Annotated in this window: 185 protein-coding genes, 24 tRNA genes, 13 rRNA genes, 5 pseudogenes, 1 riboswitch and 2 other annotated features (1 of these 230 cut by a window edge); of the genes and pseudogenes, 146 read left to right on the top strand and 81 right to left on the bottom strand. The window is 39.3% G+C overall.

The window, feature by feature from the left end; translation table 11 throughout:
- Positions 1-78: 78 nt before the first annotated feature.
- The 10 genes from codY to rnpA all read right to left on the bottom strand — a co-directional run bounded on the left by codY (position 79) and on the right by rnpA (position 7,397).
- Positions 79-870 carry a GTP-sensing pleiotropic transcriptional regulator CodY gene (gene codY / locus VNN39_RS03110; RefSeq protein ID WP_003133634.1) on the bottom strand — a complete coding sequence of 264 codons (792 nt, stop codon included), beginning with the start codon at positions 868-870 and terminating at the stop codon, positions 79-81.
- A gap of 136 nt (positions 871-1,006) precedes the next feature.
- Positions 1,007-2,614 (bottom strand): glycosyltransferase, encoded by a 1,608-nt coding sequence (locus VNN39_RS03115; RefSeq protein WP_338997845.1) that lies wholly within the window; start codon positions 2,612-2,614, stop codon positions 1,007-1,009.
- Positions 2,615-2,753: 139 nt separating this feature from the next.
- Positions 2,754-3,077 carry a DUF1292 domain-containing protein gene (locus VNN39_RS03120; protein ID WP_213432759.1) on the bottom strand — a complete coding sequence of 108 codons (324 nt, stop codon included), beginning with the start codon at positions 3,075-3,077 and terminating at the stop codon, positions 2,754-2,756.
- 14 nt (positions 3,078-3,091) lie between these two features.
- On the bottom strand, positions 3,092-3,520 hold the full coding sequence (gene ruvX / locus VNN39_RS03125) for a Holliday junction resolvase RuvX (RefSeq protein ID WP_017368693.1): 429 nt from the start codon (positions 3,518-3,520) through the stop codon (positions 3,092-3,094).
- Positions 3,520-3,786: an IreB family regulatory phosphoprotein gene (locus tag VNN39_RS03130; protein ID WP_003133629.1), complete on the bottom strand. Its 267-nt coding sequence runs from the start codon at positions 3,784-3,786 to the stop codon at positions 3,520-3,522. The genes ruvX and VNN39_RS03130 overlap by 1 nt, the downstream gene beginning before the upstream one ends.
- A gap of 178 nt (positions 3,787-3,964) precedes the next feature.
- Entirely contained in the window at positions 3,965-4,876 is a 912-nt protein-coding gene (locus tag VNN39_RS03135) for an aldo/keto reductase (RefSeq protein ID WP_338997846.1), read from the bottom strand.
- A 149-nt stretch (positions 4,877-5,025) separates the two neighbouring features.
- Positions 5,026-5,160, bottom strand: a complete 135-nt coding sequence (gene rpmH / locus VNN39_RS03140) for a 50S ribosomal protein L34 (RefSeq protein ID WP_003135255.1) — start codon at positions 5,158-5,160, stop codon at positions 5,026-5,028.
- 120 nt (positions 5,161-5,280) lie between these two features.
- The gene (gene jag, locus VNN39_RS03145; protein ID WP_096368845.1) at positions 5,281-6,192 is read right to left on the bottom strand and encodes an RNA-binding cell elongation regulator Jag/EloR; all 912 of its coding nucleotides are present in this window, start codon (positions 6,190-6,192) and stop codon (positions 5,281-5,283) included.
- 24 nt (positions 6,193-6,216) lie between these two features.
- Positions 6,217-7,032: a YidC/Oxa1 family membrane protein insertase gene (locus VNN39_RS03150; protein WP_003133626.1), complete on the bottom strand. Its 816-nt coding sequence runs from the start codon at positions 7,030-7,032 to the stop codon at positions 6,217-6,219.
- Positions 7,029-7,397: a ribonuclease P protein component gene (rnpA, locus tag VNN39_RS03155; RefSeq protein ID WP_019291921.1), complete on the bottom strand. Its 369-nt coding sequence runs from the start codon at positions 7,395-7,397 to the stop codon at positions 7,029-7,031. The genes VNN39_RS03150 and rnpA overlap by 4 nt, the downstream gene beginning before the upstream one ends.
- A gap of 374 nt (positions 7,398-7,771) precedes the next feature.
- On the opposite strand from rnpA, the gene VNN39_RS03160 reads away from it, so the two are divergent.
- The 3 genes from VNN39_RS03160 to VNN39_RS03170 all read left to right on the top strand — a co-directional run bounded on the left by VNN39_RS03160 (position 7,772) and on the right by VNN39_RS03170 (position 9,327).
- Entirely contained in the window at positions 7,772-8,707 is a 936-nt protein-coding gene (locus VNN39_RS03160) for an alpha/beta hydrolase (RefSeq protein WP_338997847.1), read from the top strand.
- An 83-nt stretch (positions 8,708-8,790) separates the two neighbouring features.
- Positions 8,791-8,876, top strand: a tRNA-Leu gene (locus tag VNN39_RS03165).
- A gap of 151 nt (positions 8,877-9,027) precedes the next feature.
- On the top strand, positions 9,028-9,327 hold the full coding sequence (locus VNN39_RS03170) for a YbaB/EbfC family nucleoid-associated protein (protein WP_096368848.1): 300 nt from the start codon (positions 9,028-9,030) through the stop codon (positions 9,325-9,327).
- Between the two features lie 120 nt (positions 9,328-9,447).
- Here the strand turns inward: VNN39_RS03170 and ptsP are convergent, their stop codons facing one another.
- From ptsP to VNN39_RS03225, 12 genes and pseudogenes are all read right to left on the bottom strand, one after another.
- Entirely contained in the window at positions 9,448-11,175 is a 1,728-nt protein-coding gene (gene ptsP, locus VNN39_RS03175) for a phosphoenolpyruvate--protein phosphotransferase (RefSeq protein WP_003133622.1), read from the bottom strand.
- Positions 11,175-11,441, bottom strand: coding sequence for a phosphocarrier protein HPr (locus VNN39_RS03180; protein ID WP_003133620.1), 267 nt, complete (start codon positions 11,439-11,441; stop codon positions 11,175-11,177). The genes ptsP and VNN39_RS03180 overlap by 1 nt, the downstream gene beginning before the upstream one ends.
- Positions 11,442-11,597: 156 nt before the next feature.
- Positions 11,598-12,626, bottom strand: a complete 1,029-nt coding sequence (locus VNN39_RS03185; RefSeq protein ID WP_165711740.1) for a 3-deoxy-7-phosphoheptulonate synthase — start codon at positions 12,624-12,626, stop codon at positions 11,598-11,600.
- A 99-nt stretch (positions 12,627-12,725) separates the two neighbouring features.
- Positions 12,726-12,818, bottom strand: a pseudogene (locus VNN39_RS10090) (SEC-C metal-binding domain-containing protein); the annotation flags it as partial.
- Positions 12,819-12,907: 89 nt separating this feature from the next.
- A pseudogene (gene secA, locus VNN39_RS03190) lies at positions 12,908-15,299 on the bottom strand (preprotein translocase subunit SecA); the annotation flags it as partial.
- Positions 15,300-15,399: 100 nt separating this feature from the next.
- Complete coding sequence (locus VNN39_RS03195) at positions 15,400-16,020, bottom strand: lysophospholipid acyltransferase family protein (protein ID WP_014024120.1); 621 nt, start codon at positions 16,018-16,020, stop codon at positions 15,400-15,402.
- Positions 16,021-16,133: 113 nt separating this feature from the next.
- Positions 16,134-16,742: an HAD family phosphatase gene (locus VNN39_RS03200; protein WP_338997849.1), complete on the bottom strand. Its 609-nt coding sequence runs from the start codon at positions 16,740-16,742 to the stop codon at positions 16,134-16,136.
- Positions 16,743-16,759: 17 nt separating this feature from the next.
- A complete protein-coding gene (gene dtd / locus VNN39_RS03205; protein ID WP_338997850.1) occupies positions 16,760-17,209 on the bottom strand; it encodes a D-aminoacyl-tRNA deacylase in 450 nt (149 codons plus the stop codon).
- A gap of 56 nt (positions 17,210-17,265) precedes the next feature.
- Positions 17,266-19,491 carry a RelA/SpoT family protein gene (locus tag VNN39_RS03210; protein ID WP_017368681.1) on the bottom strand — a complete coding sequence of 742 codons (2,226 nt, stop codon included), beginning with the start codon at positions 19,489-19,491 and terminating at the stop codon, positions 17,266-17,268.
- 125 nt (positions 19,492-19,616) lie between these two features.
- Positions 19,617-20,372 (bottom strand): 16S rRNA (uracil(1498)-N(3))-methyltransferase, encoded by a 756-nt coding sequence (locus tag VNN39_RS03215; protein WP_338997851.1) that lies wholly within the window; start codon positions 20,370-20,372, stop codon positions 19,617-19,619.
- Between the two features lie 3 nt (positions 20,373-20,375).
- Positions 20,376-21,329, bottom strand: a complete 954-nt coding sequence (gene prmA / locus VNN39_RS03220) for a 50S ribosomal protein L11 methyltransferase (RefSeq protein WP_338997852.1) — start codon at positions 21,327-21,329, stop codon at positions 20,376-20,378.
- A gap of 24 nt (positions 21,330-21,353) precedes the next feature.
- Positions 21,354-21,818, bottom strand: a complete 465-nt coding sequence (locus tag VNN39_RS03225; RefSeq protein ID WP_338997853.1) for a DUF3013 family protein — start codon at positions 21,816-21,818, stop codon at positions 21,354-21,356.
- A gap of 137 nt (positions 21,819-21,955) precedes the next feature.
- On the opposite strand from VNN39_RS03225, the gene VNN39_RS03230 reads away from it, so the two are divergent.
- Together VNN39_RS03230 and VNN39_RS03235 are read left to right on the top strand one after the other, a co-directional pair.
- Positions 21,956-22,429, top strand: a complete 474-nt coding sequence (locus VNN39_RS03230; RefSeq protein ID WP_096368856.1) for a GNAT family N-acetyltransferase — start codon at positions 21,956-21,958, stop codon at positions 22,427-22,429.
- Between the two features lie 22 nt (positions 22,430-22,451).
- On the top strand, positions 22,452-23,720 hold the full coding sequence (locus VNN39_RS03235; RefSeq protein WP_270264623.1) for a replication-associated recombination protein A: 1,269 nt from the start codon (positions 22,452-22,454) through the stop codon (positions 23,718-23,720).
- 11 nt (positions 23,721-23,731) lie between these two features.
- On the opposite strand, the gene VNN39_RS03240 is transcribed toward VNN39_RS03235, so the two are convergent.
- Positions 23,732-25,525 (bottom strand): heavy metal translocating P-type ATPase, encoded by a 1,794-nt coding sequence (locus tag VNN39_RS03240; RefSeq protein ID WP_165711734.1) that lies wholly within the window; start codon positions 25,523-25,525, stop codon positions 23,732-23,734.
- Between the two features lie 374 nt (positions 25,526-25,899).
- On the opposite strand from VNN39_RS03240, the gene rpmF reads away from it, so the two are divergent.
- The 5 genes from rpmF to VNN39_RS03265 all read left to right on the top strand — a co-directional run bounded on the left by rpmF (position 25,900) and on the right by VNN39_RS03265 (position 29,730).
- Positions 25,900-26,073, top strand: coding sequence for a 50S ribosomal protein L32 (gene rpmF, locus VNN39_RS03245; protein ID WP_003135292.1), 174 nt, complete (start codon positions 25,900-25,902; stop codon positions 26,071-26,073).
- Between the two features lie 30 nt (positions 26,074-26,103).
- Positions 26,104-26,253: a 50S ribosomal protein L33 gene (rpmG, locus tag VNN39_RS03250; RefSeq protein ID WP_338997854.1), complete on the top strand. Its 150-nt coding sequence runs from the start codon at positions 26,104-26,106 to the stop codon at positions 26,251-26,253.
- A gap of 269 nt (positions 26,254-26,522) precedes the next feature.
- On the top strand, positions 26,523-27,527 hold the full coding sequence (locus VNN39_RS03255) for a DNA (cytosine-5-)-methyltransferase (protein ID WP_338997855.1): 1,005 nt from the start codon (positions 26,523-26,525) through the stop codon (positions 27,525-27,527).
- Positions 27,520-28,527, top strand: coding sequence for a DNA adenine methylase (locus tag VNN39_RS03260; RefSeq protein ID WP_338997856.1), 1,008 nt, complete (start codon positions 27,520-27,522; stop codon positions 28,525-28,527). The genes VNN39_RS03255 and VNN39_RS03260 overlap by 8 nt, the downstream gene beginning before the upstream one ends.
- Before the next feature lie 9 nt (positions 28,528-28,536).
- The gene (locus tag VNN39_RS03265) at positions 28,537-29,730 is read left to right on the top strand and encodes a hypothetical protein (protein ID WP_338997857.1); all 1,194 of its coding nucleotides are present in this window, start codon (positions 28,537-28,539) and stop codon (positions 29,728-29,730) included.
- Between the two features lie 132 nt (positions 29,731-29,862).
- On the opposite strand, the gene VNN39_RS03270 is transcribed toward VNN39_RS03265, so the two are convergent.
- On the bottom strand, positions 29,863-31,083 hold the full coding sequence (locus tag VNN39_RS03270) for an MFS transporter (protein WP_338997858.1): 1,221 nt from the start codon (positions 31,081-31,083) through the stop codon (positions 29,863-29,865).
- A gap of 234 nt (positions 31,084-31,317) precedes the next feature.
- Between VNN39_RS03270 and VNN39_RS03275 the strand changes: the two genes are divergently transcribed.
- The 4 genes from VNN39_RS03275 to VNN39_RS03290 all read left to right on the top strand — a co-directional run bounded on the left by VNN39_RS03275 (position 31,318) and on the right by VNN39_RS03290 (position 36,550).
- A complete protein-coding gene (locus VNN39_RS03275) occupies positions 31,318-32,211 on the top strand; it encodes a choloylglycine hydrolase family protein (protein ID WP_096368860.1) in 894 nt (297 codons plus the stop codon).
- A 226-nt stretch (positions 32,212-32,437) separates the two neighbouring features.
- Complete coding sequence (locus tag VNN39_RS03280) at positions 32,438-32,968, top strand: TetR/AcrR family transcriptional regulator (protein WP_338997859.1); 531 nt, start codon at positions 32,438-32,440, stop codon at positions 32,966-32,968.
- A 45-nt stretch (positions 32,969-33,013) separates the two neighbouring features.
- Complete coding sequence (locus tag VNN39_RS03285) at positions 33,014-35,710, top strand: YhgE/Pip domain-containing protein (protein ID WP_338997860.1); 2,697 nt, start codon at positions 33,014-33,016, stop codon at positions 35,708-35,710.
- A 102-nt stretch (positions 35,711-35,812) separates the two neighbouring features.
- Positions 35,813-36,550 (top strand): MerR family transcriptional regulator, encoded by a 738-nt coding sequence (locus VNN39_RS03290; protein ID WP_165713323.1) that lies wholly within the window; start codon positions 35,813-35,815, stop codon positions 36,548-36,550.
- An 18-nt stretch (positions 36,551-36,568) separates the two neighbouring features.
- Here VNN39_RS03290 and VNN39_RS03295 read toward each other — a convergent pair whose 3' ends face one another.
- Both VNN39_RS03295 and VNN39_RS03300 read right to left on the bottom strand, forming a co-directional pair.
- Positions 36,569-37,054: a YkgJ family cysteine cluster protein gene (locus VNN39_RS03295; RefSeq protein ID WP_096368863.1), complete on the bottom strand. Its 486-nt coding sequence runs from the start codon at positions 37,052-37,054 to the stop codon at positions 36,569-36,571.
- A 214-nt stretch (positions 37,055-37,268) separates the two neighbouring features.
- Complete coding sequence (locus VNN39_RS03300) at positions 37,269-38,111, bottom strand: AraC family transcriptional regulator (protein WP_339007228.1); 843 nt, start codon at positions 38,109-38,111, stop codon at positions 37,269-37,271.
- 240 nt (positions 38,112-38,351) lie between these two features.
- Between VNN39_RS03300 and VNN39_RS03305 the strand changes: the two genes are divergently transcribed.
- The 3 genes from VNN39_RS03305 to plsX all read left to right on the top strand — a co-directional run bounded on the left by VNN39_RS03305 (position 38,352) and on the right by plsX (position 41,972).
- Positions 38,352-39,980 carry an ATP-binding cassette domain-containing protein gene (locus VNN39_RS03305; RefSeq protein WP_096368864.1) on the top strand — a complete coding sequence of 543 codons (1,629 nt, stop codon included), beginning with the start codon at positions 38,352-38,354 and terminating at the stop codon, positions 39,978-39,980.
- Positions 39,981-40,055: 75 nt separating this feature from the next.
- Positions 40,056-40,865 carry a Cof-type HAD-IIB family hydrolase gene (locus VNN39_RS03310; RefSeq protein WP_165711730.1) on the top strand — a complete coding sequence of 270 codons (810 nt, stop codon included), beginning with the start codon at positions 40,056-40,058 and terminating at the stop codon, positions 40,863-40,865.
- Positions 40,866-40,979: 114 nt separating this feature from the next.
- Complete coding sequence (gene plsX / locus VNN39_RS03315; RefSeq protein WP_017368655.1) at positions 40,980-41,972, top strand: phosphate acyltransferase PlsX; 993 nt, start codon at positions 40,980-40,982, stop codon at positions 41,970-41,972.
- Positions 41,973-42,007: 35 nt separating this feature from the next.
- Here the strand turns inward: plsX and mgtA are convergent, their stop codons facing one another.
- Positions 42,008-44,605 (bottom strand): magnesium-translocating P-type ATPase, encoded by a 2,598-nt coding sequence (gene mgtA / locus VNN39_RS03320; RefSeq protein ID WP_339007230.1) that lies wholly within the window; start codon positions 44,603-44,605, stop codon positions 42,008-42,010.
- Positions 44,606-44,955: 350 nt separating this feature from the next.
- Positions 44,956-45,396, bottom strand: coding sequence for an OsmC family protein (locus VNN39_RS03325; RefSeq protein ID WP_017370383.1), 441 nt, complete (start codon positions 45,394-45,396; stop codon positions 44,956-44,958).
- A 125-nt stretch (positions 45,397-45,521) separates the two neighbouring features.
- Positions 45,522-45,746, top strand: a binding site (T-box leader).
- Between the two features lie 68 nt (positions 45,747-45,814).
- Here VNN39_RS03325 and trpS point away from each other — a divergent pair.
- The 8 genes from trpS (at position 45,815) to lpdA (ending at position 54,639) form a co-directional block, all read left to right on the top strand.
- Positions 45,815-46,846, top strand: a complete 1,032-nt coding sequence (trpS, locus tag VNN39_RS03330; protein ID WP_096368867.1) for a tryptophan--tRNA ligase — start codon at positions 45,815-45,817, stop codon at positions 46,844-46,846.
- A gap of 17 nt (positions 46,847-46,863) precedes the next feature.
- Complete coding sequence (locus VNN39_RS03335; RefSeq protein WP_338997862.1) at positions 46,864-47,502, top strand: HD domain-containing protein; 639 nt, start codon at positions 46,864-46,866, stop codon at positions 47,500-47,502.
- Positions 47,503-47,513: 11 nt separating this feature from the next.
- Complete coding sequence (locus VNN39_RS03340) at positions 47,514-48,284, top strand: glycerophosphodiester phosphodiesterase (protein ID WP_165711727.1); 771 nt, start codon at positions 47,514-47,516, stop codon at positions 48,282-48,284.
- Positions 48,285-48,479: 195 nt separating this feature from the next.
- A complete protein-coding gene (locus tag VNN39_RS03345) occupies positions 48,480-49,475 on the top strand; it encodes a lipoate--protein ligase (protein WP_339007232.1) in 996 nt (331 codons plus the stop codon).
- Positions 49,476-49,507: 32 nt separating this feature from the next.
- Positions 49,508-50,632, top strand: coding sequence for a thiamine pyrophosphate-dependent dehydrogenase E1 component subunit alpha (locus tag VNN39_RS03350; protein WP_003133590.1), 1,125 nt, complete (start codon positions 49,508-49,510; stop codon positions 50,630-50,632).
- A 2-nt stretch (positions 50,633-50,634) separates the two neighbouring features.
- Positions 50,635-51,615, top strand: coding sequence for an alpha-ketoacid dehydrogenase subunit beta (locus VNN39_RS03355; protein ID WP_096368871.1), 981 nt, complete (start codon positions 50,635-50,637; stop codon positions 51,613-51,615).
- Positions 51,608-53,194, top strand: coding sequence for a 2-oxo acid dehydrogenase subunit E2 (locus VNN39_RS03360; RefSeq protein ID WP_017370378.1), 1,587 nt, complete (start codon positions 51,608-51,610; stop codon positions 53,192-53,194). Before VNN39_RS03355 ends, VNN39_RS03360 begins: the two co-directional genes overlap by 8 nt.
- A gap of 23 nt (positions 53,195-53,217) precedes the next feature.
- Positions 53,218-54,639 (top strand): dihydrolipoyl dehydrogenase, encoded by a 1,422-nt coding sequence (gene lpdA, locus VNN39_RS03365; RefSeq protein ID WP_339007235.1) that lies wholly within the window; start codon positions 53,218-53,220, stop codon positions 54,637-54,639.
- Positions 54,640-54,673: 34 nt separating this feature from the next.
- On the opposite strand, the gene recO is transcribed toward lpdA, so the two are convergent.
- From recO to VNN39_RS03500, 27 genes are all read right to left on the bottom strand, one after another.
- Positions 54,674-55,432 carry a DNA repair protein RecO gene (recO, locus tag VNN39_RS03370; protein WP_338997865.1) on the bottom strand — a complete coding sequence of 253 codons (759 nt, stop codon included), beginning with the start codon at positions 55,430-55,432 and terminating at the stop codon, positions 54,674-54,676.
- Between the two features lie 186 nt (positions 55,433-55,618).
- Positions 55,619-55,691: transfer RNA gene (locus VNN39_RS03375), tRNA-Lys, on the bottom strand.
- Positions 55,692-56,239: 548 nt separating this feature from the next.
- A tRNA-Asn gene (locus VNN39_RS03380) sits at positions 56,240-56,313 on the bottom strand.
- 2 nt (positions 56,314-56,315) lie between these two features.
- Positions 56,316-56,431, bottom strand: a 5S ribosomal RNA gene (gene rrf / locus VNN39_RS03385).
- A 2-nt stretch (positions 56,432-56,433) separates the two neighbouring features.
- A tRNA-Ile gene (locus VNN39_RS03390) sits at positions 56,434-56,507 on the bottom strand.
- Between the two features lie 40 nt (positions 56,508-56,547).
- Positions 56,548-56,618, bottom strand: a tRNA-Gly gene (locus VNN39_RS03395).
- Between the two features lie 3 nt (positions 56,619-56,621).
- A tRNA-Phe gene (locus tag VNN39_RS03400) sits at positions 56,622-56,694 on the bottom strand.
- Between the two features lie 22 nt (positions 56,695-56,716).
- Positions 56,717-56,790, bottom strand: a tRNA-Met gene (locus tag VNN39_RS03405).
- Between the two features lie 9 nt (positions 56,791-56,799).
- Positions 56,800-56,889: transfer RNA gene (locus VNN39_RS03410), tRNA-Ser, on the bottom strand.
- A 5-nt stretch (positions 56,890-56,894) separates the two neighbouring features.
- Positions 56,895-56,966: transfer RNA gene (locus VNN39_RS03415), tRNA-Glu, on the bottom strand.
- Positions 56,967-57,191: 225 nt separating this feature from the next.
- Positions 57,192-59,237 (bottom strand): ATP-dependent zinc metalloprotease FtsH, encoded by a 2,046-nt coding sequence (gene ftsH, locus VNN39_RS03420; RefSeq protein ID WP_017370102.1) that lies wholly within the window; start codon positions 59,235-59,237, stop codon positions 57,192-57,194.
- Positions 59,238-59,348: 111 nt separating this feature from the next.
- Entirely contained in the window at positions 59,349-59,888 is a 540-nt protein-coding gene (gene hpt / locus VNN39_RS03425) for a hypoxanthine phosphoribosyltransferase (RefSeq protein ID WP_017370101.1), read from the bottom strand.
- Positions 59,881-61,131, bottom strand: coding sequence for a tRNA lysidine(34) synthetase TilS (gene tilS / locus VNN39_RS03430; protein ID WP_165713306.1), 1,251 nt, complete (start codon positions 61,129-61,131; stop codon positions 59,881-59,883). Before tilS ends, hpt begins: the two co-directional genes overlap by 8 nt.
- Positions 61,128-62,429: a serine hydrolase gene (locus VNN39_RS03435; RefSeq protein ID WP_165713305.1), complete on the bottom strand. Its 1,302-nt coding sequence runs from the start codon at positions 62,427-62,429 to the stop codon at positions 61,128-61,130. Before VNN39_RS03435 ends, tilS begins: the two co-directional genes overlap by 4 nt.
- Positions 62,410-63,846: a 4-hydroxyphenylacetate 3-hydroxylase N-terminal domain-containing protein gene (locus tag VNN39_RS03440; RefSeq protein ID WP_338997866.1), complete on the bottom strand. Its 1,437-nt coding sequence runs from the start codon at positions 63,844-63,846 to the stop codon at positions 62,410-62,412. Before VNN39_RS03440 ends, VNN39_RS03435 begins: the two co-directional genes overlap by 20 nt.
- Positions 63,843-64,124: a S1 RNA-binding domain-containing protein gene (locus tag VNN39_RS03445; protein WP_017370097.1), complete on the bottom strand. Its 282-nt coding sequence runs from the start codon at positions 64,122-64,124 to the stop codon at positions 63,843-63,845. Before VNN39_RS03445 ends, VNN39_RS03440 begins: the two co-directional genes overlap by 4 nt.
- The gene (locus tag VNN39_RS03450) at positions 64,121-64,492 is read right to left on the bottom strand and encodes an FtsB family cell division protein (RefSeq protein ID WP_017370096.1); all 372 of its coding nucleotides are present in this window, start codon (positions 64,490-64,492) and stop codon (positions 64,121-64,123) included. The genes VNN39_RS03445 and VNN39_RS03450 overlap by 4 nt, the downstream gene beginning before the upstream one ends.
- Before the next feature lie 26 nt (positions 64,493-64,518).
- A complete protein-coding gene (locus tag VNN39_RS03455; RefSeq protein WP_017370095.1) occupies positions 64,519-64,791 on the bottom strand; it encodes an RNA-binding S4 domain-containing protein in 273 nt (90 codons plus the stop codon).
- 118 nt (positions 64,792-64,909) lie between these two features.
- The gene (gene mfd, locus VNN39_RS03460; RefSeq protein WP_338997867.1) at positions 64,910-68,395 is read right to left on the bottom strand and encodes a transcription-repair coupling factor; all 3,486 of its coding nucleotides are present in this window, start codon (positions 68,393-68,395) and stop codon (positions 64,910-64,912) included.
- Positions 68,392-68,964 (bottom strand): aminoacyl-tRNA hydrolase, encoded by a 573-nt coding sequence (gene pth, locus VNN39_RS03465; RefSeq protein ID WP_165713302.1) that lies wholly within the window; start codon positions 68,962-68,964, stop codon positions 68,392-68,394. The genes mfd and pth overlap by 4 nt, the downstream gene beginning before the upstream one ends.
- Before the next feature lie 110 nt (positions 68,965-69,074).
- Positions 69,075-70,190 carry a redox-regulated ATPase YchF gene (gene ychF, locus VNN39_RS03470; RefSeq protein WP_017370092.1) on the bottom strand — a complete coding sequence of 372 codons (1,116 nt, stop codon included), beginning with the start codon at positions 70,188-70,190 and terminating at the stop codon, positions 69,075-69,077.
- A 113-nt stretch (positions 70,191-70,303) separates the two neighbouring features.
- Positions 70,304-70,507, bottom strand: a complete 204-nt coding sequence (locus tag VNN39_RS03475) for a DUF951 domain-containing protein (RefSeq protein ID WP_017370091.1) — start codon at positions 70,505-70,507, stop codon at positions 70,304-70,306.
- A 1-nt stretch (position 70,508) separates the two neighbouring features.
- On the bottom strand, positions 70,509-74,072 hold the full coding sequence (gene addA / locus VNN39_RS03480) for a helicase-exonuclease AddAB subunit AddA (protein ID WP_338997868.1): 3,564 nt from the start codon (positions 74,070-74,072) through the stop codon (positions 70,509-70,511).
- On the bottom strand, positions 74,065-77,388 hold the full coding sequence (gene rexB, locus VNN39_RS03485) for an ATP-dependent nuclease subunit B (protein WP_339007237.1): 3,324 nt from the start codon (positions 77,386-77,388) through the stop codon (positions 74,065-74,067). Before rexB ends, addA begins: the two co-directional genes overlap by 8 nt.
- A 44-nt stretch (positions 77,389-77,432) precedes the next feature.
- Positions 77,433-78,575: a DNA polymerase III subunit beta gene (dnaN, locus tag VNN39_RS03490; protein WP_338997870.1), complete on the bottom strand. Its 1,143-nt coding sequence runs from the start codon at positions 78,573-78,575 to the stop codon at positions 77,433-77,435.
- A 163-nt stretch (positions 78,576-78,738) separates the two neighbouring features.
- Complete coding sequence (gene dnaA / locus VNN39_RS03495; protein ID WP_017370087.1) at positions 78,739-80,097, bottom strand: chromosomal replication initiator protein DnaA; 1,359 nt, start codon at positions 80,095-80,097, stop codon at positions 78,739-78,741.
- A 255-nt stretch (positions 80,098-80,352) separates the two neighbouring features.
- Entirely contained in the window at positions 80,353-81,141 is a 789-nt protein-coding gene (locus VNN39_RS03500) for a ParB/RepB/Spo0J family partition protein (RefSeq protein ID WP_338997871.1), read from the bottom strand.
- A gap of 317 nt (positions 81,142-81,458) precedes the next feature.
- On the opposite strand from VNN39_RS03500, the gene VNN39_RS03505 reads away from it, so the two are divergent.
- The 10 genes from VNN39_RS03505 to VNN39_RS03550 all read left to right on the top strand — a co-directional run bounded on the left by VNN39_RS03505 (position 81,459) and on the right by VNN39_RS03550 (position 90,799).
- A 16S ribosomal RNA gene (locus tag VNN39_RS03505) occupies positions 81,459-83,007 on the top strand.
- Between the two features lie 108 nt (positions 83,008-83,115).
- Positions 83,116-83,188 (top strand) — tRNA-Ala (locus tag VNN39_RS03510).
- 167 nt (positions 83,189-83,355) lie between these two features.
- A 23S ribosomal RNA gene (locus VNN39_RS03515) occupies positions 83,356-86,255 on the top strand.
- An 84-nt stretch (positions 86,256-86,339) separates the two neighbouring features.
- A 5S ribosomal RNA gene (gene rrf / locus VNN39_RS03520) occupies positions 86,340-86,455 on the top strand.
- A 6-nt stretch (positions 86,456-86,461) separates the two neighbouring features.
- Positions 86,462-86,533: transfer RNA gene (locus tag VNN39_RS03525), tRNA-Glu, on the top strand.
- Positions 86,534-86,571: 38 nt separating this feature from the next.
- Positions 86,572-86,644: transfer RNA gene (locus VNN39_RS03530), tRNA-Asn, on the top strand.
- Positions 86,645-86,714: 70 nt separating this feature from the next.
- The gene (locus VNN39_RS03535) at positions 86,715-87,659 is read left to right on the top strand and encodes a TIGR01212 family radical SAM protein (RefSeq protein ID WP_017370002.1); all 945 of its coding nucleotides are present in this window, start codon (positions 86,715-86,717) and stop codon (positions 87,657-87,659) included.
- The gene (locus tag VNN39_RS03540; RefSeq protein ID WP_338997872.1) at positions 87,652-88,191 is read left to right on the top strand and encodes a class I SAM-dependent methyltransferase; all 540 of its coding nucleotides are present in this window, start codon (positions 87,652-87,654) and stop codon (positions 88,189-88,191) included. Before VNN39_RS03535 ends, VNN39_RS03540 begins: the two co-directional genes overlap by 8 nt.
- Positions 88,192-88,472: 281 nt before the next feature.
- On the top strand, positions 88,473-89,369 hold the full coding sequence (locus tag VNN39_RS03545; RefSeq protein ID WP_096369382.1) for a GRP family sugar transporter: 897 nt from the start codon (positions 88,473-88,475) through the stop codon (positions 89,367-89,369).
- A gap of 41 nt (positions 89,370-89,410) precedes the next feature.
- Positions 89,411-90,799 carry an APC family permease gene (locus VNN39_RS03550; protein WP_165714195.1) on the top strand — a complete coding sequence of 463 codons (1,389 nt, stop codon included), beginning with the start codon at positions 89,411-89,413 and terminating at the stop codon, positions 90,797-90,799.
- A 36-nt stretch (positions 90,800-90,835) separates the two neighbouring features.
- Here the strand turns inward: VNN39_RS03550 and VNN39_RS03555 are convergent, their stop codons facing one another.
- Positions 90,836-92,122, bottom strand: coding sequence for a serine hydrolase (locus VNN39_RS03555; RefSeq protein ID WP_165712895.1), 1,287 nt, complete (start codon positions 92,120-92,122; stop codon positions 90,836-90,838).
- Between the two features lie 837 nt (positions 92,123-92,959).
- Between VNN39_RS03555 and rpsL the strand changes: the two genes are divergently transcribed.
- The 6 genes from rpsL to purR all read left to right on the top strand — a co-directional run bounded on the left by rpsL (position 92,960) and on the right by purR (position 99,635).
- Positions 92,960-93,373, top strand: a complete 414-nt coding sequence (gene rpsL, locus VNN39_RS03560; RefSeq protein ID WP_003133552.1) for a 30S ribosomal protein S12 — start codon at positions 92,960-92,962, stop codon at positions 93,371-93,373.
- A 19-nt stretch (positions 93,374-93,392) separates the two neighbouring features.
- A complete protein-coding gene (gene rpsG, locus VNN39_RS03565) occupies positions 93,393-93,860 on the top strand; it encodes a 30S ribosomal protein S7 (protein WP_003133550.1) in 468 nt (155 codons plus the stop codon).
- Positions 93,861-94,074: 214 nt separating this feature from the next.
- Positions 94,075-96,015: an OPT/YSL family transporter gene (locus VNN39_RS03570; RefSeq protein ID WP_096368909.1), complete on the top strand. Its 1,941-nt coding sequence runs from the start codon at positions 94,075-94,077 to the stop codon at positions 96,013-96,015.
- The gene (locus tag VNN39_RS03575; RefSeq protein ID WP_338997873.1) at positions 96,008-96,379 is read left to right on the top strand and encodes a PqqD family protein; all 372 of its coding nucleotides are present in this window, start codon (positions 96,008-96,010) and stop codon (positions 96,377-96,379) included. The genes VNN39_RS03570 and VNN39_RS03575 overlap by 8 nt, the downstream gene beginning before the upstream one ends.
- Before the next feature lie 169 nt (positions 96,380-96,548).
- A complete protein-coding gene (gene fusA, locus VNN39_RS03580; RefSeq protein WP_338997874.1) occupies positions 96,549-98,639 on the top strand; it encodes an elongation factor G in 2,091 nt (696 codons plus the stop codon).
- Between the two features lie 180 nt (positions 98,640-98,819).
- On the top strand, positions 98,820-99,635 hold the full coding sequence (purR, locus tag VNN39_RS03585) for a pur operon repressor (protein WP_338997875.1): 816 nt from the start codon (positions 98,820-98,822) through the stop codon (positions 99,633-99,635).
- 462 nt (positions 99,636-100,097) lie between these two features.
- Here the strand turns inward: purR and lepB are convergent, their stop codons facing one another.
- Both lepB and rnhC read right to left on the bottom strand, forming a co-directional pair.
- Positions 100,098-100,772, bottom strand: coding sequence for a signal peptidase I (gene lepB, locus VNN39_RS03590; RefSeq protein WP_017370010.1), 675 nt, complete (start codon positions 100,770-100,772; stop codon positions 100,098-100,100).
- A gap of 10 nt (positions 100,773-100,782) precedes the next feature.
- A complete protein-coding gene (gene rnhC, locus VNN39_RS03595) occupies positions 100,783-101,661 on the bottom strand; it encodes a ribonuclease HIII (protein WP_096368911.1) in 879 nt (292 codons plus the stop codon).
- A gap of 180 nt (positions 101,662-101,841) precedes the next feature.
- Between rnhC and rplM the strand changes: the two genes are divergently transcribed.
- Positions 101,842-102,288 carry a 50S ribosomal protein L13 gene (rplM, locus tag VNN39_RS03600; protein ID WP_338997876.1) on the top strand — a complete coding sequence of 149 codons (447 nt, stop codon included), beginning with the start codon at positions 101,842-101,844 and terminating at the stop codon, positions 102,286-102,288.
- Between the two features lie 16 nt (positions 102,289-102,304).
- On the top strand, positions 102,305-102,697 hold the full coding sequence (gene rpsI, locus VNN39_RS03605) for a 30S ribosomal protein S9 (RefSeq protein ID WP_003133537.1): 393 nt from the start codon (positions 102,305-102,307) through the stop codon (positions 102,695-102,697).
- Between the two features lie 211 nt (positions 102,698-102,908).
- Here rpsI and VNN39_RS03610 read toward each other — a convergent pair whose 3' ends face one another.
- Positions 102,909-103,580: an MgtC/SapB family protein gene (locus VNN39_RS03610; RefSeq protein WP_096368912.1), complete on the bottom strand. Its 672-nt coding sequence runs from the start codon at positions 103,578-103,580 to the stop codon at positions 102,909-102,911.
- Positions 103,581-103,840: 260 nt separating this feature from the next.
- On the opposite strand from VNN39_RS03610, the gene cls reads away from it, so the two are divergent.
- The 11 genes from cls to VNN39_RS03665 all read left to right on the top strand — a co-directional run bounded on the left by cls (position 103,841) and on the right by VNN39_RS03665 (position 111,139).
- Positions 103,841-105,289 (top strand): cardiolipin synthase, encoded by a 1,449-nt coding sequence (cls, locus tag VNN39_RS03615; protein WP_165712901.1) that lies wholly within the window; start codon positions 103,841-103,843, stop codon positions 105,287-105,289.
- 300 nt (positions 105,290-105,589) lie between these two features.
- Positions 105,590-107,138: ribosomal RNA gene (locus tag VNN39_RS03620) — 16S ribosomal RNA — on the top strand.
- A 108-nt stretch (positions 107,139-107,246) separates the two neighbouring features.
- Positions 107,247-107,319, top strand: a tRNA-Ala gene (locus tag VNN39_RS03625).
- A 167-nt stretch (positions 107,320-107,486) separates the two neighbouring features.
- A 23S ribosomal RNA gene (locus VNN39_RS03630) occupies positions 107,487-110,386 on the top strand.
- An 84-nt stretch (positions 110,387-110,470) separates the two neighbouring features.
- A 5S ribosomal RNA gene (gene rrf, locus VNN39_RS03635) occupies positions 110,471-110,586 on the top strand.
- Between the two features lie 4 nt (positions 110,587-110,590).
- A tRNA-Val gene (locus VNN39_RS03640) sits at positions 110,591-110,663 on the top strand.
- Positions 110,664-110,702: 39 nt separating this feature from the next.
- Positions 110,703-110,783: transfer RNA gene (locus VNN39_RS03645), tRNA-Tyr, on the top strand.
- 7 nt (positions 110,784-110,790) lie between these two features.
- Positions 110,791-110,861, top strand: a tRNA-Trp gene (locus VNN39_RS03650).
- Positions 110,862-110,872: 11 nt separating this feature from the next.
- Positions 110,873-110,945: transfer RNA gene (locus tag VNN39_RS03655), tRNA-His, on the top strand.
- Positions 110,946-110,952: 7 nt separating this feature from the next.
- A tRNA-Gln gene (locus VNN39_RS03660) sits at positions 110,953-111,024 on the top strand.
- A gap of 31 nt (positions 111,025-111,055) precedes the next feature.
- Positions 111,056-111,139, top strand: a tRNA-Leu gene (locus tag VNN39_RS03665).
- A gap of 89 nt (positions 111,140-111,228) precedes the next feature.
- On the opposite strand, the gene VNN39_RS03670 is transcribed toward VNN39_RS03665, so the two are convergent.
- Positions 111,229-113,835, bottom strand: a complete 2,607-nt coding sequence (locus VNN39_RS03670) for a cation-translocating P-type ATPase (protein ID WP_338997877.1) — start codon at positions 113,833-113,835, stop codon at positions 111,229-111,231.
- A gap of 128 nt (positions 113,836-113,963) precedes the next feature.
- Here VNN39_RS03670 and VNN39_RS03675 point away from each other — a divergent pair, with 128 nt between their 5' ends.
- From VNN39_RS03675 to VNN39_RS03695, 5 genes are all read left to right on the top strand, one after another.
- On the top strand, positions 113,964-114,443 hold the full coding sequence (locus tag VNN39_RS03675) for a DUF536 domain-containing protein (protein ID WP_017369561.1): 480 nt from the start codon (positions 113,964-113,966) through the stop codon (positions 114,441-114,443).
- A gap of 214 nt (positions 114,444-114,657) precedes the next feature.
- Entirely contained in the window at positions 114,658-115,668 is a 1,011-nt protein-coding gene (gene gap, locus VNN39_RS03680) for a type I glyceraldehyde-3-phosphate dehydrogenase (RefSeq protein ID WP_003133076.1), read from the top strand.
- 154 nt (positions 115,669-115,822) lie between these two features.
- Positions 115,823-116,164, top strand: a complete 342-nt coding sequence (locus VNN39_RS03685; protein ID WP_338997878.1) for a zinc ribbon domain-containing protein YjdM — start codon at positions 115,823-115,825, stop codon at positions 116,162-116,164.
- A gap of 81 nt (positions 116,165-116,245) precedes the next feature.
- Positions 116,246-118,252 (top strand): ATP-dependent DNA helicase RecG, encoded by a 2,007-nt coding sequence (gene recG, locus VNN39_RS03690; RefSeq protein ID WP_213496999.1) that lies wholly within the window; start codon positions 116,246-116,248, stop codon positions 118,250-118,252.
- 34 nt (positions 118,253-118,286) lie between these two features.
- Positions 118,287-118,541, top strand: coding sequence for a hypothetical protein (locus VNN39_RS03695; RefSeq protein WP_096369384.1), 255 nt, complete (start codon positions 118,287-118,289; stop codon positions 118,539-118,541).
- Positions 118,542-118,579: 38 nt separating this feature from the next.
- Here VNN39_RS03695 and mnmE read toward each other — a convergent pair whose 3' ends face one another.
- Entirely contained in the window at positions 118,580-119,944 is a 1,365-nt protein-coding gene (gene mnmE / locus VNN39_RS03700; protein WP_017369557.1) for a tRNA uridine-5-carboxymethylaminomethyl(34) synthesis GTPase MnmE, read from the bottom strand.
- 129 nt (positions 119,945-120,073) lie between these two features.
- On the opposite strand from mnmE, the gene VNN39_RS03705 reads away from it, so the two are divergent.
- Both VNN39_RS03705 and rpiA read left to right on the top strand, forming a co-directional pair.
- Positions 120,074-120,784: a pseudouridine synthase gene (locus VNN39_RS03705; RefSeq protein ID WP_213496995.1), complete on the top strand. Its 711-nt coding sequence runs from the start codon at positions 120,074-120,076 to the stop codon at positions 120,782-120,784.
- A gap of 158 nt (positions 120,785-120,942) precedes the next feature.
- A complete protein-coding gene (gene rpiA / locus VNN39_RS03710) occupies positions 120,943-121,614 on the top strand; it encodes a ribose-5-phosphate isomerase RpiA (protein ID WP_061414897.1) in 672 nt (223 codons plus the stop codon).
- A gap of 27 nt (positions 121,615-121,641) precedes the next feature.
- On the opposite strand, the gene VNN39_RS03715 is transcribed toward rpiA, so the two are convergent.
- A complete protein-coding gene (locus VNN39_RS03715) occupies positions 121,642-122,091 on the bottom strand; it encodes an NUDIX domain-containing protein (protein WP_213496993.1) in 450 nt (149 codons plus the stop codon).
- Between the two features lie 118 nt (positions 122,092-122,209).
- On the opposite strand from VNN39_RS03715, the gene mreC reads away from it, so the two are divergent.
- The 6 genes from mreC (at position 122,210) to VNN39_RS03745 (ending at position 128,429) form a co-directional block, all read left to right on the top strand.
- Positions 122,210-123,067 carry a rod shape-determining protein MreC gene (gene mreC, locus VNN39_RS03720; RefSeq protein ID WP_165713972.1) on the top strand — a complete coding sequence of 286 codons (858 nt, stop codon included), beginning with the start codon at positions 122,210-122,212 and terminating at the stop codon, positions 123,065-123,067.
- A 2-nt stretch (positions 123,068-123,069) separates the two neighbouring features.
- A complete protein-coding gene (mreD, locus tag VNN39_RS03725) occupies positions 123,070-123,576 on the top strand; it encodes a rod shape-determining protein MreD (RefSeq protein WP_165712332.1) in 507 nt (168 codons plus the stop codon).
- Positions 123,577-123,717: 141 nt separating this feature from the next.
- Complete coding sequence (locus tag VNN39_RS03730) at positions 123,718-125,079, top strand: CHAP domain-containing protein (RefSeq protein ID WP_338997879.1); 1,362 nt, start codon at positions 123,718-123,720, stop codon at positions 125,077-125,079.
- Between the two features lie 181 nt (positions 125,080-125,260).
- Entirely contained in the window at positions 125,261-126,487 is a 1,227-nt protein-coding gene (locus VNN39_RS03735) for a coiled-coil domain-containing protein (RefSeq protein ID WP_338997880.1), read from the top strand.
- A gap of 212 nt (positions 126,488-126,699) precedes the next feature.
- On the top strand, positions 126,700-127,830 hold the full coding sequence (gene dnaJ / locus VNN39_RS03740; RefSeq protein WP_017369549.1) for a molecular chaperone DnaJ: 1,131 nt from the start codon (positions 126,700-126,702) through the stop codon (positions 127,828-127,830).
- Positions 127,831-127,901: 71 nt separating this feature from the next.
- Complete coding sequence (locus VNN39_RS03745) at positions 127,902-128,429, top strand: YqeG family HAD IIIA-type phosphatase (protein ID WP_096368923.1); 528 nt, start codon at positions 127,902-127,904, stop codon at positions 128,427-128,429.
- 172 nt (positions 128,430-128,601) lie between these two features.
- On the opposite strand, the gene zwf is transcribed toward VNN39_RS03745, so the two are convergent.
- On the bottom strand, positions 128,602-130,089 hold the full coding sequence (gene zwf / locus VNN39_RS03750; RefSeq protein WP_165712327.1) for a glucose-6-phosphate dehydrogenase: 1,488 nt from the start codon (positions 130,087-130,089) through the stop codon (positions 128,602-128,604).
- Between the two features lie 23 nt (positions 130,090-130,112).
- Positions 130,113-130,292: a hypothetical protein gene (locus VNN39_RS03755; protein WP_165712325.1), complete on the bottom strand. Its 180-nt coding sequence runs from the start codon at positions 130,290-130,292 to the stop codon at positions 130,113-130,115.
- 109 nt (positions 130,293-130,401) lie between these two features.
- Between VNN39_RS03755 and VNN39_RS03760 the strand changes: the two genes are divergently transcribed.
- The 5 genes from VNN39_RS03760 to VNN39_RS03780 all read left to right on the top strand — a co-directional run bounded on the left by VNN39_RS03760 (position 130,402) and on the right by VNN39_RS03780 (position 132,897).
- A complete protein-coding gene (locus tag VNN39_RS03760) occupies positions 130,402-131,247 on the top strand; it encodes a sulfite exporter TauE/SafE family protein (protein WP_165712323.1) in 846 nt (281 codons plus the stop codon).
- Positions 131,244-131,612, top strand: a complete 369-nt coding sequence (locus tag VNN39_RS03765; protein WP_096368927.1) for a DUF1634 domain-containing protein — start codon at positions 131,244-131,246, stop codon at positions 131,610-131,612. Before VNN39_RS03760 ends, VNN39_RS03765 begins: the two co-directional genes overlap by 4 nt.
- A gap of 47 nt (positions 131,613-131,659) precedes the next feature.
- Positions 131,660-131,742: transfer RNA gene (locus VNN39_RS03770), tRNA-Leu, on the top strand.
- 53 nt (positions 131,743-131,795) lie between these two features.
- Entirely contained in the window at positions 131,796-132,002 is a 207-nt protein-coding gene (locus tag VNN39_RS03775) for a hypothetical protein (protein ID WP_165713981.1), read from the top strand.
- A 10-nt stretch (positions 132,003-132,012) separates the two neighbouring features.
- Positions 132,013-132,897 carry an NAD(P)-dependent oxidoreductase gene (locus VNN39_RS03780; protein WP_165713983.1) on the top strand — a complete coding sequence of 295 codons (885 nt, stop codon included), beginning with the start codon at positions 132,013-132,015 and terminating at the stop codon, positions 132,895-132,897.
- A gap of 61 nt (positions 132,898-132,958) precedes the next feature.
- On the opposite strand, the gene VNN39_RS03785 is transcribed toward VNN39_RS03780, so the two are convergent.
- The 3 genes from VNN39_RS03785 to argS all read right to left on the bottom strand — a co-directional run bounded on the left by VNN39_RS03785 (position 132,959) and on the right by argS (position 135,629).
- Positions 132,959-133,243: a hypothetical protein gene (locus VNN39_RS03785; protein WP_165712318.1), complete on the bottom strand. Its 285-nt coding sequence runs from the start codon at positions 133,241-133,243 to the stop codon at positions 132,959-132,961.
- 183 nt (positions 133,244-133,426) lie between these two features.
- Complete coding sequence (locus tag VNN39_RS10095) at positions 133,427-133,627, bottom strand: TFIIB-type zinc finger domain-containing protein (protein ID WP_422393572.1); 201 nt, start codon at positions 133,625-133,627, stop codon at positions 133,427-133,429.
- Positions 133,628-133,940: 313 nt separating this feature from the next.
- Positions 133,941-135,629, bottom strand: coding sequence for an arginine--tRNA ligase (argS, locus tag VNN39_RS03790; protein ID WP_165712317.1), 1,689 nt, complete (start codon positions 135,627-135,629; stop codon positions 133,941-133,943).
- A 374-nt stretch (positions 135,630-136,003) separates the two neighbouring features.
- On the opposite strand from argS, the gene argR reads away from it, so the two are divergent.
- From argR to VNN39_RS03850, 12 genes and pseudogenes are all read left to right on the top strand, one after another.
- Entirely contained in the window at positions 136,004-136,450 is a 447-nt protein-coding gene (gene argR, locus VNN39_RS03795) for an arginine repressor (protein WP_017369538.1), read from the top strand.
- Positions 136,440-136,787 (top strand): YlbF family regulator, encoded by a 348-nt coding sequence (locus tag VNN39_RS03800; RefSeq protein WP_017369537.1) that lies wholly within the window; start codon positions 136,440-136,442, stop codon positions 136,785-136,787. The genes argR and VNN39_RS03800 overlap by 11 nt, the downstream gene beginning before the upstream one ends.
- A gap of 103 nt (positions 136,788-136,890) precedes the next feature.
- Positions 136,891-139,398 (top strand): DNA mismatch repair protein MutS, encoded by a 2,508-nt coding sequence (gene mutS / locus VNN39_RS03805; RefSeq protein ID WP_339007242.1) that lies wholly within the window; start codon positions 136,891-136,893, stop codon positions 139,396-139,398.
- 69 nt (positions 139,399-139,467) lie between these two features.
- A complete protein-coding gene (locus VNN39_RS03810) occupies positions 139,468-140,124 on the top strand; it encodes a hypothetical protein (protein WP_338997884.1) in 657 nt (218 codons plus the stop codon).
- A gap of 170 nt (positions 140,125-140,294) precedes the next feature.
- Positions 140,295-142,181 (top strand): DNA mismatch repair endonuclease MutL, encoded by a 1,887-nt coding sequence (mutL, locus tag VNN39_RS03815; protein ID WP_338997885.1) that lies wholly within the window; start codon positions 140,295-140,297, stop codon positions 142,179-142,181.
- A gap of 20 nt (positions 142,182-142,201) precedes the next feature.
- Positions 142,202-143,164 carry a glycosyltransferase gene (locus tag VNN39_RS03820; RefSeq protein WP_338997886.1) on the top strand — a complete coding sequence of 321 codons (963 nt, stop codon included), beginning with the start codon at positions 142,202-142,204 and terminating at the stop codon, positions 143,162-143,164.
- A complete protein-coding gene (gene ruvA / locus VNN39_RS03825; RefSeq protein ID WP_338997887.1) occupies positions 143,164-143,754 on the top strand; it encodes a Holliday junction branch migration protein RuvA in 591 nt (196 codons plus the stop codon). Before VNN39_RS03820 ends, ruvA begins: the two co-directional genes overlap by 1 nt.
- A gap of 37 nt (positions 143,755-143,791) precedes the next feature.
- On the top strand, positions 143,792-144,790 hold the full coding sequence (ruvB, locus tag VNN39_RS03830; RefSeq protein ID WP_017369531.1) for a Holliday junction branch migration DNA helicase RuvB: 999 nt from the start codon (positions 143,792-143,794) through the stop codon (positions 144,788-144,790).
- Positions 144,791-144,895: 105 nt separating this feature from the next.
- Positions 144,896-145,330 carry a low molecular weight protein-tyrosine-phosphatase gene (locus VNN39_RS03835; protein WP_165713992.1) on the top strand — a complete coding sequence of 145 codons (435 nt, stop codon included), beginning with the start codon at positions 144,896-144,898 and terminating at the stop codon, positions 145,328-145,330.
- Positions 145,331-145,416: 86 nt separating this feature from the next.
- The gene (locus VNN39_RS03840; RefSeq protein WP_003133119.1) at positions 145,417-145,782 is read left to right on the top strand and encodes a MerR family transcriptional regulator; all 366 of its coding nucleotides are present in this window, start codon (positions 145,417-145,419) and stop codon (positions 145,780-145,782) included.
- A gap of 56 nt (positions 145,783-145,838) precedes the next feature.
- Positions 145,839-147,179: pseudogene (glnA, locus tag VNN39_RS03845) on the top strand (type I glutamate--ammonia ligase).
- A gap of 64 nt (positions 147,180-147,243) precedes the next feature.
- Positions 147,244-147,675 carry a hypothetical protein gene (locus VNN39_RS03850; RefSeq protein WP_213496963.1) on the top strand — a complete coding sequence of 144 codons (432 nt, stop codon included), beginning with the start codon at positions 147,244-147,246 and terminating at the stop codon, positions 147,673-147,675.
- On the opposite strand, the gene VNN39_RS03855 is transcribed toward VNN39_RS03850, so the two are convergent.
- A complete protein-coding gene (locus VNN39_RS03855) occupies positions 147,668-147,937 on the bottom strand; it encodes a chorismate mutase (RefSeq protein WP_165712297.1) in 270 nt (89 codons plus the stop codon). The genes VNN39_RS03850 and VNN39_RS03855 overlap by 8 nt on opposite strands.
- A 149-nt stretch (positions 147,938-148,086) precedes the next feature.
- On the opposite strand from VNN39_RS03855, the gene VNN39_RS03860 reads away from it, so the two are divergent.
- From VNN39_RS03860 to dnaX, 3 genes are read left to right on the top strand one after another with little or no spacing between them, the layout of a single operon-like run.
- Complete coding sequence (locus tag VNN39_RS03860) at positions 148,087-148,566, top strand: GAF domain-containing protein (protein WP_096368941.1); 480 nt, start codon at positions 148,087-148,089, stop codon at positions 148,564-148,566.
- 12 nt (positions 148,567-148,578) lie between these two features.
- Positions 148,579-149,199 carry a hypothetical protein gene (locus tag VNN39_RS03865; protein WP_338997890.1) on the top strand — a complete coding sequence of 207 codons (621 nt, stop codon included), beginning with the start codon at positions 148,579-148,581 and terminating at the stop codon, positions 149,197-149,199.
- Between the two features lie 12 nt (positions 149,200-149,211).
- The gene (gene dnaX, locus VNN39_RS03870; protein WP_338997891.1) at positions 149,212-150,876 is read left to right on the top strand and encodes a DNA polymerase III subunit gamma/tau; all 1,665 of its coding nucleotides are present in this window, start codon (positions 149,212-149,214) and stop codon (positions 150,874-150,876) included.
- Between the two features lie 26 nt (positions 150,877-150,902).
- Here the strand turns inward: dnaX and VNN39_RS03875 are convergent, their stop codons facing one another.
- Positions 150,903-152,366, bottom strand: a complete 1,464-nt coding sequence (locus VNN39_RS03875; RefSeq protein WP_339007244.1) for an amino acid permease — start codon at positions 152,364-152,366, stop codon at positions 150,903-150,905.
- Between the two features lie 76 nt (positions 152,367-152,442).
- Positions 152,443-152,619: riboswitch (Lysine riboswitch) on the bottom strand.
- Between the two features lie 619 nt (positions 152,620-153,238).
- Here VNN39_RS03875 and rpsF point away from each other — a divergent pair.
- The 4 genes from rpsF (at position 153,239) to VNN39_RS03895 (ending at position 155,305) form a co-directional block, all read left to right on the top strand.
- Positions 153,239-153,532 carry a 30S ribosomal protein S6 gene (gene rpsF / locus VNN39_RS03880; protein WP_003133129.1) on the top strand — a complete coding sequence of 98 codons (294 nt, stop codon included), beginning with the start codon at positions 153,239-153,241 and terminating at the stop codon, positions 153,530-153,532.
- 37 nt (positions 153,533-153,569) lie between these two features.
- A complete protein-coding gene (gene ssb, locus VNN39_RS03885) occupies positions 153,570-154,064 on the top strand; it encodes a single-stranded DNA-binding protein (protein ID WP_165712290.1) in 495 nt (164 codons plus the stop codon).
- Positions 154,065-154,183: 119 nt separating this feature from the next.
- Entirely contained in the window at positions 154,184-154,429 is a 246-nt protein-coding gene (gene rpsR, locus VNN39_RS03890; protein WP_003133134.1) for a 30S ribosomal protein S18, read from the top strand.
- 108 nt (positions 154,430-154,537) lie between these two features.
- Positions 154,538-155,305, top strand: a complete 768-nt coding sequence (locus tag VNN39_RS03895) for a metallophosphoesterase (protein WP_338997892.1) — start codon at positions 154,538-154,540, stop codon at positions 155,303-155,305.
- A 33-nt stretch (positions 155,306-155,338) separates the two neighbouring features.
- Here the strand turns inward: VNN39_RS03895 and VNN39_RS03900 are convergent, their stop codons facing one another.
- The 5 genes from VNN39_RS03900 to VNN39_RS03920 all read right to left on the bottom strand — a co-directional run bounded on the left by VNN39_RS03900 (position 155,339) and on the right by VNN39_RS03920 (position 159,565).
- Positions 155,339-155,647, bottom strand: coding sequence for a DUF960 domain-containing protein (locus VNN39_RS03900; protein WP_096368946.1), 309 nt, complete (start codon positions 155,645-155,647; stop codon positions 155,339-155,341).
- Between the two features lie 31 nt (positions 155,648-155,678).
- On the bottom strand, positions 155,679-156,527 hold the full coding sequence (locus tag VNN39_RS03905; protein WP_017369518.1) for a MurR/RpiR family transcriptional regulator: 849 nt from the start codon (positions 156,525-156,527) through the stop codon (positions 155,679-155,681).
- A gap of 83 nt (positions 156,528-156,610) precedes the next feature.
- Positions 156,611-157,444 (bottom strand): recombination regulator RecX, encoded by an 834-nt coding sequence (gene recX / locus VNN39_RS03910; RefSeq protein WP_165712284.1) that lies wholly within the window; start codon positions 157,442-157,444, stop codon positions 156,611-156,613.
- A gap of 93 nt (positions 157,445-157,537) precedes the next feature.
- The gene (locus VNN39_RS03915; protein WP_338997893.1) at positions 157,538-158,731 is read right to left on the bottom strand and encodes an MFS transporter; all 1,194 of its coding nucleotides are present in this window, start codon (positions 158,729-158,731) and stop codon (positions 157,538-157,540) included.
- Positions 158,732-158,746: 15 nt separating this feature from the next.
- On the bottom strand, positions 158,747-159,565 hold the full coding sequence (locus tag VNN39_RS03920; RefSeq protein ID WP_270265252.1) for an aldo/keto reductase: 819 nt from the start codon (positions 159,563-159,565) through the stop codon (positions 158,747-158,749).
- A gap of 141 nt (positions 159,566-159,706) precedes the next feature.
- Between VNN39_RS03920 and VNN39_RS03925 the strand changes: the two genes are divergently transcribed.
- The 12 genes from VNN39_RS03925 (at position 159,707) to VNN39_RS03980 (ending at position 170,565) form a co-directional block, all read left to right on the top strand.
- Entirely contained in the window at positions 159,707-160,072 is a 366-nt protein-coding gene (locus VNN39_RS03925) for a helix-turn-helix domain-containing protein (protein ID WP_339007246.1), read from the top strand.
- 25 nt (positions 160,073-160,097) lie between these two features.
- Positions 160,098-160,490: a VOC family protein gene (locus tag VNN39_RS03930; protein WP_165714008.1), complete on the top strand. Its 393-nt coding sequence runs from the start codon at positions 160,098-160,100 to the stop codon at positions 160,488-160,490.
- Between the two features lie 100 nt (positions 160,491-160,590).
- Positions 160,591-162,096: a 23S rRNA (uracil(1939)-C(5))-methyltransferase RlmD gene (gene rlmD / locus VNN39_RS03935; RefSeq protein ID WP_339007248.1), complete on the top strand. Its 1,506-nt coding sequence runs from the start codon at positions 160,591-160,593 to the stop codon at positions 162,094-162,096.
- A gap of 34 nt (positions 162,097-162,130) precedes the next feature.
- On the top strand, positions 162,131-162,640 hold the full coding sequence (locus tag VNN39_RS03940) for a GNAT family N-acetyltransferase (protein WP_338997896.1): 510 nt from the start codon (positions 162,131-162,133) through the stop codon (positions 162,638-162,640).
- A gap of 1 nt (position 162,641) precedes the next feature.
- Entirely contained in the window at positions 162,642-162,989 is a 348-nt protein-coding gene (locus VNN39_RS03945; protein WP_165712276.1) for an MmcQ/YjbR family DNA-binding protein, read from the top strand.
- Positions 162,990-162,991: 2 nt separating this feature from the next.
- Positions 162,992-163,240, top strand: a complete 249-nt coding sequence (locus tag VNN39_RS03950; RefSeq protein ID WP_096368954.1) for a DUF1912 family protein — start codon at positions 162,992-162,994, stop codon at positions 163,238-163,240.
- Positions 163,241-163,364: 124 nt separating this feature from the next.
- On the top strand, positions 163,365-163,979 hold the full coding sequence (locus VNN39_RS03955) for a FusB/FusC family EF-G-binding protein (protein ID WP_338997899.1): 615 nt from the start codon (positions 163,365-163,367) through the stop codon (positions 163,977-163,979).
- Positions 163,980-164,012: 33 nt separating this feature from the next.
- Positions 164,013-164,181: a binding site (T-box leader), on the top strand.
- A 91-nt stretch (positions 164,182-164,272) separates the two neighbouring features.
- Entirely contained in the window at positions 164,273-166,915 is a 2,643-nt protein-coding gene (locus VNN39_RS03960; RefSeq protein ID WP_338997901.1) for a valine--tRNA ligase, read from the top strand.
- 148 nt (positions 166,916-167,063) lie between these two features.
- The gene (locus VNN39_RS03965) at positions 167,064-168,410 is read left to right on the top strand and encodes a glucose-6-phosphate isomerase (RefSeq protein ID WP_003133148.1); all 1,347 of its coding nucleotides are present in this window, start codon (positions 167,064-167,066) and stop codon (positions 168,408-168,410) included.
- Positions 168,411-168,505: 95 nt separating this feature from the next.
- Positions 168,506-169,045, top strand: a complete 540-nt coding sequence (gene rsmD / locus VNN39_RS03970; protein ID WP_165714011.1) for a 16S rRNA (guanine(966)-N(2))-methyltransferase RsmD — start codon at positions 168,506-168,508, stop codon at positions 169,043-169,045.
- Entirely contained in the window at positions 169,035-169,532 is a 498-nt protein-coding gene (gene coaD, locus VNN39_RS03975) for a pantetheine-phosphate adenylyltransferase (RefSeq protein WP_165714012.1), read from the top strand. Before rsmD ends, coaD begins: the two co-directional genes overlap by 11 nt.
- The gene (locus tag VNN39_RS03980) at positions 169,522-170,565 is read left to right on the top strand and encodes a SepM family pheromone-processing serine protease (protein WP_338997904.1); all 1,044 of its coding nucleotides are present in this window, start codon (positions 169,522-169,524) and stop codon (positions 170,563-170,565) included. The genes coaD and VNN39_RS03980 overlap by 11 nt, the downstream gene beginning before the upstream one ends.
- Positions 170,566-170,596: 31 nt before the next feature.
- Here VNN39_RS03980 and adhE read toward each other — a convergent pair whose 3' ends face one another.
- Entirely contained in the window at positions 170,597-173,290 is a 2,694-nt protein-coding gene (gene adhE / locus VNN39_RS03985; protein ID WP_096368961.1) for a bifunctional acetaldehyde-CoA/alcohol dehydrogenase, read from the bottom strand.
- A gap of 154 nt (positions 173,291-173,444) precedes the next feature.
- Complete coding sequence (locus tag VNN39_RS03990) at positions 173,445-174,485, bottom strand: lactonase family protein (protein ID WP_338997906.1); 1,041 nt, start codon at positions 174,483-174,485, stop codon at positions 173,445-173,447.
- Between the two features lie 274 nt (positions 174,486-174,759).
- Between VNN39_RS03990 and rpsB the strand changes: the two genes are divergently transcribed.
- From rpsB to VNN39_RS04080, 18 genes are all read left to right on the top strand, one after another.
- Complete coding sequence (rpsB, locus tag VNN39_RS03995; RefSeq protein ID WP_338997908.1) at positions 174,760-175,533, top strand: 30S ribosomal protein S2; 774 nt, start codon at positions 174,760-174,762, stop codon at positions 175,531-175,533.
- A 76-nt stretch (positions 175,534-175,609) separates the two neighbouring features.
- On the top strand, positions 175,610-176,638 hold the full coding sequence (gene tsf, locus VNN39_RS04000; protein WP_017369502.1) for a translation elongation factor Ts: 1,029 nt from the start codon (positions 175,610-175,612) through the stop codon (positions 176,636-176,638).
- A gap of 214 nt (positions 176,639-176,852) precedes the next feature.
- On the top strand, positions 176,853-178,583 hold the full coding sequence (gene ezrA / locus VNN39_RS04005) for a septation ring formation regulator EzrA (protein WP_017369501.1): 1,731 nt from the start codon (positions 176,853-176,855) through the stop codon (positions 178,581-178,583).
- A gap of 146 nt (positions 178,584-178,729) precedes the next feature.
- Positions 178,730-179,836 carry a ribosome biogenesis GTPase YqeH gene (yqeH, locus tag VNN39_RS04010; protein ID WP_165712703.1) on the top strand — a complete coding sequence of 369 codons (1,107 nt, stop codon included), beginning with the start codon at positions 178,730-178,732 and terminating at the stop codon, positions 179,834-179,836.
- A 2-nt stretch (positions 179,837-179,838) separates the two neighbouring features.
- Entirely contained in the window at positions 179,839-181,074 is a 1,236-nt protein-coding gene (gene hflX / locus VNN39_RS04015) for a GTPase HflX (protein ID WP_270265259.1), read from the top strand.
- A gap of 14 nt (positions 181,075-181,088) precedes the next feature.
- Positions 181,089-181,397 (top strand): ribosome assembly RNA-binding protein YhbY, encoded by a 309-nt coding sequence (gene yhbY / locus VNN39_RS04020; RefSeq protein WP_017369498.1) that lies wholly within the window; start codon positions 181,089-181,091, stop codon positions 181,395-181,397.
- A gap of 3 nt (positions 181,398-181,400) precedes the next feature.
- A complete protein-coding gene (locus VNN39_RS04025) occupies positions 181,401-181,994 on the top strand; it encodes a nicotinate-nicotinamide nucleotide adenylyltransferase (RefSeq protein WP_096368966.1) in 594 nt (197 codons plus the stop codon).
- Positions 181,987-182,580, top strand: coding sequence for a bis(5'-nucleosyl)-tetraphosphatase (symmetrical) YqeK (gene yqeK, locus VNN39_RS04030; protein ID WP_096368967.1), 594 nt, complete (start codon positions 181,987-181,989; stop codon positions 182,578-182,580). The genes VNN39_RS04025 and yqeK overlap by 8 nt, the downstream gene beginning before the upstream one ends.
- A gap of 25 nt (positions 182,581-182,605) precedes the next feature.
- Positions 182,606-182,965 (top strand): ribosome silencing factor, encoded by a 360-nt coding sequence (gene rsfS / locus VNN39_RS04035; protein WP_003133173.1) that lies wholly within the window; start codon positions 182,606-182,608, stop codon positions 182,963-182,965.
- Entirely contained in the window at positions 182,966-183,697 is a 732-nt protein-coding gene (locus VNN39_RS04040) for a class I SAM-dependent DNA methyltransferase (protein ID WP_165712622.1), read from the top strand.
- Complete coding sequence (locus VNN39_RS04045) at positions 183,685-184,770, top strand: nucleotidyltransferase (protein ID WP_338997913.1); 1,086 nt, start codon at positions 183,685-183,687, stop codon at positions 184,768-184,770. Before VNN39_RS04040 ends, VNN39_RS04045 begins: the two co-directional genes overlap by 13 nt.
- Positions 184,771-184,809: 39 nt before the next feature.
- Positions 184,810-185,523: a YebC/PmpR family DNA-binding transcriptional regulator gene (locus VNN39_RS04050; protein ID WP_017369493.1), complete on the top strand. Its 714-nt coding sequence runs from the start codon at positions 184,810-184,812 to the stop codon at positions 185,521-185,523.
- A 350-nt stretch (positions 185,524-185,873) separates the two neighbouring features.
- A 16S ribosomal RNA gene (locus VNN39_RS04055) occupies positions 185,874-187,422 on the top strand.
- A 108-nt stretch (positions 187,423-187,530) separates the two neighbouring features.
- Positions 187,531-187,603: transfer RNA gene (locus VNN39_RS04060), tRNA-Ala, on the top strand.
- A gap of 167 nt (positions 187,604-187,770) precedes the next feature.
- A 23S ribosomal RNA gene (locus VNN39_RS04065) occupies positions 187,771-190,670 on the top strand.
- A gap of 84 nt (positions 190,671-190,754) precedes the next feature.
- Positions 190,755-190,870, top strand: a 5S ribosomal RNA gene (gene rrf, locus VNN39_RS04070).
- A gap of 56 nt (positions 190,871-190,926) precedes the next feature.
- A complete protein-coding gene (gene polA / locus VNN39_RS04075) occupies positions 190,927-193,542 on the top strand; it encodes a DNA polymerase I (protein ID WP_338997915.1) in 2,616 nt (871 codons plus the stop codon).
- 559 nt (positions 193,543-194,101) lie between these two features.
- A complete protein-coding gene (locus VNN39_RS04080) occupies positions 194,102-195,280 on the top strand; it encodes an MFS transporter (protein ID WP_096368971.1) in 1,179 nt (392 codons plus the stop codon).
- Between the two features lie 10 nt (positions 195,281-195,290).
- Here VNN39_RS04080 and VNN39_RS04085 read toward each other — a convergent pair whose 3' ends face one another.
- A complete protein-coding gene (locus VNN39_RS04085) occupies positions 195,291-196,025 on the bottom strand; it encodes a DUF975 family protein (protein WP_338997918.1) in 735 nt (244 codons plus the stop codon).
- 134 nt (positions 196,026-196,159) lie between these two features.
- Here VNN39_RS04085 and tgt point away from each other — a divergent pair, with 134 nt between their 5' ends.
- From tgt to VNN39_RS04105, 4 genes are all read left to right on the top strand, one after another.
- Positions 196,160-197,308, top strand: coding sequence for a tRNA guanosine(34) transglycosylase Tgt (gene tgt, locus VNN39_RS04090; RefSeq protein WP_003133524.1), 1,149 nt, complete (start codon positions 196,160-196,162; stop codon positions 197,306-197,308).
- Between the two features lie 106 nt (positions 197,309-197,414).
- Positions 197,415-199,382: an alpha-amylase family glycosyl hydrolase gene (locus VNN39_RS04095; RefSeq protein ID WP_338997920.1), complete on the top strand. Its 1,968-nt coding sequence runs from the start codon at positions 197,415-197,417 to the stop codon at positions 199,380-199,382.
- Positions 199,383-199,466: 84 nt separating this feature from the next.
- Positions 199,467-200,216 carry a tRNA1(Val) (adenine(37)-N6)-methyltransferase gene (locus tag VNN39_RS04100; RefSeq protein ID WP_213497223.1) on the top strand — a complete coding sequence of 250 codons (750 nt, stop codon included), beginning with the start codon at positions 199,467-199,469 and terminating at the stop codon, positions 200,214-200,216.
- A gap of 158 nt (positions 200,217-200,374) precedes the next feature.
- On the top strand, positions 200,375-201,424 hold the full coding sequence (locus VNN39_RS04105; RefSeq protein ID WP_017369973.1) for a BMP family lipoprotein: 1,050 nt from the start codon (positions 200,375-200,377) through the stop codon (positions 201,422-201,424).
- Positions 201,425-201,453: 29 nt separating this feature from the next.
- On the opposite strand, the gene VNN39_RS04110 is transcribed toward VNN39_RS04105, so the two are convergent.
- From VNN39_RS04110 to VNN39_RS04125, 4 genes are all read right to left on the bottom strand, one after another.
- Complete coding sequence (locus VNN39_RS04110) at positions 201,454-201,678, bottom strand: YkuJ family protein (protein ID WP_017369972.1); 225 nt, start codon at positions 201,676-201,678, stop codon at positions 201,454-201,456.
- Positions 201,679-201,728: 50 nt separating this feature from the next.
- The gene (locus VNN39_RS04115; RefSeq protein ID WP_338997925.1) at positions 201,729-203,063 is read right to left on the bottom strand and encodes a glycosyltransferase family 4 protein; all 1,335 of its coding nucleotides are present in this window, start codon (positions 203,061-203,063) and stop codon (positions 201,729-201,731) included.
- A 12-nt stretch (positions 203,064-203,075) separates the two neighbouring features.
- Positions 203,076-204,074: a glycosyltransferase family 4 protein gene (locus tag VNN39_RS04120; protein WP_096368976.1), complete on the bottom strand. Its 999-nt coding sequence runs from the start codon at positions 204,072-204,074 to the stop codon at positions 203,076-203,078.
- Between the two features lie 96 nt (positions 204,075-204,170).
- Positions 204,171-205,388, bottom strand: a complete 1,218-nt coding sequence (locus VNN39_RS04125) for a S1C family serine protease (RefSeq protein ID WP_339007251.1) — start codon at positions 205,386-205,388, stop codon at positions 204,171-204,173.
- 303 nt (positions 205,389-205,691) lie between these two features.
- Here VNN39_RS04125 and rlmH point away from each other — a divergent pair, with 303 nt between their 5' ends.
- The 21 genes and pseudogenes from rlmH to VNN39_RS04225 form a co-directional block, all read left to right on the top strand.
- Positions 205,692-206,171, top strand: coding sequence for a 23S rRNA (pseudouridine(1915)-N(3))-methyltransferase RlmH (gene rlmH, locus VNN39_RS04130; RefSeq protein WP_096368977.1), 480 nt, complete (start codon positions 205,692-205,694; stop codon positions 206,169-206,171).
- Entirely contained in the window at positions 206,168-206,815 is a 648-nt protein-coding gene (locus tag VNN39_RS04135; RefSeq protein WP_270741305.1) for a DNA alkylation repair protein, read from the top strand. Before rlmH ends, VNN39_RS04135 begins: the two co-directional genes overlap by 4 nt.
- Positions 206,816-206,889: 74 nt before the next feature.
- A complete protein-coding gene (yajC, locus tag VNN39_RS04140; protein ID WP_017369966.1) occupies positions 206,890-207,222 on the top strand; it encodes a preprotein translocase subunit YajC in 333 nt (110 codons plus the stop codon).
- 198 nt (positions 207,223-207,420) lie between these two features.
- A complete protein-coding gene (locus VNN39_RS04145) occupies positions 207,421-208,158 on the top strand; it encodes an isoprenyl transferase (RefSeq protein ID WP_017369965.1) in 738 nt (245 codons plus the stop codon).
- Complete coding sequence (locus tag VNN39_RS04150; RefSeq protein WP_017369964.1) at positions 208,155-208,949, top strand: phosphatidate cytidylyltransferase; 795 nt, start codon at positions 208,155-208,157, stop codon at positions 208,947-208,949. The genes VNN39_RS04145 and VNN39_RS04150 overlap by 4 nt, the downstream gene beginning before the upstream one ends.
- 176 nt (positions 208,950-209,125) lie before the next feature.
- Positions 209,126-210,373 (top strand): RIP metalloprotease RseP, encoded by a 1,248-nt coding sequence (gene rseP, locus VNN39_RS04155; RefSeq protein ID WP_213497234.1) that lies wholly within the window; start codon positions 209,126-209,128, stop codon positions 210,371-210,373.
- Between the two features lie 26 nt (positions 210,374-210,399).
- Positions 210,400-212,250 carry a proline--tRNA ligase gene (locus VNN39_RS04160; protein WP_017369962.1) on the top strand — a complete coding sequence of 617 codons (1,851 nt, stop codon included), beginning with the start codon at positions 210,400-210,402 and terminating at the stop codon, positions 212,248-212,250.
- A gap of 433 nt (positions 212,251-212,683) precedes the next feature.
- On the top strand, positions 212,684-215,686 hold the full coding sequence (gene lanM, locus VNN39_RS04165) for a type 2 lanthipeptide synthetase LanM (RefSeq protein ID WP_339007252.1): 3,003 nt from the start codon (positions 212,684-212,686) through the stop codon (positions 215,684-215,686).
- 73 nt (positions 215,687-215,759) lie between these two features.
- Positions 215,760-215,939 (top strand): lichenicidin A2 family type 2 lantibiotic, encoded by a 180-nt coding sequence (locus VNN39_RS04170; RefSeq protein ID WP_338997935.1) that lies wholly within the window; start codon positions 215,760-215,762, stop codon positions 215,937-215,939.
- A gap of 100 nt (positions 215,940-216,039) precedes the next feature.
- On the top strand, positions 216,040-216,183 hold the full coding sequence (locus VNN39_RS04175; protein WP_338998088.1) for a mersacidin family lantibiotic: 144 nt from the start codon (positions 216,040-216,042) through the stop codon (positions 216,181-216,183).
- 400 nt (positions 216,184-216,583) lie between these two features.
- Entirely contained in the window at positions 216,584-216,922 is a 339-nt protein-coding gene (locus VNN39_RS04180; RefSeq protein ID WP_338997937.1) for a hypothetical protein, read from the top strand.
- Between the two features lie 521 nt (positions 216,923-217,443).
- Entirely contained in the window at positions 217,444-218,169 is a 726-nt protein-coding gene (locus VNN39_RS04185; RefSeq protein WP_338997939.1) for an NAD(P)H-dependent oxidoreductase, read from the top strand.
- A 3-nt stretch (positions 218,170-218,172) separates the two neighbouring features.
- A complete protein-coding gene (locus tag VNN39_RS04190; protein ID WP_338997941.1) occupies positions 218,173-220,275 on the top strand; it encodes a peptidase domain-containing ABC transporter in 2,103 nt (700 codons plus the stop codon).
- A 143-nt stretch (positions 220,276-220,418) separates the two neighbouring features.
- Positions 220,419-221,024: pseudogene (locus VNN39_RS10100) on the top strand (PolC-type DNA polymerase III N-terminal domain-containing protein); the annotation flags it as partial.
- Between the two features lie 441 nt (positions 221,025-221,465).
- A pseudogene (locus tag VNN39_RS04195) lies at positions 221,466-225,302 on the top strand (PolC-type DNA polymerase III); the annotation flags it as partial.
- A 306-nt stretch (positions 225,303-225,608) separates the two neighbouring features.
- Positions 225,609-227,157, top strand: a 16S ribosomal RNA gene (locus tag VNN39_RS04200).
- 108 nt (positions 227,158-227,265) lie between these two features.
- Positions 227,266-227,338 (top strand) — tRNA-Ala (locus VNN39_RS04205).
- 167 nt (positions 227,339-227,505) lie between these two features.
- Positions 227,506-230,404: ribosomal RNA gene (locus VNN39_RS04210) — 23S ribosomal RNA — on the top strand.
- 84 nt (positions 230,405-230,488) lie between these two features.
- Positions 230,489-230,604, top strand: a 5S ribosomal RNA gene (rrf, locus tag VNN39_RS04215).
- 4 nt (positions 230,605-230,608) lie between these two features.
- Positions 230,609-230,681, top strand: a tRNA-Val gene (locus VNN39_RS04220).
- 2 nt (positions 230,682-230,683) lie between these two features.
- A tRNA-Asp gene (locus VNN39_RS04225) sits at positions 230,684-230,686 on the top strand; it runs 70 nt beyond the window's last position.

A 230,686-nucleotide genomic window follows, 5' to 3' on the forward strand; every position in this document is an offset into this window, starting at 1 on the left:
CTAGGCTTTACTGCCTACTGCCTTTACCACAAGTAAAAAACCTCTCACTACGAGAAGTTTTTTTTATTACTTTTAAGGTTAGAAGTTACGACCTTCTAGCTTTGTAAATAAACCTTGGTTAAGAACTTTGAGGTAAGTCCCTTTCATTCCCAACGAACGGCTTTCAATAACACCAGCAGATTCAAGCTTACGTAGTGCATTAACGATTACTGAACGTGTAATCCCAATCTTGTCGGCAATGACTGAAGCAATAACATGTCCTTCTTCACCATCAAGTTCTTCAAGAATTGCTTTCACAGCCTTCATTTCTGAATACGAAAGTGTATTGACTGCCATGTTAGCCATTGTGTCTTTACGGATATTTTCTTCCATTTGTTCAAGCTTAAGATTTGAAAGTTGAACACCGATAACTGTTGTTGCAAGCTCTGCAAGCACAAGATCATCATCACTGAATTTTCCGTCTGTGCGCCATAAGATGAAGGTTCCCAAACGCATACCACTACCATAGATTGGTGCACATGTTGTCAAACCATTAGGATACTCACCTAAAAGTTCTGCAGGAAATACTGACAAAGGCTCGTTAATTGTGATATTTGCTAAAGTGTCATAGATACGGATAGCCGCACGTGCATAATCTTCTGGCAATTGTTTTTGTACATGGAAAAGTTCATTAACACGATCGTTGTTAATTTCGTATGGCAGTGAATAGCCCAAAAGTTTCCCTTTTGTATCAATGATACAAGCATTACAGTCAATAACGTTGGCTAAACGCTCTGTCATGTTATCATAGGGTAACTCCTGCTTTAAATCAGTTACTCCATCTTGCAGAACTGATGTAATTTTGCGGGTTTTTTCTAGTAAAGTAGCCACGGTTTTCTCCTATTATATTATTTTCTAAATAAACTCTTAATGAATTATAACACAAAAAAATTCAAAAAACAACAGGAATAGTCAGAAAATTCGCTTTTTTCATTATAATAAAACAAGATATACAATTATGTATATCTTATTTCTTTTTATATACAGAAAATTGACTAACATTACCAACTTCCACTTTTTTGTAAGAATCTTTAAGTGTTTCTTTTACTGAATCTGAAAGATCCTGTCCACTTTGCACTACGACATACTTGTTGCCTGCGTTAGCAAAGATTAAATCAAAATTCTGATGGAATCTAACCGGATAATGACTAGGAAAGCTATCTATAGCACCTACGCGCTGTGCCCGTAGATTAATATTTTTATCTGCTGCTATAGACAGCACCTTATCTTCTTTTGTAGTGTCTGCTTTCACAAACTGAGAAACTTGTTGTTCTTCTGAGAAAATCTGTTGATGCATTGTTTGCGTAACGATAGGCGCCCCTATCACAAAGAGGAGGGCCAAAATTGGCGCAAAAAGCTTTGCCTTCATATAATCTTGTAAGATATTCTGACGCTGATCCACGGCATCTTGCAAGGTATCACTGACAAATAATAGAAGTAATGGCAAGATAGCAAGTAAGTTTGAGCTTTCAAATACTTGAGAAAAAATAACAAATCCCAAAACAAGAATCGAGCCAAGCAGCAGTAAGAGTTGCCAGATAAATGTTTGGCCCGATTTCTTAATATTGCGTATACCATGCACAAAGTTGGCTGCAAGACCAAATACTAAAAGAAATACGAGAGCTTTCAGGAGTGACATCCAAAAATTATCCGTAAAGCCTAATGTCGTAAGCGGAATAATGATGGATTGTTCAATTGATGTATACAGAACTTGCGCATTTAAGGAATAAAAGGCAACAGTATAGCCCACTAACAATACACCAAATAAAATTGCTAAAAGTTGATAAATACCACGACCAATTCTTTTATTTTGAATATTAAAGATAAGCAAAGCAAGACATGAAAGAACCCACAAAATCGTCATAATTGGCGATATAACAAGAACAAGAGCCCCGCTCATACCAAAGATGATAAAAGCTTCATCACGCGCATCTTGACGCAGATAACGGTCGAAGAACTGTAATGCCCATAGTGCAAAAGGTAAAGCAATCAAGGTGGGTGCTGTGCCCCCTTGAGCCAGACCCGCAATCGAAACCAATGTAAAACCGGTGGTAATACGTGCTGCCAAGCGGCTACGGGTGCGTTGTGAAATCAAACGATAAACTTGTACACCACTCATAAACAAAGCTAAAATTTGGAAAAGGTAAAGTAGCCATGTTGTTTGACCAAAATGACCAAGCCAATTAATCAGATAAAAGACAATCCCGCCCGAGCCCCAAAAATCATTATAAGGCACTAGACCAGCTTGCATTGCCATCCCCGAATAGAGATATTGCGATTGCACACCTGCTGGTTGAAGATTAAATATAGGGAAAGCATAGAAACTGAGACTAAGCACTAAGGAAACTAGCGCAATAAACAACCAATCGGCAGGCATAAGACGCGGTGTTTTTTCTCTGCTCGGCACAAAACTCGCTTCTGCTTTATGACGACGTGAATAAAAACCGCCATCTCCTTCATGAAATTCATGGTCTTCATGAACCTCAATCTCCTTGGATTCTTCGATTTCTTCTGATTGTTCTAATTGTTTTTTATGTTCATGCCTTAGTGAACGTGAACCATATCTTTTTTTCATTTAATTTTCCTTCAAAGAGTAATCACTAAATTATAACAAATTTCTTCAAAGTACTCAATTTTTGCTAAAAATCTTATGTAATAATTTATAATATTTTTACATTGATACAATAAAAAAAGAGGCTACGCCCCTTGGTTTATCAATAAACTTCGTCGTCTTGATTTTCCATAAAGTTATTAAAAACTTCTTCAATCATATCCCATTCAGCATCTGAATCTTCAGCGATAGGTTGTAAATCCCCCTCAGTGCCATCTTCATTTTGAGTAAATGAATAGGCTTGGATTTCAACTTCACCATTATCATCTTCTGCACCATCAACAGGCATAACGAGGACATAGTTTTTACCAAATTCTTCTTGACCATCAATAGTGATCAAGATTTCAAAAAGGCTTTCATTACCGTTATCATCAATAAGAGTGATAAAACGGTCTTCATGTTCATGGTCATGTGTATGTTCTGACATAATATTTCCTACTTCTAAAATAATTTGTGTGCATCAAGATAATTTTGCAATATCAAGACAGCAGCGAGTTTATCGATTGATTTTTTACGATCCTTACGACGAACCCCACCATCAATCAATACTTTTTCTGCTTGCATCGTCGTCAAGCGTTCATCTTGGTATTCTACAGTAACATCAAACGTTTCGGTAATTTTTTCACCGTAGTTTCTTGAAGCTTCTGCCCGAATACCTTCATCATTATTCATATGTTTGGGTAAACCAAGTACGATTTTTGAAGGTTTATATTCTGTAATTAGCTCTGCCAAGCGTTCAAAACCAAGCGCTCCCGCTTCACTGTCAATCTTTATTGTTTCGACAGGCTGAGCGGTCATTCCCAACAAATCACTTACAGCTACACCAACAGTCTTCGTACCGACATCCAAACCTAAAATTCTACTGTACATTAAAGTTGTACACCGTGTGCTTTTAAGTATTCTTTAATCAATTCTTCAACAATATCATCACGGTCAAAACGACGGATTTTGTTACGCGCATCGTCGTGACGTGGAATGTAAGCTGGATCTCCTGACAAAACATAACCTACCATTTGGTTGATAGGATTGTAACCTTTAGCATCAAGTGCACGATAAACATTTACAAGTGTTTCGCCGATTTCTTTTTTACTTGAATCATCAAATTCAAAGCGGACTGTTTCATCTGTAAAACTCATAATATGTACCTCCTTTGGGTAGGTTCAAGCAACTGCTTAAAAATCCTTTTAATTAATTTTTTCTAATAATGCTCTTTAATTATACATCATTTCTGGCACTAATTCAATCTATTTCGTCTAGCAGCTCGAGCAAATAGTCCCATAAACTAATCTATTAGAGCGTTTTTTCATCCGATATTTAAGGGAGAATATTGCCTGCTGCCATATACAAGTCATACCATTCATTACGACTGAGAACAAGTTCACTCGCATTCGTTACTTCCAAAATACGTTGCTCCGTCATCGTACCAATTATTGTTTGCATACCTGCTGGATGGCGATTAATCCAAGCTATGGCAATCCCTGAAGGTGTGAGATTATATTTTTCAGCATATTCCTCAAGCTTTTTGTTTAATTCTGGGAATTTATCATTGCCAACAAAAGGTCCATCAAAATAACCATGCTGGAAAGGAGACCAAGCTTGAATTGTCATCTTATTTATACGGGAGTACTCTAATACTGAACCATCTTGCATGTGACTGGCCTGATTGGGAATGTTCACATTGAGACCTGCATCAATCATTTCGGTATGCTTCAAGCCAAATTGAAGCTGATTAAAGAGCAACGGTTGCTTCACTGCTGTTTTAAGCAACTCCACCTGCATCGGATTTTGATTTGAAACGCCAAAATAACGTACCTTACCAGATTTCTCGAGCTCGTGGAAGGCCTCTGCAACCTCTTCTGGCTCCATTAATGTGTCTGGGCGATGCAAGAGCAAAGTATCGAGATAGTCCGTCTGTAACCGTTGTAAAGAGCCTTCTACCGACTTGATAATATGTTCTTTTGAAAAATCAAAGGCAACCCCTGGGCGGATAGCGCATTTCGATTGGAGATAAATGTCTTCCCGTCGAATAGAGGTTTGCGCCAAAGCCTCGGCAAAAACTGTTTCACACTGTCCAGCACCATAAATATCCGCGTGGTCAAAAAAGTTAATACCATTTTCATAAGCTGTCTCAATAACTTTGACAGGGTTCTTTCCAGGTTCTATGATACGCATACAGCCTAAGATAATTTGTGAAGCTTGCATATCGGCAATCTGAATTTTTTTCATTAACAAAAACTCCTCTTCTTTTACAATAAATTCATTATATCACAATAAAAGTAAACGCTTTACTTTTCCAAGAGTTATTTTTGTTCCTTTTTATGAATCATGTTTCCAAAAGAAAAAACCCACCCGAGGGTAAGAATCTTTTTTTACAATTAAACTGTAAGTGAAGCACGTCCTTTACGACGACGAGCTGCAAGTACACGACGTCCGTTTTTAGTTGCCATGCGTGCACGGAATCCGTGAGTAGTCTTACGAGGTTTTTTATGTGGTTGGTAAGTACGTTTCATTTGTTAAATCCCTGGGCTACTTCACTTGGGAAAGTAGCTCCACCGTTCTTGCGGTGTTCCTTTCTTTCATTTCTGTGCTTAAAGCATACTAAAATATTCTACACCAAATCATCTCAAATGTCAAATTTCTTTTGTGACGGTGATATAACGATTGTATTCGTTACCTTCAGAATGGCTAGAAACACCTTCTTCTTTCGAAATAATTGTATGCACAATCTTACGTTCATTCGACTGTAAATCATTAATATAGACAGTTTCACCAGAACGTGCGCGCTCTGCTGCACGATGTGCTAAACTTGTAATATATGCTTTACGTTTTTCATGATAATCACCAACATTGACAGCAATATTTACACGTGTACTTAAAATACTGTTGGCATAAGCTTTAGCCAAAGTTTGCAGACTTTGCAAAATCTTCCCATGTTTACCAATGAGTAATGCATCTTGATTAGAATTTAGGTTAAAAACAATCAAGGCACCTTCTTTTGCAACATTCACAGTTATTGCAATGCCCATTTCAGAGGTAATATTTGTTAAGTAAGTTGAAATTTTATCTGCAAAAGCTGTTTCCTCAGCAGTTAATTCCATCGGTACAGCCTTAGCTTTTTCTTTCACCTTCTCAGGAATCTCAACTGCTGGAATCGGATCTTTGCTTTGAGCGATATCTGCCTTAACTTCTTCAATTATAACTTCACGTTCTTCTGGAGTTAATTCGCCTTCTTGTTCTTTTTCAGCTGCACGGACAGCTTTAACAATTTGACTTAACTCAAGAGTAGCTTCCATGGCCGACTGCGCTTTAGGCACACCAAGATTAACATCTTCAACACCACGTTCTGCTAAGCGATCTGCTTTGCGAATGGTTTCTTCTTTGATTTCTTCTATATCTACGAGGGCCCGCTTTTTTCCAAATCCTAAAAAGCCACGTTTCTCTTTTTGTTTTACATGAATATGCACATTTTCACGCTTTACACCTAAACGGTATAAACCGCGTTCTATTGCTTCTTCAACTGTTCTCCCAGTAAAAATAGTCATGATTTAAAACTCCTATCTCCTGATTTACTTTTTATTTTTCAAAGCCTTCTTCAGCGCCTTCTCACGTGCTTTTACTTTATCCTTTTCTGCTTGAGCTTTGGCTTCACGCGCTGCGATTATTTTGAAGGGGTTGGCAATAAGTAAAGTTTGTAACACTTGGAAACCATTTGACACTACCCAGTAAAGAGCAACACCACTTGCGACATTGATTGCAAAAACAAAAATCATCACAGGCATGGCAAAGGTCATGGTACTTGTCATTGCATTTTTCTCAGGGGCTGATTTCATTGTCAACCAAGAGCTAGCAAATGTAAAGAGTGCTGCCAAAATTGGAAGGATAAATGTTGGATCTTTATCCCCGATATTAAACCAGAGGAAGGTGCCGTGTTTTAGGAAGTCCACACGTGTCAAGGCTTGGTACAATGCCCATAGTATTGGCATTTGCACTAAGAGCGGTAAGCAACCTGCATAAGGATTGACCTTGTTTTTAGCGTAAAGTTCTTGTGTTTCTTCTTGAACTTTACGACGCGAATCCACGTCTTTACCTGGATATTGCGCTTGTATTTTTTTAATTTCAGGCTGAATTTCCTGCATTTTTTGGCTAGACTTGATTTGAATATTCATCAAAGGCAAAAGTGCCGCACGAATAATCAAGGTAAATAAAATAATACCAACAGCTGTCATACCACCAAATGACAAGAAACGAATAACCTGAGCAAATCCATAAACTATCTGTTCCCAAAAGTTTGTTGAATGTTGTGTGACCTCAGAACGTCCACAGGCAGCCAATAAGAGTAAAGAAGCACTTGCCATCGAAAGCAAAGTTATTTTCTTTTTCAATTCTTTTCTCCATCTTTATAAATTTTAGACAATTTCAATACATGCTTGAGATTTTTTCTTACTTCATCAAAACTGAGTTTTTCGACTCCTGGACGTGCAATAATCACAAAATCTTCGTCTTCTAAATGAGAAGAAAACTCTGCTACTGCATGTCTAATGAGTCGCTTCACACGATTCCGTGTGACCGCATTTCCAATCTTTTTACTTACTGAAATCCCCGTACGAAAATGCTGTTGCTCAGTATCGAGTTTATATACAACAAATTTCTTATTGGCAAAGCTATTTTTCGCTAAAAATATTTGTTCAAAGTCTTTCGAGCGTTTTACACGATAGGTCTTTTTTATAGCCAAGCCACTCTCTCCCATACTAAAAATTATCTCCATTATTTTAACACAAACTAGAGGAAAAGTCACTTTTTTCTAAGAAAGCGCTTTTTTAAGTTCGCTTTATTTTATAGTGCATATCATTACTTATAAGCTCAAAACCATGTTAGAATAAAGATAAACAAAAGATAGATGTAGCCAAGAGCCAATAAAGTGAGCTTCATTTCGCTTCCCTAAACATAATGGCTCAAAGAATCAATCCCCTTTGATTCCCGACTACACCTTTTCCTCCTCACACATTTGTTGGCTCTTGTGGGGAGGTTTTTTTAATGCCTCATGACCTCCATGGTCTAAACAACATCTTATGTGAGTGATATTATTCCTATTTTTATTAAAAATTTTGGTATAATAATGCGATGAAAAAACGTAAAAAGAAAAATTTCGCTCTATGGACAGTCAGTATCATAAGCCTCCTCCTGCTCATTGATTTAGGAATCACATATTACTTCTATTCCGTTGCCTATATCCGAAATGATGATCCCGTAGGCCAAGTTCAAGCATCAAGTAAAAATTATCCTCTCGTCACACAATTTGATAAGTTGAATAAAAAAACGCTTACCATAGAAAATGGTGGCTTAAAACTCAACGCCTGGTACATTCCTGCAGAACATAAAACAAATAAAACTGTTATCGTCGTCCACGGTTTTCGCCAAAATAAAGAAGCGATGCGCCAATATGGCCAACTCTTCCATGACCTAGGCTACAATGTTCTTATGCCGGATAATCGCGCTGCTGGAGCCTCTGAAGGCCAGCTCATCACTTATGGTTACTACGATAAAAAAGACGTGATTGCTTGGTCAAAAAAAATAACACAAGAAAATCCTGAAAGCCGTATTACTTTATTTGGTCTTTCTATGGGAGCAGCAACTGTTATGATGGCTTCGAGTGAGACAGAATTACCTAGCTCTGTCAACAGTATTATCGAAGATTGTGGCTATACTGATGTTTGGTCGGAAATTACCTATCAAGCCAAATCGACCTACAATATTCCGCCATTTCCCCTTGTCTATAGTTTATCCGCTATGAATAAAGTGCGCCAAGGTTGGTTTTTAAAAGAAGCAAGTGCGACACAAGCACTCTCTCAAAACAATCGCCCTATCCTCCTTATCCACGGCGATTCAGACACTTATGTGCCTACGTCAATGCTTAAGGAAAACTACCAAGCAGTCAAGACAGGAACACCAAAGGAAATGCTTTTGATTAAAGGTGCTGCACATGCCAAGGCCTTTGAGACAAATCCTCAACTTTACCGTCAATCTGTTGAAAAATTTCTGAAAAACTATAACGATTGATTATTTTACAGTGCTAAACACCCTATTACAGTTTATTCTTGCATTCCTCTTCCTAAAATGGTATTATATTAAGGTACCAATTCGCGGAAGTGGCGGAATTGGCAGACGCGCAGGATTAAGGATCCTGTGGCCTATCTTGGCTGTGCGGGTTCAAGTCCCGCCTTCCGCATATTATTTAAACGTCTAGTAATTAGACGTTTTTTTGTTTCCGCATCCGCTTCAAAATTATGTACAAAAATGGTATAATAATGACATCAAGAAACTATATATTTGCAATAATCAAGGCACTTAAGTCTTGAAATAAGGAGATAATACACGACATGATGAATATGCAAAACATGATGAAGCAAGCACAAAAGTTACAAAAACAAATGCAAGCTTCACAAGAAGAAATTGCTAACACTACTTTTTTTGGTAAAGCAGCACAAGATTTAGTAGTTGCTGAATTTTCTGGTGATCGTAAATTAACAAATTTAACTATCAAGAGTGATGTAATTGATCCTGAAGATCCTGAAACATTGCAAGATTTAGTAGCAGATGCTGTAAATGATGCTCTTACTCAAATCGAAAAAACAACCGAGCAAAAACTTGGCAAGTTCTCTAAAGGACTTCCCTTCTAAATAAAAAAGCCATGAAAGGCTTTTTTATTTTACTTCTGTTTATAAATTAGATTGAAAAATCAAAGAACAAGATTTTTATCATCTTTAAACACAAAAAACGCGAATTTCTCCGCGTTTTTCTTATTTTGTATATTCTTCAACGAGTGCGACAACTTCTTCCATTGTTGCACATTCAGTAAGCGCTTTGTTTGAAAGTTCTTCCATCTTAGTTGAGTCCAAACGTTTCATCAATGAACGTGTTTGGAGTACAGATGTTGCTGACATTGAGAATTCATCAAGTCCGATACCCATGAGAAGTGGAACAGCAGTTTGATCACCGGCCATTTCACCACACATACCAGCCCATTTGCCTTCTGCATGCGCAGCTTTAACAACATTGTTGATAAGGCGAAGGATAGATGGGTTGTAAGGTTGGTAAAGGTATGAAACTTGCTCATTCATACGGTCTGCAGCCATTGTATATTGAATCAAATCGTTTGTACCGATTGAGAAGAAATCAACTTCCTTCGCAAATTGGTCAGCCAACATTGCTGCTGCTGGGATTTCGATCATGATACCTACTTCGATACCTTCAGCTACTGGAACACCTTCGGCGATCAATTTAGCTTTTTCTTCGTCGTAGATTTTCTTAGCAGCACGGAATTCTGTAACCAATGCAACCATTGGGAACATGATACGGAGTGTACCGTGAACTGATGCACGGAGAAGTGCACGAAGTTGCGTGCGGAACATGGCATCACCACTATTAGAAAGTGAGATACGTAAAGCACGCCAACCCAAGAATGGATTCATTTCTTCTGGCAAGTCAAAGTATGGCAAAGTTTTGTCACCACCGATGTCCATTGTACGAACAACGACTGGTTTACCATTCATACCTTCAAGTACTGCTTTGTAAGCTTCGTATTGATCTTCTTCCGTTGGGAAGTCTTGAGCATCCATATAGAGGAACTCTGTACGGTAAAGACCAACAGCTTCCGCACCATTGTCGTTCACACCTTCAACATCTTTAGGTGTACCAATGTTTGCAGCTAACTCAAAGTGTTTACCATCAGCTGTTACTGTTTCAGCATCTTTAAGAGCAGCCCATTCAGCTTTTTGTGCCGCATACGCTTCACCAGCTGCGTGGAATTCGCTTTGCTGCTCTGGAGTTGGATCAAGAACAACTTCACCTGTTAAACCTGATACAGCCATAAGTTGACCTTCAGAAACAAGTTCAGTGATATTGTTTGTACCCAATACAGCAGGAATTTCAAGCGTACGTGCCATGATTGCTGAGTGAGATGTACGTCCACCAATGTTTGTAACAAAGGCTTTAACGTATTTCTTATCAAGCTGTGCAGTATCTGATGGTGTCAAGTCTTCAGCAACAATGATCACTTCTTCGTTAATCAAAGCTGGGCTTGGCAATTTAACACCAAGAAGGTTTGCCATTACACGTTTTGTAACGTCTTTAATATCGGCAGCACGTTCTTGCATATAAGCATTGTCTTCCATACCTTCAAAGATAGCAATGAACATGTCAGTGATTTCTTTAAGGGCTGCTTCAGCATTAACTTTTTTAGATTCGATAGTAGCTTTGATTTGAGCTGTCATATCTGGATCTGCAAGAACCATCATATGTGCGTCAAATACGGCTGCGGCTTCTTCTCCGAGGCTATCTACTGCTTTATCTTTAATGATTTGAAGCTCGCTTTGAGCGGCAGCGAGAGCTGCATCAAGACGAGCTTCTTCATTTTCGATATTCTCAACAGTCACTGTCTCAAATGACAAATCAGGTTGAACAAGCAAGTATGCCTTCGCTACGGCTACACCTGATGATGCAGCGATACCTTTAAGCATAGATGTCATTATTCAGCAAGACCTTCCTTAACCATTGTTTCAGCGATTGTGCTCAATGCGTCATCAGCATCAGCACCTTCAGCAGTGATAGTTACATCAGCGCCTTGACCAACACCGAGTGACATAACACCCATGATTGATTTAAGGTTTACAGATTTACCTTTGTATTCAAGGTTAATTTCTGAAGTGAATTTAGAAGCTGTTTGAACGAGCAATGTAGCTGGACGTGCGTGGATACCAGTTTCTGCAACGATGTGGAATTCTTTAGATGCCATTTTTGGAATCTCCTTATTTCAATTTTTATTCGATAATGCCTTTTTATTCAGCATATCTATACTTTAACATTATACTACAAAGTGAAAAGGTTTGCAATCATTTTTTCATTAAATTATCTTCATCATTTCGGCTTTTTTATTTATCCTCTGAAATTATTATATTTCCGCTTGATAAATCTCCTGAATCAAGGCCTCTGTTTTCTCCCAACCAAGACAAGCATCCGTGATTGATTTTCCAAACACTTCCGGTTGGTCTTGACGTCCATCTTCTAAATACGACTCAATCATAAAGCCACGTACATAACGTCGAATTTTTTCATCCCAATCACGATTAACTAAAGTTTGTCGTACAATTCGAATTTGCTCCATATATTTTTTACCCGAGTTATCGTGATTGGTATCCACAATGATAAAGGGGTTCTTCAGTCCCATTTTTTCGTAATTTTCAATAACTTCCTGCAAATTATCCGTATAGTAATTGGGAAGATTTTTACCATGCTCATCCTGCCCACCACGTAAAATGGCATGTGCCAAAGGATTTCCTGCAGTTTGCACTTCTGCACGACCAAAGAGGAAGTCTTGTTCTTGCTGCGCCGCGTAAATACCATTTAGCATGACTTTGATATTACCTGAAGTTGGGTTTTTCATTCCCGTTGGCGCATCAATCCCCGATGCCACGAAGCGATGTTGCTGGTTTTCCACCGAGCGCGCACCAACTGCATAGTAAGAGACCAGATCATCGACTAAGGGTAGATTTTCTGGGTAAAGCATTTCATCAGCGGTAGTCAATCCTGTTTCTGTAATAACCTTATAGTGGAGATCACGTACCATGCGAATACCGTTGATAAGATCAGCTTCACCTGATGCATCTGGTTGATGAATAATTCCTTTGTAACCTTCTCCGTTTGTTCGTGGTTTCGCTGTATAGACACGCATTACCATGAAAATCTTGTCTTTTACTTTTTCTTGGAGCTTAGCCAAACGATGTGCATACTCCAGAACAGCTGCTTCATTGTCCGAGGAGCAAGGACCAATAATTAACAAAAGTCGGGAATCTTCCCCTTTGATAATTGCTTCTAATTCTCTGTCTCTTGCTTCTTTTCGCTGATGTTGTTTACTATCAAGGTGGCCCAGCATTTTGACTGCGTCAACATTTATTTCTGGACTTATTATTTTGAAAGACATCTCTCTCCTTTCAATTTATTGATATCTTTTGTATTTATCAACTTAGAAAAATGAAACACCCTAAGTTAGGGTGTTTCATCTATTTTATCACTTTTTTATCTAAGCTGTGTGAACGCGACCATGACAGTTCTTATATTTTTTACCTGAACCACATGGACACATATCATTACGACCAACTTTACTGAAATCAATACCTTCTGCAGAAGCTTGTCCCACATTTGTCAAGTTTTCTTGTGAAGCCGTTACAGTTACACGCGGTGCTTGTTCTTGAATAGCAGTTTGCGGATGAATTTGAGCTTTCATCATCAAACGAGTTACTTCAAACTCAATTGCCCCGATCATGTTGTTAAACATCTTATGTGATTCTTCTTGATATTCAACAATCGGATTATTTTGTGCATAACCACGTAAGCCCACAGACTGACGCATTTGATCCAGGTGATCAATATGTTCTGACCAATTGTTATCTACCACACGAAGGATAACAGCACGTTGGAAGTCAATCTGGCGCTCTTTATTACCCAAGCGTCCCATTTGTGTTGCATAATGTTCTTTAACTTTTTCAAAAAGAAAATCCTTAATTTCTTGTGGGCTTTTACCACGAAGATCATCGACGTTAAAGATATCTGCTGAGAGCATAGTGTTTTCAACAGTTTCATAAAGATTGAGTAGATTTGCTTCTTCCTGCAAATCACCTGTTGCTGCATGTCCATCAACTTGGCGATCAATTGTACGTTTAAACATACCGTACAAAGCAGGGGTCATGTCTTCTGTCGCTACGATTACTTCATGACGTTGCGCATAGATAACTTCACGTTGTTCACGAATGACATCATCATATTGCAAAACTTGTTTACGCGAATCGTAGTTATTTCCTTCGACACGTTTTTGTGAGCCTTCAATCTGACGTGTAATCAAACCAGATTTGATAACTGCATCATCACCACTGATACGCATACGATCAAGGAAAGCAGAAACACGTTCAGAACCAAAACGTTTCATTAAGTCATCTTCAAGCGATAGATAAAATTGAGAAACACCAGCATCCCCTTGACGTCCAGAACGTCCACGGAGCTGATTATCAATACGACGGCTTTCATGACGTTCAGTACCAATTACTGCGAGACCTTGATATTCTGGATTTGGATGCTCTTTAACACCAGGGCCAAGCTTAATGTCGGTACCCCGACCAGCCATGTTGGTTGCAATGGTTACGGCACCTTGTTGACCAGCATTCATAATGATCTGTGCTTCACGGAAGTGATTTTTCGCATTCAAAACTTCATGCGGAATTTTAGCTGCGACCAATTTTTTCGAAATAATCTCAGAAGTTTCAACAGCAACCGTACCAATCAAGATAGGTTGTCCCTCAGCATGACGTTTCTTCACGTCGTCCAAGACAGCATTCAGTTTTGCTTCAAGTGTTGGGTAAAGCAGGTCTGGATGGTCCACACGGCGAATCGGACGGTTCGTTGGTATCGGGATAATTTGAATATTATAAATTTCACGGAATTCTTCTTCTTCCGTCTTCGCTGTACCTGTCATCCCTGACAATTTTTTGTACATACGGAAATAGTTTTGAATCGTGATTGAAGCCATCGTTTTAGATTCGTCTTGAATCGGCACACCTTCTTTGGCTTCAATCGCTTGGTGTAAACCATCCGAATAGCGACGGCCAGGCATTGTCCGACCTGTAAACTGGTCGATAATCAAGACTTCTTGTTGGTCATCAACCATATAATCAATATCATGAAGCATGATATAGTTGGCACGGAGTGCATTGTCCACAAAGTGAGTCAAGGCAACATTTTCCATGTCATAAAGATTTTCAATATCAAAGAAACGTTCTGCTTTATCTATCCCCTCATCTGTGAGTGAAATAGTTTTAGATTGCAAGTCAATCTTATAATCATCACCTTCTTCGTAATCTTCACGACCAAGCAAAGTTTTAGCAAACTGATCTGCGCGATAATAAAGCGCAGAAGATCCTTCTGCTTGACCTGAAATAATCAATGGTGTACGTGCTTCGTCAATCAAGATCGAATCAACCTCATCGACAAGCGCGTAGTTAAGCGGACGCTGTACCATATCTTCATAACGGGTGACCATGTTGTCACGCAAGTAATCAAAACCAAGCTCAGCTGATGTTGAATAAGTAATGTCGCAGTTATAAGCTTCACGTTTTTCTTCTGGTGATTTAGAGTTAAGGTTAAGTCCAACAGTCAAACCGAGCCAGTTGTATAATTCACCCATTTCTGTTGCGTCACGTGTTGTCAAATACTCATTGACTGTAACCACGTGTACACCTTTGCCAGAAATCGCATTTAAATAAACTGGCATAGTAGCTGTCAGAGTTTTACCTTCACCAGTACGCATCTCCGGAACGTCACCATTGTGGAGAACAATCCCCCCCATAATTTGCACGTGGAAAGGAAAAAGACCAAGGACACGTTTTGCTGCTTCACGGCAGACAGCAAAAACTTCGTACAACATATCATCGAGACTCTCGCCTGCAGCTGCACGTTCTCTAAATTCTTCCGTTTTTGCCTGCAGTTGCTCATCTGCTAGAGCAGCCATTTCTTCTTCGTATGCTTCGACTTTTTGAGCCATTTTATCTAATCTTTTTAGCTCTTTTTTGTCGTTTTCTACTAATTTTTTAATAATATTTGCCATGTATTCTCCGTTTATCATCCATTAAGGGATATTACCTTAATTTTAGCATTTTTAAAGGTTTTTTCCAATAGTTACCCCAAAAAATATAAATATAACTGTATTATTTAGCAACATATTTGTAATTTGGGTCAATTTCCTTATCAAGTTGAGTAAATGCCGCTTCCAAACGACGATTTACTTCTTCAATACCTTCAGCATTTGCTTTTTTTATATCTGAGATATCAATAGGCTCTCCAAAATTCAATTGTACTTTCTCACGCTTAAAAATACCTTTCATAGATAAAGGCCCTTGATAAACAGCAGGAACAATCCGAACCTTAGCCATTTTAGCGATAATCGTAACACCACCTTTGAGTTCGTTGGAGTGACGTGATCCTGTTGGAAACATGATGAGAGATTTATCTGATTTTTTTAGCATCTTCACTGGATACTGAATGACTTCACGTCCAGGATTTTCACGATCGACTGGGAAAGCTCCACATTTTTTAATCCACCAAGCAAAGAAAGGGTTTTTGAAGAGTTCTTTCTTTGCCATAAAGATGAACTGTTTTGGACGAGTCGCAAAAGCCATATAAACAGGATCAAGAATCATGCGATGTGGCGCTACTAAGATATAGTTCTCCGACTTATCTGGAATTCGTTCCGTATGGTGGTATGTGGCCTTACCATTAAATATGAAAAGTAAAAAGCGAACTAAACCGCGTAAAAATATATAAAACATAACTGATAGAATACTCCTAAAAATATTTAGCTTTATAAATTTTATACTATTTAGTTCGATTTGGCTAGTCAGAAAAACAAAAAAACTCCCTTTGGAGTTTTATTTTGAAGTTATTAAATTTCTAACTCAAGAAGAGTTTGAGGTTTTTGAAGATGGATTGTTTGGAGGCCAACCTTGTGTGCACCAGCTATATTGGCTGCATTATCATCTATAAACAAAGTTTCCACCGCCTGTAAACCAGAGCGCTTCAAAACCTCAACAAAAGCTGCTTCATCAGGTTTTCTAAGGTGTAAATCATGTGAATAAAACACCTGTTCAAAGTAAGAATCTAAAGTTCTTCCTGTTTGCTCTACGCATCTTTTTTCAAAATATTTTGCATGGATACTGTTAGTATTTGAAAAGAGAAAAATGTTATATTTTTCAGAAATTCTTTCCAGATATTCCATCCGCTCTGAACTGAAATCTTTCAAAATAAGATTCCAAGCTTTTTCTATCACCTCATTCTCTACATCGATTTTTGCTTCTTTACGAAGACGGTCACAAAATCCTTCTGGTGTAATGAGTCCCAACTCCAAATCTTCGAAAAAATCCGCTTGTTTTTTCAAGGTGAAATAATCTTCAAAATCCGGAATACCCAGTTTGTGGAATTGATGCGTCATCCTTTCAAAATCCAGATCAAGAATCACACCACCCAGATCGAAAATGATGTTTCTTACTGTCATCGTCCTTCCTCTGCTTTCTACTTTCGTGCATTTTTTGTATCTACAATTATTGTTACCGGTCCATCATTAATTAAAGCAATTTCCATATCAGCACCAAATTCCCCTGCTTTAGTCGGGACAATCTGGTTAAGCTTTTCATTAAATTTAAGATACATCGCTTCTGCATATGCTGGATTCCCGGCTTGCGAAAAGCTTGGGCGTGTTCCTTTGCGAATATCGGCATACAGTGTAAACTGAGAAATAGAAAGTACTTCGCTTGAGATATCCTGTACAGATAGGTTCATCTTGCCATTTTCATCGGAAAAAATACGCATTTTACTGATTTTGCGTACAGCATAATCTAAGTCAAAATCTGTATCTGCATCTTCTACTGCAACGAGAAGTAATAGGCCAGATGTGATTTGATTTCTGATTTTATTTTCAATTTTTACTGAAGCTTCTTTAACTCTTTGGATTACTATTTTCATAATTTAATTTTAACAAAAAAACTATCCTTTTGGATAGTTTTTCTGTTATTTTTATCTCAACCATTAGTCCGTTTAACACTATAGACATCAGGCGTCATTTTAATCTTATCAACAATCAAAGTCAAATCAGATAGATTTTTTATTCCAATCGAAAGATGGATATTGGCCATTTTTTTATCCTTCGTTGGATGAGCATTTATTGAAATCAAACTTTTTGTTGTATTAGATAACACCTGAACAATATCATTAAGAAGATTCGGACGATTAAAAGCATACACATGAATATTCGCTACATACTCTTTAGTAAGGTGTTGTGAATCATCCCATTCTACATCAATCAGACGTTTTTCATAATCCTCTTGGCTACGAACATTTTTACAGTCTGCACGATGGATAGAAACCCCTCGACCTTTAGTGATATAGCCAACAATCTTATCTCCTGGTACAGGATTACAACATTTACTGATATGCACCAGCATACTGTCTACACCAGAAACACTTACACCACCATCATGGCGAATTTTCATGACATTCTTATTTTTATTCTCGCGTTTGACTTCGCCCTTCATCAGTTGCTCAGATTCTGCTTTCAGCTTTTCTTTCTCAACTTTACGGCGTTCAGTTTCTGTCAAACGATTAAATACAGAAGTTGCTGATATTTCACCAAAACCAACTGCAGCAAATAAGGCTTCACTGTCACGATAACTTAGTTTTTCAAGCACTTCGTCCAGATGCTTTTTATCCAAATATTGGTTCGGTGTGAAACCATTCTCTGCAAGTTCAGTTTGCAGCATTTCACGCCCTTTATGGATAGAGAGTTCCTTATCTTGACTCTTGAAAAATTGTTTAATCTTATTGCGGGCTTTATTGGTCTTAACGAGCTTAATCCAATCACGACTTGGTCCAAATGAAGTTTTGGAAGTAATGATTTCTACTTTATCACCTGTTTTCAGAACATAATTCAGCGGTTGCATCCGCTCGTTAATTTTCGCACCTGTCGCATGATCCCCAACTTGCGTATGGATAGCATATGCAAAGTCAATAGGGCCAGAGCCAGCTGGCAATTCTTGAACTGCTCCTGTTGGTGTAAATACATAAATTTTGTCGCCAAGAATATCTTCCTGAACAGCTTTTACAAATTCTTCTGCGGAGTCACCTGATTGCTCTTGAAGTTCCACCAATTCGTTAATCCAGTTTAGTGTTTCCGAAATCTCATGAACGTCAACTTTCGCTTTACGTCCTTGCTTGTAAGCCCAGTGTGCTGCGACCCCGTACTCCGCGATCTGATGCATTTCATGGGTTCTGATTTGGAATTCCATTGGCCCTTTAGGACCGTAAACCGTGGTGTGAACCGACTGGTAACCATTGGCTTTAGGATTAGCAATATAGTCCTTGAAACGCCCGGGCATCGGCTTCCATAAATCATGGATATACCCTAGTGTCGTGTAAACGTCGCTTGTCGAGTTTGTCAAACAGCGAATGGCAATAAGGTCATAAATTTCATCAAAGCGCTTTTTCTTATCGTGCATTTTACGATAAATAGAATAGATATGTTTTGGTCGCCCATAGATTTCAGCGTCAACTTGTGCATCTTTCATACGCTCATTTAGCTTCTCAATCACTTCTTCAACTAAATTTTCACGCGCTGCGCGTTTTTCGTTCATTAAGCCGCGGATACGATAGAACTCTGTTTCATTAAGATAACGGAAAGAGAGATCTTCAAGTTCCCATTTAATGCTTCCAATACCCAAACGATGTGCAAGTGGCGCATAAATCGCCATAGTCTCACTTGAAATACGTTTTTGTTTGTCTGGTCGGAGGTTTTTGAGGGTGCGCATATTATGAAGACGGTCGGCAAGTTTGACCAAGATAACTCGAATATCCTTGCTCATAGCCATTAACATCTTACGGTGATTTTCCGCAAGTTGCTCTTCATGCGATTTGTATTCCACCTTACCAAGCTTCGTTACTCCGTCTACAATATTCGCAATCTCTTCACCAAAAAGCTCCACCAAGTCTGACTGTATAAAGTTAGTGTCTTCCACAACATCATGCAAAAAACCTGCTGATACAGTTGCTGCATCAAGCTGTAATTTCGCTAAAATCCCTGCCACTTGGATGGGATGGATAATGTAAGGTTCTCCACTTGCACGATATTGCTCAGCATGAGCTATCGAAGCACACTGTAAAGCTTTACGCACTAGCAAGATATCTTTTTCGTTCATGTATGCGGAGGCAAGTTTAACCACTTGATCTCCGGTAAGATTTGGTTCTGAGGGCATGTTTTATTTCCTGTGAAGTAGCTCCACTTTCCTCCTTGATATATTTTTACTATTCTATCACATTTCTGCCTATTAATTTATCCTTTTTGTCCTTAAATCGCGAGTTTTTTATCTCTTTGTTCGGTTTATTTTAACAAGTCAAAATAAGTCGAAAAGGCAGATAAGGCATATAGTGGTGCTGTTTCTGCACGCATAATACGTGGCCCGAGCCCGACAATCTTTGCGCCCGCCTTCTCAAATAGAGTAATTTCTTCTGGTGCAATGCCGCCTTCTGGACCAAAAAGCACCAAAACTTTTTGACCTGGTTTTAAACTCGCCATACTTTGAGCCAACTTCGCTTGCTCCCCTGCTTTAGCAGATTCTTCATAAGCAATTAAGACTTGATCAAATTGAGAAAATGTAACAACCAGTTCAGCTAGCTTTGCAAAAAAACGGACTTCTGGCAATATTTGACGGCGAGATTGTTCTGCAGCGCCTAATACAATTTTATCTAATTTTTCCTTCTTTTTAGCAAGCTTTTTGCTGTCCCATTTGGCCACAGACCATTTGAAGGGCGCAGCCCAGATTGCACTTGCCCCAAGTTCCGTTGCCTTCTCACTGATAAATTCTAATTTATCGCCTTTAGGGAAACCAAGTGCTACAGTAATGTAAACTGGGAGTTCCGTTTGCACATCCAGTACCTCTAATAAACGTACTGTACATAGCTCGCTAGAAACAACTTCGGCAAGGCCCACTTTCCCCTCTTCAAAAACCAGCTGTAGCTTCTGTCCCGCATTCATCCGCATTACTGTAAAAATGTGATGAGCAGCTGCCTTATCGTCAATGGTAAAAACATCACCAACTTCAGGTTGCTTTTTGAACACAAAATATTGATTCGCCATAACTTAACCGCCAATTACCCCTTCACGGTTCTCTGTCTTTTTGAAAATCACACAGTTCCATTCACCTTGAGTCATACGTGTTTCAAGGAAGAAACCAGCATTTTCTGCGGATGCAATAACTTTATCTGCCTTATCAGCGATGATACCACTCATAATCAAATAACCTTCATCTTTGACGAGACGGAAAGCGTCGTCAGTCATAAGTACAAGAATATCAGCCAAGATATTTGCTACGATAACTTCTGCTTGTTGCTCGATACCCTCCAATAAATTATTGGCTGAAATTGAAATTTTATCCGTATTTGGATTAAGCTCGATGTTTTCACGTGCTACACGCACAGCAACTTCATCAATATCATAGGCATGAATTTCACTTGCGCCAAGATAAGCGCTAGCTACAGAGAGCACACCAGAACCTGTGCCTACATCCAAGACCGTTTCGCCACCGCGAATGATTTGTTCTAGAGCATAAAGACTCATTTTTGTTGTTGGGTGCGTTCCTGTACCAAAAGCCATCCCTGGATCAAGGCGAATCAGCTTCTCCGCTGAAGATTGTGGCGTATAATCTGTCCAACTTGGGACAATCGTCAAATCATGAGTAATGCGAGCTGGTTCAAAATACTTTTTCCAAGCATCTGCCCAATCTTGTTCTGCAAGATTATTTGTACGTACTTCAACCTTGGTCACATCAAAGCTTCCTGCTAAAGCATTTATCTTTTGTTCAATATCTGACTTTAGCTCAGTAATTGGCATATTTTCCGGATAATAAGCAGTCACTTCCACCATTTCTGACTGTTCTACCTGAGGAAGCACTTCTCCGAAAAGGTCCTTGTGATTAAGATAATCTGCACTGTCGTTAATTTCAACCCCTGCTGATCCTGCTTCAACTAAAATATTACTGATTGCTTCTTCCGCTGCACGAATGATGCGTACGGTGATACTGTTCCAATTATTCATATTATTGCTATTCTCTTCCTTATATTAATAACGAGGATACTTGAAAAAAGTTGTCTCCTCAAGATTTTCCAAACCATTTTCAAATTTTTCTTGATCAAATTCAAGCATAAATTCTTCTTCATCGGAATTTAAGAAATCTATCAAAGCATCTAAACCTTCATCCGCTGTTTCTTGTAAGAACTCAACAAAGTAAGCAATATATTCACGAGATAATCCCTTATCTGAATACGCCACACCTGCTAAATAGTCTTCTTCTGAAAACCTCGACTTGTTCGGATTATAAAAAATCACAGCATCTTCATAAAGTACATTTTCTTCTGACTCGACACCATCTGCATCCGAAAGAACAACGCCTTCTGGATTTGCAGCTTCCAAAAGGAAGCTAACTTCGACAGCGAAATTTCTTTTATCCCAATTTATCTCAAAATCATAACTGAAATTCTTGCTCAATTCTTCATCTAAAATATCCAAAAAACCGTACTTTGCCATTTTCTACCTCTTTTTTCTGTTACAAGCAATTTCCTCTCCAATACTTCGAATTAAAATAGCAATTGGGAGTTTAAACGTCGTAATACTTTTCTGTTATAATTATAACAGAAATAAAAATTATCTCTAGAGAGAAATATATGAAAATCAGACCTATCGAACCCCATGATTTCGCTTATGTGGCTAAAATCGAAAATCAAAACTGGACTTTAAAATCCACACCCTTTGTCATCAACAGCTCTGCTGAGAAAATAATGGAAAAAATATTGAAGGGAACACGTTATCTTCTTGCGGAAGAAGAGGGTGTTATTCTGGGTGTTTTAGATTACGGTCCCCGCAATAAGTCTGAATTTGGTGCACATGTAATTACTTTCGGTGTAATGACTGTAAAAGAAGCAAGAGGAAAAGGTGTTGCGACTCAGCTTATCCAACATCTTATTCACGAAGCACGTACCGAAAAATATGAAAAGATTACCATCAATGCAATGTCAAGCAACCCTACAGCAATAGCTCTCTACGAGCGTCTAGGATTTCAACTTGAAGGGCGACTTAAAAAAGAGTATTTCATTGATGGTGCCTATGTTGACAGCTTAATTTACGCCTATTATCTCTAGGTAGTAAGGAGAACCGCTTTATATGACACATCAAAATTTAGCTCGCCGCATGCGACCGCGTAATATTGACGAGATTATTGGGCAATCTCATCTTGTTGGCCCTAAAAAAATCATTCGCCGGATGGTCGAAACAAAACTTTTGACTTCCATGATTCTTTACGGTCCCCCGGGAATTGGTAAAACTTCCATTGCCTCTGCTATCGCTGGTACGATGAATGCCGCTTTCCGTAGTTTTAATGCGACAACAGACAGCAAGAAAAAACTACAAGAGATTGCCGCTGAGGCGGAATTTTCTGGACAACTGGTCCTTCTCTTGGATGAGATTCATCGTCTGGATAAACCTAAGCAAGATTTTCTCCTGCCTCTGTTAGAAAATGGTCAAATTATCTTAATTGGCGCTACTACGGAAAATCCTTATTTTAGTGTTGTGCCTGCCATCCGTAGTCGTGTACAGATTTTTGAGTTAAAGCCTCTGGAAAGTGATGATTTACAGGACGCTGTAAACCTTGCGCTTGAAGATACGGAACGAGGTTTTAACTTCCCTGTTACTCTTGATGATGACGCGCTTTACTTCCTCACACACTCAACCAACGGTGATTTACGCGCGGTTTACAACGCTTTAGAACTTGCTGTCTTATCTTCTGAAAACCATCATGTAACTCTGGAAGATATGGAAAACTCACTTCAACGTAAAGCACTAAGTTTTGATAAAGATGGTGATGCTCATTATGACTTGCTTAGCGCCTTACAAAAATCAATCCGTGGATCTGATGTAAACGCAAGTTTACACTATGCTGCGCGCCTAATTGAAGGCGGAGACCTTCAAAGTCTGGCACGAAGATTGACAGTAATGGCTTATGAAGACATAGGTCTTGCAAATCCAGAAGCCGCTGTTCATACAATGTTAGGTTTACAAGCTGCAGAAAAACTAGGATTCCCTGAGGCAAGAATACCGCTAGCAAATATCGTTATTGACCTTGCCCTCTCCCCCAAGTCCAATGCCGCTTATATGGCACTGGATGCGGCAATAGGAGATTTAGGAAAATACGGAAATCTCCCCATTCCTTCGCACTTACAAGACGGGCACTATGCAGGAGCTAAGGATCTTGGGCGAAGCGAGGGTTATAAGTACCCCCATAATTTCCCAGAACATTGGGTAAAGCAGGAGTATCTTCCCGATAAACTGCGAAAAGCGGATTACTTCCACCCTGATAAGATGGGCAAATACGAATGGGCCTTAAATGAACGTAAGAAATGGATCGAAAACCAAAAGAAAAATCGTCAAAACTGACGATTTTTTTATTACTTATTCTTAAATCCCTTCAAGGCTCTTAGAGCATAAAGAATCGAAACAACATCGATAACCTCTTGGAAAAGAGCACCGATAATTGCTGGGATAAGTCCTGTGGCAGCAATTAACATCAAGATAACACAAATGATAATCCCAATCAAAACCGATTGTTTCGCAATGGTTAATGTATCACGACTAATATGAACTGCTTTTGTCACAGAGGACAAATCATTTTTCAAGAGCACAATATCAGCCGCTTCACTAGCAACGGTATTGTTTCCTGTTCCAATAGAAATCCCAACATCCGCAAGCGTTAAAGCTGGGGCATCATTGACACCGTCACCAACCATAATCGTTGGATGAATAGTTGAAGCTTGTATTTTGGCAAGCTTTTCTTCTGGTAACATACTACTGTAAACCTCGGTAATCCCTACTTGTGCTGCAATTTTATCGGCAACACGAGCATTATCTCCCGTCAGCATCGTAATACTCTCAAAACCTGCTTGACGTAAATCTTTAATCACAGCAGGAGCATTGGCACGTAAAGTATCTGAGAAGGTTACTGCACCGATGTATTGGCTATCACGTGACACATAAAAAGCTGTTTCAAAATCTAACCCCTCGGGTGCGCCCACAAAACTTGCACGTCCAATTTTAATCAATTGACCATTGATTTGCCCGGTCACACCTAACCCTGCAACCTCACTCAGGCTTTCTAATGCAAGACTTTGGACATTATGTGACTCTGCATAGCTTGAAACAGCCTTGGCCAAGATGTGAGTGGAAGATTTTTCGATGGTGTAAACAATATTGAGTAACTCTTCTTGCGATATTCCTTCTGCTGGAACAATGGCATCTACTTCGATTTTACCATCGGTAATTGTTCCCGTTTTATCAAAGAAAATTGCCTTGGCTGTTGCAAGTTTTTCAATGATGGTTCCATTTTTAATTAAAAAACCATTTTTTGAGGAACGACTCATTCCTGAGACAAAAGCAATGGGCGCAGCCAAAATCAAAGGACAAGGACTTGCGACCACCAATACTTCTGCAATACGGACAGGGTCACCAGAGATAAAGTAAGCCACAGCTGCAATGATGTAGGCCATAATCGTAAATGGCACAGCGTAACGATCTGCTAAACGTACAAAATTTGCCGGCGTTGCCTCTGCTTCACGAACAAGAGCAACGATTTTTTGAAATTGGGATTCACTTGCTGCAACACTTGTGCGGATTTCGATACTGGAGCTGCCGTTAATTGCACCTGAAAGAATTTCATCCCCCTGTTGTAACTCATTCGGTTTAGTTTCACCCGTGACAGAGGATTCATCCAGAATAGCTGCTTCTGAAAGGAGAACCCCATCGATAGGTACAACTTCCATAGGCTTAATCAAGAGATGTGCCCCTATCTCAACATCATCTAAATCCATGTCGACGACTTTGCCCTCTTGCATGACATGGGCAATATCTGGTGTTTTCTGCAACAGGGCAGACAATTCACGATTGGCCCGTCCCGCTGCGTAATCCTCAAGCGTTTCACCTCCAACCAACATTAAGATAATGATTAATGAGGCCCAATATTCTCCTACCAGTAGTGTCGCAATGATCGCAGTAATTGCGAGTAAGTCAACACCATAATTTCCTTTACGTAGTGTTTTAACCATCTCAATAAACATGGACAGTGCTAAAATACCACCTGCAACAGTGATGATAAAACGTGCTACCAAAGGTGCATTAAAAGCAAACTGAGCCAAAAGAGACGCAGCTGCTATGAAAAATACTAAAACAAGTTTTTGCCAGTTTTTCATGTTTTCTCCTTATAAAATAAATTTCCTGAAACTTTGCCCTGTTTGACTCAAAATAGTTTTCATCGAACACTGATTTGCCCGGGATAGAAAAATAATCCTTGTCGCACTTTGATTCCGAAGAACTGAGCTTTTATTTTATAAGTTACAACATTCTTAACTATATATTAGCAAAAAACAGGGAATATTCCCAACCAGACAACTGTCAAAAGTCTTTGTCACTTTATCTCTAGAACTTTTTCAACCAATAGTCACCTTAAAAAAACGTCAAGTAAAAATACTTTACAAAGCTTGCTTTTTGAAAAAGATTAGTGTATTATAGTAAAGTACGTTTTTGGGCTTATCCAAAACGAAAAAATCTACGGAGGAATCAAACCATGGCAGTACCTGCACGTCACACTTCTAAATCTAAGAAAAACAAACGTCGTACACACTACAAAATGACAGCTCCAACTGTTACTTTTGACGAAACTACTGGTGACTACCGTCACTCACACCGTGTTTCACTTAAAGGCTACTACAAAGGCCGCCAAGTAAAAGACGCTAAATAAAAACAGTAAAAAAGTCAGAAAGGAACAGTTATGCGCGTAAATATTACACTTGAACACAAAGAATCTGGTAAACGTCTTTACCTTACTCAAAAGAACAAACGTAACAACCCAGACCGTTTGGAATTGAAAAAATACTCTCCAAAACTTCGTAAACACGTTATTTTTAAAGAAGTAAAATAAGGGTTTCAGTACACATCAAAACATTGTAGTTAAGCAATTTTGGTTTTGTAAAATGTGATATGTTGCATTAAAAATCAATAGGATAACTACATTTCCTCTTTAGGAAAACACTGAAAATAAACCAGATTAGATAAGACTCAGCGATTTTTTTCGCTGTTTTTTTGCAGACGATTTGCATTTCAGTCAAGAATACTACATTAACTAAGCATGTAATCAATATGCTATAATAGTAGTCATTATAATAATAGAAGTAAGGTTAGGACAGTCCCATGAGTAAATATAAAATAATTGACCTTTTTTCTGGTTCAGGAGGTCTATCTTTAGGATTTGAACAAGCGGGTTTCGAGAATTTATTTTCTGTGGAATTTAATCATCAAGCTGCTGAAACTTATAGAAGAAATTTCCCTCATCATACCTTAATTGAAGGAGATATCAAAGAAATCTCCGACACTAAAATTAGAGAATTCCAAAATAATAACATTGTAGATGTTATCGTAGGAGGGCCTCCATGCCAGGGGTTCAGTATTGCTGGTAATATTGGCCGTCGCTTTGTTGATGATGAAAGAAATAAGCTATTCAAAGAGTTTGTAAGATTTGTTGATGTAATTCAGCCCAAGATGTTTATAATGGAAAATGTAGCAAGGCTTGCAACACATAATAAAGGCCGCACCATAAAGGAAATCATGACAGAGTTTGAAAATTTAGGATATGATGTGAAAGCCGAAGTTTTGCAAGCAGCAAATTATGGTGTTCCACAAAAGAGACAACGTATTTTTGTTGTCGGTACAAAAAGTGGTATATTCCATTACCCAAAGAATCAAGGAAATACGCCGACCGTTAAAAACACAATTGACGACCTCCCCCCTCTCAAAAATGGTCAGAGTTCAGACATACCAAACCACTTTGCAATGAATCACTCAGAGCAAATGCTAAAAAAAATGTCCTATGTTAAAGATGGTGGAGACCGAAACGACATCCCAGATGAGCTTCGTCCTAAGTCAGGAGATGTACGAAAATATATTCGATATGCAAGTGACAAACCATCGGTAACAGTTACTGGAGATATGAGAAAAATCTTTCATTATGAACAAAATCGTGCTCTTTCGCCAAGAGAACTAGCAAGATTGCAAACTTTTCCAGATGATTTTGTATTTGAAGGAAATAGCATATCAATCCAACAACAAATTGGAAATGCCGTTCCACCAAAATTAGCTAAAGCTGTTGCCGAAGAGGTTAAGAAAACTTTGGAAACATGTAAAGGAGACAATGTTTAATAACAAATTACCCAAGATAAATTATATTGGAAATAAAGAAAAGCTTTCTTCTTGGATTTTAGATAATTTCCCAGTTGCCCAAGGACGAGTATTGGATCTTTTTGCCGGAGGCTCATCAATCTCCTTTGAAGCAAAAAGACGTGGTTACGAAGTTTATTCAAATGATTCACTTTATGCTTCTTTCGTTGTAAACAAAGCTTTAATAGAAAATAAAGATGTTTTGCTTTCCAACGAAGAAATAATGAAGTATGCCAATTTTGATGACTTCAACTTACGAGAACAATTATCTTGGTTAGAAAACACATTATACTATCCAAACGAAGTTGACGAACTTTCAAAGCTTGTATTTTTTTCAAATCATCTAAAAGGATATAAAAGATTTTTGCTTCAATCATTAATCAGAAGAGCAATGATTCGTAAATTACCTTACTCGAGAATGAACATTGATTGGAATAACATATTAAAACTAAGGGATGAGGAATATTCTTATAAGAAATATGGGCGACGTAGAGCATATCATAATGAACCTTTTATAAATCACATCTTATCTGATTTAGACAGTTACAATAATGCCATCTTTGATAATGGGAAACAAAATAAGGTCTTCCAATTAGATGCTTTACAAGCAATAAAGAAATCAAAGAAAGTTGATATTATTTATTTAGACCCTCCATACCCTGGAACCATGAATAACTATGATTCTTTTTACGGAAAATTCGATAAAATTTTTAACAAAAGTATTGATTATGTAGATATAACTAGCCAAGTAAACTTCATATCATATTTTGAAAAAATAGTTGAATTGGCAAGTGTACATTCTGGATATCTCGTTTTAAGCTTAAACTCTGCATCTCAAAATATTTTTGAAATTTTGGTTGATATGTTTAGGTTCTACGGAGATGTTGAAATCAAAGAAAGAAAACATAATTATCAAGTCAGCGGTAAGACGACTAAAAATAAGAATATTGAAATGATAGCAATAGTAAAATTTTATAAGTAAGGTAAACCTATGGATACAAGATTAAACACCAGAAAAAAAGTTATTCAAAATCAAAATTATGAAGATTATTGGAAAAGCACACTCGCACTTACAGACTTTTACGGGGCGCAATTCATAAGAACTTTGCAAGTTATCATTGAGCATATTGATAAATATCAATTAGACAGTCTAAAACCTTCCGACTTAATAAAAAACCTTAATGCTAGTCGTAAGCAGTTTACAACAATAGCTCATTATCAGGAACTACAAGATACTGTCAAAATACTTTTCCCAAATGATGATAAAAGTGGGGCGACCACAAGAAAACAGCTAAATACCTTTGTTAAGCTTGGCTTCATCAAACCATATTTGAATGGATATGTGCCGGCTGCAAAACAGTACATTAAACCAAATCAAACTAGAGAAGAATTAAGTCGATTATTCTCGGATACGGTATATCAATACTCATCCTTTAACTCATCTATGACAACTGATGATAGTCAAACGAATCAAATTAAATTTCTTGTCAATACTCTACTAAATAAATCTGATAAGAAATTAGAAATGGATGAGTTGCTTGGTGTCATGCAAATGAATGTAACTGTTGCTAATTATGCTACTGATAAGAAAATCCTGCAAGATAAAAATTGGGCAAAACATATAAACTTTTTTGAACGAAAATACAACCAAGTTGGTCACCTCAAAGCTATTTTATCTAATCTAAACCTATTTGAGGTTATAAAAAGAGAGAATAAGCAGTTTATGATATGTCTCGCTGAAAATTCCAATGAATTCTTGCCTGATAAAGGCGATACCACTCGTGATACTTACCGTTTTGCCCTTATGAAAAAGGCTGTTTTTGAAGAAAGTAATCGTGTTTACGGTAAAAAAGTTTCATGGTTCTCTAAGGAGGAACAAGAAGGATTGGTCGTTTCACATATCTATGCTTCCGCTGAAGCTCTAAGTAATAGACAAATTGATGCGGCGTATGATCCAAACAATGCACTATTATTAAAACCAGGCGATGAAGACCAATACTTTGACAAGTATAAGATGACATTCGACAATGAGGGAGTTCCTATTTTTTCTAATGAAGTTAGACTGGATTTTATTTCATCTTCCCGAAAAAAAGGCTATAAAATTGATAAGCCAATCCTCACTTCTGAGAGAATTTCATATTTAGAAAAATATCATACACTCAGATTCCCAGAATACAAAGATTAACATTCATCGCTTACCAAAGAACTAGATAAGCACCTGAAATTTCAGGTGCTTTTTTGGAAAAAATTCACTTATTTATTGGAAAGTGTTCTTGAATATTATTTTCTAATGCTCTTTCCAAATTACATTTTATCATTAAAGCGACCAGTACACATTCGCACGTAAATTCTTCACCGTCAGCATAGCCAAGAAACTTAAAATATAGAGTACAGAGATGAAGAGCATAACAGTCATGATAGAGTAATGTGCCAAGATAAAGCCAATAACTATTGAAGAGAAACCTCCAATACAACGCCCTGTGTTCATAATCACATTATTTGCTGTCGCACGTACTTCTGGTGGGTATAAACGAGAAACTACAGCCCCATATCCTGTAAACATACCATTTGAAAAGTAACCAACGACGGCACCAACTAAAGTCAGTGATGCAAGTGTTGTCGGAATAGTCAGGACATAAACAGCCAAGGACGAGGCAATAAGGAAGAGGCCGAAAGCTACTTTTGGACCAAGTTTATCCAAAATTTGCCCAAAAGTCAGCATACCTAAAGACATACCGATAATGGTCGCAATCATCCAAGATGATGAACCAGCGACTGTTAAGTTCAGTTTTTTCTGCATAATTGTTGGGAGCCAATTCATCAGACCAAAGTAACCAGCGATTTGAACGATCGCCATCCACATAAGAACAAGTGTTTGATGTGTCAACTGACGCGTTTTAAACAAGTCAGAAATTTTTCCTTTGTTTTGGGTTTTTATAGCTTTGAAAGAATCACTTTCCTTCAGATGTTTTTGAATAAAGACTGTCAAAACTACTGGCACAAGTCCAAACAAGAACAAGAAACGCCAGCCATAAGTAGGTAAGATACTCATTGACAAAATTGCTGCACACATGGCACCAACTTGTCCCGCAACGGCAACAATCGAAGAAGTTCGCCCCAGTTTTTTCTTACTGAAATTCTCAGCCAGAATGGTCATTCCGACCCCATATTCGCCACCGCCACCAATTCCGGCGATAAAACGTAAGATATAAAGCGAGGTAACACTGTGCGAGAAATAAATCGCGCCCGTTGACAGCCCAAAAATGAGGATCGAAAGGGACAACATTTTTACACGTCCGAATTTATCGGCCAGAATCCCAAAAAGAATTCCGCCCAGCAGCATCCCCAAATTAGTTACGGTAGAAATTGCACCCGCTTCTGTCGTTGTTAGGCCAAATTCGCCAATAATTGACGAGAGTGCGAATGAAAGAAACATGATATCCATGTTTTCTAAACCAAATCCAGCAGAAACCAGGGTTCCTACTTTGACTTGATAGGCGCTCACAGCCTTGGGTTGTGCCGATGTGTGTGTTCTCATATTCAATTCCTCCAAATGCCAGATCTCTGTCTAGCTTTATTTGCTTTAGACAGTTTATCACTTTAAAAATTGTGATTCAAGGCTCAGCCAACCTTACACGAAACTAAATTGAAAAATGTTCGGCTTTTCCTATAATTTATCTAAATTATAAGAAAAATAAAGAACCCTCCTTTTATTGTCCACCAATAAGACACTTATCCGAAGTTGGGAAATTTTTTTTGCTAGAATATAAATATGTGTACAAGTATAAAAATGCATGCTGCTGATAAAAGCATCATCTTCGCAAGAACAATGGATTGGCATAGCTTTATCCCTGAAGCTCTTGTTCTACCGCAAAATTACCAATGGAAAAGTGCTTATAATAACAGGATCATCTCCAATGCTTATACTATATTAGGAGTCGGTCGAAATATTCCTGATTTGCATGCGGATATCTCAGATGGCGTTAATAATTTTGGACTGTCCGTCCAAAAGCTGACTTTTTCTAACCACTCGGAGTATGCTGAACATGCTCATGAGGATAAATTACAGCTCGCGCCTTTTGAATTTGTCACTTGGGCTTTAGGAAACTGTCGTTCAGTAGCTGATTTGATAAACCAACTTGAAAACGTCCAACTCATGAGCGACACCTTTTCGCATTATAAATTTGGCCGGAGTGATTTGCACTTTTCCGCTGTCGATCCAACAGGTCGTATGATTAATATTGAACCACGCAATGGCAGTTTTGAGATTATCGAAAATACAATCGGTGTGGTCACAAACGCTCCTAAATTTGAACGTGAAATCGTCAAGTTACAAGATTATATGGAGCTAACTTCGAAACCTCTCGCGCCTAATCGTATTTCAACTGGGGACTTCAGTGGCAAGCCTGTCTTTCCCGGAGGTTTTACCCCAACCTCGCGCTTCATCCGTGCCACTATTCTTAAAGAACGTGCGATTCTTCCTGCTGATGAACAGCAGAATATCAGTGAAATTTGGCACATTTTAAATGCTGTCACTGTCCCTAAGTCTGATGGACGTTCAGATACTTATACTGTTTATCGCAGTGCGGTAGATTTAAATAGCCGTACCTTATATTTTCAGACTTATGATTCTCTTTCTATAATAAGTTATCCATTTCCTGATTAATTAAAACCGCCTCAAGCGGTTTTTTGCTCTTTTTCTTCTATAGTAATAATATTATTTAAATGAAATCCCTTTCTTTAAAAAAATCAAAATTTGAACGCAAAATTATAGACGCTCCGTCCATTTTGTGCTATAATTGCATATCGTAAACTCAATAAGGGTTGTAATGAGAATCTATACTAATTATAGACACGTTGTTCTTTTATATTTTAGTAATAGAGGAGGATTTATGGAAAATAGAAAAGAACGTACGAAATCAAAACTTCGCGACGCAATAACACAACTTTTACAGGAAAAATCGTTCGACCATATCACAACAACTGAGCTTGTGAAGGTTGCTAAAATCAGCCGAAGCGGCTTTTATACGCATTACCAAGACAAGTATGATATGATTGACCAATACCAAAAAACCTTGTTTAATACGATCGAGTATGTCTTTGAAAAAAATAATGGCGATCTTCATAAAACCATGTTAGAAACTTATGAGTTCCTTGATAACAATGAGATTTATGCTGCTTTATTTTCAGAAAATGGCAGTAAAGAAATCCATCAGTTCATGCAGGCTCAACTGAAAAATATTTTGGCACGTTCAATCCTGCCACAAAACCCTAAGCGTGAAAAACTGGACAAGTTGGAAAGTATCTACACCACAACTTATTATGCCAATGCCATTTTCGGTTTAACTCAAGCTTGGATTCGGCGCAAACGGAAAGAAACACCAGAACAGATTTCTGAATTGTTGATGACTCTGATTAGCTGATAACAAAATAAAAACTGCCTTAGAATTATTAAAAGAGGAGAATATGTGAAACATATAAAAAATACTGGGAAACTATTTATTCTGGATTGGAAACGTATCTTTAAAAATCCAATAGCAATCTTTTTAGTGGTTGCTTTGATGTTTATTCCATCCTTATATGCTTGGTTTAATATTAAAGCCCTTTGGGATCCTTATGCAAACACTTCACAGCTCCCAATAGCGGTTTATAGTGATGACCGAACAGAGAAATTTCAAGACAAATCGATTAATATCGGTGACGAGGTCTTGAAAAACCTCAAAGAAAACAAACAACTCGGCTGGAAGTTTGTTGATTCTAAACAGGAGTTGGATAAGGGTGTCAAGTCTGGTAAATACTACGCAGGTATCTATCTGCCAGCGGATTTCTCTAAAAATTTGCTTAGCTTCACCACTGGGGATATCCAGAAGCCTAAAATCGTTTATTCCATCAATGAAAAAATAAATGCTATTGCCCCAAAAATTACTTCGAAAGGGGCATCATCATTACAAAGTCAAATTTCCGAAGAATTTATTAAAACGGCAAGTAGCACACTGCTTAAAACCTTTAACGATATCGGATATGACATTGATAAAAATATGGTCAGCATCCAGAAAATTAAAAACACTATCTTATCTACCAACGATAATTTAGATACAATTGACCAATATACTCAACAAGTCGTGGATTTGCATGGCAAGATGCCTGATTTGAAAACGAAGCTCGCTAAAGCAAATGAGTTTATTGACTATTTGCCTGAGGTTGATGCACTTGGTCAAAAAGTGGTCCAATTGGACGACAGCATGCCAACTGTGAAAAATCAGCTTGCAATTATTATGACCTTGCAAGAAAAAATACCTGAAATTCAAAATGCTGGTAAGCAAATCGCAATGATTGACAATGACTTCGCCTCTGTTGAACAAACCATGAATGAGGGTATCCAAGAAGCCAAACAAGGCTTAACCATTATTCAACAAGTCCAAACTGCCTTGCCAGATATTCGCAAACTTGGCAACCAAGCCAATGACCTGGCTTCTACTACTTTGGACGGTGCAACGCAGCTTCAAAATGCTTTGCCAAGTATTACAAAAAGCTTAGACCTTACTCTTCAATCTCTTCAAACATTTGCCAAGTCCACCTCAAACTATGTTGAAGCTATAAGAGCGGCTCTAAAAAATGATCAATTAACGCCGGAACAAAAAGTAGCTGTAATACAAAATTTCCAAAAAAATATTAAAGAACAACAAAGTATCATTCAAAATCTGGTCGAATTCCTAGAGAATGTTCAGGCAAGCACTGGAAGTCATGACCTTGATGGAGCAATTAATCAACTTCATTCCTATTCTGATGGTCTCACAAAACTCAACGAAGGATTAGAAAAGTTAAAAACAGATATTGCAAACGGTAATACTATCGATATTGATAAAGCTTTAGGAGAAATCGAGGCACTAGCTGATAATGTTTCTAATCTAATTGATCAAATCGATATCAATGCAGTGAGCCAAACAATCAATAAAATCCTCACCCAACTTATCGATACCATCAAAAATGCCCAAGGTCTCCTAACAAAAGCCCAAGCTATTGATTTTGAATCCTTGCTCAGCTCAACAAGTAAGACGGTCTCTAATGCGATTATTTTGCTTGAAAAGTATCAAAAAGAAATGCCTGCGATTAAGCAAGAAGTTCACGATGCCAACATTATGCTTAACGGCAATATGAACACTATTGTCAACGCTATTAATAAAGGTGCTTCACTTTATCAAAATGAATTGCCAGTTGTGGAGCAAAAACTTGATAAAGCCGCTGATTTTGTCAAAAATGATTACCCCGGTATTCGTAAAGATTTGACAGAAACTTTAGGTACAGTCAACCAAAAAATGCCTGACCTTGAAAAAGCCTTGAACCAAGCCAATGACCTCATCGTCAATGACTGGCCAGGAATCAAAACAGGGATTCGTAAGGCTGCTGATGCTATTCGTAAAGGTGAGAAAGAAGTTGATCTTGGAGAAATTGTAAAACTTCTAAAACTTGATGCGACGAAAGAAAGTGACTTCCTAACACAACCTGTTGAGGTCCAAGAAAATGCTATCTATCCAATCGCAAATAACGGTTCAGCAAGTACGCCTTTCTACACTGCACTCTGTTTGTGGGTCGGCGCTGTCCTCTTCTCTAGTGTCGCTGTCACCGGCTTCCACTTAGAAGGTAAAGACAAACTGCTTTACTCTAAACGTGAACAATTCTCAGCACGTATGCTTACTTTCATCGTGATGGGACTCGGACAAGCACTTATCGTTACCCTTGGGAACTATTTCGGCCTTGGAGTAGACGTACGTAATCCTGTTTATAGTGTCTTATTTGCCTTACTGATTGCTATAACCTTTATGATTATGGTCTATGTCCTAGTAGCATTATTTGGAAATATCGGGAAAGGGATTGCCATTATTATCTTGGTCCTCTCTATTTCCGGTGGTGGGGGGAACTACCCTATCCAAGTCTCTGGTAAATTCTTCCAAGCCATCAACCCTTACCTACCATTTACCCATGCGGTTAACCTCTTACGGGAATCTGCAGGGGGTATCTATTGGCCTAACGCTTGGCTTGCCATCATCATCCTCGTAGCTGTTTCTATCGTCTTTTTAGTTGCTGGGCTTATATTTTTCCCACATCTTGAGAAAACATCTAGAAAAATCTCAGAAATGGCACAAAAGAGCCACATTTTCCATTAATAAAAGTAAAAAAAACTCATATTTTTTGAGTTTTTTTTATATTTTTCTTGACCTTGACCTTAGGTCAAGATATATAATATTAGTATCAATGAAAGGAGCGTTATGCAAAATATTAAAGCTATCACAAAAATGACAGGTTTAACCTCCAAAACTTTACGGCATTGGGAGTCTGTAGGACTTCTGGCCCCCGCGAGAGACCAAAACGATTACCGTTTATATTCTGAACAAGATATTGCTCAAATTTTTTATATCATGAGCTTAAGGAAGTTGGACTTGCCCCTTGATCAAATCAAAAATATCCTCTCACAAGATGAAGATGAAAAGAAAACTTTAAGCCAACATTTGATGCGCTTAAATAATCAACTCAAGCACCTTGAAAAACTGATTGAACATCTGTCACACAAATTAGAAATAGGAGATTACCACATGAATGAACAAGAATTTGAACTTCTCAAGAGTACACAACTGAAAGAAAACGAAGATAAATATGGCGCAGAAATCCGTCAAAAATGGGGCAGTGAGCGCGTCGATAAGTCATATCAGAAATATGCTCAAGCAGATCAAGCCAAAATCAAATATTGGCAAACTTCACACGAAAAAATGATACAAATGTTGGAAGAAGCTTATGAAAATAAAGATGATAATCTCGCCAAACAAGCTATTGCTCTCCATAAAGAAATCTTAGAGCTCTTTTGGCCAGAAGAAACCATCGCTCCTGAAGCGCATATTAACTTAGGACAAATGTATGTTGAAGATCCTCGCTTCCGTACCAATTACAACCAAAAACACGCCCAGCTTCCCGAGTATTTCTTAGAAGCGATTAAAAATTACTACAAATAAAAAGCCCAAAGGGCTTTTTTACTCTATTTTTTTCCGCAATTTTTCTACAAAAAGATAGGCCGCTGGGCAAGTTACTGTGTTTTTCATAGTCAGATTGTTAATTTGATAAATCTTTTTCCGATCTGTGTGAGGAAATTCACGGCAGGCCTTAGGACGAACCTCGTAAATGCTACAAAGATTGTCACTACCAAGAAAGGGGCAAGGCATTGTTTGAAAAACCTTGTCACCATCTTCATCTACACGTAAATATTGGGCTTCAAAATCGGCCGCCTTCATGCGAAGATACTTCGAAATACGGGTAATATCAGCTTCTGTAAAAAGTGGACCTAAGCTCTTACAGCAGTTAGCACAAGCCGTACAATCGATTTCAGCAAAAACTTCATCATGTGTTTCTTTTACAATATAATCTAAGTTTTTAGGAGCCTTCTTTTTTAAGTTGCCCAAAAATTTCTTATGCTCCTTCTTCTTCTGAAGAGCCAAATCTTTATAATGTTCTATATCCATTTCTTCATCATTATATCATAAATGAATACGAGAAATAATCACAGCTCGCTTTTCTCAAACAATTCACTGAATACAAAAAATGCCTGAGTTAGCTCAGACATTTTCTGCTTTTAGGAGTAGGTTTTATGAAAAATTTTATTGGAATAAGGATATTATAATGGACCCGACTTAAGCTAGGCTAAAGCCACACTGAAATAAAACTAAAATTCAAAAATTATCTTTTCTTAATGGCTAGCCAGATTTCAGAATATTTTTCTTCATCTTCACTAAACCAATCTGTAAAGGAAATTTGAGGCAAATCCACTAATTCATAATCTGAACTTGGTAACCATTGGGTAAAAATTTCTGTCCAAGTTACTTGAAGTGCCTCTGGAAAAGTCCCCTTACTAGAAAAAATTGCCCAAAGACTTTCAGGTACCTCAACCTGATTAAGCTCCTCAAATATATTATCTTTTGTGCTTGCAAATCCAATCATATGCGTCAAATGTGTCTCATCTGCATCATAAGAAATATTAAGTGGCATTTGAGGGGGCAAATTACCCAAGGCACGCATATTTTTGCGCTGTGTTTCCGTAATAGACTGAGTCAAGTCTAGAATCTCCTGATTAACACCTTCGTACTGTTGCCTCACACGTTTTTCTACACCGATTAAATGAAAGGCTGCTTTTGTTTCGATTTTTACATCCATGTTTTTTCCTCCTGTCATGGTTATTTGAAAGTTGATTTTGGAAAAAGTGGGTACAAACTGACCTTCTTGCACTGATTTTGGCGTCCGCCCCGACCATTCTTTAAAAGCCCGGGAAAACCCTTCTAGACTGTCATAGCCATAAAGAAAGGCTGCTTCCGTTACGGACATCCCTGCAAGCAAAGCTGCTGCTGCTTCTGATAAGCGACGTTTACGTATATACTCCGACAAAGACATCCCCGTAAGATAGGAAAACATCCGCCTGAAATGATAATCAGACACGAAAGTGATCTGGGCAATTTTTTGACTATCTATACTTTCAGTCAAATGATCTTCAATGTAATCCATTGCTTTGTTAAAAGATTGAAGCATCTACAACTTCCTCCATGATGCAAGTTTATCAAAACTCGTTAAGACTTACTTGATACTTTTTGAATCAATTTTATCAAAGTTTCTTCTAGAACAAAAATTGCTAATTTTTTTAGTTTTCACAATGGTTAGAGTTGAACAATTACGCTGTTTCAAAAAGACTGAAAATATGATAGAATAAGGCGATAACCTTTATAAGAGTTAACTTTTATAAACCAATATAATTAGGAGAAAAATATATCCATGCTTACAGTTTCTGATGTTTCATTACAATTTTCTGACCGCAAGCTTTTTGATGACGTTAACATTAAGTTTACGGCAGGAAACTGCTATGGTTTAATCGGTGCCAATGGTGCCGGTAAATCAACTTTTTTAAAAATCTTGGACGGTGAAGTTCAACCCACAACTGGTCACGTTTCAATGGGCCCCAACGAGCGTATGTCTGTCCTTCGTCAAAATCACTATGACTATGAAGATCAAACACCGCTTGATGTTGTTATGATGGGTAATGAAAAGCTCTACGCCATCGCACAAGAAAAAAATGCCATCTACATGAAAGAAGATTTTTCTGATGAAGATGGAATGCGTGCAGCTGAACTCGAAGCAGAGTTTGGCGAAATGGGTGGTTACGAAGCCGAAGCTGAAGCCGCTCAACTCCTTCAAAGCTTAGGCATTAAAACTGAACAGCACTATGATCTCATGGCAAATTTGACCTCTGGCGAACACGTTAAGGTCCTTCTAGCACGCGCGCTTTTCGGTAAACCAGATGTTCTTCTCTTGGACGAACCTACCAATGGGTTGGATATTCAAGCAATCAACTGGCTTGAAGATTTCCTCATCAACTTTGAAAATACAGTCATCGTTGTATCCCATGACCGTCACTTCCTCAATAACGTTTGTACTTATATGGCCGACCTGGATTACGGTAAAATCAAACTTTATCCTGGTAACTACGATTTCTGGAAAGAATCTTCTGAACTTGCCCTTCGCTTGCAAGGGGATGCCAACCGCAAGGCTGAAGAAAAAATCAAAGAGTTGCAAGATTTCATCGCCCGCTTCTCGGCCAACGCTTCGAAATCAAAACAAGCCACATCACGTAAGAAAATGTTGGATAAAATCGAAGTGGAAAGCTTTGTGCCTTCTTCTCGTAAATATCCATTTATCGGTTTTGATCAAGAACGTGAAATCGGAAATGACTTACTCCGCGTAGATAATTTGTCCGTCGAAATCGATGGTGAAAAAGTCCTTGACAACATCAGCTTTATCTTAGCTCCTGGTGACAAAACTGCCTTTATCGGTCAAAATGATATCCAAACAACTGCTTTGATTCGTGCCTTGATGGGCGATATCGAATACACAGGTGAAATTAAATGGGGTGTTACTTCATCACGTTCTTATCTTCCAAAAGATAACAGCCGTGACTTTGCGACAGACGAATCTATCTTGGATTGGCTCCGCCAATTTGTCTTAACCAAAGAAGAGGATGACAATACTTATCTCCGTGGTTTCTTGGGACGTATGCTCTTCAAAGGCGAAGAGTCTCTTAAGTCTGTTTCTGTCCTTTCAGGGGGAGAAAAAGTTCGTGTTATGCTTTCTAAAATGATGTTGCAACGTGCAAATGTTTTAGTTCTTGATGATCCAACTAATCACTTGGACTTGGAGTCAATTTCTGCACTTAATGATGGACTGAAAAAATTCAAAGGCAGCATTATCTTTGCTTCACATGACCATGAATTTATCAATACGTTAGCAAATCATATCGTTGTTATTTCTAAGAACGGTGTCATTGATCGTATTGGAGAAACTTATGATGACTTCTTGGCTAATGACGAGGTCCAAGCTAAAGTAAAAGAACTTTGGTCTGAAGATTAAGATCAGCTTTAAAAGAATAAATTGTTGCTCCGCCAAGACTATCTTGAAGCGGAGTATTTTTAATAAGGGGACAAGATGAGTAATCAATTGAAAATATTTGCGACAGATATGGATGGCACTTTTCTCGACGAAAACCGCGCCTACGATAAAAGTCGTCTACGTGATATTTTAAAAGAATTTAAAAAAAGAAATTATCTTTTTTGTGCAGCAAGCGGACGTCAACTCTTGGCTTTAGAAGAACTCTTTGACGAGTTCCAAGACCAAGTTGCTTTCTGTGCGGAAAACGGCGCCTTGGTTAAATACCAAGGCGAGATTCTCTACAGCAGTATCTTGGGTCAAGATAAGGCGAGTAAGCTCGTTGAACTCGTACGTCAAAATCCTCATATGCATCGTGATGTTGTCCTCTTTTCAGGACTCAACGGTGCTTATGCACTTCAAACAGCCGACCCGCAATTTGTCGAATTTGCCAATCTTTATTATTCCGATTTAAAATTAGTAAAATCAGTACATGATATTGAAGATGAAATCTTAAAAGTCTGTGTGGAGTTTCCACCAGAAAAAATCCGTGAATGTGAAGACTGGATAAATGCACAAATGACCGATATTCGTGCAACAACGACCGGCTTCCGCTCTATTGACATCATGTCAGCTGGAATCAGCAAGGCTACAGGCCTCTCACACTTGCTCACACACCTTCAATCAAGTCCAGAGTCACTTACAGCTTTTGGTGATCAAAGCAATGACTTAGAAATGCTGGAATTAGCAGGTACCGCTGTAGCCGTTGAGAATGCTATTCCGGAGGTTTTGAAAATTTCCGATAAGGTTATCGGTCACAATCGCGACGCAGCTGTCTTAACTGAGCTCGAAGCCATTTTGGCACATTAATCAAGAGTATGAGCCTTGCCTCATACTTTTTTGACTGTTTTCAGCCTCAATCATATTGGCTAAAACAAAAGATTTTCGTTATAATTGAACAGAGAAATTATCGGAGGATACACTATGAGAATCGCAATTGATGCTATGGGTGGCGACTTTGCACCCGAGTCAATCGTTAAAGGAATTAATTTAGCAAAAAAAGAATTTCCAAATATTGAGTTTCAGCTCTACGGGGAACCTGAAGCAATTAAAGCACATTTAGAGGATGAAAAAAACGTAAAAATCATCGCAACAACTGAGCTTATCGACTTCCACGATGAGCCAGTAAAAGCTATCCGCAAGAAAAAAGATAGCTCTCTCGTCCGTGCGGTTAAAGCAGTCAAAGATGGTGAAGCTGATGCTGTTCTTTCTGCAGGAAACACTGGAGCTCTGCTTGCTGCTGGCTTATTTATTGTCGGTCGCATCAAACAGATCGACCGGCCAGCTCTTATGAGTACACTTCCTACTGCAGATGGTACAGGCTTCGATATGTTAGATTTAGGTGCTAACGCTGAAAATAAACCTGAACATCTGGCTGACTTCGCTATTTTAGGGAGCTACTATGCGGCCAATGTACGTGGTGTTAAAAATCCTCGTGTAGCACTTCTCTCCAACGGCTCTGAAGAATCAAAAGGTTCAACGATGATTAAAGAAACGCATGCTTTACTCTCAAATATTGAAGATATTAATTTTATTGGTAATATTGAATCGCGTGACATCTTGACTGGAGCAGCTGATGTCGTTGTCGCTGATGGTTTCACGGGAAACGCTGTGCTTAAAGCTATCGAAGGGACTGCAAGTGTTCTGATGCGTCAAATCAAAAACGGCATCATGAATGGAGGCTTCACCACTAAAATCGGTGGAGCTCTTGTGAAAAAAGAACTCAGCAAACTCAAAGACACGATGAGTACCGATAGCGCGGGTGGTGCAGCTTTAGTAGGTGTCAAAGCACCTGTTATCAAGGCTCACGGTAATTCTAGCCCTGAGGCCATTGTTTCAACGATTCGTCAAATCCATCGGATGCTAGAAACGGATGTTACTGGCCAACTGGTAAAACATTTCGAAGACAAAAACTAATAAAAAAAGCTTTACCATAATGGTAAAGCTTTTTGTTAGTTGTATTTTTTGTAGTACACATTTTTGACAAACTGTAACAATAAGAGATAAGCAAGGATAATTAGGCCCCAGTAGAAGAAGAATTGAACAGGCAAGTGTGCTAAGTCAATAATTGATCCATAAGAACTTAAAATCAATGTAAAGCCAACGACAAATGCGCCAATTGTAGAAAGGATAACTGGCAACGAAGGACGACTTTGCAAGAAGGGGACTTTTTTGGTACGCAAGATATGAAAAGCCAAAGCTTGTGTACCTAAGCTGACTGCAAACCAACCTGCTTGGAAAAGGTTAGCATGGGCAACTGTATTAAAGCCAAAGACATACCACAGTACAAGGAAAGTGATGATGTCAAAGATAGAAGACACGGGTCCAACAATAAATGCAAAACGAGCAAGGCCTTTAGTTTGCCACTTCACTGGACGTGCAATGTCTTCTTCGTCAACATTATCCCAAGGAATTGAAAGTTGACTCATGTCATAAATCAGGTTCAAAGTTAAAATTTGTAAACTGAGCATTGGCAAGAAAGGTAAAAAGGCGCTAGCCACCAAAACTGAAAAGACATTCCCAAAGTTTGAAGACAAAGTGATACGAATATACTTCATCATGTTTGTAAAGACTTTACGACCTTCGGTTACACCAGTTTCCAAGACTTGTAAACTTTTCTCAAGCAGAATAATATTTGAGGCATCTTTAGTGATATCGGCTGCAGTATCTACTGAAATTCCAATATCCGCAGCGCGTAAACTTGGGGCGTCATTTATTCCATCTCCCATAAAACCAACCGTGTGAACCTTACGAATAAGTTCAATAATTCGTGCCTTTTGCATTGGATTTAATTTTGCAAAAAGATGTACTTCCATAGCTGTATTGAACAGTTCTTCATCATCCATAAGATCAATTTCACTTCCGATACAATAACGGTCAACCGGAATTCCAACATCTTCACAAACTTTTTGCGCTACAATGGCATTATCACCTGTCAACACTTTTACAGTTACACCGTGATTTTGTAAACTATTGATTGCTTTAGCAGCAGATTCTTTGGCTGGATCAAGGAAACCGATAAAACCGACAAGGGTCATATCACGCTCACTAGCAGAGTCAAATTCTTCTAATTCATCATCTGAAATGATTCGCTCCGCAATAGTCAGGACACGCATGCCTTGCATATTCATTTCACGGTTGACTTCTTTCATCTCTGCTAAACGTTCTTCCGTAATTTCGACACGTTCCCCGTCTTCCATTACATGTGTACAGATAGCTTGCATTTCCTCAACTGCGCCCTTGGTAACCATCAAGTTTTTATTGTCAGTTTTCACGACGACAGATAAAAGACGGCGTGAGAAATCAAACGGTATTTCATCAACTTTTGTAATATTTTCATCCGGTAATTCTCGACCTATTTTTTTGAAATAGTCAATGACAGCAACGTCCATCAGATTTTTCCAACCGGTTTGGAAGTTAGAATTGATAAAAGCGGAATTTAATACTTCATCTGCCTTGTTTCCACGTGAGTTTACATATTCAACCATCACGACACGGTCTTCTGTAATTGTGCCTGTCTTGTCTGTACAAAGTATATCCATTGAACCTAGATTCTGGATAGCAGATAGATTTTTTACTATGACTTTTTCTTTACTGAGCGCTACTGCACCTTTAGCCAAATTGGCATTGACAATCATGGGCAGCATTTCAGGTGTAAGACCTACAGCTACAGCGATGGCAAAGAAGAATGATGTTTCGAAATCGCCTTTTGTTACCCAGTTCAAAACTAAAACAACTGGGAACATAATCGCAACTAAAGTCAATAGAAGGCGACTTACACGGCTCAATCCTTTATCAAAAGCAGATTCAACTTTTGTGGCTGTAGCTTTGCTTGCAATATCACCGAACATAGTAGAAGCGCCTGTTTTAACGATTAAAATCTTACCATTTCCTGATAAAACATCAGTCCCCATAAAGAGAACATTTGGAGCATCTAGAGCTGATGTAACTTCCCAATCAATTTGCTCATCTTCATCTAAATCTTCCGGTAAACGCTTCTCAACCGGGAAAGATTCCCCGGTTAAAGAGGCTTGGTTGATAAACAGATCACGGTGTGAGAGCAGAATAGCATCTGCTGGAATCATATCTCCCGTTTGAAGCTGAATGATATCTCCTGGGACAACCTCATCCATTGGGATTTCAAAATTTTCCGCCCCACGTTTAACGTTTGTGGTATTTTCAATCATCTCATGTAAAGCGATTGAAGCTTTTTGTGACTTGTATTCCTGTACAAAGCTTACACCAGCAGATACGGTAACCATGAGCAACATGTAAAGTGCACCTTCCATATCTCCTGTCAATGCCGAAACAACTGCCAAAAAAGCTAGAACAAAAACAAATGGATTCTTAAATGCATGGAGCAGTATAATATACCAGGGAATGGGTTGCTGACTTGCAACCACATTCGGCCCGTATTCGTCTAAGCGTTCCTCAGCCTGTTCAGCGTTTAAACCCGTAAAGCTCGTGTTTAAACGTTCAAAAAGCTCGTCACGATTCAACTGTGCCAACTCTTTGAGCACATCGTTTTTGTTTGTTTTCATTTTTTGCATACTTGCACCTCCCTCGTTTCTAGGGCGTAAACCTTTAAAAGATTTACTTTTCTGTTATTATGGTGTGGTTTGCGAAATTCCTCTCTTTATTCTACTACAAATTAAAGGAAAGTCCTCCAAAGATACTAAAACGCAATCATAAAGTAAATTATTCTACATACAAGAACATACTTCACTTCTTGATGTTATTTTTGTAAACCAGGACTATGTTATCCACTTGTAAACTTAGTTGACACTCGATTTCCGTTTATCCTTAAGTTATACACATGTTTACAACTTTGGTTTTTAGACAACAAAAAAAACATGTGGAAAGATATGGAGGGACCTTTCCACATGTTAATAACTTTGATTTAAAGAACGAGTTCGGCATCAAGCTCAATAGGAACTGATGCTAAAGCCTTGGATACTGGACATGTTGCTTCGATCTCTTTTGCTAACTTTTGAAATTCATCATCAGAAATTCCAGCAATTTTCGATTGGTTCTTCAAGTGAATCTTTGTAATCGCAGGACCATCGGCTGTTACCGCAAAGGTAACATCTGCTTGGGTGTATATGTTATTGACTTTGTAACCTTTTTCGCTTAGAAGCAATGAGAATGCCATACTGAAACAAGCAGCATGTGCAGCACCCAAAAGTTCCTCAGGGGTTGTTATTGATGCCGAATGCTCTGCGCGCGCTTCAAAATTATAAGGTGTATCAGTAAATACTTGTGAAGAATCTAGACTGATGGTACCTGAACCATTTTCTAAATCTCCTTGCCATTGTGCGGATGCTGTGGATACATTTGCCATATTTTTCTCCTTTTTGTGTTATAAATAGTTAGTTTGCCTATATTCTCAGTATAGGATTTTATTATGGCCTTTTCAAGAGATTGGGCTCAGACTTATTTGACATTATTTGAAAATAAATGTAGAATTTGTACTATCAGAAGAGTAGCTTTTCAAAGAATTCTTTAGGAAGTTGACGGTGGTGCAAGTCAATGTTTTCAGAAAAGTGAATGGGCTGATAATAATAAAAAATGATTTTAAGCAATATAAATCACGGCTGCTCCCGTTAACAAAGCACTTGTTCCTAGGACAAGCTCGAGGAAATTCTTAAAGAATTTCGAATTACGGTGGTACCGCGTGAAAACGCCCGTAAAGTATTTTTACAATGCTTTACGGGCGTTTTTGTTATAAAATTTTGTACATCCAGAAGGAGAGAACTACCATGAATAAACCTACAATTTTAACTGGCGATCGCCCTACAGGCAAACTCCATATCGGACATTATGTTGGCTCACTAAAAAATCGTGTGCTTCTACAAAATACAGGAAAATATAACATGTTTGTTTTCCTTGCCGACCAACAAGCACTTACCGACCATGCCAAAGAACCAGAAAAAATTATCCAATCTGTCGGAGACGTCGCCTTAGATTATTTGGCTGCTGGCCTCGATCCAGAAAAATCAACAATTTTTATCCAGTCCCAAATCCCCGAGTTAGCTGAACTTTCAATGTATTACATGAATTTGGTTTCTCTAGCGCGACTTGAACGAAACCCTACCGTTAAAACAGAAATTGCGCAAAAAGCCTTTGGCGAATCTATTCCTGCTGGTTTCTTAGTTTATCCTATCGCTCAAGCCGCAGATATTACTGCATTTAAAGCCAATCTGGTTCCTGTAGGAAATGACCAGAAGCCAATGATTGAACAATGTCGCGAAATCGCCCGTTCTTTCAATAATGCATATAACTGTGACGTTTTAGTTGAACCTGAGGGACTTTATCCAGAAAATGAAGCAGCAGGACGTCTTCCTGGTCTTGATGGGAATGCAAAAATGTCTAAATCACTTGGTAACGGCATCTATCTGGCTGATGATATGGATACGCTCAAAAAGAAAGTGATGAGTATGTATACAGATCCTGACCACATCAAGGTTGAGGATCCAGGTAAAATTGAAGGCAATATGGTCTTCCATTATCTTGATGTCTTTGGACGTGAGGAAGATGCTGCTACTATCGCCGAAATGAAAGAGCATTATCAGGCTGGTGGCTTAGGGGATGTAAAAACAAAACGTTATTTATTAGATATTCTCGACCGTGAACTCTCTCCAATTCGTGAACGCCGCATCGAGTTCGCTAAAGATATGGGCGCTGTTTATGATATGCTTCAAGCGGGCTCTGAAAAAGCACGTGCTGTTGCTGCAAATACCTTATCTGAAGTAAAATCAGCGATGGGTATTAACTACTTTGATGCTAAATAAAAAGAAGGCAAGAACTTATGACAACTCAAGAAAAAATTGCCGCCTTTGCTAAGAAAATCCATGAGAATAACAATGATGGACATGGCTTTGACCACGTCAGTCGCGTTGTCAAGCTCGCAAAGCAAATTCTTGCTACGGAGCCCCTTGCAGATCCAAGTTTAGTGGTTGCTGCGGCTTACTTGCACGATACCTATGATGAAAAGATATGCTGCGATGTAACAAAACAAAAACAAAACGTGGCAGACTTCTTAACTTCTTTAGACTTTTCCCAAGGGAAACAAGATAAACTCTTTTATATCATTGATAACATGAGTTATTCTGCCAATCTTTTAGAAAAAAAAGAACTCGATATCAATGGGCAAATCGTCCAAGATGCAGATCGTATTGATGCGATGGGCGCTTGGGGAATTGTACGTACCTTAGAATACGGCTGGTCCAAAGGTCGAACCTTTTACGACTCACAGATATTACCTGAAAAGTTCGAAAATAAGCATACTTATCATCAAAATCAAGGTACAACACTCAATCATTTTTACGAAAAGCTCTTTCTACTCAAAGATTTATTGAATACAGCGCATGCTAAAAAAATAGCCGCAAAGAGAGATAAAATAATGCACGATTTTGTTACTGCTATCGAAGAAGAGTATAATATTTAGAAGGAAAAGTTATGGTCTTAGCAAAAAATAATACTTTTATGGAAAATCGGAATACATGTCTTGTTTTTGCTCATCGTGGCTCGAAATGTAACCGCCCTGAGAATACTTTAGCTGCCTTCCAAGAGGCTCTTCGTATTAAAACAGATGGTATTGAGCTCGATGTCCATCTATCTAAAGATGATCAATTGGTCGTTATTCATGATGAGAAGGTCAATCGAACAACTTCTGGGAAAGGGCGTGTCCGTAACCTGACACTAGCAGAGCTCAAGCAGCTAGACGCCGGATCCTGGTTTGATGAGCGTTTTCAGGGCGAACGTATTCCTACATTACATGAGGTTCTAGATCTACTGATCAGTGAGCATTTCACAGGTTTTTTAAATATTGAACTCAAAACCGATATTATTAGTTATCCTGGTATTGAAGAAAGAGTATTGGGGCTTGTTTCTCAGCAATCCCTTCCTTTCACAATCATCTACTCTTCTTTTAATATCAATACACTTCAGAAGCTTCACGCTCTCGGTGTAAAAGATGAAATTGCCTATCTTGCGGGTAAAAAATTACAAAAGATAAGTCTAAACAAAGTAAGAAGCTTCATGTCCAGTCTTCATTTGAAAAAAAAGTACGTTTTAAAGTATCCCGAACTTCTCGCACCGGATAGTCGCCCTCTCCGTCTGTGGGGTATTGATTCAGAAGCAGATATGCGTTATGCTTTTCAACATAATATTGCAGGAATCTTCACTGATTTTCCTGAAAAAGCATTAAAAATCAGACAACACTTATAAAAACCATAAAAGCATGCTTCAGCATGTTTTTTTCTATGCTTAGTATTTCACAATTTTGTGGGAGAAATAGCATAATATTGGGTTATGATAGCGGAGTCATTTTTCTTTACTTTCTATTTCACAAGGGATATAATGAAACTATATGTGTTCAATGTCAAAGACATTTGACATATATTTTTAATGGAAGGAGAATCTATGCAATATATCAATTATCTCGGGCAGGATGCCTATACTAACATTGCGATGGATTCTTGGTTATTAAACAATTTGAAAGCAGACGAGCCTGTCTTTTCCCTTTGGCAAAACAAGCGCGCTGTTATCGTTGGACGTAACCAAAATACTTTTGCTGAGATAAACCAAGATTATATTGATCAACATGATGTACAAGTTGTACGTCGCGTATCTGGTGGTGGTGCTGTCTATCATGATGAAGGAAATATTTGTTTTACATTTTTTGTTCCCGTAGCCAGTTCAGCCCAGGTCAACTTTCATCAATTCGTGAAACCCATGTATGATGCACTTCGTTCCCTTGGTATTGAAGCCGAAATTACTGGAAGAAATGATTTAGAAATTTCGGGTAAAAAAGTTTCAGGAAACGCCCAACGTTATGCTGGTGGCTATCTTATGCACCATGGTACTTTACTTTGGGATACCGATGTGGAGGCGATGATTCGCTCCCTGAATGTCTCTGACGAAAAGTTTGTCTCTAAAGCTGCTAAATCTGTTCGCGCACGTGTCGGAAACATTAAAGACTTTGCACCTGACTTAAACTTAGATACTTTTATCGATGCCCTCAAATACTATTTGACGGACCAAGGTAAAGATGGTAAATATGTTCTGAACGATGAGCAGCTCGCGGGTATAAAAGCTGCACGTGATGAACAATTTTCAACCTGGGATTGGAATTATGGTGAAAGTCCTAAATTCAGTTTCAACAATCATGCCAAATTTACTGGCGGGTCAATCGATATCCAAGTTGACGTTGATAATGGTCTGATTACTGATATTAATTTCTTGGGGGATTTCCTTGGTGTCCGTGACTGGCGTGATATCAAACAAGATTTTATCGGTCTTCCGTTTAACCCAGATGCTGTCTATAATGTTTTAGAAAAAAACAAAGCAGGTCAGTATTTTGGAACAATTGAAAACAGCGAACTTTCACAGCTTTTTAGAGCTGATGAATTGGTTTAAAAAACAAGAATGAAGAAGAAAGGGAGATATTTATGTCAAACAGCACAAAAATCCTCGATTTCAAAGAACAATTAGAATTACAAGATAGCGCATTTCCGACGCTCCAAATCTTAGACGAAAACGGAAAAATCGTTGACGAAGAAGGCCTCAAGCGTGCCGATCTTTCAGATCAAGATTTAGTAGAACTCTTTAAAAATATGCTTCTTAGTCGTCAAATCGACATCCGTTGCATGAAGCTTGCTAAACAAGGCCGTATGGGATTCTTTGGACCAACTGCAGGCCAAGAAGCTTCTCAAATGGCTTCTGCTTTTGCATTCACTGATGAAGACTGGCTCTTCCCAGGTTACCGCGATTTGCCACAAATTTACGCTAAAGGTTGGCCAATCTGGAAAGGTCTCCTCTGGTCTCGTGGACACCAACTTGGTAATGAATACACTACAGACGAAGGTGCGGAAGTAAAATCTTGGTTCCCACAAATCATCATTGGTGCTCAATACGTTGAAGCAGCTGGTGTAGCTTTGGGTCTTAAAAAACGCAAAAAAGATGCCGTTGCCTTTGTTTATACTGGTGATGGTGGTTCATCTCAAGGTGATACTTACGAAGGTATCAACTTTGCTTCTGCTTACAAAGCACCACTTGTTGCCTTTATTCAAAATAATGGTTATGCGATCTCAACACCACGTGAACTCCAAACAGCAGCACCTCACTTAGCAGCTAAAGGTTGGGCAGCTGGTGCACCATCTATCGTTGTCGATGGTAACGACGCAATCGCTATGTACTTAGCAGCTAAAGAAGCTCGTGCTTGGGCTGTCGCTGGTAATGGACCTGTAGTTATTGAAGCTCTTACTAACCGTTTGGAACCTCACTCAACAGCTGGTGATGATCCACTTCGTTACCGTAGCCAAGAAGGACTTGATGCTTGGTGGGCAAAAGAACCATTGCTCCGTATGCGTACTTACTTGACTGAAAAAGGTATCTGGGATGATGCTCAAGAAGAAGCTTATATCGCTGAACTTGATGCTCGTATCGATGCAGACATCAAGAAAGCAAATAATGTTGAAAAACAAAAAATCTCAAGCTTCTTGAAAAATACACTTGAAGTACCTAGCCAAGTAATGGCAGAACAAATTGCAAAATTTGAAAGTGAGGGCAAGTAAACATGGCAGTAAAAACTTATATTGCAGCAATCACAGAAGCGCTTGACTTGGCGCTTGAACGTGACGAAAACACATTGATCTTCGGGGAAGACGTTGGACAAAATGGTGGGGTATTCCGTGCAACTGACGGACTCCAAGCTAAACATGGGGAAGACCGCGTTTTCAACACACCTTTGGCTGAATCTGGTATCGGTGGTTTAGCAATTGGTCTTTCAACTCAAGGCTTCCGCCCTGTTATGGAAATCCAATTTGGTACATTTGTTTATGAAGTTTTTGACTCTATTGCTGGACAAATGTCACGTACACGTTACCGTTTTAACAACACACGTCATAACCCAATCGTTATCCGTACACCTTATGGTATCGGTACAAAAACACCTGAAATGCACGCAGACTCTATCGAAGGGCTCTTTGCTCAAATTCCAGGTCTCCGTGTTGTTATGCCTTCAAACCCGGCTGATGCTAAAGGTCTCCTTTTGGCAGCCATTGAAAACAACGACCCTGTAATGTACCTTGAAAACTTACACCTTTACCGTTCTGTTAAGGGCGAAGTTCCAGAAGGTTACTACACAACGCCTTTGGACCAAGCCGTTGTTGCTAAAGAAGGTTCAGACGTTTCGATTATCGCTTACGGTGGGACAGTTCCTTTAGCTATCAAGGCAGCTGAACAACTCGAAAAAGATGGTGTTAGCGCTGAAGTTCTTGATTTGCGTACCGTTTCACCACTTGACATCAAATCAATCGGGGAAACAGTTGAAAAAACTGGACGTGTTGTTGTTGTTCAAGAAGCACAACGTACAGCTGGTATTGCTGCTAACGTTATGGCAGAAATTTCAGAACGTTTCGTTCTGTCACTTAAAGCACCTATCGGCCGTGTAGCTGGGCCAGATTCTATCTTCCCATTTGCTCAAGCCGAAAATGACTGGGCAATTAAAGCAGACGATATTGTGAAAAAAGTGAAAGAGGTAGTAGATTATGACTGAAATTTTTAAAATGCCTGATATCGGCGAAGGCATGCACGAAGGTGACATTGCTAACTGGCTTGTAAAAGTCGGAGATGTCGTTAAAGAAGACGATCCCGTAGCCGAAGTACAAAACGACAAATTGATGCAAGAAATCTTGTCTCCTTACTCTGGTACTGTAACAAAACTTTTCGTCGAAGCCGGAACAACTGTTGAGGTGGGTGCTCCGCTTATCGAATACGATGGAGATGGCTCAAGCGAAGCTGACACTGCTGAAGCGGCACCCGCTGCTTCTTCTGAAGCTCCTTCAGGTGAAGCTCAAATCTTTACCATGCCTGATATCGGTGAAGGTATGCACGAAGGTGACATCGCTAACTGGCTTGTAAAAGTTGGTGACGATGTCAAAGAAGACGATCCTGTGGCTGAAGTGCAAAACGACAAATTGATGCAAGAAATCTTGTCTCCTTACTCTGGTAAAGTTACAAAACTCTTTGTTGAAGCTGGAACAACTGTTGAAGTTGGCGCTCCGCTTATCGAATATAACGGTAATGGTTCTACAGCCGCCCCTACTTCAGCTCCTCAAGCAGCTCCAACAGCAACTGCCGATGCAGCACCTGCTGCTCCAAAAACTGAAGGTGGTGCTACAACACGTACTACTGCAGACGGTCGCGTTCTTGCGATGCCATCTGTACGTCACTATGCGCGTGAACACGGTATTGATTTGACTCAAGTCCAATCTACAGGACGTCACGGTCACACAACATTGGCAGATGTCAAAGCCTTTGCTTCTGGCGCCGCTGCTCCTAAAGCCGCTGCTCCTGCGGAAGCTAAGCCAGCTCCTAAGGCTGATACAGCTAAACCTGCTGCTCCTAAACCAGCTCCAGCTCCTGTACAAGCAGCTGAAGGTGATCGTCGTGAGCCAATGACACCAACGCGTAAAGCTATCTCAAACGCGATGAGTACACAAAATGCAAATATCCCTGCGGTTACTAACTTTGACCAAGTGGAAGTCTCTAAACTTGTTGCTCACCGTAAAGAGTACAAAGAAATTGCGGCTAAACAAGACGTTAAACTCACTTACCTTGCTTACGTGACTAAAGCCTTGGCTGCTACAGCTAAGAAATTCCCAGAAATTAACGCTTCTATCGATGGTACAGATATTGTTTACCACAACGATGTAAACATCGGTATCGCCGTAAATGCGCCAAGCGGACTTTATGTACCTGTGATTAAAAATGCTGATAAGAAATCAATCTTTACTATTGCTAAAGAAATTTCTGAACTTGCTGAAGCAGTACGTACAGGATCTATCAAGCCAGACCAAATGCGTGGCTCAACAATCACAATCTCAAATATTGGTTCTGCCCGCGGTACTTGGTTCACACCAATCATCAATGGTTCTGACGTTATGATTCTCGGTCTTGGTTCAATCGTTAAAGAACCTATCGTTAACGCTGAAGGCGAATTAGCTGTTGGTCAAAACATGAAGCTTTCTGTAAGCTATGACCATCGTCTCATCGATGGTATGCTCGGACAAGGTTCATTGAACTATCTTAAGAGTCTTTTGGCTGATCCAGCCTACATGCTCATGGAAGTTTAAGAAGAAAAGAGGAAAGAATAATTATGGTTGTTGGTGCACAAGCCACTGAAGTGGATACAGTTGTCATCGGATCAGGCCCTGGCGGTTACGTTGCGGCTATCCGTGCGGCTGAACTCGGTAAAAAAGTTGTTGTTATCGAAAAAGATAATGTCGGTGGGGTCTGCCTTAATATTGGTTGTATCCCTTCAAAAGCCTTGATTAACGTGGGTCACCACTATCAAGACGCCCTTAAGCAAGAAGCAGGAAAAAGCCCATTTGGTCTTTCTAACGGTGAAGTAAATCTTGACTGGACAGCTGCTCAAGCGTGGAAAGATGATAAAGTTGTTAAACAACTTACTGGCGGTATCGCAATGCTTCTTAAAAAGCATAAAATTGAGCTCATCAAAGGTACAGCTGAATTCCTTGATAATGAAACAATCAACGTAGAACAAGAAGACGGTTTCCAACTCTTGAACTTCCAAAACGCGATTATTGCGACAGGTTCACGTCCAATTGAAATCCCAAGCTTCCCTTACGGCGGACGCATTATTGACTCCACAGGTGCGCTTAACCTTAAGGAAATTCCTAAACACCTTATCATCGTTGGTGGTGGTGTTATCGGTTCTGAACTTGGTGGTGCTTACCGTATGTTAGGTTCTAAAATCACTATCGTTGAAGGATTAGACCACATCTTGAATGGTTTCGACAAAGAAATGTCAGATATCATTGCTAACCGTGTAAAAACTGCTGGTTCAGAAATCTTCACTTCTGCTATGGCAAAATCTGCGACTCAAACAGATACAGATGTTACTTTAACTTTCGAAGTAGATGGTAAAGAACAAACAGTTACTGGTAACTACTTGCTCGTATCAGTAGGTCGTCGTCCAAACACAGATATGTTAGGTCTTAACAATACTGACGTTAAGTTGACAGATCGTGGCCTTATCGAAGTCGACGATTCGTTCCAAACCTCTGTACCACACATTTATGCTATCGGTGACGTTGTTCCTGGACCAATGCTCGCACACAAAGCATCCTTCCAAGCGAAGATTGCTGCTGCTGCCATTGCGGGCGGAGAAGACGCTGTTGACTTGCATATCGCTCTTCCTGCTGTTGCTTATACAACAACAGAGTTAGCTACTGTAGGTGAAACACCTGAATCTGTAAAAGATCGTATGGATCAAGTTAAAATCAGCAAATTCCCATTTGCAGCTAACGGTCGTGCTATCTCAATGGACGATACAACAGGTTTCATCCGTTTGATCACAGAGAACAAGGAAGGTGCCGTTATTGGTGCACAAATCGTTGGTCCTGGAGCTTCTGACTTGATTTCAGGCCTTGCTCTTGCAATCGAAAACGGTTTGACTTCAAAAGATATTTCATTGACTATCCAGCCTCACCCAACACTTGGTGAAGCAATCATGGATACAGCTGAAATCGCTGATGGATTACCTATCCACGTTTAAAAGAATAAAAAAAGCATTCATGGGAATGCTTTTTTTATTCTTTCATTATGTCGGCCCAATCTTTCATTCCATCTAAAAACTTCTTTGATTTCAAATGAATACCGACATACTCATCGTAGATACCATCAATAAATAAACGTATCTTTTCTTTCATCTCTCTTTTAACAGATATTTTTTCGAGTTGATCTAAAGATATTTCCTGAAAGAGATTGATCAAATAAAGAACGTTTGGATCCAGATGTAAGCGACGCAAATCTTCATCAAAATGTTGCTTACAAAGACAGGCATTGAATTTATAGGAATAGTCAAAAGGACCTTGCTTACTATGGCAAAACGCACACTCAGCACAATTCAGACTGACACCAAAACGACTTAAGACCTGTAATTCAAAAATATTGGTAACAATTTCTTTATCGAAACCCTCATCAAGCAAATCCAAACACTTAATTAGAAAAGCGTAGAGAGAAGGATCATACTGATTATCAGGTATAGCTGCATCAGCCAGACTAATGATATAAGAAGCATGAGCATTGAGAAAGATATCCTCGCTGATATGCTTGTAAGTGATAGTATCACTCACATCATCCAGAAAAGAAAAGCCTTCATCATTGATTGTTCCCATCAAACTTGCACTTGTAAAGTTTTGTAAGCTGCTGGCATATTTAGAGCGTGCAAAATTTTTAACAAAAAACATGCGTTTACCAAAAGACTCGGTAAAAATCTTGACCAACTTATCCTTTTCACGATAATTTTTAGTATACAGGACGAGCCCGCGGGTTTCAACACTCTTCATTCTTATATTGTAAAGGCAGAGGTCTATCTTTGTCAAGAGACTTATCCTATTGCACCTACAGCTAAGGCTGTTACACAGATAAGCAAAATAACGTTACTATTATTAAAATGGCTTCAACATCTTTTATCATCTTAATTCGATATAAAAAACAGTCTCATCCTAAAGATGAAACTGTTTACTTTATAGTGCCCCCTGCAGGGCTCGAACCTGCGACCCATAGATTAAGAGTCTACTGCTCTACCAACTGAGCTAAGGAGGCTATTCACATGTAATAACTTACTTTATTAGTATAGCACTTTCAGGCAAAAATGCAAGAATTTTTGTATTTATTTCATCCAATCCTAAAAGCTCCATATAAGCTTATTTTAGCCTTTCTTTTACACCATAATAAAAAAGGACATAAAACTTTTATAAAAGCCTCAAACAGCGTTTTGTAGCCTTTTAAGGCAATAAATAACAATACCACAAAAATAATTTAGTTATAAGCAAATATTTACAAATACAAAAAAACACTGATTGAATGCCGTATGCTTACTCCAGTATTGAACCCGCCAAGAAGCCAGGTGGGTGTTCTCGCTTCAGATCAGCTGCTCTTACTTTATTCAGAGTCTTAACGCTATCGAATGTCTCTTGAACCCCTATGCAATACAAATATAGTCGGTCAAAAATTTGAGTAAACTCGCACATTCCAGTGCTTTTCTATATACATATACTAACATGTTCCTAACTCTTTTTCAAGTAAAAGAGTTAGCGGTTTCATCATTAGTCTATAAAATAAAAAAAGACAACCCTTAGATTGTCTTGGGACTGCGGATGTCAGACTCGAACTGACGACATCATGATTAACAGTCATGCGCTACTACCAACTGAGCTAATCCGCAATACTTGGCATCTACCTTATCTCACAGGGGGCAACCCCCAACTACTTCCGGCGTTATAGGACTTAACTTCTGTGTTCGACATGGGAACAGGTGTATCTCCTATGCAATGAATACCAAATATGGGAACACGAGGATTTGAACCTCGGACCCCTGCGTTATCAACACAGTGCTCTAACCAACTGAGCTATGCTCCCTCATATTTGAAAATGTTTTTCATATCTTTATGAAAAACAAAGCGGGTGATGAGAATCGAACTCACAACATCAGCTTGGAAGGCTGAGGTTTTACCACTAAACTACACCCGCAAATGGCGCGAGACGGAATCGAACCGCCGACACATGGAGCTTCAATCCATTGCTCTACCAACTGAGCTACCGAGCCAAAAATGTAATTCAACAATTAATTGCGGGAGCAGGATTTGAACCTACGACCTTCGGGTTATGAGCCCGACGAGCTACCTAGCTGCTCCATCCCGCGATAATAAAAAGGAGGATGTGGGATTCGAACCCACGCACGGTTTTACCCGCCTGACGGTTTTCAAGACCGTTCCCTTCAGCCGGACTTGGGTAATCCTCCAAAAATAGTCCGTACGGGATTCGAACCCGTGTTACCGCCGTGAAAAGGCGGTGTCTTAACCCCTTGACCAACGGACCATCTTATTATTGCGCTGCCCTCTCGAACAGTACTTTTCTATTATACACTAATTTAGAAATATGTCAAGAATAAACTGTCGTTTTTTCAAAAAAAATTCTTTTAAATTCGTGTTTAGATAGAACCTGTTAAGTGACAACTATATTAGTATACCATATTTTTCATTTTTGTCAAAGAAAAACTCGAATATTCAGTTTAAAAATATCCGAGTTTAGAAAAAAACAGTCTTATTCGACTGTTTTTTCTTCTTTATTCTCATTAGCTGCTTCTTCTTGAGCTTTATTTGCATCTTCAAGGACTTCCTCGAAAGATTTTGCTTCTACAGGCTCATTTTCGTGTTCGATAACATCATCTGGCATTTTTCCTGTCTTATAAAGAGACATGATTTGTTTAGCATCCAATGTTTCGTATTTAAGAAGGGCAAGTGCAATAGCTTTATGTTGTTCACGGTGAGCTTCGATAATCTCAACAGCTTTATCGTAAGCTTCTTTCGTGATTGCACGAATTTCTTCATCAATAGCTTGTGCTGTAGCTTCTGAATAAGTTTTTGTTTGTCCGTAGTCACGACCGATAAATACAGCTTGACTGCCTTCGTAACTGATAGTACCCAGTCTTTCAGACATACCATATTGAGTAACCATGCCACGCGCAATACGTGTTGCTTGTTCAAAGTCATTTGAAGCACCAGTAGTGATAGCGTTAAAGATGATTTGTTCAGCTGCACGACCACCCATAAGACCTGCAAGGTTTTCTTGCATATCTTCTTTTGAAAGGAGGAATTGATCTTCCTTAGGAAGAGCAATCATGTATCCACCAGCGCGGCCACGAGGAACAATAGTAACTTTATGGACAGTATTAGCATTTGAAAGCACTAAACCAACAATAGTATGTCCTGCTTCATGGTAAGCCACCATTTCGCGTTCACGCTCAGAGATTTTCTTATCTTTCTTAGCTGGTCCTGCAATAACACGGTCTTGTGCTTCATCAATATCTGAGGCATCGATAACTTTTTTATCACGACGAGCAGCCACGAGAGCAGCTTCATTGAGGACATTTTCAAGATCAGCTCCAACAAAACCAGGGGTTTGTTGAGCAACAACTTTAAGGTCAACACTTGAATCAAGCGGTTTATTTTTCGCATGAACGCGGAGTACAGCTTCACGTCCTTTAACGTCAGGAGCGCCAACAAGTACTTTACGGTCGAAACGTCCTGGACGTAACAAGGCTGGATCCAGAACGTCTGAACGGTTTGTCGCTGCAATAACAATAACAGAGTTATCATTATCTTGGAAACCATCCATCTCAACCAAGAGCTGGTTAAGCGTTTGTTCTCGTTCGTCATTACCTCCGCCAAGACCAGCACCACGTTGACGACCAACAGCATCAATCTCATCAATAAAGATGATTGAAGGTGCTGTCTTCTTCGCATTTTCAAAAAGGTCACGTACACGGCTAGCACCGACACCGACGAACATTTCGACAAAGTCGGAACCTGAAATAGAATAGAATGGTACACCAGCTTCACCGGCAACAGCTTTTGCAAGTAAAGTTTTACCTGTACCTGGAGGGCCCTCTAAAAGGACACCCGCAGGGATACGTGCACCTAGATCATGATATTTCTTAGGATTTTTGAGGAAATCAACAACTTCGACAAGTTCTTGTTTTTCTTCTTCTGATCCTGCAACGTCTGCAAAACGAACTTTTGAAGTTTTAGCATCTTGTTGTTTAGCTCGTGATTTACCAAAGCTCATTGGGTTGCCGGCACCACCGCCGCCACGTGAGCCCATTCCACCCATCATCAACCAGAAGAAGCCAACCATAAGAAGCATTGGTAAGATGTATGAAAGGATTTGAATCCACATGCCGCTTGTTGAAGCTGGAACGACACTCACTTGGATTCCTTTTTCCTCTGCTGCTGTTTGGACACCTTTAATAACACTATCTGTAGGGATAATAAGTGATTGGAAATTTGTTACTTTAGAATTGTTGCCTGGTAAAAATGGAAGGTTATTGTTACCTTCTACAGGTTTAGGATCCTTGTATTCGCCAGAAACTGTAAACAGACTATCACTAGGCTGCATTTTCAGTGATTTAATATTGCCATCTTTAATGTCACTCATCAATGTAGAATAGCTGATTTTATCAACGTTGGATTGATTGCCACTAAAGAAAGCATTAATACCGAAAACAATGACGATTACAAGCAAGACCCAACCTAGAGTGCTTTTAATAAAGCCTCCGTTTTTGTTGTTGTTAGGATTTGGATTGTTCATATTTTCTTCTTTGCCTTTTATTTTTTTATCTCTTAGTTATAGCATACTTACGTATCTTTTGCTATTAGTAAGCCCTATCATGAGCAATTTTCATACTTTGGTATGATTTTCTTATTTGTTATAGACTTCTTCTTTCAATACACCAACGTATGGGAGGTTACGATAATGGTTATCAAAGTCAAGACCGAAACCGACAACAAATTCATTAGGAATAGTAAATCCAGTATAATCTGCATCAATTTCAACAACACGTCCTTCTGGTTTATCCAAAAGTGTTACAATTTTAACTGTTGCGCCACGGTGTTCAAGAAGCTCTTTCAGATATTTCAAAGTACGACCAGTATCGATGATATCTTCAACAATAATAATTTCTCGTCCTGTTACAGGAGTTGCTACATCAAGAAGCAATTTTACTTCGCCTGAAGACTCTGTTCCACCATGATAGCTTGAAACAGTCATGAAATCCATTTCCAATTGGATATCCATACGTTTAACTAACTCCGCAAGGAAGGGAACTGAGCCACGTAAAATACCCAGAAGTAATGGATTTTTGTCTTTATATTCATCAGCAAGAATTTTTCCAAGTTCAATCGTTTTAGTCTGGATTTCTTCTTCTGAAATGAGTACTTTTTTTATGTCTTTTTCAAGCATTATCAATATCCTCTCTTATAGTGGGCTTAACCCACAGCGTCCTTTTCATTTTATCATTTTTAAGGGCTTTACTCAAATCTGAAACAGTTAGATCAGTGATGGCATAGATATCTTTCTCAACTAAAATTAAAAGATTTTCCCGTTTTTCTAGCGGAACATGTTGCTCAATAAAAAATTTCCGCAATTTCTTATGATGTCCATTAATTAAAATATAATCTCCTGGCTGTCGCTGCCTTATTTCAATTTCACCTGCCATCGGAAGATCAACACGCATAAAACTTGCATCTTCCGGATCCTCCTTCTTTATTTCGAGTTCTTTTTGAGGTATAGGCTTATTTGGAACAATCATGAAATGCTTATCGTTTTTCACAAAACAATAGTCACCTGACAACTCCGAACGGTATTGCTGCGGACGCTCAATAATCCATAAAAGTTCCGAAAATTTTGCTTTGGAAACTTGCAGGGCAGGAAATTTTTCTAGATAATCTTGGAGGATAAAATGTTGCAAGGCCCTGGATTGCCTGAGGAAGATTTTGAGACTGATTTCGTCCTTAATAATTTCTAACTCTGCTATCTTATCTTTAATAACTGAAAAAGCTAAGTTAATTTCTTCCGACATATCTATAATAGCCTCTGAAAACCTAGGGTTTTCCTGTGTGAGAGCCGGTATATATCGATTACGTACACGATTACGTAAGTAGTCCGTTCCTGCATTTGTCACATCCTCAAAATATTCTTCGGCATCAAAATCTGCTTTATTAAAAAGTAGTAGAGGACGAATTAATTCACCAGGGCCAAAAGACTGACGTTCAGGGATTCCTGTCAAATGGCGTAAACGCCGACCTGTTATTTCACGCATAAGAACTGTTTCAACTTGATCTCCCTTATGATGAGCTGTAACCAAAGCGGTACACTTTTTGTTTGTCATGACTTCTCTAAAAAAATCATAACGCATACGTCTGCCATCCTCTTCGCTGAATTTCTCACCTGCATAATGAGCAACTTCAAACTCAATATGCAATGTTGCCATTTTCTGCTTAAGTTGCTCTTCTTCCCAATTTGCCACATCACGTAAACCATAGTTTACATGAGCTGCAAACAGTTCAATCTCAAGCTCCTCTCGATAAGTATAAAGCCAATTGAAGAGCGTCATTGAGTCTTTTCCACCTGATAAGGCAACTAAAACTCGTTTATGGTATTTAAAGAATTCCTTTTGCTGAACCAGTTTTAAAAATCTATTCATTTTAGCACCTCATAAACATCTTTGGAAATTTGTGAAATGATTTTGTCACTGCCTCCTTTTGTTTCCACAACTAAAATATAAGGTTCATTTGTAAAGACGATTGCTGCATCATGATTGTAAGCATCAGCAGCACCAATTTTATGGGCGACACGAACATTTTTAGGCAGTCCCGCCTGAATTTTTATATCGTCAAATTGGGTATCAAATAGAGCATTGAAAGAGTAACCCCCTTCATTATAAAGAGCTTCGAGTACTCTTCCAGCCATTTCAGCTGAGGCTTCTCGCTCAACCGGATCCCAGACTCCGCCTGCAATTTTGGTAATCCCAGTTAGAAAATCCGGAGAAAATTGTCCTGTTTCGTAGTAAGCTAAAAGATTACTTCCCACATTATCAGAGTTTTTAGCTGTCCGATCGATAACTTCTGATAAAGAATAAACTTTATTATTAGCCATAACCGGGAGCGTTCCTGTTCCACCCGCTTCAAATGCTCCTTTAAATGTATTGATTGCATTACTATATTGCAGCTTATCGCTTAAAGTTGCTTGACCTTCATTTAAACGTTTTTGCGTCCAATATAATATTGGAAGTTTTGATAAGCTTGCTGCGTACATCTTTTGATTTTGGTTTACACCTGTTGTAAACGAGTCATTTAATTGTTTAACATAAATAGAATACTTTGAATCGTCATATTTTTGCTTCAACATTTCTTGAGCTTTCAGCATCTTTGGGTCTTCAAACTTCAAGTTATCTTTGCTAATCCATCCTGTTTGTCCACCGTTAAAGTTAACCTCATAATAAGTTCCCCAGTTGGTCTTGGCAACCTGATTTGTAAGAAGCTTTTGACCTCCAGAAAGTTTTGTGTAAACTTCCTTGTCATATGTCGTAAACGGGCTATAATAAACATCAGTTGAACTTGCTGTATAAACAGCTATCTTTTGCTCCTCTTTGCTCAGTAAAACATCCGAACCTATCATTGTAGGATCTGCCTTGATAAATGTATGATTAGATAATTCAAACACATTTTCTTTTAAATTTATAATTTCAAGCTGATTCTGCCTAGGAATTTCTCCAACTTTTTGAGTCATAGCTGCATCTTTATAAGCTATAACACTGGTAAGCGTTACGGCCCGAGAAGGTATATTGGTATAATAATTTTCCTTACTTTTTGTTAAGCTTTTTACTTTGGAATCAGGGCTTGCCTCTTGACTCTTCTGCGGCAAGATAAAAAAGGCTGGTATGAGCATTATAATCATCACCAACCAAACAGCTATATTAATTTTATTTTTTAGCTTTTGCATTTTCTAAAACCTTATCAATCATATCATATGCTTTACTTAAGTCTGCATTTTTCCAGTGCATATTCTTAATCCACATTGGATTACCACCGTGCAGAAATTCATAAGTTCTTTGGCGTTGTCCAAAAGATTCGCCAGTTATATCCCAAGCTAGATTAAGCAGAAGTGCACGTTCCTCAGCATGAATCAATGGGCTACTCATGCTTGCTTTCAAAAGGTCAGCAATGTCGGAATTTTCAAATGCACGAAAATCTGGCACACCAACGATTGAGCCACTAGCAAATTCGGCAATGGCCCGAAGGGCCTCGTCATAATACTTTGTTAAGCTTGCACGAACGGCAAGTAAAACTTGCATATTTGGTGCTAAAACTCCATTTTCCATATGAGCAGTATATTCGCTCGCTAGAATACTAGATTTGATCATTTCTAAATTTACTGTTAGGGTTCCTAAAATCTCTTGTACCCGCAAAAACTCAGTCAAGCCTAATTTTTCAGCTAAGCGTACAGCTAATCCTGTTACAAATTCTAATTTCACATATCCACGTACTTCATCTTGATGTGCTGTATGTACAAAGAATCCAGATCCTTCGAAAAATGCATTTGACATCTCAACATCACCACAAACAAAAAGTCGTTCATTAGGGATAAAAACATCATCAAAAATAATGAAGGCATCCATTTCATCAAAAGCTCCTGAAAGAGGATAATCTTTAAGAGAAAAATCCTCTCGCATTGTTGATTTACGGCATACAATCTTTACACCTTCAGTAGCTAAAGGAACAGAAAAAGCCAGGGCAAACTTTTTATCCTCAGCTGAAAGTCCTGGCAAATTAAAGACCATTAATTCATCAGCTAAAGGTGCCAAAGTATTGACCTGTTTTGCACCGCGAACAAGAACACCATCTGCGCGCTCTTCTTTGATCCAAACTGCTACGAACTCGTGCCCCTCTTCAAGCAAGGTATGCAAACTTTTCGAACGATCTACCTGAGGATTTTGAATGGCATGAGAAACGAACAAGTCCTTATCCTTAACTCCTTTTCCCCATTTTTTAGCATTTTCTACATAGTTCGCACGTTGATCTGCTCCAAGAATATCAGCATAATAATCAAGAATAGCAATGCCTGTGTCAATGAAATCAGGTGTACGACCTAGCATACCGAAGCTTTCACGCGAAATATCCTCATAAATCTTACGTTTTTTTGCAAAATCATCAATGCTTTTAGTTGGAAGAAACATTACAGGACGCTGAACACCGTTATCATCATACATATGATCTGCTTTTTCGTTTTGCAACTCGTAATAGCGTTGAATATATTTTAAAGTACGTGCAAAAACTGGCTCTGCTGTAAAATCATCGATACGTTTTCCTTGATAATATACAGCACGTCCATCATTCAAGTTTCCATCTTTTGTCGTCATAAGCTTCTAAGGTTCCCGTTTTTTGTTTTTAAATCTCTTAGCCGATCTTCAGTTTCTTCCAAAAAACTCCCAAAAGTTTCTTTAAAATCTTTGTCGATAAAAGAAAGCTCTACCTTACCATCTTCACGTTCCTTCAAAACTTCCACACCAATAAGATCGCCTGCTTTAAATTTTATCTGTCTTTTAGGTATATTCGACCACCGTAAAAGACCTGTTTTTGAATCAGAAAAAAGGACAAAAAGTCCAAATTTACTGATTGATTTTATTTTCCCAATCACGGCTCTATCCCACCATTGACAAGTTCTGGAATGCTAAAGACTTTCTCATTTTCCTGTGAATCATCTAATTTAGCACGCGCATATTTTGCTAAGAAAGTAGGATCTTTGAGTTTACTAATATCTGAACTTTTGAGCGCTAAATCATGATCCAATGCTGCATTTTTCTGTGCTGCTTGGGCTTCCATTGCAATTTGTTTTTGCAAATTTTGATAAGACTGAACAACACTGATGGTTGCTAAGCTAAATAGCAACATTGCTCCAATCAAAATAATACCTAAATGTTTCCGTCGAGGGAGAGGATTTGGTATTCTTTCCATTTTTTTAGCATTCGTATAATCATTTTTCAAATGAATAATTTGTTTGTCCATTTTTCCTCCGAAAAATTTATACTGAATTAAAGTTCAGTATCTGCAGTAATTCGTGTTTCACTCAAAATTTTATACATTTTTTCTGCATCTTCTTTACGCGTGAATTCCTTAAGCTCTAAGACACTCACTTCCACAATCTTATTTCCAAAACGAATTTCAATAACATCATCAAACTTGACATCACTTGAAGATTTCGCTATTTTCCCATTGATTTTAATCCGTCCCTTATCTGCAACTTCTTTAGCGACTGGACGACGTTTTATCAGACGAGAAACCTTTAAAAATTTATCTAATCTCATAGTCGTTATTATAACACACTTCAAGACTTTTGAAAAATCACTTGAAATTATTTTTAGAGTCACCAAAGTCTGTATTTAAAAGACTTCTCTAAAAAAGAATAATGTTTCATATGAAACATTATTCTTTTTCGTGCTTATCTCGTAATTCTGAAAGTTTCTCAGTAAAATTCATGATTTCACGGAGGAGGACAACATCTTTTCGATTTTCAATTTTAAAGCGAAATGTCATTTTTCCTAGCTTCTCACCAACACTTGCTTTTAAGGTCGTTTCAGACAAAGCCTCAAAATACTCTTGTGGATCATACATAGTATTGGCTGATTTTGCCATTGTCAGTAAGACATCAAATTTATTTTTTTCAATTTTTTCAACGAGAGCATTATCTGCAAATGTTTTCAATAAACCAATTTCTAATAGGTAAGCAACCTCATCAGGATATTCTCCAAAACGGTCCATCATCTCATCTTGTAATTCCTCATAGTTTTTCCGAGTATCTACTTGACGAATACGTTTATAAATCTCAATTTTTTGTCTTTCATCACCAATATAGTAGCTTGGGATAAAGGCATCTAAACCAAGAATAATTTCCGCATTGGTCTTGGTTTTTACTTTATCGCCGCCCATGCGTTTATGGACTGCTTCTTCAAGTAGTTGCGAATAAAGCTCAAAACCGACCGAATCTATAAAGCCAGATTGTTCTGCGCCCAGCAAATTTCCTGCACCTCGAATTGAAAGATCGCGCATTGCAATTTTAAAGCCTGAGCCTAGTTCCGTAAATCCCTTGATTGCGTCCAAACGTTTTTCTGAAACTTCAGATAAGATTTTTTCTGGTTTATACATAAAGTAAGCATAAGCCACCCGATTACTTCGTCCTACTCGACCTCTTAATTGATACAGTTGCGATAATCCCATCATATCGGCATTTTCAATAAAAAGCGTGTTGGCATTTGGAATATCGACGCCTGTTTCAATAATCGTCGTCGCCACTAAGACATCATATTCATTATTGATAAAATCCATGAGGGTATTTTCTAATTGAATTTCTGTCATTTGTCCATGAATGTAACCAATTCTTGCCTCAGGTATCAGCTCTTCCAGTTGTGAAACTTTTTGCTCAATACTATCTACTCTATTGTGAATGTAGTAAACCTGTCCACCTCGTGAAATCTCTCGAAGTACAGCGTCCCGCACCACACCATAATTCGTTTCCATTACATATGTTTGGACAGGATAACGGTTTGTTGGAGGCGTTTCAATGACTGATAAATCACGAATACCTAACATCGACATATGTAAAGTTCTTGGTATCGGTGTTGCCGTAAGCGTCAAAACATCAACTTGTGTTTTTAACTCTTTCAAGCGTTCCTTGTGTTTGACACCAAAGCGCTGTTCCTCGTCAATAATCATTAAGCCCAAGTCAAGAAATTCAACATCCTTAGATAAAAGACGATGGGTACCAATGATTAAGTCCACGCGACCTTTCTTTAACTTATCCAAAATCTCTGTTTGTTGTGCCTTAGTTTGGAAACGGCTCAAAACGGCAATGTTTACACCAAAGTTTACAAAGCGCTCCATAAAGTTATTATAGTGTTGTTCCGCTAAAACTGTGGTTGGTACTAAAACAGCCACCTGTTTACTATCATTTATTGCCTTAAAGGCGGCGCGCATTGCAACCTCAGTTTTCCCAAAGCCTACATCTCCAACCAATAGTCGATCCATCGGACGTTCAAGTTCCATATCTTTTTTAATCTCATTGATTGAGCGCATCTGGTCTGCAGTTTCTGGGTAAGCAAAGCCATTGTCAAATTCTTCCTGGTTAACATCATCCAAAGAAAAAGCATGACCTTTTAAAGCTTGTCTTGCCGAATAGAGCTTGATCAGGTCTTCAGAAATATCTTCGACTTGCTTACTTACAGTCGACATAGTTTTACGCCAACGACCATCATTAAGTTTATTTATCTTGGGGGTTTTCCCCTCCGCCGCCGAGTATTTACTTAATAGATTCAGATGGTCTACTGGAACCGAGATTGTATCACCATTCTGATATTGAATCGTCAAGTAATCACGGTGCATGCCTGATACTTCAATGGTTTGAATCCCTAGGTATTTCCCAATCCCGTGATTTTTATGGACAACGTAGTCTCCAACTTCAAGTTCATTATAATCTTTTAGGCGTTCCGCATTGGTAATATTTAAGCGACGTGTTTTTTTCTTCCGCGCTTTACCAAAAATTTCTGACTCAGTAATAACAACAAGTTTCTCATCAATAAAATTAAAACCGTTGTTAAGTGTTAAATTCAGAAGGTTTACTTTTCCTTTTTGAATTTCTTCAGTAGATACAACCTGAAGCTCTAAATCAAATTTTTGAAGCTCCGTGCGTAGTTTCTCTGAAGATACAGCTAGGACAACTGTAAACCCTTGTTTTACAAACCTGTCAACTTCTGTATAAAAAAGTTCCATTTGTCCGAAAAACTGTTGCATTGAATGTTGATTAAAATTATATAAAGCATCAAACTTTATATTACCTAAACCTTTTTGAAAATTGGAGAAAAAACTTGCTGGTTTGTGAGAACGTAACTTAGAAATAACATCTAAAAGATAGCTTTGCCCCTCAAAAGAACGGCCCATACTTTTTTCAGAAACGATAAATTCTGCAAGTTCTTGTTCTGTTTTATTGTTTGCTTCGTTAATTTTCTGAAAATCATCAATGAAAATTTGAATATTTTTCGGAAAATAATTTAAAAGAGAGGCAGGTTTTTCATAAAAATATTCTGCAAACTTGCGCAAATCTTTATGATAGTAATGATTTTTTGCTGCTGCAATAACTTCTTCAAAATAAGATTGCGCTGTAGGATCTGATACATTTTCTAGTTGAGCAATTAATTTTTTTACCCCTTGATCAAATTCCCAGGGCATTAAAATAAAGTCGCTCGCTGGATATATTTCTATCTGATCCATATTTTTGAGAGAACGTTGTGTTTCACTGTCGAAAGTACGAATCGTCTCTACTTCATCGCCAAAAAATTCTAACCTTAAAGGTTGAGCTGCATCTAGTGGGTAAATATCCACGATGTCGCCACGTTGTGAAAATTCTCCTGGTACCATCACGCGCTGTGTCTTTTCATAACCTGCACTAGTTAAAATAGCGAGTAGGTTTTCCATGTCAAACTCATCGCCTTGAGCCAGAAGAAGATAGTTTTCTTGGAAATTATCAGGCTGGGGCAAGATCGAACGTAAAGCCATGAAAGGAACAACTAAAAAGCCTGTTTGCTGTGCATCAAGCAGGAAATTTAGAGCTTCAAGACGATATGCTGTCCGGTCTTTACTTGCTACCGCAAACTCAGCATAAACATTGTCATCTGAAAAAAATTGGTAAACCCTCTCATCTTCAACAAGATGAGTCAGTTCATCATAAAGTTCATTGGCGTGGTATTGATTATCAGTGACAATCACGTACTTATCTGGATTGTTCTCATAAGCATTAGCCATAACCATCGCCTGAGCAGTTCCGGAAAGACCGGTTAAAAGCGTACGCTCTGCTTTTGCAAAACTTCTCTGCCATGACTGTAAATCATGGTTTTGATCAAAAAATTCGTTTATTTTCATTGTCCGTTAAATTTATTCATTGCTTGAGAAAAATCATTTGATTCAATATAAAATTTCACTGCATCTACAGCCTTATTTATGCCATCTTGTGCAATTTCTACATTTTCTTTATCAAATTTAGATAAGACGTGTGCAACTACTGTTTTTCCATGGTCTGGACGTCCAATCCCAATTTTTACTCGATTGAATTGTTCTGTCCCTAGATGAGTGATTGTTGATTTAATACCTCGTTGACCACCGGAAGAACCTTTTTGACGTAGTCTCACACGTCCGACAGCCGAATCCATATCGTCAACAATAACAGTCAAATCTTTTGTATCCAGATTATAGTAAGTCAATAAGGGTTGAATCGCACGTCCTGATTCATTCATAAAGGTTTGCGGTTTTACTAGAAAAACTTTTTCTCCATTAACGAAAGTAAAAGCAACTTCGGCCATAAAGGTTTTTTCCATACTAAAGTTTACACCATATTCCTTTGCAAGTAAATCAATAGCCATAAAGCCCATATTATGTTTGGTTTTCTCATATTTTTCGCCAGGATTTCCCAGCCCTACAATCATTTTTGTCATTTTTTCTCCTCTTTCCAAAAAAATAGCAAAAGGCTGATTTATACAAATCAGCTCTTTTTTGTTACTGTAAAACTTTTTGGCTTATAAATTTAAAAATTAGGGGTAGAACCTTAAACATTAAAGCGGAATTCCATGATATCGCCATCTTGTCCAACATATTCTTTACCCTCTTCACGTAAACGCCCGGCTTCTTTAACGGCCTTTTCACTGCCATATTTCATCAAATCGTCATAAGACATGGTAACAGCGCGAATAAATCCTTTTTCAAAGTCACTATGAATGACGCCTGCCAATTGAGGTGCTTTCATGCCACGTTTGAAGGTCCAAGCACGTACTTCTTTTTCACCAGCTGTAAAATATGTTGCAAGTCCCAGTAAGTGATAAGCAGCTTTTGTTAATTTATCAACACCAGATTCTTCTAAACCAAGTGCTTCAAGAAACTCTGCTTTGTCCTCATCGTCAAGTTCTGCAATCTCTTCTTCAGCACGTGCTGAAATAACGACGACTTCGGCATTTTCAGTCGCTGCAAATTCACGAATTTGTTTCACATACTCAATGTCATCCGGAGTACTTACTTCATCTTCTCCCACATTAGCAACATAGAGTACAGGTTTTGTAGTGAGCAAGAAGAGCTGTTTCACAACCTTTTGTTCTTCCTCGTCAAATTCTACTGTACGCGCAGATTTTCCATCTTCCAAAACAGGCTTGATTTTAGACAAAACATTAAATTCTGCTACTGCATCTTTGTCCTTAACTGTACGCGCAACTTTCTCAACACGCGCATAGCGTTTGTTTACAGATTCCAAATCGGCCAAAATCAATTCTAAATTGATCGTTTCGATGTCGGCTAATGGATCAACAAAAGAATCCTCACGGTTATTCTCACGCATAACATTTTCATCATCAAAAGCACGAACCACGTGTACGATTGCATCAACTTCGCGAATATTAGCAAGGAACTTATTTCCTAAACCTTCACCTTTAGAGGCACCTTTTACAATACCTGCAATATCTGTAAATTCAAAAGTTGTAGGTACAGTTTTTTTAGGTTTAATCAATTCTGTGATTTTAGTCAAGCGTTCATCGGGAACTTCAACCATACCTACATTAGGTTCGATGGTGGCAAAAGGATAGTTTGCTGCTTCAGCACCCGCTTTTGTGATTGCATTAAAAAGAGTAGATTTTCCGACATTAGGAAGGCCGACAATACCTGCTGTTAAAGCCATATTTATTCATTTCTCCGTCAAATTTTATATTCATCCAATTATACCGTAAATCCCGAAAAAAGACAAAAAAGCATAATCTATCAGGTGTTTTAAAGGATTTAAAAAAAGTGTGACTACTTTGTCACAACTTTTTTTATTTTTTTATTGAAATCATTACGGTTCATCATAACGACATGATCACAATTCGTACATCGGATTTTGATATCTGCACCCATACGAATTATTTCCCAACTGTTTGCTTTTTTCCCCGTTGATTTGATTGTACAAGCATGTGGTTTCTTCATTTCAACAATTGATCCTAACTGATACTCTAACATTTTAAATCCTTTCTACAATAACTTTTCGAGGCCCTCCTAATAAAATCAAATACTTGTCAACTTGGTTGACATGGTAGGCCTTTCTTAAAGCATCTGCATAAAGTTCCATCTGAACTTCATAGTTCTTCTTGATTTCAACAATCTGTGCAGTATTGCTGAAATAATCCGTCTTATAATCAAACAAGATGATTTTATCTTCAAATTTTATAAAGCCATCACATATTCCCCGAACAATGTATTGTTCTTGTGCAACTTCATCTGTTTTCAACATAGAAAAAGGTGCTTCCTTGGTTGTACGATCAACATTATCAACCAGCAATTTACCAAAATCTGTGTCAAATAAGGTCAGAATTTTAGGCAAATCAATTTTATTTTTCACTTCGTCCACAAGATTCATTTGATCCAATGTTTGCTGGAAATCGAATAAGTTTGGCCGTGAAAAATCTGCATACTGCATAAAGCTATGGGTCGCGGAACCTATTTCGGCAGCAGTAATTTTGTGTTGACCAAAATCCAACATCTCCAACTGTTTTACACGTTCATACTCACTTGATGGTAAAACATTTCCCAACTCTAACTGCTTTTCATAACTTCTTTTTTTAACTTGACTGGGAGTTTGAATGCTTGATAGCTTCGTTGCTGCTAGCTTTGGATATTGATAATCTAATATGGCACGCGCTTGTTTTACATCGGATAAACTGTCCATTATTTTATCAAATTTTTTCGCATCTTCTGATAGTTTTTTAAAGTCAGGATAAACTGTAAATTTTTTATCAATTCCTTGTAAGTCAGCCGCCTTGATTACTTTAAAATTCATCGGTAACTTATGTGCTTTTTGAAGAGCTAACAACCAATGTTGAAAGCCATTCGCAGCTTGACGATATTTAAGAGGTAAAATGCCTTTTTCTAATTTCGCTTCCCCATATTTTTCCAGATCTTTTGGTTTGATTTTACCGACCATATAGAGTTTTTTCTTCGCTCTTGTAAAGGCGACATAAAGAACTCGCATTTCTTCTGAAAGCATTGCATTTCGCTTCAAATCCTTATTGACAAGATACGGTAAGGTTTCCATTTTAACTAAGGCATAGGGGAATTCTGTCTCTACAGCTGCTTCATTTTTTAAATCAGCTGTATATTTCATTCCTAAGCCATTTTCCCGGGTAAGTATCACCGAATCTCTTAGATCTTTCTGGTTGAACTTAGTTTGTAAATTCATGAGAAAGACAACATCAAATTCTAACCCTTTGGACTTATGAAAAGTCATTACTCTTACCGCATTTTGCGGCAACTTAATATTCACAGAAGCAAGGTCGTTGTTTTGTTCCATAAATTTATCGATCATTTTGATGAATCGGAATAACCCCTTATAACCCGCACTTTCATAGGATTCAGCTCTTATTGATAGAGCATGTAGATTTGCTTGACGCAATTCACCATTCGGTAAGGCCCCAACATAGTCCATGTAGTAAGTTTCTGTATAAATCTTCCACAGAAGTTCATGAATACTGACTTCGTTTACAAGTTTACGCCAAGATGTAAACCTCTCCAGAAAGGAATTAATCTTTGCTTTAAGTGCCTTATTGATCAGCTGACCATCGCTAAGCTGCAATTTCTGCCAAAAACGAGTGTCAGAGCCAGCGTTCAAACTAATCCTTGTAAGCTCATCCTCTGTAAAATTAAACATTGGTAAGCGTAAGGTAGCTACCAAAGGGATATCATACAGCGGATTGTCTATCGCACGCAAGACATCTAAAATTAAGGTTACTTCGAGAGATTTTAAAAAATCAACGCGTCCTTCATCCAAAACTACAGGAATATCGTAAGCTTTCAAGATATCTTCAATTTTATTATTTTGGGTTTTTGAACGCACCAAAAGAGCAATATCTTTATATTCTAAATTTTCATCAGATGCTATTAACTCTTTAATCTTTTGGGCAACGATTTTTATTTCACCGTCACTCATTTGTTCTGACTCATCTTCCAAAGCTTCTTCTTCATAAAGAAGGAGTTGGGGGTAAAAGTTTTCATCAAGCTGTTGCGGATAATCCACAAGATTTCCTTGGACTAATTCTTCCTCTTCACCATAAATCATTTCTCCCACTTCTTCATCCATCAAATGTTTAAATACCTCATTTGTGAAGGAGAGAACCTGACCACGCGAACGAAAATTTTCTTTGAGACGAATGAGTTGATTTGGGTTTTCTTCATCAGCGTATGCCGTATATTTTTTAAGAAAAAGACTAGGATCTGCCAAACGAAAGCCATAGATTGATTGCTTGATATCACCAACCATGAAAAGATTATCCGTGCCATCACCGTTTTTACTCAACAAGCGTAACATTGCCTCTTGGACATGGCTAGTATCTTGATACTCGTCAATCATTATCTCACTATATTTATTGCGATAAGCCGTTGCGACATCTGAATTTTCTTCTAGTATTTTAATCGCAAAATGCGCAATATCCGAATATTCAAATGCATTTTCCGAACGTTTACGCTCGAGATAAACATTATAAAAATATAGAACAAATTTTTGAAGATTTTCAGCTAATACTTTTGCTTCAGGTTGGTATTTTTCAATCGTTGACAAATGTTTTATTTTTTCTAAAAAATTTCGTACAAGTCCTGGATCCGTCTTAGTTCCTATCACAGACTTAAAACTTTCTGCTAAAATTTCATCTTTCTTTAATGACCAACGTGAGAAGTCAAGAGAGCGGAAAATCTCCGTAAATTGAAGATAGTCTCTTCGAGTTAAACTGCCAAGAAGATATTCTTGATTATCCACTACAATCTGTGCTTTTTCTAAAGTTTTCCCCGTAAGATTTTTTTCTGTCAGGGCTTTTTGTACATCTAAAATAAAATTTTTAAGTTGTAAAAGTACATCTTCAGAAAATGATTCAGGTAAATCAGAGAATCTTTGATAAAACTCAAACCCTTTAAGAAATTCATTATTTAACCAGTTTTCAGGATTTTCTGTTGCTGAAGCAAATCTGTAAACCGTGTAAACCACACTCTGAAAACCTTTAATATTTCGATCTCTTGAAAAATTTTTCACCAATTTTTCAAAGGTTTTTTTATCTATTTTTGCTGTTTCTTTGATTTCTGGCTGCTCTGAAAGGTACTGCTCAATAAGTTCATCAAAAACTTCTTGTTTCAAGAGATCGCTTTCTGTCTGATCTGCTAGAATTCTAAAATTAGGATCAATATCTACGCGATTAAAATTTTCTCGCAAAATTTTCTGTGTAAAGCTATCCATTGTGCCAATATCTGCATGAGGCAGCTTTTGTAGCGCCAGTTTAATCCGCTGTTTTTCTCCACTATCTTGTGATGTATAACTTGCTTTTTTTAAATCTTTTTCTAAACGCATACGTAATTCTGCCGCTGCTTTTTTAGTAAAAGTTGAAATGAATAAGCTTTCAATATCAATACCATTTTTTATTTTTTCAACAATTCGGTTTGCCATGACAAAGGTCTTTCCTGATCCGGCACTTGCTGAAACAAGTATATTATGTCCCTGACTATGTATTGCTTCTTCCTGTTCAGGTGTGAATTTTACTTCAGTCATTTACTGGACCTCCTTTCAACTCTTCAAGAATCTCTTTACGACTTTTTTGACCAACTTCACGGGCATAATCATTCATATGGCGGCTTGCTTCAAAACGACAAATTGATTTTAAAGGACAATAGCGGCAACCATGTACGTTACCGGATTTATCGATACCTTCTTTAGTCATCACAGGATTAATCGCTATTTCTCCTTCACGCAGTCGTTCTCCTGCACGAGCATAATGACTTTCGTTGAGCTTGATAAGACTTTCAAACTCCTCTTCACTGTAGACGTTATTTCGATTAATATTGACAACATCAATTTCTTGATTTACTTTATCCTTATACTCTTCGAGGATAAGGCCTTCATAGCGCATTTTTTTCGCTAATAATGCAGCTATTTCTCCTAAATAATCTACATCAGAAAGGTTGATGCTTTCGTTTTTTAACTGCAAATAAAGAGCGCCCCAAAGCTTTTGATCAGCATTCATTTGCTTGAGGACATCTAAATAAGTGAGAAACTGTAAACTTGTTCCATCATAGGCCGAGGCAAGATCAAATTTATGTTGACTAGATTTATAATCAATAGCACCAATACTATCATCAAAAAATTGATCTATTCTGTCAATCCTTCCACGTAAATTAATCTTGTCTATAGCAAAATTACCCAGTTCACTTTTCGGCAAACCAAAAGCACTCTCAGTTGCTAAAGTCTTCATCTGATCATTTTCCAAGCCTTTTTTCAAAACAACTGCAGTTTGCTTGACGATTTCTCCAAGATTGGCCCACGTAAATTGAGCAGTTGCATCTTGCGTGAAATAGCGAGCATAGGAAGTGTCAACCTCATGTAAAACACTTTCCAGGTGGTTGTCAAAATTTTCGCTCGTCAAGTTCGCTTGGTCTAGAAGCTTTTCAAAAACTTCATGGAAGAAATTGCCCACAACTTTTGAATTCAAATCAATATTTTCAAAACTTTCTAATCCCAAAGTTTGTTCTAAAAAATATTGATATTCACAGTTGTAAAAACGTTCAAAACTACTGACAGAAGCATGAATTTTATCACTGTAAATTTCTTTTACAGTCTCGGGAGTCAAGGGGACAGGTGCTATGTCTTGATCAAGATTGTAAATCAGACGTTGAAAGTCCGTATTTTCTTTAATAAGAATCCGGAATAAACTAGACCAAAAACTCTGTTTATCTTCAATTCCATCATTCTCCTCTTGAGCAAGGAGATGTTCAATTTTCCCGATATTTGCAATGAGGGAACGTGTATTTCCTATATGCGTTACAGTTTCCATGAGATTAACTGAAGAGACTTCACGTTTAACACTTTCTCCTGCTTTTGTATGTTCAATAAATAACTGCAATAATGCCGAGCTATCATCTTGCACATTCGCATAAATTTGAGGTGTAGAAAGTACAAGTTTTTCTGTTGCTGCATTGACTAAAGAGACACTTGTAAAGGTATTTTTACTAGAGTTCGTCACATTTAATTGTTCAATAAAACGAAAATCATCATGCGATACATTTTGGTTAATAGTTGCACGTTCTTCATCCGAAAGCAAGCTTGAATTTTTCTTGATTTTGGGAAAGTTAGCCATTGTCAGACCAATAGCATAGATGTACTTATTGGTTCTTGCTTCCACCAGTTCATAGTCTTTTATATTGACAACATCAACATTTGCAGGAATTTGACGATATTTCGCACCTTTCAGCCCCGCTAAAATCAACTCAAGAAATTCGAGTACTTTCATCTTTTGCTCAGCAAAAACAGCCTGAAACTCTTTTAAGTTAGAAAGCAGTAATTTCCAAACCTGTTCGTATTTATCTGCCAAGACGTGATTTTCTTCAGCTTCGGCTTGATTGTAAAGGAGATTCATATTCTCAAGAACATTACCTTCTTGGAGAAAAAGTTGAAATTGTTCAAGCCATTTGGATCCCGTTTTTTCTGAACTACCTATCAAAAACTTTTGGAGAGCTGAGGATTCACCAAGCATCTCTTCTCTTAAAGTTTCAACCTGCTCTAATTCTAAAAATTCACTTTCTTCAAAAGCAGTGGCAAATTTCTTTCTGCCTCGAATTTTATACTTGTTCACATAGTATTCAAAGTAATCTAAGGTATCTTGGCTAAAGTTTACACCGCTGTAAACCTTGCTTTTAAGGAGATTGACCACATCATTAGTACGATAATTGTTCTTTTTTATTGCATAAAGACTTTCTAAGAAAATAATCAAGGGATGCTGACTCATTGCTTCTTCCTGAGCATAGAAAAAAGGAATCTCATACAAATCAAAGATTTCTTGAACTGGTATTGCGTAAGCTCCCACATCACCAACCAATACCGTAAAGTCTTTAAATAAAGCGCCTTGAGCTATCTTTTGGCTGATATCTTTAGCAACGGCTTCGATTTCTGCCATCTGGTTTTCTGATTCCCAGATTTCAAAATGAGCTTTATCCTTAGTCTCCAATTCAATATTTTCTCTTTTTTGAAGAAAATTAGTTTCCAGTTCAATCAAACGTGTCAACTTATCATATACTTTATCTGGTTTTGTATTCGAAACAGAAGAGATTTGAGCAGAAAACTTATTGCGAAAACGTTGAATCATCTCTAGAGCATTCGTGTAAATCGACAAAGAAAAATCTGTCAACTTATAGTCTGATGAACGAGCATAGGTCCCAATGATGATTTCTGAACCTGCGGAATGAAGGGCAGAAATAAAACTTTCCTCTTCAGCAGTAAACCGCGTATACCCATCAATAATGATTACCGCATTATGTAACACCTGATTAAATTTTCCCTCATTTATACTTTGTATAAAATCTTGAAACTCTGAAAAATTAGCATAAGAGAGATTTAATTCATCTTCGAAACGTCCCAAAATTGCTGATAACTCCGCATTTTTGGGACTTTCTGGTAAATCTTCATATGTCAAATTCGCAGTTACTAATTCTGCACGCAAGTTTACCAACATTTCAAGAAAAGATGGTGAAGTTTGTAAACTATGATAAAGCGGCAATTCTTCTTTAGTAAAAGACTTCAAAACTTTACGAAAAAGCATACTCAATCCAGACTGACTGAGTTCGACTTTTTCATTTGTATTTTTTTCTTTACGATCAAAATAATACGGAAGCTGTTTGAAACGCGTGACTAAGAGGTCAAAAACGGCCGTATCTGCACCTAATGAAATACGCTCTAAAATTTCCTTTTCTTTTTCAAAAGACATTGAAGATGGAACAATATAATAAACTTTTTTCTCTTCTTTCAATGCCTGTTGAGCACGCTCCAAAAGAAATTGAGTTAGATCTTGTGTAATTTCAGTATAAATGATTTCCATAAAAAAAATAGACCTCACTTTCGTTAAGTCTATTCTAACATTTTTTAGTTTGTTCTGACAGGTGTAATAAGCTGTACGAAACTGTCTGTATCATTTTTAGGAAGAAGTGTAAAAGGACGAACGTTTGAAATGAAACGAATACGAACTTCTGGTTCTTTTATAACACGAAGCGCATCAATCAGATATTGTGGGTTAAAGCTGATTGCAATATCCTCACCAGTTTTTTCAATTGCTGTCAACTCTTCATGAACACTTCCCACTTCAGGAGAATTAGCTGTTGTAATTACTGAATCACCTGAAACAGTAAGTTTAACGGTACCATTTGCTGTTGCATTTGATAAGAGACGTGCACGCTCCATTGTACGACGTAAGGCAGCAACATCAAAGACTAAGTTTAAGCTATAGTCAGCTTCATTAGGAATTAAACGATTCGTATCAGGATAAGTTCCTTCAATTAGACGGCTGTAGTAGCTGATACGCTCGTTACGGAAGAGAATTTGATTATTCGCCAAAGAAATATCCAAATCTTCCTCATCATTAGTAAAGACATTTTTGAAACTTTGGATAGACTTACTAGGAAGAACGACATCAAAATCAGAACCATCATTCTCAAGAGCAAGTAAGCGTTGGCTCATACGATGTGAGTCAGTCGCAACAGCTTTGAGATTTTTCTTATCTGATAAGACCAAATGAACCCCAGTAAAAATAGGACGACTTTCTTGCGTACTTACAGCAAACACTGTTTCTGTAAAAATTTCTTTCAAAAAACCAACATTAATTTTAAGAGGTTTTTCTTGTGAAATTTCTTGAATACGTGGATAAATTTCTGCATCTTGTCCTTTTAAGGTAATTTCTGATTTACCAGAAGTAAGTAATACTTGCTTTTGTTCTAATTCTTCAAATTCTAAAGTAAGTTCTGGCATTTGGCTAACTACACTTTCAAAGAAAGAAGCTTCCAATAAGATACTGCCGGTACCAGAAATATTCATTCCAGCATCTTTATCAGTGGCTGGTAAAAAGTTCTCAATTGAAATTTGTCCATTAGAACCTGTTAGTGTGATTCCTTCAGCTGTAACTGTAATTTTTAATTTCGTTAAGGCAGGAATAGTAACTTTAGAACCAATTGCTTGTTTGGTAATTTTTAGTGCATTTTGAAAAGCTACTTTGTTAATTGAAAATTTTATCATGATAGTCCTTTTCTTTATTTATTTATATAAATATATTAGTAATAGTAGTAGGTCTTGTGAGTATGGGGATAAGCGCTAAAACATGAACTTTATTAAGTTTTCCACTGTGTATAAATAGAGGATAACTCAGGGGAAACTTTTGAAGTTTTCCACAGGCCATGTTTTATTGAAACAGTCGCTTGATGGCATCAATGTCTTTTTGTACATCAATATCATTCTTCATTTTTTCTGTTATTTGCTTGTGCGCATACATGACCGTCGTGTGATCACGCCCACCAAATTCATTACCAATAGCTGGAAGACTGAGCGCTAACAATTCTCGAATTAAATACATTGCAATTTGTCTTGGAAAGGCAATTTCTTTTGGACGTTTGGGCCCAATAAGATCAGCTGTTGACACATGATAGTATTTTGCAACCTCGTCTTGGATTTTTTTGACTGTCAAATTCGACAAAGGTTGCTGCGTATTACTTTTAAGAGAACGTAGTGCTTCACTAGCAGTATCAATGTTGACTACTGTTTGATTGTTCGTTTTTGCAACAAACTCTACACGATTAAGTGCACCTTCAAGTTCACGGACATTTGAATCAATTTGGCCAGCAATATAACTTAGAGTTTCTTGAGGGAACTCTAAGTTACTGCTCTCAGATTTAGTCTGGAGAATAGCCATACGTGTTTCATAGTCAGGTGCCGTGATGTCGGTCGTCAATCCCCATGAAAAACGAGTCACTAAACGTTCTTCAAGTTTATTAAGTTCTTGCGGTATACGGTCTGAAGTAAGGACGATTTGAGCACCACGATCATGAAGAGTATTGAAGGTATTGAAAAATTCGTTTTGGGTACCTTCTTTATCACTAAAGAATTGAACATCATCAAGAAGAAGTATATCTAAGTTACGATATGTTTCTTCAAATTTTGCCATCTGCCCTTTACGTGTTGCATTGACATAATCATTGACAAAAGTTTCTGCAGATACATATTTAACCTTAGAATGCGGATTGTCCTTCAGGATTTCATTCCCTATCGCATGCATCAAATGTGTTTTACCAAGTCCAGACCCACCGTAAATAAAGAGTGGATTATAGACATCACCAGGTTTATCGGCGACGGCAAAAGCAGCGGCTTTTGCCCATTTATTACCTTCACCTTGAATGTAATTATCAAAAATGTATTTTGGATTCAAGCGCGTGAAGTCTGGAGTTGCTAGAGCGGGTGCTTTATCAAGCCCGTCTGGCTCATTGACTTCTTGTTCAATCTTTTCTGAAACCTCTTCTTCTGAAAGTAAATTGAAACGAATTGGTCGATCAAAAATTTCAAACCCGGCTGTACTAATTAGTCCTTCCTGACTCCGCCAAAAATCTTTATGAAATTTAGCCCCCACGATAATGGTTGCTATATCATTTTCAATTTCTAACAGTTGAGCAGGCTCAATGAAGAAATCATAAGACTGCGGTTTGATATTTTTTTTCGCTAATTCTTTTACTCTCGTCCAAAATTCTTTTTTTTCTTTTTGGAGAGCCATATTTTTCCTCTAATATATTAAAATTAAGTAGAACCTATTATATCATGTTGATAACTATTTATCCACCGCTGTTGAAAAAAAAATAAAGTTTTCCACAGAAGTGGATAAATATCCCCAAAACTGTGGATAATGTGGAGAGAGGAAAAGTTTTCCACAAAAGCTAAAGGCTATAACAAGCGTTTCTAAAGTTTTCCACAAAAAAGGAAAACAATATTTTTGTGAGTAAACCTTGGGATAAAAAAATCCACAGTAAATTTACTGTGAATTTTTTGTGAGTTTATTCAGTAGTTCTTCGAGTTTTTCTAGACTTTCAAAGTACAATTCAAGTTTTCCCTTTTGAAGCTTTTCATTATATGAAATTTTATTACTTATACCTAAACATTTTGTAAGTTCTTTTTCCTTTTCTACTATATAAATACTTTTTTTGTTACTGATTTTTTTATTTGAATCTTTTTGGTAAATAAGATCTTCAAGTTGACGGACATTAAGTTTTTCTTGAATGGTCTTGTGAGCTAAGAAAACTTGCTTTTCTTTATTTTCTTCAGCAAGAAGTGTCCGAGCGTGAGCCAAACTAATTTTTTTTCCTTCTAATAGAAGAAGTATTTCTTGAGGAAGTTTCAAAATTCGCAGGAGATTAGAAATGTAAGAGCGAGATTTGCCGAGATGCTTAGCGACTTCATCATGAGTCATTGAACTTTTCTCTATAATTTTCTTGATGCTTTCAGCTTCGTCTAATGGACTCATATCATCGCGTTGTAAGTTTTCTAAAATAGAAAGCACCATCATGTCATTATCAGAATAAGAACGAATAATCGCTGGAATCTTATCAAGATTTGCCAGCTTTGATGCACGTAAACGTCGTTCTCCAGCAAGAAGCTCGTAGCCAAAGAGATTACTTTTACGAACAATAATAGGTTGAAGTACACCATTAACTTCTATAGAGTGCGATAATTCATTTAATTTATCACTATCAAAATTTCTACGTGGTTGATAAGGGTTTTTACTAATATCTTCTATATTTAGTTGATAAATTTTTTCTTCCATGTGCTAATAGTACCATAAAATAGAAAAAACAAGAATAAAGCAAAAAAAAAATAGATAGAAGAACGTGACAACGGCGGGGTTTTCCGAACGAAGGCAAAAAAAAACAGAAAAAAGGACAGTTTATTCTTGACAGAAGGGAGTGAGTTTGATAGAATATAATAGTTGTCGCGAGAGAGCACATCTCAAGTGAGAGCGATAGACCTTTGAAAACTGAATAAAGTAGAATGACTATATGCGAGAAGTTAACTTCTTGTATACCAACTGTCAATTCAATAATGAAAGACAAAACAACAGCCAGTTCATTTGATGAACTAAATTTAAATGAGAGTTTGATCCTGGCTCAGGACGAACGCTGGCGGCGTGCCTAATACATGCAAGTCGAGCGATGATTGAAGATAGCTTGCTATTTTCATGAAGAGCGGCGAACGGGTGAGTAACGCGTGGGAAATCTGCCGAGTAGCGGGGGACAACGTTTGGAAACGAACGCTAATACCGCATAACAATGAGAATCGCATGATTCTTATTTGAAAGAAGCAATTGCTTCACTACTTGATGATCCCGCGTTGTATTAGCTAGTTGGTAGTGTAAAGGACTACCAAGGCGATGATACATAGCCGACCTGAGAGGGTGATCGGCCACACTGGGACTGAGACACGGCCCAGACTCCTACGGGAGGCAGCAGTAGGGAATCTTCGGCAATGGGGGCAACCCTGACCGAGCAACGCCGCGTGAGTGAAGAAGGTTTTCGGATCGTAAAACTCTGTTGTTAGAGAAGAACGTTAAGTAGAGTGGAAAATTACTTAAGTGACGGTATCTAACCAGAAAGGGACGGCTAACTACGTGCCAGCAGCCGCGGTAATACGTAGGTCCCAAGCGTTGTCCGGATTTATTGGGCGTAAAGCGAGCGCAGGTGGTTTCTTAAGTCTGATGTAAAAGGCAGTGGCTCAACCATTGTGTGCATTGGAAACTGGGAGACTTGAGTGCAGGAGAGGAGAGTGGAATTCCATGTGTAGCGGTGAAATGCGTAGATATATGGAGGAACACCGGAGGCGAAAGCGGCTCTCTGGCCTGTAACTGACACTGAGGCTCGAAAGCGTGGGGAGCAAACAGGATTAGATACCCTGGTAGTCCACGCCGTAAACGATGAGTGCTAGCTGTAGGGAGCTATAAGTTCTCTGTAGCGCAGCTAACGCATTAAGCACTCCGCCTGGGGAGTACGACCGCAAGGTTGAAACTCAAAGGAATTGACGGGGGCCCGCACAAGCGGTGGAGCATGTGGTTTAATTCGAAGCAACGCGAAGAACCTTACCAGGTCTTGACATACTCGTGCTATCCTTAGAGATAAGGAGTTCCTTCGGGACACGGGATACAGGTGGTGCATGGTTGTCGTCAGCTCGTGTCGTGAGATGTTGGGTTAAGTCCCGCAACGAGCGCAACCCTTATTACTAGTTGCCATCATTAAGTTGGGCACTCTAGTGAGACTGCCGGTGATAAACCGGAGGAAGGTGGGGATGACGTCAAATCATCATGCCCCTTATGACCTGGGCTACACACGTGCTACAATGGATGGTACAACGAGTCGCCAACCCGCGAGGGTGCGCTAATCTCTTAAAACCATTCTCAGTTCGGATTGCAGGCTGCAACTCGCCTGCATGAAGTCGGAATCGCTAGTAATCGCGGATCAGCACGCCGCGGTGAATACGTTCCCGGGCCTTGTACACACCGCCCGTCACACCACGGAAGTTGGGAGTACCCAAAGTAGGTTGCCTAACCGCAAGGAGGGCGCTTCCTAAGGTAAGACCGATGACTGGGGTGAAGTCGTAACAAGGTAGCCGTATCGGAAGGTGCGGCTGGATCACCTCCTTTCTAAGGAATATAAAAAAGATGTCTTCTACTTTATTCAGTTTTGAGGGGTCTATAAAGACCAAACAAGCAGTCTTTTGATGCAAGATAGAGAAGATTGCGTTGAGAGAAGGGGCCTTAGCTCAGCTGGGAGAGCGCCTGCTTTGCACGCAGGAGGTCAGCGGTTCGATCCCGCTAGGCTCCATAAGATACGAAAGTGTCTTGTCAACGAAGACGTTAAAATAGGAATTGATCATTGAAAACTAAATAACAATATCTTATAACGATAAATAAACCGAGAAATGTTTTAAACATTTCTGTAAAGCTGCGAATTATTTTAAATAGTTCGAAAAAACTTATACTTGTTTTAATGGCAAAGTTAATAAGGGCGCACGGTGGATGCCTTGGCATTAAGAGCCGATGAAGGACGTGACTAACGACGATATTCTAGGGGGAGCAGTAAGTACGCATTGATCCCTAGGTCTCCGAATGGGGAAACCCACTATGTTATGCATAGTATCCGTAAGTGAATACATAGCTTACGCGAAGGTAACGCAGAGAACTGAAACATCTAAGTACCTGCAGGAAGAGAAAGTAAAAACGATTTCCTAAGTAGCGGCGAGCGAACGGGAAACAGGCCAAACCAAGAAGCTTGCTTCTTGGGGTTGTAGGACTGCAACGTGGACTTAAAGTCTATAGAAGAATTACCTGGGAAGGTAAGCCAAAGAGAGTAATAGCCTCGTATTTGAAATAGACTTTATACCTAGCAGTATCCTGAGTAGGGCTGGACACGCGAAATCCAGTTTGAATCCGGGAGGACCATCTCCCAAGCCTAAATACTCCTTAATGACCGATAGTGAACCAGTACCGTGAGGGAAAGGTGAAAAGAACCCCGGGAGGGGAGTGAAATAGCACCTGAAACCGTGTGCCTACAAGAAGTTCGAGCCCGTCAATGGGTGAGAGCGTGCCTTTTGTAGAATGAACCGGCGAGTTACGTTATGATGCGAGGTTAAGCTGAAGAGGCGGAGCCGTAGCGAAAGCGAGTCTGAATAGGGCGCTTTAGTATCATGATGTAGACCCGAAACCTAGTGACCTATCCATGAGCAGGTTGAAGGTGCGGTAAGACGCACTGGAGGACCGAACCAGGACACGTTGAAAAGTGTTTGGATGACTTGTGGATAGCGGAGAAATTCCAAACGAACTGGGAGATAGCTGGTTCTCTCCGAAATAGCTTTAGGGCTAGCGTCGCAATTTAAGTGTATTGGAGGTAGAGCACTGTTTGGATGAGGGGCCCATCTCGGGTTACCAATTTCAGATAAACTCCGAATGCTAATACACATGTGCGGCAGTCAGACTGCGAGTGCTAAGATCCGTAGTCGAAAGGGAAACAGCCCAGACCACCAGCTAAGGTCCCAAAATATATGTTAAGTGGAAAAGGATGTGGGGTTGCACAGACAACTAGGATGTTAGCTCAGAAGCAGCTATCATTCAAAGAGTGCGTAATAGCTCACTAGTCGAGTGACCCTGCGCCGAAAATGTACCGGGGCTAAACATATTACCGAAGCTGTGGATTTAATATTAATTAAATGGTAGGAGAGCGTTGTAATCAGCGATGAAGGTATACCGTGAGGGGTGCTGGAGCGATTACAAGTGAGAATGCCGGTATGAGTAGCGCAAGATAAGTGAGAATCTTATCCACCGTAAGACTAAGGTTTCCAGGGGAAGGCTCGTCCGCCCTGGGTTAGTCGGGACCTAAGGCGAGGCCGAAAGGCGTAGTCGATGGACAACAGGTTGATATTCCTGTACTAGTATTGTTAGTGATGGAGGGACGCAGTAGGCTAAAGGGAGCCAGTTAATGGATTCTGGTCTAAGCAGTGAGGTGTGGAATGTGTCAAATGCATTTTCCTTTAACATTGAGCTGTGATGGGGAAGCAACTACGGTTGCGAAGCCCTTGATGTCACACTGCCAAGAAAATCTTCTAGCGTTTAATTCAATACTACCCGTACCGCAAACCGACACAGGTAGTCGAGGCGAGTAGCCTCAGGTGATCGAGAGAACTCTCGTTAAGGAACTCGGCAAAATGACCCCGTAACTTCGGGAGAAGGGGTGCTGTAGAAATACAGCCGCAGTGAAAAGATCCAAGCAACTGTTTATCAAAAACACAGCTCTCTGCTAAACCGCAAGGTGATGTATAGGGGGTGACGCCTGCCCGGTGCTGGAAGGTTAAGAGGAGGGGTTAGCTTAGGCGAAGCTCTGAATTGAAGCCCCAGTAAACGGCGGCCGTAACTATAACGGTCCTAAGGTAGCGAAATTCCTTGTCGGGTAAGTTCCGACCCGCACGAAAGGCGTAATGATTTGGATACTGTCTCAACGAGAGACTCGGTGAAATTTTAGTACCTGTGAAGATGCAGGTTACCCGCGACAGGACGGAAAGACCCCATGGAGCTTTACTGCAGATTGATATTGAGTACCTGTGAAGCATGTACAGGATAGGTAGGAGACTTTGACCTTGGGACGCTAGTTTCAAGTGAGTCGCTGTTGGGATACTACCCTTGCTTCATGGTTGCTCTAACCCACACGCATAATCGGCGTGGGAGACAGTGTCTGTCGGGCAGTTTGACTGGGGCGGTCGCCTCCTAAAGAGTAACGGAGGCGCCCAAAGGTTCCCTCAACATGGTTGGAAATCATGTGTAGAGTGTAAAGGTATAAGGGAGCTTGACTGCGAGAGCTACAACTCGAGCAGGTAGGAAACTAGGGCTTAGTGATCCGGTGGTACCGCATGGAAGGGCCATCGCTCAACGGATAAAAGCTACCCTGGGGATAACAGGCTTATCTCCCCCAAGAGTTCACATCGACGGGGAGGTTTGGCACCTCGATGTCGGCTCGTCGCATCCTGGGGCTGTAGTCGGTCCCAAGGGTTGGGCTGTTCGCCCATTAAAGCGGCACGCGAGCTGGGTTCAGAACGTCGTGAGACAGTTCGGTCCCTATCCGTCGCGGGCGTAGGAAATTTGAGAGGATCTGCCCTTAGTACGAGAGGACCGGGGTGGACTTACCGCTGGTGTACCAGTTGTTCCGCCAGGAGCACCGCTGGGTAGCTATGTAGGGAAGGGATAAGCGCTGAAAGCATCTAAGTGCGAAGCCCACCTCAAGATGAGATTTCCCATTCTTTATGAATTAAGAGCCCTGAGAGATGATCAGGTTGATAGGCTGGAAGTGGAAGTCCTGCGAGGGATGGAGCGGACCAGTACTAATAGCTCGAGGACTTTACCAAGTAATAGAACATATGAGTTTAGCTTTACTTATTTATCAAGAAATTGTTATTTAGTTTTGAGTGTTCAATACATTCAGACCATGATTTGGTATTCATTGCATAGGAGATACACCTGTTCCCATGTCGAACACAGAAGTTAAGTCCTATTACGCCGGAAGTAGTTGGGGGTTGCCCCCTGTGAGATATGGTAAATGCCAAGTTTATATGGTCCGTTGGTCAAGGGGTTAAGACACCGCCTTTTCACGGCGGTAACACGGGTTCGAATCCCGTACGGACTATATTCTCAATTCCCGATTTATGATCGGGTTTTGTTTTATGCGGATTAGCTCAGTTGGTAGAGCGCACGACTGTTAATCGTGTTGTCGTCGGTTCGAGCCCGACATCCGCAGTCAAGTAAATCAGCCTCTGGCTGTTTTTTTGTTGTGTTATAATAGTAGATACTGAAGGAAGTAATATATTATGCAAAAACGATATACAACATGGAATGAATATTTAAGAGGAACTTTTGGTGAAAAAATTTTTAAGGTTCCTATTGATGCTGGGTTTGACTGTCCTAATCGTGATGGCACGGTGGCACATGGGGGCTGTACATTTTGTACCGTTTCTGGTTCAGGAGATTTGATATTGGAGCCTGATGCTCCCATCGCGGAGCAATTTCGTGTGGAAGTTGAAGCTTTTCATAAAAAATGGCCTGGTGTAAAAAAATATATTGCTTATTTTCAAAACTTTACAAATACGCATGCGCCAGTTGAGGTTTTGCGTGAACGTTTTGAAGAGGCTGTTAACCAACCAGATGTTGTAGGTATCTCAATTGGAACACGGCCAGATTGTCTCCCTCCTGATGTGATAGACTATCTGGCTGAACTTAATGAGCGCATGGAAGTTTGGATTGATTTAGGACTTCAAACCACATTCGAACAGACAAGTGATTTAATTAATCGAGCGCATGATTACCAGACATATACGGATGCTGTAACTCGTCTACGTGAACATAATATTAATGTCTGTGTCCATTTGATTAATGGGTTACCCGGTGAAACACATGAAATGATGTTAGAAAACGTACGCCGTATGATTTTGGATTCTGATATTCAGGGCGTAAAACTCCATCTGTTGCATTTAATGAAAAATACACGTATGCAACGTGATTATCATGATGGACGTCTGCAACTTTTGTCTCAGGATGAATATGTACAGATAATTTGTGATCAGCTTGAGATGATACCTAAAGAAATTGTTATTCATCGTCTCACTGGTGATGCACCTCGGGATGCTTTGATTGGTCCAATGTGGTCATTAAATAAGTGGGAGGTACTGAACGCAATTGATCGTGAAATGGAACGACGTGGCTCTGTTCAGGGGTGTAAAAATATTAGAGAAGTGGAGAAGATTACCTATGCTTAGACCAGTTGAGATGGCACATCAGATGTTATCTAAAACAATTAAGCCTGGTGATGTTGTTGTTGATGCTACGATGGGGAATGGTTGGGATACGGCCTTTCTTGCAAATTTGACGGATAATGTTTATGCCTTTGATGTACAAAAGGAAGCCTTGATTTCGACACAAGCTTTATTACAAGAAAAAAACTTAGAAGCTAAGTTAATATTAGATGGCCACGAAACTATTGATAAGTACGTTTCTGACTCTGTAAAAGCTGCTATTTTTAACTTAGGTTATTTGCCTCGGGCAGATAAATCGGTTATTACACAGCCCAGTACGACTTTAAGAGCTTTAGATATCCTAAAAGAAAAACTTCTTCCTCATGGGCAGATTATGATTGTGGTTTATTACGGACATGAAGGAGGACAACGTGAAAAAGACGCTGTACTTGCCTGGGCAAGTACACTTCCACAAGCACAATGGCATGTAATGAAATATGAGCCTCTGAACCAAATTCATACACCGCCTTTTTTGATTTGTATTGAAAAACGATAGAACACGTGGGACGTGTTTTATTTTTTTTAGACTCTCTATTTTGTTAGAATGAAAGTGTGATAAAAATGAGTTAAAAATAAATTTTTGAAAGAAGCAAAAGTCAATTATAAGTTTTCTTCATTATTTTTAAGCTTAATGTATCGATAGTAAATATAAAATTCAAAAATCTATGTTAAAAAGTGCATAAAATTAAATGATAGATAAGAATAATACATTGATATTTACTTATAATAATGTTAAAATAAGAAGATTTTTATTTAATGTTTATTTTGGAGGCTGAAATGGAAGGAATTTTACTCGCTCTTGTCCCAATGTTCGCATGGGGATCTATTGGTTTTGTATCAAATAAAATCGGTGGAACAGCAAAACAGCAAACTTTAGGGATGACTTTTGGAGCCTTTGTCTTTGCTCTAATTGTATTTCTTATCCGTCAACCCCAATTAAGTTTTCCTATCTTTCTTATTGGCTTTATTGGTGGTTTTATTTGGGCCATTGGCCAAAGCGGACAGTTTCACTCCATGAAATATCTTGGTGTATCCGTAGCGGGCCCCTTATCTGCGGGCTCACAACTTGTTTTGGCAGCCATAATTGGAGTCTTTATCTTCCATGAGTGGACTCAAAATATTCAATATACATTAGGATTTATTGCTATTCTAGCTTTAGTTATTGGCTTTTATTTTTCTGCGAAGAGAGATCCTGAAAATTCCATTGCAGTAGAAAAGCATCATTACGTCAGGGGCTTGATTTGCCTAGCTTATTCAACCTTGGCCTATGTTTCTTATGTTATTTTGTTTAATAATTTATCGGACCTTTGGTTTAATATCCATTTTGATACATTGACAATTATTTTTCCAATGTCGATTGGAATGGTGGTTGGAGCTTTTGTTCTTTCTGGTGGGGATGTAAAAATGGAAGCTGTAGTTTTTAAAAATATTTCTGTCGGATTAATGTGGGGCATAGGTAATGTCTTCATGTTGCTTGCAGCTTCACTGGCAGGAAATGCTATTGCTTTTTCTTTCTCACAATTAGGAGTAATCATTTCAACAATTGGGGGTATTCTCTTTTTAGGCGAGAAAAAAACAAAGAAGGAATTAGGCTATATTATAGTAGGTACAGTATTGTTTATTATTGGAGCTGTTTTGCTTGCTATTGTAAAAGCAAAGGGTATCAATAATTGATGTGCTAAAAGAATTTAGAGACAAGATGGTAGAGGAGTGATATGAATATTTTTCGTAAAAGAGTAGTTCAAGAAAAAAGTGAAATGAAACGTACTCTTAATTCTATGGACTTAACTTTACTAGGTTTAGGATCAATGGTGGGGGCAGGTATTTTTACCTTTACCGGTGTTGGTGTAGCTTTGATTGCTGGACCTTCACTTATTATATCCATTATTATTGCGGGAATTGCTGTAGGTTTATCAGCTCTAATTTTTGCTGAATTTGCTTCACGTGTGCCCAGTCGTGGGGGCCCATACGGCTATATTTATGCTGTTTTTGGAGAATTTCCAGCTTGGATTGTAGGATGGCTTTTAGCAATCGAATTTTTTACCACAATCTCAATAGTTGCCAAGTCATGGAGTGGTTATTTCAAAGGACTACTGCATCTGCAACTTCCTTCTGAATTGGATGGCTCATTCGGCCATACTTCAGGTTTTTCTATTGATTTAATACCGATGCTGGTCGTTACTGCAATAACAGTTATGATTTTCTTAAATACTCGAACAGTATCACATTTGAATAACACTCTAGTCGTTTTAAAATTTTCAGCATTAATTGTTTTTGCTATTGTTGGTCTTTTTTATCTGGAACCTGCAAATTGGTCTAATTTTGCCCCTTTTGGTTTGGGTTCTTTAGTGGGTGGTCAATCGGGTATCTTACCAGGTGCTTCGATGCTCTTTATTGCTTTTATAGGATATGAAACTGTGTCTACAGCGGTAGACGAGGCTGAAAACCCTCGCCGAAATATCCCTTATGGCGTAATTAGTTCACTTTTTGTTGCGGTTGTCTTTTATATTATTGTTACGTTGGTACTTACAGGAACAGTCCCTTATTATAAGTTAAATGTTACAAATTCTATTGCTTTTGCTCTTGCTTATCTTGGGGTTGAATGGGCAGCAACCTACATTTCTATTATAGCGGTGATTACTCTGCTCAGTGTTGCGCTCACCATGTCCTATGCCCTATCACGCTTGCTTTATTCCATGAGTCGTGATGGTCTTTTACCGCCAAAACTTAGTAAAATCTCACCTAAGAATCAAACACCAATTAACGCAACGCTCGTTATCGGAGGTGTATCGATGTTGATAGCTGGCTTTGTTCCTATGTCTTATCTCAGTCAGTTTTTGAGTTTATCTACATTATTGTATCTAATTGTTTTAGCTCTTGGTTTGTTAAAGTTACGTAAAGATCAAGGAATGCCACACCCTAATGAATTCAAAACTCCACTGGTACCTCTACTCCCTATATTATCAATCATTGTTAATGGCTTTCTGATTGTACACTACCATACGCAGATATGGCTTTTTCTGCTCATCTTACTTATGATTGCCGCTGCTTTCTATTTTATTTACAGCTATCATCATTCTAAGCTAGAAAATTCGACAAATTAAAAAAAACTTTCTTGACATTCAAGAAAGTTTTTTTAATCAGAGTTTTTCGTTTACAAAACGGACGAATTTATTCCACATCACGACAAAGACATTCGCACGCTCTACATCGCCCTTAGCTGTAAGAGGGAAATGATAACCTGAAAAACCTGGAAGATAACCAAGATTATCTTTTTGTGCAGCTGTAGCCTGAACTAACTCCTCGCCTTTTTTGATTGGTGCCTCAATATATGTTTTAGGGTCACGGTCAAAGGTAATCGAAATTGCGTTCATGTCTGCTGTACCATTTTTTAAAGGAACAACAGCGGAGAAATTATCTCTAGCTATAAGATCAATACTGTTTTTCTTACCGTCTCGTACGGGAAGTTTAGGGAAATCGCTGAGTTGCTCTTCCTTACTAATAATATCTGCATTCGTCCAAGAAGCATAAACTTGGTTCATAAGGTCATTAGTAAGCATAAAAGGAGTAGAATTATCGACAGAAGGATCTTTAGCTTCTAAAATAACAGTAATGATACGGAAACCATTTTGAACTGTTGTAGCAGCAAAGCAGTCGACATAAAATGAGGTTGAACCAGTTTTAAGACCATCTACACCAGCACGTGTTGTTGTAAAACCAGGTAACATTTGGTTAGTATTTGCTAGGGTAGTTTCAGAATGACCACCCTTATCAAATGCAAGTTCTGTTTTTTCGGTAATTTTTAATATTTCAGGGTAATCTTTCAAGAGATGTGTACACATGATGGCAACATCTTGAGCACTCATAGTATTGGCATCATTTTCCGTAGAACCCGGATAAATATTTTCACCGAGTTCGCTATTTGGGAGTCCAGAAGAAGAATAAAGTTTAGCATCTGTAATACCCCACTCTTTCAGTTGAGCCATCATCATATCAATAAATTTAGGTTCAGAGCCTGCTATTTTTTCTGCCAAAGCTATAGCAGCGGAATTAGCAGAAGGCAAAAGCAAAGCATTAAGTAAATCTTTGACTGTGATTTCAGTTCCTTCAGCAAGTGGGATGTTACTCGCATTGCTGTTCATTGTCAAATTATAGGCATAGTCAGAAATAGGTACTTTTGTATCCCAAGCAATTTTTTTCTCGTCAACACTCTTATAGACTAAGTATGCAGTTAAAAGTTTAGTGATTGAAGCAATGCGCGTGCTTGAATCTGTTGCATTTTGGCTATAAAGAACTTTGCCACTGTTTGCGTCTACAGCAATAGAAGATTTAGCTGCTACAGAAAAATTATCAGCTTGAGCATTTACAGTAGCCAAAGGAGAGAATAAAAGAAGTACAGAAAGGAAGGTAATCAAGATTTTTTTCATGTTTCTATTTTACCATACCAGCTAAATAAGGTCTAATGTATTTTAAGGAAAGTTAAGTCTTTTAACTCACGCAATTGGATATATAATGACAGATCAGAGGTTTCACGTAAAACATTGTTAATTTTATAAATGAAGCTACATCAATATTGGCTATTTAAGATAAAGAAGTCAATGAAGTTTACTTCTACTGTAAACTTCATTGACAGTACAACTATTTAATATATCATGTTCTTGCGAGAAGAGACTACAGATGATGCTAGCTAATAATTTAGTAGAGGAAGGAAAATGAAGCAATTACTATGATTTTTCACTTGATATTATAAAGGCGTCCCACAGTTTATGAAGCAAGTCAAGAATAGTCAGTACTTGGAAAGCAAACAAGGCGTACTCTCTGTTATTGATAATATTTACGGACTTCATCCCACTCTTTTCATTAGTATTTATCCCCTTAGTCTTCTTAGATTTTTAGTTTTTGGCTAACCTGATACCTCATTTCTCCATCAAGTAAAGTTAACAGATATCCTCTTTTTATAAAGAATTATCAGGAGCGCGTGACAGGATTCAAAATGAAAATATTTTTGTAAAGAAATACTTTTCTTCAAAATCTGCAAAATAAAGTTGACAGAGTGTTGAAATTTTGATAAGATATTAAACGGTACTTTTTATATTTGGTCCTAATAAGGAGAACTTGTATAAGTTGCCAAACTTCTTGTCAGAACTTGGATTAAGCGACCATATACTGACATTCCAACTTTATAAAAAAACAGAAAGGATTGTTTATTCATTTTATTTCGCTTTGCGGTTCTCCGTAAATAAAAGGGATAAGCAGACAGAAAAATGCCTACTATTAACCAATTGGTGCGTAAAGGTCGTCACTCTAAAGTGGAAAAATCTAACTCACCTGCATTGAACATCGGCTATAACAGTCGTAAAAAACTCCAAACTAAAGTAGCAAGCCCACAAAAACGTGGTGTTGCAACTCGTGTTGGAACAATGACTCCGAAAAAACCTAACTCAGCGCTCCGTAAATTCGCTCGTGTACGTTTGTCTAACCTTATCGAGGTTACAGCATACATCCCAGGTATCGGTCACAACTTGCAAGAACACAGCGTCGTACTTCTTCGTGGTGGACGTGTGAAAGACTTGCCAGGGGTACGTTACCACATCGTTCGTGGTGCACTTGATACAGCTGGTGTAACAGATCGTAAACAAAGCCGTTCTAAATACGGTACTAAAAAACCAAAAGCGTAATTGAAAGGAGATAAGAAGAATGCGTAAAAATCGTGCCCCAAAACGTGAAGTTTTGGCAGATCCAATGTACAACTCAGTAGTAGTAACACGTCTTATCAACCGCGTTATGCTTGATGGTAAACGTGGCGTTTCTACAAACATCGTTTACGGAGCTTTCAAACAAATTGAAGAAGCTACTGGAAACAACCCACTTGAAGTTTTCGAAACAGCTATGGAAAATATCATGCCTGTTCTTGAAGTTCGCGCTCGTCGTGTTGGTGGTTCTAACTATCAAGTCCCAGTTGAAGTTCGTCCAGAACGTCGTACAACTCTCGGACTCCGTTGGTTGGTAACAATTGCTCGTAACCGTGGTGAACACACTATGCAAGACCGTCTTGCAAAAGAAATTCTTGATGCTGCAAACAACACAGGTGCTGCAGTTAAGAAACGTGAAGACACACACAAAATGGCAGAAGCAAACCGTGCGTTCGCTCACTTCCGTTGGTAAGAAGATGACCCTTGGTCGTTATTCTAGAAAAAGCTTGACTTTATGGTCAAGCTTTTTTATTTGCAAAGATAAGAAAATAAAAAAATATACACATTTACATAACAAAAATATGAGAAAAAAGCTACAAAAAACACTTAAACACCTTGCAGATTTGATGAATTTGTAGTAAAATAAGGCGAAAACACTTTCAAACTTAAGGAGTATATTACACAATATGAAAAAATTGTCTAAAACCGCCTATGGCGGTGTCGCAGGGAAAGATTACCTCCCTTATGAAGATGGACGCAAAAAGAGTGCTGGCAACCCAGTTGTAATTGTTATTGGTATTATTTTGGCCATTCTTTTCGCAGCATCTACTGCTTATTCAGGAATGCGTGCTGGTTTAACAGTAGCTGCAGGTATCCCTGGTGCTATTCTTGGTTCAGGACTTTTGTCAATTTTTATCCGTAAAAATAACTTCCTGATGAAGAATATCCTTCAGTCAATGGCAACAGGTGGTGAATCAATTGCTTCAGGTCTCATCTTTGTCTTACCAGCAGTTATCCTTATCGGGCAACAGGTCTCTTTCTTTGAAGGTGTCATTGTTGGTGTTTCTGCGGTTCTTGTATCTCTTGGTATTTTATCATTTGTTCAAGACTATCTCTTAGTTGAAGAACATGGCACACTTGTTTATCCAGAAGCGATGGCTATTTCAGAAACACTTGTTGCTTCTTCAACAGGTGGTAACTCGCTTAAATACATGGGGATTGGTTTTGGTGTTGGTGGACTTATTACTGCATTCACTTCAGCAGTTTTTGGTGTTGTGAACAACGTTGTAAGCTATACAAACGAAACTTTCTACAAATGGAAACTTGAAATTGAAGTAAATCCAATGCTTGCTGCTATCGGATTTATTGTTGGACTTGAGGTTGCGGTAATGATGTTTGCCGGTTCAATCCTCGCTAACTTTGGTATCGCTCCATTGATTGGTTACTTCTCAGAAATGGCTGGAAACGGTCATCATGTTTGGAATGATCCATCTACTTCAATCCAAGCTATGAATTTTGCTGCAATCTCAGGATCATATGTTAAATACATTGGTGCGGGGATGATGATTTCTGGTGGTATGATTGGGGCAATCCGTCTTATCCCAACAATCATCAACTCTGTTAAAGCAACACTCGATGGACGTAAGAATGCCGAAGCTGGAGAACGTGATTCACTTGGTATCTTCGCTATCCTTATTGGTATTGTTGCAACATTTGTTGTTGGTTTCATCATTTCTGGCGGGAACATCGCTATGACTTTCCTTGCTGGTATTCTTTCAATCGTTCTTTCAATGTTGTTCATCATCGTTGCAGGACGCTTGACAGGTACAATCGGTACATCTAACTTGCCAGTATCTGGTATGACAATTGCCTCACTCGTTATCTTGACTCTTGTTTTCTTGACAATGGGTTGGACATCAAGTGCAAACCTTAAATCACTCTTGCTCTTCGGTACTTTCATCGTTGTAGCGATTTCTGTAGCTGGTGGTTATACACAAGCTCAAAAAGTTACCTTCATCACTGGTGGTAACAAATATGAAGTACGTCGTTTCTTCCTCGTTGCTGCTGTTCTTGGTGTGGTAGTCGTAACAGGAGTTATCGTATTACTTCGTGATCAACTAGCATTGACTGGTGATGCAGCTCAGTTTGCTTTGCCACAAGCAAACTTGATGGCTACTTTGACTGATGGTATCATCGGTGGAGAACTCCCATGGCACATGATCATTGCTGGTATCGTGTTCGGTATTATCCTTTACATGATTAAAGTTCCAGTTATGACTTTCGCGATTGGTTTCTACCTTCCAATTTCAACAACATCAATCATTCTTATCGGTGCTTTAGTTCGTATTTTGGTGGAAGTTCTTGGTAAGAAAGACACAGAAGCTGTTCAAGAAGAACGTATGTCATCAGGTGTATCTCTATCTTCTGGTTTAGTTGCAGGTGCATCAATTATTGGTCTATTGGGTATTATCCTTCAAGTTTCAGGAGTTGTAACTCCTGGCACACCTACAGGATTTATTGGCTCTAACGCTATGGCTTGGGTCCTTATGGTTATCTTAATCATTGCGATTGTGGCACCATTGATGTCAATCAAGAAAGCTCCGGCTGCTGAGAAGTCAGATGAGTAATAAAAAGAATAAAGATGATATTTCAGATGAAAATCTGAATATGATTTTCCGAAAAAAAGACAAAGTGCTATTTGAATGGCATGAAGGTCGGATTCGGATTTATAAAGATCAAAAGCATTGGACACAAAATCTTATGCGTAAGATGGGGGCGAAAATACCTCAACGTACGTACATGTCTTTGGATGAATATGGTACACTTGTTTTTAGCATGATCGATGGTAAAACAACCGTAAAGGAAATAGGAGAAGCACTGAGTGCACAGCACGAAGAAGCCTCTCAACAACTCTATGAGCGTCTTTTCCTGTACCTTAATCATTTAGAATCTGTCGAAAGATGGATTGAGATTGTTGAAAAAGGGGAATAGTCTCCTTTTTCTTTTTTTGACAAAAATTTTTCATGAAGAAGAAGTAAGTCTTTTTGAAAAAAGCTTAAATTTTATTTAAAAATAGTTGAAAGATGAAAATAGAACTATAAAAACCTTTATTATTATGATATAATGGGGTGTAAAACTAAAAATTAATTAGGAGAAAACTATGGCTCGCGAATTTTCACTTGAAAATACTCGTAATATCGGTATCATGGCTCACGTCGATGCCGGTAAAACAACTACCACTGAACGTGTCCTTTACTATACTGGTAAAATTCACAAAATCGGTGAAACTCACGAAGGTGCATCACAAATGGACTGGATGGAGCAAGAACAAGAACGTGGTATCACTATCACTTCTGCTGCGACAACTGCCCAATGGAAAGGCAACCGCGTAAACATTATTGATACACCAGGTCACGTGGACTTCACAATCGAAGTACAACGTTCACTCCGTGTTCTTGACGGTGCGGTAACTGTACTTGATGCTCAATCAGGTGTTGAACCACAAACTGAAACAGTTTGGCGTCAAGCAACTGACTATGGGGTTCCACGTATCGTTTTTGCTAATAAAATGGATAAAATCGGTGCTGATTTCTTCTACTCACTTTCTACATTGCACGATCGTTTAGGCGCTAACGCTCATCCAATTCAAATCCCAATCGGATCTGAAGAAGACTTCGTTGGTATCATTGACTTGGTAACTATGCGTGCAGAAATCTATACTAACGACCTTGGTACAGATATCCGTGACGAAGAAATCCCAGCAGAATACATGGAACAAGCTGAAGAATGGCGTACAAAACTTATCGAAGCTATCGCTGAAACAGACGATGACTTGATGGAAAAATACTTTGCAGGTGAAGAAATCACTGAAGCAGAGTTGAAAGCTGCTATTCGTAAAGCAACAATCAATGTTGAATTCTACCCAATGCTTGCAGGTTCTGCCTTCAAGAACAAAGGTGTTCAAATGATGCTTGATGCGGTTATTGATTACCTCCCAAGCCCATTGGATATCCCTGCAATCAAAGGTGTTAACCCAGATACAGACGAAGAAGATGAACGCCCAGCATCAGATGATGCTCCATTTGCGGCACTTGCCTTCAAGATCATGACTGACCCATTCGTTGGACGTCTTTCATTCTTCCGTGTATACTCAGGTACATTGGACGCTGGTTCATATGTTTTGAATACTTCTAAAGGTAAACGTGAACGTATCGGACGTATCCTCCAAATGCACGCGAATACTCGTCAAGAAATCCAAACAGTTTATGCTGGTGATATCGCCGCTGCTGTTGGTTTGAAAAACACTACAACTGGTAACTCATTGACTGACGAAAAATCACGCATCATCCTTGAGTCTATCGAAGTTCCAGAACCAGTTATCCAACTCTCTGTTGAACCTAAATCAAAAGCTGACCAAGATAAAATGGGTGTTGCCCTTACTAAATTGGCAGAAGAAGATCCAACATTCCGCGTTGAAACAAACGTTGAAACTGGTGAAACAGTTATCTCTGGTATGGGTGAACTTCACCTTGACGTCCTTGTTGACCGTATGAAACGTGAATTCAAAGTTGAAGCTAACGTTGGTGCGCCTCAAGTATCATACCGTGAAACTTTCCGTGCATCTACTCAAGCACGTGGATTCTTCAAACGTCAATCAGGTGGTAAAGGTCAATACGGTAACGTATGGATCGAATTCACACCAAACGAAGAAGGTGCTGGTTTCGAATTTGAAAATGCTATCGTCGGTGGTGTGGTTCCACGTGAATTCGTACCAGCTGTTGAAAAAGGTTTGGTAGAAACTATGGCTAACGGTGTTCTTGCTGGTTACCCAATGGTTGATATTAAAGCTAAACTTTACGATGGTTCATATCACGATGTCGATTCATCAGAAACTGCCTTCAAGGTTGCGGCTTCACTCGCTATGAAAGAAGCTGCTAAGACTGCACAACCTGCAATCCTTGAACCAATGATGAAAGTTGTCATCACAGTTCCTGAAGAAAACCTCGGAGATGTTATGGGTCACGTAACAGCTCGTCGTGGACGTGTAAACAGCATGGAAGCACATGGTAAATCACAAATCGTTAACGCATTTGTACCACTTGCTGAAATGTTTGGTTATGCAACTACCCTTCGTTCAGCTTCACAAGGTCGTGGTACATTTATGATGACATTTGACCACTACGAAGATGTACCTAAATCAGTACAAGAAGAAATTATCAAGAAAAACGGTCGCGGTGGCGATGCTGAATAATCTTTGATTATTTCAACTAATAAAAAGCAATATCTTAAAGATATTGCTTTTTTTTTTTTTTAATTATTCGAGAATCTATCTCAGATACGGTAATTTTTATGATTGAATATAACTCCTTTGCTTGATTGTTCGGTTTTTCTACGTTATAATTAAACCAACAAAAAGAAAAGGGTGATTAATATGAAAAGAAACGAACGTTTAGTGGATTTTACTAATTTTTTATTGAACAGACCCAATAGAATGTTAAACCTGAACGAAATTAGTAAACGCTATGAAGTAGCCAAATCCTCGATTTCTGAAGATCTCGTTTTTATTAAACGTGTTTTTGAAGATCAAAATATCGGGATTGTCGAAACTTTTCCTGGAAGTTTAGGCGGCGTACGTTTTACACCTTACATATCTGACGAAGTATCTCGGGATCGTGCGTTAGAGCTTGCTGACTTATTGCGTGAAGAAAATCGTATTTTACCTGGAGGCTATATTTATCTTTCCGACATTTTGGGTTACCCTTCTAATCTTAAAAAAATAGGCCAAATTATTGCTCATGAGTATTGTGATAAACAGATTGATGTTGTGATGACGATCGCGACAAAAGGGATTCCGATCGCACAGTCTGTAGCGGAAATATTAGATGTTCCCTTTGTTATTGTCCGACGCGATCCTAAAGTTACAGAAGGGGCAACTCTGAACGTGAATTACATGTCGGGTTCAAGCAGCCGTGTTGAAAATATGACGCTTTCTAAGCGGAGTTTATCTATTGGCCAAAGTGTGTTGATCGTAGATGATTTTATGAAGGGGGCGGGAACGATTAATGGTATGAAGAGCCTGGTTCATGAATTCGATTGCTTCTTATCTGGTGTCGCTGTTTTTCTGGAGGGGCCTTTCAAAGGAGAGCGTTTGGTAGATGATTATAAATCAATCCTCAAGGTAGATCAGATAGATGTAGCCCAAAGGACGATTGAAGTAGAGTTAGGTAATATATTTGAAGAGAAGTAAAGCAAACAAGTAGGTGTTGTTGATCTAAACTTTGATATTTTATTGTTACTAAAGTTACTATTCGCCTTAGGAGCGGTTCTCGGTGGTCTTTCTCTTTTCTTTATTACACCTGAGCGAATGTCTTGTATTTTGGGTTGGTTTACTTGAGGAGAATTAAAAGAACATTCGAGTGATACTATAGCTCATCTTTATTAAACTTGGTACAAACTTGGAACATTATTTTATTGTTGGTACAGTATCTCACCGCTGTTTATCTTCTAGTACATGGTTTACTCAAGATTCTGACTTTGTTTCTTTTATGGAAAAGATTCTTTGCGGTTTTATTATTTATCAACTGGTGGATTATTTGTAACATTATTCAAATTTTATGCTTTTGGTATCGGATGTTGATGTTTTACAGATTATCTTACTTAGAATATAAAAATATAAAAAAGCTTTGACTATTTAGTCAAAGCTTTTTCATTAGTTGAGAGTAGAAATTTTATTAATTGGCCATACACGGAACATAGTTCGACCAACAATATCAGAACGTTTAAAGGTTCCTACTGCTCGACTGTCTCGCGATACAATACGGTTGTCTCCTAAGAGGAGATATTCCCCCTCAGGTACTTTAATCGTAAAGGTTGGATTGCCTGTTGCGTCTGTTGTAAAGGCTTGAGCTTGTTGCGCAAGCTGAACAAAGTAAGCGCGGTTTGCTTCCGAGAGTTCTGAAGTCAAAGCATAATTTTGATAAGTTTTTTCGAGTTCGTTATTGGAAAGCTGTTTTTTAAAGTCTGCCAAATATGGCTCATCAGTTTTCTTTCCGTTAATGTAAAGTTGATCTTTATCAAATTTAATTTCGTCGCCAGGCATACCGACTACACGTTTTACAACGTCTTTTGTTTCTGTTTGCCCATTAACTGTTTCTGTTTCTTTAGCAACTACGATGTCAAAGCGGTTAATACTTGCGGTTTTGATAAGAACAAGGCGTTGTTTATCAGCTAAGTTTGGATCCATTGAATGACCATCAACAACGACAAGGGACCAGATAAAGATACGTGAAAGAATTGCGATGGTGATAATTGCGAGAAAAATGCCCCATTCTTTGACGAAACGTGTGAAGGCATTTGTTTGTTTGTTTTGTTTGGTATTTTCCATATTTAACTTTCTATATTTGAGCTATATTTATTGCTTTCTTAGTGTTGGCGAAATGTAATTTTGCATATCTTTTCAAGACCTCAGGACCGTTTTGCCGTATTAGCTTTGCGGCCACCTGATCAGAAGCTGCTCCAGCGCCGCTTGGCAACTTATAGCCGGCTTCTAGAGAAAGTGCTTTGAGATTTTCTAGAAAGAGGTAGCGGGCTATAATGGAGCTACAGGCAACGGCTAAGAATTGGTCTTCAGCCTTAGGTAAAAGTGTAACTCTACCGTTTACTTTATTCTGTTCGGCTACTAAATATTTTTGATAATTATTTTCCGTCGTAAAGGCATCGACTATTATATATTCAATACTCTCAGAAACACGTTTTTCGAGGAGGTAAATAGCTTGGTTATGTAAGGCCACTTTGATACTTACAGCATTGTAGCCTGAATCAATGACCTGGTTATACTTTGTAGGCTCGACAATCAAAGGCACATGTGTGATATTCTCTATTAATTGAGGAGCGATTTGATAGATTTTTTCATCGGTAACTTTTTTAGAATCGGCAACACCGAGTTTCTTTAATAAAAGGACATCTTCGGAATTGACAAAACTAGCCACAACTACTAAAGGTCCAAAATAAGAACCATTACCAACTTCATCAGTACCGATTATGTTCTCTTGTTGCTGTGGACGTGATGAAGCGGTATGCCCAAATTGTTGAGCGATACGTTCAGCATCTTCTCCTTGAAAGACAACTTTTCCAGATGTATATACAGAAATAGTAGCTTTGGGGAGTTTCGCATAAAAAATGATATATTGATTCTTTGATACCTTCTTATATTTATCAAACTTAAGAAAAAGTTTATCTAACATTTTGGAGTCTAAAGTAAGAACTACATTCATGGTAATAGTTTAACATAAAAGCAAAAAAATTAAAAATGAATCTTGACAAGACTTGACATATGTGGTATTATGATAAACGGTATTGTTTACCCCATTTTTGTGGCCCCGGAAACCCAAAAATATTTGCAGGACTCTTACACCTGCCGTAAACAAATTCTAAGTAAAGGAAACTTAACCCAAATGATGAAAACAACATTCATGGCTAACGCTTCAAACGTTGACCGTAAATGGTACGTGGTTGACGCAACTGATGTACCTCTTGGTCGTTTGTCAGCTGTAGTTGCTAGCGTACTTCGCGGTAAAAACAAACCAACTTTCACTCCTCACACAGATACAGGTGATTTCGTTATCATTATCAATGCTGATAAAGTAAAACTTACTGGTAAAAAAGCAACTGATAAAGTTTACTACCGTCACAGCCTTCACCCAGGAGGATTGAAATCAATCACTGCTGGTAAACTCCGTGAGAAAAACGCTGTACGTTTGATTGAAAAATCAGTTAAAGGTATGCTTCCACACAACACTCTTGGACGTGCTCAAGGCATGAAACTTAAAGTGTTTGTTGGTGGTGAACACACACACGCAGCACAAAAACCTGAAGTTCTTGATATTTCAGGTCTTATCTAAGGAGGGAACGCACTAAATGGCACAAGTACAATATGCTGGCACAGGACGCCGTAAAAATTCAGTTGCTCGTGTACGTCTCGTACCCGGCACAGGTAAAATCGTAATTAACAAACGTGATGTAGAAGACTACATCCCACAAGCAGCACTTCGCCTTGTTATCAACCAACCATTTGCAGCTACACAAACTGAAGGTAGCTACGACACACTCGTAAACGTAAACGGTGGTGGTGTATCAGGTCAATCAGGAGCTATCCGTCACGGTATCGCTCGTGCATTACTTGAAGTGGATCCAGACTTCCGCGGTGCTTTGAAACGCGCTGGCTTGCTTACACGTGATGCTCGTATGGTTGAACGTAAAAAAGCTGGTCTTAAGAAAGCCCGTAAAGCTTCACAATTCTCAAAACGTTAATCTTTTTCAGATATATCAACGTTTCGAACAATTATTTGGTGGAGATTGGTGTAACATTCAATCTCCCTCATATAAATATAAAAAAGACTCCAGTATTTTACTGGAGTCTTTTTTATATTTATCATAAAGACCGTCTTAAATACGAATACTAAGAGCGGAGTATGTTTGCAAAAAGTAAAAATACCTCCAGGAAGGGGCTCTATCTTTAAGATTAGTATTCAATTGATTTAATCTTTTCGTTTGACCCTAAAAGAGTTACCAGTGATGCAAGTTCATAAGTTTTGGGTAAGCTCAGATATAGATCAGTTTTCAAACAATTATTTGATTTTTTTTCAACTTTTATACTCAGAATTTTGATATGTTCATTTTTCATTTGTTTTTGCAACAGGCGAAGACCTTCAATATCTTCTAATTGAACGATAAGATGATTGCTTGTTGCTGTTTTTATCCACCGATAATTTTGATGTAAAATAATTTGAAAAAGTAAAATGAGTAAAGTAGCTACAATACCTATAAAATATAATCCAGAACCAATAGCCATCCCAATACCAGAAGTTGCCCAAATGCCAGCAGCGGTGGTTAAACCTCGAACGGATTGATTGTGAACAAAAATCAGTCCTGCTCCTAAAAAACCAATTCCGCTTACAATTTGAGCAGCAATTCTGGAAGGATCAAGATTGATCCCATGAGTGCTAATGATGTCCATAAAGCCGTATTTTGAGACGATAATCATCAAAGCAGCACTCAAAGCAACAATTAAATGAGTACGTGTGCCAGCATTTTTATAACGGCTATTTCTTTCATAACCAATAGCATAGCCACAAATTCCTGCTAATATTAAACGAATCAACCAATCAATTTGTGTTAAGAAAGTAATTTGCATAAAAATTCCTCCTTGTCATTTAAAACCTACCTTACATTATATCGCTATTTTAATAAGAAAAACAGTAACTTTTATAAAAAATGAATAACTTATATTGGACTAAATATATATAGTATGTTCTCTGTAGAGGTGAAAAGTTCAAGCGTTTTTTTACACAATAGTACACTAAGGTCTAGCACACGTCCAATATTCAATCAATTTTGGTATAATTGGATGAACAATATTATTTTATAGAGGATTATTTTAGGGAGAAATATTTTATGTCACTTGCGACAATTTATAGCTTTATTGGAACACTGATAACGATTAACACGGTGCTTGCCCTTGTGACGATTTTTCGTAAACCGAGGTCTATTGCCAGTATTTTGGCTTGGTTTATGTTCTTAGTTTTTTTACCAGGTATTGGATTTCTTGGCTATCTTTTCCTAGGACGAGGACTTGATCGAACAACAACACGCCGTTTTGAAGAAGAAAATAAATACAATCTATCTATTCTTGGCCAAAGAGTTCATGAAAACAATGAAAAATTTGGGCCAAAAGATATGACACCACATGAAAAATTATTGAAAAGGTATTTTAATCATATGGAGCGTACACCACTTTGTCGTGGAAATAGTGTGAAATTTTATCTAAATGGTGAAGATAAATTTTCGGCCTTATTTGAAGATATAAAGAATGCTAAAGACAATATCCATGTGGAATACTACGCGTTCTTTAATGACAAGATCGGGACTGCTTTTCGCGATCATCTGATTGCTAAAGCTAAAGAAGGTGTTGAAGTTAGGGTGGTTTATGATCCATGGGGTGGGAAAACGAAAAAAGATTTCTTTAAACCATTGGAAGAAGTAGGAGGCAAGGTTACCGCCTTTATCACGTCGCGTAATGCATTAATGAAAACGCGACTGAACTATCACTTACACCGCAAAATTGTAGTAATAGATGGTCAAATTGGGTGGACCGGTGGATTTAATGTTGGTGATCAATATATTTACAACAGTAAGAAATTTGGCTTCTGGCGTGATACACATGGTAGAATAGTTGGTACAGCAGCATTTGGTCTTCAAGAAACGTTTATTCGAGATTGGAATGTTTCAGTTAGGGATCCTCGAGAGAAGCTTGAACGAAAAGATACATACTTTGTGGTGCCGGAAGAAGAAGGAAATATTGATATCCAGATTGTGGCTAACGGCCCAGAGAGCGACAATAAAACTTTAAGAACAGGTTTCATTAAAATGATTATGGATGCAGAAGACTATATCTGGCTTCAATCGCCCTACTTGATACCTGATGATTCCATGATAACGGCACTTGTAGCAGCAGCGAATTCGGGTGTTGACGTAAGAATTATGATTCCTGATATGCCAGATCATCCATTTATTTTTAGAGCGACACAATATTACGCAAATTATTTACACAAACAAGGGGTAAAAATATACAATTATACAAATGGCTTCATCCATTCCAAAACACTTGTAATGGATGGGAAGTTGGGAGTGTTTGGTACAACTAATCAAGATATACGCAGTTATGAATTAAATTTTGAGATAAGTGCCTTTTGCTATGATGAAGGAGTAGCCGAAGAGATGAGAAGAACCTTTGAGGCAGACTTAAAAGATTCAAGCCTACTCACGGATGAAGAAATTGCTCAACAATCTCTCTGGCTTAAAATCAAGCAAAACTTTTCGAGATTACTGAGTCCAATATTATAATTATAAAAATCAGACGGATTCCGTCTGATTTTTCATATGCCAAGAACGTGACAACGGCGGGGTTTTCCGAACGAAGGCAAAAAAAAACAGAAAAAAGGACAGTTTATTCTTGACAGAAGGGAGTGAGTTTGATAGAATATAATAGTTGTCGCGAGAGAGCACATCTCAAGTGAGAGCGATAGACCTTTGAAAACTGAATAAAGTAGAATGACTATATGCGAGAAGTTAACTTCTTGTATACCAACTGTCAATTCAATAATGAAAGACAAAACAACAGCCAGTTCATTTGATGAACTAAATTTAAATGAGAGTTTGATCCTGGCTCAGGACGAACGCTGGCGGCGTGCCTAATACATGCAAGTCGAGCGATGATTGAAGATAGCTTGCTATTTTCATGAAGAGCGGCGAACGGGTGAGTAACGCGTGGGAAATCTGCCGAGTAGCGGGGGACAACGTTTGGAAACGAACGCTAATACCGCATAACAATGAGAATCGCATGATTCTTATTTGAAAGAAGCAATTGCTTCACTACTTGATGATCCCGCGTTGTATTAGCTAGTTGGTAGTGTAAAGGACTACCAAGGCGATGATACATAGCCGACCTGAGAGGGTGATCGGCCACACTGGGACTGAGACACGGCCCAGACTCCTACGGGAGGCAGCAGTAGGGAATCTTCGGCAATGGGGGCAACCCTGACCGAGCAACGCCGCGTGAGTGAAGAAGGTTTTCGGATCGTAAAACTCTGTTGTTAGAGAAGAACGTTAAGTAGAGTGGAAAATTACTTAAGTGACGGTATCTAACCAGAAAGGGACGGCTAACTACGTGCCAGCAGCCGCGGTAATACGTAGGTCCCAAGCGTTGTCCGGATTTATTGGGCGTAAAGCGAGCGCAGGTGGTTTCTTAAGTCTGATGTAAAAGGCAGTGGCTCAACCATTGTGTGCATTGGAAACTGGGAGACTTGAGTGCAGGAGAGGAGAGTGGAATTCCATGTGTAGCGGTGAAATGCGTAGATATATGGAGGAACACCGGAGGCGAAAGCGGCTCTCTGGCCTGTAACTGACACTGAGGCTCGAAAGCGTGGGGAGCAAACAGGATTAGATACCCTGGTAGTCCACGCCGTAAACGATGAGTGCTAGCTGTAGGGAGCTATAAGTTCTCTGTAGCGCAGCTAACGCATTAAGCACTCCGCCTGGGGAGTACGACCGCAAGGTTGAAACTCAAAGGAATTGACGGGGGCCCGCACAAGCGGTGGAGCATGTGGTTTAATTCGAAGCAACGCGAAGAACCTTACCAGGTCTTGACATACTCGTGCTATCCTTAGAGATAAGGAGTTCCTTCGGGACACGGGATACAGGTGGTGCATGGTTGTCGTCAGCTCGTGTCGTGAGATGTTGGGTTAAGTCCCGCAACGAGCGCAACCCTTATTACTAGTTGCCATCATTAAGTTGGGCACTCTAGTGAGACTGCCGGTGATAAACCGGAGGAAGGTGGGGATGACGTCAAATCATCATGCCCCTTATGACCTGGGCTACACACGTGCTACAATGGATGGTACAACGAGTCGCCAACCCGCGAGGGTGCGCTAATCTCTTAAAACCATTCTCAGTTCGGATTGCAGGCTGCAACTCGCCTGCATGAAGTCGGAATCGCTAGTAATCGCGGATCAGCACGCCGCGGTGAATACGTTCCCGGGCCTTGTACACACCGCCCGTCACACCACGGAAGTTGGGAGTACCCAAAGTAGGTTGCCTAACCGCAAGGAGGGCGCTTCCTAAGGTAAGACCGATGACTGGGGTGAAGTCGTAACAAGGTAGCCGTATCGGAAGGTGCGGCTGGATCACCTCCTTTCTAAGGAATATAAAAAAGATGTCTTCTACTTTATTCAGTTTTGAGGGGTCTATAAAGACCAAACAAGCAGTCTTTTGATGCAAGATAGAGAAGATTGCGTTGAGAGAAGGGGCCTTAGCTCAGCTGGGAGAGCGCCTGCTTTGCACGCAGGAGGTCAGCGGTTCGATCCCGCTAGGCTCCATAAGATACGAAAGTGTCTTGTCAACGAAGACGTTAAAATAGGAATTGATCATTGAAAACTAAATAACAATATCTTATAACGATAAATAAACCGAGAAATGTTTTAAACATTTCTGTAAAGCTGCGAATTATTTTAAATAGTTCGAAAAAACTTATACTTGTTTTAATGGCAAAGTTAATAAGGGCGCACGGTGGATGCCTTGGCATTAAGAGCCGATGAAGGACGTGACTAACGACGATATTCTAGGGGGAGCAGTAAGTACGCATTGATCCCTAGGTCTCCGAATGGGGAAACCCACTATGTTATGCATAGTATCCGTAAGTGAATACATAGCTTACGCGAAGGTAACGCAGAGAACTGAAACATCTAAGTACCTGCAGGAAGAGAAAGTAAAAACGATTTCCTAAGTAGCGGCGAGCGAACGGGAAACAGGCCAAACCAAGAAGCTTGCTTCTTGGGGTTGTAGGACTGCAACGTGGACTTAAAGTCTATAGAAGAATTACCTGGGAAGGTAAGCCAAAGAGAGTAATAGCCTCGTATTTGAAATAGACTTTATACCTAGCAGTATCCTGAGTAGGGCTGGACACGCGAAATCCAGTTTGAATCCGGGAGGACCATCTCCCAAGCCTAAATACTCCTTAATGACCGATAGTGAACCAGTACCGTGAGGGAAAGGTGAAAAGAACCCCGGGAGGGGAGTGAAATAGCACCTGAAACCGTGTGCCTACAAGAAGTTCGAGCCCGTCAATGGGTGAGAGCGTGCCTTTTGTAGAATGAACCGGCGAGTTACGTTATGATGCGAGGTTAAGCTGAAGAGGCGGAGCCGTAGCGAAAGCGAGTCTGAATAGGGCGCTTTAGTATCATGATGTAGACCCGAAACCTAGTGACCTATCCATGAGCAGGTTGAAGGTGCGGTAAGACGCACTGGAGGACCGAACCAGGACACGTTGAAAAGTGTTTGGATGACTTGTGGATAGCGGAGAAATTCCAAACGAACTGGGAGATAGCTGGTTCTCTCCGAAATAGCTTTAGGGCTAGCGTCGCAATTTAAGTGTATTGGAGGTAGAGCACTGTTTGGATGAGGGGCCCATCTCGGGTTACCAATTTCAGATAAACTCCGAATGCTAATACACATGTGCGGCAGTCAGACTGCGAGTGCTAAGATCCGTAGTCGAAAGGGAAACAGCCCAGACCACCAGCTAAGGTCCCAAAATATATGTTAAGTGGAAAAGGATGTGGGGTTGCACAGACAACTAGGATGTTAGCTCAGAAGCAGCTATCATTCAAAGAGTGCGTAATAGCTCACTAGTCGAGTGACCCTGCGCCGAAAATGTACCGGGGCTAAACATATTACCGAAGCTGTGGATTTAATATTAATTAAATGGTAGGAGAGCGTTGTAATCAGCGATGAAGGTATACCGTGAGGGGTGCTGGAGCGATTACAAGTGAGAATGCCGGTATGAGTAGCGCAAGATAAGTGAGAATCTTATCCACCGTAAGACTAAGGTTTCCAGGGGAAGGCTCGTCCGCCCTGGGTTAGTCGGGACCTAAGGCGAGGCCGAAAGGCGTAGTCGATGGACAACAGGTTGATATTCCTGTACTAGTATTGTTAGTGATGGAGGGACGCAGTAGGCTAAAGGGAGCCAGTTAATGGATTCTGGTCTAAGCAGTGAGGTGTGGAATGTGTCAAATGCATTTTCCTTTAACATTGAGCTGTGATGGGGAAGCAACTACGGTTGCGAAGCCCTTGATGTCACACTGCCAAGAAAATCTTCTAGCGTTTAATTCAATACTACCCGTACCGCAAACCGACACAGGTAGTCGAGGCGAGTAGCCTCAGGTGATCGAGAGAACTCTCGTTAAGGAACTCGGCAAAATGACCCCGTAACTTCGGGAGAAGGGGTGCTGTAGAAATACAGCCGCAGTGAAAAGATCCAAGCAACTGTTTATCAAAAACACAGCTCTCTGCTAAACCGCAAGGTGATGTATAGGGGGTGACGCCTGCCCGGTGCTGGAAGGTTAAGAGGAGGGGTTAGCTTAGGCGAAGCTCTGAATTGAAGCCCCAGTAAACGGCGGCCGTAACTATAACGGTCCTAAGGTAGCGAAATTCCTTGTCGGGTAAGTTCCGACCCGCACGAAAGGCGTAATGATTTGGATACTGTCTCAACGAGAGACTCGGTGAAATTTTAGTACCTGTGAAGATGCAGGTTACCCGCGACAGGACGGAAAGACCCCATGGAGCTTTACTGCAGATTGATATTGAGTACCTGTGAAGCATGTACAGGATAGGTAGGAGACTTTGACCTTGGGACGCTAGTTTCAAGTGAGTCGCTGTTGGGATACTACCCTTGCTTCATGGTTGCTCTAACCCACACGCATAATCGGCGTGGGAGACAGTGTCTGTCGGGCAGTTTGACTGGGGCGGTCGCCTCCTAAAGAGTAACGGAGGCGCCCAAAGGTTCCCTCAACATGGTTGGAAATCATGTGTAGAGTGTAAAGGTATAAGGGAGCTTGACTGCGAGAGCTACAACTCGAGCAGGTAGGAAACTAGGGCTTAGTGATCCGGTGGTACCGCATGGAAGGGCCATCGCTCAACGGATAAAAGCTACCCTGGGGATAACAGGCTTATCTCCCCCAAGAGTTCACATCGACGGGGAGGTTTGGCACCTCGATGTCGGCTCGTCGCATCCTGGGGCTGTAGTCGGTCCCAAGGGTTGGGCTGTTCGCCCATTAAAGCGGCACGCGAGCTGGGTTCAGAACGTCGTGAGACAGTTCGGTCCCTATCCGTCGCGGGCGTAGGAAATTTGAGAGGATCTGCCCTTAGTACGAGAGGACCGGGGTGGACTTACCGCTGGTGTACCAGTTGTTCCGCCAGGAGCACCGCTGGGTAGCTATGTAGGGAAGGGATAAGCGCTGAAAGCATCTAAGTGCGAAGCCCACCTCAAGATGAGATTTCCCATTCTTTATGAATTAAGAGCCCTGAGAGATGATCAGGTTGATAGGCTGGAAGTGGAAGTCCTGCGAGGGATGGAGCGGACCAGTACTAATAGCTCGAGGACTTTACCAAGTAATAGAACATATGAGTTTAGCTTTACTTATTTATCAAGAAATTGTTATTTAGTTTTGAGTGTTCAATACATTCAGACCATGATTTGGTATTCATTGCATAGGAGATACACCTGTTCCCATGTCGAACACAGAAGTTAAGTCCTATTACGCCGGAAGTAGTTGGGGGTTGCCCCCTGTGAGATATGGTAAATGCCAAGTGATTGGGAGTTTAGCTCAGCTGGGAGAGCATCTGCCTTACAAGCAGAGGGTCAGCGGTTCGATCCCGTTAACTCCCATTGAATATGTTATAATATATTCAATGACAATTAAATATCGGAAGGGTAGCGAAGAGGCTAAACGCGGCGGACTGTAAATCCGCTCCTTCGGGTTCGGGGGTTCGAATCCCTCCCCTTCCATAGTTTTACGGGCATAGTATAAAGGTAGTACAAAGGTCTCCAAAACCTTTGGTGTGGGTTCAATTCCTGCTGCCCGTGTTTGTATTATGGCGGATGTGGTGAAGTGGTTAACACACCAGCTTGTGGCGCTGGCACTCGCGGGTTCGATTCCCGTCATCCGCCCTTTTAATGGGGTATAGCCAAGCGGTAAGGCAAGGGACTTTGACTCCCTCATGCGTTGGTTCGAATCCAGCTACCCCAGTTCAAATATTTATTTGAGAAAATAGTCTGTTGCCGAAGTGGCGGAATAGGCAGACGCGCCAGACTCAAAATCTGGTTCCTTCACGGGAGTGCCGGTTCGACCCCGGCCTTCGGCATAGAATAAAAGATCTAAGTATTCTTAGATCTTTTTTTTTGCTTAAATGTAAAAACCACCTTCACAAAAAGTAAAAGTGGGGTAATAAATTTAGGCAAGGAATGTTTTGTTGGTTTTCTTGATCAATAACTTTTCAAGTTCTATTACGACAAAAATCAAGAGTGAGAGGAGGATTGCGATAAACCAGTGTGTCGCTGTTAGAGGCACAACATCAATGAATAATCGTAATGGTGTGAGTGTGAACACAAAGGTTATAATTAAAGATATGATTGTTGTCCAGAAGATTGTTTTATTTGAATACAAACCATCTTTAAATATGGAATCATTACTTCGTGCATTAAAGATATGATAGGTTGAAGCAAGGGCAAGAACGAGAAATGTCATGGATTGTCCGACTTGCATACTTGGAGTAGTTCCCTCTATCTCTACAAATCTTCCAATATAGAAGCCGATAAGAGAAATAATGATAAAGGTTGTAGAGGATGTGAGAATACGTTGTGAAACACCTCTAGAGAAGAGACTTTCGTTTACATCGATCGGTGGTTTTTTCATAATATACTTATCAGAGGTTTCTCGGCTTAAGCCAAATCCAGGAATACCATCTGCGAGAACATTGATATAGAGAAGCTGCATACCTGTAAGTGGCAGACCCCAACCAATAATAGCCCCAAATAACATAATGAGTATTTCAGCAACATTGGCAGAAAGAAGATAATAAATAGTTCTTTTAATATTAATGTAAACCCGACGCCCTTCAGCAATTGCACTAACAATGGTCGCAAAGTTATCGTCGGCTAAGATGATGTCAGAGGCATTTTTGGCTACTTCTGTTCCGGCGATTCCCATTGCGGTTCCGACATCTGCTGCGCGTAGTGAGGGAGCATCATTGACGCCGTCCCCAGTCATGGCAACAATATGTTTTTTATCCTGCCATGCTTTCACAATCCGGAGCTTGTCTTCAGGCGAGACACGTGCATAGACTGAAATTTTTTCAATCTTTTCCTTGAGCTCCTCATCGGTCATGTTTGCCAACGTAATGCCGTCTACGACTAAGTCTCCTTCACGATAAATATCAAGTTCCTGTGCGATAGCTTTAGCAGTTAAGGCGTGATCCCCTGTAATCATTACAGGAATAATTCCAGCAGTTCGAGCTTCAGCCACAGCGTGTTTACTTTCAGGTCTTGGAGGATCAATCATTCCAATAATTCCTAAGAATGTTTGGTCTTCTTCCAGTAATTGATGATTTTCTGGAATTTCATCGATTACTTTGTAGGCGAGAGCGAGGACACGCAAGGCATTTTCTGCAAAGGAGTCGTGAATATTATGTGCTTCGCTAAAGTGAGCCGGGACAAGCCGATCAAAGGCCCCTTTTGTAATAACGAGGTAGCCCCCGCTTTCGTTAGGTACAACAACCGTCATTTTTTTTCTGGTCGAATCAAAAGGAAGTTCTAAGAGCCGCGGGGGATTTTTATCAGGTTGATAAGAATTATGTGCGATAAGGAAGTTGATGATGGCTGTCTCTGTTGGATCGCCGTGTGTGACCCAATTCCCCTCGTCTTCTACGGCTGTTGCATTGGAAACTAAACCGAACATGTAAATTAAATCTTTTTCTTTATCTGAAAGTTGGTCTTTATGCCAAATATTTTCTCCCTGTACCCAAAGTCGTTGAATAGTCATCTGGTTTTGAGTAAGTGTTCCCGTTTTATCAGAAGCTATGACAGAAGCATTCCCGAGAGTTTCAACAGCAGGGATATTGCGAATAATGGCTTTTTTATATGCCATGTTCTCTACACCATAAACGAGTGATAAAGTGACAATGACAGGTAGAGTTTCAGGAACAGCTGCAATACCAAGAATAACAGCCGTCATCATGTTCTCACTAAAAGGAATACCACCGTGTAATACGTTAACGATAAAGATAATCGCACCTGCACCAAAAGCAATCGCAGCAAGGCGCTTTGCGAGAGAATCAATACGTTTTTGTAAAGGTGTTTTCCCTTTAATCTGGTCTTCTAAAAGTTGGGCAATTTGTCCCATCTGACTTTTCATTCCTGTAGCCACAACAATCCCCTTAGCTGTACCATTAAGCACATTTGTTCCCGAGAAAACCATGTTCACTTGGTCTCCCAAAGGCACATCTTCGTGGATTTCACGTGAAGCATCTTTTTCTATTGGTTCAGATTCCCCTGTTAGTGAGGATTCATCAACCTGCAAGCTATTTGCTGAAAGAAGGCGAACATCAGCACCAACCTGTTCACCAGCACTTAGCTGAAGTAAATCGCCCACAACCAATTCTTCAGAAGGAATGGTATTTAACCTTCCTTCACGTATAACAATAGAATTCGGCGCTGATAATTTTTTGAGGGCGGATAGAGCTGTTTCAGCACGCTCTTCTTGCATATGGGCGACGATGATATTGATAATAACGATTAATAGAATGACGATTGGCTTTGTAAAATTTCCTGTATCTATCGATAAGTAAAAAGCTGGAACCGAAACAATGATTAAAACGAGATTCATTACCTCAAGTAGATGTTTCAAAAGTTTTTCAAAGATACTTTTCTCTTTAACTTCTTGAAAAACATTACTGCCGTATTTTTTCCGATGAAGAGTAACCTGTTCTTTACTTAAACCCTCTGAAATACTCGTTTTATAATACTCTTTAATCTTTTTTATATTAGTTTTCTTATAATCCATAAATCCTCTGCCCTATTTTTCTTCAATTTATAAAAAGTTTTATAATAGAATTATAATATTTTTATCATTTATTACAAAACAATTTAGCATTCAGAAAAAGCTGTATAAATAGCTAAAAATGTGGTATTATGGTAGATATGGAAACGAAAACAGTAAGTGAACTTGCAGAACTTTTTGGTGTGACTCGCCAAGCGATGAATAAACGTATCAAGCAGCTAGACGAGCAATATGTAGAGAAAAATGAAAAAAATGTTACTGTAATTAATGAAGGCGGTATTCATGAACTTGAACGTCTTTATGGCAAAGTTGTGACAGCGCAGGCGGAAGTTGTTGATGATAAAGATGCGACACAAGAACTTTCAACATCGCCAACGGACACAGCTGTTTTTGAGTTGGTTTCAAATCTGATGAAAGATAAGAATGCAGAAATTGACCGTCTCAACCAACAATTGATGGCTAAGGATGCACAGATTGCAGAAAAAGATAAGCAAATCAATCGTCAGCAAGAATTGATGGAAAAATCTTTGAGTGACAATAATCAGTTTTTACTTGAGATGAAAGCTGAATCAGAAAAAGGTTTCTTTGCGAAACTTTTCGGAAAAAAATAACAGTGATAATACTGTTATTTTTTTATTAGAAATATTATGAAGTAGACAAATGTAAACGTTTTCCTCTCCGTTCCCACGGTTGTGCCTATTTTCCGGCTTTTATGTTTGCAAAATCTCAAAAAAGTGTTAAAATGTAAGAGTAAGTTAAATGATTAACTTAGTGATAGAGATTTTCTCTATAAACAAAATTTTAAACCTATAAGGAGACTTACTCATGGTAGTTAAAGTTGGTATTAACGGTTTCGGACGTATCGGTCGTCTTGCTTTCCGTCGTATTCAAAACGTTGAAGGTGTTGAAGTAGTAGCAATCAACGACCTTACAGATCCAGCAATGCTTGCACACTTGTTGAAATATGACACAACTCAAGGTCGTTTCGACGGTGAAGTTGAAGTTAAAGATGGTGGTTTCGAAGTTAACGGTAAATTCGTAAAAGTTACTGCAGAAGCTAACCCAGCTAACATCAACTGGGCTGAAGATGGTGCAGAAATCGTTCTTGAAGCAACTGGTTTCTTCGCAACTAAAGAAAAAGCTGAACAACACTTGCACGCTAACGGTGCTAAAAAAGTTGTTATCACAGCACCTGGCGGAAACGATGTTAAAACTATCGTTTTCAACACTAACCACGAAATCTTGACTGGTGAAGAAACAGTTATCTCTGGTGCATCATGTACTACTAACTGTCTCGCACCAATGGCTGATGCTTTGAACAAAAACTTCGGTCTTAAAGTTGGTACAATGACAACTATCCACGGTTACACTGGTGACCAAATGACTCTTGATGGCCCACACCGTGGTGGTGACTTCCGTCGTGCACGTGCTGCAGCTGAAAACATCGTACCTAACTCAACAGGTGCTGCTAAAGCTATCGGTCTTGTATTGCCAGAATTGAATGGTAAACTTCAAGGTCACGCACAACGTGTACCAGTTCCAACTGGTTCATTGACAGAACTTGTATCAGTTCTTGATAAAGAAGTTACTGTTGAAGAAGTAAATGCAGCTATGAAAGCAGCATCTAACGAATCCTACGGTTACAACGAAGATGAAATCGTTTCATCTGATATCGTAGGTATCTCTAACTCTTCACTCTTTGACGCTACTCAAACTGAAGTTACTACAGCTGACGGCGTTCAATTGGTTAAAACAGTTGCTTGGTACGATAACGAAATGTCTTACACATCTAACCTCGTTCGTACACTTGAATACTTCGCTAAAATCGCTAAATAATTCTGTTATTTAACGTTAGAAACAGAGAAGCTTAGCTCCTCTGTTTTTTTTATCCCTGCATTTAAGTCTTTTGATATTCTCAAAAGATGGATTGAATCTAGAGTTCATGCAGATTATTGATAATTAAAAATAATAAAAATGAATTGGAGAAAAAATGGACACACCTAAATGCCCAGCTTGTTCAAGTGAATATACTTATGAACTCTCAGATACAACATTTGGCTGCTCAGAATGTGGTAACGAATTTACACAAGCAGATCTAGAAGCAGACAAATTTGTTGTGCTTGATAGTGTCGGACAACCTTTAGCTGATGGAGATGCTGTGATTATCATTCAAGATCTTCCCGTCAAAGGAATGCCAAAACCCATTAAAAAAGGTACGAAAGTGAAAAATATCCGTATCAATGAATTTGGAAAAAATGAACACTATATTGATTCGAAAATTGACGGATTTGGAGCTATTGGATTGAAAGGTTCTGTCGTTAAGAAAGCATAAGTAAAAAAAGACCGCTTGGTCTTTTTTTTAGAATAAAGAAAGGAAAAGGCAGTGAAACGGCTTTTCTGCTATAATGAACTTATGAAACTAACAGACAGTATACAATACCTGAAAGGTGTCGGACCTAAATCTTTTGAAAATTATCAAAAGCTTGGCATTTCCACAATACAGGATTTATTGCTTTATTTTCCTTTCCGTTATGAAGATTTTGCTGGACGTTCCATTTTTGAATTAGTAGATGGAGAAAAAGCAACAGTTATTGGCGAAGTGGTAACACCTGCCAATGTCCAATATTATGGTTTTAAACGTAACAGGCTCACTTTTAAACTCAAACAAGGTGAAGCTGTAGTTGCTGTGAGCTTTTTTAATCAACCTTATTTAGCGGATAAGATTGAGGTTGGAAAAGAGGTCGCAATCTATGGCAAATGGGAACAAAAAAAACAACAACTTCTGGGGATGAAAATATTAACCCAAGCAGAAGATGGCTTCTCCCCCGTGTATCATCTTACCGCAGGGATGAAGCAATCCAGCTTGGTGAAAACAATTCAAATGGCTTTTGAGAGTGGGCTTTTATCGGAATTAAAGGAGAATCTGCCAGATTATTTATTGAAAAAGTACCGCTTGATGCCCCGGCAGGAAGCGGTACGTGCCATGCATTTTCCAGATGATATGGAGATGCACAAGCAAGCTTTAAGGCGCGTGAAGTTTGAAGAACTCTTTTACTTTCAACTGAAGTTGCAGGCTTTGAAACATAAAGAGAAAGCACAACGCTTTGGACGAAGGGTTATTTTTGACCAGCGGTTGATGGAAGAAAAAATTAAAAATCTTCCTTTTGAACTGACAGGAGCCCAACAAAAATCCTTAGACGAAATTTTAGCAGATATGTCTTCAGCTTACCATATGAACCGTCTTTTACAAGGTGATGTCGGTTCAGGTAAAACAGTCGTTGCCAGTTTAGCAATGTATGCAGCAGTCTTATCTGGGCTTCAAGCTGCTATAATGGTTCCGACTGAAATTTTAGCGCGACAACATTTTGCGAACTTACAAAATCTTTTTCCTGAACTAAAAATTAGTCTTCTTGTTTCGGGATTAAAAGTTGCGGAGCGAAGAGGGATACTAGAAAGTTTAGCAAATGGTCAGTCCCAAATGGTTGTGGGAACGCACGCTTTGATTCAGGAAGGGGTTGATTTTTATGATTTGGGGCTGGTCATTACCGATGAACAACATCGCTTTGGGGTTAACCAACGGAAAGTCTTACGCGAAAAGGGGCAAAATCCTGATGTACTTATGATGACTGCGACACCAATTCCTCGGACCTTGGCGATCACAGCTTTTGGTGATATGGATGTCTCCATTATCGACGAATTACCTAAAGGGCGGCAACCGATTACGACCAGATGGGTAAAACACGAGCAACTTCCAGAGGTCTTGAAATGGATAAAAGAAGAACTGGAGCAGCAGGCACAAGTCTATTTTATTTCACCACTTATTGAAGAATCAGAAGCTTTAGATTTAAAGAATGCTGTAGCTCTTTATGAAGAACTAAATCAATACTTTGGCGAAGAAACAGGCATAGGTTTACTGCACGGGAAAATGAAAAATGAAGAAAAAGACCAGATCATGCAGACCTTTAAAGCAGGGGATTTGTCGGTTCTGGTTTCCACAACGGTTATTGAAGTTGGTGTGGATGTGCCAAATGCAACGATTATGGTGATTATGGATGCGGATCGTTTTGGTCTCTCTCAGTTGCATCAGTTAAGAGGCCGTGTAGGACGGGGGAGTAAGAAGTCCTATACGATTCTCGTTGCCAATCCCAAGACAGAATCAGGTAAAAACCGGATGAAGATAATGTGTCAAACGCAGAATGGTTTCCGTTTAGCTGAAGAAGACCTGAAGATGCGCGGATCCGGAGAAATATTTGGCGTACGTCAATCAGGTTTACCAGAATTTCTAGCAGCTGATATAGTGAATGACTACAATATTTTAGAAGTGGCGCGTCAAGAAGCTCAGGAAGTTTTTAAAACACCTGACCGCCCAGAATATCAGATGATGCTTGCAGACTTGGATGTTGACAGTGGTTTTGATTAACGTTTCAATTATGAATTCAAGAAAGGATGATAAAATGGGACTTCTCTTAGCATTTCTAGGGGGTGGACTTTCTTTGCTGAACTTTTCTGCTGAATGGCGGTTTCTTCCCTTACAGCTTATTTTCACTCTGCTTTCCTTAAGCAGTATGTTTGCCTATAAAGGAAGGCGGACAAGAAGATCTTATGAAGGCGATGGCACAAGTGTCTTCACTTTTGGTTTTGCCTTGTGTTTTCTTTCATTTATCGGATCAGCATCTATTCTTCTGGCTCTATTCATGGGCTGGCAGTAAATAAAAAACATAAGCGGAGTATCTTCCGTTTATGTTTTTTATTTCCCTAAGCAGAACTGGCTGAAAAGCTGGGTAATCAGTTCATCTGGTGCAGCTTCCCCAGTTATTTCGCCAAGCAATTGCCAACAGCGCGTGACATCCACTTGAATGAGATCCACAGGAAGTCCCATCGCCAAACCTCGGTTTGCTTCTTTCAAAGCATCTAAAGCTTGTTCGACCAGGCCAATATGTCGTGCATTAGAAAGAGTCGTTGCATCTTTTGCTTCAATTTCCCCAGAGAAAAAGAGAGCACGTATTTGTTTTTCGACAGCATCAAGATTTTCATTTTTTAAGGCAGAAATTCTGATAAAATCTTCAGGGAGCTTTTCAAGCTCAATTTGTTCTGGTAGATCGGTTTTATTTAGTAAGACAATACGATTTGTTGAAGATGACAGTTCCAACAATTCCACATCTTTGGGAGTTAAAGGTGACGAAGCATCAAGCACAAGCAAGACCAAGTCGGCTTCTTCAAGGGCTTTTTGACTACGCTCAACGCCAATCTTTTCGACGACATCCTCAGTTTCTCGTATACCAGCAGTATCAATTAACTCAAGGGGCACACCACCAATATTGGCAAACTCTGTGATAACATCACGTGTTGTTCCCGCTATGTCGGTAACAATGGCTTTTTCCTCACGTAAAAGTTGATTGAGCAAACTTGATTTACCAACATTTGGCCGGCCAATAATTGCTGTTCTCAAACCTTCACGGAGAATCTTACCGCGTTTAGCTGTGGCAAGAAGTGTTTCCAGAAGCTGCTCAAAATGGGCAGTTTTTTCCAGAAGCATTTGACTTGTCATCGTTTCAACGTCATCATATTCGGGATAATCAATATTGACTTCAACTTGCGCGAGTGATTCTAAAATTTCTTGACGAATGTTGTTAATCAAGTTAGAGAGGCTTCCATCAAGCTGTTTTACAGCAATATTAGCTGCCTGATCTGTTTTAGCGCGAATCAAATCCATTACGGATTCAGCTTGCGCTAAGTCAATACGCCCATTTAAAAATGCACGTTTAGTAAATTCCCCCGGTTCAGCGAGACGTGCGCCAGAGCGCAGCAGGAGTTGTAAAATCTCTTGGGTGACAGCAATTCCGCCATGTGTATTAATTTCCACAAGGTCTTCACGCGTAAAGGTTTTTGGAGCTTTCATAACAGAGAGCATAACTTCATCAACAAGACGGTCCTCGTCAAAGATATGACCATAGTTGATGGTGTGTGAAGCAACTTTATCGAGATCTTTCCCTTGAAAGACTTTTTTAGCGATTGAGACAGCATCGCTACCAGACAATCGGACGATAGCAATTGCACCTTCACCTAAAGGTGTGGAAATGGCTGCTATAGTATCAAATTCTTTTGTTATCATATTTTTATCCTAATTACTAATTTCAGTATGCCCTATTATATAACAAGTCGTGATAAAAATAAAGATTCGTCAACTCCTGCTAAAGGTTTATATTATCCATATTAAGCAAAATTCTAGTAAAATAAGAGTATGAGATTGGATAAATATTTGGCGGAAGCCGGGCTCGGATCACGTAAAGAGGTTAAGGTGATTCTTAAGACAGGAAAAGTGACAGTGAATGATCAGAAGGTGAGAGATGGCAAACTACATGTTGAGCCAGGTAAAGACGGTGTAAACTATGATGGGCGACCCCTAGTTTACCAAGAGTTTTATTATTACCTCCTTAATAAACCTGCTGGTGTTGTTTCGGCGACGAAAGATAATAAGGACAAAACAGTTGTCGAATTATTAAAGACTCAAGATTTTCGAGAAGATCTTTTCCCAGTAGGGCGCTTGGATAAAGATACAGAGGGCCTTCTTTTACTGACAAATGATGGACCACTGAGTCATAATCTCCTGAGCCCTAAGAAACATGTGGAAAAAGAGTACTTTGCTCAAATCCAAGGCAAGGTTACACAAGAGACTGTTCACGAGTTTGCAGCAGGTTTAACCTTAAAATCTGGAGAAAACGTCAAACCAGGTCAACTTTTTATTGAAAAATCTGAGGAGAATAAAAGTGAAATCCGCCTTATTATTCATGAAGGTAAATTTCATCAGGTTAAGCGAATGTTCGAGGCTGTAGGTATGAAGGTAACTTATCTCAAACGACTGCGTATGGGAAGTTTAACACTGGATAAAGCATTAGCCTTGGGAACATATCGCCCACTCACAGAAGAGGAAATTTTAAAACTCAAGGAGTAGCTATGGAAGAAGTAGTTTCTGTAAAAAATATAAGTATCCAATTTGAAAAAGAAGCGGTTTTGAAAGGTTTAAGAAAAACTTAGATATTCAAATAAAATGCGAGATATTTTCGCTTTTTTGTTATAATGATTGAGAAGAGTATTTGAAGGGATTTTAAAATGGAAAATTTAAAAAAACAAGTAGGTATAAAAGCAGCTGAGTACGTGAAGTCTGGTATGATTGTTGGTTTGGGAACAGGCTCGACGGCAGCTTTCTTTGTGGAAGAATTGGGGCGCCGTGTTAAAGAAGAAGGTTTAGATATTGTTGGAGTAACGACGTCAAATGTAACCAGTCAGCAAGCTGCAAGTCTTAATATCCCTTTAAAGTCAATTGATGAAGTGGATTATGTTGATTTGACGGTAGACGGTGCAGATGAAATTGATACAGCCCTTAATGGTATTAAAGGTGGTGGTGCGGCCTTGCTGATGGAAAAAATCGTTGCAACATATTCTAAAGATTATATTTGGATTGTTGATGAAAGTAAACTTTCAGAAAATCTTGGCAGTTTTAAAGTTCCTGTCGAAGTTATCCCTTACGGCTCGGAGCAGTTGTTCCGAAAATTTGCAGCGGCTGGTTATGCACCAACATGGCGGATGAATGCCCAAGACAAGCTCATAACGGATATGCAACATTATATTATTGATTTGCATATCGAGAAGATTACTGAGCCAGAAAAGCTGGCTGAAGAGCTGGATTTAACAGTGGGAGTTGTCGAGCATGGACTGTTTAATAATATGGTCAAAAAAGTTATTGTTGCAGGACAAGGTGGGGTTAAACTTATAGAAAAATAAAAAGAAGGAGCGTGCTCCTTCTTTTTATTAGTTCTTAAGCCATTGTTCTACGCCCCACTTATGAGAACCACGCTTGAGTTTAACCAAAGCAGTCGGAACGTCAAACCAGAAAATTTTATTGAAATCCTCAAGAGGAGCCTGATCAAAATGAGCTTCCAGAGTCTCGTAGATATAAGCAGGATTGCAAAAATATTTATCCCGATGTGAGCTATAAAAATATTCGTCGGCCTGTCCGAAATAACGTCCTAAAGTCGCAGTCGCACCTAACTCTTCCAGAAGTTCTCTTTCTAAAGCGCGAGCATGATTTTCATCTGCTTCAATTTCCCCACCAGGGAGAAAAAAGGCCCCGTTTGGTGCTTGCACAAGACAGATTTGGCTCTTGTTTTCACGTGAAACAATACCATAGACTCCATAGCGGTATTGGTAGTCGACTCCGGCAATTTTTTCACCGAAGACTGGAATTTCTTTTTGTGTCATATTTATGGCCCTCCGATATAATTTATAGAAGAAAATTTAATTATATTCTATCAAAAAGTTGACAATTTTGATAAAATAAAGAGGCAAAACAAAGCTCTTGCGAAGGGAAATATGAACAGTGAAAAAATTCAATCTTAGTAAAATGATTATTATCGCCTTAATTATTGTTATTTCAGCATTTACAGCAATCTTCATCTCGGCTGATAATTTTAAAAATAATAAAAATCCATCAACGATGACACAAATTATTAATGATGGTACAGGAACCATAGACAGAATCATTGGTGCACCAATCCGCTTTGTTCAAGACAAAGCCAATCAAGTGGGCAATCTTTTTGATACATACAAACAAAATCAGTCGCTGAAAACAAAGGTGGCGGACTTAAGTAATTCAAAAAATAACCAAGAGAGTTTAGAAGTCGAAAATAAAGAATTAAAAGAAGCGTTGAAACTTCAGGAAACATTAACAGACTATAAGAGTATTTCTGCCAATGTAATTACACGTAATCCAGCCAGCTGGTCAGATACGCTCGTGATTGATAGCGGTAGCAAACAAGGCATCAAGAATCGCCAACTTGTGATGGCTAATGGAGGGGTTATTGGACGTGTAAGTCAGGTAAATGAAAACTCTTCTAAGGTTTCCTTATTGAGTTCTGATAAAGGTATTGATGCGAAAATCCCCGTTCGCCTTGGCAGTCCAAGTGATCCAGTGAATGGTCTTCTTACAAGCTATGATGATGATCAAGATGCTTATGTTGTCACTTCTTTAGTAGGGGAAGGAAATATCGAAAAGGGCAGCCAAGTTGTCACTAGTGGTCTTGGAGGAGATTCACCTCGGGGTCTCTTGATTGGAACAGTCATTGAAGTTAAAGAAACAGATCAAGGATTGAATCGTAAGGTATATGTGAAACCTGCTAGCAATCTGTATGATATCCGGTTTGTCTTTGCAATTCAAGGCATGATTGGAGGCAACTAAATATGAGTCGTTTTAGCTTCCAATTTTTTAGCCCCTTATTTCTTTTTTTCCTTCTTTTGCTTGATGGACAATTGACGCATTTTTTCACGGCTTTGTCTGGTGGAAATATCATGCCTGTAAGTCATCTGCTGCTCATTTTTATGGTGTATACTGTGACGCAGCATCGTCATAGCTATGTCCTTATCGTGGGTGTTCTTTTGGGAATTATATATGACAGTTATTTTTTAGGAATATTTGGTATTGCAAGTTTGATCTTACCCCTTATTGCACTTTTTGTCTATCAAATCCAGTCTGTCGTTTTTACTAACCGCTGGACACGTCTATTTACAGTGATTATCATTGTTTTTGCATTCCAAATTTTAAGTACGCTTATAGTTAACTTGGTTGGTGTTGTCAATGTTAATTTTGTCTCATTTATTGTGAGACAGCTTGCACCAACATTAGCCCTAAATATTGTCTTTGCACTCCTACTACAATGGCCTTTAGAAAAGATGTATCGCCTCCGGTAAACATCTTTTTGTAATCAAAAGGTAAAAAAAGTATTTCTAAAGAAATTAAATCGTCTTGATTAAGTTATAAAAGAGTGTTATACTTGGGACTATCTTGGCGTTATATTTATAAATTATAGAAAACGGGAAGAAAAGAAAACTATGAAAAAGAAACTTATCACAGCACTAATGTTGTCGACGGTCATTTTATCATCGGGGGCAAGCCTTGGATCGGTAAAAGCCGACAGCACAGACGATCAAATCGCAAAACAAGATGCAGCAATCAGCGCTGCTAAGAGTTCTTCTGCAGAAGCACAAGCAAAAGTAGATGCGATTCAATCACAAGTAGATAGCTTACAATCTAAAAAAACTTCAACAGCAAATGAAGTAAATAAATTGATGAAGGAGCAAAAAGAACAATCTGCAGAGATTGCTCGCTTGCACAAAGACATCAAAGAACGTAATACAGCACTTGAAGCACAAGCACGTAGCGCTCAAACAAATGGTTCAGCGACAGACTATATGTCTACTATCTTGGATTCAAAATCTTTGACTGATGCAATTCAAAAAATGACAGCGATGGCAACCGTTTCTGGTGCCAACAAAGCCATGCTTGAAAAACAACAAGAAGATGAAAAAGCTATTCAAGCTAAGTTGAAAGATAATGAAGCAAAATACGCTAAAGCTACAAAACTTCAACAAGAGTTAGAAGCACAAAGTAACGAGTTGGCAAGCCAAGAAGCCGCCCTCAAAGTTGCTCAATTGAATTACCAAACGACAATTGCTAACTCTGAAAGCAAAAAACAAAGTTTGATTGACCAAAAAGCAGCAGCTGTCGCTGCCCAAGAAGCAGCAGCTAAACAAGCAGCAGCAGTAGAAGCTCAACAAGCTAAAGCAGAGCAAGCTGCCCAAGCCGCTCAGAAAGCCCAAGCAGAACAAGCAGCAGCAACTAAGAGCGAAAATAAAACAGCTGCAAGTACAGAAACAGTACCAGTTGTTACTGCCCCAGTTGAGACAACTCCAGCGGCCACTGCACCAGCTGTAGAAGAAAGTAAACCAGTATCAAATAACAATACTACAACAAATACGAATACTGGCTCAAGTTCAAACTCAAATACAAATAACGTCCCAGATACAGGATCAAATAATTCTAACAATAATAATGTATCTGGCGGTTCAGGTTCAACAAGTACTCCAGGATCAAGCTTGAGCAACCCTTATCCATGGGGACAATGTACTTGGGGTGTTTGGGACTACTTTGGTGGAAGTATCCCTACTTATGCCGGTAACGCAGGTGACTGGGTAGTCTATGCTAATAGTGGACCAGCAGTTGGTACGATTGCTGTATTCCCTCCAGGAAACCAAGGCGCTGGTGGCGTAGGACACGTTGCTGTAGTTACAGCTGTTAATGGTAATAAACTTACTGTCTCAGAAACAAACTTCTCAGGTCCTAATGGTGGAGGCCTCGGTATTCGCACAACTCGTGAAGTTTCAGCTGCAGGTGTAAGTTTCATCCGTCCCTAAGAAATAATTTAAAACAAGTAATCGAAATATTGCTTGTTTTTTTGTGCATTGATAAAAAACAGAAACCTGCGGCAACAAAATTAAACGTAACTGTAATTGATTTGTTACAAAACGGGTGTGGGCACATGATACAATATACTATATTTACCGAACTAACCTAGGGAGGCAAATTTAAAATTTTATGAAGAAAAAACTTATTACAGCATTGATGCTTTCGACAGTCGTGCTTACGGCTGGCGCACCTTTTGCTGCCGTAAAGGCTGATTCAACAGATTCAAAAATTGCACAACAAGATTCAAAAATCGCTAATGCAAAAAGTGAAGCTGCTAAAGCGCAAGCACAAGTTGATTCAATTCAATCACAAGTAAGCACTTTAAAATCAAAGCAAACATCAATGACTAAAAAAGTTAATGAGTTGATGGCTCAACAAAAGGAACAATCACAACAGATTCAAAAGTTGAGTGAGAGCATCAAGGAACGCAATACTGCTCTTGAAGCTCAAGCACGTAGTGCACAAACCGATGGTTCAGCAACAAACTATATGTCTGCTGTACTGGACTCAAAATCTTTAACAGATGCGATTCAAAAAATGACAGCAATGGCAACTGTTGCTGGCGCTAACAAGTCAATGATTGAGCAACAACAAGCTGATCAAAAAGCTATTCAAACGAAGTTAGCTGATAACCAAAAGAAATATGCTGAAGCAACAAAACTCCAACAAGAGTTAGATGCGCAAGCTAATGAGTTGGCGACACAAGAAGCTGCTCTCAAAGTTGCTCAGTTAGACTACCAAGCTACAGTAACTACTGCAGAAGGCAAAAAGCAAGATTTATTAAGCCAAAAAGCAGCAGCTCAAAAAGCAGCAGAAAAAGCAGCAGCAGCAGAAAAAGCGGCAGCAGCGAAGTCTGTAGTAGCTCAACAGGAAAAAGCTGTAGCAGCAGCACCTGCAGCTTCTAATACAGCTCCAGCTGCTAATAATAGCAATTCTTCTACACCATCGACTGGAAATAATACAGGTGGCAATGGTAATTCTTCTAAACCAGATCCAGATCCAATTCCGGATCCAGGTCCAGTTAAACCAGTAGAACCAGTAAATCCAGGACACAGTGGTACTAACCCTTATCCAGCTGGTCAATGTACTGCATTTGTCTGGGACTACTTTGGTGGTAACATGCCAACATACATGGGAAATGCTGGCGACTGGGTGGCTTATGCCAACAGTGGACCTGCAGCAGGTACAATTGCTGTATTCCCACCAGGTAATCAAGGCGCAGGCGGCGTAGGACACGTTGCAGTTGTTCTTTCTGTATCTGGTTCAAAAATGACAGTTATTGAAGGAAACTTCAACGGCGGTTGGGGAACAACACGTGAATGTTCAACAGCTGGTGTAAGTTTCATTCGTCCATAATTAAATGACATTTAAATACAAACTGCGGTTTGTATTTTTTATCTCAATATTTTAGCACTCTTTATATAAGAGTGCTAATTTTTTTGCCAAAAGTCATAAAAAATGCTAAAATAGATTATGGTAGAAGTGAATATAGTCTACTTTTAGAGAGTAAGTGGTTGAAAAACCAAGTAAGTCTCTAAAAAATTCCATGTCAAGAAGGTTTAAATCATATGAATAACACAGAATTTTACGAACGCCTAGGTGTGGATAAAAATGCCAGCCAAGACGAAATTAAAAAAGCTTATCGAAAGATGTCTAAAAAGTATCATCCAGATATTAATAAAGATCCGGGTGCAGAAGACAAGTACAAAGAAGTTCAAGAAGCTTATGAAACTTTAAGTGATGAACAAAAACGCGCCAGCTACGATCAATATGGTGCCGCAGGTGCTAATGGTGGCTTTGGTGGCGGTCAAGGTGGTTTCTCTGGCTTTGACGGATTCCAAGGTGCAGGCGGCTTTGGTGGTTTTGAAGATATTTTCTCAAGCTTCTTTGGCGGCGGTGGGGGACAAGCTGATCCGAATGCACCACGTCAAGGGGATGATCTACAATATCGTATCAATTTGACATTTGAAGAGGCGATTTTCGGTGTTGAAAAAGAAATCAAGTACCATCGTGAAGAGCTCTGTCATACTTGTGCGGGTTCAGGCGCTAAGCCTGGTACTCATGCTGAAACATGTCATAAATGTCATGGACGAGGTCAAACCCAAGTTATTCGAGATACCCCGTTAGGTCGTATGTCAACTAATGTCGTCTGTGATGTTTGTCATGGTACAGGTAAAGAAATCAAATCTCCTTGTCCAACATGCCATGGTACAGGTCACGAAAAATTGGCACATACTGTTAAGGTAAAAGTACCAGCTGGTGTAGAATCAGGTCAACAAATGCGTCTTCAAGGCCAAGGTGATGCTGGGGAAAACGGAGGTCCTTACGGTGATCTCTATGTACGCTTCCAAGTAGCTGCGAGTGATAAATTTGAACGTGATGGCAGTGAAATTTATTACAAAATGCCATTGAACTTTGTTCAAGCAGCATTAGGTGATGAGATTGAAGTACCGACCGTTCATGGTAATGTGAAGTTGAAGATTCCTGCTGGTACACAAACAGGAACCAACTTCCGTCTTAAGGGGAAAGGGGCCCCTAAACTACGTGGCAATGGTCAGGGGGACCAACACGTTGTGATTAATATTGTAACACCTGAAAAGCTGAATGATGCCCAACGTGATGCTTTGCGTGAGTTTGCAAAAGCTAGCGGACAAAATGTTTCAGAGCAGAAAAAAGGTTTTTTCGATAAATTTAAATAAAAAACTGTCATTAGACAGTTTTTTTTATTTATCAATTAGGTAAATGAGGGTGTATCTGATATAATGTTTTTATGAAACTTGTGAATTATAAACCAGACTATCTTTTAGAAGCTGTGTATAACTTGGATGTGGAAAACTTGAAAAGGCGAGATATCCGGGGAATTATGGTGGACTTAGACAATACACTTATCGCTTGGAATAATCCTGACGGCACGCCCGAATTGCACCAGTGGCTACAAACTATGCGTACAAATGGTATAAAGGTTATTGTGGTGTCTAACAACAAACATGACCGCGTCAAACGTGCAGTTGCTAAATTTGATGTTGACTTTGTTTCACGTGCGATGAAACCTTTTGCTTGGGGGATAAATAAAGCCTTAGTTAAACTTGGGGAACAACCAGACCATGTCATTATGGTTGGGGATCAATTAATGACAGATATTCGAGCAGCTCATCGTGCAGGTGTTCGCAGTATTCTCGTGAAACAATTGGTGGAGTCTGACGGTTGGAGTACCAAGTTTAACCGTTGGCGTGAGCGTCGTGTGTGGAAAAAGTTGATTCGAAAATACGGTTATCCAAAATGGAATACGAGATTGTAACTCTGCTGATGCAGAGTTATTTTATTTTATCAGTCTTTTCCAGAGGTTTTCCACTATATCTTTCTACTTATCCCAAGTTTTCCACAGTTTTACACACCTTATTCACAAAAATGTGGAAAACTGTGAATAAATGTGTGGAAAAAAAGAAACCTCAATGAAGTTTCTTTTTTATTTACATTAAACCACGCTCTTTATACCATTGGTCGGGTTGCCAGATCCAATGTTTTCCATCTTTTTCGAGAAGATCAAATGCCTCCTGTGGTCCCATGCTTGCTGCAGGGTATTTCGGAAGATCTAGATGGGCTTCATCCCATGCTTGACGGATGACGTCAATGAGTTCCCAAGATCGGGAAACTTCTTCCCAGTGGGAGAAGTTGGTACCATCACCGTGGAGGACATCAAGCAAGAGTTTCTCATAAGCTTCAGGAGAATTTCCTAAAATTGCTGCATCATGACGGTATCCCAATTTGATAGGGGCGATATTGAAGCCTTGGCCGACTTCTTTACCGTTGATTGTAAGCGAGAAACCTTCAGTAGGCTGGATATAAATTGTAAGAATGTTTTCCCCAAGAGCTGTATCAAAAATATTGTTAGGGTCTTGTTTGAAGACAATATTGATACGTGTGCCTTTTTCTGTCAGGCGTTTTCCACTACGTACGTAGAAAGGTACGCCAGCCCAACGGTCATTATCAATAAGGAATTTCCCAGCAGCAAAAGTTTCTGTATTAGAATCTGGCGCTACAGAAGGCTCAGAACGATAGGCCGCAAATTCTTTACCGTCAATTTTACCTTCAATATATTGTCCAGGGATAAAGGCTTCAAGAGCTTCTTGTTTGGAATATTTGCGAATGCTGTGGAGAGCTTTGACCTTTTCTTTCAAAATATTTTCTTGTGTAAAAGTTTGGGGCTTTTCCATAGCCAGTAAAGCCAAAACCTGAAGCACATGATTTTGAATCATATCCTTGAGCGCGCCGCTCGTTTCGTAATAACCACCGCGATCTTCAACACCAATACTTTCAGCAAATGTAATCTGTACATTATCGATGTGATCTTTGTCCCAGATTGATTCAAACATTTGGTTAGCAAAACGAATAGCTGAAACGGATTGAATCATTTCTTTTCCGAGATAGTGGTCGATACGGAAGGTTTGATCTTCCGAAAAGACATCTTTAAGTGCAGTATTCAGTTCTTTAGCTGTTTCTAAATCACTTCCGAAAGGTTTTTCGATAATGACACGTTCAAAACCTTTACCTGTCAGAATCTTTTCTGATTTGAGGTGGTTCGCAATGATTGAGAAAAATTGTGGTGCCATAGCCAGATAGAAAACTTGGTTGCAGGCAGTATCGTACTTTTCTCGGAGCCGATCTCCGAGCTCTTTGAGGGCATGATAGTGACTGCTATCATTTACATCATGGCTTTGATAGTAGAAGTGGCTTGAGAAAGCGTCGAGTTCTTTTTGGTTACTACTTAAACCGGACAAAGATTCGATGACAATTTGGCGATAATACTCATCGGTCCATGGGCGACGAGCAGTACCAATCACTGCAAAATTTTCAGCAATCTCACCTTTTTTATAAAGTTGGAAAAGGGCGGGATAAAGTTTTCGTTTTGCGAGGTCACCAGTTGCACCAAACATGGTAAAAAGTACTTGTTTACTCATAAATATCTTCTTTCTATTAATTATCAAACATCATTCTCAGCATAGTCGATATAGGTATCGACATAGTCTAGATAGTCTTTGTTTAACTGGGTCTTCATATCCTGATACTCAGCTTCTGTGTAGTTACGCTCAGCAATTTTAGCACGATAAAAAGGTAAGTTTAATTCTTTTTGAAGTCTTTCTTCAAGCTCTTTACGATTCATAATGATTTCCTTGTATTAGAAAAATTTACTACTAAGAAAATTATATCACAAAATTATCTTTGCACCTTTGAACTGAGATTCTTTCGTATGAAAGTGATAGAATAGGGATATGTCTTTATTAACTTTTACACTCTCTATGCTTGTACTTGGCGTTGTTGCCGGTATTGTAGGAAGCATTTTAGGTCTTGGTGGTGGAATTATTATCACTCCGATTATTACCTCTTTTTTTGGTGTGGATATAAAGTATGCAATCGGTGCAAGTATTGTCGCTGTTATTGCAACGAGTTCAGGTGCCGCCATTTCCTATTTAAAAGATGATCTAGTCAATGTTCGTGTTGCCATGTTCTTGGAAATATTTACTACGATTGGTGGCTTACTAGGAGCATTTTTAGCTGGATTATTTAATGCTGCGGTATTAAATATTCTTTTTGCTTGTTTATTAATTTTTCAAGCCTACAATATGTGGCGCAAGCTACACCAAGGTGAAAAAGTCTTACAAAACGTTACCTCAGACAAGTGGGCAGAAAAGATGAAGCTTAATTCTTCTTACTTTGATAAGCAAACAGGAAAAGAGGTCGCTTATCAAGTGGAAAAAGTCCCAGCTGGTGCATCGATTATGTTTGGGGCAGGAATAGCTTCAGGACTTTTAGGTATCGGTTCGGGGGCGTTTAAGGTTTTGGCCATGGATACAACGATGAAAATGCCACTCAAACCGTCAACCGCAACCTCAAACCTCATGATTGGCGTAACTGCAGCAGCGTCAGCGACAGTTTATTTCTTTAACGGTTATGTTGATCCGTCCTTAGCAGGCCCTTTAGCGATAGGGATTGTAGCAGGGGCAGCCATCGGCTCACGTATTATGCCACATTTACCTGCTCGGACGATTCGTTTGATATTTATTCCTGTAATTGGTCTTATGGCTTTACAAATGATACTTAAAGGACTTGGCTTATGACAGAAGAAAAAGAAAAATTACTTGAAATTGAACTCAGAATAGGAAAAATTTTAAGGACAGGTGTATTTATTAGTTCGGCAATCATCATTATTGGTTTAATGATGTTTGTTTTCACGGGGCATTCTGGTTACCCAGGGACGACTTATCCTCGAGGCTTGTCGGAAATTGCAGAGGGGCTTGTCGCTTTTAAACCCTTCGCTTGGCTTATGACTGGTCTGTTTCTTTTAATCTTAACACCTGTACTTCGTGTGGTTGCTTCTATTTTTGCCTTCGCAAAAGAGGGCGATAAGATGTACGTTATTATTACAATGTTGGTACTTGCAGTCCTGATTTTAGCCATCTTTTTAGGGCATACAGGCGCGTAAGCTATTTCTTGCAAAACACTATTGAAACTGGTATTATAGGTAGTGCTGGGGGAGTGGTGGAATGGCAGACACGCATGCTTCAGGTGCATGTGCTCGTAAGGGCGTGGGGGTTCAAATCCCCTCTCCCCCATAACTAGTTACAATCTCGCTTAGGCGGGATTTTTTTATTTAAGAGGTGAATATATGGCAAGGAGATTGACAAAAGAAGAACTACAGGAGCGTATAGATGAAAACCCCCTCCGCGCATTAGCAAATATAGGAGAGGAAGTTGGCTTAACGCGTATTGGGATTGAAAAATTGCTGAAAAGCTATAAGTTAGAAGATTACCGTAATCAAAAGATAAAAGCCTTACGTCGAACAGTAGCAAGGCAAAGAAGATTGAACAAATAAAGGAGAAATCATGGCAAAAATCGGATTTATCGGTACAGGAGTAATGGGCGCAGCAATGGCAGGGCATTTACTTGATGCAGGCAATGAGCTGTATGTTTATAATAGAACAAAAGCAAAAACTGATTCTTTAGTAGCGCGTGGAGCAACTTACTGCGCGACACCGCAAGAAATTGCAGAAGTAACGGATATTGTTTTTTCTATTGTAGGCTATCCCAAAGATGTTCGCGAAATTTATTTCGGCGAAAAAGGTGTATTTAAGGCAGATGTACAAGGTACGTTTCTAGTAGATATGACAACATCAGAGCCTGCTTTGGCACAAGAGATCTATCAGGCTGCAAAAGAAGCGGGGGCTTCGGCTTTAGATGCTCCAGTATCGGGAGGTGACATTGGGGCGAAGAATGCCAGCTTAACAATTATGGTAGGTGGTGAGGAAGAAGCCTATGCACATCTCTTGCCTTACTTTGAAACTATAGGTAAAACAATTACACGTCAAGGTGCAGCAGGAGCGGGCCAACATACCAAAATGGCGAATCAAATCGCAATTGCGGGAACGATGACTGCAATGACAGAACTAATGGTTTATGCAGATAAAGCTGGTTTAGATGTAGAAAAAGTCCTTCAAACAGTGGGCGGCGGATCGGCTGCTACTTGGTCAATGACCAATTATGCACCACGTATTTTACGTGAGGACTTTAGTGCGGGCTTCTTCGTTAAACATTTTATTAAAGATTTAGGAATTGCTTTAGTTGAGGCTGAAAAAATGGGGATTGAACTTCCTGCCACAGCAGGAGCGAAAAAACTTTATGATCGTTTAGCAGAAGAAGGATATGAAAATGATGGTACCCAAGCGCTGATTAAACTTTGGTGGCCAGAAGGCGTGAGACCGAATAAATAGAAGATATAAATAAAATCCACACAAAATTGTAGTGGATTTTATTTATATCTTCGTTTTTTATCTATTCATAGAGTGAACCTGATAAATGTTTACTGATGATATTATTCGTAGTATCGTCGTAAACGATGATGATTGAGACATAGCCTTCTGCAAGTAACTCTCCTGTACTCCAAGTTGCCACGTGAATAGGGTTAAAATAACCATCAATATCTTCTTTGAGATGAGTAGGCTGACTCCCCACATTCTGGATGACAGTTGTAAAAAGATCTCCCTCACTGTATGTCAAATGCTTGTTGTTTTCTGAAAGATGGGTTTGGGCGACTTGGATTTGATTAAATTTTTCCAAATTCCACCCTTGAAGTTTGGTAATATTGTCGTGAGCAAACTTCTTTTTGTCTGCAAAGCTATATTTTTGTTCTGGAGGAGGAATTGATGGCAGCTCGTCGCTCTTTTGAGTATTTTCGTATTTTTCGTTTTGTATTTCAGTACTAGGGGAAGCGGGTTCTTTTGCTTGCTGCAGATAGAACGGTTATACGTATTTTAATAATGATAGGATAACAATAGCAAAAAGACTTATTGTTATCGAGAAAAATTTTCGATGACGATATTTAGAGTTTGATATTCTGTATTCAGTATGGCAGTAGGCGCAAATAGTTTTACCGTTTAAGTTTATAAAGTCAGAAGCCCCACAATTTTGACAGTTGATAGCTTTCATAGCGTTATTTCTCATTGTAGATTCTCCGATGAACCTTTGCAATAACCTTTAGCCTTCGGTTTTTTAGGTGACGGTATAAGCTCAAAGTTCTTATCCAGATTACTTGCAGACATCCTTACTTCCTTGTGATTATTTTTTTGAGTATTTATGAAAAATCCCAGCTTAATTTTATCAAAAAAGAATAAATCAGCTCAATGTTTTACATTTCAATGACAATCATCTGTAGGAGGTTAATTTTTTTGCACTAACATCTATGAAAAAAATGAGCCAAAGGATTTTGATACTATCCTCAGCTCATTTTTAAAATTATTTTTGTAACTTTGAAAACTTACATTTCCTCTGGTGCTTCCACACCAAGCAGACGCAATGCTTCTTTTAAGACAAGAGAAGTTGCATTAGCAAGCGCTAAACGTGCTTGAAGCCCTTCGTTGTCCTCAAGGATACGTACATGTGCATAATATTTGTTAAAAGCTTGTGCCAAGGAAATTGAGTATTTCGCAATGATAGAAGGCTCATACTTATCGGCAGCACGTTTAACAATGTTACCAAAGTCTTGGAGTAACTTCACAATTTCCCAAGCTTCAGCTGGTGTTTCTTCAACATTGACTGGTTGCGGTACATAGTTTGCTTTACGTAAGATTGAACGGATACGTGCATACGCATATTGTACGTAAGGGCCAGTCTCACCTTCAAATGAAACCATCTCTTCAAGGTTGAAGTCATAACCATTGTTACGGTCTGTTTTTAAGTCGTAGAACTTCACGGCACCAACACCAACTTGTTGTGCGACACGCTCTTTGTTTGGCAAGTCAGGATTTTTCTCGTTGATTTGCTTCAGAGCACGTTCTACCGCTTCGTCAAGTGTTGTCTCTAGTTTAACAACGTGACCTTTACGTGTTGAGAATTTTTTCCCGCCTTGCGTAACCATACCAAAGGACACGTGTGTCATGTTATCTGACCAGTCATAACCGGCTTCCTTGAGTACTGCTTTTAATTGTTTGAAGTGGTTTTGTTGCTCGCCACCAACAACATAAAGTGATTTTACAAAATCAAAAGTTGCTTTACGGTACATTGCTGTTGCCAAGTCACGTGTGATGTACAAGGTTGCACCATCAGTTTTCTTAATCAAAGCAGGATTGAGGTTATACTTTTCGAGGTCGACAACCATCGCACCTTTAGATTCGTGCATTAAGCCTTTTGATTCTAAGTCTTCAACAACGGCATCCATCTTATCAGAGTAGAAAGATTCACCTGTAAAGTGATCAAACTCAATACCTAATTTACCGTAAATACGGTTAAATTCAATCAAGCTGACATCAGAGAACCATTTCCAGATGCGAAGGGCTTCCTCGTCACCTTGTTCCATCTTAAGGAACCAAGCACGACCTTCTTCGTCTACCGCTGGATCTTCTTTAGCTTCGGCATTGATTTGCACATAGAGCTTCAATAACTCATCGATTGGGTTAGCAGTGATTGTTGCTTCATCCCCATATTTTTTATAAGCAGTGATCAAGAGACCAAACTGTTTACCCCAATCTCCCAAGTGATTGATTTTGATCGTGTTGTAACCAATCTTCTCATAAATCTTCGAAAGAGAGTCCCCAATGACTGTTGAGCGCAAATGACCAATAGAAAAAGGCTTGGCAATATTTGGAGCCGACATGTCAATAGGAACATTAGCACCATGACCGATATTTTGGTCGCCATAGTCTTCTTTTTCAGTGATAACTTCATTGATAACTGCTGTGGCAACAGCTTTTTTGTCAAGGAAGAAATTCACGTAAGGACCAGTAGCAACTACTTTATCAAAGCCAGTAGCATCAATGTTCTCAGCGATTTCACCAGCGATGATTTGTGGGGCTTTGCGCAAAGTCTTGGCTAAACTGAAAGCTGGAAATGCGATGTCGCCCATTTCTGATGATTTTGGTTTTTCAAGCAAATTTTCGATTTGTTCGAGTTCAAGCGCACCATCGAGTACGGCGAACAAAGACTTTGCTGCTAATAGTTTTTCATTCATGGAATAATTATACCATAATAGAAATAAAAAAGTATAGTGCTTATTGTGTTAAATTTTAAGCTTTATGAGTGAAGTGAGCCAAATAACTCATAGGATAAAGAGCATTATTTTTCATAAATGTTTTTTTGTGCGATGTGTTGAATTTACGGACTGAAAAAATAATAAAAGATATATTTTGTATTTTTATACATTTTGGATTAGAAGATGGAATGGTTGAAGCAAGGAAGAGGTCTCTTTATCCATTGGTCTTATGAGGATGGGTGCATATATTTTTATCCCAAGAGGGAAAATATGTATAAATAATAAGTTGAGATAATGATAAATGCGCCTTCATTCCTGTATTTTGTTTGTTATTTTTATGCTATAATGAGACTATGAAAAGAGAAGAACGATTAAATTTAATTAAGCAAATTATCTCTGAAAATAAGATTGCGACACAGGAAGAACTTCAGAGTGTCCTAGAATCTAGAGGGGTAAAGATTACTCAGGCGAGTTTGTCACGTGATATTCGTGAGTTGCATATTATCAAAAAACGTGAAGATGGCAAGAGCTTTTATGTTTTTTTGACAGAGCTTAATTCTCCTTCACAATCTTTGTTACAACAATACTTGACTAACTTTGTACTGAAAGTTGATGTAGCTAGTGTTAACGTAGTTGTACATACACACTTAGGAGAGGCAGATCTTTTGGCGAATGCCTTTGATGATGAGCAACGACCAGAAATTTTAGGGACTTTGGCTGGTGCAGATACCTTATTGCTCATCTGCAGGGATGAAGCGACAGCAGAAAGTTTAGCCTTGGAGATTGAAGATGCCTTATAATGCAAGTAAAGAAAAATTGATAGCTCATATTCTTGATTTGGATTATGTTAAGGCCTTTCAAAAAGCAGAAGATGCCTTACAAAAAGAAAAAGAAGTGTTTGAGCAACAAAGTAAAATGAAGGAGCTTCAGAAAGAGGCTGTTCTCTATCAAAAAATAGGCAAGATACAGGCCTTTAAAGAGACATCCAATGCAGCGCAAAGGATACACAAGTCTCTAAAAAATGACCCCTTAGTTGAAGACTATCTTTTAAAAATGCAGCCTGTTGATGCTCTTTTGAACTATGTGACAGGTGAGATAGAAAGTAAAGTTAATGAAGCCTTAGGACATGAAGGATGATAGGAAAAGGATCTTGTGTCCTTTTTGTTTTACCTACAAGGTTGAGCTGGCTTTTTGTATGTTATAATAGAAGCAAAGAATTTTCAATAGAAAGAAGAATTATATGTCTGAAAAAATTTCACCAGGAATGCAGCAATATCTTGATATCAAAGCTGATTATCCAGATGCTTTTTTGCTCTTTCGCATGGGAGATTTTTACGAGCTTTTTTATGAAGATGCAGTGAATGCAGCCCAAATTTTAGAATTATCTCTGACTTCGCGCAATAAGAATGCAGAAAATCCGATTCCGATGGCAGGTGTTCCTCACCATTCAGCAGAGCAATATATCGAACAACTTGTGAATCTGGGCCATAAAGTTGCTGTGGCAGAGCAAATGGAAGATCCTAAAACAGCTGTTGGTATCGTCAAACGCGCCGTCACTCAAGTTATCACACCAGGTACAGCTGTAGATGTGGGCTTAACAACGGAGAATAACTTTTTAGTGGCTCTAGATCAATCCACTGCGACATTTGCTTTGGCTTATATGGATCTATCGACAGGCGAATTCAAAGCAACGCAGTTATCTGATTTTTCATCAGCACTCAGTGAGATATCATCCCTAAAAGCACGTGAAATTGTTGTTGGATATGAGCTATCAGACGGTGATAGACATGTTTTTGAAAAACAGCTGAATGTGATGGTTTCAGAACAATATGATTATGAAGATATTTCATCAACACTTGCTCCCTTGGAGAATCAAGTAGCTTCAAAGCTCCTAGCCTATGTTAATCGCACCCAATTAAGGGATTTGAGTCACTTGCAGGAAGTGGAACATTATGAAATAAAAGATTTTCTGCAAATGGACTTTGCAACGAAGTCTTCTCTAGAGTTAACCGCCAATAAGCGAGAAGGAAAAAAACATGGGACGCTCTATTGGTTGCTTGATGAAACCAAAACAGCTATGGGCACACGTTTACTCCGTAGCTGGGTAGACCGTCCGTTGATTTCTTCCAGTGAAATCAAGAAACGTGCGGATATTGTGCAACTCTTTGTGGATAATTTCTTTGAACGTGCAGATTTGATTGAGGCTCTAAAGGGAGTTTATGACCTTGAACGCTTGGCTTCTCGTGTGTCCTTCGGTAAAGTTCTTCCCGTTGATTATTTACAGTTAGAAAATTCCTTGTCTAATGTCCCAGGCATTAAAAATGTTTTACTGACCATGAACAATGCGGCTCTGGACCCTTTAATCTCTCAACTTGATGAAATTCCGGAACTTATCAGCTTAATACGCCAAGCAATTGATGAATCAGCCCAGCGTGTCATTACTGAAGGAGGAGTCATTAAGACAGGTTATAATGAGCAACTGGATAAATATCGGGAAGCTTTAACAAATGGTACCTCATGGATAGCAGAGTTGGAAGCGAAAGAAAAAGCCAACACAGGAATCCCGACATTAAGAATTGATTTTAACCGCAAAGACGGTTATTATTTCCATATTACGCAGAGTCAGCTTGGCAGTGTTCCTGATCACTTTTATCGTAAGGCAACATTGAAAAATTCTGAACGTTTTGGTTCAAAAGAGTTGGCTGAAATTGAAGAAATTATGCTTGAAGCGCGTGAAAAATCGAGTGTTTTAGAATACGATCTTTTTGCGCAAGTACGTACAGAGACTGAACAATATATCTCGCGCTTGCAGAAATTAGCAAAAGCAATTGCCAGTATTGATTGTTTGCAAAGCCTAGCGACCGTTGCTGAAAAATACCAGTATATCCGTCCAATTTTTACTCCAGAGCGTAAGGTCAACATTATAAAAGGGCGTCATCCTGTGGTTGAGAGTGTTCTCGGAGCTCAAGAATACGTACCAAATGACATTAAGTTACCAGATCAAACTGCAATTCAACTCATCACAGGGCCAAATATGTCTGGTAAATCAACCTACATGCGTCAATTTGCGATGATTGTCATTATGGCACAGTTGGGCTCTTTCGTACCAGCTGAGGTAGCTGAACTTCCAATATTTGATGCGATTTTTACACGCATTGGTGCAAGTGATAATTTAATCTCAGGTGAGTCGACCTTCATGGTTGAGATGATGGAAGCCAATCATGCTATCCAACATGCTACGTCGCATTCTTTAATTATTTTTGATGAACTTGGACGAGGCACTGCAACTTATGATGGAATGGCTCTGGCGCAGTCGATTATTGAGTATATACATGATAATATCCATGCTAAGACGCTCTTTGCGACGCATTACCATGAGTTAACGGAGTTGTCAGACAGTCTTGAAGAGCTAGAAAATGTACACGTTGCTACTTTAGAGAAGGGGGGTAATGTGACCTTCTTGCATAAGATTACGGAAGGTCCAGCAGATAAATCCTATGGTATTCATGTTGCTAAAATTGCAGGACTGCCCTCAAAATTACTTGAACGTGCTGACATTATTCTGCAAAAATTGGAGAATAAGCCGGTGATGAGTAAGGCACCTGAAGTTGAAAAAGAACAATTGAGTCTTTTTGCATTTGAAGACAATCATCAAGAGCTGATTGAAATGTTAAAAGAAACGAATGTCGATAATATGACGGCGCGTGAAGCTTTAAACTTTCTGTGGGAGCTTAAAGATAGACTATAAGATTTGGTTTTTAATAGTAAAATTGTTAGAATAAAGTGAATAAATAAAGAAGTGTTAAAAGGAGAGTCTATGGCGGAAGATAAAGATAAAATCGTAGAAACACCGGAAATCCCCGAAGTTGAAAATATGGAAGAAGGGGCAGCTGACATTGCTCCTGAAATAACAGAAGAAACTCTTGTAGTGGCCGAAACAGAGAGCCCTGAAGATACGCCAGTGGAAGTCATAGAAGCTACAACGGAAGAAAAGACTGAAGTACCTTTTTCTTCAGAAATAAATGATGATTTTATTTCTGAAAAAGAGGTAACAGAAGAACCTAAAGTTTCTCAACATAATTATGCAGACGAGCCTTTTTTGGCAGATAACCGTGTCAAATCAGGCATAAATCCAAAATGGAACTGGGGTGCAATGGCTATGCCTGTCTTCTTTGGTATAGCTAATCGTTCTTATTTAGGTTTACTCAGTTTACTGGTGTTCATTCCCTGGCTTGGCTGGATTTTTGGTATTGTATGGGCTATTGTTTTCGGTATCAATGGGGAACGTTGGGCCCTACAAAATCCAGACAATCACTACCGTGATGAAGAAGAGTTTCGTAAGGTTATGGATGGCTGGAATCGTGCAGGTCTAGTTGCTTTTATCATTGGCGCAATAGTCATCGTACTGCTTTTACTTTTCTTTATGATTCTTGGTGCAGCTATATTTAGTAACATGGATCAGCTTCAGTATTAAAATAGATTGATGAAGTGATAATATGAGAGGCCTCTCCGGTGTATTTCAGGAGAGGTTCTCTTTGTTGTCAAGAAGCTCTTCAGCTTTCAAATTTGTCTCTTGAAAATATGCTATAATAAGTACTGACTATGAAAAAGAGAAACAGTCGCTTGATGCGGAGGTCTGAATAAGTGGGAAAAATAATCGAACTTGATGAATCACTTGCTAATCAGATAGCAGCTGGTGAAGTGGTAGAACGGCCTGCTAGCGTTGTAAAAGAATTAGTAGAAAACTCAATTGATGCTGGTGCGACACGAATCGTTGTAAAAATTCAAGAGAGTGGCTTACGACTCATTGAAGTGATTGACAATGGAACGGGGATTGAAAAAGAAGATGTTGCTAAGTCTTTGAAGCGGCATGCAACCAGTAAAATAAGAAACAAAGCGGATTTGTTTAAAATCCGTACTCTCGGCTTTCGGGGTGAAGCGATGCCTTCGATTGCTTCAGTTAGTGAATTTTCTATTGAGACGAGTGTGACAGATGAAGAGTCAGGCACGCGTTTGATTAGTCATGGTGGAAAAGTGGACACATTAGAAGCAATTGCCCAAAGAGAAGGAACCAAAGTTACTGTACAAAACCTTTTCTACAATACGCCGGCACGCTTAAAATATATTCGCTCTTTGCAAGCGGAACTTAGCCATATCACGGATGTCATTAATCGTCAAAGTATGGCTTACCCTGAGATTTCTTTTACACTGATTAATGAAGGTAGGGAGCTGATGAAGACGGCGGGGAATGGTAACCTACGGCAAGTTATTGCAAGTGTGTATGGCCTTCCGACTGCTAAAAAAATGTTAAAAGTAGAAGCGGAAGATTTAGACTTTACGCTTTCGGGATATGTGAGTCTACCTGAGCTAACACGTGCAAACCGTAATTACATCACTTTGATGATAAATGGACGCTTTATCAAAAATTTCTTGTTGAACCGTGCAATCCTCGAAGGTTATGGAAACCGATTGATGGTAGGGCGTTTCCCTATTGCTGTGCTTTCCATTAAGATTGATCCGCAATTAGCCGATGTTAATGTGCACCCGACGAAACAAGAAGTACGCTTATCAAAAGAGCGTGAACTGATGCGCTTGATTACGGAGGCAATTCAAAGTGTTTTTGTGGAGCAAACTTTAATTCCTGATGCATTGGAAAATCTAAATTCCCGGCGCGCGAAAGTAGAGGAACAACCAGAAGTTATAAGTGGGAGCAAATCAACAAACCTTTATTATGATAAGGTAAGTCAGGATTTCTTTGTTGATAAAATTCAGGTGCATGAGGAGTACAGTATACCTCAGGAGGATGTTGTACCTTCAGAAGAACTCCGCACAGCCTCTATTTTCGAAGAAGTTGTGGTTGAAGAAAAGCAACCGATTGGAAGCTCAAAGATAGTAGAAGAAAAGCAGCCCTTTCCTGACCTGGAATATCTGGCGCAACTGCATGCTACTTACTTGCTTTGTCAAGCGCAGGATGGTCTATATATTATCGATCAGCATGCAGCTCAAGAACGCATAAAATATGAATATTGGCGTGATAAAATCGGTGAAGTCAGCATGGATCAACAGATTTTGCTGGCTCCATACATTTTTAGTCTTCCAAAGAATGATTTTTTGATGCTTTTAGATCGAAAATCGATTTTGGAAGAGGCGGGGGTGTTCCTTGAAGAATATGGAGAAAATCAACTTATTCTGAGAGAACATCCCACTTGGCTTCAAGAAAATGACTTAGAAGAAACAGTTTATGAGATGATTGATGAAATCCTTTTGACAAAAGAGTTCTCGGTCAAAAAATATCGACACGACTTGGCGACAATGGTAGCTTGTAAGAGCTCGATTAAGGCAAATCATCCCCTTGATGCAGAATCAGCGCGAGCATTAGTCAAAGAACTTGCTACCTGTGAGAATCCTTACTCTTGTGCGCATGGACGTCCGACGATTGTCCATTTTAATGGTGGAGATTTAGAAAAAATGTTCCGACGTCGTCAAGAAACTCATCTCTCCAAAGCCGCAAGTTGGAAGAATATAAATTAAAAAATAGGAAAAGAAGAAAAATGACAACTTTATACATGGTAGTCCCTTGTTACAACGAAGAATTGGTACTTGATGAAACATCACGCCGCCTTGAAGAGAAATATGCAGCTTTGAAAAAAGCTGGCAAGATTGATGAAAAAAGCCGTGTTGTTTATGTTAATGATGGTTCGCGAGACAGCACCTGGGAAAAAATTCAAGAAAAACATGCGGCTAATCCGATGTTTAGTGGTATCAATCTCTCACGTAACAGAGGTTACCAAAATGCACTTTTGGCAGGTTTGATGCAAGTTAAAGACTTAGCAGATGCTGTTATTTCGATGGATGCAGACTTGCAGGATGATATCAATGCTATTGATGCGATGCTTGAGGAGTATGAAAAGGGCTACGAAGTAGTTTATGGTGTACGTGATAATCGTGATACTGATACGGCCTTTAAACGTCGTACAGCAATGGCTTTTTATGGCTTGATGAAGAAATTAGGCAGTGAATCTGTGCCCAATTCGGCAGACTTTCGCCTGATGAGCAGTCGCGCCTTAAATGGTTTGGCTGAGTATGAGGAAGTAAATCTCTTTTTACGTGGAATGGTCCCTCTTGTGGGATATAAATCAACCAATGTTTACTATAAACGTGGGGAACGCTTTGCAGGGGAAAGCAAGTATCCCCTCAAAAAGATGGTGAGTTTTGCGATTGATGGCATCACTTCCACTTCAGCAACACCGATGCGTTTTATTTTTTGGACTGGATTGACAATGTTCCTTCTTGCTTTTGTAGCTGGGATTTATGTTGTAGTACGTCACTTCATCGGAGGTTTCCCAACAACTGGATGGGCTTCAATTATGGTTGCCATTATTGGGCTAGGTGGGATTCAGCTTTTAGCTCTCGGGATTATTGGTGAGTATATCGGTAAAATTTTCCTTGAAGTTAAAGCACGTCCACGCTTTATTATCCAAGACTTTATTAACACAGAAGGTGATGAGGAATAATGTACGAATACTTTCAAGGCAAGCTAGTTAAAATTACGCCAACGTATATCGTTGTTGATGTCGCAAATATTGGTTATCTCATCAATGTGGCAAATCCCTATGCTTGGTCTCATATGATGAATCAAGGGATTACAATATATGTGCATCAAGTTATTCGGGAAGATGCGCATAGCTTATACGGCTTTATGGATGATGCAGAGAAAGCTTTGTTTTTACGTTTGATTAGCGTATCAGGCATTGGGCCAAAATCTGCCTTAGCAATCATTGCTGCCGATGATAACGTGGGTCTTGTGCATGCGATTGACAATAGTGATATCAAGTACTTGACAAAATTTCCAGGTGTCGGTAAAAAAACAGCGATGCAGATGGTTCTGGATTTAGCTGGTAAGTTTGATGCTACAGCTTCAGCTGAAATGGTCAAAACCACTGCTAAAAATGAAAATCTAGCCCTTATTGAAGCGATTGAAGCTTTGCAAGCCCTAGGCTATAAAGCAACTGAACTTAAGAAAATTCAGAAGAAACTTGAAGCTGAAACTGGATTGACAAGTGAAGAGTATATCAAAGCTGCCCTCAAATTAATGATGAAATAAAATCCGTACGCTACGGATTTTTGTTATAATAAAAATAATGAACGAAAACTTATCTGCAACACCACTTGAAGATGAAATGATGGTTGAGAAGTCTTTAAGGCCTCAATTTTTCAATCAATACATCGGTCAAGACAAGGTTAAAGAACAACTTGAAATATTTATCAAAGCAGCAAGACTACGTGAAGAAGTACTGGATCACGTGCTTCTTTTTGGTCCTCCGGGTCTGGGGAAAACAACCATGGCCTTTGTTATTTCGAATGAGCTAGGGGTAAACATCAAACAAACGTCTGGTCCAGCAATTGAAAAGCCGGGAGATTTGGTTGCTATCTTGAATGAACTTGAGCCAGGAGATGTTCTTTTCATTGATGAAATCCATCGCATGCCTATGCAGGTAGAAGAGGTTCTTTATTCAGCTATGGAGGACTTCTATATTGATATTATGCTGGGGTCTGGCGATGGTAGTCGCTCGGTGCACTTGGACTTGCCGCCTTTTACTTTAGTGGGCGCAACAACACGTGCTGGAATGCTTTCAAATCCACTACGTGCGCGATTTGGAATTTCAGCCCATATGGAATATTATACTGAGCGGGACTTGGAGGAAATTGTTAAGCGTACAGCAGATATATTTGAAGTAGAGATTGTGGACCAAGGTGCACTTGAGATTGCATTACGGAGCCGAGGTACACCGCGTATCGCCAATCGTTTACTGAAGCGTGTTCGAGATTTTGCGCAAATTATGGGTGATGGTCGTGTGGATAAAGAAATCACAGATAAAGCACTTCAGATTTTGGATGTTGACAATGCGGGTCTTGACTATATTGACCAAAAAATTCTACGTACAATGATTGAAATGTATAATGGAGGACCTGTAGGTTTAGGGACATTAGCTGTTAATATAGCAGAAGACCAAGAGACTGTTGAAGATATGTATGAACCTTATCTGATTCAAAAGGGCTTTATCATTAGAACGAAACAAGGGCGTAAAGCGACGCCTAAAGCCTATGAACATCTAGGTTATCCTTATCAAGAAAAATAAAAATACTCTATATGGAGTATTTTTTATTTTTTCTTTCAGGACATGTTCAAATAAATTTACCTTATATAGTAATTTTTATGCTCATAGCTATGCTATAATGAAGATATGGAAAAAATAGTATTCGTCTGCTTAGGTAATATTTGTCGAAGCCCCATGGCTGAGTTTGTCATGAAAGATTTAGCTGAAAAAAAGGGGAAAAGTTTCGAAGTGGAAAGTAGAGCCACATCGAGTTGGGAACATGGTAATCCAATCCATCCAGGGACACGCTCTCTTTTAACTGAACATGGCATTGCATTTGATTCGGCTAAAGGAAGTCAACAGATTTCACAAGAGGATTTTCAATATTTTGATAAAATTATTGCAATGGATGCATCAAATAAAGAAAATTTAGAAAAAATGGCACCTGCAGATCAAAAAAATAAAATAAAAATGCTCTTGAATAAATCAGTTCCTGACCCTTGGTATACGGGGGATTTCGAAGAAACTTACCGCTTGGTAAAAGAAGGCTGTTTAAAAATTTTAGAAAATAACAGCAATTGATGTTATATAATGTGACATAAACCTTTGACAAGAAATGAAACTAGGTTTATAATATGGCCATAGAGTTGAAGTTGAGGAGATGACGGGTGAAAGAACGTGAATTGAGACACTCCCTAGCAGTGCTACCTATTGGTACTGTTATGAAACTAACAGGATTGAGTGCAAGACAAATTCGCTATTATGAGGAACAAGGCTTACTTTTTCCAGAACGCAATGAAGGTAACCGCCGAATGTATTCTCTTAATGATATTGAGATCGTTTTTGATATTGCTGATTTACTTTCAGAGGGTAATAATATTGCCGACATTAAGCGTATCTATGCTCAAAGACAGAAAAAAGCAATGAAAAACCTCTCTATTAGTGAAGTACACCTTGCCTTAGAACGTGAATTTGCACAGCAAGGACGTTTCGGACATCCGACATCAACTCATTTTAACCAGCCGCGTATGTAAGAAAAACTTACATGCAAGATATCGAATCATCGTTTATTCTTAAAAGGAGCCGTATTATGGGAATCACAGCAGCAAACATCCGTCGTGATGTCAAAGAAAAAAATATCAAGTTCTTACGCCTGATGTTTACCGACATTTTAGGAACGCTTAAAAACGTAGAAGTTCCAGCAACTGATGAACAGTTAGACAAACTTTTTGACAACAAGATGATGTTTGATGGCAGTTCAATTGAAGGTTTTGTCCGTATTAATGAATCAGATATGTACCTCTATCCAGATTGGGACACATGGATTATCTTCCCTTGGGGAGACGAATACGGAAAAGTAGCCGGCGTTATCTGTGACGTATATACGGCAGAAGGACAACCTTTTCCGGGAGATCCACGTGGCGTATTGAAACGTAATCTGAAAAATATGGAAAAATTAGGCTTCAAAAAATTCAATCTTGGTCCAGAGCCTGAGTTTTTCCTCTTCAAGCTTGATGAAAATCAAGAACCAACCTTGGAAGTAAACGATAAAGGTGGATATTTTGATCTTGCACCAACTGATTTGGCGGGGAATACACGTCGCGAAATCGTTAATGTCCTTACCGATCTTGGTTTTGAAGTAGAAGCAAGTGACCATGAAGTAGCCGTTGGGCAACATGAGATTGACTTCAAGTATACAGATGCATTGAAAGCTTGCGACAATATTCAAATCTTTAAACTTGTAGTGAAAACAATCGCACGTAAACATGGTTTACACGCAACCTTTATGGCTAAACCTAAGTTTGGTATTAATGGATCTGGTATGCACTGTAATATGTCGCTCTTTACAGAAGATGGTAGAAATGCCTTCTACGATGAAGCGGGTGACATGGGACTCTCGGAAGCTGCCAACTACTTTATTGGTGGCTTGCTCCAACATGCTTATAACTACACAGCTATTACTAATCCAACAGTCAACAGTTACAAGCGTTTGGTACCTGGATATGAAGCTCCAGTTTACATTGCCTGGGCCGGACGTAACCGCTGACCGCTGATTCGCGTACCAGCATCTCGTGGAATGTCTACACGTGTGGAACTTCGCTCAGTAGATCCGTCAGCCAATCCTTACTTGACAATGGCTGTTCTCCTTGCATCAGGACTTGATGGGATTGAAAATAAAATTGCTGCGCCAGAAGCTGTTGAAGCGAATATTTATGTAATGACCGAAAGTGAACGTAAAGCGCATGGTATTACAGACTTGCCTTCGACTTTGCACAATGCTGTAAAAGCATTACGTGAAGATGAAGTAGTGACAGCTGCTTTGGGTGAACATGTTTTGGTTAACTTTGTTGAAGCTAAGAAAATCGAGTGGGCGAGCTATGCACAATTTGTCAGCCAATGGGAAATCGATAACTATTTAGAACTTTATTAAAAGCGAGAAGCATCCTTGAGATGCTTTTTTTGAATTTTTATACTAAAAAGACTAAACTAGAGATATGGATATAAAAGAAGATTTAAAAAATATTATAGATAAAATAGACTATGGACAGGTTGCCAAACTTGCGATGTTGGAGAGAGGAGCCTATGCAGTATCTGGACCGCAGGAATCAGCTTCTGATGGTGTATTGTTTGAGGACTTTGCTTCCAAATATTTGTCTGCGAAGGAAGATTTGACTGTCGTTAATCGCCAAGACCCAGAATCAGCACTACAACAAGAAGATTTTAAGGCGTTGCTTGCCCAAATGAAAGCCCCTCAACATATCATTTTTGTAGAGTGTCTTGAATTAGGAACGACAGAAATTAAAGGTTTTTTGAATGCACTGCTTTCCTCGGATTTAATCAAAAGCAGCAAAGTTATTCTCTTGGATTTGCCACAATTAGAATATATGGCCTTGCGTTCAAGTATGAAAGGAAAAATCGCTATTTAATGCGATTTTTTTCTTGATATTCTCGGGAATGTTTCATGATTTCTTTATAGATAGCTTGGACAGCGGACGTATATTGTGGATCCTCGGTCCTTTTTTTTATCTTTTCGAGGATAAATGCTTCTCGGCCAGAGTCATAGACATCTCTATTTTCTTCTGCCTTAGCGATGATGACCTCTTCAACTAAGGTCATGCGTCTTATTAATAGGTCAATCATTTGATCATCGAGTGCGTCAATTTCTTTACGAATTTTTTCTAAAGTCATATTTTTATTATGACACAAAAGCCTATAGAGGACAATGTTTAGATAAAAAAGTTAGAGAAAATCAAAGGAAAAGAGATTTCAAAAAGAAAATAAAAGAGAATTTAACCCCATGTATTGACTCTATTGCGGGTTAAGTTTATAATTATAAGATGAATAAAAGCGAAAAAATTGAAGGATATGAACTCCTTAATCTACAACTGAAAGGTTTACTTTCAGCACAAAACTATACATTGTCAAATCTCTCCAACGCATCAGCCCTTCTCAATGACTTCTTACCTAATCAAGTCTTTGTAGGATTTTATTTGTACAATGGCGAACAACTTATTTTGGGTCCTTTTCAAGGCGGTGTTTCTTGTGTCGAAATAAAATTAGGCGCAGGCGTATGTGGAGAAGCCGCAGAAAAACGCCAAACATTGATTGTTGACAATGTTAAAGAACATAAAAACTATATTTCTTGTGACAGCCGAGCACTGTCAGAAATTGTAGTACCGATTATTAAAGACGGTGAATTAAAAGGAGTTTTAGATTTGGATGCTTCAGAAACTTCCTTTTATGATGATGTCGATCAAAAATATCTCGAAGAATTCTGCCAGATTTTATCAGACATGACGGATTGGAAATTTTTTTGAGTGAGGTAAACAATGAAAGAAACAGTAAATAACTTTATAGCAGATAAATTTGGTACTCGTGAGGCAATACCTGTAGGTTTTAATGCTTTGGCTCAGCCTAAAGCATTTGCTCAAGACTTGGGGAACTTTGTGTATCAGTTGCACCAATTAGAAGCAACGGGAACGGAACAACCATCCTTAATGTTGCCAATCATTGAAGCTGAATTTTTGACACTGTTGGATCAAATGAAAAGAATTGCGCCTGTAGAAGGACTGCGCTTATACTGGGATAAAGCCTCAAAAAATCCATGGACGAAGCCTGCAGTTGTTTTACATGGGAGTTTGAACTTGGACACCGTGTGGACGACGTCTGATAAATTTTCGGGAGTGGCTGAGGCAGCCTCTTCCTTAGTTGGTGATCCTGCTTGTGATTTGACTATCGCATGGGAAATATTTGATGAGAAGCAAAGAAAGATATTTTTCTCTGCTGCTGAAGCTGATAAGGCAACAGTCATCCGTGCTCGCGTATGGGCTCTTTATAAGGCAATGAAAAATTATAATGCTACCGATATTGATCAGTCCATACTGGCACGTGATGTTCTTTTCCGAATCAATGAAGAGCTCGGTCTTGGCGCAGAGCCAGACCTTTATTAGAAGGAATGAAAAATGGCTTACCAAGCTTTATATAGAAAATACCGTAGTCAAAGATTTGATGAGATGGTTGGCCAAGAAGTGGTGGCTACAACCTTAAAAAATGCTATTGTTAATGGGCAGATTTCCCACGCTTATCTTTTTAGTGGTCCACGTGGGACAGGAAAGACTTCCGCGGCAAAAATTTTTGCCAAAGCAATTAACTGTCCTAATCAGAAAGAGGGAGAGCCTTGTAACACTTGTGATATTTGCCAGGCTATTACCCAAGGTAGCCTTGAAGATGTGATTGAACTTGATGCTGCTTCAAATAACGGAGTTGACGAAATTCGTGAGATTCGAGATAAATCAACCTATGCAGCTAGTCGCGCAACTTATAAGGTTTATATTATCGATGAGGTTCATATGCTTTCAACGGGAGCATTCAACGCTTTATTGAAAACCTTGGAAGAACCTACTGATAATGTTGTCTTTGTTTTAGCAACAACCGAGCTTCAAAAAATTCCCGCAACGATTATCAGTCGTGTACAGAGGTTCGCTTTTAAAGCCATTACAACGCATGATATACGTCAGCATTTAGCAGAAGTTTTAGCTGACGAGAAGATTGAGTTTGAAGATGCGGCACTTGATGTTATTGCAAAATCGGCTGAGGGGGGAATGCGTGATGCGCTGAGTTTATTGGATCAGGCCTTAAGCTTTTCTGATGGCCAGCTTGCGGAGAAAGATGCTCTCTTGGTGACAGGTTCTATTGCTAATGAAGCGTTGATCTCTTATGTTGCAGCATTGGCAGCTTCAGATGGTCCAACAGCACTTGATGCCTTAGAGAAAATCTTTCTTGAAGGAAAAAATATGTTGCGCTTCACGGAAGATCTCTTGACTTATTTCCGCGATTTACTTTTAAAGGAAAACAATGAAATCCCACGTCCACGTCTTTACCAATGGATTAATATTGCAATTGAGTCCTTGAAAATTATTAAAGAGACAACACAGAGCAAAATTGCTGCAGATGTGATGACGATGCGTCTTGTAGATACAGGGGCTTATCCTTCTGCCGAAGCTAAAGAAGTTCCAGAAAGTTTAAACGATGAACTTCAGGCATTAAAAGCAGAAGTTGCAGCGCTAAAAGCTAAGTTGGCAGAAACAGGAAGTCAGACTGTAGTATCTACCGTCAGTCAAGAAGTTCAAATCAAGCAACAAGTAAAAACGAAAGCAGTGACCGAAAAGTATACTGTAAACCAAGAGTTAGTTTTTAAAGCTCTAAAGGAAGCGACCAACGAAGCTCGTCAAGCAGTTTTTGGTGCATGGCCGGAGATAGTTTCCAGCTTTACCAAGCCTTCAGATCGCGCCATAATCAATAATACAGCACCTGTCGCTGCCTCAAGTAATTTTGTGGTGGTTACTTTTCCTCATGGTAATTTAGCAAAGCGCGTTACAGAAAATGAAAACTTACAATTAACTTTTGGTAATTTAATGTCATCAATATTGGGATTTTCTCCAGAGATTATTGCTTTAGCAGAGCAAGATTGGCAAGCTTTACGTCAAGAGTATGTTTTAAGCCTCAAAAAAGGAGGACAACATGTTACAAAAGATACCGAATCTGAGCCAGAATCTGAAGAAAAAGAAGTTCTTGTAAGTAAAGCAAAAGAATTTTTTGGAGAAAAAGTGAAAGTAATAAACGATTAAAAAAACGCCTCATGGCGTTTTTTTTTTTAATCAATATCACGGCTTAAATCAACTTCTTCAAGAGGAATGAGTTTTGTTTTCTTCACGATTTTGTAAGAGAAATATAAAATCAAGAAGAGAGGTAAAGCAAGGTAGGTCGTAATGATGCTTTGCGCATTCATCGTTACGGTAGTAATTTGCCCGATAACGATAATGATTGAAAGAATAAGAGCGATGATTGGCCCAATAGGGAACCATTTGGCATGGTAGCCTAACTCAGAAAGTTTATGACCTTGTTTAATAAAAGCACGGCGGAAGCGGAAATGACAGATAGCAATTCCAATCCAAGCCAAGAAACCAGACAAACCGGAAGCAGCGACTAAATAGAAATAAATCTCAGTACCAAAGATACTTGTCAAGAAGGCCAATAGCCCAATGGCAACAGTCGCTAAAATTGCATAAATTGGTACACCGTTGCTTGTATTTGTTTTAGCGAAGATTTTCGGTGCATGGCCCTCTTTCGCCATACCAAAAAGCATGCGAGAAGCAGCATATAACCAAGAATTGGCAGATGAAATAACAGAGGTTAAGATGACCGCATTCATAACGGATGCAGCAGCAGCTAAGCCAGCACGTTCAAATACCAAGGTAAATGGAGAAACAGTAATATCACTTTGTGTTGCTGCACGGAGAAGACTTGGGTCTTTATAGTAAACCAAGGCACCGATTACGAATATTGAGAGGAAATAGAAAATAATAATCCGCCAAAAGACTTGTTTAATCGCTGAGGGAACATTTTTCTCAGGATTTTCTGATTTACCGGCTGCAATACCAACGATTTCAGTACCTTGGAAAGAGAAGCCTGCAATCATGAAGACAGCAATCATACCTCCAATACCACCGACAAAACCATGATTTCCTCCAGCAGAAAGATTGCGTGCCACATCTGGCTTATAACTCATAATTCCAAAAATTGTTGCGAGACCAATCACGATAAAGGCGATAACAGCGATGACTTTAATTGTCGCCATCCAAAATTCTGCTTCACCATAAGCCTTAGCTGAAATAAGATTAACCAAGAGGATAAGCGCAATTACGATAGTTGACCATATCCATGTAGGCACATGGGGCAACCAAAATTGCATAATGACACCAACTGTAGCAGCCTCAACCGCCACAGTAATTGCTGAGTTAAACCAATAATTCCAACCCATCGCGAAACCAAAAGCTTTATCCACATAACGGTCGGCAAATGATGCAAAAGAGCCAGACACTGGAAGATAAGATGCCATTTCACCTAAAGACGTCATAAGGAAGAAAACCATGAGGCCAATAGCGATATAGGCTACTAAGGCGCCCAGAGGTCCAGCTTGAGAAATTGTTGCACCTGATGCAACAAATAACCCGGTACCAATCGTTCCTCCTAAAGCTATCATTGTTAAGTGACGGTGTTTGAGACCACGTTTAACTTGCGTGGATGGCGTTCCCTCATTATTTGAAGTATTATCCATTACTTCTCTCCTAAATTTATAAATATTAATACAAAAAGCAATCCCTTAGAGATTGCTAAACGTCAGAAAGATCTTTCATCCGAATAGCGCATCGTGTCTAGGATTAGATCACGACAGTTTAACAGGTGTTTCCTGTTAAACCAAGAAAAGTTAGTGAGCATAACTTTTCTTTCGGCAACCGCTCCTGGGCTAAACTTCTCAGCATGCTCTAGCTCTGCTTAGCTTATTATTGGTTGCGACCTCTATCGTTTATTAAGTATTTATGAATATTTTAGATTAATTTAGGAGGGATGTCAAGGAGGAGCCTAGCTAAGATGAATAATTATGCAATTCGATGTTTAAAAACACAGAGTTTTTAATGATTTGTATCGTCCTTAAGAAAATCTAGACATTTGTTTTAGAGCTTAAAAAGAGTTATAATGTAAGAAGAGATGATTGCGTTTTCATCTCAACTATATCTGGAGGTGGTTTTCTATGACGTTTACCCCAAAATATGTATCTCCAACTTACGCGGGAGAAAAAATTGTATGCGTAACCCGTAGCCAGCAAGGGGAGATTTCCCACTTATATCAGCGCTTTGATAGTCGTTGTAAGTTACACTTTATAGTGAAGAAGCTTGGCTATTATCAATCGAAAGAAGGTCAGTATCGCTACATTCCAGCTAATGTGCTTGACGTAGTAGCTTAGTAAATAAAAACATTGAGAAATCTTCTGCAGAGTCAGAGGGTTATTTTTTATTTTATAAAACCACAAAGCAAGATAAATCAACTTGCAAAAAGTAGTTAAATCTGATAGAATATATACTCGTGAGTAAAACTCATAACTTACACAGGCTCCAACCTGTGTCATTAGTCCAAAAGGAGGAAAAATCAATGACAAAATACGAAATTCTTTATATTATTCGTCCAAACATTGAAGAAGAAGCAAAGAAAGCCCTCGTTGAACGTTTCGATAGTATCTTGACTGACAACGGTGCTGCTAATCTTGAGTCTAAAGACTGGGAAACACGCAAACTCGCTTACGAAATTCAAGACTTCCGCGAAGGTATCTACCACATCGTAACTCTTGAAGCTGCTACTGATTCAGAAGCTTTGAGCGAATTTGACCGTCTTGCTAAGATTAACGGCGATATTCTTCGTCATATGATCACTAAAGTAGAAGCTTAATTCTAGTTTAGCTGGACAAATTTAAAGGAGAAACATCATGATTAATAATGTTGTTTTGGTTGGACGCGTCGTGCGTGACCCTGAACTGCGATACACACCGCAAAATACTGCGGTTGCTACATTTACGATTGCTGTTAACCGTCGTTTTAAAAACGCGCAAGGCGAGCGTGAAGCTGATTTCATTAACTGTGTCATCTGGCGCCAATCTGCTGAAAACTTGGCAAATTGGGCTAAAAAAGGTGCCTTGATTGGTGTAACAGGTAGTATTCAAGTACGAAATTATGAGAACAAAGAAGGTCAACGTGTTTACGTGACTGAGGTATTGGCTGATAACTTCCAAATGCTTGAAAGTCGTGCTGCACGTGAAGGTGGCTCTGGTTCATATTCTGCACCACAGCAACAACAATCACAAAATCGTCCTTTTGCTGGCTCTAACAGCTCAGCAGGCAATTCAACACCTGATTTTGGTCGTGATGCAGATCCGTTTGGTGGCTTACCAATGGAAATCTCAGATGATGATCTTCCATTCTAATAAGTAAGGCAGCTGTACAAGGCAGTCTATCTGAGCCCTATTCGTTGAGTATAAAAGCGGTATCCGTATTGACTTTTCTACTCAACAACATCTTACAATAATATAAGGAGAAACACACTATGGCTTTTCAAAAACGTGGTGGCTTCAAACGCCGTAAAAAAGTTGACTTTATCGCAGCTAACAAAATCGAAGTTGTTGATTACAAAGACACTGAACTCTTGAAACGTTTTATCTCAGAACGTGGTAAAATCTTGCCACGTCGCGTAACTGGTACTTCAGCTAAAAACCAACGTAAAGTGGTTACAGCTATCAAACGCGCACGTGTTATGGCTCTCTTGCCATTCGTAGCTTCTGACGAAAACTAAGAAATAATTAAGCACCTTCGGGTGTTTTTTTGTTAGCTTCTTTTATACAAAGGGATTCATTAATCTTATTATGAAGAATAAAAAATATGAATGTGGTAAAATAAAGCAATGACATGGATTATAATTTTACTTTTTTGCCTTTTGGCTTATGGGATTTTCGTTGAACCACATTTTATGCGTGTGCGACAAGTGACAATTTCAAACACAGCCGGGCTGAGAGTTGCACACTTTACGGATACACATTTTAATTGGCATACCCACCCACGCCGTTTTTTAAAATTTTCAAAACACATAAAAAAAACACAACCTGATTTGATCTTGTTCACAGGCGACTTATTTGATAAAGTCGATTGGGCACAAGCGCATGATGTCGATAAGGTAAAAGAAATTTTAGTAGAACTTAAAGCTCCTTTGGGAAAATTTGCGATTTTGGGTAATCATGATTTTTCAGATGAAGGAAATGTGAACTATATAAAAACTTTTCTAAGGGAAGCTGGTTTTACTGTACTTACCAATCAATCGCTTGCATCAGGGGCTGTATCCTTAACGGGACTTGATGATTTACGCGAAGGACAACCAAATTTTAGTATGGTTCCTGAGCAAGCCGATTTTTCAATTTTAATGATTCATGAGCCAGATACGATTTTGCAAGTGGAGTTTCCTGAAAAATATAATTTAGTTATTGCAGGTCATAGCCACGGAGGGCAAATTCGCCTTGGGAGTTTGCGCTTACGTAATGATGGATCGAAGACTTATGATTCCGGCTTATACTCGTTAGGCAACGGCACAAAACTTTTTGTCAATGCCGGTATCGGGCTAACTTTTTTACCAATCAGGTTTGGTGTCCCTCCAGAAATTGTCTATTACGAAATTTAAAAAGTCTCCAGAATTTTATCTGGAGACTTTTATTTAACGTTCTTGTGAAGAGATGATAGTTTCCTTACCGTTATTATCAACAGCATGGAAATGACGTGGCCAAGAAGTATTAAAAGGGTATTGGAAATCAACCGTAACAGTTAAAGGATTGTGAGGCTGTGAAAATTTCACGGAAAGTAGTCCTTTTTGGTTGAGCAATTCAAAATTGATAAGAGGCTCAAGCGGGATAACGCCTTTTAGCTGATTGTCAATGATGAACCAAAAACTGTCAATGATTTCACCAGGAATGCTGGAGACAGTTCCATAGCTTGCATAGCGTCCTTTTGTTTCAGTAAATGCCATTTTGCTCCTCCTTTATCATTAACTTTATATTTTAATTTAAACGGGTTTGGCTGATAACTTCTCGAATGTTTTCCAAAGTATCTTCAATCGAATCTTGAGCTTTCATGCCATACATCAAAAAAATGGCATCTAGAAGACTAATTTGGGAGACGGTTGAAGCAACGGCTTCGGGTCGAAAAGATATTTCCTCAGATATTGAAATAAGTGCCAAATCACTTTTTTTCACCAAGGCTGAGTTCGCAAATGAGGTGATAGCAATCACAGGAACGTGATTGTTCTTCAGAATATCAACTATTTTCAGCGTATCTTTGTTTTTACCGGTATGCGAAATAACGAAAGCACAGTCTTTTTCTGTCAGTTTGGAGGCTAACATTTGTTGATAGTGAAAATCCTGATGATATACCGTTTGTAGTGGCATACGCAAAAATTTATGGTAAGCAATTAAAGCAACGGCATTAGAGCCACCCAGACCAAAAAAACCACATGTTTTGGTGGATAAGAGGATATTCATAACCTTATCCAAAGTATCACTCTCTATCAGCTGCAATGTTGCATTGAGAGAAGAAATATTACTTGTAAAATTTTTGGCAAGGATATCTTTATAGCTATCTTCTGGCGAGAGTTCGCTGAAAAAGTTATCGGATTTAAATTTTTCGGTACTGTGGATAGCTAACTTTAAATCTTGAAAAGAATCAAAGCCGATTTTTTTAGCAAACCGCGAAATAGTTGCAGTAGATACTTTAGTGTTCTTTGCGAATTCTTGAATGGATAAGCGCGCGGCGCTGTCCATATTTTCAATCAAGTAATTTGAAATGGCTTGATCAGATTTACTGAGGTTATCGTAATAAGAGTTGATACGTGTGATGAGAGATTGTGTCATATGCTTTCCAGTCTTGCTTTTATTATATCATAACACAATTTTGAGGTGGAAAATGGGAAATGCTTTTAATACAGAAAGTTGATTTATTCCTCTTCAAAATCATAGTCTCGAATTGCGCTAGAAATATCACTAAAGTCGAAACCTTTACGGGCTAAGGCTTGGGTGATGCGTTGCTTAAGCTCATAGCCTTCGTATTTTCTACTGTATTTACGCGCGCTTTTGTCGAGTTCAGTGTAAAGGAGTTCTAACTCATTTTCTTCATCCGCTTCAAGTTCTAAACTTTCAAGAGCGATGGTACTAATGGCGTAAGAAAATCCCTTAGCAGTGAGGCTTTGTGTGACTTTTTGTTTGAGCTGTTGAAGAGTGAGGCGGCTTGCTTTTTGCCGGACTATTTTTTCCGCAAGAGTGACAGCCACATCAATTTGTTTTTCTTCATTGAAAACTTGGGTTATCCCTTCATCAATAAGTTGCAAATCTAGTCCCTTCAGATGGAGTTTTTGTTTGATCTGATAAGGTCCAGCACTTGCTGTACGAACTTTTCCTTGAATATAACTTTCAATATAAGCTTGGTCATTAAGGAGACCGTTTTTAGTAAGGTTATCAATGATATCTTCTACTTGAGCCGACTGAATATTATGGTCATAGAGATATTTCTTGACTTCTGACGATGTCCTAGCTTTGAAGGAAATAAAGTAAAGGGCTAAGGATTTACCTTGTGCAAAATTGTCAAAAGCTAATAATTGCTCCAGTTCATCTGTAGGAAGGACCTTATCTCGTGTTAGCATATATTTTACAATTGTATCCTCACAGACGTAGATTTTATCTCTAGCCTCTTCCCATTCCTTATATGAAAAAGACTCTGTCAGCGTAACTTTATAAAGCTTTTTGAGTTTTGTGATTTCCTTGATTTTTATCATAACTTTATTATAGCAGAGTACAAGATGAAGGGGAAATAGATTTTTCCAGTTTTAATAAAAAAGCTCTAGAAGAAGACTAGAAGCTTTTTTATTTTAATCTTGGAGAGATCTGATTCCGATGGATTGTTTTTGAGCCCCAATAATGAGAAGCATAGCAAGGAGGACAATAACAATCCCTGCAAGTGGTGTATAGATAACACTACTTGCTTTCGCTACCTCGCCACCGGCAAATGAACCGAGTGTAATACCGATGTTAAAAGCTGAAATATTAAAAGCTGAAACAAGAGTAATATCTTGAGGAGTGAATTTTTCAGCCAACTGCACGACATAAAGTTGTAAACCAGGGACGTTCATGAAGGCAAATAAACCGAGTAAAAGCGTTGCGAGCAACCCCAGCCACTGAGATGCCATTGATGCTGCAACAAAAAGAATAAGCAAACTTACAGTTAAAGCACCAAACATTTTGAGTAATACAGGTAAAATCTTTTTATTTGAGTAATGTCCACCGATAGTATTACCGATTGCTACCATTATACCGTAAGCGACCAAAACGACAACAACAGTACTTGAGCTGAAATTAAAGGTATCTTCTAATAAAGGCGCTAAGTAAGTATAAGCAGCAAACGTGCCTCCATAACCAAAAGCAGTAATGAAGAAAGAGGTCATAATATATTTATTGCGGAAAATTCTTGCAAAGCCACTTAAGTTTACTTTACCTGAAATAGGGAGATTTGTTGGAATTAAAAAGATGCTCGCTAATAATCCAATCAATCCAATCACGGCAATAAAGATAAAGGACATATGCCAGGTTGAATGCTGCCCGATGAAAGTTCCTAAAGGAACGCCAATAACCGTTGCTACAGTAAGCCCAGTAAACATTAAGGCAATAGCAGAAGCACGTTTTTCAGGGTGAACAACATTTGCGGCAATAAGTGTTGACACCGACATAAAGATACCATGTGCTAACGCTGCTAGAATACGTCCAACTAAGAGCAGGAGGAAAGTTGGAGCAAAAGCGGATAAGAGATTTCCGCTAATAAAGAGAAGCATAATAGCTAACATTAATGAGCGACGATTCCATGTGCCTGTAACAATCGTAAGGAGAGGTGCTCCAAGAGTTACGCCTAAAGCGTATAAAGAAACGGTGAGGCCTGCTTGAGATAAATTGATATTAAAAGTGTTCACAATCATCGGCATAAGACCAACACTGATGAATTCTGTTGAGCCTATGGCAAAGGCATTGATGGCTAAAGCCAATAAGGTCAGGCTTGGTGAAATTTTTTTCATAAGGGTTCCTATTTTTTAAAAGTTAAATGTTTCTGGATCTGGTCCTACACGTAAGTTTTCGTCAAGACCATCTAAGAGTTTCATGTCATCTTGATCCAGAGAGAAATCAAATACATCACGGTTGGCACGCATACGTTCTGTTTTGACAGATTTCACGTTAACCAAGATGCCTTGTTCTAAATGCCAACGAAGTATAACTTGTGCTGTTGATTTATTGTACTTTTGAGCAATTGTTTTAATTGTTTCATTGTCTAACAGTTGTCCTTGCATCAATGGCGACCAAGCTTGTACTTTAATATCATGTGCTTCTAAAAAGTGACGCAGTTCTTTTTGAGCAAGTTTAGGGTGGAGCTCGATTTGATTTACTGCAGGGACAATTTGTGCATAGGTAAAGAGACGCTCTAAGTGATGTTTTTGGAAGTTACTTACACCGATAGCCTTGATACGTCCATCTTTATAGAGGTCTTCCATAGCTTTCCAAGAAGCTTCAAACCCATAATCAGTACCTGGCCAGTGGATAAGATAAAGATCAAGGTAATCCAAGCCCAATTTTTCTAAACTTGTTTCAAAGCTTTGAATGGTTTCCTCATAAGAAAGGTTGCTGCCCCATAGTTTTGATGTGATAAAGAGATCTTCGCGTGTAAGATTTGTGTCTTCAAGGCCAGCCTTAATCCCTTGTCCTGTGCCTTCTTCGTTACCATAAATCTGGGCGGTATCGATCAAACGATAGCCGTTGATGATTCCATTTTTTACGACTTCGGCAGTTTCCTCATTTGAGATTTGGAAAACGCCTAATCCTAATTCGGGGATATGTGTTGTATTGTTAAGTTTCATTGTCTTTTCTCCTTAGGTTTTCTTTTGACAAAAAATAGTATATAATAAAAATAACTTGTTGAATAGTACCTACTTTTTTGTCATATACATACAAAAAAGTAAGTTTTGTTTGAAATAAAGGGTTTAGAGAGGAGAATTTTTTTGGAAAAAACTTATAATATAGGTGTGGAGGCCACAATGGACGTTATTGGTGGGAAGTGGAAATCTATCATTTTGTGTAATCTGAGACACCAACCACGCCGCCCAGGTAAACTTAAACGAAGTATTCCAGGGATCAGTCAAAAAATGCTTACACAACAATTACGTGAATTAGAGCTGGATAATATCATTGTCCGCACCGTTTACAATCAAGTGCCGCCAAAAGTAGAGTATTCACTTAGCCCATATGGTGAAAGCTTGAATAATATTTTGGATAGCCTATGTTCTTGGGGTGAAGATCATGTACGCAATCTCAAAGCCCAAGGAGACGATGTTTGTATCTTGGAAGAAGATGAGATTAAGGCTTGAGGTTGAGAAGATAAGAGAGAGAAACATGTACACACCAAATTTTAAGAGTATACACCATATTGCTATTATAGGGAGTGATTACGAAGAATCACGACACTTTTATGTAGATATTCTGGGATTTCCAGTAATCAGAGAAAGCCATCGTCTGGATAAAGGGGATGTGAAAATCGATCTCCAAATGAATGACAGTACCGAAATAGAACTTTTTATCAAAATGGATGCTCCTGAGCGGGTCTCGTATCCAGAGGCGAAAGGATTACGTCATTTGGCAATACAGACCGATAATATTGAAGCAGATATGGCTTACTTATCGGATCAAGGGGTTAAAGTTGAAGAATTGCGCGTGGATGAGATTACCAATAAGAAGATGGTTTTCTTCTATGATCCTGATGAATTACCGATAGAATTACATGAATAGAAAAAATTCCAGTATGTACGCTGGTATTTTTTCTTTATAAATAGGAGAATCCTTGGATTTTAGTGGTCCAATTATAGGGAAATTATGTTAAAATTGGGATATGATTAATCTGAAAATTGGACAAAAAATCCCACTCAATATTGAGCGTATGGGTATCAATGGCGAAGGAATCGCCTCTTACCATGGCCGCTTAGTATTTGTGCCTTATGCACTGCCTACAGAAGAAATTTTGGCAGAGATTACAGAAAATGCCCGTAATTTTTCACGCGCAAAAGTTGTCAAGATAAATAAAAAGTCAAAATACCGTGTCAAACCCGAAGATCGTGTTTACCATGAGCTTAGCGGTTCGCATATCATGCACCTTGCTTATCCGCAACAATTAGAGTTTAAGCGAGATTTGCTCCGCCAATCTCTCGAAAAATACCGCCCAACAGGTTGGAAGAAGTACGAACTTCTACCAACACTTGGTATGGAAAATCCTTTGCGTTACCGTAATAAGTTGCAATTTCAAGTGCGCCGTCTAAACAATGGCGATGTTATTGCTGGCTTATACAAAGAAGGCACACATCACTTGGTGAATTTAGAAAATTGTTTGGTGCAAGACGAAGTCATCCAAAATATCGCTAATCGTATTTGTCGCTTGATTGAAAAATACAATTTGCCTGTGTATGATGAGCGTAAAGTCATGGGGATTCGCACCATCGTTGCGCGACGCAGCCAAAAAACAGGTGAAGTCCAAATTATTTTCGTGACATCCGCACGTATCAGTTTAGATGGGCAGGTTTGGCCTGCACCACGTGAAGAGCTTTCAAAACGTCAACGCAAAGACTTGGTGAAGATGGATAATATTTTATCTGACTTGACGGAAGAGTTCCAAGAGATTGTTTCTGTATCAGCCAACTTCCATCCGAAGAAAACCAGCGAAATTTATGGTGACCGTACACAGATGCTTTTTGCGGAAAAAGAAACGATTACCGAAGGCGTTTTGGATTATGACTTTGAGTTGTTACCACGTGCTTTTTATCAACTCAATTCAGAACAAGCTAATGTGCTCTACGGTGAAGCCGTACGCGCGTTGAATCCGAAAAAAGACGACCGTGTTATTGATGCCTACTGCGGTGTCGGCACCATCGGTTTTGGCGTGGCTAAGAAAGTTAAGTCGGTCCACGGAATGGATATTACGCCAGAATCTATCGCAGATGCTAAAGCCAATGCAAAACGTCTTGGCTTTAAAAATTGCCACTATGAAGTAGGTAAAGCAGAACGTATCATTCCTAACTGGTATAAGTCAGGCCATAGAGCCACAGCCCTTATCGTTGATCCACCGCGTACAGGATTGGATGATGCTTTGTTGGAAACAATCACCACTTATACACCAGAAAAACTGGTTTATGTGTCTTGTAATGTTTCGACTTTAGCAAAAGACTTAGTAATCCTTTCGCAATTTTACAGCATCGAATATATCCAATCTGTCGATATGTTCCCACATACAGCACGTACTGAAGCGGTAGTAAAAATGCGTAAACTTGCCCAACCTTTAGCAGCACCTTTTCGTGCAGAAAAATCCAAGCAAGGATACGACAAGCCACGTAGAAAAAGAAAATAAAATAGGGCGTTTAGTTTGAGCGGAGAGGAAAAGCATGATTTATTTAAGAAAGGCAACCAAAGCGGATGTTATAACCATTATGCCGATTATTGCTCAAGCGCGAGAATTTCTGGGCAAATCCGGGAGTGATCAATGGCAAGCTGAGTATCCTGCACAAAGTGATATTGAAAATTTCATTCAGGAAGATGTCGGTTATGTTTTGATTGTAGATGAAAAAGTTGCAGGCTTTTGTGCGATCATTACTGGCGAAGATACGCAATATACGAAAATTTATAAGGGTAAGTGGTTAAATGATAGCTTAGACTATGTCACTGTCCATTGTTTAGCACTGTCTGACCAATACCGTGGTCTGGGTCTGACAAAATATCTTTTTTCAAACATCTTTACTCTGATGCAAGCACGCGGATATAAGGACTTTCGCGTGGATACGCATCCAGCTAATGCAGTGATGCAGGCAGTCTTTGAGCGTGAGGGCTTTGAAAAGCGCGGTATGGTTTTCTACGAAGGAGATCGCTTCGCTTATCAACTCCTTTTAGGAGAATGAGATGAATAAAGAAAACTGGCTAGCGTTTTGCTTAGCGCTTGGTCCAACTTTTGCAGATACACCTTTTGCAAAGATGGAAAAAGGGCCAGCGACGATTGTAGTGAAGCATCTAAAAAATAAAAAATCTTTTGTCTACATCTCGGAGCGTGAAGGCGAGCTTGTTTTGGCTGTCAAAGGTTTACCTTCAGTCAATGAGGAACTGCGTGAATCTTTTGACTCAATACGCCCAGCCTGGCACATGAATAAAACGCACTGGAATGATATTCATTTTGGTGGTGACGTTTCAGAGAAACAAGCGAAACAGATGATTGAGAACAGTTATCATTTAATCAAACCAAAAAGAGAATAAAAATGGAATATAAAGAAAAATTTTTAAAAGATTTTAGTGAGTGGGTGGACCAACAGGTTCAACTTTCAGAAATTGCAATGAAAGCCGCAGAAAAAATTGCACATGAAGATAAAAAAATTGAAGCAAAAGAAGCGGCTATTCGTTATGAAAGCCGTCTCGATGCCTATCAATTTCTTCAAGGAAAATTTGAAAACTATAAGGCGGGTAAAGATTTCCACGACGTACCAGACTTAGGTACCAAAACTTTTTAAGTAATAAGGAGGGTTTTATGAAATTAAATCCTATGGTTGGTAAACAAGTGCGAGTAACTGCTCTCGCATAAGTTTACCGCTAAGTTAACAATATTCTCACTTAGCGGATAGTTAAGGAGAAAAAATGAAAGCATACGAATACAACAGAATAAAATACCTTACCTTTGACCTCATCAATGTCTACCATTCGGTTAATGATAAAGCCACAGTAGAAGCAGTTTATGCTCAAACTGTAGCTGAAATAGGAGAGCTCTCGAAAGCAAAAGAAGTCGGTCTCTTTTTAGAGAAACTTGTGGACAGTAAAATAACCAAGGAGCAAGCAGAACGCGAATTGCTTTACTTGAAAGATTTAGTTGAAGCTTTTGTCTTGCCATCTGAAAGCCAAATTAAAAAGATTTTTAAGAAGGTCAAAAAGCTTAAAGTTCCAGCGCAAGCATCCTGGGATATGAAAGAACTGACCTATTTTGCTTGGAATGAGATTTCCAGTCAGCGCAAGTATATCGTGACAAGTGACGGACGGGGTTTTTATGGGACGACTTCTGGAAGTATAAAAAATATTTGTGCGATTTGTCAAAAAACAAGCCAAGTGACACAATTTTTAGCCACCACTAAAAGAGGTTCTGATGGTACCTATACTAAGAATGGCACATATATCTGTGTTGATAGTGTGAACTGTAATCGACAAATGCAAAAAAGAGAAGGTTTAGAGCATTTCTTAGAAATAATCAAAGAACGCTGAGCGACCTTGCAAAAAACTGACAAATCTGATAGAATAAAAACACTAAATGAGGAGTAACAAGCCTAATCTTTAAGAGAGAAATCGGTCGCTGTGAGATTTCAGATGAAGCTTGTGAAGGTTGCATTGAAGTCAGTTAAATAAAATTAAGTGTCTGCTTTTAAAAGCAGGAATTTAGGTGGTACCGCGCGTGAGCGTCCTATTTTGGATGTTTAGGTGCGGTATTTTTTTATTGACATACTCTTGAACTTCTCCCTCGACATTATTAACTGTTTTCATACCGAAAGGAAAAATAAATGACAGAAGAATTATCAACAAAATTTAACCCTGCTGAAGTCGAAGCAGGACGCTATGAAAAATGGCTCGAACAAGGTGTTTTTGCACCTTCAGGTGACAAAAAAGCAAAACCCTACAGTATCGTTATTCCGCCACCAAACGTAACCGGTAAGCTCCACTTGGGACATGCTTGGGACACAACCTTGCAAGATATTATCATCCGTCAAAAACGTATGCAAGGTTTTGATACTCTATGGTTGCCAGGTATGGACCACGCAGGTATTGCAACGCAAGCCAAAGTGGAAGCGCGTTTAGCTGAAGATGGTATCTCCCGTTATGATTTAGGCCGTGAGAAATTCTTAGACAAGGTTTGGGAATGGAAAGACGAATATGCTTCAACTATCAAAGAACAATGGGGTAAAATGGGTATCTCTGTTGATTATAACCGTGAACGTTTTACTCTAGACGAAGGTTTGTCTGCTGCAGTCCGCAAAGTTTTTGTTCAACTTTACAAAAAGGGCTGGATTTACCGTGGTGAGTTTATCATTAACTGGGATCCAAAGGCCATGACTGCGCTCTCTGATATTGAAGTTATCCATAAGGATGTCGAAGGTGCCTTCTATCACATAACTTATCCTTTGGCGGATGGTTCAGGTGCACTTGAAGTAGCGACAACGCGTCCAGAAACTTTCTTTGGAGACACTGCTGTTGCTGTTAACCCAGCAGATGAACGTTATGCCAAATACATTGGTCAAAGTGTTATTCTCCCTATCATTAACAAAGAAATTCCTATTGTTGGTGACGAACACGCAGATATGGAAAAAGGAACAGGTGTGGTTAAAATTACCCCTGCCCATGATCCTAACGACTTCTTGGTTGGTCAACGTCATAACTTGCCACAAGTTAATGTGATGAATGCTGATGGTACAATGAACGAGCTCACAGGCGAATTTAATGGTATGGATCGTTTTGAGGCCCGCGAAGCTATCATTAAAAAATTAGATGAGCTCGGCAACTTAGTTAAAGTTGAGAAAATGATGCACTCCGTTGGGCACTCAGAACGTACAGGTGTAATGGTTGAGCCTCGCTTATCGACACAATGGTTCGTTAAGATGGAAGAGTTGGCTAAAAATGCAATCGCAAATCAAAAAACAGAAGATGCGGTTGAGTTTTATCCTCCACGTTTTAACGACACATTCCTCCAATGGATGGAAAACGTACACGACTGGGTTATTTCACGCCAACTCTGGTGGGGACATCAAATTCCTGCATGGTACAACGAAGCTGGCGAAATGTATGTCGGCGAAGAAGCACCAGAAGGTGAAGGATGGGTCCAAGATGAGGACGTACTTGACACTTGGTTCTCCTCAGCCTTATGGCCTTTCTCAACTATGGGCTGGCCGGATGAAAAGGCAGAAGACTTCCAACGTTACTTCCCTACATCGACCTTGGTTACGGGCTATGACATTATCTTCTTCTGGGTTTCACGTATGATATTCCAATCCCTTGAATTTACAGGAAAAGCACCATTTAATAATGTGCTTATCCATGGATTGATTCGTGATGAAGAGGGACGCAAGATGTCCAAATCTTTGGGGAATGGTATTGACCCAATGGATGTGATTGAAAAATATGGTGCCGATGCCTTGCGTTGGTTCTTGTCCAATGGTTCAGCTCCAGGGCAAGATGTGCGTTTCAGCTACGACAAAATGGATGCAGCTTGGAATTTCATCAATAAGATATGGAATGTTTCACGCTATATCTTGATGAATGCAGGAGATATCACATCAGAAGAAATTTCTGCTCATCTTGACCAAGTGGCAGCGAAAACAGCAGGTAATGTTACCGATCGTTGGATTCTCACACGTTTGAATGATACAGTTGCACGCGTTACTGAACAAATGGATAAATTTGAGTTTGGTGTTGCAGGTCATATTCTGTATAACTTCATTTGGGATGAGTTTGCCAACTGGTATCTTGAGTTGACCAAGGAAGTAATGTTTGGCGATGATGAAGCAGAAAAAGACGTTACACGATCAGTGCTTGTGCATGTCCTTGATCAAGTGCTCCGTCTCTTGCACCCAATCATGCCTTTCTTCACAGAAGAAATCTTTGAAAAACTTCCAACAGCTGAAGGCAAATCTATTGTGGTATCTGAATATCCAGAAGTACGTCCAGAATTTGATGATGCAGAAGCAGGTGATGGAGTTGCCATGCTCATTGAAATCATTACCGCTGTACGTAATATCCGTGCGGAAGTGAATACACCTTTATCAAAGGCCGTGCCAATGATGATCAAATCAGACAAAGAAGCCTTCCTGAGCAAGGTGGCACCTTATATTAAACGCTTCACTAACCCAAGCGAGTTAACTATTGCAGCGGATGTAACAGCGCCAGAACAAGCCATGTCAGCAGTAGTTACTGGTGCAGAAATCTACCTTCCATTAGCAGGATTGATTAATATTGAGGAAGAAATCGCTCGTCTTAATAAAGAATTAGACAAGTGGCAAAAAGAACTTGATATGGTTAACCGTAAGCTTTCTAATGAAAAATTTGTGGCAAATGCCAAAGCAGAAGTTGTAGATAAAGAACGTGCTAAACTAGCAGACTATCAAGAGAAGTTTGAGAGCACTCAAGCCCGTATTGAAGAGTTACAAAAATAGTCGACGAGTCATGGAAAAGTTCCTAATTGTGGGAACTTTTTCTTTTTGGTATAGATAGCTTTACAATATCTTAAATTTTCATTTCTTGTTAAAGCTGTGAAAAAGTGATAAAATAAACAAAGAAAAAAACTCTAAGGAGAGATATAAGATGGCACATATTAAATTTGACTATTCTAAATTGAAACCATTTGTGGCTGATAAAGAACTTGACGAAATTCAATGGCAAGTTGACGGCGCAGATAAACTTCTTCGTGAAGGAACTGGTGCGGGTTCTGACTTCATCGGTTGGTTAGATCTTCCAGAAGACTATGATAAAGAAGAGTTTGCTCGTATCCAAAAAGCAGCAAGTAAAATTCAATCTGATTCAGAAGTTCTTATTGTTATCGGTATCGGTGGTTCATACCTTGGTGCCCGCGCTGCAATTGATTTCTTGAACAATAGCTTTGTTAATCTTCAATCAAAAGAAGAACGTAAAGCACCACAAATTCTTTATGCAGGAAATTCAATTTCTTCAAGCTACCTCTCAGACTTGGTAGAATATGTTGCAGATAAAGATTTCTCTGTTAATGTTATCTCTAAATCAGGAACAACAACTGAACCAGCAATTGCTTTCCGTGTCTTTGAAGAACTTTTGGTTAAAAAATATGGCCGTGAAGAAGCAAATAAACGTATCTATGCAACAACAGATAAAGAAAAAGGTGCCGTTAAAGTTAATGCTGATGCAAACAACTGGGATACTTTTGTTGTTCCAGACTCAGTTGGCGGACGTTTCTCAGTTTTGACGGCTGTTGGTCTCTTGCCTATCGCAGCATCAGGTGCTGATATCACAGCCCTTATGGAAGGTGCTAACGCAGCGCGTAAAGAATATACAGCTACAGATGTACGTGAAAATGATGCTTATGCTTATGCAGCACTTCGTAATATCCTTTACCGCAAAGGCAAACTTTCAGAAATCTTGATTAACTATGAGCCATCATTGCAATACTTCTCAGAATGGTGGAAACAATTGGCTGGCGAATCTGAAGGTAAAGACCAAAAAGGTATTTACCCAACATCAGCAAACTTCTCAACAGATTTGCACTCATTGGGTCAATTTATCCAAGAAGGTACACGTTCTGTATTTGAAACAGCTATCCGTGTTGAAAAACCACGCAAAAATATTAACATCCCTGAGCTTGAAGCTGACCTTGATGGTCTTGGCTACTTGCAAGGTAAAGATGTTGACTTCGTCAACAAAAAAGCAGCTGACGGTGTTCTCCTTGCCCACACAGATGGTGACGTACCAAACATGATCGTTACTTTGCCTGAGCAAGATGAATTCACTTTAGGTTACACTATCTACTTCTTTGAACTTGCAATCGCAATCTCTGGTTACTTGAACGGTATCAATCCGTTTGACCAACCAGGTGTTGAAGCTTACAAACGTAACATGTTTGCGCTTCTTGGTAAACCAGGATTTGAAGAATTGAGTGCCGAATTGAACGCACGTCTTTAATCAAAAATGAGATAAAAACAAAAGCCACAGTTCATTGAACTGTGACTTTTTTTATGCTTATGGGCGAAGAAGGCACAGTGTGCTATAATAGAGCAATGAGAGTTGTAGCAGGAAATTACGGTGGTAGACCACTCAAGACATTAGCAGGTAAAACAACACGTCCGACGACGGATAAAGTCAAAGGCGCGATTTTTAATATGATAGGTCCATATTTTGAAGGCGGTCGGGTCTTGGATTTGTTCTCAGGTTCAGGCTCACTTGCTATCGAAGCTGTCTCACGTGGGATGGACAATGCTGTGATGGTTGAGAAAGACCGTTCAGCGCAGCTGGTGATTGCTGAAAATATTAAGATGACTAAGGAAGAGAAAAAATTTCAACTTCTTAAAATGCCAGCCGAACGCGCTTTGGCTAATCTTTCTGGACAGTTCAACTTAGTTTTGTTAGACCCACCTTATGCGAAAGAAAGCATTGTTGCTAACCTAGAAGAAATGCAGGAAAAAGACTTGTTGGCAGATGATGTCATCGTTGTTTGTGAAACGGACAAGGACGTAGATCTTCCAGAAAATATTGGTCAGTTGTCTATGAGTAAAGAAAAAGTATATGGAATTTCAAAGGTAACCATCTATGAAAGATAAAATCGGTTTATTTACGGGCACTTTTGACCCAGTCACAAAAGGTCATCTTGATATCGTTGAACGTGCCAGCAAGCTTTTTGATAAGCTTTATATTGGCATTTTCAAAAATGAAGCTAAAAATCCTTTGTTTAGTTTAGAAGAGCGTGTAGCCCTAATCGAAACAGCCTTAACAGATTTACAATTAACTAATGTGGAAGTGATTGCACATGCGAATGATTTAACAGTAAATATTGCGAAGCGATTAGAAGTGACGGCACTTGTACGCTCAGTTCGCAATGCGGCTGATTTAGACTATGAGAAAAATATGATTTACTTTAACCGTGAAATGACGGGGATGGAAACCATCTTACTGACTGCAAAACCAGAACTCGAAAATATTAGTTCTACCCGGATGCGTGAACTTTATCATTTTGGTCAAGACCTAAGCCAATGGTTACCTGCAAATGTTATTGAAGCACTGAATGAGAAAAAAGCACATGAAAAATGAAAAAATAAAAAAGCATAAAAAACTAAAGCTATTCTTTGCCGTCGCGCTACCGCTTCTTATTGTAGTGGGGTTGTTCTTCCCCTTACCTTACTATATCGAGCAACCAGGAGGAACCATTCCAGTTAACCAAATGGTTGATGTCGCAGGGAAAAAAGATGAGCATAAAGGCAACTTTTATTTAACGACAGTTGAAATGGTTCGCGCCAATGCAGCAAGTATGCTTTATTCCAAGTCGAACTCTTTTGCTACTGTTGTGAGTAGTGAAGAGATGACAGGCGGGATGACCAACCGGCAATTTGATTTGGTTAATCAGTTCTATATGCAGACAGCGCAAAACACGGCTATTTATCAGGCCTTTAAGTTGGCAGGGAAGCCTTATGAGATGAAGTATCAAGGTGTTTATGTTTTGAGCATCACTGAGGATTCGACATTTAAAAATGACTTACAACTTTCGGATACGATAACAGCAGTTAATGGTCGTACTTTCAAATCTTCAACTGAAATGATTGACTATGTGTCTCAACAAAAAGTTGGGGGTAGCGTTACTATCAATTATACACGCGTAGATGGCAGTAATCATGAAGCCACAGGGAAGTATATTAAGCTGAGTAATGGTAAGACGGGGATTGGTATTGGTTTAGTAGACCACACACAAGTTGTGACAGACCCTGAAGTTAAAATTGATGCCGGAAGTATTGGCGGACCGAGTGCTGGTATGATGTTTACCTTGGAAATATATAGCCAAATCACAGGCAAAGATTTACGTCAAGGACGCGAAATTGCAGGTACTGGAACTATCAATGAGGATGGTAGCATCGGGCAAATAGGTGGCGTCGATAAAAAAGTTGCTACAGCAAGTAATGCGGGTGCAAAAATTTTCCTTTGCCCAGATGAAACGGAAGAACAGACAAAGGCTTCTGGTACAACAAATAACTACACAGATGCGCTTGCGGCAGCTAAAAAGTTGAATTCAGATATGAAAATCGTACCTGTAAAGACGATTCAAGATGCAATAGATTATCTCGAAAAATAAAAAAAGCTGTAATTTACAGCTTTTTTTATGCTTAATATTGATCTTGTAAGAGTGTTTTAAGCTCAGAAATACTTGGTTGGCGGGGATTGCCAGGTGTGCATTGATCATCATAAACAAGGTTTGCAAGCTTATCGAGTTCACGCTCCAAGTGGTTTTTATCAACACCATTTCCTGATAGAGTGACGTCGATATCGATGCTGTCCGTCAATTTTTTAATTTCCTTAATAAGTTTGTCTACGAGTTCCGCATCATCTTTACCTGTAAGACCAATATAACGCGCAATTTCAGCGTAATCTTCTTGGGCACGGTAAATCTCATAACGTGGGTATGGTGTACGTTTAACGTTTCCTGTTACAGCGTTAAATTTAATGACGTGAGGCATAGCGATAGCGATAGCTAAACCATGTGGTAATTCAAACTCACCACCCACTTTGTGGGCTAGGGAGTGATTAATACCGAGAAATGCATTAGCAAAGGCCATACCAGCTAAGGTTGCTGCATTATGCATGTTTGCGCGTGCGACTTGTCCTTCTTTGGAAGGTTGAGACGGATCATAGTGGTATGAGGTTGTCAAATTATCAAAAATTAACTTAATGGCACGAAGGGATAATGGTTTAGTATAATCCGAAGCCATGACTGAAACATAGGATTCGAGCGCGTGACTGAGGGCATCAATACCTGACCAAGCCACAGTACGTTTTGGCACGGTCATAACAAACTCAGGGTCAACAATAGCTACTTGAGGTGTAAGTTGATAATCAGCTAAAGGATATTTAACATGGGTTTCATCATCAGTGATAACAGCAAAGGGTGTTACTTCAGAACCTGTACCAGAAGTGGTCGGGATACATACCAATTGCGTTTGATCTTGATGCGGGAATTTGACGATACGTTTACGAATATCGATGAATTTTTGCGCCAATTGCTCAAAGAGAGCTTTTAATGCAACGTCATCATCGAGGTCAACCTCTCCACGGACAGAGTATTCATAAATCAAGCGGCCAATTTTTGCTGCATCAAGCGGAGAACCACCGCCGAGTGCGATAACTGTATCAGGTTTGAAATCTGCCATTTGTCGTGCAATCTCAATGGCTTGTGAAAGCGTTGGATCAGGTTTTACAGAACCATATATTGAAGTTTGCACTTGCGTTTCACGGACAGCCAATTGCTCAAGCATGTGATCGACAAAGCCGAATTGTAACATACCGTGGTCTGTAACGACAAAGGCACGTTCGATATTGGGCATTTCCTGTAGATAAGAGATAGAGTTGTTTTCGTAGTAAATTTCTTTTGGCAGACGAACCCATTGAGGGCGATTACGACGACGTGCCACTGTTTTAATATTCAATAGATCATATGTACTCAAATTGTGTGAGATTGAATTTTTCCCCCATGAACCAGTTCCTAAAGTCAGTGATGGACGCATTGCATCAGTATAGATGTCACCAACGCCACCAATAGAATCTGGTTGATTAACTAAGATACGTGCGGCACCAATAGCATCAGCATATTCTTTCACGAACGGATCGTCTTGTGCACCTATCTGGATAGCCGCGTTATGTCCAGCACCTTGATAAGCTAAGAGCTTTTGAACGATTGTAGTACCATTTTCACGAGAGGTAGATTTGTAGATTGACAAAAGCGGGCTAAGCTTTTCAGAAGAGAGAGCTTCACCAATGTTTTTTTCATCCAATTCAAAGAGAAGGACATCTTTACCTTCAGGTACTTTTACCCCTGCTTGTTCAGCAATCCATGGGCCAGGGCGACCGGCAACCGGACCAGTTACTCCGAAGCCTTCACCGGCACGCTCAACGAAAACAAATTTTTCAATGGCTGGATAATCTTCCTTTGGAACATTGTAAGCACCGTGAGCTTGAAGTTTTTCGAGGAATTCATCGTAAATTTCTGCAGCAACTACGGCAGAGTTTTCGGTAGCGCAAATCATGCCATTATCAAAACGTTTAGAAAGTAGGAGGTCTTCAACTGCACGATCCACATTTGCGGTAGCATCAACGAAGACGGCACCATTACCTGCGCCCACTCCTAGTGAAGGATTGCCCGATTTGAGCGCTGCATTAACCATACCTGGTCCACCTGTAGCTAGGATAGAAGCAATGCCGTGGTTTTGGATAAGTGCAGTAGTGTTGTAAAGGCTTGGATCTTCGACCCATTGGATAAAGTTTTCGGGCGCCCCAGCTTTCAAGGCAGCTTCGTAGACAATACGCGCAGCATGAGAGGAACAATTTTGAGCTTGAGGGTGAAAGGCGAAAACGATAGCATTTCGTGTTTTTGCTGTTAAGAGTGATTTGAAAATTGTTGTAGAAGTAGGGTTGGTAGTTGGTACGATTCCTGCAAGCACACCTAAAGGGGCTGCAATTTCTACTGAACCAGCAACTTTGTTCTCGCTAATTACTCCTACTGTTTTGTCATTTTTAATTGAGTTATAAACAGATTCTGAAGCAAAGCGATTTTTAGTATCCTTATCCTCAACTATGCCTCGGCCTGTTTCATTATGGGCTTCGTGCGCGAGTTCAAGGGAATGTTCACTTGCTGCTAAAGCCATTGCTGCGACAATTTTATCTACTTGCACTTGTGTGTAGCCTTCAAATTGTAAAGCAGCTTGATGTGCTTTTTTGACAAGACCGTCTGTATATTGCTCTGCTTTTTCCGCAAGTGCAGCTTTATCAGCGGTCGTTAGTTCTTTTTTCGTATTCTTGCTTGACATATTTAAATTTCTCCTTTGTGAAATTTATCACGTTATCATTCTAACAAACTTTGAAAGTGCTGTCAAATAATATTGTGTAAAATCACACAAACTTTTTTGATGAAATACTATCTGCATTTTAATGATAAAAAAACCGCCTGAGTGGCGGTTTTCATTAAAGTGTTGGTAAAATACATGTGCCCTCAGGGCTATAAAAGTCTTTTTGCTTAAGTGTGAGCATTCCTGTTTTCCTATTGCGGCGGAAAAGACTGATATTATCGCTATCTTGGTGCGCCACGATAATAAAATCTTCTGTGCTATTGAAATTGAAGTCTCGAGGTGTTTCACCTTCAGTTTTTACAATATCTTCTAGAGTTATTTTTGTTCCTAAGGGGCTAACACTGTAGATGGCGATCGAATTATGACCGCGGTTTGAAGCATAGAGAAAAGCACCATCGGAAGAAAGACGGAGAGCAGCTGCGCTCTTTGTGCCTTCAAAATCTACGGGGAGAGTACTAATTGTTTCAAGTGCAGCAAAGCGTCCTTTTTCTTCATTGTAGCTAAGGACAGTTACAGTAGAAGAAAACTCACCAATAGCGTAAGCGATTTTACCATTAGGATGGAAAGTGAGATGACGTACCCCAGTACCTGCAGGCATACGGTAGAGACTTACGAGAGAAAGCTTGCCCTCTTCGCCAACCACATCGTAAACTGTAATCTCATCTGTACCCAAATCACATGTAACCAACCGTCCGTCGGGGGTAAGATCTGCATAATGGACATGTGGGCGTTCTTGTCCAGGGTTGATCTTTGAACCATCACCTTCATGCTTTACAGTATCTGTTAAGGCAAGTGAACCATCTTTTTGAATTTTATAGACTCGGATTTCCCCTAAGTGATAATTTGCTCCGTAAACAAAGCCACGCTTATTATCGACAGCCACATAGCAAAGCGGTGCGCCAACGCTAGTAACATAATTGAGGAGCTCAGTCTTCCCTCTCTTATAGCTGAGTGCAGCGATACCGCCACCGTTTTCATCTGCGGCACAAGTGTAAAGATGTTGTTTTGTTTTATCCAAGGCAAAATAAGTTGCATTTTGAATATGAGCAACTTCTGTTAGATTAGAAAGTTCTTCCTTTGATATATCTAAGTCAAAACTGTAAATCCCCTTTGATTCACGCTTAGTGTAACCACCAACTAGAATTTTTTCACGCATATCTTGGCTCCTTTAACATTTAATATTCGTATAATTATTTTATCATAAATGAGCGTTTTCAGGAAACTAAATCTCTCGCAATTTGCGAAAGTAGAGAAGCCAATAAAATGATGCAACAAGCTCTTGCAATAAGGGGATGTTTAGTGTATAATAGTAGTGTTGTCTATGGGCAATAATTTCACATTTTGACTTGACGGTGTCGTAGTGCACACGTTGTAGCGGCATTGGCTGACAGTCGAAAGAGGAAAAAACTATTTTAAAAGGAGACATTAATATGTCAGTTATTTCAATGAAACAACTTCTTGAAGCTGGTGTTCACTTCGGTTACCAAACTCGTCGTTGGAACCCAAAAATGAAACCATACATCTTCACAGAACGTAATGGTATCCACGTTATCGACCTCCAAAAAACAGTTAAACTTGTTGATGATGCTTACAACTATGTACGTAACGCTTCATCTGAAGGTGCTGTAGTACTTTTTGTTGGTACTAAAAAACAAGCTTCAGAAGCTGTTAAAGAAGAAGCACTTCGTGCTGGTCAATACTATGTAAACCACCGTTGGCTTGGTGGTATGCTCACTAACTGGAACACTATCCAAAAACGTGTGGCACGCCTTAAATCAATCAACAAAATGGAAGAAGACGGAACTTTCGAAGTTTTACCTAAGAAAGAAGTTGTACTTTTGAACAAAGAACGCGAACGTCTTGAAAAATTCATCGGTGGTATCGCTGACATGCCTCGCATCCCAGATGTGATGTACGTTGTTGACCCACACAATGAACAAATCGCTATCCAAGAAGCTCAAAAATTGGGAATTCCAGTTGTAGCTATGGTTGATACAAACGCTGACCCAGATCCAATCGACGTTATTATCCCAGCAAACGATGATGCTATCCGTGCAGTTAAATTGATTACTGCTAAAATGGCTGACGCTATCATCGAAGGTCGTCAAGGCGAAGATTCAGTAGAAGCTGAACTTGCGGTTAAAGATACTGCTGCTTCAGAAGAATCACTTGAAGAACTTGCTGAAATCGTTGAAGGCAAATAATTTGTAATGAATAATACAGGCGAGGCCCTACGCCTCCCTGTTTTTTTATAAAATATAATAATAGGAGAATTATACAATGGCAGTAACAGCAGCTCAAGTAAAAGAATTGCGTGAAAAAACTGGTGCAGGTATCATGGATGCTAAACGTGCACTCGTTGAAACTGATGGAAATATGGAAGCAGCCGCTGAGCTCCTTCGTGAAAAAGGTATTGCGAAAGCTGAGAAAAAAGCTGACCGTATCGCCGCTGAAGGTTTGACAGGTATCGCCGTAAGTGGTAATACTGCAGCACTTATCGAATTGAACTCAGAAACAGACTTCGTTGCTAAAAATGAACAATTCGTTGCTATCGTTAAAGAAACAGCTGAACTTATTGCAGAGAAAAAACCTGCAACTAATGAAGAAGCTTTGGCTTTGACAACTGCAGAAGGTATCAGCCTTGAAGATTCTTACACACAAGCTACAGCAACAATTGGTGAAAAAATTTCATTCCGTCGTTTCCAACTTATCGAAAAAACAGATGATCAAACTTTTGGTGTTTACCAACACAATCAAGGCCGTATTGGTGTAGTTACAGTTGTTGAAGGTGGAGATGCTGAGCTTGCGAAAGCTGTTGCGATGCATATCGCTGCAATGAACCCAACTGTTCTTTCTTACAAAGAATTGGATGCTGAGTTTGTTCATGATGAGTTAGCAAAATTGAACCACACAATCGATGAAGATAACGAAAGCCGTAAATTGGTAAACAAACCAATGCTTCCACACCTTGCATATGGCTCACGTAGCCAATTGACTGAAGAAGTTCTTGCAAATGCTGAAGCCGAAATGAAGGAAGAACTTTTGGCTGAAGGTAAACCTGAAGCAATCTTGGGTAAAATCATCCCAGGTAAAGTTGCGAAATTCATCATCGATAACACTAAAGTCGACCAAGCTTATACACTTCTTGGTCAACTCTATGTTATGGATGACAGTAAAACAGTAGAAGCTTTCCTTGAGTCTAAAGGTGCTAAAGTTGTAGCATTTACACGTTACGAAGTTGGTGAAGGTATCGAGAAAGCAGAAAACAACTTCGCGGCAGAAGTTGCTGAAGCAGCAGGTCTTGCTTAATTATAAAAAAAACAGTTCATTAGAGCTGTTTTTTTATGACTATTTGTGTGAAGGGCTTCTTTTTCATGGTTTTAAACTTATAGTGTATGTAATCTAAAAAATGTAGAAAAGTGATGTAAAATCAAATATAATGTGCTATAATAAAGAGTGAAACTTTGTATTTAAAAATAAGTTTAAATAAAAAGATAAAATTACCTAAAGTTTTGGAGAGAAGATGTCAAGTACAATAATTATTCTTTTGGGCGTTCTCATAGTGATTGTCGTTGGATTCTATGTATTTTCAATGGTAATGCGTAAGAAAACAGAAAATCGTATTCTTGAGTTGGAAGAGCGCAAAGAGCTGCTTTTTGATTTACCTGTGCAAGAAGAATTAGATGCCGTCAAGAAGATGCATCTCGTTGGACAGTCACAGACCATTTTCCGTGAGTGGAACCAAAAATGGATTGATTTGTCATCAGATTCATTTGCTGATTTAGAAAACCATATTTTTGAAGCTGAGCAATTGAATGACTCCTTCCATTTTTTCCGTGCCCGTGAGTCTGCCGATGATAGCGAAGCACAAATCGAAGTCATGGAATCTGAAGTCGAAGCGATTCGTGCAGGTGTTGCAGAGTTGGTCGAACAGGAAAAACGCAATTCAACAAAAATTCAAGAATCTCTTGATCTTTATGAAACGCTCCGTGATGAAATCACTGACAACCAAGAAAAATATGGTACAGTTATTGACGAAATTAACCGTCACTTGGCAAATATAGAAACGGAATTTTCACAGTTTGTTACGCTTAACTCAACAGGGGATCCGATTGAGGCAGCAGAGGTGTTGGAAACTGCGGAAGAACATACGATTGCTTTGCGTGCGATTACGGAACAAATCCCAGACTTGCTTGTTGTTGTCGATAAGGAATTGCCGAAACAAATCGAAGAGTTAGAAGAAACAGTTCATAAGTTCGAAGAAGAGGATTACGTACTTCCTGCAAGTGTTAATCTTGAGAATGAAATGAAAGCCATCCAAGATGATTTGGAAGAAGCTAAAGCCCTTCTTGACAGTTTTGAACTTGAAGCAACGGAAGCCCGTATTTCTTCAATTAATGATCGTATTAATGGTATTTATGATATTTTTGAGCGTGAATATAAAGCACGCCGTAGTGTAGAAAAACGCGTCAATATTCTCCGAAGCTATATTGAACACACACGTGCAAACAACAAAAATCTCTTGTTAGAAATCGACCATACGATGCAGTCATATTTGCTTTCCGACAATGAAAAAGCAGCTGTACGTAGCTACTCTGAACACCTTGATATCCTCGAAGGAGAAGTTGACAGTGTACTTGAAGCGGTTAAAGAAAAACAAAAACCTTACTCTGCCTTAGGTGGAAATGTAAATTCAATCATTGAAGCTTTGGAAGATATCGAAAAAAATCAAATCAGCATTAGTGAAGGACTTGCTAACTTACGTGAGCAAGAAAAAGTTGCACAAGAAGCTGCTGATCGCTTTGACTCAGAGCTACGCATCATCAAGCGTTATGTGGAAAAACGTAACCTTCCAGGTTTACCGAAAGATTATTTAGATCTCTTCTTTGCGACAAGTGAGCGATTAGAAGCCCTCTTTAAAGAATTAGGTAAAGTACGTATTAATATTGATGTAGTGAATCATCAACTTGACACATCTACTCAAGATATGGAAGCCTTGAAGGATGCAACAGATGATTTAGTAGATCATGCCGTTCTGGCTGAACAGTTGATGCAATATGCTAATCGTTATAAAGCAAGTGATGAACGTATTGCTGGAGCCATCGCTCGAAGCTTACAACTCTTTGATCGTGCGCGCAATTATGATGGCGCCTTTAACGAAATTTCAAACGCTTTAGAGATGGTTGAGCCAGGAGCAGCAGAACGTATTGCGAACGTATATAATAATCACAAAGAAAAACCAGATTATCGTTAATAAAAAAGCGTAAGGGAACTTACGTTTTTTTATTTTATATCATTTTGAAATGGCCTTTCCTAATAAGCTTAAGTCTCGAATAAAAGGACAAATGGTTATTGTATGAAATATGTTATAATAGGCCTATGACTGAAACTGAAAATATTATGGAAGAATTGCATTGCATTGGCTGTGGTGCATTGATTCAAACAGAAGATAAAAATGCTTTAGGTTTCCTGCCTGCAGGAGCGCTAGCGAAAAGAGGAGAAGATGACGCGTTGTACTGTCAACGTTGCTTCCGCCTCCGCCATTATAATGAAATCGCTGATGTCAGTTTGACAGACGATGATTTTTTACGCCTTTTGAGTGAAATCGGTGAGCATGATGCCTTAATCGTGAATGTTGTTGACATCTTTGATTTTAATGGCTCTCTAATTCCAAGTTTGCACCGTTTCACAGGAAACAATGATCTTCTCTTGGTAGCCAACAAGAAAGATATTTTGCCACATTCTTTGAAAGTTGGTAAAATGAGCGCTTGGCTCAAGGAGCAATCAAAGAAAGCGGGTCTTCGTCCCCTTGATGTTCTTGTCACCTCAGCTAAAAATCAAGATGATGTTCGAGAACTCATGGAAAAAATTGAGAAGATGCGCAAAGGCCGTGATGTCTACGTAGTTGGTGTAACAAATGTGGGTAAATCTACATTAATCAATGCTATTATCAAACTTGTCACAGGGGATGACAATGTGATTACCACTAGTCGTTTTCCAGGAACGACTTTAGATAAGATTGAGATTCCTCTTGATGATGATAGCTTGCTTATTGATACACCAGGGATTATTCATCGTGGACAAATGGCACACTATCTTGAAGCAAAAGACCTGAAACTCGTTTCGCCCAAAAAAGAAATCAAGCCTAAAACTTACCAACTTAATGCTGGACAAACATTATTTCTAGGTGGTCTTGCGCGTTTTGATTATATTCAAGGTGAAAAACAAGGACTTACTGTTTTTTGTGACAATGAATTAGATATTCATCGTACAAAATTAGAGGGTGCTACTGAGTTTTATGAAAAACATGCGGGTGGTTTACTTCAACCGCCACGTGCGAAAAATCTTTCGGACTTTCCTAAACTCATCCGTAAAGAATTTTCTGTCAAAGAAAAATCAGACATCGTCTTCTCAGGATTAGGATGGATTCGCGTTGCGGAACGTGGTGTTGTTGCGGCATGGGTACCAGAGGGTGTAGATGTGGTCCTTCGTAAGGCATTGGTATAAGTATGATAAATCTAGAAGAAAAACAAGAGCGTGTTTTACTCGCTGGTGTCGAAACCTTTGAAAACAGCGAAAATTTTGAGAGTTCAATGCTTGAACTTGCTGAATTAACAAGAACAGCAGGTGGTATTGTGATTGACGCTTTTACGCAAAAGCGAGACAAATATGACACTAAGTTTTTGATTGGAACTGGTAAGCTTGAGCAGATGCGTTGGGCGATTGAAGTTGGAGAAATAGACACAGTCATCTTTAATGACCGCTTGACACCACGCCAAAATATCAATCTGGAAGAAGCTTTAGGAGTCAAAGTTATTGATCGAATGCAACTGATTTTGGATATCTTTGCATTACGTGCACGTTCTCATGAAGGGATGCTTCAAGTCGAGCAGGCACAACTTAGCTATTTGTTGCCACGTTTGGTTGGGCAAGGTATCATGCTCAGCCGTCAAGGAGGAGGCATCGGTTCCAAAGGTCCTGGTGAAAGTAAACTTGAAACCGATCGTCGCTATATTCGAACACGTATTGAGAATATTGAAAAACAACTCAAAAAAGTTGAAAAAACACGTGAAACGATTCGAAAAAAACGCAAAGAGAGTTCAATCTTTAAAATCGGATTGATTGGTTATACCAATGCAGGAAAATCAAGTGTGATGAATGCTTTGACTGAAAAAACGCAATATGAAAAAGATGAGCTTTTTGCTACACTGGATGCTACAACAAAGTTGGTGAAAATAAAAGAGGATTTTACAGTCAGTCTCACAGATACCGTTGGTTTTATACAAGATTTGCCGACGGAACTGATTAAGGCATTCAAGTCGACTTTGGAAGAGTCAACCCATGTTGATTTACTGATTCATGTTATTGATGCGAGCAATCCCCATCATGAAGTCCATGAAAAAACAGTCCAAAAACTGATGGCAGAAATGGATATTCAAGGGATTCCTGTATTAAATGTCTATAATAAAATGGATATGGCTAAGGATTTTGTGCCAACTTTGGCACCAGCTGTCCAACTTTCGATTAAGTCAGCTGAAGGTGTCCAATGGTTACGCACAGCAATCTTAGAAAAATTGCATGAGCTCTTTGTCGCCTTTGAGTTGGACTTGCCATATGCGATGGCATATAAACTGCCGGAACTGAAAAAAATAGCCATGGTCAACGATGTTGTCGAAGGTGAAACAGCTTATAAAGTTAAGGGGCTTATTGCCCCTAATATGATGTGGAAGCTGGATAATTATTAGAAAAGAGAAATAAAATGGAATTAACTGGAAAACAAAAGCGTTACTTACGAAGTCTCGCAGTAAATATTCGCCCCATTGTCCAAATCGGAAAATCTGGATTGTCTAACGAAATCCTTACAAGTATTCGCCACGCTGCAGATGCACGTGAATTAATTAAGGTCAATATCTTACAAAATTCAGATGAAACAGCGAAAGATGTCGCAGCGATGATTGACGAAATGGGGCTTAATGTGGTCCAAATTATCGGACGAAATGTTGTAGTATTTAAGGTTAGTGACCGTAAAGAAAATCGTAAAATTTCAGAAGATGTAAAAAAGGTATAAGTTATGTCGCTTGAACTTCTAACACCTTTTACTAAGGTGGATCTACAAGAGGAAAATGCTCGTGTTCGCCGTGCCATCGGCCTTTTTTGGGGAAGTTTCAATCCTGTACACATTGCACATTTAACAATAGCTGATCAAGTGCGTCAGCAGCTGAATTTGGAGCAAGTAGTTTTTCTTCCAGAACATAACACAGACGGGCATGTTACACGTATGCTGGAACTGGCATTGGATGGGAAAGAAGGTCTTGTATTGAATAAATGCCGCTGTCAAGCAAATGAAGGCATATATGAAACAGTAAAAGTCCTCAAGGAGGAATATCCTGATACGGATTTTTACTTTATCATTGGTGGAGACTTAATCAATAGTTTACCAAGCTGGAAAAATATTGAGCAACTTTTAGAATTAGTACAGCTGGTCGGCGTACGTCGCCCACGTTTCCGCGCGGGGACAAGTTATCCTATTTTGTGGGTTGATGTCCCGGGAATGGATATTTCTGGCAATATGATACGTGAACAATTTAGCCGAGGCCTTGTTCCTAATTTCTTGCTAGCACCAAAAGTACTTGCCTATATTAAGAAAGAAGGCCTTTATGTTTGATTTTTATCCAGAAGTAAACTTGTCAAGAGAAGAGCTGCTTGTGAAGATAAAAGCTCAAATGTCTGAAAAACGTTTCCAACATATTTTAGGAGTGGAAAAAGCAGCAATTATACTTGCTGAAAAATACCATGTAAATGCGCATAAAGCGAGTCTTGCTGCTCTTTTACATGATTACGCGAAAGAAATGGCTGATCCTGTTTTTTTAGAATTGATTGACAAGTATAATCTAGGTGATGACTTGAAAAACTGGGGCAATAATATTTGGCATGGTCCAGTGGGCATCTATAAAATGCAAGAAGATTTAGGTTTGAAAGATACCGAAATCCTACATGCAATCGAGGTTCATACTGTAGGAAGTCCTGAGATGTCTGACTTAGCTAAAGTACTTTATGTTGCAGATTATATTGAAGAAGGGCGTGATTTCCCAGGCGTTATCGAAGCGCGAGCTATCGCAGATTGTTCTCTTAATATGGCTGTTGCTTTTGAGACGATGCGCCTTATTGACTATCTGGCAGAGCTTCGCGTTAAGATTTATCCCCAAAGTATCGAAACATATAATGCATTTATAAAATATCTTAAAAAATAATAATAAAATAGAAAATAGGAATAAAATGAATTCAAAACAATTACTCGAAACAGTTGTAAAAGCAGCCGATGATAAAAAAGCATTGGATATTGTAGCTCTTGATGTTGCTGCCGTATCAGGCGTTGCGGACTATTTTGTCGTCCTTGAAGCAATGAATACACGTCAGATTGATGCGATTGTTGATAATGTCGCTGAAGAAGCAGATAAGCTTGGTGTTCAAGCAGCAGGTCATATTGAAGGAGATGCACGTACAGGATGGGTTTTAGTTGACTTAGGTGACGTGATTGTCAATGTTTTTGACCATGATTCACGCTTGCGTTTTAACTTAGAGAAGCTTTGGTCAGATGCACCACTTGTTGATATTAATGAATGGATTTCTGAATAAATGACGGCTTCTTATGAGGAATTTGCTCGGGTCTATGACTCTGTAATGGATGAAGAGCTCTATGACCTGTGGTTTGATTTTAGTCAAAGACATTTCCCAGCAAAAGCCCAAAATATTATGGAACTGGCATGTGGTACAGGGATTCTTTCGATAAGATTTAGTCAAGCGGGTTACGAGGTGACCGGTGTTGATTTGTCAGAGGAAATGTTGACCATTGCGGATAAACGGGCACGTCAGATGGGGGAAAAGATTACTTTTGCTGCAGGAGACATGCGTGAATTGTCGGGAGAAACCACATTTGATGCCGTGACTTGCTATTCGGATTCGCTCTGCTATATGTCGAATGCTTTTGAAGTCCAACGCGTTTTTGATGGCGTTTATAATTCTTTAAATACGGAAGGTGTTTTTATCTTTGATGTCCATTCAACGCATCAAGTGGATTCGGTCTTTCCTGGGTACTCTTATCACGAAAACGACGAAGATTTTGCTTTTCTTTGGGATTCTTTTGTAGGGGATTACCCTCATTCAGTCGTCCATGAATTGACTTTCTTTGTTAAAGATTCCGATGGAAAATTTGTGCGTAAAGATGAAGTACATCAAGAGAGAACCTATCCAATAAAGGAATATTTGACAAGACTTCAAAAATTTTCTAAAGTAGAAGTATATGCTGATTTTGAAGATGAAAAACCTGAAGAAGAAAGCTTACGTTGGTTCTTTGTATGCAAAAAATAATAGGAATAGTTGCTGAGTTCAACCCTTTTCACAATGGACATAAATATTTATTAGATCAGGCAGGCGATGGTATAAAAATCGTTGCCATGTCTGGTAATTTTATGCAGAGGGGGGAACCAGCTCTTTTTGATAAATGGACAAGAGCGGAAATGGCTCTAAAAAATGGTGCAGATATCGTAGTTGAGCTTCCTGTCATGGGAGCTGTCCAAGCTGCTGATTTTTTCGCACAGGCAGCAGTGGATATTCTTGATAAAATGGGGATTGGTGAACTTGTTTTTGGTTCGGAGTCTGCCCATGATTATCAAAAAATCGTGAATCTTTATGAAGAGAAGTCAACCGAAATGGAGAACTTCATTAAAGATTTACCTGATGCATTGAGTTATCCCGAAAAAACTCAGTTGATGTGGCAGAAATTCTCAGGCTTACATTTTGATGGAAATACACCCAACCATGTCCTTGCTCTTGCTTATGCCAAAGCCAGTGCGGGCAAAGATATAAGACTACAAGCCATTCAGCGTAGTAACGATTTTCATTCTCGTAGCTTATCTGGTGATATTGCCTCAGCAACAGCTATCAGAGCAAATATCGACCAACAAGATATTTTTAATTTTGTGCCTGAAAATTTGAAGCAACTCTATCATCAACCCAGAGTTTCTTGGGATAATTATTTCACTTTGCTTAAATATAAGATAATTTCCCAAGATTTGAGCACTATTTTTCAAATGAACCCAGAGTTGGAAAGTCGGATAAATACGGCGGTTAAGAAAGTAACAACTTTTGACGAATTAGTAGAGGAAGTACATACGAAAAGATATACTAGAGCACGTGTGAGAAGGCTTTTAACCTATATTTTATTGGATATTCCACGTGATTTTCAGCTGCCTCAAAATATTCATGTTTTAGGATTTACCAAGCAGGGGCAACTTCATCTAGCTAAAGTTAAGGATAAGCTTGTGACTCGTATTGGAAAACAGTCATGGGATTTACTTACGCAAAAGTCAGATGATATTTATCAATTAGGAAATGATAATTTTAAAGAACAGAACCATGGGCGCAAACCATTGATTTTGTGATATAATATTTAAGAATAAATTGAAAATAGGAGGTGTCCCATGGGACGCAAATGGGCCAATATCGCCGCAAAAAAATCAGCTAAAGACGGAGCTACATCAAAAGTTTATGCAAAATTTGGTGTTGAAATATATGTAGCCGCAAAGCAAGGGGAGCCAGATCCAGAGTCGAATACAGCGCTCAAGTTTGTTATTGAACGTGCGAAACAAGCACAAGTTCCAAAGCATGTTATTGATAAAGCGATTGACAAAGCTAAAGGTGGAGCAGAAGAAGCTTTCGTTTCTGGACGTTATGAAGGATTCGGCCCGAACGGTTCGATGATTATCTGTGAGACGTTGACTTCAAATGTAAACCGTACAATTTCTAATATCCGCACAATTTTCCATAAAAATGGGGGTAATATTGGTGCTGAAGGATCTGTAGGTTATATGTTCGATAATACAGGTGTGATTGTCTTTGCTGGTGATGATGCTGATGAGATTTTTGAATATTTGATAGAACAAGAAATCGATGTACGAGATGTTTCTGCGGAAGAAGGACAAATTATTGTTTATACGGAACCGACAGATTTACACAAAGCAATTGCTGCTCTCAAAGAAAAAGGGATTACAGAATTTACGACAACTGAACTCGAAATGATTGCACAGAGCGAGGTTGAGCTCTCTGGTGAAGATTTGGAAACTTTTGAAGGTTTAGTGGATGCTTTAGAAGACGACGATGATGTTCAAAAAGTTTATCATAACGTAGATATGTAAATAAAAAAATGGTCATTTGGCCATTTTTTTATTTACATATCTATAGTTTTATCTTAATTAACTGTCAATTTCAAAAAAAATAGGAAGGCTATAAAGCCCATTAAATAGGGCATAAACCGAACAAAGATAATTTTTTTTGCAAAAAAGGACAGTTTATTCTTGACAGAAGGGAGTGAGTTTGATAGAATATAATAGTTGTCGCGAGAGAGCACATCTCAAGTGAGAGCGATAGACCTTTGAAAACTGAATAAAGTAGAATGACTATATGCGAGAAGTTAACTTCTTGTATACCAACTGTCAATTCAATAATGAAAGACAAAACAACAGCCAGTTCATTTGATGAACTAAATTTAAATGAGAGTTTGATCCTGGCTCAGGACGAACGCTGGCGGCGTGCCTAATACATGCAAGTCGAGCGATGATTGAAGATAGCTTGCTATTTTCATGAAGAGCGGCGAACGGGTAAGTAACGCGTGGGAAATCTGCCGAGTAGCGGGGGACAACGTTTGGAAACGAACGCTAATACCGCATAACAATGAGAATCGCATGATTCTTATTTGAAAGAAGCAATTGCTTCACTACTTGATGATCCCGCGTTGTATTAGCTAGTTGGTAGTGTAAAGGACTACCAAGGCGATGATACATAGCCGACCTGAGAGGGTGATCGGCCACACTGGGACTGAGACACGGCCCAGACTCCTACGGGAGGCAGCAGTAGGGAATCTTCGGCAATGGGGGCAACCCTGACCGAGCAACGCCGCGTGAGTGAAGAAGGTTTTCGGATCGTAAAACTCTGTTGTTAGAGAAGAACGTTAAGTAGAGTGGAAAATTACTTAAGTGACGGTATCTAACCAGAAAGGGACGGCTAACTACGTGCCAGCAGCCGCGGTAATACGTAGGTCCCAAGCGTTGTCCGGATTTATTGGGCGTAAAGCGAGCGCAGGTGGTTTCTTAAGTCTGATGTAAAAGGCAGTGGCTCAACCATTGTGTGCATTGGAAACTGGGAGACTTGAGTGCAGGAGAGGAGAGTGGAATTCCATGTGTAGCGGTGAAATGCGTAGATATATGGAGGAACACCGGAGGCGAAAGCGGCTCTCTGGCCTGTAACTGACACTGAGGCTCGAAAGCGTGGGGAGCAAACAGGATTAGATACCCTGGTAGTCCACGCCGTAAACGATGAGTGCTAGCTGTAGGGAGCTATAAGTTCTCTGTAGCGCAGCTAACGCATTAAGCACTCCGCCTGGGGAGTACGACCGCAAGGTTGAAACTCAAAGGAATTGACGGGGGCCCGCACAAGCGGTGGAGCATGTGGTTTAATTCGAAGCAACGCGAAGAACCTTACCAGGTCTTGACATACTCGTGCTATCCTTAGAGATAAGGAGTTCCTTCGGGACACGGGATACAGGTGGTGCATGGTTGTCGTCAGCTCGTGTCGTGAGATGTTGGGTTAAGTCCCGCAACGAGCGCAACCCTTATTACTAGTTGCCATCATTAAGTTGGGCACTCTAGTGAGACTGCCGGTGATAAACCGGAGGAAGGTGGGGATGACGTCAAATCATCATGCCCCTTATGACCTGGGCTACACACGTGCTACAATGGATGGTACAACGAGTCGCCAACCCGCGAGGGTGCGCTAATCTCTTAAAACCATTCTCAGTTCGGATTGCAGGCTGCAACTCGCCTGCATGAAGTCGGAATCGCTAGTAATCGCGGATCAGCACGCCGCGGTGAATACGTTCCCGGGCCTTGTACACACCGCCCGTCACACCACGGAAGTTGGGAGTACCCAAAGTAGGTTGCCTAACCGCAAGGAGGGCGCTTCCTAAGGTAAGACCGATGACTGGGGTGAAGTCGTAACAAGGTAGCCGTATCGGAAGGTGCGGCTGGATCACCTCCTTTCTAAGGAATATAAAAAAGATGTCTTCTACTTTATTCAGTTTTGAGGGGTCTATAAAGACCAAACAAGCAGTCTTTTGATGCAAGATAGAGAAGATTGCGTTGAGAGAAGGGGCCTTAGCTCAGCTGGGAGAGCGCCTGCTTTGCACGCAGGAGGTCAGCGGTTCGATCCCGCTAGGCTCCATAAGATACGAAAGTGTCTTGTCAACGAAGACGTTAAAATAGGAATTGATCATTGAAAACTAAATAACAATATCTTATAACGATAAATAAACCGAGAAATGTTTTAAACATTTCTGTAAAGCTGCGAATTATTTTAAATAGTTCGAAAAAACTTATACTTGTTTTAATGGCAAAGTTAATAAGGGCGCACGGTGGATGCCTTGGCATTAAGAGCCGATGAAGGACGTGACTAACGACGATATTCTAGGGGGAGCAGTAAGTACGCATTGATCCCTAGGTCTCCGAATGGGGAAACCCACTATGTTATGCATAGTATCCGTAAGTGAATACATAGCTTACGCGAAGGTAACGCAGAGAACTGAAACATCTAAGTACCTGCAGGAAGAGAAAGTAAAAACGATTTCCTAAGTAGCGGCGAGCGAACGGGAAACAGGCCAAACCAAGAAGCTTGCTTCTTGGGGTTGTAGGACTGCAACGTGGACTTAAAGTCTATAGAAGAATTACCTGGGAAGGTAAGCCAAAGAGAGTAATAGCCTCGTATTTGAAATAGACTTTATACCTAGCAGTATCCTGAGTAGGGCTGGACACGCGAAATCCAGTTTGAATCCGGGAGGACCATCTCCCAAGCCTAAATACTCCTTAATGACCGATAGTGAACCAGTACCGTGAGGGAAAGGTGAAAAGAACCCCGGGAGGGGAGTGAAATAGCACCTGAAACCGTGTGCCTACAAGAAGTTCGAGCCCGTCAATGGGTGAGAGCGTGCCTTTTGTAGAATGAACCGGCGAGTTACGTTATGATGCGAGGTTAAGCTGAAGAGGCGGAGCCGTAGCGAAAGCGAGTCTGAATAGGGCGCTTTAGTATCATGATGTAGACCCGAAACCTAGTGACCTATCCATGAGCAGGTTGAAGGTGCGGTAAGACGCACTGGAGGACCGAACCAGGACACGTTGAAAAGTGTTTGGATGACTTGTGGATAGCGGAGAAATTCCAAACGAACTGGGAGATAGCTGGTTCTCTCCGAAATAGCTTTAGGGCTAGCGTCGCAATTTAAGTGTATTGGAGGTAGAGCACTGTTTGGATGAGGGGCCCATCTCGGGTTACCAATTTCAGATAAACTCCGAATGCTAATACACATGTGCGGCAGTCAGACTGCGAGTGCTAAGATCCGTAGTCGAAAGGGAAACAGCCCAGACCACCAGCTAAGGTCCCAAAATATATGTTAAGTGGAAAAGGATGTGGGGTTGCACAGACAACTAGGATGTTAGCTCAGAAGCAGCTATCATTCAAAGAGTGCGTAATAGCTCACTAGTCGAGTGACCCTGCGCCGAAAATGTACCGGGGCTAAACATATTACCGAAGCTGTGGATTTAATATTAATTAAATGGTAGGAGAGCGTTGTAATCAGCGATGAAGGTATACCGTGAGGGGTGCTGGAGCGATTACAAGTGAGAATGCCGGTATGAGTAGCGCAAGATAAGTGAGAATCTTATCCACCGTAAGACTAAGGTTTCCAGGGGAAGGCTCGTCCGCCCTGGGTTAGTCGGGACCTAAGGCGAGGCCGAAAGGCGTAGTCGATGGACAACAGGTTGATATTCCTGTACTAGTATTGTTAGTGATGGAGGGACGCAGTAGGCTAAAGGGAGCCAGTTAATGGATTCTGGTCTAAGCAGTGAGGTGTGGAATGTGTCAAATGCATTTTCCTTTAACATTGAGCTGTGATGGGGAAGCAACTACGGTTGCGAAGCCCTTGATGTCACACTGCCAAGAAAATCTTCTAGCGTTTAATTCAATACTACCCGTACCGCAAACCGACACAGGTAGTCGAGGCGAGTAGCCTCAGGTGATCGAGAGAACTCTCGTTAAGGAACTCGGCAAAATGACCCCGTAACTTCGGGAGAAGGGGTGCTGTAGAAATACAGCCGCAGTGAAAAGATCCAAGCAACTGTTTATCAAAAACACAGCTCTCTGCTAAACCGCAAGGTGATGTATAGGGGGTGACGCCTGCCCGGTGCTGGAAGGTTAAGAGGAGGGGTTAGCTTAGGCGAAGCTCTGAATTGAAGCCCCAGTAAACGGCGGCCGTAACTATAACGGTCCTAAGGTAGCGAAATTCCTTGTCGGGTAAGTTCCGACCCGCACGAAAGGCGTAATGATTTGGATACTGTCTCAACGAGAGACTCGGTGAAATTTTAGTACCTGTGAAGATGCAGGTTACCCGCGACAGGACGGAAAGACCCCATGGAGCTTTACTGCAGATTGATATTGAGTACCTGTGAAGCATGTACAGGATAGGTAGGAGACTTTGACCTTGGGACGCTAGTTTCAAGTGAGTCGCTGTTGGGATACTACCCTTGCTTCATGGTTGCTCTAACCCACACGCATAATCGGCGTGGGAGACAGTGTCTGTCGGGCAGTTTGACTGGGGCGGTCGCCTCCTAAAGAGTAACGGAGGCGCCCAAAGGTTCCCTCAACATGGTTGGAAATCATGTGTAGAGTGTAAAGGTATAAGGGAGCTTGACTGCGAGAGCTACAACTCGAGCAGGTAGGAAACTAGGGCTTAGTGATCCGGTGGTACCGCATGGAAGGGCCATCGCTCAACGGATAAAAGCTACCCTGGGGATAACAGGCTTATCTCCCCCAAGAGTTCACATCGACGGGGAGGTTTGGCACCTCGATGTCGGCTCGTCGCATCCTGGGGCTGTAGTCGGTCCCAAGGGTTGGGCTGTTCGCCCATTAAAGCGGCACGCGAGCTGGGTTCAGAACGTCGTGAGACAGTTCGGTCCCTATCCGTCGCGGGCGTAGGAAATTTGAGAGGATCTGCCCTTAGTACGAGAGGACCGGGGTGGACTTACCGCTGGTGTACCAGTTGTTCCGCCAGGAGCACCGCTGGGTAGCTATGTAGGGAAGGGATAAGCGCTGAAAGCATCTAAGTGCGAAGCCCACCTCAAGATGAGATTTCCCATTCTTTATGAATTAAGAGCCCTGAGAGATGATCAGGTTGATAGGCTGGAAGTGGAAGTCCTGCGAGGGATGGAGCGGACCAGTACTAATAGCTCGAGGACTTTACCAAGTAATAGAACATATGAGTTTAGCTTTACTTATTTATCAAGAAATTGTTATTTAGTTTTGAGTGTTCAATACATTCAGACCATGATTTGGTATTCATTGCATAGGAGATACACCTGTTCCCATGTCGAACACAGAAGTTAAGTCCTATTACGCCGGAAGTAGTTGGGGGTTGCCCCCTGTGAGATATGGTAAATGCCAAGTGAACTAAAGAAGCTAAGGCTTCTTTTTTTTTATAGATTTGAGGTATAATAGGAGTTATGGAAAACAAGAAAAATACATTACTGCTTATCGACGGTTCTTCGTTAGCATTTCGGGCTTTTTTTGCCCTTTATAATCAAGTAGATCGTTTTGTGGCTCCAAGTGGCTTGCACACTAATGCTATATACGGTTTTCATCTTATGCTGAACAATTTGGTGGAAAGATTAAATCCTAATCATGTTCTGATTGCATTTGACGCAGGAAAAACAACATTTAGGACGGAAATGTTTTCTGCATACAAAGACGGTCGAGCACGTACACCAGATGAATTTCGGGAACAGCTTCCTTTTATAAAGGAACTTATAGAAAAGTTGGGCTATAATCACTATGAGCTTAAAAACTATGAAGCGGATGATATCATTGGTACTTTAGATAAAATGGCTGAACTTCCTGAAGCTGGCGATTACGATGTAACAATCGTAACTGGGGATAAGGATTTGATTCAATTGGCTGACTCAAATACGACAGTTGAAATTTCGAAAAAAGGCGTAGCTGAGTTTGAAAGCTTTACTCCTACTTATTTAATGGAAAAAACAGGCTTAACGCCAGAACAGTTTATTGATCTTAAAGGTTTAATGGGTGATAGCTCGGATAATTATCCTGGGGTAACAAAAGTTGGGGAAAAAACGGCCTTGAAGCTACTTCAAGAATGGGGTTCTATTGATAATCTTTATGAGAATATTGATTCACTGAAGAAAAGTAAGATGAAAGAAAATCTTATTGCTGATCGTGAAATGGCCTTTTTATCTCGTACTCTTGCAACGATTGATACGAAATCACCGATTGAAATTGATCTTGCTGATACTTTGATTAAGCCTGTGGACACAGCAGAATTGATCAAGTTTTATGATGAGATGGGATTTGCGCAATTTAAAGCAAAGCTTGAAACAGCAGAGGCTGATGAGGTTTCGCTCAGCTTTAAAGTTGTGGAAGATGCAACTGATATTTTAGTAGACAAAGATGATTTCTTTTATATTGAAATTTTAAATGAGAATTATCATAAAGAAGACATCATTGGTTTTGCTTGGGGAAACGAAGAAAAAGTTTTTGTATCTAAGAATACAGAACTCCTAAAGAATTTCCCTTTTCCTGAAAATACATACGATTTTAAGAAAAATAAAGTTTTGCTTCATCGCTTAGGTATTGAACTACCTACAGCCAAGTACGACAGTATGTTAGCTAAATATCTTATTTCTACAACAGAAGATAATAAGGTTGAAACTATTAGTCGATTATTTGCTAACAAGTATATCTCTACTGATGAAGAAGTTTACGGCAAAGGAGCAAAACGTCGTATTCCTGAAGATGAAATTCTTTTCAAACATTTGGCAGGTAAAATTCATGTCTTAGCTGCAACGAAAGCGGTAATGATTCAAAATCTCGAGGAAAATGAACAATATCATCTCCTGACGGAAATGGAACTTCCCTTGGCCAACGTGTTAGCTAAAATGGAAATAGCAGGAATAGCTGCTGAAGTGAGCACCTTAGAAGAAATTGGTGCGGCAAATCAGAAGCTAATTGCTGATTTAACTGAAAAAATTTATGAACTTGCAGGTGAAGAATTTAATATTAACTCGCCTAAGCAACTTGGAGTCATTCTTTTTGAAAAATTACAGCTGCCACATGGTAAAAAAACTAAGACAGGCTATTCAACAGCAGCAGATATTTTAGAAAACTTAGCTCAAGACTATGAACTAGTAGCCAAAATACTGGAATATCGTCAAATATCAAAAATTCAATCCACTTATGTGCAAGGATTGATCCCGCAAATAGCTGAAGATGGCCGTATCCATACACGATATGTTCAAGATTTAACGCAAACAGGTCGTCTCTCCTCGATTGATCCAAATCTGCAGAATATTCCAGTACGCCTAGAAGCTGGACGCTTGATTCGTAAAGCTTTTGTCGCAGCTGAAGATAATATTCTTTTGAGTTCCGACTATTCACAGATTGAACTTCGTGTCTTGGCGCATATGTCTAAAGACGAACATCTTATAGATGCCTTTAATCATGGTGCTGACATTCATAGCAGTACAGCAATGCGTGTTTTCAATATAGACAAGCCTGAAAATGTTACGCCTAATGATCGTCGCAATGCGAAAGCTGTCAATTTTGGTATCTCCTATGGAGAAACAGAATACGGACTCGCTAAGCGCTTGAGTATTTCCAATAAGGAAGCAGCAGAGATGATTCAAGCTTATTTTGAACGTTATCCAGGAGTTGCAAATTATATAGCAGAAACAAAGCGTGAAGCGAAAGATAAAGGCTACGTAAGCACGATGTTTAATCGCCGTCGTAAACTACCAGAAATCAATAATCGCAACTTTATGGTGCGTCAAGGTGCAGAACGCCAAGCTATAAATGCTCCGATCCAAGGGTCAGCCGGGGATATCTTGAAAATTGCCATGATTAATCTCGATGCAGCATTGTCAGAAGGCAAGTTTAAAGCCAAATTATTGCTACAAGTTCACGATGAGATTATTCTTGAAGTACCTAAGGAAGAACTTGCGGCGGTTCAAAACTTGGTAAAACAAACCATGGAATCTGCAGTAGAGTTAAATGTTCCCTTACTTGCTGATGAAAATACAGGCGATAGCTGGTATGAAGCAAAATAAATTTTTACAAATAGAATATAAAAACACTCCCTATTGTTAGAGAGTGTTTTTTTCTTTATCAGTAGTTTTGACTGCTTACCGTACGAATCAACCAGATGAAGAAGGCGATAATAGCTAGTGTGAAAAGGAAATGAGTATTGAAGAAGAGAAATAGTCCGCCTAGAAAAAGCTTTGCAAGGAAGATAAAAAGAAGCAATGGCAAGATGAATTTAACAAAGCCTTTGAGAAATAGATAAGTACATAGAATAAAGAATAATAAGAATAGCATAATCATTAACCCTCTCGATTTATTTATATCTTTATTATAACATTCTAAAATCTAGGGATAATCAGTCTTTCGAATGAATTTTAAAGCTCTCCACTGCTGTTCGTAAAACTTATGTAGACGAACAAGTGAGGCAAATGTGAAGCTTCAAGAAATTAAAATAGGCAGAAAAATGATATAATAATATGTAACTAAAATTAAGCTATAATCAAAAAAATGCTAGGATAAGCTCTCGGAAACGGGAGTTTTCCTGCTTTTTATTTGATTGATAGCGGATACAAGTGAAGGAGAAAAATGAAAAAAGAAAAGTTATGGACGCCAAGTTTTATTATTAATATGCTACTCAATTTTATATATTATTTAGTATTTTATATTCCAACGATTGTTATTGGTACACATGCAATGGCAATGTATAATGCTTCTGCAGGTACAGCTGGAATTTTAACAGGACTTTTTATTGTTGGTAGTTTATTTGCACGTCTTTGGGCGGGGAACAACATTGCAAAATGGGGCGTTAAGAAAATGCTCTTTATGGGAACAAGCATTTATTTGCTCTTTGGTTTGGTATACTATCTTGTACCAAGTGTTGAGAGCTTGCTCGTTCTTCGCTTCCTACATGGGATTGGTTTTGGTATAGCAACAACAGCTTCAGGGACTTTAGCAGGAGCAACAGTTCCTTCTTCTCGTAGAGGTGAAGGTATTGGTTATTATGCTTTATCGGTAACGATGTCTTCTGCTATCGGCCCTTTTCTCTCCATGTTTCTTTATGGTAAATATGGTTTCACACTCTTGATTCACCTTTCAAATGTCCTCTTGTTGCTTGCACTTATAGGTATCTTCTTTATTAAAGTGCCTCATACGACTGTAGCGCGTACGGAAAGTATTAAGAAGAAATTCTCTTGGTCAAATTATTTTGAGAAGAAAGCTGTGTCTATTTCTGTAATAGGGATGCTGATAGGTATTGCTTATTCAAGTATTTTGGCATTTATGAATACTTATTCCTCAGAAATTGGGCTTGCAACAGCTGGATCTCTGTTCTTCCTTATTTATGCCCTAGCAATATTGGTTTCACGCCCTGTAACTGGTCGTATTTTTGATATCAAAGGTGATAATTATGTCATGTACCCTGTCTTTATCTTTTTTGCAATTGGCTTGGTACTGATTGGCTGGGCACAGTCTTCAATCATTTTACTGGTGGCAGCTATTTTTATTGGACTGGGTTATGGTTCATTTTCACCTTTTGGTCAAGCTATTGCAATACGTAGCTCAGGCGTTGATCGTTTAGGTGTAGCCACATCGACATTTTTTGGCTTTTTAGATATGGGTGTAGGTTTTGGTCCTTTCATCATGGGGCTTCTCGTTCCATTTTTAGGTTATCGTAATCTGTATTATGCATCAGCAATATTTATCGTTTTAATCATTGTTATCTATTATTTCACCCATGGAAAAAAAGTAAAAAAAGAAGCTCAGTAAGAGCTTCTTTTTAATATGCAGTTTGATTCATGTGTCTCTTCGTATCAATTAAGTTTTGGTAATAAGCGATAGTAGACATTTCGATATATGGGGTTGTCCAGAATTTAGCAAGACCTAGAGTAATACCTGAGAGGATATACCATAAGATGAAGCTCAACAAGAAGAAGAAATAATCTCCACGTGAGCCACGCATTACTTGAGCAGAGGCATTGAGTACGCCCCAAATACCAGTATAAGTTCCAGCTTCTAATTGGTCAAAAAGAATGTAATCTTTTTGTGACCAACCCAAGCCAAGATAGATAGCAAAAGGAATACCAATAATCGTCACTGTTAAAAGACCAATGAGAAGTGCAGTCACTAAGTGAAGAACAAATATTTTTGTCCAACTGCCGTCTTTAAAAGGAGTAAAGACGTTTTTAAAGCGTGGATTTTCTCTTTCGCCACGATATATTTTAATGTAGTTGAAACGCGCACCAACAGTGATAACATCTATAATGATCGAGATCATTAGGCCAATCAGGCCGCCGATAAGTATTCCTAGGAGTACAGAGAGTAATAATCCTGTTGTAATAGTATTAGCATCAAAATTATTGACTGTATCCATATTGGAATTGTAGTTTGATTGGTAAGTCACATTTGTTGAGATAATGCCCCAGAAAATTGGAATTAAGAACAAACGTAATTTGGCACCAAAGTTTTCTCTCAGAGCATCCTTAGCTCTTTCTTTTAAATCTTTAAACTTCATAGTATCCTCCATTTCTTAGAATACCATAAAAGACGGGGCTTCACAACCAAAAACTTTTAGAGAAAGGGGGGTATAGACTGGCTGGGCAAAATCAAAGAAATTTGATATACTTGTAGAAGTTTAAAGGAGTTTACATGACTGAACATGCAATAAAATACAGACTGATTAAAAAAGAAAAACATACAGGCGCGCGTCTCGGTGAAATTATAACGCCACATGGGACTTTTCCAACACCTATGTTCATGCCTGTAGGAACACAAGCCACGGTTAAGACACAATCCCCAGAAGAACTCAAAGAGATGGGCTCTGGGATTATTCTTGCCAACACTTATCATCTATGGCTTCGTCCAGGCGATGAGCTTGTTGCTCAAGCAGGCGGCTTGCACAAATTTATGAACTGGGATCAGCCTATTTTAACGGATAGCGGAGGTTTCCAGGTTTACTCTTTGGTGCAAAATAAGAAAAACATCAGTGAAGAGGGTGTTAAGTTTAAAAGTCATCTCGATGGTCGTGAACTTTTCCTCAATCCTGAAAAAGCGATTTCTATCCAAAATAATTTAGGCTCTGATATTATGATGAGCTTTGATGAATGTCCACCTTTTTATCAACCTTATGATTATGTCAAAGCTTCTGTGGAACGTACATCCCGTTGGGCAGAGCGTGGCCTAAAAGCTCATCAGCGCCCACATGATCAAGGACTTTTCGGTATCGTTCAAGGTGCTGGCTTTGAAGATTTACGCCGCCAATCAGCGCGTGATCTTGTTAGCATGGACTTCCCTGGCTACTCGATTGGGGGACTTGCTGTGGGTGAGTCTCACGCTGAGATGAATGCTGTACTTGACTTTACAACACCGCTTTTGCCAGAAGATAAACCACGTTATTTGATGGGAGTCGGTGCACCAGATAGTTTGATTGATGGCGTCATTCGTGGTGTGGACATGTTTGACTGTGTGCTACCCACACGTATTGCCCGTAATGGTACCGCAATGACAAGTTTTGGCCGTGTGAATATTAAAAATGCCAAATATGAGCTTGACTTCACACCTCTTGACCCAGAATGTGACTGCTATTGCTGCTCAAACTACACCCGTGCTTATTTGCGTCATTTATTCAAGGCAGATGAAACATTTGGCCTACGCCTTTTAAGTTACCATAATTTACATTTCTTGATTAACTTGATGACAAATGTTCGTCAAGCTATCATGGATGATAATCTTCTAGAATTCAGAGAAGATTTTTGTGAAAAATACGGCTACAATAAGCCAAATGCTAAGAACTTTTAAAAATAAAAAACAGAGAAAATTTATGTTTTCTCTGTTTTTGTTTAAATCCCTCATAAAAATATAATCCCATATCTAAAAATGGTAAAATAAGGGAAAGATTGTCAGCATGATGAAGAGGAGGTTTCTCAAAATGTTAAATATTTTGCAGTATGATCCATACCTAGAACCATATAAGGAGGACTTATCCTACCGCTTATTTGAATTTTCAAGAACGAAGAAGCGATTACTTGGAATGGAAGGGAAACTTATAGATTTTGCCAATGGTCATAAATATTTTGGCTTTCAACAAGAAAAAGAGTATTGGACTTTTCGCGAATGGGCGCCCCATGCTGAAAAAGCTTTTTTAGTAGGGGATTTTAATGATTGGACAGACCACCATGAACTAAAGGCAGCTTATGGTGGTGTGTGGGAAATAGTTGTACCAGGTACTTTGCCACTTGGCTCCAAGGTGAAGGTTAAGCTTATTATCAATGGAGCTGAAGTTTATAGGGTACCCTCGTATGTGCTCTATGCTGTTCAAAATGAATATCTTGAGTTTGACGGTATGATTGTTGCTCCAGAATATGAATTTCAACATTCTTCGCCTCTCTTAGAAGAGGAAGCACCACTTATTTATGAAGCTCATATTGGAATTTCTAGTGAAGAGCATAAAATAAATACTTATCAAGAGTTTACACGGGATGTTTTACCTCGTATTAAGGCAGCGGGCTATAATACGATTCAGCTTATGGCTATTATGGAGCATCCTTTATATGCAAGCTTTGGTTATCAAGTTTCTAACTTTTTTGCAATATCAAGCCGTTTCGGAAAACCTGAAGATTTGATGGCTTTGATTGATACAGCACATGGGATGGGACTTCGTGTTTTATTGGATGTGGTCCATTCACATGCTGTAAAAAATGTTGGAGAGGGTCTGAATCTTTTTGATGGAAGTAGTGATCAGTATTTTCATCAAGGCGCGCGTGGTGAACATGCAGCATGGAACACAAAGTTGTTTAACTACGGGAAAGATGAAGTTATTCACTTTCTTTTATCTAACCTCAAGTTTTGGTTAGAGACTTATCATTTTGATGGTTTTCGCTTTGATGGGGTCACGAGTATGTTGTATCATCATCATGGACTAGGGACAAGTTTTGATAGTTATAAGAAGTATTTTTCAACAGAGACAGATATTGAGGCAGTTGTTTATCTTATGCTGGCTACTGAACTTGTTCATCAAGTAAACCCCCAGGCAACACTGATTGCAGAAGATATGTCAGCCATGCCAGGAATGGCACTTCCTATCTCTGAGGGAGGGATTGGATTTGACTATCGCCTTTCAATGGGGGTACCGGATTATTGGATTAAGCAATTTAAAGAAAAAACTGATGAGGACCTTGATTTAATGCAACTTTGGTGGGAATTAACCACACGACGTCCCGGAGAAAAGAACATTGGCTATGTGGAAAGTCATGATCAAGCCTTGGTTGGAGATAAGACACTCATGATGTGGCTGGCAAATGAAGCAATCTATGATGCGATGGATACCCACAGTGAATCCATGGTGGTTGACCGCGCTGTAGCCTTGCATAAAATAGCACGCTTGATTACCTTTAGTTTAGCTGGAGAAGGCTACCTCAACTTTATGGGAAATGAATTTGGTCATCCAGAATGGTTGGATTTTCCAAGAGAAGGAAACCATGATAGTTTTCAACACGCTCGTCGGCAATGGTCTCTCGCAGTAAAGGAGAATTTACGTTACCAATACCTGCTCAAGTTCGATCACGACATGATTGCTTTAGAAAAAAACTATCACTTTTTGAAACAAAGTGATAGCGTGCAACAATACTGGATAAAAAATGAGGATAAGCTTTTAGCTTATCGTAAGGGAAACCTGCTGTTCGTTCTTAATTTCCATCCTATCATGGAGCAAAAACTCCAGCTCGATGTGCCTAATCCTCCGACATTTCTTCTCGATACAGATGATCGAAAATATGGAGGATTTGGTCCTCGATCAAGCTTTTCTTATCAAAAAGAAACGGGGAAACTTAAACTTTCATTAGCTGCACGCACAGCGATGGTCTTTCAATTGTAAAAGTTAGAGCGAGCATCGTCTCGTTTTTTTGGTTTACCTGCTTTTCATCAAGAATTTTAGAAATGAAAATTGTATAATAGAAGAATGACTAAAATCGAATTAAAAGCTGGTGAACGCTTAGATCAGATCGCGGCATCGAATGTCCAGATTATTCAAAGTCGAGAGGTTTTTTCCTTTTCGATTGATGCTATTCTCCTCGCAAAATTTCCGCGCCTTCCCAAAAAAGGAAAAATTGTGGATATGTGTGCAGGAAATGGTGCAGTGGGCCTTTTTGCCAGCTCAATGACTAATGCACATATTACAGAAATTGAACTGCAAGAACGTTTAGCAGAAATGGCACAGCGCTCCATTAAACTAAATGGCTTAGAAGAACAAATGACTGTTATCAATGATAACTTGAACAAATCTTTAGACTATATCAATACCTCAACAGTTGATTTAATTTTTTGTAATCCCCCATATTTTAAGCTGGATGAAGCAAGTCATATTAATGATAATCACCACTACACTCTTGCACGCCATGAGTTAGCGACAAATCTTGATGAAATTTTTGAAACCAGCAAGCGCCTTCTAAAAACAAATGGACATTTGGCCATGGTCCACCGCCCCGACCGTTTTTTTGAGATTATGGATAAAATGAAAGCTCATAATCTGATTCCTAAGCGTATTCAGTTTGTTTACCCAAAAGCCAATCAAGCAGCAAATATACTACTCATTGATGCGATTAAAGATGGGAAAGCTGGGGGAGAGGTTTTTCTTCCACCTTTGATTGTACATGGAGAGGATGGCGCTTATACAGAAGAAATTCGAAAAATCTATTATGGTGAAGCATAAACGTTTTAAGATTGATTATACCAGAGATTATCTGGTATTTTTTTATAAGAAAAAATGTAAAATTTTACAAAAAAGAGGATTTTACAAGAAAATATTTTCAAAAAATCCGTTCTTGTGTTATAGTAGGTATCTATTAAATTTTGGGAGAATTTTATTTAATGAATAAACGAATTTTAACACTTGGTGCACTTGCACTTGCCTCAGTAACTATCCTAGCTGGTTGTCGTGGTCGCAATACTGAATCAGCCGGCGCTGCAACAGACTTGAAGGTAGCGCTTGTCCCAAGTACAGGTGGGGTAGATGACCGTTCATTTAATCAATCCGCATGGGAAGGCCTACAAGAGTGGGGTAAAGAAAACGGTTTGTCACAATCAAAAGGTATTAACTACTTTAATGCAAGTGCCGTTTCTGAATATACAACCAACTTTAATTCTGCTGTTTCGGCAGGTTATGGTTTGGTATTCGGTGTTGGATTCGACCTCCAAGAAGCAACATCACAGGCAGCAAAAAATAATCCTGATACAAAATTTACAATTATTGACTCAGTGATAAAAGGGCAAGATAATGTTGCTTCAGCAACATTCGCAGACCAAGAAGCAGCCTATCTTGCAGGCGTAGCTGCAGCAAAAACCACTAAAACAGATAAAGTCGGTTTTGTTGGTGGGATGCAATCGGATATTATCACTGCATTCGAAAAAGGTTTCACAGCTGGGGTAAAATCAGTTAATCCAGATATAAAAATTGAAGTACAGTACGCAGGTACTTTTACTGATGCAGCCAAAGGCAAGACGATAGCTGCAGCAATGTATGGTTCAGGTAATGATGTTATTTATCAAGCAGCAGGTGGTTCTGGTGCCGGTGTCTTTTCTGAAGCTAAAGCTCTTAATGCTACAAAAAATGAAGCAGATAAAGTATGGGTTATTGGAGTAGACCAGGATCAAGAGTATCTTGGAAATTATAAATCTAAAGACGGAAAAGATTCGAACTTTGTCTTGGCTTCATCTGTTAAAGAAGTTGGCGTTGCTGTAAAAGATATTGCAAACAAAACTAAGGATGATAAATTTCCTGGCGGACAAGTTCTTAATTATAATCTAAAAAATGGAGGGGTTAGCCTTGCCAAAGATAACTTATCAGATAAAACGTGGAAAGAAGTTGAAGCGGCAAAACAAAATATTATTGATGGTAAAGTTACAGTGCCAGAAAAATAAAAAAAAGCCATCAAGGATGGTTTTTTTGTTTAATAAATCATATCGTAAAGTTCGATTGCTACAAGGTCGATGTCATCAAAGATAGAAACATCTTTTTGTTTTGGATATTTGATAGAAAAGGCAGTTTCTTCTGGCACGAAGCTTACAGTTGCAATAACTTCACCTTCGCGCTCAAAGTTGTAAGTTTCTTTTGGATCAGCCGTTTCAATCAAACGATTCAAACGATCCATGATTGCCATCAAATGTGATTTCATTATTTCCTCCAATGCTTATTTTAAGGGACTTTTTAATTGTCCCACAAGCCTTATTTCATATTTTCTTTATCTATTTTAACATAATTCTGTAGATTTTTAGCGAGTTTAGTTGCTTTTTTTGTTAAATATTGGGCCCTAATTTTTTCTCTACGGATGGAACGTTTCATTTGTCTTGACCATTTTTGTGTAACGACATCAAATTCTTCTAAGAAATGCTCAGAATTTTTACGTGCTTGGTATTCAACGATAGTATCTTGATAGAAGTTATATACTTGTTGCGCAAAGTTTTCTGCAGAAATTTCGTACAATTTTTTAGCAAATTTGTCTTGGTCAAGTGTTTGGCTTTCTTGCACCGCTGCGACGACTGTATCTACGATTTCTTCATCAGAAGCAAAGAGACGTCCAAACTCCTTATCATCAATAAGCTCTGTGAGATAAGGGTTTACGGTTGCTAAAACACGTGTACCGGCAGCTAGTGCTTCAAGATAAGTTAAACCTTGAGTTTCAGAAGTAGAGGCTGAAATGAAAAAGTCTGCGGCTTTATAGTAGTAAGCCGTTTTTGTATTTTCTACAGCTCCTGTAAAGACAACGTATTCTTCCAACCCTAGCTCAGCCACTTGCTCTTGGAGATTCTTCATATAGGGACCATCTCCGACAATGACCAATTTTACAGCAATTTGTTCCACCAACTGTGGCATAGCTGCCACAACTGCTTGAATGTTTTTCTCCGCCGCAATTCTGGAGAGACTAAGAAGCATTGTTTCATCATCTTTAAGTCCTAAGCTATGACGTAGATCTTGAATCTCTTCGTGAGTAATTTCATCTCGTTTGAAACGGGACAAATCAATACCTGTTGGGATAATTCGTTTAGGCAAGTCAATACCGTAGCCATTCACAGTATCTAAGACCATTTGGCTAGGACAAATAATAGCTTCACTACCGCGTAGGAAGTTCTTGATGATATACTTCACCATACTAGGGCGAATTAAATGTCCCTTGGCAATGTAATGGACGTAGTCCTCATATTTTGTATGTAAAGTATGGATGACAGGAATCTGAAGCTGTTGTGCGACCATCTTCCCTAAGATTCCCATACCAAATTCTGTCTGTGTGTGGATAATATCAAGTTGGTAAGTCTGTGCGATTTGATAAGCAGCAAAAACTCCCTTGATTACAATCTTACGTTCAGCAAGTGATACAAAAGGTACACTTTGGAAACGTATAATATTTTCAGGTTCATGATCAACATCAGCATGTGGATCTGTTGTAGTAAAGATAAAAACCTGATGTCCGAGTTTTTCTAACTCAATAGTTAAGCTTTGAATACTTGTAGCCACACCACTAATTTGTGGGAAGTAGCTGTCTGTAAAAATTCCGATTCTCATAGTCTTTCTCTTTTATAACTCCAAAGTTTGGCGATAAGCAGCAGCGAGTTCAGCGGCGACATGTTCAATGGCGCGTGTTTGTGCAACTTGATAGCCTTTTTCTGTTTTATCAATTGTACCGTTCAGTACTTTTTCGAGCTCAGCTACAAAACCGTCAACATTTGAGGCTAAACTAGCTGATGTGGTGTCAAGCCATCCTTTATAAACTGGTATATCACGTACCACGACATCTTGATGACTGGCCAATGCTTCTAAAACCACAATACCTTCGGTTTCCTCACGTGAAGGAAAGAAGAAGGCATCAGCAGCAGTCATTGCTCCTTCATAGATGTCCCCTTTGATATATCCAGGGAAGCGCACATTATCAGGATGGTTCTTTTTAACGATTCGACGTACCCATCCAGGGATGGTCCAAAGGTTTTGATAGCCGAACCAGATGAACTGAACATTTGGCATTTTTTCGGCAACTTTAACGAAATCGTCAATGCCCTTCCGTTTGAAATAAAGTCCGGCACAAATGACCACTTTTTGTTGGTCTTTAATCTTAAAATATTGGCGGAAAGCTTCCTCTTTCTCAGGTTTAGCTTGATATTTATTCAAATCAATCCCATTGGAGATGGGCAAGATAGGACAAGTCAAGCCATACCCACGTAAAAGTCCAGCTGAATAGTCGGTAGGTGTGATCACCAAATCAGCTTTACGATAAAAACGCATCAAGTAGCGTTTAAACAGAGGTGCAATTAAGTTAGAACCGAGAAATGAATCTCGGAAGTCTTCCTCTGTAGAATGCCCATGGAAGATGACTTTTTTCCCAGCTTTTTTGGCTTTTTTGAGCATCCGCCAACTTTGAGGTCCGTAAGTATTGAGATGGAGAATGTCATAGTCCTCATTGGGATTTTGGGTCCACTCTACTTGCATTAGATCTAATGCTCTTTGTTGATGTTTCATTGCACGACCAATTCCTGAGCGGCTCAAAATTTGTTCGGCTTCTAAATAAAGTAATATTTTCATGCTTATCACTATTTTACCATAATTTCATTAACAAAAAATAGATTTTTATCATATTTACTTATCAAAAAAACCCCTGTTTCAAGGGGAGATAATTCTTTAATTTTGCTTGTCAAAATTGATATCACTACTTGTTTTATCTAACTTGATATTTGTAGTAGCTTGTTTTCCGTCACGATAATAAGTTACCTTAATCGTATCACCAATTGAAGATTTATAAAGTGTGCTTTGAAGGTTAACACTTGAAGTGATTTCGTCATCATTGATTTTGACAATAACGTCGCCTTGCTTGAGTCCAGCTTTGGCAGCAGGCATTCCTGATTGAACTTCAGCGACAGCAACACCGTTCGTCACGTCTTCAGGAAGGTTGAGTGAAGCCAACATATTTTGTGAAAGACTTGATAGGTTAACCATTTGCACACCCAGAGCAGGTCGAATAACTTTGCCATCTTTTTCCAATTTATTGATAATATTGACGACATCATTGGCTGGAATCGCAAACCCCATGCCTTCTACAGAGACACCGCTGCTGCTTGTTCCGCTTGGTGTTGAGGTAATTTTACTTGAGGTGATCCCGATGACTTGTCCTTGTATATTGATGAGTGCACCGCCAGAGTTCCCGGGGTTTATTGCTGCATCTGTTTGAATAGCATTAACATTAATGGTTTGGCCTTGGCTGTTTTGCAATGTAACATTGCGATTAAGACTAGAAACAATACCTTCTGTTGCTGAGTTAGCATACTCACTTCCAAGAGGAGAACCAACGGCGATAGCAGGTTTACCAACAGTAAGTTTGTCAGAGTTGCCGAACGTTGCTGTTTCTTGGACATACTTGGCATCAATTTTGAGGACAGCTAAATCCGAATAAGCATCGGAACCAACAACTTCGGCAGTTACTTTTTGACCACCAGCCATGAGAACTTCTAAGGAAGACGCACCTTCAATAACGTGATAGTTGGTTACGATGTATGCGGTATTGCCGTCCTTTTTATAGATAACCCCAGAACCTTCTCCAGATAGCTGTGGTAAGTTACTCTCATTGCTGCTTGTGTCGCCTCCGCCGAAAATCTTTTCAAAGTCGTTGCTTGAAGACGATTTTTGGTAATTAAGTACGGAAACAACAGTGTTTGAAATTTTCTTGATTGCTTTGGTTGTATCTGTATTGACTTGTACGTTAACTGTACTTACAGAATTGTCCGAAGTATTATTAGATGACGGCGTGTTAGTCATATTTTGGTAGATAGCACTACCCCCAAGAGCGATAGCACCTCCGGCTACGCCCGTAATAAGTAATGAGGCGATATTTTTTTTTGCCATAGTACAAGAATCTCCTTTTCCAGTAAGAAATATTTATACACAAGTATAATGTACATTCCTTAAATAATCTTTAATATAATACTTATAATTGCGGGATACTCACATTTATATAATACCTTAAAAGCCCCTAAAATGGAAATAGAAAAACAAGTTTTCCACATTTATGTGTAAAACCCAATAATAATTGTGTACAAGTGAATAAAATTCACAGTTTATCCACAAGAATGTGGAAAAATTGTGAAAAATGTTGATAAATATAGCTTTCATTTTGCTTTCAACTGGGGAAAAAGATAAAATAGGGGAATGAAGATAAAATTAATTGTTGTAGGAAAGCTGAAGGAAAAATATCTAAAGGATGGAATAGCTGAATACCAAAAGCGTATGCGCACGATGAATCCTGTGGAAATCATTGAGTTGCCAGATGAAAAAATTCCGGACAATCCTTCAGAGAAGGAAAAGGAAGCAGTAAAAAATCGAGAAGGTGAAAAAATATTGGCTCGAATCGATGATGGGGATAAACTGGCTATCCTTGCTATTCAAGGCAAGCTAATGACCAGTGAGGATTTGGCTGAGTTTGTGAAGAACTGTGAAATTTATGGCACACGCCAGTTGGTTCTAGTAATTGGGGGATCTTTGGGGTTATCCGATGCTGTCTATAAACGAAGTGATTTACAAATTTCTTTTGGGCGATTCACTTTACCTCATCAACTAATGCGACTTGTGCTTATTGAGCAAATTTATCGCGCTCAAATGATAAATAGAGGGAGTGCCTATCATAAATGAAAATCCTAGAAGACTTTCATGCCCATGCTGATACAGAAAAGGCAAAGAAGCAAGAAGCTTACTTGCGTAACCAGTTTAAGTTTCTAGGGCTTCCAACACCGGTTCGTCGCGAGTTATCAAAAAGTTTCTTAAAAGAAAAAGCTGAAGAAAAGGTAATGGATTGGCAACTTGTTGATCACTTGTGGTCAGAAGAAGAAAGAGAATTTCAATATTTGGCATGTGACTATCTCCGAAAAATGAAGAAGTATCTAGATGCTACAGATTTGCACAAAATTTATCAGCTGGCAACGACCAAGTCTTGGTGGGAAACGGTGGATAGTTTAGATGAGTTAGTTGGGTATCTATTGCTTAGCGCAAAGATAAAAACAGAAGATATTTTGACATGGTCACTAGATGAAAACTTTTGGATTCGCAGAATTGCAATTGACTGTCAGCTCGGTTTCAAAGAAGCAACAGATACAGAGCTCTTGTCCGCCGTAATTCACAATAACTTAGGCTCAAAGGAATTTTTCATTAATAAAGCTATTGGTTGGGCTTTAAGAGATTATTCGAAGACCAATCCAAAATGGGTTGCTTGCTTTCTTGCCGAAAATGAAGAAAAACTTGCGAATTTGTCTTTGCGGGAAGCATCAAAGTATTTATAGACAGCCCTTACAAAATGTGCTATAATAGTCCTATTGTCTGTGGATAATCAATGTTTTAAAGGAGAATTTAATAAATGAATGTTATGTCTTTGATCTTTATGGTTGTTGTTGTAGGTGGGATGATGTTCTTCATGAACCGTAGCCAAAAGAAAGCTCAACAACAACGTCAAGAACAATTGAACTCAATGGTTATTGGCGCAGAAATCGTAACTATTGGTGGTTTACACGGTGTCTTGAGTGGCGTTAATGAAGCGGACGCGACAATCGAATTAGATTGTGAAGGCGTTATTTTGACTTTCGACCGTGCAGCTGTTAAAACAGTAAAAAATAACACTGCAGCACCAACAGTTTCTGAACCAACAGTTGTAGAAGAAACTAAAAAAGAAGATAACCCAATCGAAGAATAAGCAGTAAAAGATAAGTTTAAAAGCCTATCATTAATGATAGGCTTTTTGTTTTTCGAAAAACCCCTGATTATATTGGGAAAAAGGTCTTCGTTTTCTTTTTAAAGCCGCTGTTGAAGCGGCTTCCGAGCAAAAAGTATTGAATGTACCTGTGTTTTTATCCAAAATATGATAAAATGGGAGTACTAACTGTGAGGTGCTATGTTTAATAACTTAAAAAATAACTCGCAAGAGCAAATTCCAGTGCCACGGCATATTGGAATAATTATGGATGGAAATGGTCGTTGGGCGAAAAGTCAAGGGAAACCAAGAATTTTTGGTCATAAGGCCGGAATGGATGCCCTAAAAACGGCAGCTATCCACGGACAACGGCGTGGTGTAAAGGTGATGACTGTTTATGCTTTTTCAACAGAAAACTGGTCTCGTCCTATGGATGAGGTCAAGTTTATCATGAGTTTGCCCATCGATTTTTATAGTAAATATCTTCCGATTCTTAATGAAGAAAATATCCAAATTCGGATGATTGGCGAGCGTGAAGGTTTACCGAAAGCAACTTTAAATTCAATTGACCGTGCAGCTGCTGAAACAGCCAATAATACAGGAATGATTCTTAACTTTGCCATGAATTATGGTGGACGTCGGGATATCCTTTTGGCTATTCAGGAGCTGGCAAAAAGTGGTCAAGATTTGTCGGAAATAACGGAAGAAGAACTCTCGGCACATTTGCAGACATCAATTTTACCTGAAGATTTACGTGATCCAGATTTGATTGTCCGGACATCAGGTGAATTACGTTTGTCTAACTTTTTACCTTGGCAGGCTGCCTACAGTGAGCTTTACTTTACAGATGTAGCTTGGCCAGATTTTGATGAAGCAGCTTTAGATGCTGCTATTTTAGAGTTTCAAAAACGTGATCGCAGATATGGAGGAGTAAAATGATAAAGCGTATAATCACAGCTATTATCGGAGGAGCCGTTTTTATTGGCCTGATGTTGGCAGGCGGGGCGTATTTTCAAATTTTAATAGCATTGTTGGTTATTATAGCGATGAATGAACTGTTCAAAATGCACAAACTACAATTGATGTCTTTTGAAGGAATATTATCAACAATGGCTGCCCTATGTTTGGCATTACCAATCGGAAAATATTTTTTCGGTATGGATGTTGAAGGAAGTACCCTTCTCTTCATGCTTTGTTTATTTGGGATGTTGACAGCTATGGTTTTTTCCAAAGGTTCGTATAGTTTTGAGGATATTGGCTTTCCTTTTCTCTCAGCCTTCTATGTAGGTATTGGCTTTCAAAGCTTACTCTTGGCACGTGAGAGTGGATTGGCTGTCGTCTTTTTGGCCTTATTCATTGTTTGGTCTACAGATATCGGAGCATATTTCGTTGGCAAATCAATTGGAAAACGAAAATTAATACCCGATGTTTCGCCAAATAAGACTGTGGAAGGTTCTATTGGAGGTATCTTATCTGCAGTAGTCGTTGCGATTCTTATGTTCATCTTTTACAAAAATGAACTGCCTCAAATCGGCTTTGTAAAGCTTATTCTCTTCACTATTGTTTTTTCTATCGTAGGACAAATTGGAGATTTGGTAGAATCAAGCATCAAACGTCATTATGGGGTAAAAGATTCAGGGAAACTTTTACCGGGACATGGAGGCGTGCTTGATCGCTTTGATAATTTAATCTTTGTCTTCCCAATTATGCATTTATTAGGCTTGTTCTAAGCCTTGAGGTAAAATAATACGAAATAAAAATACTCTCACTTCACATTTTATTACGCTTTAGGTAAAATAGAGTGTTAAGGAGGGTTTTATTTCAAAGAAAATAAGAAATAAATAAACCTTTAAAGTTATTCGCTCACAAGCTGATGAAAAGCTAGAAGATTAAGGGAGGATCTTTATTGATTCAAACATTGGTAACATTTATCATTGTCTTTGGTATTATTGTTGTTGTACATGAGTATGGTCATCTATTCTTTGCTAAGCGCGCGGGGATTTTAGTCCGCGAGTTTTCCATTGGAATGGGCCCCAAAATTTTTGCACATCAAGCCAAAGATGGCACGTTTTATAGCATTCGTATACTTCCTCTTGGAGGTTATGTCCGCATGGCGGGCTGGGGCGATGATACAACGGAAATAAAAAAAGGAACCCCGGCATCTTTGATGATTGTTGAAAATCAGGTGGTTAAAATTAATCTTTCTGAGCGGGTGACTTTGGAAAATAGTGTCCCCATGCTGGTCACTGAATACGATTTTGAAGAAGCACTTTTCATCGAAGGAGAAGTTTTTGGTGAAACAAAACGTTATTCAGTTGACCATGATGCAACAATTATCGAAGCGGATGGCACGGAACTTCGTATCGCTCCACGCGACGTACAATATCAAAGTGCCAGCGTTCTCGGCAAGATTTTAACAAATTTCGCTGGTCCTTTAAATAACTTTATTTTAGGGATTATAGCTTTTATTATCATCACTTTTATGCAAGGTGGTGTACCTTCTAATACAAATCAAATCGGACAAGTCCAATCTGGCACCCCTGCTTATTCGGCAGGTTTACAGTCAAAGGATAAAATCCAAGCAGTCAATGGTGAAAAAACGAATAACTGGGAAGAAGTTGTCCAAAGGATCGGTGCAAATGATGGCAGTGAAATCAAGCTGGATATCGAACGTGCTGGTGCGACGAAGACACTGGAGCTCAAGCCAGAAAAAATTGACGGAAGATACCGCATTGGTATCACTCAAACAATCAAAACAGGCTTTTTAGATAAGCTAACGGGAGGCTTTACTCAGGCTGCTAATGCAACAACGTTGATATTTAAAGCTTTAGGTAACCTCATTGCACAGCCAAGTCTTGATAAACTTGGTGGACCAGTGGCTATTTATGATTTAAGTGGGCAAGCAGCCCGAGAAGGTCTATTATCTGTTATCGCTTTACTTGCCATGCTCTCAATCAATCTGGGAATCGTAAATTTAATCCCAATCCCCGTCCTTGACGGAGGGAAAATTGTCCTCAATATTGTTGAGGCCCTACGAGGCAAACCACTCTCACAAGAAAAAGAAGGAATTTTAACGCTTGTTGGTCTTGTCTTCATGGTGATTCTGATGATTGCTGTGACTTGGAATGATATTCTCCGAGCCTTTATTAGATAAGAAACGAAAAATTTAAGGAATAAAATATGAAACAATCAAAAATGCTTATACCAACGCTTCGCGAAATGCCAAGCGATGCACAAGTTATCTCACATGCTCTATTAGTTCGTGCCGGATATGTTCGTCAAATCTCTGCAGGTATTTACGCTTACTTGCCATTGGCAAATCGTGTGCTTGAAAAACTGAAAACAATCATGCGCGAAGAATTTGAAGAAATTGGTGCCGTGGAACTTTTGGCTCCTGCGCTTTTAACAGCAGACCTCTGGCGTGAATCAGGACGTTACGATACTTATGGGGAAGACCTCTACAAGTTGAAAAACCGCGATCATTCTGATTTTATTTTAGGTCCTACACATGAAGAAACAATGACGGCCTTGGTACGTGATGAAGTTACTTCATATAAGAAACTTCCTTTGAATGTTTACCAAATTCAATCGAAATATCGTGATGAAAAACGTCCACGTTATGGGTTGCTCCGCGGTCGTGAATTCATCATGAAAGATGGTTATAGTTTCCATGCAGACTATGAAAGTCTTGATGAAACTTACAACGACTACAAACGTGCTTATGAAAAAATCTTTAGTCGTGCAGGACTTGATTTCAAAGCAATCATTGGTGACGGTGGAGCTATGGGTGGTAAAGATAGCCAAGAATTCATGGCTATTACAGCTGATCGTACAGATTTGGAAAAATGGTTGGTTCTTGGAAATTCTATTGAATCTATTGATGAAATTCCAAATACAGTTATTGAACAAATCCAAGAAGAACTTGCCAAATGGCTTGTGGCAGGTGAAGACACAGTTGTTTATGCTGACGGTGGTGACTATTCTGCTAACCTGGAGATGGCAACAAACAAGTTTGAAAATATTGCCAGCTATACAGAAACGCTAGAACTTGAAAAAGTTGCTACTCCTGACGCGAAGACAATCGATGAAGTTGCTGCCTTTTTAGAAGCTGACGTTGCTGAAACGATTAAAACACTTGTTTTCCGTGCTGATGAAGAGTTGGTTGTGGTGCTGATGCACGGTAACGATGAGCTGAATGAAGTGAAACTCCAAAACTACTTAGGTGCAAGTTCTGTCGAACCTGCTACAGAAGCAGATGTTGAAAACTTAGCTGGTGCTCACTTTGGTTCACTTGGTCCTATCGGTTTGAAAGACGTTAAGATTATTGCTGACCGTGAAGTTCAAGCGGTTAAGAATGCTATCATCGGAGCAAATGAAGATGGCTTCCACTATCGTAATGCTAATTTTGGTCGTGATTTTGAAGTAGACGAATTTGTTGATTTACGCACGGTTAACGAAGGCGAAATGTCTCCTGACGGTCGTGGTACACTTAAGTTTGCGCGTGGTATTGAGATTGGACATATCTTTAAATTAGGCACACGCTACTCAGATTCAATGGGTGCCAACGTTCTTGACAAAAATGGTAAGGCAGTCCCAATCGTTATGGGTTGTTATGGTATCGGCGTGAGCCGTTTGCTTTCAGCAATTCTTGAACAATTTGCCCGCATTTACGTAGAGAAAACACCACGTGAAGAATACAAATTCAGTTGGTCAATCAACTTCCCCAAAGAGCTTGCACCATTTGATATTCACTTGGTACCAGTCAATACTAAAGATGAAGAAGCAATGGCTGTAACTGCTGAACTAGAAACTGCCCTTCGTGGTAAAGGCTATCAAGTTCTTGTGGACGACCGCAATGAACGTGCAGGAGTCAAATTTGCAGATAGTGATTTGATTGGCTTACCAGTTCGTGTAACGATCGGTAAAAAAGCAAGCGAAGGTATCGTTGAAGTGAAAATTCGTGCAACAGGTGAAGTTGTTGAGATCAATAAAGAAGAACTTGTCAATACGATTGAAATTTTGACGAAATAATAAAAAATTATAAAAACATCAAAAAATCGAGATTATTATAATCTCGATTTTTTTGTATGTGTTGATGAAATCAATACTCGAATTGTCTAATATTCGACAAGTAAATTAGTTAGCACGGTCATTGGCGTAAAAGGCTGACATTTACAAATTCAAATATATTTTGAAATTTCAATATTACTCCTTCTTATAATTCCAATATATTTGAAAGGAGCTAGTCTTAGCTAAATGGACTTATTGAAGAGTACTATTGGTTTTTGATAGATAGCATCACTAAAATACAGCACAAATATATTGAAAAAAAAGGTAAGGTTTAAAAAAGAATCTAGGTTTAGCGAATTGTATAATAACATTAAGAATTAAAATAAATCTTATAAACAAAACATTTTGCGTTAAACAATATTATGGGTTTAGGAATTGATATAAAGGTGGGTATATGGAAAAATTTTCATTTGAAATAGAAACAATATTTATTGATTCAGCAAGTACAGTAGAAGAAAAGGTCAAGCACTATTCTTCTGAAAAAGAAGGTATCTCAAATTATTTGGAAGAATGGCGTTCTGCGCGTACACTTCTAAATGATACTTATTTCAAGAAAATGTTGGAAACTGAAAAAATATCACTGAAAGAGTTCTCCTTTGCTTTACAGCCTATTGAACTAAAAGCGCATGGGAATGTCGAGTGGCTTAGCAAGCTAAAAAATATAATTGATGAGTTTGACTACAACACGGTTGAGTTTTCAGATGGTATTATTATCGTTTATCAACCATTTCTTGCTTTATTAAAAAAACAACTATTTAAAACAATTGATGAACTAAAGGAATTGACAGTTTCGGAAAATATAATTCAATCTTGTGTGGAAGCTGCAGGAGTGGAACTGTTCAATATCTTTGGAAAAATAATTGCTATTGAACTAGAACTCTATAAGCAAACAAATAGCTTTGAATCAAAAAATAGTACGGAGAAATTTCAAGAATTTCTTAAAAAAACTTATACATCAAAAGATGATTTGGTTTCATTCTATTCAAAGTATCCTGTTGCAGCTAGAGTTGCAACTGAGAGAATTCATTATTTAATAAATAATTTCAAGCTTATGTTTCAGAGACTTGATATAGACCTACCAAAACTAGGGGAAAAATTTCATTTAGAGACACTCGAATTGACAGAAATCCAACTTTCTACAGGAGATTCTCATCAACAAGGTAATGCTGTAACTATTTTAGTGTTCGGTAATAAAAAAGTAGTTTACAAGCCTAGAAATTTGGAGATTAGTTTATCATTTGAGAGGTTTATCACTTGGTGTTCCGAAAATTCTAACCTTCTTGATTTGAGGTTTCCTAAAGGGGCTTATAGGGAAGATTATTCTTACAACGAATTTATTGAAAAGAAAAATTGTGTTGATAGCGAAAGTGTAGAAAAATTTTATATCAGGTATGGTTATTTAGTCGCTATCTGCTATCTTTTAGGCATTAATGATTTGCATATGGAAAATATTATTGCTGAGGGTGAGTATCCAATCATCATTGATATTGAGACAATGTTCCAGCCTCATTTAATGTTTGAAAATGAATCTGTTTTTTCAAAAATAACTCATTATTTACAGCTTGATTCTGTTATGAATTCAAGTCTATTGCCCAAAAACCTTAATATTGGCATCAAGAAGGAGGTAGAGCTAAGCGCATTAAATGGCAAAGAAGTAAAAACTAACTCTAAAATTTTTGGCCCAACGGGAATAAACACGGATCAATTCCATTTTGAGCAACAAGATGCTTATTTTAAAGGAGGACATAATATTCCTCAAAATAACGATGATGAAGAGGTTGATTTTCAAGAATACCGCTTAAAAATTTTGGAAGGCTTTCAAGACTTCATGACCTTTGTAATGGAGAGAAAGCAAGAATTTATCCAGTTACTGGATGTATTTAAAGGGAAAAAGATTAGGGTACTAACCAAAGGAACGGAACAATATGCGATGATGTTGCGCTATGCCAGCCATCCAAACTATAATTCCGAAATGAAATACAGGGAAAGACTGATGATGAACGCATGGGCCTATCCATATAAGGATAAGCGGATTGTGAGTAGTGAGGTCAAAGATTTAATTTTTAACGACATTCCTATATTTTATGCCTATACTGATTCTACAGCTATTATTGATAGTCGTGATAAGAGCTATGATAATTACTTTAAAAGTTCGGGTATTCAAGATGCGGTACAGAGAATTCAAGCGTTTGATCAAACTAAAATAAGAGAGCAATACAAAATTATGCTTTTGGCGCTTGGAGTGTCAGATTCATATTTGAATGAGAAAACTAGATTTATTGCACTCTCAAGAATGACAAGAAAATTTGATTATATAAAAGAATCAGAAAGTATTGCTCGAGACCTTATTAAAGACATGGTACGATTCGAGGATGAGGTTTCTTTTGTGGATTTAGCGACTAATGACGAGCAACATTGGTATCTCGAATCTAGCGATGGCAGTCTCTATAGTGGTTTAAGTGGCATTGGATTACTGTTTTTAAATCTCTACCAAAAAACAGGTAAGGACGTCTATTTTTCTTACTATAAAAAATTGCTCAACACAGCAATTAAACATTCTAAACATCAGCCTTATAAAGGAGCTTTTGATGGGTGGCTTTCCCCTATTTACCCTATGTTGGTTGAATATAAAAATTTTGGAACTCTTGTAGACGAAGAATTTTTAAATCTAACCATTAAAAAACTAAATGAACTTTCAGACGAGCATGTCCAAAAATTTGAGCAGTTTGATTATATATCCGGATTAGCTGGAATTTTGCGCCTTATAGAAAAAATCAATAACACGCTTGAAGATAAGAAGGTTTCAAATCAAACAATAAAAATTATTGGATCTATTCTAAAAGAAAAAATTACGCAAAAAGACAAAAGCTTAAATTCGGTAGGCATCGCTCATGGTCTTTCAGGGATTGCTTTAGCACTCGTTTCAGGTCAAGAAGTAGATAAAGAAGCGATTAAAGACTTGTTTTCCAAAGAAATGTCATTACACATTAAAGATGAAGACAGGCACAAGTGGTGTTGGGGAATCCCCGGCATGATTCAAGCCAGAATAGAAGTTTTGAAATATTTTGAGAATCAAGATATTGAGAAACAGCTTAAACTACTAGTTGCAAAATTTGAAAAAGACCTTGATGAGATTCCATTGGACGATACGCTCTGTCATGGAACAGGGGGGATTTTGAAAACTATTGAAGAGCTATATAAGTGCAGCTCAGATGATAAATGGCGACTAAAAAGTCAGCAAATTTATGCAAATATCAAAGAAAATTCACTTTCTAGAGATTATAAAATAAAAAATCTGTCAGGTTCAGATATAAAAGGACTTTTTGATGGTAGAACTGGTCTGGGAAGTAGCTATTTGGGTGATTTACCAAATCTTATGTTATTAAACATCGAATGAGTTAAAGGAGTACATTTAACACATTTGATTTTTATAAAAAATACACTTTTATTGAGGTGGGAAAGGAGGAAATATGTCAGAAATTAATACAAACAAAATTGTTGGTGATGCATTTGAGGAGTTAACAATTGCAGAAATGACTCAGGTTCAAGGGACAGGTGATATGGAAGTACGCTCAACACCAATTTGTACGTTTACCGCTGGTGTAACCGTATCAATTGTGATAGTAAAAACGCTAAAAGGAAGATGTTAAGAGAAGGATATTCTATAGAAACAGGAGAGGTAAAAATATGTCAGATATTGATGTTAGTAAAGTTGTTGGCACTTCATTTGAAGAGCTGACAATTTCAGAAATGGTTCAAGTACAAGGATCAGGAGATGTCCAAGCTCGTACATCACCAGCTTGTTTATACTCAATTGCAGTAACAATAAAGACATCTTCAGTTTGGTGTGCAGGAGCATCCGCTGGGGCAGTAATTTCCATTGTACGATGTTAATTACTGATTGATTTAAGGAGGTACTCCTCCTTTCAGAGTGTAGACAAATTACTTTGTGAAGTATTTTCCCTGGAGTTCTGTAAGTTTGTTTTGTAAATTCTATGTACTGATTACTCCTCATTTTTGATAGTAAATAACTCAGTGAATGATTAGCTTTCTTGACTAAAGGTTTTTTCGTGTCCTTAGGGATTGTCAAGTAATAAAGTCAGTCATAGTCGGGAGAGGGGATTTCTGCGCATTATCTTACCAGTAGAAAACTTTCAATGAACATATAGCCTTGATCATATTGTTTGTCTATAACCTGTAAGGAGGTGTCTTTCCTTTTTATTACAGTAGCCAACTAAAGTAAATTAGTTAATACAAATTATGTAAATATTTTTAAATTAGAAAGAAGGATAATATGTTTTATGAACATTTAGATCAGTCTCTATTGCTTATTTTCTTTGTTATAACGGCGATTTTTTATCTTGTTAATAGAGTTTACCAGGATAAAAAAGAAAAAGAGTATCGTAATGACGAGCGCTGGAGAATGATTAAGTTAAAAGTGAAATCAGTTTCAATCGATTATGTAAACCTAGTGATGGTTGGCTTAGGAATACTTTTTATAGGGTTACCCATTACATTTCGTGTTAGCATTCAAATATCTGTAGAGCGTTTAGCTGCAATTACTTTTAATTTGTTAATGCTAAGATCAATGATTGAGTATTCTGCGCTTAGATATTTTGATAAGCGTATGTAACCATTGTATTGTGAAAACGATACAATGAAAAGATAGTCTTTCTTATTAAGGAGAAGTGTAAAAATGCAAGAATAGGATTAGAACTATGATAATGAAATTTAATATTGTAGTACTTTGAAAAGAATATTAAGCAAAGAGGACATTTCTTGTTTAGCTTGAAATGTTCTCTTTAATCACAGATAGTATAGGGAGGAATACTGAATATGATATTTATTACGATATTGATCACTTTTATATTTTTACTTATTAATTCACTTGAGGGCACCAAAAAAATAAAAAACAAGGATAATACACAATATAAAAGTTTATTAGTGAAAAGAAATAGTGTCCTCATTAATATTACAGATGGTTTTTTAGTGACACTAGGCATCGTCTTAACAACTGTGACATTACCTGGTTTTTTGGGTGATATTTCAATTTTAATTCGTTCAAATGATGTACTCCTAATATTTTTATTTCTTCTTACTGCTAGAAGTTTGTTAGGGTATCTTGTGTTGAGATACTATGAAAGGGCTGACTAAATGAAAAAAATATTTATTCTAAACGGGAGTAGAAGAAAAGAGGGGAACACAGCAACTTTTATTTCCAATATTACTGATAAATTGAAAGGGTGTGAAATCGAAATAGCACACCCCCAAGACTTCAATCTGAAAGCATGTAAAGGCGGTGAGGAGTGCTTTCTTGAAGCAGGTTGTGTTGAAAAGGACGACTTGCCAATTTTAGAAGAAAAAATCCTTAGTTCAGATTTATTAATCCTAGCTTCTCCTGTATATCTTCATTACATGACTGGTGAATTAAAAATGATTTTAGATAAATTGGCTTGGTGGGCGCATACGCTACGCTTGCAGGGGAAACCTGTTGTTTTATTGAGCACTTGTTCCACTAATGGACAAGATACGGTGATTAATCCCTTAGGGGAAATCATGAATTTTATGGGTGGAAATGTTATTGCAACGGCTAATGCATCAATGGTGCCTGACCAAATCAATAATCCTGAGTGGCTTGATAGCGTTTCAGAAGAAATATCATCCAGAATTACTAAAAGTATCATAGATTATCCAAAAGCAAATATTTTTACTGAAAAGATATTTAGTGCAAGTCGAATATCGATGTTAGAACAGGTCAGTTATTTTGAAGATAATGATATTAAAAATGGGAAACTAGAATTTTGGAAAATCTCAGGAATGCTTGAATTTGAGAGCTTCTCTGAATACTTGGTGTCTAAATATCAAAATAAGGAGAGTTAGTTTATGAAGGTGCGCTTCCAACAACAAAGTGAGCATTCTGAATGTGGTTTGGCTTGCGCAACAATGATGATTGACTACCTTGTTAAGAAAGTAAATATTGCCGAGCTAAGAGAAAAGTATGGTGTCCCTAATGGCGGCTATAATCTTTTTCAAATGGGAAGTGTTTTAGAGGAGTATGGCGTTGTGTCGAAGGCTGCGAGAATTAACGCAGAATCTGTGCAATCAATTCCAACTCCTTTTATTGCTTTCTGGGACTTGAAGCATTTTGTGGTGGTAGAAAAAATCATAAGAAAGACCATTCATGTTGTTGATCCAGCCTTGGGAAAAAGAAAGCTGTCTTTCGAGGCTTTTAAAGAACATTTTTCAGAGGTGGTGCTCTACTCTACAAATGACGGGCATAGAAGAAGAAAAATTTCTAAAATAAATAATACTCTTAAAGAAAGTGTTTTGGAAAATAAAAAATTGTTAGTCGTTACTCTTAGTTTTTCGCTTTTTTCCCACTGTGTAAGCCTACTTATTCCATTCGTAATTCAAAGCATTATTGACTCAAGTACTAAAATGCCTTTTCAATCTTTTTTGATAGGGATTATTTTGATGATTGTTTTTTACTTTGTTATTAACATGGTAAAAATAAGGCTTTTAGTGAGGCTTCAAACAAGAATAGACAAAACCTTACTTGGAAATACGATTCATCAATTACTACACCTTCCTTATTCATATTTTGTCAACCGAAGTAAGGGAGAGCTGATTTATAGAATCAATTCAAATTCTTATATTAGACAAATCCTTGTTGATCAAGTTCTGGAGTTAGCTTTGAGCCTCTTATTTATTGTTGTTTATATATTCATTATGTTTTGGATGAATATGTTTTTAGCGCTAATCACAATCATTATCGTAACCATACTGATAGGTGTTTCGATAATTAATGCCAAAATTAATCAGAAAATTGTACAAAATCAGATGGTTGTCATGACTAAATCACAAGACATAGTTAACGAGATGATAAACAATATCTTCACAGTCAAGGCGACAAATTCTTACGAATATATTTACAAGAATTGGAGTGATAATTTTGGACAACAAATCATTATGGAGAGAACGAAAGCAAAGTATTCTTCAATCCTGACAAATATTCCAAACAGCATTCAAAGTTTTTATCCACTTATTATTTTTTTCTTTGGCTACTTGATGGTACAAAGCCAGGAAATGACACTAGGTACTGTCGTGGCCTTTAGCTCAATTGGGGTTATGTTTTTGACGCCAGTACTATCTATTACGAATGTATACAATCAGTTGTTGATGATAAAGGTGTATATTGATAGGTTACTGGATATCTTAGAAACGAAGCAAGAACGTAATGAGGGTGAATTTACGCTTGAGAATTATACTGGAAAGATTGATTTAGAGAATGTCACTTATAGATATAGTCGTTTTTCTGAAGCAGCTATAAAAAATGTTTCTTTATCAATTCAACCCCATCAAAAACTTGCAATTGTCGGAGCTAGCGGTTCAGGTAAGTCCACGCTCCTTAAAGTAATGGCTAGCCTATTTCCAGTTGAGAGTGGGAAAGTTTACTATGATGATGTTGAACATGAAAAAATAGTACTTAAAAGTTTACGAAAAAATCTTGGAATTGTTCTTCAGGAGAATATTTTGTTCAGTGGTACTTTTAGAGAGAATATCCTTATGGGGAGAAAATTTTCGGATGATGAGCTGTTAAGGAGTATTCAAATTGCAAATTTAGATGATCTTGTTGCCTCGTTCCCTCTAGGTGTGGAAACTAAAATTTCGGAAAATGGTCAAAATTTCTCAGGTGGAGAGAGACAACGGATATCAATTGCCAGAACAGTTATTTCTCAACCGAAGGCGATTTTTATGGATGAACCCACAAGTGGTTTAGACAACATCACTGAAAAAATTTTGATGGCCAATATATTTAAACTTCCTGCAACGGTAATCGTTGTGGCACACAGATTGTCTATGATTGCGGAGTTTGACCAAGTGATTGTTATGGGAGAAGGAAAAATTGTTGGAAAAGGTACGCATCAGGAACTTTTAGAGACTTGCCAAGAATATCAAAAGCTATATAAAATAAGCGAGAATTAAAAATTAGTAATAAAGACACGGCTTCTCGTAAAGGAAGTTTAGTGCTGCATGTATTTGAAAATATAAAAATAGTAAAAAAGCACACATGTTGCTTTTTTGTTATAATGGAGGATACAGAAAAAATAGAGATATGCGGAGAAAAAATGGAAAATCTTTTTGAAAAACTGATGGATCAAATAAAAATGCCAAATCAAATTCGCGAATCGGCTCTTTTTTCCAGTGCAGAAATTGAAAATGTCGAAGTACATACAGAGCGTAAGCTTTGGAAGTTCCAATTAAAATTTGAGAAAATCTTGCCAGTTGAACAGTGGAAGGTTTTGTCTGGATTGATTGAGTCTGCTTTTTCAACTATCGCTGAGACAGAACTTTCGATAACAGTTGACCAACCAGAATTTGATGAGGCGATGCTCAACGATTATTATCAGCTTGCATTAACTTTACCAAACTTAGCAGATACAGCTTTTGCGAATATTTTTAAAAAATATCAGATAGAGCAACGAGGTGTTCAGATCAATCTTTTGGTTGAAGACAATCCCCAGTTGGATCATTTTGTAAAAAAAGACTTCCCTATCTTAGAAGAAAAGTTGAAAGATTTTGGCTTTGGAGCACTTACTATTCGCCCTGTTGTTGATGAAAAGTTAACCTTGGAAAAACGAGAAGCACATGAACGTAAAGTGCATAACATGTTGGCTGCAGAGTCAGCATCTCAACAGCAGATAAGTGAACTCAAAAAGCAGCGTACGGATGAAGCGAGCGCCAAAACCGAAAGAGCACCTGAAAAAATTGATACAGCCTTGTCAGAAGGAATTTCATTTGGACGTAAAATAAATGGTACAAGCCCCGTGACTTCGATGAGTTTTATAGCTGGTGAGGGAAGTGGCGTTGTTTTTGAAGGTTATGTCTTTGATGCGCATCATCGTGAGTTTGCCAGCAATGGCACAGGCAAAGTTAATCATGTCTTGGAGATGAAGATTGCGGATGAAACTTCCATATTTCAAGTTGTTAAATGGGGACGTAAAGACCATGAAATAGCTCAATTTGACACCATCGTGGAGAAAGTCAAGGCTGCCAATACAAGTGAAGATGGTACGATTCAATTTGATCAGGGCATCTGGCTGCGTGTGCGGGGAAATATTGCACATGATGTTTATAAGGACGATCTAGTCATGACCGCAAATGATGTCGTCGAAATTGCTAAAAAAGAAGATTGTAGCCGAGTTGCAGCACAAATTAGTGCTGTAAAATCAGATAAAATTCAGATAGGGCGTGAGATTAAAAATTCTGAGCCAATCACACCGATGCGTTCGGTCAGTGAATTTTCAACTCATGGTGCTTTGGTGTTTGAAGGCTATATCTTCAAGAGTGAGCTACGCGAGATTAAATCACGCAAGACAGGAAATATTAGCCATCTGTTAGAGATTGAGATGACGGACTATACATCCAGCTTTTATATTTCAAAATGGGTCCGTGGAGATGAGGAAATTGCTGTAGCTAAACAGCTTGCTGGCATTTGGGCGCGTGTACGTGGGACAGTGCAGCATGATGACTATAAAAAAGATCTTGTCCTCCAGATGAGTGACTTGCAAGAGATACCGACACAAAGAGTACGAGAAGACAAGGCAGCTGAAGGAGACAAACGTGTGGAATTCCATAGCCATACAAATATGTCAACTATGGATGCGATGCCTCCTGCAAGTAAACTTGTCGCCCAAGCTGCGAAGTTTGGTCATAAAGCAATTGCCATTACAGACCATGCGGGTCTTCAAGCTTATCCTGAAGCCCATCAAGCCGGAAAAAAACATGGTGTAAAAATTATCTATGGCGTAGAGGCAAATCTGGTAGAGGACAAGATTCCCATTGTGTTCAATGAAGAAGATGTCAATATGTATGAGTCAACTTATGTTGTCTTTGACGTGGAAACGACAGGATTATCTGCTGTCCATAATGACTTGATTCAAATTGCCGGAACTAAGATGCATAAGGGAAATCCTATTGGCGAGTTTGATGAATTTATTAATCCTGGTTATGCCATTAGTGATTTTACAACGGAATTAACAGGTATTACACAGGACCATTTAAAAAATGCAAAACCTTTGTATGACGTTTTGAAAGCCTTTCAAGATTTTTGTCAAGGCAGTATCTTGGTAGCCCATAATGCTACCTTTGACGTTGGCTTTATGAATATGAATTATCAGCGAAATGGCTTGCCAATCATTAAGCAACCTGTGGTTGATACTTTGGAATTCGCTCGTAATCTGTACCCAGAGATGAAGCGTTTTGGTTTGGGACAATTGACGAAAAAGTTTCAGATTGGTTTAGAGCATCACCACATGGCCAACTATGATGCGGAAGCTACGGGGCGTTTATTATTTGTATTCCTTAATGAAGTACGCGATCGTTTTGGGTGGACATCGCTGATTGACTTGAACGATAAACTCGTAGCGGAAGATTCTTTTAAGAAAGTTCGTCCAAACCACGTCACACTTTATGCTCAAACACAAGCAGGTTTGAAGAATTTATTTAAACTTGTAAGTTATTCTAATGTTAAGTATCTTGCTGGTGTACCACGTATTCCGCGATCCGTTTTGCAAGAACATAGAGAAGGCATCATCGTAGGGTCAGCCTGCAAATCAGGCGAAGTTTTCGATGCAATAACAAACAAAACATTTGAAGAAGCATTAGAAATTGCGAAGTTTTATGACTTTATTGAAGTTATGCCGCCAGCGCTGTATCAATCTCTTGTTGTCGGTGGTAACTTTAAAAATGAAAAAGAGCTCCAACAAACGCTGAAAGACTTGATTAAGCTCGGTAAGAAATTAGGCAAACCAGTCTTAGCTACTGGTGATGCTCATTACCTTAACCCAGAAGATGCGATAAATCGAGAGATTATTATACGTTCGTTGGGTCAAGGGGCAGAAATCAACTGGAACCAAGGGCGAGGCGAACATGCCAAACCTCTACCTTTGCCTGAAGCGCATTTCCGTACGACAGATGAAATGTTGGACGAATTTAGCTTCTTAGACGAAGCCACAGCGCGTGAAATTGTGATCACTAATACGCAAGAAATGGCAGAGCGGTTTGAAGAATTAACGCCTGTAAGAGATGATCTTTACACACCGAAAATGACCTTTGAGGGTGGAGAAAGTTCCGAAGAGCGCATCACGCGTTTGACTTATGAGAAAGCGCACGAGTGGTATGGCAATCCTTTGCCAGATATTGTAGATGCGCGTTTGGAAAAAGAGTTACGTTCTATTATAGGGAATGGCTTCTCCGTGGTTTATATCATTTCGCAAGAACTTGTACGGCGTTCAAATGAACGTGGTTATATAGTAGGTTCTCGTGGATCAGTGGGTTCGTCACTTGTAGCTACAATGATTGGTATTACCGAGGTTAATCCTCTCGCACCGCATTATCGCTGCCCGGAATGTCAATATTTTGAATGTTATGATGATGGGAGCTACGGCTCAGGTTATGATATGCCTGACAAAGAGTGTCCAAAATGTGGACATAAGTTGGTTAAAGACGGTCACGATATTCCCTTTGAAACTTTCCTGGGGTTCAAAGGTGACAAAGTACCCGATATTGACTTGAACTTCTCGGGAGATGATCAGCCTTTAGCCCATTTGGATGTCCGTGATATTTTTGGGGAAGACTACGCTTTTCGTGCGGGAACAATTGGTACAGTAGCCGAAAAAACAGCATTTGGTTTTGTCAAAGGTTATGAACGAGATTACAATCAGTTTTATAGCAATGCTGAAATTGATCGTTTAGCCATGACTTCAACAGGTGTTAAACGTACAACTGGACAACACCCGGGCGGGATTATCGTTATTCCAAACTATATGGATGTCTATGATTTTACACCTGTGCAATATCCAGCTGATGATGTGCGTGCGGAATGGCAAACTACCCACTTTGATTTCCATGCGATTCATGACAACATCTTAAAACTTGATATTCTTGGGCATGATGATCCGACAATGATTCGAAAACTCCAAAGTTTATCGGGGATTGTACCACAAGATATTCCCATGGACGATGAGGAGGTAATGAAACTCTTTACAGGTACAGAATCGTTGGGGATTACGGAGGAACAGCTTGGTGCAAAGCTTGGAACATTAGGTATTCCTGAGATGGGGACCTTCACTTCAATGAACATGATTGCTGAAGCTAAACCTAAAACTTTTGCGGATTTACTGCAAATTTCAGGACTTTCTCATGGTACCGATGTTTGGGCAGGTAATGCTCAAGAATTGATCCGCTCAGGTATTGCTGACTTGTCCAGCGTTATCGGTTGTCGAGATGATATTATGGTTTATCTGATACATGCTGGTTTAGACGAATCCATGGCCTTTAATATTATGGAACGTGTACGTAAAGGGATGTGGAGCAAGATTGGGGCAGAAGAAAGAGAAACCTATGTTAATGCAATGCGTGAGCATGGTGTACCAGATTGGTATATTGAATCTTGTTCGAAAATCAAGTATATGTTCCCAAAAGCCCATGCAGCTGCCTACATTATGATGGCGCTTCGTGTTGCTTATTTCAAAGTGCATAAGCCGATTCTCTACTATTGTGCATGGTTTTCTATTCGTGCAACGACATTTGATGTTGCAACGATGGGAGCAGGATTAGATGCTGTCAAGGCGAAGATGAAGGAAATCCGTGATAAAGGTTTCGATGCAACAAACACTGAGGTCTCTTTAATGACAACGCTCGAGCTTTGTAACGAAATGCTTGAACGCGGTTATAAATTTGGCAAGATTGATCTCTACCGAAGTGAAGCCACAGAGTTTGTTATTGATGGCGATACATTGATTCCACCATTCATTACAATGGATAGCTTGGGCGAAAATGTTGCCAAACAACTTGTTGAAGCCCGCAAAGAAGGAGAGTTCTTAAGTATTATGGAACTTCGTAAACGAGGAGGCGTGTCACAGACAGTTGTTGACAATATGAAATCTATGGGAATTCTCCAAGGAATGCCAGAAGATAATCAATTAAGTCTCTTTGAAGACCTCTTTTAATAAAAAAACGAAAAATCAGACGGATTCCGTCTGATTTTTCATATGCCAAGAACGTGACAACGGCGGGGTTTTCCGAACGAAGGCAAAAAAAAACAGAAAAAAGGACAGTTTATTCTTGACAGAAGGGAGTGAGTTTGATAGAATATAATAGTTGTCGCGAGAGAGCACATCTCAAGTGAGAGCGATAGACCTTTGAAAACTGAATAAAGTAGAATGACTATATGCGAGAAGTTAACTTCTTGTATACCAACTGTCAATTCAATAATGAAAGACAAAACAACAGCCAGTTCATTTGATGAACTAAATTTAAATGAGAGTTTGATCCTGGCTCAGGACGAACGCTGGCGGCGTGCCTAATACATGCAAGTCGAGCGATGATTGAAGATAGCTTGCTATTTTCATGAAGAGCGGCGAACGGGTGAGTAACGCGTGGGAAATCTGCCGAGTAGCGGGGGACAACGTTTGGAAACGAACGCTAATACCGCATAACAATGAGAATCGCATGATTCTTATTTGAAAGAAGCAATTGCTTCACTACTTGATGATCCCGCGTTGTATTAGCTAGTTGGTAGTGTAAAGGACTACCAAGGCGATGATACATAGCCGACCTGAGAGGGTGATCGGCCACACTGGGACTGAGACACGGCCCAGACTCCTACGGGAGGCAGCAGTAGGGAATCTTCGGCAATGGGGGCAACCCTGACCGAGCAACGCCGCGTGAGTGAAGAAGGTTTTCGGATCGTAAAACTCTGTTGTTAGAGAAGAACGTTAAGTAGAGTGGAAAATTACTTAAGTGACGGTATCTAACCAGAAAGGGACGGCTAACTACGTGCCAGCAGCCGCGGTAATACGTAGGTCCCAAGCGTTGTCCGGATTTATTGGGCGTAAAGCGAGCGCAGGTGGTTTCTTAAGTCTGATGTAAAAGGCAGTGGCTCAACCATTGTGTGCATTGGAAACTGGGAGACTTGAGTGCAGGAGAGGAGAGTGGAATTCCATGTGTAGCGGTGAAATGCGTAGATATATGGAGGAACACCGGAGGCGAAAGCGGCTCTCTGGCCTGTAACTGACACTGAGGCTCGAAAGCGTGGGGAGCAAACAGGATTAGATACCCTGGTAGTCCACGCCGTAAACGATGAGTGCTAGCTGTAGGGAGCTATAAGTTCTCTGTAGCGCAGCTAACGCATTAAGCACTCCGCCTGGGGAGTACGACCGCAAGGTTGAAACTCAAAGGAATTGACGGGGGCCCGCACAAGCGGTGGAGCATGTGGTTTAATTCGAAGCAACGCGAAGAACCTTACCAGGTCTTGACATACTCGTGCTATCCTTAGAGATAAGGAGTTCCTTCGGGACACGGGATACAGGTGGTGCATGGTTGTCGTCAGCTCGTGTCGTGAGATGTTGGGTTAAGTCCCGCAACGAGCGCAACCCTTATTACTAGTTGCCATCATTAAGTTGGGCACTCTAGTGAGACTGCCGGTGATAAACCGGAGGAAGGTGGGGATGACGTCAAATCATCATGCCCCTTATGACCTGGGCTACACACGTGCTACAATGGATGGTACAACGAGTCGCCAACCCGCGAGGGTGCGCTAATCTCTTAAAACCATTCTCAGTTCGGATTGCAGGCTGCAACTCGCCTGCATGAAGTCGGAATCGCTAGTAATCGCGGATCAGCACGCCGCGGTGAATACGTTCCCGGGCCTTGTACACACCGCCCGTCACACCACGGAAGTTGGGAGTACCCAAAGTAGGTTGCCTAACCGCAAGGAGGGCGCTTCCTAAGGTAAGACCGATGACTGGGGTGAAGTCGTAACAAGGTAGCCGTATCGGAAGGTGCGGCTGGATCACCTCCTTTCTAAGGAATATAAAAAAGATGTCTTCTACTTTATTCAGTTTTGAGGGGTCTATAAAGACCAAACAAGCAGTCTTTTGATGCAAGATAGAGAAGATTGCGTTGAGAGAAGGGGCCTTAGCTCAGCTGGGAGAGCGCCTGCTTTGCACGCAGGAGGTCAGCGGTTCGATCCCGCTAGGCTCCATAAGATACGAAAGTGTCTTGTCAACGAAGACGTTAAAATAGGAATTGATCATTGAAAACTAAATAACAATATCTTATAACGATAAATAAACCGAGAAATGTTTTAAACATTTCTGTAAAGCTGCGAATTATTTTAAATAGTTCGAAAAAACTTATACTTGTTTTAATGGCAAAGTTAATAAGGGCGCACGGTGGATGCCTTGGCATTAAGAGCCGATGAAGGACGTGACTAACGACGATATTCTAGGGGGAGCAGTAAGTACGCATTGATCCCTAGGTCTCCGAATGGGGAAACCCACTATGTTATGCATAGTATCCGTAAGTGAATACATAGCTTACGCGAAGGTAACGCAGAGAACTGAAACATCTAAGTACCTGCAGGAAGAGAAAGTAAAAACGATTTCCTAAGTAGCGGCGAGCGAACGGGAAACAGGCCAAACCAAGAAGCTTGCTTCTTGGGGTTGTAGGACTGCAACGTGGACTTAAAGTCTATAGAAGAATTACCTGGGAAGGTAAGCCAAAGAGAGTAATAGCCTCGTATTTGAAATAGACTTTATACCTAGCAGTATCCTGAGTAGGGCTGGACACGCGAAATCCAGTTTGAATCCGGGAGGACCATCTCCCAAGCCTAAATACTCCTTAATGACCGATAGTGAACCAGTACCGTGAGGGAAAGGTAAAAGAACCCCGGGAGGGGAGTGAAATAGCACCTGAAACCGTGTGCCTACAAGAAGTTCGAGCCCGTCAATGGGTCAGAGCGTGCCTTTTGTAGAATGAACCGGCGAGTTACGTTATGATGCGAGGTTAAGCTGAAGAGGCGGAGCCGTAGCGAAAGCGAGTCTGAATAGGGCGCTTTAGTATCATGATGTAGACCCGAAACCTAGTGACCTATCCATGAGCAGGTTGAAGGTGCGGTAAGACGCACTGGAGGACCGAACCAGGACACGTTGAAAAGTGTTTGGATGACTTGTGGATAGCGGAGAAATTCCAAACGAACTGGGAGATAGCTGGTTCTCTCCGAAATAGCTTTAGGGCTAGCGTCGCAATTTAAGTGTATTGGAGGTAGAGCACTGTTTGGATGAGGGGCCCATCTCGGGTTACCAATTTCAGATAAACTCCGAATGCTAATACACATGTGCGGCAGTCAGACTGCGAGTGCTAAGATCCGTAGTCGAAAGGGAAACAGCCCAGACCACCAGCTAAGGTCCCAAAATATATGTTAAGTGGAAAAGGATGTGGGGTTGCACAGACAACTAGGATGTTAGCTCAGAAGCAGCTATCATTCAAAGAGTGCGTAATAGCTCACTAGTCGAGTGACCCTGCGCCGAAAATGTACCGGGGCTAAACATATTACCGAAGCTGTGGATTTAATATTAATTAAATGGTAGGAGAGCGTTGTAATCAGCGATGAAGGTATACCGTGAGGGGTGCTGGAGCGATTACAAGTGAGAATGCCGGTATGAGTAGCGCAAGATAAGTGAGAATCTTATCCACCGTAAGACTAAGGTTTCCAGGGGAAGGCTCGTCCGCCCTGGGTTAGTCGGGACCTAAGGCGAGGCCGAAAGGCGTAGTCGATGGACAACAGGTTGATATTCCTGTACTAGTATTGTTAGTGATGGAGGGACGCAGTAGGCTAAAGGGAGCCAGTTAATGGATTCTGGTCTAAGCAGTGAGGTGTGGAATGTGTCAAATGCATTTTCCTTTAACATTGAGCTGTGATGGGGAAGCAACTACGGTTGCGAAGCCCTTGATGTCACACTGCCAAGAAAATCTTCTAGCGTTTAATTCAATACTACCCGTACCGCAAACCGACACAGGTAGTCGAGGCGAGTAGCCTCAGGTGATCGAGAGAACTCTCGTTAAGGAACTCGGCAAAATGACCCCGTAACTTCGGGAGAAGGGGTGCTGTAGAAATACAGCCGCAGTGAAAAGATCCAAGCAACTGTTTATCAAAAACACAGCTCTCTGCTAAACCGCAAGGTGATGTATAGGGGGTGACGCCTGCCCGGTGCTGGAAGGTTAAGAGGAGGGGTTAGCTTAGGCGAAGCTCTGAATTGAAGCCCCAGTAAACGGCGGCCGTAACTATAACGGTCCTAAGGTAGCGAAATTCCTTGTCGGGTAAGTTCCGACCCGCACGAAAGGCGTAATGATTTGGATACTGTCTCAACGAGAGACTCGGTGAAATTTTAGTACCTGTGAAGATGCAGGTTACCCGCGACAGGACGGAAAGACCCCATGGAGCTTTACTGCAGATTGATATTGAGTACCTGTGAAGCATGTACAGGATAGGTAGGAGACTTTGACCTTGGGACGCTAGTTTCAAGTGAGTCGCTGTTGGGATACTACCCTTGCTTCATGGTTGCTCTAACCCACACGCATAATCGGCGTGGGAGACAGTGTCTGTCGGGCAGTTTGACTGGGGCGGTCGCCTCCTAAAGAGTAACGGAGGCGCCCAAAGGTTCCCTCAACATGGTTGGAAATCATGTGTAGAGTGTAAAGGTATAAGGGAGCTTGACTGCGAGAGCTACAACTCGAGCAGGTAGGAAACTAGGGCTTAGTGATCCGGTGGTACCGCATGGAAGGGCCATCGCTCAACGGATAAAAGCTACCCTGGGGATAACAGGCTTATCTCCCCCAAGAGTTCACATCGACGGGGAGGTTTGGCACCTCGATGTCGGCTCGTCGCATCCTGGGGCTGTAGTCGGTCCCAAGGGTTGGGCTGTTCGCCCATTAAAGCGGCACGCGAGCTGGGTTCAGAACGTCGTGAGACAGTTCGGTCCCTATCCGTCGCGGGCGTAGGAAATTTGAGAGGATCTGCCCTTAGTACGAGAGGACCGGGGTGGACTTACCGCTGGTGTACCAGTTGTTCCGCCAGGAGCACCGCTGGGTAGCTATGTAGGGAAGGGATAAGCGCTGAAAGCATCTAAGTGCGAAGCCCACCTCAAGATGAGATTTCCCATTCTTTATGAATTAAGAGCCCTGAGAGATGATCAGGTTGATAGGCTGGAAGTGGAAGTCCTGCGAGGGATGGAGCGGACCAGTACTAATAGCTCGAGGACTTTACCAAGTAATAGAACATATGAGTTTAGCTTTACTTATTTATCAAGAAATTGTTATTTAGTTTTGAGTGTTCAATACATTCAGACCATGATTTGGTATTCATTGCATAGGAGATACACCTGTTCCCATGTCGAACACAGAAGTTAAGTCCTATTACGCCGGAAGTAGTTGGGGGTTGCCCCCTGTGAGATATGGTAAATGCCAAGTGATTGGGAGTTTAGCTCAGCTGGGAGAGCATCTGCCTTACAAGCAGAGGGTCAGCGGTTCGATCCCGTTAACTCCCATAGGT

This window comes from Lactococcus formosensis (genome assembly GCF_037892375.1).
Lineage (GTDB): Bacteria > Bacillota > Bacilli > Lactobacillales > Streptococcaceae > Lactococcus > Lactococcus formosensis.

Excerpts from the sequence above, each read along its gene's own strand:
- VNN39_RS03535 (WP_017370002.1), top strand. The coding sequence starts at position 86,715 with ATGCAAAAACGATATACAACATGGAATGAATATTTAAGAGGAACTTTT.
- VNN39_RS03765 (WP_096368927.1), top strand. The coding sequence starts at position 131,244 with ATGACAGAAGAAAAAGAAAAATTACTTGAAATTGAACTCAGAATAGGA.
- VNN39_RS03965 (WP_003133148.1), top strand. The coding sequence starts at position 167,064 with ATGGCACATATTAAATTTGACTATTCTAAATTGAAACCATTTGTGGCT.
- VNN39_RS03850 (WP_213496963.1), top strand. The coding sequence starts at position 147,244 with ATGGATATAAAAGAAGATTTAAAAAATATTATAGATAAAATAGACTAT.
- VNN39_RS04170 (WP_338997935.1), top strand. The coding sequence starts at position 215,760 with ATGTCAGAAATTAATACAAACAAAATTGTTGGTGATGCATTTGAGGAG.
- VNN39_RS03715 (WP_213496993.1), bottom strand. The coding sequence starts at position 122,091 with ATGACACAAAAAGAAATTCCAGTCTTCGGTGAAAAAATTGCCGGAGTC.
- VNN39_RS04110 (WP_017369972.1), bottom strand. The coding sequence starts at position 201,678 with ATGAAATCACATTTGATGGCAATCATGGATCGTTTGAATCGTTTGATT.
- VNN39_RS03115 (WP_338997845.1), bottom strand. The coding sequence starts at position 2,614 with ATGAAAAAAAGATATGGTTCACGTTCACTAAGGCATGAACATAAAAAA.
- VNN39_RS03610 (WP_096368912.1), bottom strand. The coding sequence starts at position 103,580 with ATGCAAATTACTTTCTTAACACAAATTGATTGGTTGATTCGTTTAATA.
- rpsR (WP_003133134.1), top strand. The coding sequence starts at position 154,184 with ATGGCTTTTCAAAAACGTGGTGGCTTCAAACGCCGTAAAAAAGTTGAC.
- rnpA (WP_019291921.1), bottom strand. The coding sequence starts at position 7,397 with ATGGGAGAGAGTGGCTTGGCTATAAAAAAGACCTATCGTGTAAAACGC.
- VNN39_RS03735 (WP_338997880.1), top strand. The coding sequence starts at position 125,261 with ATGAAGAAAAAACTTATTACAGCATTGATGCTTTCGACAGTCGTGCTT.
- argS (WP_165712317.1), bottom strand. The coding sequence starts at position 135,629 with ATGAATGAAAAACTATTAGCAGCAAAGTCTTTGTTCGCCGTACTCGAT.
- VNN39_RS03820 (WP_338997886.1), top strand. The coding sequence starts at position 142,202 with ATGACAACTTTATACATGGTAGTCCCTTGTTACAACGAAGAATTGGTA.
- dnaX (WP_338997891.1), top strand. The coding sequence starts at position 149,212 with ATGGCTTACCAAGCTTTATATAGAAAATACCGTAGTCAAAGATTTGAT.
- VNN39_RS03310 (WP_165711730.1), top strand. The coding sequence starts at position 40,056 with ATGAGTAATCAATTGAAAATATTTGCGACAGATATGGATGGCACTTTT.
- VNN39_RS10095 (WP_422393572.1), bottom strand. The coding sequence starts at position 133,627 with ATGAGAAATAACGCTATGAAAGCTATCAACTGTCAAAATTGTGGGGCT.
- tgt (WP_003133524.1), top strand. The coding sequence starts at position 196,160 with ATGACTGAACATGCAATAAAATACAGACTGATTAAAAAAGAAAAACAT.
- VNN39_RS03255 (WP_338997855.1), top strand. The coding sequence starts at position 26,523 with ATGAGTAAATATAAAATAATTGACCTTTTTTCTGGTTCAGGAGGTCTA.
- VNN39_RS03675 (WP_017369561.1), top strand. The coding sequence starts at position 113,964 with ATGGTAGATATGGAAACGAAAACAGTAAGTGAACTTGCAGAACTTTTT.
- VNN39_RS03225 (WP_338997853.1), bottom strand. The coding sequence starts at position 21,818 with ATGGCAAAGTACGGTTTTTTGGATATTTTAGATGAAGAATTGAGCAAG.
- VNN39_RS04025 (WP_096368966.1), top strand. The coding sequence starts at position 181,401 with ATGTCGCTTGAACTTCTAACACCTTTTACTAAGGTGGATCTACAAGAG.
- VNN39_RS03780 (WP_165713983.1), top strand. The coding sequence starts at position 132,013 with ATGGCAAAAATCGGATTTATCGGTACAGGAGTAATGGGCGCAGCAATG.
- VNN39_RS03335 (WP_338997862.1), top strand. The coding sequence starts at position 46,864 with ATGACAACTCAAGAAAAAATTGCCGCCTTTGCTAAGAAAATCCATGAG.
- VNN39_RS03275 (WP_096368860.1), top strand. The coding sequence starts at position 31,318 with ATGTGTACAAGTATAAAAATGCATGCTGCTGATAAAAGCATCATCTTC.
- VNN39_RS03695 (WP_096369384.1), top strand. The coding sequence starts at position 118,287 with ATGGGACTTCTCTTAGCATTTCTAGGGGGTGGACTTTCTTTGCTGAAC.
- VNN39_RS03575 (WP_338997873.1), top strand. The coding sequence starts at position 96,008 with ATGAGTAATAAAAAGAATAAAGATGATATTTCAGATGAAAATCTGAAT.
- dnaN (WP_338997870.1), bottom strand. The coding sequence starts at position 78,575 with ATGATAAAATTTTCAATTAACAAAGTAGCTTTTCAAAATGCACTAAAA.
- VNN39_RS03325 (WP_017370383.1), bottom strand. The coding sequence starts at position 45,396 with ATGGCAAATGTATCCACAGCATCCGCACAATGGCAAGGAGATTTAGAA.
- dnaA (WP_017370087.1), bottom strand. The coding sequence starts at position 80,097 with ATGGCTCTCCAAAAAGAAAAAAAAGAATTTTGGACGAGAGTAAAAGAA.
- VNN39_RS03835 (WP_165713992.1), top strand. The coding sequence starts at position 144,896 with ATGGAAAAAATAGTATTCGTCTGCTTAGGTAATATTTGTCGAAGCCCC.
- VNN39_RS03800 (WP_017369537.1), top strand. The coding sequence starts at position 136,440 with ATGCCTTATAATGCAAGTAAAGAAAAATTGATAGCTCATATTCTTGAT.
- VNN39_RS03755 (WP_165712325.1), bottom strand. The coding sequence starts at position 130,292 with ATGAATCGTAAAGAGCTTGAAGAAAGACTTCAAAAAGAATTAAACTTA.
- VNN39_RS03500 (WP_338997871.1), bottom strand. The coding sequence starts at position 81,141 with ATGGAAGAAAAAATTTATCAACTAAATATAGAAGATATTAGTAAAAAC.
- VNN39_RS04120 (WP_096368976.1), bottom strand. The coding sequence starts at position 204,074 with ATGAAAATATTACTTTATTTAGAAGCCGAACAAATTTTGAGCCGCTCA.
- VNN39_RS04085 (WP_338997918.1), bottom strand. The coding sequence starts at position 196,025 with ATGAAGTTTAAAGATTTAAAAGAAAGAGCTAAGGATGCTCTGAGAGAA.
- VNN39_RS04175 (WP_338998088.1), top strand. The coding sequence starts at position 216,040 with ATGGTTCAAGTACAAGGATCAGGAGATGTCCAAGCTCGTACATCACCA.
- VNN39_RS04040 (WP_165712622.1), top strand. The coding sequence starts at position 182,966 with ATGACGGCTTCTTATGAGGAATTTGCTCGGGTCTATGACTCTGTAATG.
- trpS (WP_096368867.1), top strand. The coding sequence starts at position 45,815 with ATGAATAAACCTACAATTTTAACTGGCGATCGCCCTACAGGCAAACTC.
- lpdA (WP_339007235.1), top strand. The coding sequence starts at position 53,218 with ATGGTTGTTGGTGCACAAGCCACTGAAGTGGATACAGTTGTCATCGGA.
- VNN39_RS03235 (WP_270264623.1), top strand. The coding sequence starts at position 22,452 with ATGACACATCAAAATTTAGCTCGCCGCATGCGACCGCGTAATATTGAC.
- rsmD (WP_165714011.1), top strand. The coding sequence starts at position 168,506 with ATGAGAGTTGTAGCAGGAAATTACGGTGGTAGACCACTCAAGACATTA.
- recG (WP_213496999.1), top strand. The coding sequence starts at position 116,246 with ATGAAACTAACAGACAGTATACAATACCTGAAAGGTGTCGGACCTAAA.
- recX (WP_165712284.1), bottom strand. The coding sequence starts at position 157,444 with ATGATAAAAATCAAGGAAATCACAAAACTCAAAAAGCTTTATAAAGTT.
- ftsH (WP_017370102.1), bottom strand. The coding sequence starts at position 59,237 with ATGAACAATCCAAATCCTAACAACAACAAAAACGGAGGCTTTATTAAA.
- rsfS (WP_003133173.1), top strand. The coding sequence starts at position 182,606 with ATGAATTCAAAACAATTACTCGAAACAGTTGTAAAAGCAGCCGATGAT.
- rplM (WP_338997876.1), top strand. The coding sequence starts at position 101,842 with ATGATGAAAACAACATTCATGGCTAACGCTTCAAACGTTGACCGTAAA.
- argR (WP_017369538.1), top strand. The coding sequence starts at position 136,004 with ATGAAAAGAGAAGAACGATTAAATTTAATTAAGCAAATTATCTCTGAA.
- gap (WP_003133076.1), top strand. The coding sequence starts at position 114,658 with ATGGTAGTTAAAGTTGGTATTAACGGTTTCGGACGTATCGGTCGTCTT.
- tilS (WP_165713306.1), bottom strand. The coding sequence starts at position 61,131 with ATGAATAGATTTTTAAAACTGGTTCAGCAAAAGGAATTCTTTAAATAC.
- dnaJ (WP_017369549.1), top strand. The coding sequence starts at position 126,700 with ATGAATAACACAGAATTTTACGAACGCCTAGGTGTGGATAAAAATGCC.
- VNN39_RS03860 (WP_096368941.1), top strand. The coding sequence starts at position 148,087 with ATGAATAAAAGCGAAAAAATTGAAGGATATGAACTCCTTAATCTACAA.
- addA (WP_338997868.1), bottom strand. The coding sequence starts at position 74,072 with ATGACTGAAGTAAAATTCACACCTGAACAGGAAGAAGCAATACATAGT.
- VNN39_RS04105 (WP_017369973.1), top strand. The coding sequence starts at position 200,375 with ATGAATAAACGAATTTTAACACTTGGTGCACTTGCACTTGCCTCAGTA.
- VNN39_RS04150 (WP_017369964.1), top strand. The coding sequence starts at position 208,155 with ATGATAAAGCGTATAATCACAGCTATTATCGGAGGAGCCGTTTTTATT.
- VNN39_RS03120 (WP_213432759.1), bottom strand. The coding sequence starts at position 3,077 with ATGTCAGAACATACACATGACCATGAACATGAAGACCGTTTTATCACT.
- yhbY (WP_017369498.1), top strand. The coding sequence starts at position 181,089 with ATGGAATTAACTGGAAAACAAAAGCGTTACTTACGAAGTCTCGCAGTA.
- pth (WP_165713302.1), bottom strand. The coding sequence starts at position 68,964 with ATGACAAAAATGATTGTAGGGCTGGGAAATCCTGGCGAAAAATATGAG.
- VNN39_RS03990 (WP_338997906.1), bottom strand. The coding sequence starts at position 174,485 with ATGCGTGAAAAAATTCTAGTTGGTGGTTACACTAAGCGTGAATCAAAG.
- VNN39_RS03555 (WP_165712895.1), bottom strand. The coding sequence starts at position 92,122 with ATGAAAAAAATCTTGATTACCTTCCTTTCTGTACTTCTTTTATTCTCT.
- VNN39_RS03950 (WP_096368954.1), top strand. The coding sequence starts at position 162,992 with ATGGAATATAAAGAAAAATTTTTAAAAGATTTTAGTGAGTGGGTGGAC.
- VNN39_RS03760 (WP_165712323.1), top strand. The coding sequence starts at position 130,402 with ATGTCTTTATTAACTTTTACACTCTCTATGCTTGTACTTGGCGTTGTT.
- ptsP (WP_003133622.1), bottom strand. The coding sequence starts at position 11,175 with ATGACATCTATGCTTAAAGGTATCGCTGCATCATCAGGTGTAGCCGTA.
- VNN39_RS03355 (WP_096368871.1), top strand. The coding sequence starts at position 50,635 with ATGGCAGTAAAAACTTATATTGCAGCAATCACAGAAGCGCTTGACTTG.
- VNN39_RS03930 (WP_165714008.1), top strand. The coding sequence starts at position 160,098 with ATGTACACACCAAATTTTAAGAGTATACACCATATTGCTATTATAGGG.
- ezrA (WP_017369501.1), top strand. The coding sequence starts at position 176,853 with ATGTCAAGTACAATAATTATTCTTTTGGGCGTTCTCATAGTGATTGTC.
- VNN39_RS03200 (WP_338997849.1), bottom strand. The coding sequence starts at position 16,742 with ATGACAGTAAGAAACATCATTTTCGATCTGGGTGGTGTGATTCTTGAT.
- VNN39_RS03450 (WP_017370096.1), bottom strand. The coding sequence starts at position 64,492 with ATGGACAAACAAATTATTCATTTGAAAAATGATTATACGAATGCTAAA.
- VNN39_RS04125 (WP_339007251.1), bottom strand. The coding sequence starts at position 205,388 with ATGGCAAAAAAAAATATCGCCTCATTACTTATTACGGGCGTAGCCGGA.
- VNN39_RS03540 (WP_338997872.1), top strand. The coding sequence starts at position 87,652 with ATGCTTAGACCAGTTGAGATGGCACATCAGATGTTATCTAAAACAATT.
- polA (WP_338997915.1), top strand. The coding sequence starts at position 190,927 with ATGGAAAACAAGAAAAATACATTACTGCTTATCGACGGTTCTTCGTTA.
- VNN39_RS03865 (WP_338997890.1), top strand. The coding sequence starts at position 148,579 with ATGAAAGAAACAGTAAATAACTTTATAGCAGATAAATTTGGTACTCGT.
- rpmH (WP_003135255.1), bottom strand. The coding sequence starts at position 5,160 with ATGAAACGTACTTACCAACCACATAAAAAACCTCGTAAGACTACTCAC.
- rlmD (WP_339007248.1), top strand. The coding sequence starts at position 160,591 with ATGATTAATCTGAAAATTGGACAAAAAATCCCACTCAATATTGAGCGT.
- rpmF (WP_003135292.1), top strand. The coding sequence starts at position 25,900 with ATGGCAGTACCTGCACGTCACACTTCTAAATCTAAGAAAAACAAACGT.
- VNN39_RS03705 (WP_213496995.1), top strand. The coding sequence starts at position 120,074 with ATGAGATTGGATAAATATTTGGCGGAAGCCGGGCTCGGATCACGTAAA.
- VNN39_RS03875 (WP_339007244.1), bottom strand. The coding sequence starts at position 152,366 with ATGGATAATACTTCAAATAATGAGGGAACGCCATCCACGCAAGTTAAA.
- VNN39_RS03545 (WP_096369382.1), top strand. The coding sequence starts at position 88,473 with ATGGAAGGAATTTTACTCGCTCTTGTCCCAATGTTCGCATGGGGATCT.
- rpsL (WP_003133552.1), top strand. The coding sequence starts at position 92,960 with ATGCCTACTATTAACCAATTGGTGCGTAAAGGTCGTCACTCTAAAGTG.
- VNN39_RS04080 (WP_096368971.1), top strand. The coding sequence starts at position 194,102 with ATGAAAAAAGAAAAGTTATGGACGCCAAGTTTTATTATTAATATGCTA.
- VNN39_RS03900 (WP_096368946.1), bottom strand. The coding sequence starts at position 155,647 with ATGGCATTTACTGAAACAAAAGGACGCTATGCAAGCTATGGAACTGTC.
- VNN39_RS03810 (WP_338997884.1), top strand. The coding sequence starts at position 139,468 with ATGGCGGAAGATAAAGATAAAATCGTAGAAACACCGGAAATCCCCGAA.
- VNN39_RS04100 (WP_213497223.1), top strand. The coding sequence starts at position 199,467 with ATGACTAAAATCGAATTAAAAGCTGGTGAACGCTTAGATCAGATCGCG.
- VNN39_RS03350 (WP_003133590.1), top strand. The coding sequence starts at position 49,508 with ATGTCAAACAGCACAAAAATCCTCGATTTCAAAGAACAATTAGAATTA.
- VNN39_RS03260 (WP_338997856.1), top strand. The coding sequence starts at position 27,520 with ATGTTTAATAACAAATTACCCAAGATAAATTATATTGGAAATAAAGAA.
- VNN39_RS03135 (WP_338997846.1), bottom strand. The coding sequence starts at position 4,876 with ATGAAAAAAATTCAGATTGCCGATATGCAAGCTTCACAAATTATCTTA.
- prmA (WP_338997852.1), bottom strand. The coding sequence starts at position 21,329 with ATGAATAATTGGAACAGTATCACCGTACGCATCATTCGTGCAGCGGAA.
- VNN39_RS03240 (WP_165711734.1), bottom strand. The coding sequence starts at position 25,525 with ATGAAAAACTGGCAAAAACTTGTTTTAGTATTTTTCATAGCAGCTGCG.
- VNN39_RS03130 (WP_003133629.1), bottom strand. The coding sequence starts at position 3,786 with ATGAGTTTTACAGATGAAACAGTCCGCTTTGAATTTGATGATTCAAGT.
- VNN39_RS04180 (WP_338997937.1), top strand. The coding sequence starts at position 216,584 with ATGTTTTATGAACATTTAGATCAGTCTCTATTGCTTATTTTCTTTGTT.
- yqeK (WP_096368967.1), top strand. The coding sequence starts at position 181,987 with ATGTTTGATTTTTATCCAGAAGTAAACTTGTCAAGAGAAGAGCTGCTT.
- VNN39_RS03280 (WP_338997859.1), top strand. The coding sequence starts at position 32,438 with ATGGAAAATAGAAAAGAACGTACGAAATCAAAACTTCGCGACGCAATA.
- VNN39_RS04160 (WP_017369962.1), top strand. The coding sequence starts at position 210,400 with ATGAAACAATCAAAAATGCTTATACCAACGCTTCGCGAAATGCCAAGC.
- VNN39_RS03895 (WP_338997892.1), top strand. The coding sequence starts at position 154,538 with ATGACATGGATTATAATTTTACTTTTTTGCCTTTTGGCTTATGGGATT.
- recO (WP_338997865.1), bottom strand. The coding sequence starts at position 55,432 with ATGAAGAGTGTTGAAACCCGCGGGCTCGTCCTGTATACTAAAAATTAT.
- VNN39_RS03185 (WP_165711740.1), bottom strand. The coding sequence starts at position 12,626 with ATGTCTTTCAAAATAATAAGTCCAGAAATAAATGTTGACGCAGTCAAA.
- coaD (WP_165714012.1), top strand. The coding sequence starts at position 169,035 with ATGAAAGATAAAATCGGTTTATTTACGGGCACTTTTGACCCAGTCACA.
- VNN39_RS03915 (WP_338997893.1), bottom strand. The coding sequence starts at position 158,731 with ATGAAAAAAATTTCACCAAGCCTGACCTTATTGGCTTTAGCCATCAAT.
- ruvX (WP_017368693.1), bottom strand. The coding sequence starts at position 3,520 with ATGTACAGTAGAATTTTAGGTTTGGATGTCGGTACGAAGACTGTTGGT.
- rpsI (WP_003133537.1), top strand. The coding sequence starts at position 102,305 with ATGGCACAAGTACAATATGCTGGCACAGGACGCCGTAAAAATTCAGTT.
- hflX (WP_270265259.1), top strand. The coding sequence starts at position 179,839 with ATGATAAATCTAGAAGAAAAACAAGAGCGTGTTTTACTCGCTGGTGTC.
- fusA (WP_338997874.1), top strand. The coding sequence starts at position 96,549 with ATGGCTCGCGAATTTTCACTTGAAAATACTCGTAATATCGGTATCATG.
- VNN39_RS04095 (WP_338997920.1), top strand. The coding sequence starts at position 197,415 with ATGATGAAGAGGAGGTTTCTCAAAATGTTAAATATTTTGCAGTATGAT.
- VNN39_RS03340 (WP_165711727.1), top strand. The coding sequence starts at position 47,514 with ATGGTCTTAGCAAAAAATAATACTTTTATGGAAAATCGGAATACATGT.
- VNN39_RS03170 (WP_096368848.1), top strand. The coding sequence starts at position 9,028 with ATGATGAATATGCAAAACATGATGAAGCAAGCACAAAAGTTACAAAAA.
- VNN39_RS03195 (WP_014024120.1), bottom strand. The coding sequence starts at position 16,020 with ATGTTTTATATATTTTTACGCGGTTTAGTTCGCTTTTTACTTTTCATA.
- zwf (WP_165712327.1), bottom strand. The coding sequence starts at position 130,089 with ATGAGTAAACAAGTACTTTTTACCATGTTTGGTGCAACTGGTGACCTC.
- VNN39_RS03360 (WP_017370378.1), top strand. The coding sequence starts at position 51,608 with ATGACTGAAATTTTTAAAATGCCTGATATCGGCGAAGGCATGCACGAA.
- mnmE (WP_017369557.1), bottom strand. The coding sequence starts at position 119,944 with ATGATAACAAAAGAATTTGATACTATAGCAGCCATTTCCACACCTTTA.
- VNN39_RS03345 (WP_339007232.1), top strand. The coding sequence starts at position 48,480 with ATGCAATATATCAATTATCTCGGGCAGGATGCCTATACTAACATTGCG.
- rlmH (WP_096368977.1), top strand. The coding sequence starts at position 205,692 with ATGAAGATAAAATTAATTGTTGTAGGAAAGCTGAAGGAAAAATATCTA.
- VNN39_RS03180 (WP_003133620.1), bottom strand. The coding sequence starts at position 11,441 with ATGGCATCTAAAGAATTCCACATCGTTGCAGAAACTGGTATCCACGCA.
- VNN39_RS03305 (WP_096368864.1), top strand. The coding sequence starts at position 38,352 with ATGCTTACAGTTTCTGATGTTTCATTACAATTTTCTGACCGCAAGCTT.
- VNN39_RS03775 (WP_165713981.1), top strand. The coding sequence starts at position 131,796 with ATGGCAAGGAGATTGACAAAAGAAGAACTACAGGAGCGTATAGATGAA.
- ruvB (WP_017369531.1), top strand. The coding sequence starts at position 143,792 with ATGAACGAAAACTTATCTGCAACACCACTTGAAGATGAAATGATGGTT.
- adhE (WP_096368961.1), bottom strand. The coding sequence starts at position 173,290 with ATGTCAAGCAAGAATACGAAAAAAGAACTAACGACCGCTGATAAAGCT.
- ruvA (WP_338997887.1), top strand. The coding sequence starts at position 143,164 with ATGTACGAATACTTTCAAGGCAAGCTAGTTAAAATTACGCCAACGTAT.
- VNN39_RS04185 (WP_338997939.1), top strand. The coding sequence starts at position 217,444 with ATGAAAAAAATATTTATTCTAAACGGGAGTAGAAGAAAAGAGGGGAAC.
- VNN39_RS03855 (WP_165712297.1), bottom strand. The coding sequence starts at position 147,937 with ATGACTTTAGAAAAAATTCGTAAAGAAATTGACGCACTCGATGATCAA.
- VNN39_RS03940 (WP_338997896.1), top strand. The coding sequence starts at position 162,131 with ATGATTTATTTAAGAAAGGCAACCAAAGCGGATGTTATAACCATTATG.
- VNN39_RS03300 (WP_339007228.1), bottom strand. The coding sequence starts at position 38,111 with ATGCTTCAATCTTTTAACAAAGCAATGGATTACATTGAAGATCATTTG.
- yqeH (WP_165712703.1), top strand. The coding sequence starts at position 178,730 with ATGGAAGAATTGCATTGCATTGGCTGTGGTGCATTGATTCAAACAGAA.
- rnhC (WP_096368911.1), bottom strand. The coding sequence starts at position 101,661 with ATGAATGTAGTTCTTACTTTAGACTCCAAAATGTTAGATAAACTTTTT.
- VNN39_RS03980 (WP_338997904.1), top strand. The coding sequence starts at position 169,522 with ATGAAAAATGAAAAAATAAAAAAGCATAAAAAACTAAAGCTATTCTTT.
- VNN39_RS03230 (WP_096368856.1), top strand. The coding sequence starts at position 21,956 with ATGAAAATCAGACCTATCGAACCCCATGATTTCGCTTATGTGGCTAAA.
- VNN39_RS03670 (WP_338997877.1), bottom strand. The coding sequence starts at position 113,835 with ATGGATTATAAGAAAACTAATATAAAAAAGATTAAAGAGTATTATAAA.
- VNN39_RS03730 (WP_338997879.1), top strand. The coding sequence starts at position 123,718 with ATGAAAAAGAAACTTATCACAGCACTAATGTTGTCGACGGTCATTTTA.
- cls (WP_165712901.1), top strand. The coding sequence starts at position 103,841 with ATGTCACTTGCGACAATTTATAGCTTTATTGGAACACTGATAACGATT.
- lanM (WP_339007252.1), top strand. The coding sequence starts at position 212,684 with ATGGAAAAATTTTCATTTGAAATAGAAACAATATTTATTGATTCAGCA.
- VNN39_RS03570 (WP_096368909.1), top strand. The coding sequence starts at position 94,075 with ATGAAAAAATTGTCTAAAACCGCCTATGGCGGTGTCGCAGGGAAAGAT.
- VNN39_RS03745 (WP_096368923.1), top strand. The coding sequence starts at position 127,902 with ATGAAACTTGTGAATTATAAACCAGACTATCTTTTAGAAGCTGTGTAT.
- yajC (WP_017369966.1), top strand. The coding sequence starts at position 206,890 with ATGAATGTTATGTCTTTGATCTTTATGGTTGTTGTTGTAGGTGGGATG.
- tsf (WP_017369502.1), top strand. The coding sequence starts at position 175,610 with ATGGCAGTAACAGCAGCTCAAGTAAAAGAATTGCGTGAAAAAACTGGT.
- dtd (WP_338997850.1), bottom strand. The coding sequence starts at position 17,209 with ATGAAAATAGTAATCCAAAGAGTTAAAGAAGCTTCAGTAAAAATTGAA.
- VNN39_RS03960 (WP_338997901.1), top strand. The coding sequence starts at position 164,273 with ATGACAGAAGAATTATCAACAAAATTTAACCCTGCTGAAGTCGAAGCA.
- VNN39_RS04050 (WP_017369493.1), top strand. The coding sequence starts at position 184,810 with ATGGGACGCAAATGGGCCAATATCGCCGCAAAAAAATCAGCTAAAGAC.
- rpmG (WP_338997854.1), top strand. The coding sequence starts at position 26,104 with ATGCGCGTAAATATTACACTTGAACACAAAGAATCTGGTAAACGTCTT.
- VNN39_RS03685 (WP_338997878.1), top strand. The coding sequence starts at position 115,823 with ATGGACACACCTAAATGCCCAGCTTGTTCAAGTGAATATACTTATGAA.
- rpsG (WP_003133550.1), top strand. The coding sequence starts at position 93,393 with ATGCGTAAAAATCGTGCCCCAAAACGTGAAGTTTTGGCAGATCCAATG.
- purR (WP_338997875.1), top strand. The coding sequence starts at position 98,820 with ATGAAAAGAAACGAACGTTTAGTGGATTTTACTAATTTTTTATTGAAC.
- VNN39_RS04115 (WP_338997925.1), bottom strand. The coding sequence starts at position 203,063 with ATGAGAATCGGAATTTTTACAGACAGCTACTTCCCACAAATTAGTGGT.
- rpiA (WP_061414897.1), top strand. The coding sequence starts at position 120,943 with ATGGAAAATTTAAAAAAACAAGTAGGTATAAAAGCAGCTGAGTACGTG.
- mgtA (WP_339007230.1), bottom strand. The coding sequence starts at position 44,605 with ATGCAAAAAATGAAAACAAACAAAAACGATGTGCTCAAAGAGTTGGCA.
- lepB (WP_017370010.1), bottom strand. The coding sequence starts at position 100,772 with ATGGAAAATACCAAACAAAACAAACAAACAAATGCCTTCACACGTTTC.
- VNN39_RS04135 (WP_270741305.1), top strand. The coding sequence starts at position 206,168 with ATGAAAATCCTAGAAGACTTTCATGCCCATGCTGATACAGAAAAGGCA.
- VNN39_RS03265 (WP_338997857.1), top strand. The coding sequence starts at position 28,537 with ATGGATACAAGATTAAACACCAGAAAAAAAGTTATTCAAAATCAAAAT.
- hpt (WP_017370101.1), bottom strand. The coding sequence starts at position 59,888 with ATGCTTGAAAAAGACATAAAAAAAGTACTCATTTCAGAAGAAGAAATC.
- mfd (WP_338997867.1), bottom strand. The coding sequence starts at position 68,395 with ATGAAAATAAACGAATTTTTTGATCAAAACCATGATTTACAGTCATGG.
- VNN39_RS03955 (WP_338997899.1), top strand. The coding sequence starts at position 163,365 with ATGAAAGCATACGAATACAACAGAATAAAATACCTTACCTTTGACCTC.
- VNN39_RS03475 (WP_017370091.1), bottom strand. The coding sequence starts at position 70,507 with ATGTTAGAGTATCAGTTAGGATCAATTGTTGAAATGAAGAAACCACAT.
- VNN39_RS03550 (WP_165714195.1), top strand. The coding sequence starts at position 89,411 with ATGAATATTTTTCGTAAAAGAGTAGTTCAAGAAAAAAGTGAAATGAAA.
- mreD (WP_165712332.1), top strand. The coding sequence starts at position 123,070 with ATGAGTCGTTTTAGCTTCCAATTTTTTAGCCCCTTATTTCTTTTTTTC.
- rexB (WP_339007237.1), bottom strand. The coding sequence starts at position 77,388 with ATGGAAATCATTTATACTGAAATTACACAAGATCTAACTCAATTTCTT.
- VNN39_RS03210 (WP_017368681.1), bottom strand. The coding sequence starts at position 19,491 with ATGCCCTCAGAACCAAATCTTACCGGAGATCAAGTGGTTAAACTTGCC.
- VNN39_RS03435 (WP_165713305.1), bottom strand. The coding sequence starts at position 62,429 with ATGCAAAAGCTAAAAAATAAAATTAATATAGCTGTTTGGTTGGTGATG.
- VNN39_RS03920 (WP_270265252.1), bottom strand. The coding sequence starts at position 159,565 with ATGAAACTTAACAATACAACACATATCCCCGAATTAGGATTAGGCGTT.
- VNN39_RS03440 (WP_338997866.1), bottom strand. The coding sequence starts at position 63,846 with ATGACGACAAAAGATGGAAACTTGAATGATGGACGTGCTGTATATTAT.
- VNN39_RS03160 (WP_338997847.1), top strand. The coding sequence starts at position 7,772 with ATGAAAAAACGTAAAAAGAAAAATTTCGCTCTATGGACAGTCAGTATC.
- VNN39_RS03215 (WP_338997851.1), bottom strand. The coding sequence starts at position 20,372 with ATGGCGAATCAATATTTTGTGTTCAAAAAGCAACCTGAAGTTGGTGAT.
- ychF (WP_017370092.1), bottom strand. The coding sequence starts at position 70,190 with ATGGCTTTAACAGCAGGTATTGTCGGCCTTCCTAATGTCGGAAAATCT.
- ssb (WP_165712290.1), top strand. The coding sequence starts at position 153,570 with ATGATTAATAATGTTGTTTTGGTTGGACGCGTCGTGCGTGACCCTGAA.
- VNN39_RS03455 (WP_017370095.1), bottom strand. The coding sequence starts at position 64,791 with ATGAGATTAGATAAATTTTTAAAGGTTTCTCGTCTGATAAAACGTCGT.
- VNN39_RS04145 (WP_017369965.1), top strand. The coding sequence starts at position 207,421 with ATGTTTAATAACTTAAAAAATAACTCGCAAGAGCAAATTCCAGTGCCA.
- VNN39_RS04190 (WP_338997941.1), top strand. The coding sequence starts at position 218,173 with ATGAAGGTGCGCTTCCAACAACAAAGTGAGCATTCTGAATGTGGTTTG.
- VNN39_RS03290 (WP_165713323.1), top strand. The coding sequence starts at position 35,813 with ATGCAAAATATTAAAGCTATCACAAAAATGACAGGTTTAACCTCCAAA.
- VNN39_RS03905 (WP_017369518.1), bottom strand. The coding sequence starts at position 156,527 with ATGACACAATCTCTCATCACACGTATCAACTCTTATTACGATAACCTC.
- VNN39_RS03945 (WP_165712276.1), top strand. The coding sequence starts at position 162,642 with ATGAATAAAGAAAACTGGCTAGCGTTTTGCTTAGCGCTTGGTCCAACT.
- mutS (WP_339007242.1), top strand. The coding sequence starts at position 136,891 with ATGTCTGAAAAAATTTCACCAGGAATGCAGCAATATCTTGATATCAAA.
- VNN39_RS04045 (WP_338997913.1), top strand. The coding sequence starts at position 183,685 with ATGCAAAAAATAATAGGAATAGTTGCTGAGTTCAACCCTTTTCACAAT.
- jag (WP_096368845.1), bottom strand. The coding sequence starts at position 6,192 with ATGACTATTTTTACTGGGAGAACAGTTGAAGAAGCAATAGAACGCGGT.
- VNN39_RS03270 (WP_338997858.1), bottom strand. The coding sequence starts at position 31,083 with ATGAGAACACACACATCGGCACAACCCAAGGCTGTGAGCGCCTATCAA.
- plsX (WP_017368655.1), top strand. The coding sequence starts at position 40,980 with ATGAGAATCGCAATTGATGCTATGGGTGGCGACTTTGCACCCGAGTCA.
- VNN39_RS03295 (WP_096368863.1), bottom strand. The coding sequence starts at position 37,054 with ATGGATATAGAACATTATAAAGATTTGGCTCTTCAGAAGAAGAAGGAG.
- rpsF (WP_003133129.1), top strand. The coding sequence starts at position 153,239 with ATGACAAAATACGAAATTCTTTATATTATTCGTCCAAACATTGAAGAA.
- rpsB (WP_338997908.1), top strand. The coding sequence starts at position 174,760 with ATGTCAGTTATTTCAATGAAACAACTTCTTGAAGCTGGTGTTCACTTC.